Raw genomic sequence first — 230,686 nt, forward strand, 5'->3', positions numbered from 1 at the left:
CGCAGAGCCCGACGAACCGGGTAAGGCCAAGCCCACGCCGGACAAGCACCCGGACCCCAAGCAGGAGCCTGACGACACGGGCAGGGCGGATGCCTGACGCCAGTCCGGCAACCGATTACTCGCTCGCACTTCTCGAGGAATGCATTCGGCAGGGTGTCACCGACATCGTCGTTTGCCCCGGTTCACGCTCGCAGGCCCTCGCCCTCGCGGCCGCGGCGCTTGAGCGGTCGGGCGAGATCCGCCTCCACGTCCGGATCGATGAGCGGGTGGCCGGCTTCTTCGCCCTCGGCCTGTCGATCGAAACCGGCAACCCCGCCATCGTCATCGTCACGAGTGGCACCGCGGTAGCCAACCTGCATCCGGCCGTTCTTGAGGCACATTCCTCCGACGTACCCCTCATCCTCATCACCGCGGATCGACCGCTCGAACTCCGTGGCATCCGGTCGAACCAGACCACACACCAGGTCGGCATCTTCGGTGAGGCCGCCCGTTTCGCCCGTGACATAGCCGCGCCGACAGGTGCGAGCGGCGAGCGGGAGGCGGCGCGGGCGATCGCGAGACTCGCGGTCGACGCTGCGCTCGGCAGCGGGCGTTCGAGCGCGGGTCCCGTGCATCTCAACCTCCCACTGCGCGAGCCGTTGTCGCGTCCCATCCCGGATCGCGTGGCCATTTCGCCGGTCGAGAGCGCCGCGGATGCTGTGGCTCACGATTTACCGGACGTCTCGCGTATCACCAGGCCGGGCATTCTGCTTGACCGCTCGAAGCGAACAGTCGTGATCGCCGGCCACGGTGCCGGCCCACAGGCCGAAGCGCTCGCTCACGCCGGCGGCTGGCCGCTGATTGCTGAGGTTTCGAGTGGAGCCCGGTTCGGGCGCAATGTGATTGTCGCGTATCGCGAACTCCTCGCCGACGCGGAGCTCGGCGGCCGGGTCGAACGGGCCATCGTGTTCGGCCATCCGACGCTCAGCAGACAGGTGCCAGCGTTGCTCTCGACCGACGGCGTTGAGGTCATCGTCGTCGCGCCAACGGGCGATGAGGTCTACAACCCGGGTCGCCGCGCCGCGCACGTCGTCGGCGCCGCGAGCGTGGTCGACGGAAGCGTCGATCGCGCCTGGCTCGGCTCCTGGATCATGGCATCCCGCGCGCTCGTCGACGCGGCATCCACCGACGTCGCTCCTGACCTCGAGGCCGCTCACTCGCACGACCCCGCCACCAGGCTCGCGTACGTGAAGACAGAGTTCGGTGCGATCCGGGCACCTATCGACCGGCGCTCCCTCGCCCTTGCTGTCTGGGGCGCGACGTGGCCGCACGACAGGCTCGTGCTGGGGGCGTCCCGGCTCATCCGTGACGTCGATGCCGCGGTCCCTGGCAAGAAGATATCCGTGCACTCGAACCGTGGGCTCGCCGGCATTGACGGAACCGTGTCGACCTCGCTGGGCATCGCCAGCGCCAGTCAGCACGCGGGTTCCGGCGTTACCCGGGTGCTCCTCGGCGACCTGACGTTCCTGCACGACGCCGGCGCGCTGCTGACGGCTGCCGGCGAACGGATGCCACGAATCCAGGTGATTGTCGGTAACGACGGGGGCGGCACCATCTTCGACGGGCTCGAGGTCGCGCAGGCGGCCGACCGTGACGCGGTCGATCGGGTGCTGTACACGCCCCAGTCGGTGAACCTCGAAGCCCTCGCAACGGCGTACGGCTGGAAATACGTCAGGGCGACCACGCGCTCCGCGCTTGACCAGGCGCTGACCGCGCCGACGGCATCCGGCACGCTGATCGAGGTGCCGCTCGAGCGCTGACGGCCAGGCGCAACATTGACCGAGCATTGGGCCAGCACTTGAGCCGGACGGCCGTGAGGGACCACACTGTCGGGATGGCCAAGAAGAAGAAGTCAGCGGAGACGAAGTCAGCGGAAAAGAAGTCCGAGAAGAAATCGGCGAAGAAGTCCGCGGAAAAACTGGCGGAGAAGCTGGCCGCGAAGAAGTCAGCGGCGACGGTGGCGGCGAAGGCAGCGGAGAAGTCGGCGGCGAAGCTGGGCAAGGACAGCCCGGAATCTGCGTGGCGGTCAAGCCCTGCCCCGCTTCTGCGGGTCAGTGACAGCTTCGTGCTCGCTGACGTCGACCCGGGATCGACCCCCGGCTTCTCCGGCGGCAAGCGGGAGGGACGCCAGGCGCTCGCCACTGATGCGGTAGAGCTGAGCGCCATCCAGGAGCGGCTGTTCGCTTCCTCGAAGGGCGGCGCGCCGGATGCCGTTCTCCTCGTTCTGCAGGCAATGGACACGGCGGGCAAGGGCGGGATCGTTCGCCACGTCGTTGGTTCCGTCGACCCGCAGGGCGTGACACTTACCGCTTTCAAGGCGCCGACGCGGGCAGAGCGCAGGCACGATTTCCTCTGGCGAATCGAGAGGCGGGTTCCCGAGCCCGGCTTCATCGGAGTGTTCGACAGGTCGCACTACGAAGACGTCCTCATCGGCTCGGTTCGGAAGCTCGCGAGCGAGGAGGAGATCGAACGTCGTTACGACGCCATCCTCGACTTCGAATCGCGCCTCATCGACCGACACGTGCGCATCGTGAAGGTGATGCTCCAGATCAGCCCGGATGAGCAGAAGCGCCGCCTGGCTGAGCGGCTGGATCGCCCGGACAAGCACTGGAAGTTCAACCCGGCAGACATCGACGAGAGAGAAGTCTGGCCCGACTACCAGGCGGCGTATCAGCGCGTGCTCGAGCGGACGTCGACCGAGCACGCCCCGTGGTTCGTCGTGCCGGCCAACCACAAGTGGTACGCGCGCGCCGCCGTACAGCGACTGTTGCTCGACGCTCTCACGGACATCGACCCGCAGTGGCCCGCCGCCGACTTCGACGTGGACGAGCAGAAGGCGCGGCTCGCGGCGTCCACGCTGGAACCGGCATCCGCTCTGCCAACGCGCTCGAAGTCGAAGGTGACCCCGCTCTAGGCGAACGCGTCGAGGATGGGCCGGAACTTCATTGCGGTCTCGGCGAGTTCCTTCTCGGGGTCAGAGTCGGCGACGATGCCGCAGCCGGCATATGCCGTGACATCTCCGTTCGGCTCGACCTGGGCCGACCGCAGGGCGATCGCCCACTCGCCGTCTCCGTCGGCGCCGACCCAGCCGACCGGCCCGGCATACCGGCCGCGGTCGAACGGTTCGAGTTCGTCGATGAGTGCCGTCGCCGTCGCGGTCGGTGCTCCGGCCACGGCGGCGGTGGGGTGCATGGCGTCGATCAGGTCGAGGGAGGTGGCGTCGTCGGTCAGTGTGCCTTCGACGTCCGTGGCGAGGTGCCACAGGTTCGGCAGCTTGAGGGCGAAGGGCGTCTCACTGGTGATCACGTGGGCGGTGTGCGACCGGAGCGACTCGAGCACGCTCTGAACGGCGAACCGGTGTTCGTCCTGGTCCTTCGTGCTCGACACGAGCTCGGTGGCCGCGCGGGTGTCGCTCGCGGCGTCGATCCCGCGGGAGGCCGTGCCGGCGAGCACGCGCGCGGTGACCGATCCGTGCGACACGGTGACGAGGGTCTCCGGACTCGAGCCGATGAGCCCATCGACCGAGTATGTCCAGCAATTGGGATAGCCGAGCGCGAGGTCGGCGAGCACACGGCGGAGGTCGGCACCCGCGGGCAGGTGACCCCTGAGATCCCGCGACAGCACCACCTTGTCGACGTCGCCGGAAACGATATGTCCGACAGCCTCGGCGACGTGGGCCTTGAACCCGTCGGCGCTCTCCGCTCCCGGCGTCAGGCTGAGCCGGTACTCAGTGCCGAACGGGGTTGGGCGAGGGGCGGATGCCGTCGGCGCGGCGTCAGAGACTGCGTCCGGATCCGAGACGGTGATCTGCGTCAGCCAGCTCTGGCCGTCGCGGCGGCCGATGATCGTACGGGGCACGATGAGCGCGCTGGACTTCTCGGAAGAGGCGGAAAACGCGAACGTGCCGAACGCGACCAGGCCGCTGCCCGGCATCCGTACCTCGTCGATAACGTCAGCAGCGGCGGCGACCTCTCGCCAGAGCACCGCGGCGTCGCTCATGCGGGTTGGCCCCGCGAATTCGAGCCGGAGTGCCTCGCCGATGCCGACGATGCCGTTGCCCTGTCGTACCCACAGCAAGGGGGCATGGGGGTCGGCGAGGGGGAGGAGTGAGCGGACGTCGTCGACCTTATGGGTCCTGACGGTGAGGTGCCGCACACGCGGATGCGGAGCGATTGTGCCGGGTTGAATCACGTCTCAAGCCTACGCCTCGACGGTGCCCTCCCAGCCGGTTGTCGCCGTCTGCTCAGCGGGCTTTGAGGCGGCAGCGACCCGGTACCCGCCTGTCCGGATCATCCATCCCTCGCGACGTATGCTTGGGGGATGAACAAGGCAGATCTCTCCAAGCAGCCATCGCAGGTATCGGCCATGTTCGACCAGGTTTCCACGCACTATGACCGGACGAACGCGGTGATGAGCGTCGGCAACGACATGCTCTGGCGAGTGGCCACGACCCGTGCCGTCGACCCGCACCCCGGCGACCGCATTCTCGACCTGGCTGCCGGAACCGGCACCTCCAGTGCCTCGCTCGCGAAGTCGGGCGCAACAGTGGTTGCCGCCGACTTCTCACCCGGCATGATCGAGGTTGGCCGCAAGAAGTACGGTCGCGTGCGCAACATGCAGTTCGTCGAAGCGGATGCCACTGACCTCCCGTTCGGCGACAACGAGTTCGACGCAACGACGATCTCGTTCGGTCTCCGCAACGTCGTCGAGCCGAAGAAGGCAATTGCCGAGATGTTCCGGGTGACGAAGCCAGGTGGCCGCATCGTCATCTGTGAGTTCTCGACCCCGCCGAACCCGGTGATGAAGGGCCTGTACGACTTCTACCTCGAGCGGGTGACGCCGGTGATGGTGAAGTTCTCGAGCTCCAACCCCGACGCATACGACTACCTCAACGACTCAATCAAGGCTTGGCCGAAGCAGGCCGAACTCGCGTCGTGGATGCGGGGCGCCGGCTGGACCGAGGTTCAGTACCGCAACCTCACCGGCGGGATCGTCGCCCTCCACCGCGGTACGAAGCCCCGCGCTTAGTCGCCACTCGAACTGCCCGACGTGCCTCCGCGCCTCGGGTGTGCTTCGGGAGGTAAATACCCGGGTCGGAGAACGGACGTGCCGTGGACCCGGCGATTCTCCGCCCGGGGCGACAGTGCCGCGCGCGGCCCGGTCGGGTTCGCGGCCGTGGCGGTGGGCGACAGCCGAGCGTGCGGCCCGGCGTGTTGGCGTCAGGTTGCGACTCCTCGGGTGTGTTTCGGGAGGTAAATGCCCGGGTCGGGGCACGGATGTGCCATGGACCCGGCGATTCTCCGCCCGGGGCGACAGTGCCGCGCGCGGCCCGAGCACGCAGCCGAGGGTGCCGCGCGCGATCACCTCGTGCCCGTGACGACCGTCGCGCCGAACTCGCTCGAGCGCTCGATCCTGGCGTCCAAGCCGGCATCCGCGACGATCCGGGCGGTCCGGTCGGCCTGACGTTCGCTCGTCTCGATCAGGAGGTGCCCGCCCGCGCGCAACCAGGCGGGCGCCTCAGCACTGATCCGCCGGTGAAGGTCAAGCCCGTCGGGGCCGCCATCGAGGGTCGCGAGTGTCTCGTGCAGTCGTGCCTCCCGCGGCATCATCGTGATCTCCGCGGTCGGCACATAGGGTGCATTCGCGACCACAAGATCGACCCGCCCGCGCAGGTCGGCAGGCAGCGACGAGAAGAGATCGCCCTCCACGACGGTGCCGGCGACATTCGCGCGGGCACACGCAACAGCAGTCGGATCGATGTCGGTCGACCACAATTCGATCGCGGGGAACCGGGCCATCAACGCCGCTCCGATGGCGCCCGACCCGCAGCAGACATCGATGACGAGCGGATGCCCGCGCTGCGTGGTGAGGAACGCCGCGCGGTCGACGAGAAACTCGGTGCGCCGGCGAGGCACGAAGACCCCGGGTCGAACCCGAACGCGTAGTCCGCAGAACTCGGCCCAGCCGACGATGTACTCGAGCGGTTCGCCCGCGGACCGACGGCCGACCAGCAGGTCGAGCTCCGATGCATCCGCCGCGGCCTCGATCAGGAGCCGGGCCTCGTCCTCGGCGAACACCGAGCCGGTACTCCTGAGCCGTCCGGCTACCCCGAATACCAGGGTGGCATCCTGCGCCCCCCTCACGCCTGCCCACTCACGAAAGCGTCTCGCCGCGCGCGAGCTGCTCGACGAACGCCTCGATCCGCCGCGCACGGGTCTCCGGCCGTTTTGCCTCCTGGATCCGGTAGTAGACCATGAAACGGTTCTGGCTGTTGAGCGAGGCGAAGAACTCAGCGGCGGCCGGGTTCTTTTCGAGGGCGGCGAGGAAGTCGGGGTGCGGCTCCGCCGTCTTCGGTCCCTCGTATGCCCGATCCCATCTCCCGTCGGCGCGGGCACGTTCGACCTCCGCGATGCCACGGGGCGTCATCCGCCCCTCGGCGATCATGGCCTCGGCGAAGCGTACGTTGCGCATCGACCAGGGACTTCGGGATCGTCTCGGGGTGAAGCGCTGGACATAGGTTGCGTCGTCAACGCGGCGGGCCTGCCCATCGATCCAGCCGTAGGCGAGCGCGATATCGAGCGCCTCGGCGTAGGTGATCGTGGTTTGCCCCGATCCTTTCTTCGCCATCACGAGCCAGACGCCCGGTGACGTGTCCTGTTCGACCTCAATCCAGGCGCGAAACTCATCGGGTCCGTCGAAACGCCGCGTCTCCTGCTCCGCGGCCATTACTCGCCCAGCATCCCGCCCGTGCGGAACTCGAGGATCTGGAGATAGTGCGGGTTGTACATCACGCCGAGGATGTTGCCGAACGGATCGACGACGGATGCCGTCACAAAACCCGCTTCCCGCTTCGTGATCGCTTCATGCTCGGTCGCGCCGAGGGCGAGCAGGCGGTCAAGCGCCTGCTCAACATCGTCGACGTGCCAGAAGACGATGGCGCCACCCGGATCGGTCGCCGTCGGGTGCGGTGAGTATCGACGATCGATGATCCCGAGTTCGTGTTCGTAGTCACCGATCCGGTATTCGATGTACGCGGCAGGTCCGCTTTCGGGACGCACAAAGTAAGGCGCGATCCCCAGCAGTTCGGTGTACCACTTCCTGGCCGCATCGATGTCGTCGGCGAAAAAGCTGACAGTGGCCAGGCCACTCAAGAACATGATTGCTCCGTTTCCGGCGCACATACGAATAACGCCTGAACGGTCCTATAGTGACGCGAGCGCGTGGCATCCGTCCAGCCCTCAGCTCCCGGATCACGAACGCGATGACACCGGCTCAGGCGAAGCCACACTCGCCTGGCCACCCGTCACACCGGCATTGACATCCGAATCTGTCCAGCAGTACCTTTCGCTCATGACAACGCGGTCGACGGATGCTTCGCGCCCGTCAGCTTCCAGCGGCGGAGGGAAGGGCCTCGCAGCCGGGGCTCTCGGCCTCTGGGGGTCAGTGGTCATCGGGCTGGCGTCGACGGCGCCCGTCTACTCGCTCGTCGCGACCCTCGGGTTCGTGGTGCTTGCCGTCGGGGCACAGGCACCGATCGCCTTCATCGTCGCGTTCATCCCCATGCTGTTCATCGCGTTTGCCTACCGCGAACTCAACCGCGCGGTTCCCGACTGCGGCACGACCTTCACCTGGGGAACGAAGGCATTCGGCCCGTTCGTTGGCTGGATGGGCGGCTGGGGAGTTGCCGTCGCTGGGATGGTTGTCCTCGCCAACCTCGCGCAGGTCGGTGGGCAATACCTCTGGCTGCTCGTCGGTGACGGGTCGCTCGCGTCGAACGCCGCAGTGGTCACCGCGACCGGGGTCGTGTTCATCGCACTCATGACGTGGGTGAGCTATCGCGGTATCCAGGTGGGCGAACGGGTGCAGAACGTCCTCCTGGCCGTGCAGTACCTGGCACTCGCCCTGTTCGTCATCGTCGCGTTCGTTCGGGTTGCATCGGGAGACGCGCCCAACCCAACGCCCGTCTCACTCGACTGGTTCAACCCGTTCGCGTTCGCCGACTACTCGGGGTTCATCGAGGCGGTGCTGCTTGCCCTGTTCATCTACTGGGGCTGGGACACCTGCCTCGCCCTCAACGAGGAGACAAAGGACCCGAAGCGCATTCCCGGCCGGGCTGCCGTCGTCACGACGGCGATCCTCCTCGTGACCTACGTCTCGGTGACCGTCGCCGCGATGTCGTACGCCGGCCTGGGAACGGATGGAACGGGACTCGCCAACGAAGACAACGCCAACGACGTCTTCCTGGCGCTCAAGGACCTGATCCTGGGGCCATGGGCCTGGATCCTCGTCGTCGCGGTGCTGGTCTCGGCGGTGTCGTCGACGCAGACCACGATTCTGCCGACCGCGCGCGGCACCCTCGCGATGGCCGCGTACCGGGCGCTGCCCAGGCGGTTCGCGAATGTGCACCCGAAGCACCAGACACCGTCATTCTCGACCCTTGTCATGGGGATCGTCGCGATCGTCTACTACGTGGGCATGACCTTTATCTCGGAAAACATCCTCGCCGATTCGATCCTCTCGCTCGGCCTCGCCATCGCGTTCTACTACGGAATCACGGGCCTCGCGTGCGTCTGGTACTTCCGCCGGGAACTCTTCACCTCGCCGCGCAACTTCTTCTTCAAGGGCCTGTTTCCACTTCTCGGCGGGCTGATGCTCGGTTATGCGTTCATCCAGAGTTGTATCGACATGTACGACGTGGATTACGGCTACACGATCATCTTCGGCATCGGAGGCACCTTCGTCGTTGGAGTCGGTGCGCTCGCGCTCGGTGTCGTCCTCATGCTCCTGTGGTGGGTGTTCCCCCGGTCGAAGCCGTTCTTCCGTGGCGAGACTCTCAACCGCGACACCGAGGTGCTCGTCCCGGACAGCCCCGACGAGTACGGCCGTTCGGTCGACGGCGGCCTGACGTGACCGGCCGGACCGAACCAGCCCGGCAACGCCAGCCCGGCACGACCAACCCGAATCAGCACCGTCACACGAGAGGAGAGCCATGCGCATCCTGATCGTCGGCACCGGAGGGGTCGGGTCTGCCGCTGCTCGCATCCTCGCCCGACGCACCTTCTTCGAGCGCCTCGTCATCGCCGATTACGATCCGATCCGACCCGGGACACTGGTCGCCGACCTCGGGGACGCCCGATTTGCGGCGGCGCAGGTCGATGCATCGAGCGCCGACGCTGTTGCCGCGCTCATCCGTGAGCACGGCATTACCCACGTGCTCAACGCCGTCGACCCTCGGTTCGTGATGCCGATCTTCGACGGCTGTTTCGCCGCCGATGCGGTTTACCTCGACATGGCCATGAGTCTCTCCCGTCCGCATCCCGACAAGCCCTTCGAGCTTCCCGGCGTGAAGCTCGGTGATGAGCAATTCGCGCAGGCCGAAAAGTGGGCGGATGCCGGTCGGCTCGCGTTGGTCGGTATCGGCGTCGAGCCTGGTCTCTCCGATGTGTTCGCGCGGTACGCCGAAGACGAACTCTTCAGCGAGATCGACGAACTCGGGGTGCGCGACGGCGCGAACCTCATCGTTGACGGGTACGACTTCGCACCGTCGTTCTCGATCTGGACCACGATTGAGGAGTGTCTCAACCCGCCGGTGATCTTCGAGCGAGAGCGCGGCTGGTTCACAACGCCGCCATTCAGTGAACCCGAGATCTTCGACTTTCCCGGCGGAGTCGGTCCGGTCGAGTGCGTTAACGTCGAGCACGAGGAAGTGCTCCTCATGCCGCGCTGGACGAAAGCGAAGCGGGTGACCTTCAAGTACGGACTCGGTGACGAGTTCATCCAGGTGCTTCAGGTTCTCCATAAGACCGGTCTCGACAGAACGGAGCCGGTGACGGTTAAGGGCGCCCAAGTCTCACCGCGCGACGTTGTCGCTGCCTGCCTCCCCGACCCGGCGACCCTCGGTGATCGGATGCACGGCAAGACCTGTGCCGGGGTCTGGGTGCGCGGAACGGGCAAGGACGGCGCTCCTCGCTCGACCTACCTCTATCACGTGGCCGATAACGAGCAGACGATGGCGGAGTACGGCTCCCAGGCCGTCGTCTGGCAGACCGCGATCAACCCGGCCGTTGCGCTCGAACTCCTGGCGGCGGGGGTGTGGGGCGGGACCGGAGTTCTCGGCCCGGAGGCGTTCGATTCCCGCCCGTTCCTCGACCTTCTCGCCGCCGATTCGCCCGCCGGATACGGTTCCCCCTGGGGGATCGAGGAGAAATAAACCAGAACCCCCGGCACGGGTAGGCTAGTCCTCGTGAATCCGAGTGCTATCCGGCGTGCGACGAGCCTTTCCAGTCATCTGGGCCAGACCGAACGTATCTTCGCGTCAGCGAAAAGCAAGCAGTTGCTCGCGTCGGTCGACGACGGGCTCCAGCGCATCGAGAACGCCCTCGAGGTGGAACTGAGTTTCACCGACTCCGTCGCCGATTCAACGTCGCGATACCTGCTCGAGGCCGGTGGCAAGCGCGTTCGCCCCATGCTGCTTCTGCTCACCGCCCAGCTCGGAAACGGCAACACGGACGAGGTGATCCAGGCGGCTGAGGCTATCGAGATCACCCACCTCGCGTCGCTGTACCACGATGACGTCATGGACGACGCCGACCGCAGGCGGGGCGTCCCGAGTGCCCATGCCGTGTTCGGCAACTCGGTTGCCATCCTCACCGGTGACCTCCTCTTCGCGCGGGCAAGCCAGCTGATGGCGAAGCTGGGCGAGCGTGCGACGCAGCTTCAGGCCGATACCTTCGAGCGACTCGTCCTCGGACAGCTGCACGAGACCGTCGGGCCGCAGGGCGACGAAGACCCGGAAGAGCACTACATCCGGGTCCTCGCCGACAAAACCGGCTCGCTCATCGCACTCGCCGCTCAGGCCGGACTGATCTTCTCCGGAGCCCCCCGCGAATTCGAGCCAGCTGTTGTCGAGTACGGCGAAAAGATCGGCGTCGCCTTCCAGCTCATCGATGACGTCATCGATCTCTCGCCGCAGCCGGAGGAGACCGGCAAAGTCCCCGGCACCGACCTGCGCGCCGGCGTTGCAACACTTCCGCTCATCCGCCTTCGCGCGCTCGCCGCCACCGACGAGTCTGCGGCTGCGCTTGTATCCCGTATCGAGACGGATGCCGCTGGCACCGACGGCGACGCGGCATCCGCCGATTTCGACGCGGCGATCGCGGAACTCCGCGTTCACGACGTCACCACCCGCACCCTCGCCGAGGCCCACGAGTGGGCGCGTGAAGCCGTTGAGGCGCTCGCGCCGCTGCCGGACGGCCCGGTGAAACAGGCTCTCACCCGCTTTGCGGACACCATCGTCGACCGCAGCAAGTAAGGAACGTACCCCCGAATGACCAAGTTGAGACTCGCCATCGTCGGAGCCGGCCCCGCAGGGATTTACGCGGCAGACATCCTGCTCAAGGCAGAACGCAACTTCGACGTGTCGATCGACCTGTTCGACCGGCTTCCTGCACCATACGGCCTGGTCCGATACGGCGTCGCGCCCGATCACCCCCGCATCAAGGGAATCATCACCGCGCTCCGCGAGGTGCTCGACCGCGGTGATATTCGCGTCTTCGGTAACGTCAACTACGGCACCGACATCACGCTCGACGACCTCAAGAAGCACTACCACGCTGTGATCTTCGCCACTGGCGCCATCCAGGACGCCGACCTCGACATTCCCGGCATCCGCCTCGAAGGCTCCTACGGGGCAGCTGAGTTCGTCAGCTGGTTCGACGGACACCCGGACGTTCCCCGCACCTGGCCCCTCGAGGCTCAGTCGGTCGCCGTCATCGGCAACGGAAACGTCGCGCTCGACGTGTCACGAATTCTTGCCAAGCACCCCGAAGATCTGCTGTCGACGGAGATTCCCCAGAACGTCTACGAGGGCCTCAAAGCCTCGCCGGTCACCGATGTGCACGTGTTCGGCCGGCGCGGCCCCGCGCAGGTCAAGTTCACGCCGCTGGAACTGCGGGAGCTCGGTGAACTCCGTGACGTCGACCTGATCGTCTATGACGAGGACTTCGACTACGACGAGGCGTCGAAGGCGGCAATCGCGACCAACAAACAGGTCATGGTCATCGACAAGGTGCTGCAGAAATGGCGGCAGCGCGAGGTCGGCTCGGCCTCACGGCGTCTCCACCTGCACTTCTATGCCAAGCCGATCGAGATCGTCTCCGACGGTTCGGGTCACGTCGCTGCACTCCGGTACGAGCGCACGACACCGGATGCCGAGGGCGGCGTCGTCGGGACCGGCGAAATTCGCGAGATACCGGTCCAGGCCGTCTACCGGGCTGTCGGATACTTCGGGTCGCCGCTCGAGGGCATCCCGTTCGACAAGCGCCACGGAGTGATCCCCAACCGCGAGGGCATGGTGCTCCAGAAGGGCAGCAACGACGTGGTGCCGGGTGTCTACGCCACCGGCTGGATCAAGCGCGGACCGGTGGGTCTCATCGGGCACACCAAGTCCGACGCCATGGAAACGATCAAGCACGTCATCAACGGCGAGAGCAACTGGTGGACACCGGCGGATCCCACCGAGCAGGGCGTTATCGACATGCTCGACGAGCGTGGGGTCAAATACACGGATCTCGAGGGCTGGCACAACCTCGACCAGCACGAGATGAAGCTCGGTGAACCGCAGGGACGCGCGCGCATCAAGGTCGTGCCTCGCGAGGACATGGTCGCGATCTCGCGCGGCGAAGCGGTCAACGAGTAGCGAGCGGGCAGCGCCGGGGACTTCTGTCCATTCGCGGGCTGCGGCGCGGCCGATAGGGTGGGTGCATGTCGATCGAGCAGCCTCCCCAGAACCCGAACTCTCAGCCCGTCCCGCCGGTAAGCGCGCGACCCCAGCCAGGCTCAGCGCCGCAGGGTGGTTACGCGCCGCAGGGTGGTTACGCCCCGCAGGGTGGCTATGCCCCGCAGGGTGGTTATGCGCCGCAGGCGCCGCAGAAGCAGTCGCGCCCGGTTGACAAGGGCATCCTGCGCCAGGTGATCTTCGGCGGCGCTGTCGTGGTCGGGTTCGAGGCGGTCACCGGCATTCTCGGGCTGATCGGCAACGCGGTCTACGGACTCTTCGGTGACCGGTTCATCTACTTCGTCATCTCTCTCGTCGCCGCCGCCGTCTTCGCCGGACTCGTCGCGGTCAGCGCGCTGTACGTCGCACCTCTCGAAAAGGCGCGCACCACTGTCGAACTGCTCAAGAAGATCGCGATCGGTGGCGCGGTCGGCCTCGCCGGACTCGTCGTCATCAACCTCGTCTGGGCTGTCATCACCGGTGGTTCGTACCTCGGAGAGACCATCTTCAGCTCGGCAATCGTCGGGTCGCTGTCCACTGCCCTCATCTACACGGCACTCTTCGCGCTCGGAGTGCTCATCGCGCGCGCAGTTCCTGCTCGCCAGCAGGCCCCTGCTGCACCGGCAGGACAGTTCGGTGCTCCTCAGGGCTACGCCCCGCAGCAGCAGGCTCCTCAGGGGTACGCCGCCCAGCAGGGTCAGGCTCCTCAGGGCTATGCTCCCCAGCAGCAGGCACCCCAGTACCCCGCCGCTCCTCAGGGCCAGCAGCCGCCGCTCCCGCCACGGCCGTAATTTCGGTGGTTTCGAGCGCGCACACCGAGAGCGTCGGGCACAGCTGGAAGCCCGACATTCTCGGTGAGCCGTTCGAACAGCTGACGCTCGACCTGGACTCCGATTTTGAGGGGCCCATGGTCGCGACTCTGGTGCGCCACCGGGAGGTGCCGCTCCGTCGTATTGCGTCGATGCTCAACGACGAAGCCGCGGCTCGCGGCTGGGACGTGCTCTATGTGCACGGCTGGTCCGATTACTTCTTCCAGACCGAACTCGCCGAATTCTGGAGCGCCCAGGGGGCGAGGTTTTTTGCCATCGACCTGCGCAAGTACGGGCGGTCGCTCCGCGAGTACCAAACGCCCGGCTACATCACCAACCTCGCTGATTACGACGAGGACATCGAGGCGGCCCTGACGGTCATGGGCCACGGGATCGGCGAGCAGCCAACCCGCCGCCTGCTCCTGATGGGCCACTCGACGGGCGGCCTCACCGTGTCGTTGTGGGCTGACCGGCATCCGCAGCGGGCGCAGGCCCTCGTGCTCAACAGCCCGTGGCTCGAGTTTCAGGCGGGCGCGGTCGGGCGCAGGGCGCTTGCACCGCTCGCGACGATCGGTGCGCGGCTCGACCCGCGGGCGCCTCTGCCGAACGTTGACCTCGGGTTCTATACCCGCGCCGTATCGAGCGCGATGGATGGCGAGTGGGACTACAACACCGAGTGGCGGCCGGCGCGCGGGTTTCCGACCCACCCCGCGTGGCTGGCAGCGATCTTCGCCGGGCATCAGCGCGTCGCCGCAGGCCTGTCGATCGGTGCGCCGGTGCTCAGCATGATGTCGTCCAGGTCGACCCTGTCGGTGACCTGGACGGAACGGATGCTCGAGAGCGACAGTGTGCTTGTCATCGATGAGATCGCCGAACATTCGCTCCGGCTCGCCCCGACGGTCACCGTGGCGAAAATCGACCGTGCCATTCACGACGTGCTGCTCTCGGCAGAACCCGTGCGCGCCGTCGCGTATGGGCAGATGGTGCAGTGGGCGCGCGCGTACCTGCGCTGACAGCATCCGCCTCACTCCTGGCTGACCGCATCCGCCTCACCGGCGTGGACGTTACTCGAGCTGCAGCGCCAGCCACAGGTTGGTGCGGGCCTCGAAGCTCCGAAGCTCCCGCCCGGTGAGCTTCTCCACGAGGGCAACCCTGCTCTTCAGCGTGTGCCTGTGGATTCCGAGCTGTTTGGCCGCAGGGTCCCACGATCCGTTGTGTTCGAGCCATACGCGTGCACTCTCGACGAGGGTCGTGCCTGTGGCCGCATCATGCTCCCTGACCGGACGCAGCAGCGCCCTGGCGAGCTCCGCCGCCGACGTTTCGCGAAGGAGGCCGGCGAGGCTCCCGGAAACGAGGGCACCGAACTCCAGAACGGATGCCTCACCCGCTTTGTCGAGGGCGCGCACGGCCTGCTCCACACCTGTCGCGGTCGCCGCCAACGGGAGCGGATCGGAAATCCCCACGGCGAGGGAGTGCGCGAGGCTCAACTCGTCCGCGAGTGCGACGGCATCCTCTGCGGCCACGCAGACGTACACTCGCCCGTTCTCCGCCGCGAGGAACGGCTCACCACCTCGGCGGACGTCGAGCTCGGACACCAGCGCATCGCGGGAGCCCTGCGGCGGCGCCAGCGCGAGCACGCGAACGGGTTCAGCCGGGAGCACTCCACCCAGCTGCGAAACGATCCGCTGCGCGAACGCCACATTGCCCTCGAGCAGGGCCTGAAAGAGCCCGCCACGCAACCGTCCGTGCGCGCGGCCGAGCTCGCGGGCTTGCTCGATGGCCAGCCCGACCAGGGCAACGACGCTCGTCACGACACTCTGATCTGCCGCGTCCAGGGGCTCGGCACCCGCTGTAACGAGCACACCGCGAAGCTCCCCGCGGCGGCCGAGGGTCTGCAGCGAAACCTGGCCCGCGATGTCGCTGATCGTCGAACTGGACCGTTGCCCGCGTGCAATCAGCCGTCCGGCTTCTGCGTCCACGCGCGTCATCAGTTCGGGAACATCGAGGTGCGCCAGAACGGATGCCTCGTCGACAGTCACGGTTTTCTGCCCGCGGTAGTCGTAGAGGGCGACCCAGCGACCCAGCTGGCGGGAGAGTTCTGCGAGAACCGCGGCAACGGCATCCGGTTTCAATGCGGCGAAGGAAATGGCGCGCTGTGCATTGAGCGCCCAGGTGTCGCGGGCATGCGCGGCCTCGGCGATGAGGTCGGCAACCGAGCGGACGACCGCGATGAACGGTACCCGGTACGGCACCTCGAACAGGGGCATGTCGGCCCCGTCGCACGCCGCGATGAGACCGTCGGGCGTCGCGGCGCGGACCACCTCACTTCCGAACCCGATACCGAGGATGCCGTGGTCGGCGAGCCGTTCGACGTAGCCGGAGAAGGTGGCAGCTGTCGCCGCCTCGAACTGGGTGCCAGTGGTGAGCACGAGGTGCCCGGCGCCGAGGAAGGGCGTCGGGTCGGCGAGGTCGGAGCTGTGGATCCAGGAGACGGGTTCGGAGAGCCTCGACGAGTCGTTTCCGGCGAGGAGCCGGAGCCCAAGGCCCGCGTTGTGAAGCAGGCCGTGCACGGTGGGTTGCATGGCCTCAGCGTACGCGGAATTGCCAGACTGGCAACTGGTGCACAAGTCATGGCCACTTTGTCAGTTCCGGCGAGACCCGCTCGCTCGTACGCTTGCTACACCGACAGGAGCCCCATGCCACTCACAACACAGGTCACCGGAGGGCCGTCGCTCGCGCAGGAGCGGCGGATCGTCACAGCGATCCCCGGCCCGCGCTCGCAGGAACTCATGGCCCGCAAGCAGACCGCGATCGCCGGAGCGGTCGGAACCACCATGCCGGTCTTTGCCGCAGCCGCGGGAGGCGGGGTCGTCGTCGACGTCGACGGTAACTCGTTCATCGACCTCGGTTCGGGCATCGCGGTCACCGGCGTCGGCAACAGCGCGCCGCGCGTGGTCGAGGCCGTACAGGCGCAGGTGGCTCAATTCACCCACACCTGCTTCATGATCACGCCGTACGACTCCTACGTCGAGGTCGCCGAGAAGCTCAACGAGCTCACCCCCGGCGACCATGAGAAGCGCAGCGCCCTGTTCAACTCCGGCGCCGAAGCCGTCGAGAACGCCATCAAGGTGGCGCGCAGCTACACCGGCAAGCGGGCAGTCGTCGCATTCGACCACGCCTATCACGGGCGAACGAACCTCACCATGGCGCTCACCGCCAAGTCGATGCCGTACAAGAGCGGCTTCGGCCCGTTCGCCTCCGAGATCTATCGCGCCCCGATGTCGTATCCGTTCCGCGACGGCTTGAGCGGCCAGGAAGCCGTGAAGCGGGCGATCTCGATGATCGAGAAACAGGTCGGAGCGGCCAACCTCGCCGCGATCATCATCGAGCCCATCCAGGGTGAGGGCGGCTTCATCGTCCCCGCCCCCGGCTTCCTCCCCGCGCTCGCCGAGTGGGCCCGAGCCAACGACGTGGTGTTCATCGCCGATGAGGTGCAGACGGGCTTCTGCCGCACCGGTGACCTGTTCGCCTCGGAGCACGAGAGTCTCGTCCCCGACATCGTCGTCACCGCGAAGGGTATCGCCAGCGGCCTCCCGCTCTCCGGGGTCACCGGGCGTGCCGAGATCATGGACGCCACACACGCCGGTGGCCTCGGCGGCACCTACGGCGGCAACCCGCTCGCCTGTGTCGCCGCGCTTGCCACCATCGAGACGTATCTCGCCGACGACCTCGCCACCGTCGCCCGCTCGATCGGCGAGACCGTCACCTCGCGTTTCGCCGCAGTGCAGAAGACCGATCCTCGCATCGGCGACATCCGTGGTCGCGGCGCCATGATCGCCGTGGAGTTCGTTGACCCCGAGACGCATGAACCGGATGCCGCGCTCACGAGCGCCATCGCCAGGGCTGCAGCGGCGAACGGCGTCATCGTCCTCACCTGCGGAACGTACGGTAACGTCATCCGTTTCCTGCCCCCACTGTCCATCCCCGACGCGCTGCTCTCCGAAGGCATCGACGTCGTTCTTTCCGCACTGGAGAACGCATGATTTCCGAATCCGACCTGCTCGCCAAGATCCCGACCGGGCTGTTCATCGGCGGTGAGTGGCGGTCGACCCAGAAGACGATCGATGTGAAAGACCCGTCGACCGGAGCCGTTCTCGCGTCGATCGCCGACGCATCCGCCGAGGACGCGACGGCAGCGCTCGACGCCGCCGTCGCCGTGCAGGACGAGTGGGCGGCAACGGCCCCACGCACCCGGTCGAACATCCTCCGGAAGGCGTTCGACCTCATGCAGGAACGCCGCGACGAGTTTGCCCTGCTCATGACGCTCGAAATGGGCAAGCCGCTCGCCGAGTCCAACGGCGAGGTGACCTACGGTGGTGAATTCCTTCGCTGGTTCAGCGAGGAGGCCGTGCGCATCACCGGCCGCTACGGCGTCAACCCCGAGGGCACCGGCCGCACCATCGTCTCGCAGCACCCGGTCGGCCCGTGCTACCTCATCACCCCGTGGAACTTCCCGCTCGCGATGGCGACCCGCAAGATCGCCCCGGCGCTCGCCGCCGGCTGCACGGTCGTGATCAAGCCCGCGTCGCTCACACCGCTGACCACGCTCTACTTCGCAAAGCTGCTGGAGGAGGCGGGACTCCCCGCCGGCGTCGTCAACGTGCTCACCACGAGCTCGTCGAGCGCCGTCACCGAGCCGCTGCTGAACGACTCCCGTCTGCGCAAGCTCAGCTTCACCGGATCGACTCCCGTCGGCCAGAAACTGATCGAGCAGTCGGCAAAGAACGTGCTCCGCACCTCGATGGAACTCGGCGGCAACGCCCCGTTCATCGTGTTCGACGACGCCGACCTCGATGCCGCTGTCGACGGCGCCATCGCTGCGAAGTTCCGCAACGTCGGCCAGGCCTGCACGGCGGCCAACCGGTTCATCGTGCACGAGTCGGTCGCCGGGGAATTCGCGCGCCGCGTCACCGAACGGGTCACGGGCTTCGGCATCGGCCGCGGCACCGAGGATGGCGTCACAATCGGCCCACTCATCGACGACCGAGCGGTGACCAAGGCCGGCGAACTCGTCGACGACGCCGTTGTGAAGGGTGCCACGCTGCTCACCGGTGGTTCCGCTCTCGACGGGCAGGGCACATTCTTCGAGCCGACGGTTCTCACCGACGTGCAGGCGGGTTCGAACATCCTGCGCGAGGAGATCTTCGGCCCAGTACTCGCCATCGTTCCCTTCAGCGAAGAAACGGATGCCATCCGGCTGGCCAACGACACCGAGTATGGACTCGTCAGCTACGTCTTCACGAAAGACCTCGCTCGCGGACAACGGATGATCGACAAGCTGCAGACCGGCATGATGGGGCTCAATGTCGGCGTCATCTCCAACGCGTCTGCCCCGTTCGGCGGAGTGAAGCAGTCGGGAATCGGCCGAGAGGGCGGGTTCGAGGGAATCCACGAATACCTCTCGACCAAGTACACAATGACACCGATGTCGTAGGACGCCGGGCCACGGGAGAGGAAGAACAGTGACGTTGCTCCAGAACTACATCAACGGGACCTTTGTCGACGCTCAGGGAACGGAGACCCTCGAGGTGGTGAACCCGGCAACGGGGGAGGTCGTCGCGGTGTCGCCCATCTCGAACGTCGCCGATATCGACACCGCGTTCGCCGAGGCAAAGACGGCATTCGCGACCTGGAAGCGCACAACGCCGAGCCAGCGGCAGGCCATGCTCCTGAAAATTGCGGATGCCATGGAGGCGAACGCAGACGAGCTCGTCGAGGCCCAGCACCGGAACACCGGTCAGCCACGGGAGACGATCCGGGTTGAAGAGGTGCTCACGGGCGCCGACCACCTGCGGTTCTTCGCCGGCGCCGCGCGCGTGCTCGAGGGCAAGAGCGCGGGGGAGTACCTCGAGGGGCACACCTCGTTCGTGCGGCGCGAGCCGATCGGCGTCGTTGCGCAGGTGACCCCGTGGAACTACCCGATCATGATGGCCATCTGGAAGATCGCTCCGGCGCTCGCTGCGGGCAACACGGTCGTGCTCAAGCCGAGCGACACCACGCCAGAGTCCACCCTGGTTCTCGCCCGGCTGACGCAGGGCATCCTCCCCGACGGCGTGCTCAACGTCGTGCTCGGAAACGGGAGCACAGGACAGCTGATGACCGAGCACCCCGTGCCCGGGCTCGTGTCGATCACCGGTTCCGTGCGCGCCGGAATGGCGGTCGCGGCATCCGCCGCCAAGAGCCTGCACCGCGCGCATCTGGAACTCGGTGGGAAGGCTCCGGCCGTCGTATTCGCCGACGCGGACATCCCCGGTGCCGCCGAGGGGATCGCCGGCGCCGGCTACTTCAACGCCGGCCAGGACTGCACAGCGGTCACCCGCGTGCTCGTGCACGAGTCGGTCGCCGACGAATTTACCGCTGCGCTCGTCGCGGCAGCGGAAGCGACGACAACGGGAGACGCCGAAGACCCTGATGCGTACTACGGTCCGCTCAACAACGCATCGCACTTCGAGAAGGTGTCTGCGGTGATCGATGACCTGCCCTCACACGCGAAGGTGCTGACCGGGGGCCACCGCGTCGGTGACAAGGGCTTCTACTACGCGCCGACCGTCATCACCGGGGTCTCGCAGATCGACGCCTGTGTGCAGGAGGAAACCTTCGGCCCCGTGCTCACCGTGCAGACCTTCGCCTCAGAGGAGCAGGCCGTCGAGATGGCCAACGACGTGGACTTCGGGCTCGCGTCGAGCGTGTGGACGACGGACCACGGCACCGCGATGCGGATGGCGCGCGACCTCGACTTCGGCGCTGTGTGGATCAACACCCACATTCTGCTCGCTGCCGAGATGCCGCACGGCGGGTTCAAGATGTCGGGCTACGGCAAGGACCTGTCGTCGTACGGACTCGAGGACTACACGCGAATCAAGCACGTCATGAGCGCGATCGGCGAATGACGATGCCGGATTCGACGATGACAGATTCCAGGAGCACAGCATGACTGAACTGCAGCGAGACGTCGTCATAATCGGAGCGGGAGCGTCGGGACTGTCCGCCGCCCACAAGCTGCGCGAGGCGGGACTCAGCGTTGCCGTGCTCGAGGCCCGCGACCGGGTCGGCGGCCGGCTCTGGACGAACGACATCGAGGGGGCGACCCTCGAGATCGGCGGCCAGTGGGTCTCTCCCGACCAGGATGCGCTCATCGAGACGCTCGCGGAGCTCGGGCTGGAGACGTACTCCCGGTACCGCGACGGCGACAGCGTTTACATCAACGCCGAAGGAACGCTCACCCGGTTCACCGGCGAAATCTTCCCCGTCGAGGCATCGACCCAGCGCGAGATGGAACGGCTCATCGGTGTGCTCGACGAGCTCGTCGCCGAGATCGGCCCGCGCGAACCGTGGGCGCACCCGCGCGCCGAGGAACTCGATTCGGTGACCTGGATCGAGTGGCTCGAGGGCCAGACCGATGACATCGAGGCCCGAGACAACATCGCGCTCTTCATCGCGGACGCGATGCTCACCAAGCCGGCCCACAGCTTCAGTGCGTTGCAGGCGATCCTGATGGCGGCATCCGCCGGGAGCTTCTCGAATCTCGTCGACGCCGATTTCATCCTCGACAAGCGGGTGATTGGTGGCCTGCAGCAGGTGCCGCTGCTTCTGGCCGAGAAGCTCGGCGACGACGTGTTCCTGTCGCAGCCGGTACGCCGGCTTGAGTACGGCCCGGACGGGGTGCGTGCCGTCGCCGACGGGATGACCGTGTCTGCCCGCCACGCCATCGTCGCTGTGCCGCCAAACCTCTACACGCGGATCGACTTCCAGCCGCCGCTGCCCCGGCGCCAGCAGCAGATGCACCAGCACCTCTCGCTCGGGCTCGTGATCAAGGTGCACGCGGTTTACGCGTCACCGTTCTGGCGGGATGCCGGTCTGTCGGGGACCTCGTTCAGCCCGTACGAGATCGTGCACGAGGCCTACGACAACACCAACCACGACGACCCGCGTGGCACCCTGGTTGGATTCGTGTCCGACGAGAAGGCCGACCGGCTGTTCGCCCTCCCCGCCGAGGAACGCAAGCGGATCATCCTCACATCGTTGTCGCACTACTTCGGTGCCGAGGCGCTGTCGCCCGTCGTCTACTACGAGAGCGACTGGGGCAGCGAGGAGTGGACCCGCGGCGCGTATGCCGCGAGCTTCGACATGGGCGGCCTGCACCGGTACGGCGCCGACCTGCGCACGCCGGTCGGACCGATCCACTGGTCGTGCAGCGACCTGGCCGCCGAGGGGTACCAGCACGTCGACGGTGCCATCCGGCGCGGGTGGGAAACCGCCCAGGAAATTCTCCACGACCGAACGTAACCAACCCGCACCTCCCGCTGTACCCGATCGCAAAGGAGCGACTCGACATGCGATACATCGTGGGCTACACCGATACACCCTCCGGCGAGGATGCACTCAACCTCGCCGTGAGGCTCGCGCGCTCCATGAACCGGGGCCTCGACATCGTCATCGTGCTGCGAAGCGCGGCGCGTGCGGCGCTCGTGCCGGTCGATGCCGGCTACGAGAAGTTCCTGCACCGGGCCGCTGAGGACTGGCTGCACCACGCACTGGCCTTCGTGCCGAGGGACATGGATGTGCGGGGTCACATCGTGTACGCCGAGTCGTTCGCGCAGGGGCTGCTCGACGCGAGCCGGGACCTCGAGGCGCGGATGATCATCGTCGGTGCCGCACGCGGCGGACTGCTCGGCCGGTTCACGGTCGGCAGCGTCGCCAATGCGCTCCTGCACTCGGCTGTCGTGCCGGTCGCGCTGGCACCGGAGGGATCCGTCTCCGAGATCGGACTCGACGGGATCACCCGGGTCACCTGCGCGGTCGGCACACGTACCGGCGCGAAGGAACTGCTCGATGCGGGGATTCTCGCGGCGAGGGCCGCGAAGGTGCCGCTTCGCCTCGTGTCACTGGTCGCCCTCGATTCCGACGGCGTGGACACACCGCCGGCCGTTCGCGCCCGGGCCGAGGAGCACGCCGCGAAAACCGTCGCGTACGCGGCCGAGCACCTGCCCGACGATGTCGACGTGACCGCGCTGACGGCATCCGGAAACCGGATCGAAGATGCGGTGGCCGCGCTCGACTGGGATCCGGGTGAGGTCGTTTTCGTCGGATCGAGTCGGCTCGGGCAGCCGAGGCAACTGTTCCTCGGGACGACGGCGGCGAAGATGCTTCGCGAGCTACCGGTTCCGATGATCGTGGTTCCGCGCGACAGCGTTCTGACGGTTGAGGACTAAGGCCATGACGAGCCAGAAGACCGAACACGGTCTCTCCAAGAAGGGCCTCAGCGCCGGTTCGGTCGGCCTGATCGGTGCGGTTGTCATCGGCATCTCGTGCATCGCCCCTGCGTACACGATGACGGCGGCGCTCGGCCCGACGGTGTCCGAGGTCGGGCTGCAGGTGCCGGCCATCATCCTCGTCGGCTTCATCCCGATGCTGCTCGTCGCCTTCGGTTACCGCGAACTCAACCGGGCGATGCCGGACAGCGGTACCTCGTTCACCTGGGCAACCCGGGCGTTCGGGCCGTGGATCGGCTGGATGACGGGATGGGGCCTCATCGCGGCCACGATTCTCGTGCTGTCGAATCTCGCCGGCATCGCCGTTGACTTCTTCTACCTCATGCTCGCGCAGATTTTCGGCAATCCCGACCTGGCTGACCTCGCGCTCAACCCGGTGATCAACGTCGTCACCTGCCTCACGTTCATGTTCGTGGCCACGGCGATCTCCTACCGCGACATGCAGACAACCCAGAAGGTGCAGTACGTTCTCGTCGGCTTCCAGCTGATCGTGCTCGTGATCTTCGGTATCGCCGCGTTCATCCACGTCGCCAACGGGTCGGCGTTCGATGCCGTCCCGGTGAGCCTCGAGTGGTTCAACCCCTTTGCCGTCGAGTCGTTCAGTGCGTTCGCGGCGGGACTCTCGCTGTCGATCTTCATCTTCTGGGGCTGGGATGTCACGCTGACGATGAACGAGGAAACCCGCGGCTCGAGGTCAACACCCGGGCGGGCGGCGACCCTCACCGTGTTCATCATCGTCGTGCTGTACCTGCTCATCGCGACGGCGTCGATCAGCTTCGCCGGCATCGGAACGGGGGAGTTCGGACTCGGCAACGAGGAGATCCAGGGCAACGTATTCTTCGCGCTGGCTGGCCCCGTACTCGGGCCACTCGCCATCCTCGTCTCGATCGCGGTGCTCTCCAGTTCGGCGGCATCCCTGCAGTCGACGTTCGTGTCGCCGGCGCGGACCCTGTTGGCGATGGGCCATTACGGCGCGCTGCCCGAGCGGTTCTCCCGGGTGAGCCCGCGGTTCCTCACGCCGGGCTTCGCGACGATCGTGTCGAGCATCGTGGCGAGCGCGTTCTACGCGATCATGCGATTCGTCTCGGAAGACGTGCTGTGGGACACGATCACCGCTCTCGGCATGATGATCTGCTTCTACTACGGGCTCACGGCGTTCGCGGCGGTCTGGTACTTCCGCAGGCAGGTCTTCGCGTCGACGCGGAACTTCTTCTTCATGCTGCTGTTCCCGCTCATCGGCGGAGTCATCCTCGCGGCGCTGTTCTTCACGACAATCATCGAGAGCATGGACCCGGAGTACGGTTCGGGGTCGAACATCGGCGGGGTGGGTCTCGTCTTCATCCTCGGGATGGCGGTCATCGTCTCGGGCATCGTCATCATGATCATCCAGGCGATCCGCCGGCCGGCGTTCTTCCGGGGCGAGACGCTCGGCAGGGGAGTCTCTGACGGGAAGGAAGACGAGGAGCTCGACGAGCTGCCGGTGTAGCGCCACCGCGAACGGGCCGGTCCGTGGTTGAGTTATCCGCGTGAGTTCGAACTCCCCGCTCGCCCGACGCCTCGGGCTCGGCGACGCCGTGTTCCTCGGACTCGGCGCGATGATCGGCGCCGGCGTCTTCGCCGTCTTCGCACCGGCCGCCGCCGTCGCCGGGTGGGGTCTGCTCGTCGGCCTCGCGATCGCGGCGGTCATCGCGTACTGCAACGCGACGGCATCCGCTCAGCTCGCTGCCCGGTATCCGGCATCCGGAGGCACCTACCTCTACGGGCGGGAACGACTCGGCGACACCTGGGGGTTCGCCGCCGGCTGGAGTTTCGTGATCGGCAAGACGGCCAGCTGCGCCGCCATGGCGCTCATCTTCGCGGCCTACGCCGCCCCGGCCCGGTGGGACAAGCCCGTCGCGGCGCTCGCGGTTGCGTGCCTCGTTGTCGTCAACTACTTCGGCGTGACACGGACGGCCTTTCTGACGCGGATGCTCGTGGTCGCGTCGCTGATCGTCCTCGCGATCGTCGTGGCAGCGGGTCTGTCGGCCCCGGCTGCGTCGATCGAGGTCGTCTCCGCAGGCGCCATGCCGGGCGGATGGATGCCGGGCACCCCTGACCTCGGCCTGTATGGCGTCCTTCAATCTGCTGGCCTGATCTTCTTTGCGTTCGCCGGGTACGCCAGGATCGCGACGATGGGGGAGGAAGTGACGAACCCGGCGCGCACGATACCGAGGGCGATTCTCGTCGCGCTCGCCGTCACCGTCCTCATCTACGCTGCGGTTGCAGTGGTCGCGTTGCGCACCCTCGGGCCCGGCGCGCTCGGGGCGTCGGCGGCGCCGCTCGTCGACGTGGCGGCAGCGAGCGGGTGGGACTGGACCGCGCCCGTCGTCCGCGTCGGTGCTGCGCTGTCGTCGCTGGGTGCACTGCTCGCCCTCATCGCCGGCATCGGCCGCACGAGTCTCGCGATGGCACGCGAAGGTGACCTTCCGCGGTTTCTTGCGGCGGTGCATCCGCGTTACCGGGTTCCGCACCGGGCTGAACTCGCTCTCGGGCTCGTCGTCATCGCTCTCGTGCTTCTCGTCGATGTGCGGGGCGCGATCGCGTTCTCGTCGTTCGGCGTGCTGCTCTACTATTTCGTGGCCAACCTTGCCGCGTTCACGCAGGAACGTGCGGACCGGCGGTTTCCGCGCTGGCTGCAGGTTCTCGGAATGTGCGGATGCCTCGTGCTCGTTGCCACGCTGCCGCCGGTCGGCATCCTGATCGGGGTCGCCGTGCTCGCGGTCGGCATCGGCGGGCGGTTCCTGGCCCAGCGGTGGAAACCCACGCGGTCAGCGGGGGCCTGACCCTTCGCGTGCGCCCAACCCGACCCGCAACCCGACCCGCAACCCCGAGCGCTACACATCCATGCTCCCGCTACAAATACTTCTGCAGCGCGAGCATGGAACTGCAGCGCTCGCCGCGGCCTGCGTCAGGACCGGTAGAACGCGACGCTGGCGTCGAGTGCGGTTTCCCACTCGGATGCCTGCACACCGAGTTCGCGTTCGGTCTCCGTGGCATCCGAGAGGAACGGGGCGAGGAACTGGTAGCTCGACGCCGCCACCTCCCGCATGACGGGATTGACCGCTCCGATCGTCGAGAGGAGCCGGCGCGGGATTGCCGAGATCGAGCCCCGGACGCCGTACCGCTCGTTCACCTGGCGGCAGATTGCCGTTCGACTGAGGTCGGTCGCGGCGGGAACGTGCCAGATGCGCCCCCAGTCGCCGTTGAACCTGCTCGCGGCGACAACGGTGCTGGCCAGGTCAGGAAGGTATGCCCAGCTGTGCGGGAGCGCCGGGTTGCCGATGGCCCACGACCGTTTGCTGTGGAGGATCGGTTCGAAAAACCGGGTGCCGAGGTGGGCATCCGCTCCCGCTCGAGGGCCGAAGTAGTCACTCGCCCGCACCTCGACGGCACGCACATCACCGCGCTGGGTTGCCGCGCGGAGAGCAGCCCACACGTCACGGCGGACCTCACCCTTCGACTCGGCGGGCTGCTCGGGGGTGGTCTCTTTCATCGGCATGCTTGCGTGACCGTACGAGTACAGATTGCCGACCATCACGATGCTTGCACCGGTCAGTCGAGCGGAACGGATGACGGCGTCGACGATCGGTGGCCAGTCGCTGCGCCACCGATGGTAGGGAGGGTTGGTGCAGACCACGATCGTCGAGCACCCCTCCGCGGCGCGGGTCAGTGCGCCGGCGTCTGAGGCATCGAGTGGGACGGCGGCAGCACCCGGGAGCTGGGTCGCGGACCGCGTGCCAACGGTGACGGTTTCACCGCTGCCGAGGAAGGCGCTGGTGACCGTCGACCCGACCGCGCCAGCACCGAGGACGAGAACGCTCACGACGACTCCATCTGCAGGGACTACTGGCGCGAGTTTAGTCCGCTGCCCGTGACGGTGTCTCTGTTCCGTCAGAAATGGCTGAAGCAGCACGTGCTCCGCCACAAACGGTTGCGGTGTGTCGCGAAACCCAACCGTTTTCGTCCACGAGAGCCGGCCGGAAGAGTTCGCCTCGGCCGTTCTCGGCTGGCTCGTCGAGAGTGGTGTTCCTAGCGGAAGTTGATGAACTGCAGGTCGATGTCGAGGTCTTTGCCCTTGAGCAGCGCGATCACTGACTGCAGGTCGTCGCGGCTCTTGGACTGAACGCGCAGCTCGTCGCCCTGGATCTGGCTCTTGACGCCCTTGGGTCCCTCGTCGCGGATGATCTTGTTGATCTTCTTCGCGTTCTCCTGGGTGATGCCGTCTTTGAGTTCCGCTTCGATGCGGTATTCCTTGCCGCTCGCGTACGGGTCGCCGGAGTCGAGGCTCTTGAGCGAGATGCCGCGCTTGATGAGCTTCGTCTGGAAGACGTCGAGGATCGCCTTGACGCGCTCTTCGCTATTGGCCTTCATGAGGATCTTGTCGCCGGACTGGGCGATGGACGCCCCGGTGCCCTTGAAGTCGTAGCGCTGCTCGATCTCCTTGTGCGCCTGGTGGAGTGCGTTGTCCGCCTCCATTTTGTCGACCTTGCTAACCACGTCAAACGATGAATCTGCCATGGCCCCATGGTACGTGTTTCCGCGGTCAGGCGGGGTAAGCCTGCGTCGGGCAAGCTCCCGGGCAGGAATGCGAAGATAAGCGGATGCTGTCTGCCCGCCTTGCCCTTGCCACCGGTGCCGTGGCATCCGCTCTGCTGCTCAGCTCGTGTGCCACACCGGCCCCCGATTCGCGCACCGAGTCGTCGGAGGGGCAGGCCCCGACTTTCGCCGCCCCGGCCGAGCCGCCGGTCGCTGCGGCCGTGCCGAGCATGCCGGGCAATCCGGGACGCGTCGACGACGCGTGGGTCGCGGTCACGGCCGAGGCGACGCGGATCCCGGAGCGTGCGCTGCGTGCCTACGCCGGTGCTGCACTGGCGAAGGCCGAGCAGATGCCCGCGTGCGGGCTCGGGTGGAACACGATCGCCGGGGTGGGATTCGCGGAGAGTGACCACGGTCGCCACGGTGGATCTGCCGTCGGGGACGACGGAACGGTAGTTCCGCCCATCTACGGCGTCGCGCTCGATGGCGACGGTAACGTGGCGATTCCGGATTCGGATGCCGGTGCCATCGACGGCGATGCCGAACACGATCGCGCGATCGGGCCGATGCAGCTCATCCCGCAGGCGTGGAACAACTGGCACGTCGACGGCAACGGTGACGGCGTCGAGGACCCGCAGAACCTCGACGATGCGGCGATGGCCACCGCCAACTACCTCTGCCGGGTGTCGGGAGACCTCGTCACTGAAACCGGCTGGCAGACCGCGATCCGCGGCTACAACCCCAACGACGAGTACGTCGCGACGGTCGCGCGGGCGGGCACCCTGTACGCGGAGCGGGCAGGCGCTGCGAGCTAGGGCGCTCACTCGGGCACCCGCGTCGCGCTGAGATAAGGACATCGGCGCCAGGCAAGGACGAAAACGGCCGTTGCGTCCTTATCTGGTGCCTTTTTCCTTGTGCCGCGCCGACGGCATACAGTGACGCGGATGTCGTCGGCGGGGACGCGGGGAGGGCGCCTACTCGCCCGGCCGCGCGGTCGATGACCGCACGATGAGTTCGTAGTAGAGAGGCACTCCCGCGCTCGCCGGGGCGTCCTTGTCTGGTTCGAGGTACTCCATGAGCGCCTCGACGGCCTGCTCGCCCTGCCGCAGCGGAAACTGTGCCACCGTCGTCAGCCCGAAGAACGTCGACAGCTCGTGGTCGTCGATGCCGACGATGGAGACATCCTGCGGCACGTGCAACCCGAGATCGCGGGCGGCGAGGATGCTGCCAATCGCCATCTCGTCCGACGACGCCACGATCGCGGTCGGCCGGTTGTGCGGGCTGCCGAGCAGTTGCTTCGCCGCCTCGTAGCCGCCGGGCAGGGTGAAATCCGCGGGACGAAACAGGGCAGGATCAGGGGTGACGCTGGCATCCGTCAGTGCACCTTCATATCCGATGCGCCGCTTGGACGGCAGGTGGAAGTCGCGGTCGAACTCCTTGCCGCCACCGATGTGGGCGATGCGGGTGTGGCCGAGGCTGAGGAGGTGCTCGGTCGCGAGGCGCGAGACGGCGACGTCATCCATGGTGAGGCTGAAGACATCGGCGATGGCGCCGCCGACCCCGATGAGCGGTTTTCCCATCGCGTGCAGGCTCGAGACCTCTGCCTCGGTGAGTTCGAGGCCGATCGCGATGACCGCGTCAACGCGCTGCCGCAGCAGGAAGTGCTCGAACACGCTCTTGCGTTCGTCTCCGCCGCCGGTGAGGTTGTAGAGGGTGAGGTCGTAGCCGTGACGAAGGAGAGCGCTCTCAGCGCCCTCGACAACCGATGCGAAGAACCAGTGATTGAGCGATGGCACCACGACCCCGACGTTGCGGGTGCGACCCGACGCGAGGCTCGACGCGTTCGACGACACGACGTAGTCCAGATCATGGGCCGCCTGCTCGACCTTCTCCCGCGTGGCATCGGAGACGTACCCGCGGCCGCTCAGCGCCCGCGAAACGGTGGCCGTCGAGACCCCCGCGTGACGTGCAACGTCATCGATACCCGCCATGGGACTCCTTCGTGCCGGAAATGTACCAGTCGCCAGCATAGCGACGGCCAGTTGCGATGGTTGGAGGGCCCGGTCGCAGCGACGGATCTGGCGTGCCGTGGCGGAGGTGTGCGACCCTCGAAGGAGAACGGAGTCCCATGGAGAGAAACGATGCCCGCACAGTCGTCATCGGCGATGCGCTCATCGACGAGATGCGTGACGGTGAGACCAGCCGTGACCTCGTCGGGGGTGCGGCGCTCAACGTCGCCGTTGGCCTCGCCCGGTTGGGCGTGCCCACCACGCTCATCGCCATGGTGGGAGATGACGCCGATGGCGCGAGCATCCGTTCGTTCCTCGACCTGCACGGTGTCGACCTCATCGCTACGCCGGGGCCGCTCGGCAGCTCGCGCGCCACGAGCGACCGCACCGACGGTGAGCCGCGCTACAGCTTCAATGAGGCGGCGCAGAAGCGGCGGATCGTGTTTGGTGACGAGGAGCGGCTGGCGATAGCGGATGCTCCGCTCGTCGTGGTCAGTTGCTTCCCGTTCGATGACGATGAGCAGAGTGCTGCGCTTGAAGAGTCCGTGCTGAATCCAGGTCGCAGGCTCGTGATCGACCCCAACCCGCGTGCGGGCATGTTGCACGACACAGCCGCCTTCGTCCTCAACTTCGAACGGCTCGCGGCGGCAAGCCTGCTGACCAAGGTCGGCGACGAAGACGCCGCACTGCTGTACGGCATTGCGCTGGCTGACCTCGTCCACCGACTGCGTTTTGCCGGTACCGCTCACGTGCTGGCCACGGCTGGTCGCGCCGGCGCGGAAATAGTCTCTGCGTTCGGGCGCGTGGTCGCACCGATCGCCGACCTGCCCGGGCCGGTCATCGACACCATGGGTGCTGGCGATGCGACGCTCGCGGCGACGGTCCATGCGCTCGCGACCGGCGGCATCCCGCGGGGACTCGACGCCTGGAAGAGGGTTCTCGACGAGGCGATGCTCATCGCCGGTTGGACCTGCCGCACCGAGGGGGCGCTGCTGCAGTTACCTCCGGTTCCGGATACGACGGGCCGGATTCGACTGTAGGCGCGCGTCGCCAAGGCGCCGATTTCTCGAAGCGGGCAGGCACAGAGTATTCTTTTACAGCGCCTTCGGTTGTCTGTACAAGTCGGTCGGATGCGTTCTGGCGAGTTACCCAAGCGGCCAAAGGGATCTGACTGTAAATCAGACTGCTCAGCATTCGGGGGTTCGAATCCCTCACTCGCCACTTCGGGTTGTTCGTATATCTCGGTAGTTTTGTCCGTAGATCTCGAATGACACGAAAAAAGCCCCCGGTTTGCCGGGGGCTTTTTCGTTGTTCGAGGGTCGCGACCCTCTGTGGCTTCTCGATTTGTCCGATGGCTTCGTCTTCGTGGGCTGTCGGCCTGTTTCTGGGCAGGCTGGCGCCTTGTGAGTTCGATCTTCAACGGTGTTGCGAAGCGGGTGAGCGCTGTCAGTGTCTGGTGACAGTACTTGTGGTGAGTTTCGTCCGTTTGGGTGTTTTTGTTTTGTTGCGCTCGCGACCGGTGATCCGGGTGGGAGCCCCACTACGGCGGCTTCGGCGGCTTCTTGCGACGGGGGCCGTGATGCCCTCAGCGGCGTCTTGCTCGATTTCCTTGACGTTGAGCAGGAAGTCACGGACCTTCTGTAGGTTCGCGGCGGCCACAGTTATGACGACGAGGAACATCTTCGCCGTGTACCCGCGCATGCGACGCCGTCCAGGTAGCGCGAGTCCGAAGGTATTTTCGTTCTTGACATATCCGTTGAAGGATTCAACGTTGTTGCGTGAGTGGTGGTACTGCGCTTCCCATTCCTTGCTGCCGAACTCGTAATACTGGCCGTGGCTTTTGCTCTCCCCTGGCCCGAACGTGGTCGAGGACTTGTTCGTGCAGACTTTCAGTTCGCTTTTCGGGACGTTGATGATCGGAACGAGTGCCTTTGTCGAGTCTCCTGACGGGCACATTTTCTTGAGCGGGCATACGACGGTGGGGTTGGGGCCGGCGGCCGGGCACATCAAGCGGGCGGTCCCGTTTGTGGGACTTTCTTTCGCGCGGAAGAGGTACAAGCTCCGCGTCTTCAGGAGTGCCTTCCAGGTCTTCTCGCGAACCGCACGGCGGTCTGCGCGCTCACGATTGGTGAGCTCCAAGTTCCGGTCATCCCGTTTGCTGGCGTTGCGGTGGTTGATGGTCGCGTTGATGAGAGCGGTAGGCATGCTGGGGCAGTACCAGGACCCTTCGACGAGTATTGCGCCGTTGTCGGCGGTCACCTGCAGACCGAGCTGGTTGATGGGGTAGTCCATGACCAGTTTGGCGCCGGCTTCGCGAAGCGGGGTCTGTAGAACGTCCGGGTCGCCTGCGGGGAGGTAGGCGCGGTCGCCAGCGAAGTGGTCGATGAGGTGTCCGCGTTCGTGCATGCTGTCGATGATCGTGCGTGCAGCTAGGACGGGGGCGACGCCTGGTTTGTGCTGGGCGAAGCCGATCACCATGTTCGGGACGGCGTGGGGGTTGCTCGCGTCGTTACTGTTGGTGACGGCGAACTCGGCTTCGAGGGCGTACTCGCGGATTTTGGGATTTTTTGTGTCCGCAGTCCATTGAGAGCCGCGGATGTAGAAGCCTGCATCAGGCTCTGATGAGATGAAATCGTCGACACCCATTGCCTCAAGTCGCTTCTTCCCGATGCCGCGCGCGTGGAGCGAGTAACGGGTGGCGTCGACCGCGACGGATACACGTTCCGGTCGGAACTGCTTTGGAAGCATCTGGTAGGTCGCTTCAAGGAGCGCGTTGTTGAAGATATCTGCTCGGCGTGCCCTGCAGTCGATCGTGTCTGCGTTTCGCAGCCGCCATTGAATCTCTTCGAAGTATTCTCCCTTCGTCAACCGCTTGTGACGGTTCTTCAGCGGGTAGGCATCGATGAGACGCAGGATACGGTTGGTGGAATTCCTCAGGCGCTCATAGTGCGCATCCGGTGCCGCTTCAGCATCAATGGCGATGCCGAGGATGTTGGCGGTGTCAGGTACGAGGCGCGACGCCGTGAGTTGTCCGGCGCATTTGATATGCATTGCCTGGTGTTCCATTGCGATGACAAGCCAGATGATCAGTGTTGCGCGCATCGAAAAGTACGGTTTGCGGCCGCCTTTGTACTTCAGGTCCTGGCTTTCCCAGAGTTCAAGCAGTTCCGGCAGTTTGGATGCGTCGATGACCTTCGCGGCCTGCTGCATCGTGGCTTTGGGAACCGGGCCGCGCTTGGCCGGGTCGTGCATGGCGTCGTCGATGGTCAGCATTATGCGGCCACCTTCTTTGCCTGGCGCAGGAGGGCGAGTTGTTCCGTCACAGAGGGAACGCGGGCGTGTGCTGCGATGAGGCGGCGCAGGGAGTCTGGAGAGGTGAGACCGGCCGCTTCCATGATTACGGGAAGTGGAACACTGTTGTCGATGAGAGTGAGCAGCCACGTGTTACGCATGCGTTGCGCGGTCGGTTTGAGGGCACCGCGACTGTCTTTGATGCTGACCTTGAGGAGTTCACTACGGCGGTTGTCGACGTTCGGCGCGATGATGAAGCCGGTCGTTCCCGCCCTCACGTTCTCGAGTTCGTCGTTCCATTCAGCGAGGACGGGAACGGTGCGCATACGTGAGTGAGTGACGTGAACGCCAAGCATCCCGTCCTCGAGTGCGACGATATCGTTGGCACGCACGTGAACCATCTCCGCGGAGGTGAGTCCGCAACCTAGGCCGAGAGCAGCGATTGCGGTACAGCGGAGCATCCGAGCCGGAAGTCCCTGCCACATCGCCCAGTCCCGCAGCTGACACTGCTCGGCGTGCGAGTAAGGAGCACCGGGGTCAGAAACGGTGCTGATCGCACGTTTCTCCACCGCGGGGGCCATGCCCGCGAGAGCCCGCAGCACCTTGCGTTCGCGTTCGGCAACAACCGGCCGAACTTCGCTCGCACGGTGCGCGGTGTACGCGTCGATAACCAGGGTGCTGAGGGCAGTCTTGTCGAGGTCAGCGACGCCGGTGAAGGCAACCCAGTCGGCGAACATCGTCATATGCATCATGGCGAGGTATGACAGTTCAGGCGAGTGTGTCCGAGCGTAATCGCGAACCGAGCGTCGGACGTACTTCTGAATAGGTTCCCAGCGGTCTGCGGGGAGTTGAGGGACGAATGCATCTAACGCCGATGAGTTGGGGTTCATACGACGCATGTAGGTGGCGCTGATTAATAGTGGCCTTAGGCAATGCTGAACCCAAATTATGACGCTTTTGGTGCAATATCGATAGAATGCTGAGGTGACGACGCCGAAATATTTGCCGAACGAATTCGTCGGGCACTTCAACGTGGATTTACCTCGCTCTGTGCCATCCGCCAGCGAATGGCCGGATGACGCGGACCTTGCTCGCGCGCGAGCGGCGTATCTCCAGAATCGAGTTGCTATGGCTGTTCGGGCCACGCTGAAGAAGACCAACCGTCGACAGGAGTCCTTGGCAGAAGACCTCGGCTGGACGGGCGCTCGCCTGTCCCGGTTGTTGACAGGCAACCTGGTTCTATCGATGGAGGACGCCATGCGACTCTTGGATTCGTGCGGACTGTCCTGGTCGCGGATGCTAATGTCCACGGATGACCCACAGCAGCGGGCGCTTGCCGAGTTCGAAGTCATCCGAGCGTACGTGGCTAAGCAGAAGGCAATTGTGGAGGAACGAATCGCTGGTATCGAACAAGCGCTCTGAGTGAGGTCAGGCCGGCCTCATAGAGAACCTCACCGAGCGGATAGCCGAAGTTCATGCGCCCGACCAGCCAGGTTGAACGCATCCGTTGAGTGCTTGGTTTGAGCCCCATTCCCATTGATCGCTGCAGAAACGTGAGCACGATGTTCTTGTGAAACGCGACTCCAGGACGAAACAGGGCGAGCTCGGCGTTCTCCACGGTGCCAACGACTTCTGCGAGGTCCGCTAACCAAACCTCTTCCACGCGGATCGAGCGCGGTAGTTCGCCGTCTGGAACCGTCACGATTCCGGTTTCGATATTGACGTCCATAGCTCGCACCCGGCAGATGTCGCGCGTCGGCAAACCTGCTCCGAAGCCGAGGGCCACAAGTGCCTGCGCAGATCGCGCGTAGCTGTCCTCTCCTTGCAGATAGGCCCAGGATCTCAAGTCGTGGATTTCGGCGTCGCTGTAGGGTTCGGTGGGCTCGGACGGGCTGAGCGGGGGGAGCGGGGCGGGGATTTCGATTACGCCGATCGCCTCGCCGACGCGTAGCAGGATGGATCGGTGCCGACCCATGGTTGAGGGTGAGCGTGTGGGAATCATCGCGACGGAGATGCCAATGACATCGCGCCGGAAAATGGCATGAGTCTCGAGCGGGAAACCCGCGACGCTGTGGGCCCATGCCACGTGATGGGTAATCGTGTGGAGAAGTGTTTCTTTGGGGTATGCGACAGTTGGCGCCACAAAATCCACGGTCTCTGTGACGAAGGTGCGGATATGGTGCCACGTATCCCCGTCCAGCTCTGGTGTGTACATCCCGCTCAGACGATTTGTCACCGTGGCTCCTTACGTTGGGCCCGGTGAAGTCTGACTGCGCTCTGTCGTCCGGGCGGGGACACCGAACGTACGCAAGCTCTCGTGATGGAATCTCCCGTGCAGGAATCCACTTGGCGCGCGACCGGGCCGGCTGTGGGGTGTGCCGGTTAGCGTGGGGTATGGAGGATCAGCGGCAGGACGAACCGGTGTTCAGCGATTGCGCCCTGAAGGCATCACTGTGCGGGATATCGAGGGGAGTGGCCACGGCGCACGAGGTCCTCGGTGGACGTATCACCGCATTCGGCGACCACGCCGCATTTTCTCAAACGCGTATACGAGTGGAGGCAAGTCATGACGGAGAGCGACAAGGTGGACCGGCATGAGTACGTGCTGTGGTGGGGTGCAGAGCAAGCGCGGATAAACGAACAGCACCGCAAAGTCCGTGAGCAGTGGGCGCAGCATCCGGCACCAGTCCTGCCGCCCGACGACGACGACCATGACGATGAATGATCTAGTCGTAATTGGGCCGAGCACAAAGTTCGTGATCATTGGAGGGTTCGGCGAGGCGTCTCTGTTAGCCGGACGCATGAATTTGAGCCTTTCGGAGTGGATTCACCTCGAAGCGGAAGGCTTACCAAACCCTGTGGTCTTCTCCAGGCTGAGCGACGAAGAAACCGCGTCGTTGATTGTCCCGGACTCGGGTCGCCCCTTCCGCTGATGTGGCAATCGTTCCGTGCGCGGCTACTTACGACACCTCGGGTTCCTGCGGGCGAGATAAGGCAAGTGCCCGCCGCCGAAGTTGCCCCAGGCGAGCACGAATGACGGGCGCGGGGACACGTCACGACGCGCACGAGTATAACTTCGCCAACCAAGACCGAGCACGACGACCAGGAGGACGTGAATGACACAGGAAGGCAACCCCCGCGGACATGAACCCGCTGAAGTAACCGAATTGCTTGGGAGTGAAGGCGGGCGCTGGGAAGTGAAAACGTTGCGCAGCCGCCATGTTTTCGACCTTGACCTCCTGACAGTCACCCGTGTCCCGGGGCCGACGGCCCTTCCGTCCGTCAATGATGTGACTCGGCCAATTCGATCGATCAAGGTTTGCGAGGTCGGCCGCCGGGGTTATTGGATTATGGAACCCGACGACGATGCCCTGGATTACTTTTGGCAGATCACCGGTTTGATCCTCAGGATCACCCGATTGTCGGACCAAGCCGATCCGGGACGAACGAGCAGCGAATCATGGTGAAGCGCGCCGCGCGCCCGCCGTATGACCCCGAAAGAACCGTTCCGACGACTGACGCTTCAGATCCTCAACCGGGTGTGACGACGGAGCTTCGGGTCACCGGCGGCGGATGCTGGGGCAGTTCACACTCTGCGTAGCGTCTACCTGGTCGACCTCGACGCCCGCACTATCACTCCGGTCCGCGGCCCGACCGCTCGCCCACCCGTTCACGATGGCACGCGGCGCTAAGAGATCATCGAAGTATGCAAGTGGGACAACTCGGGTTTTGACAACTCAATCTCGACGAAACCGATGACGGCACGCCGTGGCAGATCACTACAGAAGGCACCGGCATCTTCGCTCGCGCCTGCTACTGAAGCACAACTAGACCGTGTCGACTCCCGGTCGGCCGCACGATGATCGATCGGGCATGCCTCGCAGGTTCTGCCCATCCTCTTGCGCTTCACAGGGGTCTTCGAGGCGCAGGTGCCTAGCCGGGGCGCCTAGGGTGGCCCATTCTTCCGATTGCCGTTGACAGGAAAAGGCGCTCTCGATAACGTAGGCGCAAGTCGTATACCGACTGCATACAATTCTTCGGAGCAAGGAGGCCCCGTGAAACTCGCACCAGCCCTGCGTCGCGCAGCAATCGTCGTCGCAGCAGTCACTGCAACTGTCGCACTCTCTAGTTGCACTCCCGCCAGCAGTACCGGTAACGCCAGCGATACCGGTAACAGCGGTAGCGCATCCGGTGACACCATCAAGATCGGCTATATCGGTCCACTCTCCGGCGGCTCAGCTTCGCTTGGTGTTCCCGCTCAGCATGGCTTCCAGCTCGCCATCGATCACATCAACGCCAGCGGCGAGATAGATCGCAAGCTCGAACTCGTTTCTGTCGATGATGAGGCGGATCCGACTAAGTCGGCCGCCGCCGCACAGCGCATGGTCGATGACGGCGAAGTGGTCGCTGTGCTCGGCGGCCCGAACTCCGGTCCGGTTCTCGCGAACAACCCGGTCATCACGGGTGCTGGCATCGTCCAGCTGGTCACCATCGCCCAGTCCGACAACCTGATCGATCAGGCTAGCCCTGGGTATGACCTCACGTTCCAGGTCACCGAGAACAACACTTACAATGTCAACGCCACGGTGCAGTTCTTCGCTGATGCTGACTACGCCAAGATCTGTGCCGTCTCCGACACGACCGAGTATGGGCAGAGCGGCATCGAGTCGATCCGTACCGTTTTTGCCGAGAACGGTCTCGACGTAGCCCAGCACGTCACTCATGAAGTCAATGCAACCGACCTCACCCCGCAGGTGCTGAGCCTGCGCGATGCGGGATGCGATTCCATCTACCTGTACAGCTACGGCCAGGATGCTGCCGTCTTCATGAAGACGGTAAACCAGATTGGCTGGGATGTACCGGTCATCGGTGGACGCGCACTCAATCAAGCGGCCTTTATCTCTATCGCGGGGACAGCAGGGAACGGGTTGATCTTCCCGAGCGTCATTGATCTGGACAAGCAGGAGGCGAAGGACTTTATTGAGGCGTACACCGCAGAGTACGGCGAAGACGACCCCGCTCACACATTTTCGGCGTTGGCATACGACAGTATTTTGCTCCTTGCCGAGGGCCTAAAGGCAAGTGATTACAAGGGCGGCCAGGCGCTGGCGGATGCGCTCTCTGAGGTCACGGTCGAGAACGGGGCCAGCGGACGAGAAGGCTCCACGCTTAGTTTCACGTTCGGTGACCACCGGGCACCGAGCGACGACTACCAGACGTTCTGGACGATCGAGGAGGGCGAGTTCACGATGTACAGCAACGAAATCCCTTCGAAGCGCTCTTGAAAGGCTGAGGGCGACGAACGATGTCTACATTCCTGCAGCTCGCTGTGAGTGGAATTGCTCTTGGCAGCATCTATGGACTGATAGCACTGGGCTTCCTAGTGATCTACCACGCAACTGGTCTGGTGAACTTTGCACAGGGCCAGCTGCTGATGGCAGGTGCTATGGCGACCTATCTACTTCTCATGCAGCTGGAGTTGCTCTACCCGATCGCGATTATCGGTGTCATCATCGTCGCCCTCATCCTCGCCCTTCTGTTCCGCTACGGCTTGCACCGGCCGATGGTGAAACGAGGCGCACCGACCACCAATATGGTCGTGGCCACCATCGCCTTCGGTTTGGTCTTGACCGCCGCGGCCGAGCTCTTTATTGGCAATACCAAGTATGGTGTCGACCCGATCTTTCCCGGACCGCCCATCGACGTCGGCGGAATCTCGATTCAGACGCAGTCGCTCGTCATCGTGATCGTCGCGTGGGCTCTTGTCGGGGGCATCTGGTTCTTTTTCACCAAGACGCTCACCGGTGTCTCACTGCGTGCGGTCGGCCTCAATCGCACAGCCGCCGCCGTGAGCGGTGTGCGAGTGTCGCGACTCATTACGATCGCCTTCATTATCAGCATCATCGTCACGGCCGTAGGAGGGATGCTGGTTGCGCCCATCATCGGGGCGGGCCCCAACATGGGACTCGCGATCGCCGTAAAGGGTTTCGCTGCGGCGGTCATCGGCGGCATGTCCAGCGTCTACCGCGGTATGGTCGCGGGGGTCGCTATTGGGTTGATTGAGATGCTGTCGTCCTATTACATCAGCAGCGCCTGGGCCCCGGTGATCGCCTACGCGTTCCTGTTCTTCGCGCTCGTGCTAATGCCCGCGAAGGTCAGAGAGAGTGGAGCACACGCATGACCACCACCGCGATCCGCACCCAGTCAGAAACTCCGCGCATGCGTCGTCACGGCGCTCGACGCCGCACTTTTTGGGTCGAGCTCGGCGTTAGCTTGCTTGTCCTGCTATTGCCCACGATCATTCCCAGCGCCTTCACGATGCGGCTGATCCAAGACGTCGCGATCTGGAGCATTTTGGCGCTCAGCCTCACTCTGGTGCTCGGTTATACGGGGCAGATCTCCCTTGGCCAGGCGGCGTTCTATGCCGTGGGCGCCTATACCTCCGTGATCCTACAGACGAAACTTGGCGTGCCGGCACCGCTCGCCTGGATCGGGGCGATCGCGCTAGGGATGGGACTGGCATACGCCATCAGCCTTCCTCTCTTGCGAATTCAAGGGCACTTCCTCGCGCTAGGTACCCTCGCAATCGGACTGATCGTCGAGACGCTGCTCGTTCAACTCGCGCCACTCACCGGCGGCCACGACGGCATCCGTCTTCCCGGTGCTCAGTACCTCGGGGAGTGGGTACAGCTGCGCTTCCCCTACATCGTGCTCGGTTTCCTCGTGCTCGCATACTGGCTTGTCCGCAATCTCACGCATCGAAGCGCCGGACGTGCATTTTTCGCCTTGCGGGATGATCCTGCCGGAGCAGCCGCCCTCGGCATCCCAGTCGCACGTTACAAGACGCTGGTCTTCATGATCGGGGGCGGCCTCGCCGCCCTGGCGGGTGTGCTCTACGCCCACCACACACAGGTCGTCACGCCCGACTCATTCGGGTTCAATACTTCAATCGAGGTTCTACTGATCGTCATCATCGGTGGCATGTCGAGCCGGATTGGAGCGATCATCGGCGCCGTGGTGATCGTGTTCTTCCCGGAGTGGCTTGTCTTCCTGGACAAAACTGAGAATCTCGTCTTCGGGCTCATCGTGCTGGCGATCCTGCTGTTCCTGCCCGGCGGCATCTTCGGGGGCATCCGCTCACTCATCGCCAGCATCACGCGGCGCCGCACCCATGACGCTGAGGAGGCGCAGGCATGAGTTTGGTCATCGAGAACGTCACTAAGGCGTTCGGCGGCAATACCGCCCTTTCGGACGTGAGCTTCGAGGTCGCCACCGGGAAGCTCACCGCCCTGATCGGGCCGAACGGCGCCGGCAAAACCACCATGTTCAACTGCATCGCGGGCCTGCACCGGCCAACGCAGGGCAAGATCACCTTCGACGGTCGAGACATCACCGGGCTGGCCCCGGCGAAGGTCCTGGACGCTGGCATCGCACGTACCTTCCAACTGGTGCGCTCGTTCCGCGAGCTGACGGTGCTAGAGACCATCATGGTCGCCGGGCACTGGCGAAGCGGCCAGTCCTTCTGGCCCTCGATCCTCGCCCTCCCGTCTGTGCGCCGCAGCGATGAGCGACTCGAGTACGAAGCTAGGTCGACGCTCGTGGCGCTCGGCCTCGCGCACCTTGCTGACCAGCGTGTGCACGAGCTCCCGTACGGTCAACAGCGACTCATCGAAATCGCGAAAGCTCTTATGACCGGCGCACGCACGCTGCTGCTCGATGAGCCGGCAGCTGGCCTCCATCCCCAGGAGGCACTGGCCCTCCGCGGTCTGCTCGCGGCGCTCCGCGAACGTGGAACGACAATTCTGCTGGTGGAGCACAACATGCCGTTCGTGCTCTCGATCGCCGACCACGTCGTCGTTCTCGAGTTCGGGCACAAGATCGCCGACGGCACACCGCAGGAGATCTCGAAGAATCAGCGGGTCATCGACTCGTATCTCGGAAAGGAGGAGGACATTGCTTGAAGCATCAGGCCTCCGCGCCGGCTACGGCAAGGGACCGGACGTCCTGATCGACGCGGATCTGTACGTCGACGCCGGGGAAATCGTTGCGATGATCGGCTTGAATGGTGCCGGTAAGTCCACCACCGCCCGCACCATCGCTGGTGTTCTGCCCGCACGCGGTGGCACCGTCCGTTTCGATGGGGAGGACATTACCAAGCTGTCCACGGATGAACGTGCCCGCCGCGGGCTGCTGCTCGTCCCAGAAGGGCGTGAGCTATGTACGACGATGAGTGTAGAGGAGAACCTCACGCTCGGCACCGTGCCGCTCCAGCGCGCCGAGCGGCGTCGCCGCGGTGCCGAGAACCTCGAGCTGGTTTTCGGGCTGTTCCCCATTCTCCAGGAGAAGGCACGCCAGAGCGCAGGCAGCCTCAGTGGCGGTCAGCAGCAGATGGTCGCGGTCGGCCGTGCCCTGATGGGTTCGCCACGGATGCTCATCCTCGACGAGCCCTCACTCGGTCTCGCCCCGCTCCTGGTGCGAGAGATATTCGAGGTCGTCTCACAGCTCAACGGTCAGGGACTCAGCGTGCTCGTCGCCGAGCAGAACGCCGCGCTTGCGATCTCGCATAGCAACCGGGCGTACCACATCGAACTCGGCGAGGTCGCGCAGACCGACGGCGCAAGCGAGAAACGCTCACTTCTGCGCGGCGGCGCGCTCGGCGGTGAAGAGATCGACGTGGCAGCGCTCGAGCTTCCCGAGTACAAGGCGATGGGGCGGCGTGCCATGTCCGCCACCACAGGGTAGCCGTATCCGCAGTACGACGTCCCGGAAGGTCCAATACCGGCCGGGGCTGATCCGCCGATCCCGCGAACAGTACGAACAGATTTGGAAGAAAGATGATCCACGCACAGATGGTGATTGACGGGGCTCAGGTCCCGGCAGCCGACGGCGCAACAACTGACGCCGTCAACCCCTTCAACGGCCAGACTTGGGGAACGATACCCGTCGCGTCTGGCTCTGACATCGACGCCGCGGTCGCTGCGGCACGTGCCGCCTTCCCGGCATGGCGTGCCACTCCGGGCGTCGAGCGTGCACGGCTCATGCACCGGCTTGCCGACATGATCGAGCAGAACGCCGACAGGCTCGCTGAATGGGAAACGACCGATAACGGCAAGGTGATCCGCGAAACCAGGCCACAGATGTCATTCGCCGCGCGCAACCTGCGCTTCTTCGCCGGATACGCCGACAAGCTCTATGGCAAGACCATACCGCTCGACAACCCGGCGATCTTCGACTACACGGTTCGTCGGCCGCGCGGAGTGTGCGTGCTCATAACTGCATGGAACAGTCCTGTCTCGCTGCTGTCGAACAAGTTGCCTCCAGCCTTGGCGACCGGCAACACCGTCATCATCAAGCCCAGCGAACACGCTTCGATCACCACCACCGAAATCGCGCGCCTTGCAATAGAGGCCGGTTTCCCGCCCGGCGTGATCAACGTTGTCACCGGCGACGGACTAGTTGGCGATGCACTCACCAAGCACCCCGGCATCGACATGATCAGCCTCACCGGCGGGGGCATTGTCGGCCGTCGGATCGCGACCAACGCGGCGGAGCGACTCATCCCGGTGAGCCTGGAACTGGGCGGCAAGTCGCCGAACATCGTCTTTGCGGATGCCGACATCGAACGCGCCGTGTCCGGCGCCGTTGCGGGTATTTTTGGTGCAGCTGGTCAAACCTGCGTCGCCGGCTCCCGGCTGCTTGTCGAGCGACCGGTGTACGAGCGGGTGCGGGATGCAGTCTCCGAGCGTGCCATGCGTGTCAAGCTTGGTAACCCTCTCGACGCGGCCACCGAGATGGGTCCGGTCGCCAACCGTCCCCAGTTCGATCGGATTCTGTCGATTATCCAACAGGCGAAGGCTGCGGGAGCGGCGATCACCGCAGGTGGTGGACGGGCAATCGGCGACGGTCTGGACGAGGGGTTCTATATTGAGCCGACCGTAATCGCCGACGTGGATCCAACCAGCGATCTGGCCCAAAACGAAGTGTTCGGCCCAGTGTTATCGGTAATCCCGTTCGATGATGAGCCGGATGCGATCCGCATCGCGAACGACTCCGAGTTCGGTCTCGCCGCCGGAGTCTGGACCAGCGACGTGTCACGGGCGTTCCGCATGACGGAGGCGCTCGAGGCCGGCGTTGTCTGGGTGAACACTTACCGGACGGCCGCCGCGCAGGCGCCGTTTGGCGGGACGAAGCAGAGCGGGTACGGACGCGAGCGTGGCGAAGAAGCTCTTGATGACTACACCTACGTCAAGAACGTGATGATCGACACCTCCTCCGAGGCGCGCGACCCGTTCGTTATCCGAACCTGAGCGCGTTCCGAAACCGATCTCAGCACCGATCTCATTCTGAAAGAGAAGACAATGACAGAAATTCGATACGACGTTATCGTCGCCGGTGGCGGCAACGCCGCACTTACCGCAGCGCTCGCCGCCCATGATGCTGGTGCCAGAGTTCTCGTGCTCGAGGCCGCAAGTCGTGAGTATCGCGGCGGAAACAGCCGCTTCACCGGCGCCATCTTTCGGGTCACGCACGGCGGTCTTGATTCGCTGAAGCCGATCCTTGACCCCTCCAATGAGCAGTGGTATCCCCGGGTGTCGGTCGACGCGTATACGCCGGATGACTATGCATCCGATTGGAACCGCACCTCAGAGGGCAAGCAAGACCCCGACCTCGTCAAGCTCACCATCGACCGCTCATTTGACACTGTGCAGTGGATGCACTCCAAAGGCGTTAAATGGGAGCTCACCGCGAACAAGCTGGTCGACCCGTCGAAGGTGGATGAGCGCACGAAGATCACGCTCGCCCCCGGCGGCGCGCTGCGTACCTTGCACGAGGGTGTCGGGCTGATCGATGATCTGTACGCGGCGGTCGAGGCGACCGATATCGACGTTTGGTACGACTCGCCGGCACATGACCTCATTGTCACCGGCAATACCGTGCATGGCATTCGGGTGCGCAAAGGGGACGAGTATGTTGACGTGCGCGGACAGGTGGTGCTTGGTTGCGGCGGGTTCGAATCGAATCCTGAGATGCGCTTGCGCTACCTTGGCCATGGGTGGGACCTGGTGAAGGTGCGTGGAACGCGATTCAACATGGGTCAGATGCACACGAAGTCGATCGCCGCGGGGGCACAGCCGGTCGGCCACTGGGGTGGGGCACATGCCGTACCGATCGACGCCGCAGCGCCCGCAGTCGGTGACCTGAAGATAACCGACAAGATGAGCCGCTATTCCTACCCGTACGCACTGCTTGTTAATCGCGATGGCAAGCGCTTCATAGACGAGGGTGAGGACAACGTCTTCCTCACCTATGCGAAGACAGGTTGGGCCGTGAGGGCAGAGCCTGGGGGTATCGCGTATCAGATTTTCGATCAGAAGACTGTGCACCTGCTTGAGCCGCGCTACTCCACTGCTACCCCGGTGGTGGCGGACACTCTGGATGAGCTTGCGGACAAGCTCGGTATCAACAAGCGCGTGCTGCTGCAGACCGTTTCCGATTTCAACAATGCCGTCGCACCGGACGCCGAGGACCGCGCCGACCCGTTCACGCTCGACGGTGTGAGCGCCGAGCCTGTCGGCCAGCCGGTGAAGTCCAACTGGGCTCGCGCGATCGAGCAGGGGCCGTTCGTCTGTTACCCCGTGATGTGCGGCATCACGTTCACCTATGGCGGCCTCAAGATCGACGCCGAGGCGCGGGTGATCAACCAGGAGGGGACACCGATGAATGGACTTTACGCGACCGGCGAAATCACCGGCGGTTTCTTCTACCACAACTACGGCGCCGGCGCAGGACTCGTGCGTGGCGCCGTCTTCGGGCGCATTGCCGGGACGAACGCGGCGGCTGGTGCAGGAGCACCTGAGGAGGCATGATGACTACCCGGACGAGCATCGAACGCCTCGGATTCATCGGTCTTGGCGTCATGGGAAGCGGCCAGTCATCGAACCTGACGCGTAAGGCCGGCCTTCCAGTCGCAGTGTTCGACATGTCCCCCGAGGCGGTCGAACGGCTCGTCGAGCTGGGGGCTGAGGCGGCTGTTTCCGTAGCGGATCTCGCCGCTCATAGCGACGTGATCTTCCTCTCGCTGCCCGGCGGATCACAAGTCGAAGCCGTCGTGCTGGGTGAGGACGGGGTACTCGCGCACGCCCGCCCGGGCACCGTTATCATCGACCTCTCGACGATCTCGGTGGAGACCGCGAAGCATGTTGGAGCCGCGGTGATGGAAAAGGGCTGCCACTTCATCGACGCCCCGGTCGCCCGTACTAGGCAAGCCGCGATCGACGGAACACTGAGCATCACGGTCGGCGGCGACGGCGATGTCTACGCGAAGATCGAGCCACTGCTACGCACTATGGCAGCTGATGTCATTTGGTGCGGCCCGAACGGCGCGGGTGCACTGATCAAGCTCGTCAACAACCTGGTCGTGTTCGAGACGGTTGTCGCCCTTGCGGAAGCCCTCACCCTGATCCGCCGCAGCGGTCTGGTCGATCCGGAACTCGCCTGGACAGCCCTCGGTCAAGGGTCGGCTGCGAGCTTCACACTCGAAAACCATGGTCGACATGCACTACTGCCGGACGAGCACGCGGAGGGGAAATTCTCCTCGGCATACATGCGCAAAGACATCGGCTACGCACTGGAACTTGCAGAACAGCTGGGCGTCACCCTCCCCTCGGCTACACTCGCCCACGAACTGCTCACTCGCACGGTCGACGGGGGCTACGAACGCAACTACCACACCGCTGTCGTGAAGGTCATCGAAGGAGAAATCTAATGCCGGAACCAACCACCCACGAAATCTACGGTGTGAAGTTCGGGCAGAACCTCAAAGGTGTGCGTGGCCACTACTTCCTCGGGCCAGACGGCGACCCCCCGGACCAGTCGATGCGCCTGGACTATTACGTATGGGTTATCCGGTCGCCCGGGCAGGACATCGTGCTCGATGCCGGATTCACGACCGAGACGAATGCCACCCGCCAGCGCGACCACTGGGAGAACCCCAGCCGGGCGCTCACGCGCATCGGAGTCGATGTGACGACCGTGCCCTACGTGATCCTCTCGCACCTGCACTACGACCACTGCGGAGATATTGAAGGGTTCACGTCAGCGAAATTCGTCCTCCAGGAGGAGGAGATGGCCTTCTGGACCGGGCGCTTCGCCCCGCGCGCAGAGTTCGTCCGCAACATCGAGGTCACCGACATCCAACGCATCGTACGCCTCAACTTTGAACGACGCGTGCAGATGGTCGATGGCCTTCACGAGGTCGTCGACGGTGTGTGGGTGCAGAAGGTCGGTGGGCACACCCCGGGCATGCAGGCCACCCTCGTGAACACCGAGAAAGGCATCGTGGTCTTAGCCTCGGATAGCTCGCACTTCTTCGAGAACATCGAAGACGACAAGCCCTTCGCCGTACACGCGAACGTGATCGACATGTACCGTGCATTCGACACCATGAACGCCGTAGCGTCATCGGGCATCGTGGTCGCAGGACACGACCCGCTCATCGCCGAGCGTTTTCCAGCTGTTCCCGGGCAAGAAGGTCACGTCGTCCGCGTCGCTTAAGGAATCCCATGACAAACCGTTCGATACCCGCCGTCTATATGCGGGGAGGCACCAGCAAGGGCGTGTTTCTGCACGCCTCCGATTTACCGCCCGCCGGCGCGAAGCGGGACGAAGTACTACTGAAGATCATGGGAAGTCCGGATGCGCTGCAGATCGATGGCATGGGGGGAACCTACTCAAGTACCAGCAAGATCATGATTATCGAGCCCGGCCCGGACGACGCGATCACCTACTGGTTCGCCCAGATCGGCATCGATCGACCGGTGGTCGACTGGTCGGGGAATTGCGGCAACCTCACCACCGCGGTCGCTCCGTTCGCGATTGATGAAGGACTCGTTTCGATCCAAGGCGAGGTTACCTGCGTACGGCTGATCAACGGCAACACCGGCGTGGAAGTGCACGCCGAAGTGCGCACCCCTGACTCTCGAGCGGCAACCACCGGCGATCTCGCAATCGCCGGGGTGCCGGGCACCGGGGCGCCGATCGTGACCCGCTATATGAATCCGGCTGGCGGCGTGCTCGGTGCGTTGCTGCCGACAGGTGCCGAGACCACCATTCTCGAGACGTCTGATGGCCAGTACATCGTGTCGATCGTGGATGCCACACACCCTAATGTATTCGTTCTTGCCGCCGATGTCGGGATCCGAGGGCAGGTGCGGTCTGTCGCGGACTTGAACGAAGACCAGATGTTCCTCGCGCGCGTGGAGCGGATCCGCGCCGCTGCCGCCGTGCGTGTGGGTTCCGCATCCGCTCTCGCGACGGCCAGTTCAAGTGCGCCTGCCGTGCCCCGTATCATGCTCGTTGGCCCTGGTGACGACGATGCCGACATCACAGTAACCGCCTTCTCGATGGGCAGGGTCCACCGAGGCCTGCCGATGACCGGTGCGTTATGCCTGACGGCCGCCGCGGCCGTGAAAGGAACGATCGTCGCCTCCATGATCACCGTTCCTTCTGATGAGGGTCGAGTGCGTATCCGGCATCCGCTCGGCGTGACGGAGGCGGTCGCCGAAGTAGTTCCGGGTCCGGACCCGATCCGCTCGCTGGGCGTTGCGCGTACGGCGCGACGGTTGATGGAGGGCCGTGTGTACCCGCGCGAATATGCCTAAGTCTTATGCCGCCACACCGCCGATCGGCGGACACGGCGGCTGGCTGTGGCGCCCGCTGCTTGGCGCCTCACTTAGCCAGGTCGTGCTCGGCATCGTGCGTCCTACAGTGAGCTACGCTGGGCTGGAGTTCGGCGCCGACGCCTTCATGATCGGCATCGTTGCGGCGTCTTATGCCGTCCTGCCGATGCTTGTGGCGCTGCCGATCGGTGCCGCGGCAGGGCGACTGCGCCACATCGGGCTGGTCCCGTTCCTGTCGGCGTTGCTGCTCGCTTCTGCGTGCGCCCTTGCTGCCGTCGCCCCGTCGCTTGGCGCGCTTATCGGCGCGAGCGCATTGCTCGGAGTCGCGAACCTCGGAGTGCTGGTGGGCGCGCAATCGTGGATCTCCCGCTCAGCGCCCGTAGAAGAATATGACGGTGGTTTCGGATGGATGACTGCTGGCATGTCACTCGGGCAGGCGGTGGGTCCGCTGATCGCGGGTGTACTCGTCGGCCCGGTCGCGCCGACCCTCAATGGGATCACCAATGCACTGTGGGCATCGGCCGGGATTGCGGTGCTGATCGCCCTGGTGTTCCTCTCGAGTGCTATGAGAACCTACGACGACGACTCACCGACCGGCCCCCGTATGAACGTCGCCGACATCGTGCGCACGCCCGGGGTCGCGCGTCACATGGTGGTGAGCGCAGCTGTGTTGACTTCGGTCGACATACTGACCGCCTATCTTCCAGTTATCGGCGCGTCCGTCGGGATCGGCCCGCTGCTCATCGGGGCTATGCTTGCGGTTCGCGGCGTCACATCGACCCTGTCGCGTGTGCTGATCGGGCCGCTGTCTCGGCGGTTCTCGCGCTCAGATCTGATGATCGCGAGCACGGGTGGAGCGGCCTTGTGTCTGGCGCTCGTGGCGCTGGCCCCGATTCCTTGGCTGATGTTCACGGCACTTGGGTTAGGCGGGTTTTTTCTCGGTCTCGGACAGCCGTTGACGATGACCGCTGTGGCAGTTGCGCTTCCCCCTCGGGCGCGCTCGAGCGGACTAGCGGTGCGACTGCTCGGAAATCGCGTGGCGCAGACGGTGGCCCCGGTACTTGCCGGGGCCGTCACCGCAGTGATCGGAGTCGGCGCTGTGCTGCTGTTACAGGTTGTTGGGCTCGCGGCCTCTGCGGCATGGGAAACGGTGACCAGGCGTCGCGATAGTCAGATTGGGTGACCGAGCAGACGACTCAGCGTCGAGGCTCGGGCTCGTGACGCGTGGGACGCCGCTGCTTCTCCCGCACGCTCGGCATCACCGGCGATCATTGCCTCGATAATGGCAGCGTGCTCGTCCAACACATCGCGCATGCGCTCCTGGCTGAGTGAACGAGTACCGAAGCGACGGATGGCAACCTCGACCGTGGCCAGCAAACGTGACAGATAGGCATTGTTCGCAGCGACCGACAGCAGATGATGGAACTCCACGTTGGCGCGAGAGAAAGCCTGGAGATCATTGGCCTCAGTCGCAGCGACCAGGCGTTCCTGCAGTTTTTGGAATTGGGCAAGATGCTCGGGTCGCCCTTGACGGGTGGCGTAGTCCGCGGCAAGCGACTCGAGGCTACCGCGCACCTGATACACGGCCGACATGTCTTCGAATGAGAGTCGGGTGACCTGCGCTCCAACCCCGGGACTACGCGCCACCAGTCCTTCCTCCTCGAGACGGTTCAATGCTTCGCGAACGGGAGTGCGGCTCACGCCGAGCGCCTCCGAGAGCGCCACCTCACGCAGCCAGACATCAGGGGCGAGCACACCATCGAGGATCGCTTCGCGGACCGCATACGTCGTCTCGCTCACCGCCCCTCCGCGGGAGGGGATGGTCGTGCGGTACGGGGAGAGGAGTTCACCGAGGCTCTCAACGGATGCGGGTGCGGACTCAGTCACGGAATACCGCCTGTTCTTTCGTGTTCTGCCGCAGGTGTTGCGCGGAACACATCACTGTTCGCCAGTAGGCTAACTGATCCTGCTGGAGCCGATCGTGCGGACTCGCTCTCACAATACTCATCGAGGCAATGGTCATGCGATGCTACCGGCACGCTTGCCGAACACCATTCCGGCTGCCAGACCGGAACCGCCCGGGTAGTTCCGGCTGAACAACCCACCGAGCATCTCACCACACACAAAGAGGCCGGGAATCGCCGAACCATCCACATGAAGCACCCGCCCCTCGGTATCACTCTTGAGCCCACCGAACGTGAAGGTGATGCCACATGTCACAGGGTATGCGTAAAAGGGGGGCTTCTCGATCGCGGAAGCCCAGTTACTCTTCGGCGGGATCACGGTCGAGCGGCGGCGGTCCTTAACGGTGGGGTCGAAGGCGGCGTCGGTCACGATGTTCGCATTGAAATCCGCGACGGTCCCTGCAAGAGCGAGGGGATCAACGCCAATGGATGTCGCGAGGCTAGTGAGCGTGTCGGCCTGGTATACGCCGATGCCCGGCATGTCGTATTCTTCGGTGCGCAGCATCGGTCGGAGGGTCGCGTCGAAGATCTGATATGCGACGGAGCCGGGCTGCTCAAGGATTACTTTGCCGTACTTGGCGTAGGTGTAATTCCGGAAGTCAGCGCCCTCGTCGAGGAATCGCTCGCCGTCGTTGTTTACGATGATGCCCAGCGGATAGCTCTGGCGGGTCAGACGGTTTGTGAGCTCGCGGTTGCTCGCGTTGTTCTCGGCTTTGGCGTCCCACTGCACACTGTGCGCTGTGGACCAATCCCCGCCGCGGTCAGCGCCGATGCCAATTGCTGCTTCTATCATCCGCCCTGTGTTGTAGGGAGTACCGCGCACCACAGCGTGCTCCCAACCCTCGCCCAGATGGCGTCGGCGTAGCTCTGGGCTCGCCTCGAAGCCGCCGGCCGCGAGTACGACCGATTCAGCAAGTAGCTCTTCCTGCGTCCCGTCCGGGTTGGCAACGGAGACGCCGATGACGGTGTTTCCATCGACGATAAGGTCCTGCACGTCGATCCCATACCGAACTTCGATACCGAGCTCAGCGGAAACGCGAGTGTGGTCTGCGATCATGCCTTCACCGCCGCCGACGTTGCCGACGTGTAGGCCTCCCCAGAACAGGAATGAGCCATCGGGTCGTTCGTACGCCTGACGCTCGTACATCAGGCGGAACTTCAGTCCTAATCTGTGCAGCCAGCGGACGGTATCGGCGCTCTCATGAACAAGGACAGTGGTGAGATCCGGGTCATTGCGCCCGTCAGTGACCTTCGCGAGATCCGCCGCATACTCCTCAGGCGAATACGGCGGCACCACCGTGCGGTCGTGACGCTCATCAGGTTCAAGAAAATCGATCAGATCGTCAAGTCCACCGTGAGCGATTCGCGTGGCGCCGGCCGTGTAGAAACTGTTGCCGCCGTGCATTCCGGGGAGACCACGTTCAAGAAGCAGCACGCTACGCCCCCGCTCCGCTGCTGCGTACGCCGCGCAGAAACCCGCATTGCCCCCTCCAACGACAATGACATCGGCATTTTTGACGGGAGCATCTGCTGTCATAAGTAATTCTGCGCTCTCTGCGTGTTGCGTCTCCTGAAGGTGTTCTTCGATCGTATTCAGCATCGCCACGATTGTCTACCGGCTGTATACAGTCTCAATGGTCGCTGTCCCGATTTCGATGAGCGCTGAGGCGAAGCTGTTCTGCTGGTGATGGGCATGTCGAATTCAGCACAGGCTTAGGCCGGTGGTGCAACGAGCGGCAGGTGTTTCATCCACGCTCTTCACGCCGAGGTTTGCGTGTGGCGCGACTGGGCTTTTCGCATGACCGTGGCGAGGTTCCGCCGGACTACGGGTCGGAGGATCGAAACCCCCATGCCGTTGTTCTCGGCCATGAAGAGCAACGAGTGCTGGCGAGTGCATCCGAGTTACGGGTGGTGCACGCCGTCGCGTCAACGACGTGCACCGTTTCGATCAGCCCTTACCGAGCGTCTTGCCCGCCTTGGACTTGGACGGCTTTGAGGACCCCTTCGACGCGAGGGTCTTCCCAGCCTTGGACAGAGAGGACTTCGACGGCTTAGCCATTGACATCCCTCCTTTCCGGATCGAGCCACGGAAGAGTGGCGTCTTTGACGGTAGAGCGTGCCTCTGACATTTGCTCCCATCTCACGGTTGCGCCTTCAAACGCCGAGTTCAGGCAACCGCGCATATCCCTTCTGACCGCACATGGTGTGCGTGTCGGGAAGGGAACATGCACGACAACAACGCACGCAGTGACTTCATCGCCGTCCTCCGAGAGCTGGATCACGCGACCTTGTCGCTATCCAAGGACCTCAAGAAATCCCTGGACTGCTGGCAACTCGAATGTCGGCTCCGCTACGGTCAGGAGCCGGAGTCTCAGATCCACTCCCGCCTCGCGGTTTGGGTTCGCACGTTTCTCGACGTGGAGGCATTCGTCGGGGCTCACGGCGACGTTCCCAGAGAGAACAACCGAAAAGTGCAGGATGCTGAGCAGGGGCGTTTGGCATTCTGGCTGCGGTATCAGCGTCGCCGGCTGATTTCCAACGACTTGTGCACGTATCAGCGGCTCTGCCTTGAATCGCTTGCCGGGTTCAGTTGGGCGCCGGTCGAGGAAACATGGGAAGCGCACTTCACGGACTACGCCATGTACCTTAACCGTGAGGGTCGTGTGCCGCGGTACCGTTCCACGGATGTGGATGAGCGGCGGTTGGCGGCGTGGGCGGCTAAGCAGCGGCACGCTTTCAAGCGCGGACGGCTTGACGAAACACGTGTGGAGAAGTTGAACGGTCTGCCGATTCGGGTGCTCCCGTCTCGGAGGCGACCGAAGTAACACGGGGTGCTGCGACGGAGGTTATTCCGATCCCGTCGCGGCACCAGCGATCACGGTCCTGTTGGTTCCTCTTTGAGGGCTGTGGAAGCCGGTCTACTACCAGCGCACGGACGACGATTGGGAACTCGATACACCGAACTGTCCTCGGTGTCTTGTGCGTATGGAAGCGGAGTTCCAAGGGGCCACCGCGGTGTGGCGATGTCCCGAGTGCGGTCTGGTGAAGCTTTAAATCCAAGTCCGTGGGTGCGCCTCACTCGGACCGGTCACCAGGTTACGGTGGCGGCGGCCATGAAGATCTCGAGTAGATCCTCGTCGTTCAAGTGCTCGAGCGGTGTGCGTTCGTCTTCGAACCAGGTTGTCGGTGTTCCAAGCCACAGTACGAGGTCGAGGTGGTCCCATCCGATGCTCGTCGCGAACTGGAGCAGGCGTTCAAAGATCGGTTTGACTCGACGTGATTGCAGGTCGAATTGGAAGCCGGGATGTTCGTATCTTTCATTTCGCTTCACCCCGATGAGGCGTCCGGAGTTTCGCAGCCTTGCTGTGAAAGCTGGTGTCGCTTTCGCAGGACCCAAGAGGGTGGCGACGTCGGTGCTGGAGAGGACACCGTATTCCGTCCGTATTCTTCGCCATGCGTTCTCGGTCACTTGAAGTGCGGCCGCGGTCTGAGGTGACACCGCGGTCGGGAGTTTCATCAGCGCTCGACGATGAACATCTTCCGCCTTCCGTTGGGCTGACTTTTTTGCGTCATCCGCTTCGGTGGGCAGAGTAAGGGTCTCGTCTGGGTTAGTGCTGGCCGTCATTGGTTCCTCCTTCCGGCACCGTATAGACCCCAGCATGAAGAACGAAGCGATACTCAACATTGTCGTCCCGCACGGGAAAGTGAATGGCGTCTGACTCCTATCATCGGGATCGAACCACCAACAGGATCGGAGCGGGAGGGCAGGCAACATGGCCGCGAAATCAAACGTGGAACTTGCAGGCCCGTGGGCTTCGGAAGAGACCGTTTGTGACTATCTGGATCTCACCCGTGACGAGGTCGAGGCGATGGTTAGCAGGAGAGAGCTCCTCGGCTGCGCCTTCGATGACGGCAACCTTTATTTCCCCACCCGCCAGTTCCACAACCACCAAGTACTCCCCGGCCTTCAAGATGTACTGCAGGTCCTGGCAACAGGTATCGATAGCGCAAAAGTCTGGTCCACCTGGATGGCCGCAGCCCCCTTCGGCACCCCGGCATGGGAGCAGTTGCGTACGGGGCACCTCGAGGATGTCCTTATCGAAGCGCGGCAGGATGCCGGGCTCTGGAACCTCTAAATCACACATGCGCTCATGACGCGACCAAGTGGCGCGCTCGTCGAACACCGTGACAGAGTCATCGAAATACTCCGCGAACACGGAGTCGAGTCCGCGATAGTCTTCGGATCCGTCGCGACCGGTATCGACACGGAACAATCGGACCTCGACATTGCTGTGCGATTCGTCGACCGGCCGACGGGGTTCGCTTACTTCGGTGCGCTCGTGGCACTGGAGGAACAACTTATGCGTGTCCTGGGAATTCGAGTGGATGTTGTCGAACGAAATCAACTATGGGGTGCGACAGCCACTAACTTCATCGTCGAATTGTTGTGAGGGGGAGTCCAACTTGCCTTCCCTGGCCGCCACGATTTCTTGGCTGAGGCCGTCCTGCTCGACGGAGAAACCAGCTAGGAGGGCCCAGGCGAATAACGGCGCCTAAACCCAGTACCAACCCCACCGCCGACGGAGCGGGCGACGAGCTGCTTTGAGTGGGTCTTTCAGCATGGCGCGGTCCGATTCGAGTTCCCGCTCGATGGGCAATGCACAGAATAGTCCGGCCAGGCGGATGAGCACAGCGGCTTCCGAGCGGACAAACTCGAACTTGAATCCATGCGCGGCCATGTTACGTAGGTTCATACCCGGATCTAGCAGGGTTGTTCGAAGTGCGCGGACCCAGTCGATGTCGAGATTCAAAGCCTGCAGTTTGTCGACGTAGAAGTCCATCGTGGGGAATCGGCCGGGGGATGCGCCACGCTCAAGGCGGTAGATCGGCTCATCCAAGAGTAGAAGGAGACGTCTCGCTCCGGACTCGATCAACGGAATTGCGATCCGCGCGCTATCAGAGAATGCCTCGTCCCAGTACAGGTGCAGTGATCGAGCGAATAGTTGGGCGTGGTCGGGTTCGCAGCCGAAGGCGGCTGAGAGCCATGAGGCAATTTCGGACTGAGCCGGTTTGCCAAACCTTCGCTCAATCTCTTTCAACTCAAGGTCTAGGAGGATCCCTTGGACGCCGATAGCGAATTGCTCAGTTCGAACAAGCTCTTCCTCGTCGAAGTTTCCGTCGCTCCGCTCTGGGAGTCCGTGTGGGCCGAAGGTGACCCGGGACACGAGTGCTCGAATGCTCCCTGCGGCGGCCCTTCGAGAGGATGCGATGTTGTTGTCGTGATTACCGGCGGGCGATTTCGTCGCAAGGAAAACTTGAAGGGCTTGCCTCCAGTCGACGGTGAACTTGTAGCGCCGAACGTGGCTTCGCAGAGCGCTTAGGGGCAGTGTGATCGTGGCTTCATGGGCTTCCCAGCCCATCGACGCTGCTGGAATCGACTGCATGAGCCGGACGGCTTGACCGTGCGCGTCCATGTCGCCGTAACGACGAGCAATTTCCGCGGCCGTAGTCGCCCAATGCATCTTGCGAAACCCTACGTCCTCCGATTCGGCGGTGGCGAGGTAGGCGGCAACCTGCTCCCTCGTGGCCGCTTTCCGTTCTTCGGCGGACTGCGCGATGTTTCGTCGGCAATCGGCGATCCAATCTGCCGAAGCGGGGTCGAGATAGCTCTGTGCCGTTTGATCCAGAAGGATGCGGATCTGACCACGTTCGTCGTCGGGCATTGGGTAAGTCGCGGGAAGTGTGGAAAGTGGTGTTAGCACTCGCGCGACGACTCCGTCGGGCGAGTTAAGCGTGAGTGCAGTTCCGGCGAAGCGGATCGCCTCCTGGCGGACCGCTCGCTCTTCCCTCATTCGACGCATGCGGGCGATCGTGTTCGCGCGCCCTATCGCGAGGGCGATGTGTAGTGAATCTAAAGATTCGTCACTGGCAAGCGTGAGGTAGGAGCGCACTGTTCGTGCCGCGTGTTCGCGTCCTGTCTCGGCGCGGGCCGTCAAAAGGGCATCGCAGAGCAGCGCGCTCAGGATGGCCACTCGGGATCCTGCCAATATGGATCGCCATAGGGCGTGCGACTCGTCGGTTGCGTTCCTGATTGCTCTCACTTGCAGCGCGTTGAATGATCCTTCCACCGGGGTGAGCGCAACGCTCCCGTCGATCGAGTCGTCGTCTAACTCGAACCCGAGCAAGGTCGTCACTTGTTGCCGAAGCGCTTCAGGCAGACCACCAAATTCTGCATCTTGGTGGCAGGCCAACGAGATTTCTAGTGGATCACCGGCACCGGCACCAAGCCGGTTCAGGATCCTGGCAACAGTTTCGCCATCGGCCGTAGCGTGCATGTACGCAGGCGTCGTCATCCTTGTGACCAGTTGTCTACCGTGCGGCTTCGCACGCCGGCATGGTGATCTAGTTCATCCATAGAACTCACCAATCTTCATCGCGTTCGCGAAGCCGGAGATCGCCGATTGTCGTCTGGAACCATTCGGTTGCCTCAATCAATTGCGCGCGGAGCTGTGTTGATGTGGTTCGTTCCGCGGCTGCTGTGCACACGTCGCGGGCATTGTTGAGTTCGGAAGACTCGTTTCCAATCCAGCCCCATCCTCGCAGGCTGACCCCTCGCCGGAGCTCCGGAACAATTTCATCGAGCAGATTCCGGTTCTCCGACAGCTCGACGCAGGCCTCGGCCAGATTTAGGTTGTTCGGTATCCACATTGGAAGTGATCCAAGCACACGCACTAGAGCGAGCAAGTCACCGGTCGACAGGTCGGGAACTCGACGGGTGAGGGATTCGGCGATACTCGTTGGAAGGTAACCGTTGAGCGCCGCTGACACGACTTCCTCGATGCTGGCGAGGTCTTCGTGGAGGTGGTCGAGCAACCATTCTGTGAACGCCGTCGACCGGTTCTCGAACACGGCAGCCAGGTCGTGGATGCCGTCCGTAACCGATTCGCCGTTGCGTGACAGTTCAAGGAGCTGATCAAGCCCGAGGTCCGGGTGCTCACGAGCAGCGTTAGTGAGCGTTTCCTGCGCGATGAAATCGTCGAAGCCGGCTCGTGAAGCGATCGAAAGCATAGCTTCCTGCGCCGTTCTGTCCAGTGGTGGGGATTCTGGCGATTCTCCGTAGCGCCAGGCCCCCATCAGTGATGCTCCTGCCGCTGGCGGTGAGATCTCATTTTCGAGAAGCACCGCAGCCGCTTCTATGGGGTTTGAGTGAAGATACCACCCGGCGCTACCCAAGAATCTTGCGGCAACTAGTTCGTCTTGGTCCGCTATACCGGCGCGCCAGATCGAACTGAACTCAGCTTGATGGGCTGTCCATGGCATGTCATCGACGAAAAATCCGATCGCGAGTCGCACGCCGCTACGTCCCGATTTGACGGCGTCCCCTGCCCATCCAAGCGCGTCTCCCGGTGTATGCATATTCCAGTGAGCTAGAAGGGCAGGCAGGTCGTGATCCAGGGGGCTCTCGTCCGCCTGCCCCGCGATGATGTTCACAAGTTCGGGAACTAGTCCTGGCCGGATCGCGGATAGGGACTGCCAGACTCCTCGGAAGGTGGGTTGCTTCCCGAGTTGACGCGCTTCGGCACTGAGTTGGGTGAGAAGATGCACGATCTGAGAGGCATCGCCATATTCAAGCAATCGACGTGTAAGCGCTCCGTCTACGGCTGGAATGCGGGTCCTCCTTGACTCGGCCTTTGCCGTGAACTTCACTTGTCTCGCATCTCGCTTCTGCTCTTCGCTCAACTCTTCGAGTTCGCGGCGGCCAGCGTCCCGGTCGGACTGCAGCTCATCGAGGCCAGGGACACGATTGATCAGTTCGCCGGCGATCTTCCACGGGGATCCGATGATCCGGTCGGCGAGTGCGTCCCGGATATCCTCGGATCGGTCGAGCTCGAACTGAAGCGACAGTGACGCATGTCTGAGAGGGAGGGACTCGGCGTGCTCAGCACTCCAATCCACCGTCTCTCGGACCATACGTCGGACGGTCGCGAAGTGAGTCCGCGCAGCAATATCGGCGAGGGATCGCACTGTCTCGAGGTCGTCCTCTTCCCAAGCCAGAACCGCGTCTGCGCTGACGTCGCGACCGAAGTGACCGCGCGGTGCCCGCAGCGCCTCCCTCAAGAGATCAACGGCAGCGCCTGCTCGTGCGACCTGGTCCGAGGCCCCTTCGTTCTTTAGCAGTTGTCGTATGTGGTCTCGTACCGGGCGCATTGCGGCCGCTGAGATCAAGTGCGAGCGGAAGGACAACTGATAGAGGGCTGACTGGATGGTCTCAAGTTCTTCCTTGGCCAGCAGCGGCTTCAATGCCGACAAGGCCGCGAGGGCTTCTTCGTCGGTGCCTGTCTCGCAATGCACCCTTACACGTGTCACGATGCGTAGGGGAGTCGCTGGGTCTGACAGAGTTGCGAGATTGCTCAACTCGTCGGTGAGCACGCGGCGCGCATGGCCCGGGTGAGCATTCGGAGCTCGCGTGTCGGCGCGGGCCAGAGCAAGTAACGCATCTACCGCGGTCTCTATTGTGGTCGGGTCGTTCACCGCGGCACGCCCGTACAACCGGGGTAGCTTTGCGCGAACATCCGATCGGTCGACTTTGCGCGAGTATGGCCACACCCGACGGTAGAGCCGGTCCTCCTCATCTTCAGGGTCTTCGGGCACCGGCGTGCCTGCGGCGTCTTCGAGGTCGAGCCTCTCTCGCAGCGCTTCAAGCACGGCTACTAGAGCCTTCGGTTGGGTTGCTGCGAGCGGGGCGATCTGGTCCAGCTCGCGGCAAAGCGCCCAAGGGTAAGGCGAGTTCAAACGTTCACGCACAACGTCCCACACTGGCGCCATTACGGATGGTCCATCTCGATGTCCGATGCGCCAGTCGAGCTCGCCAAGTGTCAGTGCGAGTCGCTCGTAGTGCGTAGGGCCGAATTCGTGCCACAGATCTGAGACGAAGCCGGTGTCGTATTGTTCGAATACGGCCACGCTTTCGACGATCTGATCGGATAGGAGGTCGGGAACTACCCGTAGGCGGTTGTCTTGGTCGAGAATCAGCCCCTGATCGATGAGCCGCCTAGTGAGTCGTGCCAGTTGGATGACGGGGAGATCGCAGAAGTGCGCGATCCGCGCCTGTACCCTTTTGTCTAGTGGGCTGTCCGGTTGAACGCATGCGTATGTCGCGATCACGCGTTGAACGACGTCGGTGTCGAAGCCGTCGATTTGTCCGGGAACCATCAACTCTCTGTAGCGCGCCAGCACTGTGCGCCGAAGGTCCTCGTTGACAAGTAGCGATCCGCTGATCTGGCCCGTTCGGATGAGGTTTGTGAGGATGACTGCCACGTGGGGACTGTGGCGAGCCTGCTCCGCAAGGTAGTTTCGTAGGCCGAAGCCCAACTCAAGGTTGGTGATAAGTCCCTTGACCAGCTCTCTGGCGGATTTTAGATTCAGTTCGCCTACGCTTATCACTTCATGCTCACGGGGGCCGAACGACGCGCGTGTGATGGCTTCCTGAACCATCCCAAGCCCGCTTGGTCGGCTTGCAAGAACGACCTGCAGATCCGGGTTGCTGCGCGCAAGTGCGAGCAGCGGTTCCAGCGCGGCTGGGTCAATGTGGGCGTCATCGATAGCGACGATGCCCTCATTTTGATGGATTTCATTCATCGCCGCAGCGTCGAACACGCGCATCGGCGCAAGGCAGCTGATAACGCGGTTCGGCTGGCGCATCGCCTCAAGGGTGAGTGCCTCGATTAGCAGACGCGTTTTCCCGCGACCGCCCGGCCCGCTCACGACGATAATTTGAGGCGACTCCGTGACCTCTCGGCTGAGCGCGCGCGTAAAGCGATCTAGCTCATCATCTCTGCCAGCGAGCTCGCCGAGATCATTGATGAGTGCGTCGGGGTTTTGGCGGCTCTTTCTGAACTGGTCGAAGAGGACCATTGCATCGCCAGGTGCTGAGACGAAGTGTCGTCGGACCTCCGGTCCCCAGAACCGGTCGATGATGCCGCGCTGCGTCTGTGAAGGTAGCAACCGCAACGTCTCCGTGAGAGTACGTCGATCGAGAAGGGTCCACCGGGGATGCAACAGCATTTCCTCGCGCGCTTGGACGGTGGCAATGCCGCCGAACACAAGGTACAGCTCGTCTGCTCTTTCGAACGTTGCAGCTTTGACGGCTGCCCGCACGTCGCCGCGCGTTAGCTTTTCGAGTTGCTTCACCTGCCAGGCGGCCGTTGTGCCGTCATTGAACTGGCCGAAAAAGTCAATCCCGTCTTGCTTGTCGCCCGAAACCCCCCAACGTTCAACATGCTGCACATGACGAACCGCGACCCCTAGAAGACGCTCCGAGAGGAGCAGCGCCTCGACGAAGTCCTCAAGTCCCTCGTCGGTGAGCCAGGGCGTAGGAAGAAGCTGCGGGTGTTTATGGGCGCCGAGCCACTCCGAGGGTGAGGGACGACTCACGGCCGTCGCATGGCTGTCACCATGTTGCTCAGTCACTGACGAACCCTCCTTTGCCCACCGGCTTCCTACGTGGTGTCCGGCCCGTGGTTCCATCGGCAGTCAGGGCTGGGAAAGAGTCTTGTTGATGGCACCGAAGAGCGCCTCAAAATTATTCAGTGTGGTTGCGGATAGTTTCGGCAACACCTTGTCGCGGTTTCGCAACAAGTAGTCCGCTGGTCGACCATGCGCGGTGAATTCGGAGCCCAAGAAGCGTCCCAGTCTGCTGACGATACGATCCTTGCCCGTTAGATCTCCGGCCTTGACTGACGCGCCGAAACCGCCGTTATAGACCGTCAGGTAGTCCCCGGTGGAAAAGAGGTCCTCAATGTCTGACGACTTGACGGTCGTAAAGTGATCGGTCAGAAGCAAACGCTTCTTGGCTAGTAACCCCCGATCTCCTAAAGCTTCTAACCGCTGAACACTTGACCTGGTGCTCCCATCGACGAGAACCGTCACATCCAATGCTCGGCCAACCAAAGCGATGAACGCCGGAATATTCGACGCGCTTCCTGCTGGGAGCAGCCGCCACCGTGGATCAAGGCCAACCCGGTTCAGAGAGAGAAGGTGGTCGCTTAGCACAGTGAGGTAGGTGAAATCGCTCGTGCCTTCGACCACAAGGTTGTCGCGTCCGACGAAAAGACTTTGGGCAATGTCGTAGCCAAGCGCGGCTTGGAGCGGGAACAAGGAGTCCTCGGCTACCGACAAGGCCTCCGCGCTCACAACCGAGCCCGTCTTTCCCCCTTTGTCTTCGACAATACGCACTCGCTCAAGGCGTGCGGCGTTGACGAGGAACGGGGAATGTGTCGTGTAGATAACCTGTGCGATCTTTGACAATTCGTTGTCGACGTAGTCGAGGAAGTCTGCCTGCGCTTTCCCATGAAGTGTCAGCGCAGGTTCGTCGAGAAGAACGACGACCCCGTGCTCGTAGTTCTCGAATTCGCTGAACGCCGCCAAGAAACTGAAGAACCATTTGAATCCGCTGGAGCGCTGGTCGAAGTTGTTGGTGAACCCGTGTCGGGAATCCCGCACTCGAACATCCAGGAACCTAACGACGGCGGTCTGGCCGTTGTAAGGAGAAGGTGTCGTTACCTTGTCGGCGTTGATCTGAATACTGAGGTCTTGATTTTGTCGCCAATACGTGAGGACGCGCGTTGTCAAGTCATTACTAACGGCCTCGAGTTCCGCCGTGCGTTCTTCGAAATCTTCATCCGTAAGCGCGTCCGCGTCGGTGTAGGCGAGCTTGAGCAATGCCCGGGCGGTCTGCATGCCAGATTCCCCGGGAACCTCATCACCGGCTAGCTCCGTAACATTGATGCGACCCGGCAAAGTTTGGTAATCCGCGAAGTAGAACATCTTTGGCATACGCGCCTGCAGCACCGCGATAACGGCGTTTTCCGTGTTATACCCGCCCGTCCGGCGTTTGATCTCAGCGATGAGCGCTGTGCGTTCTGCGTCCGTCCAGTCCTGATCGTCGTCAGGAGCCCCCTCTGCAAGAAGAGCTTTGGCGGCATTGCCGAGCAGGGCGTCGTCCCCACTTAGGGTGCTCCGTAGGCCGGGGGCGGTTCCGAGGTCATCGAAGACGTTCGTAAGCCCTCGGCTGGGGTCCACGGCCACCGAGTACGACGCCGGGCCCGAATAGTCGCGGCTCACCGTCAACGTGGTGCCCGTCAGCACTCCCACGCCGAAAACGGACTCTACAGCCGCCTGGTCTTCGTCGTCGAGCTCAAACTCGGCGACCACAGTTGGCTCCTTGTTGATTGTCCCAGCTCGCCGGTCGGCGACGAGGCGCCATCGCGGGTAGTGCGCGGCTTCATCAAAGTTCGCCTCGTGGACCGGGTTGATCCGGTAGAGCGCCTCGAGAAACGCTGTCTTTCCACTTTCATTCTTCCCGACTAGCGCCGTTACGCCAGGGTCTAACTCAACTCTGGTGCTGTCGGAGATGCTTCGAAAACTTCTAATATGCGCTGAGGCAAGCTTCATAACTACATCATGGCGTGCTGGCAGCTCGCGGCACATCATCTTTGCAACGTTGTCGTCGTGTCGAAAACCTGCGCTGCCTGAGTTGGCCAGCAACCCCAGTCGCTCGGAGCGAGCGAGCTCTGGCTGGGGAACCATTCCGGACCCCATGGCGGGATACCGGTAGGGAAACCCCGGTCAGGCTGTCAATGCGATTGAGGAAATGGGCCATGGCAGTGAGAGAAGCGAGCGGTCGACGGGATTGGCGGACAGCAGTTCGTTCGTGCCACGTACATAGGAGACGTGATCTACATCCGACCGCGCATAGAGGAATCATGAGCGCTTCCATAGACGAGCACGGCACAACCCGTGGTTACCGTCAGGGTTGCCGTGAGGCCTGTTGCCGCGCCGCGAACGCGGAAGCTGCGGCGATTCGTCGTGCGAAGCGCCTGGCCGAGGGCATGCCGGAAGAAGTGCACGGGACGCCTGCTGGGTACACGTATTGGAACTGTCGGTGTGAACGGTGTTACGCAGTCGCCGGTGTTAAGCCGCGTCGAACGCCGATTGCTCCGCGCTCAGCGCCAGAGGGGCCGACGCACACACGTCGGTTCCGGTATCGCATCGCTCCGGCTCCCGCGGAGGAGACGATCATGCGTCGTATCTTCGGTTGCTGCCGCTACGTGTACAACTCCTACATCAACTACGCGCGAACGCAACATGCGGATGGTCTGCAGCACCCCTCGCACTTCACCGCAAGCAAGATCATCGTCACGAACGGACGCCGCGACGCGGCCACGACATGGTTGACGGAGGCACCTACCTCTGTGCTTTCGTACGCAGTCATGAATGGCGCTACCGCCTATGACAACTTCTTCAGTTCTATTTCCGGGCGACGTAAAGGGCGTCGTATGGGAGCACCTCGGTTCAAGAAGAGGTCGGAACGACAGGCGGCGACGTTTGGCCGGACCAGTTTCGGTATTCGGGGACATTGGCAGAACACGAACCCGGGCGGTGGACGGCTTAGGTTGGCCAAGGTTGGCCTGGTCCACGTGAACTGGCACCGCCCGTTGCCCGGTCCACCATCAAGCGTGACGATCATTCGCGAAACCGACGGGACATGGTGGGCGTCCTTCGTCGTCCCGGTTCCTCTTCAACAGTCAACGATCCCCACACGCCGACCCCGAGACGCGGGCATTGACGTCGGTCTCGCCGACTTCGCATCCGTCGTTTACTCAGACGGCACACGCGAGAAAGTCGTGAACCCTCGATACTTCCGCACGGCCGAGCGCAAGCTCGCTCGTGCGCAAAAGAACCTTTCTCGGAAACAGAAAGGTTCACGCAACCGTGAGAAGGCACGGGCGACTCTTGCTCGAGCTCACTCACGTGTTGCGAACCAGCGATCCAACCATGCGAGACAACTCGCCTCCCGGCTCACCCGTGAAAACCAAACGGTAGCCGTGGAGACGTTGAACATCAGCGGCATGGCTAAAACGCGATTGGGCAAGAGCATCACCGACGCCGGATGGGCACAGTTCTTTCGTTACCTGGAAGAAGCGTCTGAACGTCGCGGACGTGAGCTACGCCGGGTACCCGCTGGGTTCCCGAGCAGCCGCACATGTTCCATCTGCGGAACCAACAGCGGCAAGAAACCGCTGAGCGTGCGCACCTGGGTGTGCCCGCACTGCAACACACACGTTGACCGCGATTACAACGCCGCCGTCAACATCCTCGTCGCCGCAGGGCCTGCGGAGACACAAAACGCCTGTGGAGGCAGCATCAGACGCGAGCTCGCTCGCGCAGCCACCAATGAAGCAGGAACCCACCCGAACCGTGACCACAATCGGGGACACGAGAGAAGGAAGCCGAGGCGCAGGAGTGCGCCGAAGGTGGAGGCAAGTACGCAGCGCCATCCCACTCATCTGGCGCATCTCAACGGCTTCAGGGGATTAACTCCTGAAGAAAAAGGGATGGTCCATTTTGGAGCCTCCCGGGAAGCCCGGAAACACGGGGCAAAATGAGATATACGTACAACCCACTTCCGCGTAAACAAAGGGACCCAGGCCGTTTTGGCCGGGTCTCTTTGTCGTTGATGTCCCTATTGTGTGGGCAGTGCGTGCAGTCGCTTCTCGAGGGGCGGGCATCGACGCTGCAGCGTCAGCTGCTTCACCATTCGCGTCGCGCAGCAGGTTTCCGCTCAACGCTCCGCGGGAAAGGAAGCGGCAGGAGAGCTCCGCCATCCGGCGGAAGCTCCCCGAGAGTCGCTCAGCATTCCGGAGTCGTTCTGACCCGTCAGGCGACGCCGATGACTGATTTGGTCACGTTGGGCACCTTTGACTGTGCGACTGCGCACACAATCGCACACAGCGGGGGATCAGCAACGCGTTAGCCCGCTCAGCTACTGGAGGAGCGGGTCTCCGGAGACCTGATTTGGAATCAGATCACCTCGTCATGCCGTGTCGCAGGACCGCGTAGCGTGCCCATATGCATGATGCATGGTGGACATCACGGGGCTGTCAAATGCCACCTAGCTCGATCAGTCCAAGCTGTCTGTTTCGCTGCTTGATTCGATCGTCGTTGGCGTAGCTTCGATTCATGCCGCGACCGTACCACCGGAGATGGGCGTTCGGTGGACTGGCAAAGCCAACACATACAGCAAGGCCCCTCATCATCTCTTCCGAGGTGGTGAGGGGCGTTTTGTGTCTTGCGGTTTAAGCTGAGGCCAATATTTTGCCGTGCACAGCCGAGGCGACTCCATCGGTGCCTTGTTTGAGGGAATAGGAGGCACCGACGCTCGGGCGCAGCAGACGCAAAAGTTCGACATCGTTGCTGTGGACATGGAACTCTTCAACCAGGCGGCTGAATGGGATGTCCGCGTCGATACGCAGAACCTCAATACCCACGACGACGCGCATCGCGTCCAAATCGACCAGGACCTCGTCGGTGACTTCCTTGGTCGAGACGATGGGTTCGTCCGACATTGTGATGTAGGCGGCGTTGGCCTCGATGTCTACCGAGACGCTGAAGCGTGACTTCGTCATTGCTCCTCATCCTTCCATGCGGTGCTCTTGATCGTGAGTGTACCTGACTGCGGCCAATGATCCCCTACCACCCAAATCTTCAACAAGCGTCCGGAGGAAGTTCTTCCCAGAATGCAGGTGGAGTCTTTTGGTGTAGGCCAAGTCGAGGCGATATTGTCGAGCGCCTCCTCGATGTCTGTCCGGGAGATACCCCGCTGACGCATACGAATCAGGAAGTGCCCGGTGATGCTGTATTCCACTAGCCCGGTGCGATTTCAACGTCGAACGCTAGGCGCCGCACTTCTTTGCCTTCGATGAACACTAACACTTGGTACAGACCCTCGGATAGGAGGGGCATCTGGGCCGTGAACGTAAACAGCAGCCCAACCTTGCCTGCGTATGGTCGGACGTCGCTGCCTGCTTCGATGGAGCCGTTGACTTCCATGTCATACTCACCGTTCGGCGGAATGATCCGGATCGAAAGCTGTATCGGACCTTCGTCCTCCCTGGCCCGGATTCGACCTGCGACCGTCGTCATCCACCCCGAGGGCACCTCGCTGACGACGGCGTGAGTGTAGCTCGCTCCAAGCGCAGAAATCTTCCCGCCCTCGATCTGGGCATAGTCGGCGAGGAACGCGTAGTCCAGTTCAGCCATGAGGTGAGCATATCGAAGCAGCCGGCCCAATGACGGCCCCAGTTCGGCCGGAGATGTTCGGCGCTACGCACATCCACTGGATGGCGATGGGGCGCTTCCACAACACCGTCCTGCACCCAGGACACATCACGTAAGGACGCTCCACTGTGCCGACGACTTCCGTTCGCACGAGGCAGCGGGGACAGATAGGCGTGTGGAAGGTGGAGCTTTGGGCGTCCATCGTGGAAGTAAGCGCCGGCGTTCGTGAACCTAGGTAGGCTCGTCAAATATCAGGTCGCGGACCTTGACGCGTGGGTGGGCGGAACTACGTGATCCGGCTGGTTGTGTGTGCACTTTGTGTGTGCAAACCGCGGATGACTCCCTGTTTCGGGCTGGGATGGTGGGCATCGGACTTTACCCAGAACCGCGGAATCCCGGGGGAGAAGGTGCCGAACATCACTGGACGGGATGAAGGGCACGCGACTGTAAATCAGACTGCTCAGCATTCGGGGGTTCGAATCCCTCACTCGCCACACTACGTTCTCTCGAGTTTTCGGATAAGTCGTCCGAAACCTCGAGTAACACAGATTGCCCCCGGTTTCCGGGGGCTTTTTTGTTGGGCCATCGCCGGCCCCATGCGCAAACTGCAGGACAGCAAGCCGATTCTTCACGCTCTCCTCTGGATTGGCGCCGTTGTGCTCATGGCCGGGGTTGGTTTCGTTGAGGAGGTGCCTGAACGCCGTGGTCACGGTCAGCCCAGGATGGGGCTTTCGTTGGGGTACCGGTAAAGCTGGCGACGTTGCCGGACCGCGAGTGCCGCCGCGAGACTGATGGGGCCGACCCGTCCGGCGAACATCAAGAGCGCCAGGATGTACTTTCCGCTCGGCGGCAACTCTTCGCTCAATCCAACGCTGAGGCCACAGGTCGCGAATGCAGAAATGACCTCGAAGAGGATGCGATCCAGTGGTTCCCTGGTCACCGCCATGATGAGACCGGTCGCAACCAGAATCAGGGTTGCGGCGAGGAACAGCACGCTGATGGCGACGCGGAGGGCCCCTTGCGGGATGGTTCGGCCAAACACGCGTACGTCGGTATCGCCTCGAGCTTCAGCGATGATGGCGAGGAACAGCACGGCAACAGTGGTGACCTTGATGCCGCCGGCGGTCGAAGCGGACCCACCACCGGCGAACATCAGGGCGTCGGTTGCGAGCAGGGTGATCGGTTCAGACGAACTGGGATCCACAAGGCTGAAGCCGCCGGACCGCATCATCGTTGAGGCGAACAGGGCGTTGAACAGCTTCTCGCCGAGAGGCATGTTCCCGATTGTGGAGCTGTTCGACCATTCCAACGCGGCCCAGAGAACGCCGCCAATGATCAGAAGCACTGTCGTCACCAGAAGGGTGAGTTTCGCGTGGATGCTCCACTTCCGAACCTCGAACTTCGCAGACATCAGCACCATGAATACCGGGAAGCCGAGGCTCCCAATGAACACCCCAACCATGATCGGCACGAGGATCCAGCCGTTTCCGACGAAACCGACGAGGCCGTCCGGGTGTGACACGAATCCAGCGTTGTTGAACGAAGACACGGCATAGAAGATGCCGTGCCACAGCCCCTGCAGCCATGACCGGTCAGCGATGATGAAGCTGGGAACGAGGAATGCAGCCAGCGCGAGTTCGATGGAGAGCGTGGTGAGAACCACGATTCGGAGCAGGCTCCCCACTTCGCCGAGCTTGCCGGTACTGATGCCCTGCTGCGCGAGAAGTTTGTTTCGCACGCCGAGCTGGCGGGTCACCGCGCGGGCGAGGAGAGATGCGATAGTGACGATGCCCAGGCCACCGATCTGGATCCCAAGAAGAATCACGACCTGGCCGAAGAATGACCAGTGCTCTGCCGTGTTCACGGTGACCAGCCCCGTCACTGTTACCGCCGAAACGGCGGTGAAGAATGAATCGTCGAGTGCCGTCGCTCGGCCGTCTCTCGCCGCGATCGGAAGGCTCAGCAAGAGCGTGAAGACAAGCGCAGCCAGCGCGAAGACGATCAGAGCTACCCGCGCGGGTGAACTCTTCGCGACCTGATGGAGGATTACCCGTGGACGGTGCCACATGCCGCGAGGGAACGAGCGAGAGCGAGCGCGAGCGAGATCTGTCACGCGAGCAAGGTCTGTCATTGGGTCGCCCTCCGTGGTCCACGGATCGCCGCTGTCAGAACGATCGGCTGTCGAAGGCCGACCAGACTGCTGCCAGGCAGCGCATCAGTCTATACACGAAGGCCCGGCGAGCCGAAGGGCCTCCGACAGCCCGCCCTATCCGTCGCATGCGAAGAGCGGATGCCACGTGGTCCACCTCACGCGAAGAAGTGGTGGACCGATGACCGGCGTGCGCCGAGTCCGGGCGATAGGATGCCCCCGTGGGAGCACAGCGTGATTGATCCAGCGAGGCTGTATCGCAACTGGCTCGTCCGACTCCGTGCGAAACGGGCTCTTCTGCAGATCAGCGATTCGCTGCTCGATGAGGTGAAACCGATCGATCTTTCCGAAGGAGATCTTGACGATCCGTGGTGGTCGGTCGCCGCGGATCTCGATTATCTGGAGTCGCAGATGGCCGGGACTCGTTTCTGGTCGCCGAACGCTCGAGGACACGGCTTCCGGGTGGACGCCCTCGCGCTGGTCCACGACCTTCTTCCACGGGTGCGCGCCCTGCCCCTGCCGCGGACCACAGCCATCCTCGAGCAGGTGGCGCGCATTCTGCCCGCGATCGACCTGGGTCGTTAACCAGAACAGGGTGCCTCGCCAACGGCGAGACACCCTGAACGACGGTCGCGGCCGGGAGCTCGGTCGGTGCGAAGGCCGCAGGTCCCCGCGACTACCGAGGTCGTCCGAACCAGGATTTCCTGTCCTACGTCTGGCCCAGACGATAGCCTGACGTCTGACCGGCACCATCGACGATGCGAGGACATGTGGACGAACAGCAGCAAGCTTTCATCGAGACCTTCCGTCGGTTCATGGATGACGTCCTTCTTGCTCCCCGTCCCGCGGTGGATGCCATCACTCCTCTTGGTGAGGTCGTGCAGGAGTTCCTGCAATCCGAGGTCGCGCTACTTCCGATGGTGACCGAAGAGCTGCCGATGCACCGGCTCGTTGATGCCGACATCGCACTCGATGAACTCACCGCGCCGGGTTCGGTGATCGGGATTACCGGCGGCCAGCAGCGCGAGTCCAACTCGTTTCAGGAGTTGCTGAGCAGCCCGTTCGTTCGTTTCGCGCCGGGGCCGGTCGACTACGTGTCCTCACCCATCGGGCCTACGGGCGAACGGCGAGTGGTTGCTTTCGGACTGCGTCTGCTGACCGTGCACGGGCGCCGGGTGGCCGTTTTGCAGCGGGGTGCCCGCCCCGAATACGGTCGGTCCAGCGCGCGGCTCGAGATCCTCGCGGCCGACGAGGCCGGCTCCACGGCGCTTCTGGTGGAGTTGCGTCGCTTGATGCTCGAGCGCAGTGTGCTTCGCGGGCAGGTGCTCTCGTTCAGCGGCAATGAGTACGGTCCGAGTGCGGCGGGCATCGACTTCCTGGAGCGGCCGACGGTGGCCCGCGACCAGGTGATCCTCCCGGACGGGGTTCTCGATGACCTCACCCGACAGGTGATCACCATTGGCACGCACCGGGATGTTCTGAGGGCTTCAGGCCGCCACCTCAAACGAGGCGTTTTGCTGTACGGCCCGCCCGGATCAGGCAAGACCCTGACGATACGGCACTTGCTGAGCGAGACCCCCGACATCACCGCGGTCGTCCTCGACGGTGCCAGCATCCAGTTCGTCACGCAGGCCGCTGAACTGGCGCGCGCCATGCAGCCCGCCATTGTCGTGCTTGAGGACGTCGACCTGGTGGCGACCGATCGGAGCTTCTCGATGGGACCCCAACCGTTGTTGTTCGCCATGCTTGATGCCCTCGACGGTCTTGATGGCGACGCGGACGTCGCATTCGTGCTCACTACCAACCGCGTTGAAGTCCTTGAGAACGCGCTCGTCGACCGTCCCGGCAGAATCGACCTTGCTGTCGAGATTCCACGACCGGATGCCGATGCACGAACCCGGCTGTTCACTCTTTACGCCGACCAAATGCCGCTTTCGACCGAGGCGATCGAGCGGGCAGCCGGTCGCGCTGAGGGCGCAACAGGTGCCTTTGCGAAAGAGGTCATGCGCCGCACCATGTTGCTGGCTGCCGAGGAGGATCGTCAGCCGACCGATGACGATCTGGCGGCTGCGATGGACCGCCTGCTCTCGGCCCGCGATGAGCTCACGCGCCGGTTACTCGGTGCTTCAGACGATTCGGAAGAATTCGACGATCGCGGTGATCAAGCGACGCCAGAGTCAGCGTGGGTTCCCCTGTCCTGACATCGGAACCGGGCGTGCTGACGGGGCGTGGGATGACCGTGAACGAGAACAGGGTGCCCCGCCAACGGCGAGGCACCCTGAACGAAGGTGGAGAAGACTTACGCGGCGACGAGCGCTGCGTCGCGAACGGTCTCCATGGCCTTGGCCCACACGACGAGCTGGTCGAGCATCGGCGCAACGGTCGCGGCCGAGAGCTCGGTCGGTGCGAAGGTGCTGAAGTTCTCGAAGTCGGTGAAGAGGCTGAACATGCCGGTCTTCTGAACGTGGGCGAGCTGGAGCTCCGAGAGGATTCCGCGGAGGTGCTCCACCGCACGAACGCCCGAAGCTGATCCGTATCCGACCATGCCGGCTGCCTTGTTGTTGAACTCGGCGTTCAGGTACGAGAGCGCGTTGGCGAGGGCCGGGGTAACCGAGTGGTTGTACTCGCCGGTGATGAAGATGTATCCATCGAACTCGGCGATCTTCTGGGACCATGCCTTGGTGTGGTCGTTCGCGTAGTTCTGGTACGCGGCGGGGTATCCCTCATCGAGGACCGGCAGGTTGTAAGCCGCAATGTCAACGAGCTCGAACTCAGCGTCCGTGCGCTGCTGCGCCTGCGCGAGAACCCATTCGGCAACGCCGAGGTTGATGCGTCCCGGGCGGGTGCTTCCGGTGACAATAGCGATCTTAGTCATTGGCGACCTTCCAAATAGTTGATGTGTCAATTAGTCTGACGGTAACAGTCTGGGTGTCATTGATTGTCATGTCAACTAAATGGAGGTGAATCTTTCGATGAGTGCAGAAGAGTCTCAGCCACGCTGGTTGGACGACAGGGAAAAGGCCGTCTGGCTGACCCTCCGCGAGTTCATTTGGGAGTTTCCCACCGCGATTGATCGCCAGCTCCAGCGGGATTCAGCGCTGTCCGTTGTGGAGTACTCGGTGCTTGCGGCTCTCTCCGAGTGCCCCGGCGCGCGAAAGCGGTCCGGCGACCTTGCCGCCGACCTGGGCTGGGACCGAAGTCGGCTTTCCCACCTGGTCAAGCGCATGGAGGTCAAGGGAACCGTCGCCCGTGCTCATTCGGATGCTGACGGTCGAGGCCAGGACATCGCACTCACCGATGCGGGATGGGACGAAATTCGCGCCGCGGCACCGGGTCATGTGACTTTCGTGCGCGAATCGGTTTTCGATCCGCTGACCCCCGAAGAGCAGGACCAGCTCGAATCGATGCTGACGCGCATCCGGGCGCAGATCACTACCGAAGGCCTGTGGGGGCGAAAGAAGGCGGGGGTCGACTGCCCACCCGACGCCACATCCGGGCCGGGGTCGACCGCGTCATCCGCAGCGTGCGATGCCGCGGGCACTGTCGAGCCTGAGGTCGACGCCCCTGAGACGTGCCCCACGACCTGATCTTCGTCCCGCGGTCTCGAACCGCCGGGTTCAGCACGTTGGCGGCGCCTTGGGCCTGGTCAGCGGAAGGGGTTCTCTCCACGTGCTTCCGCTCGACGCGAGGAGCTGGGATGGCAGCTTGCGTTCGTACAGCCCGTAGACGTTCTGTGTGGCCTCGGCGAGCGACCCCCAGTACCCGATCAGTTCACGCCGACCCGGGTCGGCGTGCCATGTCACCGCCCGGAAGTACAGTACCTGTCCAGGGCCGAGCTTCAGTTTCCGGATCACTGCGATCGGAGTCTGCGATGCACCGTGGGTCACCTCCCACTCGATGGCTTTCGTGAAGTTCGACAGATCCGGCATAAGTCGAATATACGTTCGAAACTCCTGACAATCAAACTCAGGACACCGATTCCGGGACATTGCCCGGCTGGCTTCTGGGTTAGCGTTGAGAGGGAACCGAGAGGACTCCCCGATGAGCGTTGAGCTGCAGAACCTTGCCACCGAAATCGCACTCCAGGCTGGTGAACTCATCCACCGTCGCCGTCGCGAGGGCGTCACCGTCGCCGCCTCCAAATCGTCGGCCGAAGATGTGGTTACCCTCGCCGACCGGGAGTCGGAGGACCTCATTCGTTCGCTGATCGCCGATGCGCGCCCCGGCGATGGTTTCTACGGTGAAGAGTCGACGGCAACGGGCAGCTCGACCGGAGTCACCTGGGTCGTCGACCCGATCGACGGCACCGTCAACTACCTCTACGACATCCCGAACTACGCGGTCAGCATCGCCGTCGTCGAGGGCGACCCTGACCCGCACTCGTGGATTGGGCTCGCCGGAACCGTGGTGAACCCGGCGGCGGGGGAGACGTTCAGCGCGTCGCGCGGCGGTGGCGCAACCCTCAACGGCGCAATGATTCGGGCGAACACGGATGTCACTCCGTCGCTTGCGATGGTCGGAACGGGTTTCAGCTATACCGCTGAGCGCCGCATCTGGCAGGCGGGAATCGTGCAGCAGCTGGTCGGCCAGGTCCGCGACATCCGCCGCATGGGCTCGGCGGCGCTCGACCTGTGCTCCGTCGCGTGCGGCCGACTGGACGCGTACTACGAGCGCGGACTCAACCCGTGGGACCACGCTGCCGGTGCGCTCATCGCCGAGGAAGCCGGCGCCCGCGTCGGCGGCCTGCACGGCGCAGCGGCGAGCCGCGACTTCACCCTCGCCGCCGATCCCGTTCTCTTCGACGCACTGCATGAGATGCTGATCGAAGCGGGCGCGGAGGCATCCGTTCTCGGCTGACCGGTCTGCTTAACGCGAGAAGCCGGGCACGGGGCCCGGCTTCTCGTGCGTGGATGGGTTACTGGCCCTGCTCCTTGTAGCGAGCCTCGGTGGCGTCCTTCTGCGGCGCCCACCATGCCTCGTTGTCGCGGTACCACTCGATGGTGTCGCGAAGGCCGGCCTCGAAGTCGGAGAACTGCGGAGCCCAGCCGAGCTCGGTGCGCAGCCGGGTCGAGTCGATCGCGTAGCGGAGGTCGTGGCCGGCACGGTCGACGACGTGGTCGTACGCGTCAGCGGGCTGGCCGAGCTGGGTGAGGATGAGTTCGACGACCTCTTTGTTGTTCTTCTCGCCGTCGGCGCCGATGAGGTACGTCTCACCGATCTCACCCTTGTCGAGGATGGTGAGCACCGCGGACGAGTGGTCGTTGGCGTGGATCCAGTCGCGCACGTTTTCGCCGGAGCCGTAGAGCTTGGGGCGTTCGCCGCGGAGCACGTTGGTGATCTGGCGGGGGATGAACTTCTCGACGTGCTGGTACGGCCCGTAGTTATTGGAGCAGTTGGAGATCGTCGCCTTCACGCCGAACGAGCGGACCCAGGCGCGAACGAGCAGGTCGCTGCCCGCCTTGGTCGACGAGTACGGGCTGGACGGGTTGTACGGGGTGCTCTCGGTGAACCGGTTCGGGTCATCGAGTTCGAGGTCGCCGTAGACCTCGTCCGTCGAGATGTGGTGAAAACGCTTGTCGTGCTTCCGCGCCGCCTCGAGCAGCGTGTATGTCCCGATGATGTTGGTGTCGAGGAACGGCCGCGGGTCATTCAGCGAGTTGTCGTTGTGGCTCTCTGCTGCGTAGTGCACGATCGCGTCGGTGTCTGCCACGAGCGAGTCGACAAGGGCTGCATCCTGGATGTCACCCTTCACGAAGGTGAAGCGATCCTCGGGCAGTCCCGCGAGCGAAGCAAGGTTGCCGGCGTAGGTGAGTTTGTCGAGCACCGTCACCGTGTGATCGGTGTTCGCGAGAACATAGTGGACGAAATTCGAGCCGATGAATCCGGCGCCGCCGGTTACGAGAAGTCTGGACACCCGGCCAGTTTACCCAGACGGATGCTGTGAGGCGCTTTTCGAAGACTCTCAGACTGCGATGGCACGATATTTATCAGCGCGCAAGCCCCGCCGCAAATTTCGGCAGACGGCATCCGCTCTCTTACCCTTGCAGACGCAAGCGACCCACGAGCCGACAGTGGCTATCGCATTCATCGAGAAAGACGCTCATGACCTCTATTACACCGGCGGGTCAGGCGGACACCGCCCCCGCGTCAAAACTCAAGCGGAGCATCACAGGTCCTCTTCTCTTCCTGTTCGTCCTTGGCGATGTGCTCGGCGCAGGGATTTACGCTCTCATGGGTGTGCTGTCGGCCGAGGTCGGCGGGGCGCTGTGGGCACCGCTCATTCTCGCTCTGCTGCTCGCTCTGCTCACCGCCGGCTCGTACGCAGAACTGGTCACCAAGTACCCGAAGGCCGGCGGCGCCGCGGTGTTCGCCGAGCGGGCGTTCAAGAAGCCGATCATCTCGTTCCTCGTCGGTTTCAGCATGCTGGCGGCTGGCGTGGTCAGCGCCGCAGGACTGTCACTCGCCTTCGCCGGGGAATACCTCGGCACCTTCCTCGACGTGCCGCCGATTCCCGCCGCGATTGTCTTCCTCGCGCTCGTCGGATGCCTCAACGCGCGCGGCATCCGTGAGTCGATGGGGAGCAACTTCGTCATGACGATCATCGAGCTGAGCGGTCTCGTCATCGTCGTCGTTGTGGTCGCCATCATGCTCGCGAACGGCGGTGGCGACGTGTCGCGCATCGGTGAGTTCCCCGCCGGCTCGGTGCCAGCGGTCGCGACCCTGAGCGCCGCGATCATCGCCTACTATTCGTTCGTCGGCTTCGAAACGAGCGCCAACGTCGCCGAGGAGATCAAGAACCCGAGCAAGGTCTACCCGCTCGCGCTGTTCGGGTCGCTCGCCACAGCCGGCGTCGTGTACATCCTCGTCGGGCTCGCCAGCTCGATCGCGCTGCCCGCGAGCGAACTCGCGGACTCGTCCGGCCCGCTGCTCGCGGTTGTCGCTGCAAGCGGTGTCGGAATCCCCGAGTGGATCTTCAGCCTCATCGCCCTCGTCGCCGTCGCCAATGGTGCGCTGCTCACGATGATCATGTCGAGCCGCCTCACCTACGGCATGGCGGAACACGGACTTCTGCCGAGCGTCCTCGGCAAGGTGCTGCCGAAGCGAAAGACACCGTGGGCCGCGATCGTGGCGACGACCCTGGTTGCGATGGCGCTCACCCTCGTCGGTGACGTGTCGACCCTCGCCGAGACCGTCGTCCTTCTGCTGCTCTTCGTGTTCATCTCCACGAACGTCGCGGTTCTCGTGCTCCGCCGCGACAAGGTCGAGCACAAGCACTTCAAGGTCTGGACCTTCGTGCCTGTCCTCGGTGTTCTCTCCTGCGTCCTCCTGCTCACCCAGCAGAGCGGTCAGGTGTGGCTGTTTGGGCTGCTGCTTCTCGCAGCCGGCGTCGTGCTGCACTTCGTCGCGGGCGCTGTGCGAAAGAAGCGCGCGAACCAGTAGCCGACGGAATCCTCCGCCGGGGCATCCGCTGGGCGTTGGATCCCTCGAAGGTGACACTTTTTGTGGGTGATGCTCGCGCTCACCCACAAAAAGTGTCACTTTCACGCCCGGATGCCGGATGCCGGATGCCGGGTGCCGGATGCCGGGATGCGGCGGGTCTAGCTGAGCGCCAGCCGCAACCCTTCGAGCAGCGGCGTCGTCGGTCGTCCGATCAGGCGAGACAGGTCGCCTGACGTGTCCGCGAGGTCGCCGTTTCGGATGTCTCCGTCGAGGCGGACGATGAAACCGATGGTTCCCTCATCGAGACCCGCAGCCCGGAGGGCGGCGGCGTGCTCCTCCGGCGTTACCGGGGTGAAGGTGATTGCTCGTCCCGCCAGTTCGCTGAAGGCCGCGGCGAGCTGGTTGCCGTCCCAGGCGACATCACCCGAGAGTTCGTAGACGGCACCGTCGTGCCCGTTCCCGAGGAGCACGACCGCTGCAGCCTCCGCGAAATCGGTTCGCGATGCGCTCGCCACGCGGCCTTCGCCTGTGCTCGCGAGGTAGGTGCCTGACGCCGTCGCCTGCGAGAAGGCGCCGACATAGTTCTCGGTGTACCAGTTGTTGCGGAGGAAGGTGAAGGGGATGCCGCTGGCACGGATCATCTCCTCGGTTGCCTCGTGCTCGGGGGCGAGCACGAGAGTGGAGGTGTCGGCGTGCGGCGCGCTCGTGTAGACGATGCGCGATATCCCGGCGCGAACCGCGGCATCGACGACGTTCCTGTGCTGTTCGACCCGTCGCCCGGCTTCGCTGCCGGAAACGAACATCAGAGTGTCGGCTCCGGCGAAAGCGGCATCGAGAGTCGCGGGCTTCGAGTAGTCGACGACGGCAGTTCTGACGCCGAGAGCTGACCCCAGCGCGTCGAGTTTCTCCTCGGAACGACCGGTGCCGGTGATCTCGCCTGGCTGCGCGCCGCGCTCACGCAGGTGTTCAATGATGAGCCGGCCGAGCTGGCCCGTTGCTCCTGTGACGACGATCGACATGTCTCCCTTTCACGGCACGGCTGGTTCGTGCTCTCTCTGGGGGAACCGTCGGTGAGGCGATCTGCTTCCCGATTGACGGCATCCGTTGTCGAATCGATCCGGTCTGGATTCCCGCCTAGATTCCCGCTGTACCGAGCAGGCTACCGACAGCGAACGTCGCGCCGAGGGCGAGTGCGCCGCCAACGACCACTCGGATCGTTGGACGAAGCGGTGGGCTGCCGCCCAGCTTCGCCCCCAGTGCGCCGGTGAGCGCTAGGGCGATCAGCACCGAGACGAACGTTACGGGGATACGCCATTCGACGGGCGGCAGGAGAATCGCGAGCATCGGCAGGATCGCCCCGACGGTGAAGGCGACGGCCGACGCGAACGCGGCGTGCCAGGGGTTGGCGATATCGGCCTCGCGGATTCCGAGTTCGACCGAGAGATGCGCGGCGAGAGCGTCATGCTCCGTGAGTTCGGTGGCGACCTGGCGCGCGGTGCTTTCCTGCAGGCCGCGCTGCTGGAGCATCCCCGTCAGTTCCTCGAGCTCCTCGTCCGGCATGTCACGCAACTCGGTGCGCTCCTTCGCGACGAGAGCGCGCTCGCTGTCACGCTGGCTCGACACCGAGACGTACTCGCCGAGAGCCATCGAGATGGCGCCTCCGATGAGCCCGGCGGCGCCCGCCGAGAGGATCGGCAGGTAGGCGGTCGTCGCACCGGCGACGCCGACGACAAGCGCCGCGGTGGAGACGATGCCGTCGTTGGCGCCGAGAACGCCGGCGCGCAGCCAATTGAGTCGACTCGCGAGGCCGTTGCTCGAGTGGGGCTCGTTCGCGTGCGAACCGGGCCCGGCGGGGTTGTCCAGCGCGCTCATGGAGGCAGTTGAGCACGGCCAGAGTCTCGGTGCGAGGGTCCAAAGGCAGGGATGCAGAAGGGGCGGATCGCGATCGCGATCCGCCCCTTCACGAGCAACTACGGTGTGCGGAGCCAGACCGTCGTGTCGCCCGGGAGCGTTTCGCCGTCGAACGCGCCGCTGGAGAGGATCAGCTCAGCTCCCGCGAGCGACGCCGGCAGCGCGACATCGGTTGTGCTGGTGTTCGCCACCACGGTGACCGCGCCGTTGGTGAACGCGATCACGTCGTCGCCGAGGCCATCGATCCACTCGAGGGTGCCGAGGCCGAGTGACTGCTCCCGACGGACGCGCAGCGCCTCGCGGTACAGCTCGAGCGTCGAACCCTCAACACCAGCCTGGGCGTCACGGGCGTACGGTGCCCAGTCGGCCGGCTGCGGCAGCCAGGCGTCGCCGGTGGAGTTGAAGCCATACGCCGGAGCGTCCGCTTCCCACGGAATCGGCACACGGCATCCGTCACGGCCGTACCGCTCGCCGTTCGTACGGAACCAGGTGGGGTCCTGGCGGGCGTCATCCGGCAGGTCGATGACCTCGGGAAGGCCGAGTTCCTCACCCTGGTAGATGTACGCGCCACCGGGCAGCGCGAGCATGAGCGCGGTTGCCGCTCGGGCACGCTGGAGGCCGATCTCACGAACGGGCTGGCCGGGGCTCTTCGGGCCGATGCCGTGACCCTGCGGATTCTCGGCGGTCAGCGCGAGCCGTGATGCGTGGCGAACCACGTCGTGGTTGGAGAGCACCCAGGTGCTCGGTGCGCCGACGGTGCTGAACGCCTCGAGCGATTCGTCGATGACAGCGCGCAGGGCGGATGCCTCCCACGGGGTCTCGAGGTACGGGAAGTTGAATGCCTGCTGCATTTCGTCGGGGCGCACCCACTTGGCCATCTTTGCCAGCGGCTCGACCCACGCCTCGGCGCACAGCACCCGGTCGCCCTCGTACTCCTCGAGGACCTGGTGCCAGTCGCGGTAGATGTCGTGGACACCTTCCTGGCCCCAGTACGGAGCGCCGCCGTCGATGTCGTCGAAGTCGTCGATACCCGGCTCGAGTCCGAGCGGGGTGGTGCCGCCCATGCTGCCGCCCTCGGCCGGCGGGGTGTAGTCGGGCAGGCCGTCGGCCTTGATCATGCCGTGGGCAACGTCGACGCGGAATCCATCGACGCCGCGGTCCAGCCAGAAGCGCAGGACATCGCGGAACATGGTGCGGACGTCTTCGTTGTTCCAGTCGAAGTCAGGCTGGCTCGAGTCGAAGAGGTGCAGGTACCACTGCCCGGCAGTGCCGTCGGGGTTCGTGGTTCGGGTCCACGCCGGTCCGCCGAACACGCTCTGCCAGTTGTTCGGGGGAAGCTCGCCGTTCTCGCCCTTGCCGTCACGGAACATGTAGTGCGCGCGTTCTGGCGAACCGGGGCCTGCGGCGAGTGCAGCCTGGAACCACTCGTGTGCGTCGGAGGAGTGGTTGGGGACCAGGTCGACAATGACGCGGATGCCGTTCTCGTGCGCCTTCGCGGTCATCGCGTCGAAGTCGTCGAGGGTTCCAAAGAGCGGGTCGACATCGCAGTAGTTCGCGACGTCGTAGCCGGCGTCCTTCTGCGGGCTCGTCATGAAGGGTGAGAGCCAGATGGCGTCGATGCCGAGGTCAGACAGCGAACCGAGTCGAGAGGTGATTCCAGGCAGGTCGCCGATGCCGTCGCCGTTCGCGTCGGCGAAGGAACGAGGGTAGATCTGGTAGATGACGGCGGAGCGCCACCACTCGGGGCTGGTGGGGGTATTCATGCGGCTACTCTATGGCATCCGTCTCACGCTCTGTAAGCGCTTACGGGACGGCTGAGGTGACAAATGGGTAACTGTCCCCGAAAGGGGCGCGCCGTTGCTTGTGTTTTACACATCGACCGGGTATATCTGGAAACGCTTACAGCACTTGTCGGCACCGAGAGAATGGCCTTTCGCGCTCATGGCGTCCCGAACCGGAACACTGGATCGGCTTCGTCGGCGGCCATGACGGGCAACGAGGCCTCGTTCACACACGTAATCATGAAAGGCACACCAATGAGGGTGAAAAACTCTTCGTTCCTGAAGGCGGGCGCGTTGGCGGCAGTTGCCGCACTGTCGCTCGCGGGCTGCTCTGCCGGCGGAAGCGACAAGGCAGAGGGCGATTCAGAATCGACACTGACCGTTTGGGTCGACGCGGACCGCGCGCCGGTGCTCAAGGAAGCGGCCGAAGACTTCACCGAGGAATCGGGCGTCAACGTGAAGCTGGTCCAGAAGGACTTCACCAAGATCCAGGACGAGTTCATCGCCCAGGTCCCGTCGGGCAAGGGTCCTGACATCACCATCGGCGCCCACGACTGGCTCGGCAACTTCGTCACCAACGGTGTCGTTCAGCCGATCGAGCTCGGCGACAAGGCCGCCGAGTTCGAAGACGTCGCGATCCAGGCGACGAGCTACGAGGGCAAGACCTACGGCCTGCCGTATGCGATCGAGAACCTCGCGCTCCTGCGCAACACGGCACTCGCACCCAACGCACCGACGTCATACGACGACATGGTCGCAACGGGCAAGGCAGCCGGAACCGAGTTCCCCTTCATCGTGCAGGTCGGACCTGAGAGCGACCCGTACCACCTGTACCCGTTCCAGACCTCGTTCGGTGCTCCTGTCTTCGGCACCAACCCCGACGGCAGCTACAACGCGGAGGACCTGCAGATCGGTACCGGCACCGCCTTCGCGACCTGGCTCGCGGAGCAGGGCGCGGCTGGCAACCTGAGCACCTCGCTCACGAGCGACATCGCGCAGGAGAAGTTCAACGCCGGTGCGAGCCCGTACTTCCTCACCGGTCCGTGGAACGTCGGCGGCGCTCAGGAAGCCGGCATCGACGTTGCCGTTGACCCGATCCCGTCCGCAGGCGGACAGCCCGCACAGCCCTTCGTCGGCGTGCAGGCCTTCTTCGTCTCTGCGAAGAGCAAGAACACCCTCGCGGCCAACGAGTTCCTCACGAACTTCATCGCCACCGAAGACGTTCAGACCGCTCTCTTCGAAAAGGGCCAGCGTCCGCCGGCCCTCACCGCCTCGTTCGAGGCTGCGGCAAGCGACCCCATCGTCGCCGCATTCGGTGCGGTGGGCGTCAACGGCGTTCCCCAGCCGACCATCCCGCAGATGGGTAAGGTCTGGCAGTTCTGGGGTGTCACCCAGGCAGCCATCATCAACGGCGAAGGTGACCCCACCGAGCTGTGGACCAAGATGACCGCAGACATCCAGGCTGCGATCGCAGAATAACGAAGTCAGGATGCCGGGAGGCGGGCGATAGCTCGCCACCCGGCATCCTTTCTCCGTCACGCACACATCAACTGAGGCGACCATGCAGACGAGTACCGAGAAATCCCCCGAGACCACACCGCAGGTCGCCGAGTCGAAGCGGCAGAAGCGCGCTGCCCGCATCGCTGAACACGCGTCTGGGTCGATAACGGCTCTCCTCATCAAGATCGGCATGCTCGCCGTCGTTGACGCCATTGCCGTCTATGGCCTCTTCGTGCTCTTCCTCCGCCAGGACTGGGTGATCTTCGCGATCGTCCTGCTGGTCACCGTGGCGATCAACGTCATCTACTTCAAGCGTGGACTGCTGCCGCTGAAGTACCTGGCCCCCGGCCTCGTCTTCCTCCTGATCTTCCAGATCTTCGTCATCGGCTACACCGCGTACATCTCCTTCACCAACTACGGCACCGGCCACAACAGCACCAAAGCGGATGCCGTCAGCTCGCTGATCCAGTCGGCCCAGTACCGCGTGCCGGACTCTCCGACCTACGGCCTCACCGTCGTTGAGCAGCTGGGCGCGTTCAGCTTCCTGGTGACTGACCCCGACGGTGACGTGCTGATCGGAAACACCGAGACCCCGCTGACCGAGGTGTCCGACGCCGAGATGTCCGGCGACAAGGCAGTGAGCCTGCCGGGCTACACCAGCCTCAACTTCACCGACATCGTCACCAACCAGGACGCGATCGCGGCCATGACCGTGCAGATCTCGGACGACCCCAACGACGGCGCTCTCCGAACTCCCGACGGATCGAGCGCGTACCTCTACCTCTCCACGCTTGCCTACGACGAGGCCGCTGACACCATGACGAACACCGAGACCGGTGTCGTCTACTCCGACACCGGCAACGGCGCGTTCACCTCTGAGGACGGCGAAGAACTGCTGCCAGGCTGGAGCGTCGTGATCGGGGCGGAGAACTACCTCACGGCCTTTACCGACCAGAGCATCCGCGGACCGCTCATCGCCGTCACGACGTGGACCTTCCTCTTTGCAATACTCAGCGTCGCGACGACGTTCATGCTCGGCCTGTTCCTCGCTGTCGTCTTCAACGACATGAGGATGCGGGGCAGGAAGTTCTACCGCGTGCTGATGATCCTGCCGTACGCGTTCCCCGGCTTCCTTGGGGCCCTCGTCTGGGCGGGGATGCTCAACAAGGATTTCGGGTTCGTCAACCTCGCGCTCCTCGGCGGGGCAGAGATCCCCTGGCTGACCAACGAGTGGCTGGCGAAGTTCAGCATCCTGTTCGTCAACCTCTGGCTCGGCTTCCCGTACATGTTCCTCGTCTGCACCGGGGCGCTGCAGTCAATCCCCGACGAACTGCAGGAAGCGGCGAAGATGGACGGCGCGAACCCGTGGCAGGTGTTCCGCCGCATCAAGTTCCCCCTGCTGCTCGTCTCGGTTGCCCCGTTGCTGATCTCATCGTTCGCGTTCAACTTCAACAACTTCAACCTGATCTATATGCTCACCAACGGCGGTCCGCGAGACGCGTCGGCGAGCATCAACGTCGGCGGGTCCGACATCCTCATCTCGATGGTTTACAAGGTCGCGTTCGTCGGGGCCAACCGTGACTACGGGCTCGCGAGCGCATTCTCGATCATCATCTTCGTGATCGTGGCGATCATCGCCATCGTGAGCTTCCGGCAGACAAAGGCACTGGAGGACTTGAACTAATGTCTCTCACCACTCCGACGGTCGCCGCTACCGGCACCCCTACCGAGCCGCGCTCGATCCCCACGAAACGGCCGTTCAAGTTCAGCCGCTGGTTCGCAGCAACCGGATGGCGGCACCTCGTCGGCATCGTGATGGTCGTCTTCTCGGTCTTCCCGCTGCTGTACGTCCTGAGCGCGTCGTTCAACCCGAACGGCACACTGTTGCAGTCGAACGGTCTTTTCTCCGCGTTCGGCCTCGACAACTACGTCGACCTGTTCAACACTCCGGAGCAGCCGTACGCCGCGTGGTTCGTGAACACCCTCGTCATCGGCCTGACCACGGCGGTCGGAACCGTCTTCCTCGGCGCGCTCGCCGCATACTGCTTCAGCCGGATGCGATTCGTCGGCCGCCGGTTCGGACTGATGTCGCTGCTGATCGTGCAGATCTTCCCGCAGCTGCTCGCGGTGGTCGCGATCTTCCTCCTGCTCACGACGCTCGGCGATATCTTCCCGATCCTCGGCCTGGACAACCAGATCGCCCTGATCCTCGTGTACCTCGGCGGAGCGCTCGGCGTGAACACGTACCTGATGTATGGGTTCTTCAACACGGTCCCGTCGTCGCTCGACGAAGCGGCCAAGCTTGACGGTGCCGGTCACGCACGGATCTTCTTCACCATCATCCTGCGCCTCGTCGCACCGATCCTCGCGGTGGTCGGGTTGCTGAGCTTCATCGCAACCACGAGCGACTTCGTCATCGCGAGCGTTGTGCTGGTGAGCCCCGAGCGGCAGACACTCGCCGTCGGCCTCTACCAGTTCGTGTCGCAGGAGTTCTCGAGCAACTGGGGCGTCTTCGCCGCCGGTGCCGTGCTCGCGGCGATCCCGGTGATGGCGCTGTTCCTGTACCTGCAGAAGTACATTGTCTCCGGCCTCACCGCCGGCGCCGTCAAGTAATGGAACCGCACCACGACGGGTCCCCGCTCTACGTCTCCAACCAGTCGCCGGCGCTCGGCGAGTGGGTGCAGGTCCGGCTGCGCGTGCCGCACGCCCTCGGCGAGCCGCGTGCGGTCCGGGTGCGTTCGAACCCGGATCGCGAGCCGCGCTTCTCTGAAGCCACCCTGCTGAGCACAGTGGCCGGCTGGGACTGGTGGCAGGCGGAGATCCTCATCGAGAACCCGGTGCACGGCTACCGGTGGGTTGTGCGGACAAGTGACGGGCGAGACCACTGGATCAACGCCCGCGGTGTCTTCGACACTGAGACGCTCGACAGCGAGGATTTCAAGCTCACGAGCTACCCCGCTCCTCCCCGGTGGGCATCAGGAACCGTGCTGTACCAGATCCTCCCCGACCGGTTTGCGCGGAGTGCGGCAGCCAGCCAGAGGGAAGTTCCGGACTGGGCGATCCCCGCCGAGTGGGACGACGAGGTTCTGCTTGAGCAGCCAGCTCGCTCGCAGCAGTTTTTCGGGGGCGACCTCGACGGCATCACCCTGCACCTTGACCACCTCGAGAAGCTCGGCGTCAGCGCCCTATACCTCACCCCGATCTTCGCCGGCCGATCCAATCACCGCTACGACGCGTCCAACTTCGACGCCGTCGATCCGCTGCTCGGTGGCGATGAGGCGCTCGTGCGGCTCGTCGAGGCCGCGCACGCTCGCGGGCTCCGCGTCCTCGGTGACCTCACCAGCAACCATTCCGGCGACGCCCACGACTGGTTCGTCGCTGCCCACCGGCATCCGGAAGCCATCGAGAGCGACTTCTATCACTGGCTCGATGACGAGCAGGAGACGTACGCGTCGTGGCTGGGGGTGCCGAGCCTGCCGAAGCTCAACTGGAACTCGCCCGAACTGCGCCGCCGGTTCATCGAGGGCGATGACTCGATCGTCGCGAAGTGGCTGAAGGCCCCGTTCGCGCTCGACGGCTGGCGCATCGACGTAGCCAACATGACCGGCCGTTTGGCGGACCAGGACCTCAACGCCGATGTGCGCCGCACGATCCGCCGCACGATGATCGACGTGAATCCAGACACCTTGCTCGTCGCTGAGTCGACCAATGACGCGTCGGTCGATTTCCAGGGCGATGGCTGGCACGGTGCGATGACCTACGCCAACTTCACCCGGCCGCTCTGGGGCTGGCTCAGCGAACCGGGCACCCCGGCGGGCGGCGGCCTTGGGATGAACATGTCGACCATGCCGACCTACACCGGGCAGCAGTTCTATCGCGCGCACCGGCAGTTCTCCGCCGGTTTCCCGTGGCAGACCAGGCTCGCCACCATGAACGCGCTCGACACCCACGACACCCCGCGGTTCGCGACGCACGCACTGCCCGGGGTGATTCCCGTCGCGCTCGGCATGTCGATGACGCTGCCGGGCATCCCGGTCGTCTTCGCCGGCGATGAGTTCGGGCTCACCGGTATCGACGGCGAACATTCGCGGACACCGATACCGTGGGAGCGCGCCGACGAAGCCGGCGAGCGGATCGACCTGTACGCGACGCTCATCGGCCTGCGCCGTGCGCACTCGTCGCTCAACGGCGGCGGTATGCGGTGGTTGCACGTCGGTGACGATGTGCTCGTCTACGCCCGCGAAGACGAGTTTGAGACGATCCTCGTGGTTGCGGCACGCGCGGACTTCGATCTGCACCTGCACGCGGATGCCGTCGGCGGCGTGCCATCAGCCACCCGCCTGTTCGGGTCGGCGGCGTTGTCTACCGATGAGAACGGCATCCGCCTGTCGGGCGACGGGCCGGCTTTCGCCGTGTGGCAGTTGGCGGGCGTCGCGCTGTAGCGCCCGGCTGCCTCGGGCGCGCCGCAGCCGGCCTGCCTCGCGCCCACCGCTACACATCCATGCCCACGCTGCAGAAGCTTCTGCAGCGCGAGCATGGATATGCAGCGCTCGGAGCGGACGTGCTCGCTGTGCAAACCCGGCGAGGGGACGTGCTCGCGGGGGAAGCGCTCGGAGCGGACATGCTCGCCGCGCAACTCGCGGACGGGCCTACTCGCCCGGTTTGACCTTCGGGGCTTTCGGCTCCTTGGGGGCTTTGGATGCCTTGGGCCCCTTCTCGTTGTTCCCGTTCCCGTTCCCGTTGCCGTTCCCGTTGCCGTTGCCGTTGCCGGGCCCGTTTGGTTCCGACTCGTCCGGCTCGGACTCATCGGGCTCGGACTCATCGGGTTCGTCTTCGTTTTCCTCGTCGGTGACCGGCGTCGTGGGACTCACGGGCGTGACGGTCGTTGTCGGCTGCGGCTCCGGTTCGACGGGCGCCGGGGCCTGTGCTGCCAGTGCGGCGTCGACATCGGCGAGCACTGCGGCGAGTGCGGCATCGATGCGCTTGTGCCGAGCGAATGAGACGGAGCCGTCGGCGGCTGCCTCCTCGAGTTCGGTGTCGAACGTCGTGAGCGTGTCACGCGCGAGCTGCAGTTCACCGTCGGCCACCGCCTGCGTGACCGTGAGCACTGTCGCCTGGAAGCGCGTCGCCGCGTCGGTGTCCAGGTCCGGCGCGCTCGACTGGCACCCCGTCAGCGCGGCGACGCCCAGAACGGACGCGAGCATGAGCGGCGCCACACGGGAGGGGGGACCGGCAATGAAACGGGCGCTCATGGTGTCACGCTCTTCTGCAGCTCGTCGAGGTGCTCGCCGATCTCGCCCGGCACCGCCGGGTAGTCGACGGGCGCAGGTTCTGTGGTGCCGCTCAGGGAGACCCCCAGGGCGACGGCGATCGCGATGACGACGGCTGCTGCCGCTGCCGCGAGGGTCGCCGTCAACCTGATGCGCCGGCGTGGCCGTGCGGGCACCGACGCCGCCGTCACGGCATCCGTTACCGACTCTCGCGACGTGCCGGGTGTGCCGGGTGTGAGGAGTGCGGTCCGCGCCGTGCTGGCCTCCGACGTGGCACCCAACAGCGCGGTGGGGGAGCCGGTGTCGACCACGGTCAACGCGGTAGGGGAGCCAGTGTCGACCACGGTCAGCGCGGTGGGGGAGCCGGTGTCGACCACGGTCAGCGCGGTAGGGGAGCCGGTGTCGACCACGGTCGCCGCGGTGGGGGAGCCGGTGTCGACCACAGCCATCGCGGCGGTCGCCTCGTCGGGGTCTGCGGCCGACCGGTAAGCGCCGAGCCGCCGGATGCCGCGAAGCGCCAGCGCGACCTCGTGCGCGGTCGGCCGGTTCGTGGGCAGCCGCGCAGTCATGGCGGTGAGCGTCTCGGCGAGCAGCGGGTCAAGGTCGCCCGGCAGCTCGGGGTCACGCGTCAGCGGAGCGAGCGCCGCGTGCTGCCCTGATCCAGAGAATGCGCGCCGGCCGGTCGCGCACTCGAGGAGGACCAGGCCGAGGGAGTACACGTCGCTCGCCGGTCCGACGTCTTCTCCGCGGGCCTGTTCGGGACTGAGATACCCCGCGGAGCCGACCGTGAAGTGCGTCGCCGTGATGCGGGTGCCATCCACCAGGCGGGCGATGCCGAAGTCACTGAGTTTCGGGTGCGGGCGCGTGTCGTTGCCCGCCGTGTGGGCGAGCAGGATGTTCGCGGGTTTCACGTCGCGGTGCACAACGCCCCTGTCGTGGATGTAATTCAGGGCGTCGGCGAGGTCGGCACCGATGTGCCGGGTATCGTCGGCGCTGAGCGCCCCGTGCGCGAGACCCTCGCGGAGGTCTGACCCGCGGATGAGTTCCATCACGAGGTAGGAGCGGGGGTGCAGCGGGTCGCTCTCGTCGGTTCCGGCGTCGAGCAGCGTCACGAGCCCGGGGTGGGTCAGGCTCGCGAGCAGTGACATCTCGCCCTGCTGTCGGCGGAAGTCGCCCGGCGACGCGGATGCCGGCGAGAAAAGTTTGACGGCGACGTCGCGCTGCAGCGGCTCGTCGCGGGCACGGTACACCGAGGCCATGCCGCCGGCGCCGATGAGCGCGAGCAGGCGGTATCGTCCCGACAGAGTCAGGTCGATGGGCGGTGCGTGTGAGATCTCGGTCATGGGTCCTTCCCTCCTGCCATGCTACGGTTCCAGCACAAGCGCCCGGTATGGTTCGAAGCACCCCGCGATGGATGCTAGTCTCTACTGGTGCCATTTCGTATGGCCACGCTCCGGTAGCTCAGTGGTAGAGCACTTCCTTGGTAAGGAAGAGGTCGTCGGTTCAAACCCGACTCGGGGCTCGTTACTTTCTCGGTAAGCCCGGGCGAAGTTTCGCGGCAGGGTAGCTCAGTTGGTGAGAGCGCACGACTCATAATCGTGAGGTCGCGGGTTCGAATCCCGCTCCTGCTACGGGGAAAGGCCCCTCAAGGCCTCTTCCCACTGAACCCCAAGGTCTCGCCACCTTGGGGTTTCTCCGTTTCCGGGGCCCTGTTTCCGTCATCCCGGCCGTCGCACCATGCATGCAAAGGCGACGGAGTGCAACCCCGGTAAACGTTCAGCCCGTGGCAACGTAAAATCGATGGGTACTCGGCGTCGCCGAGGTCGAGAGGGAGTCTTTTTTGGCCGGCAATGCAACGACCACACATCGCAACGTCTCGTTGCTGTCTGTTTCGTCCACACTCGCCTCTCGCGTCACAACGTCGGAGGAGATCGACGCCCGCCTGAAACCCGTGCTCAAGCGGCTGCGTTTGCCGCAGCGTCTGCTGCAGCGCGTCGCCGGCGTTCACGAGCGCCGCAACTGGGAAGAAGGCGTCACCTTCGATACCGCAGCGGTCGATGCAGGCAATCGCGCCATGGCATCCGCCGGTATCACTCCCGACAAGGTCGGCCTTCTCATCAACACCTCGGTGACCCGCAAGCACCTCGAACCGTCTGTCGCGGTCAAGATGCACCACGGGCTCGGCCTGCCGTCGTCGGCGATCAACTTCGACATCGCCAACGCGTGCCTCGGTTTCGTGAACGGCATGACCCTGGCGTCGCAGCTCATCGACGCCGGTCAGATCGAATACGCGGTGATCATCGACGGGGAGGATGCCGACGAGATCCAGCACAACACCATCGAGCGGCTTCACCGCCCGGACATCAGCCGCACAGACTTCATGAGCGAGTTCGCGAGCCTCACCCTCGGATCCGGCGCTGCAGCCGCTGTTCTCGGTCGCGCTGATGACAACCCGAACGGGCACCGCATCCTCGGCGGCGTCACTCGTGCGGCCACCCAGTTCAACGAACTCTGCGTCGGCAGCGTCGACGGCATGTTCACCGACGCGAAGGCGCTGCTCAAGGGCGGCATGCAGCTCGTCACTTCTGCATGGAAAGAAGCCCGCACCGACTGGAGCTGGGCCTCGATGGACCGCTACATCATGCACCAGGTGTCCGACGTGCACACCAACGCCATCATCAAGGCGATCGGCATCGATCGCACTCGGGTGCCGCTGACCTACCCGACCCTCGGCAACGTCGGCCCCGCGTCCATCCCCATCACGCTCGCCTCGCAGGCGGACAGCCTCAAGAGCGGCGACCGCGTGCTGCTCATGGGCGTTGGTTCCGGCCTCAACACGGCGATGATGGAACTCGCCTGGTGAGTCCCCGGCTGCCGCGTGCGGCTGAGCTGCGCTCGCCCGCGACCCTTCCCCCGCTCGGCCTCGACGGGCTCGATCCCGCCTTCTCCCGGATTGTGACGACGACGGATGCCGCGGCATCCGTTGGTCACGACTGGCACGTTCTCGACAACGCCGGCCGCCTCGCCGAACTCGGTGTGACGCCGGTCGGCACCATTCTCTGCGTTCACGGCAACCCGACCTGGTCGTACCTGTGGCGCCGTCTCGTGTCACAGGCGACGGATGCCGCTACCAACGGCGGCGAGGCGTGGCGCGTTCTCGCCGTCGACCAGCTGGACATGGGCTTCTCCGAGCGCACGGGTGAGCGTCGACCGCTCGCGCAGCGTGTTCGGGACCTCGGTGCGCTCACCGACGCGCTCGAGCTAGACGGACCGGTGTTCACCCTCGGACACGACTGGGGCGGTGTCGTGTCGCTCGGCTGGGCTGTCGATCACCCCGACCTGCTCGCCGGTGTGATGCTGCTCAACACGGCCGTGCACCAGCCGGAGGCCGATGCGATTCCCGCGCCGCTGCGACTCGCGCTGCAGCCCGCGCTGCTCGGCAACGCCACGGTGGCGACGCCCGCCTTCCTCGAGACGACGCTTGCTCTCGCGCACCCGCCGCTGCCGAAAGCAGTTAAGGACGGCTACCGCGCGCCATACAGCGACGCGACCAGGCGCGGCGGCATCGGCGGTTTCGTCGCCGACATCCCCGTCGACGCCGACCACGAGAGCTTCGCTGAGCTCACCCGGATCTCCTCGGGGGTCGCCCAGCTCACCGTTCCTGCGCTCATGCTGTGGGGTCCGCGCGACCCGATCTTCAGCGACAAGTACCTCGACGACCTCATCGACCGGCTGCCGCACGCCGATGTGCACCGGTTCGAAGGTGCCGGTCACCTCGTCGCGGAAGACGTGGACTACGCCGGTGCCGTCCTGACCTGGCTGGCCGACGGCATCCGCTCTGCCGGTGCCGATTCTGTCGCCGCAGCGGATGCCGCTGCCGACGACGAGCGCCAGCCGCTCTGGCACTACCTCGACGAATTGCGTGACAGCGACGACACGGTCGTGGTGGACATGGTGCCGCCGACGGGCGATGAGCCGCGCGTCGTCAGCTGGAAGCTGCTGTCGCGCCGGGTGCGCCAGATTGCCTCTGGACTCAGCGCGATCGGTGTGACCAAGGGCGACCGGGTGTCGCTGCTGATTCCGCCGAGCGCCGACCTCGTCGCAGTGCTGTACGCGTGCCTGCGGATTGGCGCGATCGTCGTCGTCGCTGACGCTGGCCTCGGTCTCAAGGGGCTGACCCGAGCCGTTCGCGGCGCGTGCCCCGACCACATCATCGGTGCGGCGACCGGTCTTGCTGCGGCGCGCGCGCTCGGCTGGCCCGGCCAGAAGATCTCGACGGCGACCTACCCGGCGCCGGTTCGCCGCGCGCTCGACGTGTCGTACTCGCTCTCCGACCTGATCTCGCTTGGTTCGGACGAGATCATGCCAGAGCCTCCTGCGCCGACCGACACCGCTGCCGTGCTGTTCACCTCAGGCTCGACCGGGCCTGCGAAGGGCGTCGTCTACACCCACGCCCAGCTGTCCGCGGTCCGTGACGCGCTCGCCGCTCAGTACGGCGTCGGGGTTGGAACAGGCCTCGTCGCCGGCTTCGCCCCGTTCGCGCTGCTCGGCCCGGCGCTCGGCGCCCGGTCGGTCACTCCAGACATGGACGTGACCTCGCCGAAAACTCTCACCGCGACCGCCGTCGCCGCAGCGGTCGCCGCCGTTGACGCCACAGTCGTATTCCTGTCACCGGCCGCGGTCGCGAATGTTGTCGCCACCGCAAGCGAACTGACGGACGCCGACCGCGACGCGCTCGCCGGGGTCGAACGGTTCCTCTCCGCCGGTGCCCCCGTTTCCGAACCCCTGCTCGCCGCGATCTCGGCGCTCATGCCGAACGCGACAGCGCATACGCCGTACGGCATGACCGAGGGGCTGCTGATGACCGACATCACGCTCGACGGCATCCGTGAGGCTGCAGCCGAAGCCGGTGCTGGTGGCGTGTGCGTCGGCAGGCCAACGGGCGTCACGCGCGTGCGCATCGCGCCGCTCGACGAGACCGGTCGCTCCACCGAAGACCTCACCGACGAGCCGAACGTCACCGGCGAGATCATCGTCTCTGCGCCGCACGTCGAAGACCACTACGACCGGCTCTGGCTGACCCACCGGGCCAGCCGTCGCGGGGGAGTGCCGGGCGAACGCTGGCACCGTACCGGCGACGTCGGCCACCTCGACACCGCTGGCCGGCTCTGGGTCGAGGGCCGGATGCCCCACGTCATCGCAACGGCGGACGGCGTGCTGACCCCCGTCGGACCCGAGCAGGCCATCGAGCGGCTGCACGAGGTCGCGCGCGCCGGTGTCGTCGGTGTCGGCCCTGACGGCAATCGCCAGGTCGTCGCCGTCGTTGAAACCGTGCCGCCGGCTCGGAGTGTGTCCCTCGCGACGCCTGCGCTTGCCGATGCCATCCGCGGCATGGTCGACGTTCCGATTGCGGCTGCCCTCGTGGTGCCGCGGCTGCCAACCGACATCCGTCACAATTCCAAGATCAACCGTTCGGCCCTGTCCGACTGGGCCGGCGGCATCCTCGCCGGCGGACGGATGACGAACCCGTGAGAGTCCTCGTCACCGGTGCGAGCGGGTTGCTCGGGCGTGCAGTTGCCGCCGAGATCCGCTCGGCCGGTCACGAGGTGACGACCTTTCAGCGGCGCCCATCCGGCGTCGATGGCGTTACCGATGTGCTCGGTTCGGTCACCGAAACGGATGCTGTCGCTCGCGCGGTTGCGGACCAGGACGCGATAGTCCACCTGGCCGCGAAGGTGTCGCTCGCCGGAGACCCGGCCGATTTCGACCGCATCAACGTCGGCGGGACACGCAACCTGCTGGCCGCGGCATCCGCGTCGGGTATCGGGAAGTTCGTGTTCGTGTCGTCGCCGTCCGTTGCTCACGCCGGGACGTCGATCGTCGGGGATGACGCGCTGCCCGCCGACCCGGCGCATGCTCGGGGCGACTATGCGCGGACCAAGGCGGAGGCCGAGTTGCTCGCTCTTGCCGCTGACTCGCCGGAGCTTCGGGTCGTTGCCGTTCGGCCGCACCTCGTCTGGGGTCCGGGTGACACGCAACTCGTCGCGCGGGTGGTGGAGCGTGCGCGGGCCGGGCGGTTGCCGTTGCTCGATGCCGGTGCCGCGCTCATCGACACGATCTATATCGACAACGCGGCGTCGGGTATCGCTGCCGCGCTGGAGCGGGTGGATGCCGTTCACGGCAATTCGTACGTGCTCACCAATGGGGAGCCGCGGCCGGTAGCTGAGCTGCTCGCCGGAATCTGTGGCGCGGCCGGAGTCGCGGCACCTCGCTGGAGTGTGCCCGCCGGCCTGGCCCGTGGTGCCGGGTCGCTTATCGAGCGGGCCTGGCGCGTGAAGCCCGGCGTTGACGAGCCGCCGATGACGCGGTTCCTGGCCGAACAGTTGTCGACGGCGCACTGGTTCGACCAGCGCCGCACGCGCGCCGACCTCGAGTGGACGCCAGCTGTGTCGCTCGACGAGGGTTTCCGTCGCCTGGCGGAGTCGTACCGCAACTCCTGACGCGACCCGCGCACGACCCGCCCGCGGAGCCTCAGCCCCCGACGACGTCCGCCCAGGCTGTGCGGTCGACGATGAGCTGCCGCCACTGGCGCAGCGCCTTCGCGGCGCCGACGCCGAGTGCGCCGACCACCCGGTCACCCCGGCGGAACACGGCAATCATTCGGCGCTCGACGAGCGAACCCTCGAGGATCCGCACCTCGTCATACCCCTTGATCCACCCGTGCACCTGCAGCTTGAGGTCGTACTGGTCGGTCCAGAAGTAGGGCACCGAGGCGAAGGCATCCGGGGCTCCGTCGAGCAATCGACCCGCGACGTGCACGGCCTGCTCGGTCGCGTTCGTGCGGTGTTCGACCCGCATCGACTGGTTGAACGCCGGGTTGTCCCAGCGCGCCACATCGCCGGCGGCATAAACGCCGGGCGCCGCAGACAGGTCAGGCGCGCACTCGACCCCGTCGCCGAGCCGCAGCCCGCTGCCGGCCAACCAGCCGATCGCCGGGGTCGCCCCGATCGCGACGAAAACGACATCCGCCCCCAGCCGGGAACCGTCGGCAAACTCGACGCCGGTCACCCGGCCGCCCGCTGACACCAGCGAGCGCACCGCGGACGCAGCTCCGGTCCGCAGCTCGACACCGTGAAGCCGATGCAGGGCGGCCACCTCGGCACCGATCGCAGGGCCAAGCCCGCGTTCGAGCGGCGTCGGCAGCGCGTTCACCAGGGTGACGTCGAGTCCGAGCCCGACGGCAGCCGCCGCGACCTCCGTGCCGAGAAAACCACCGCCGACGATCACGAGGTGCCGCCCGGCGACGAGTACTTCCTTCAGCCCGAGCGCATCGTCGAGGGTTCGAAGGGTATGAACTCCCGCGAGGTGCGTCGAATCCGGCAGCACCCGTGGTGTCACGCCGGTCGCGACGACGAGGCGATCGAACGCAAGGTCCGTGGCATCCGACAACGACACAACCGAATGCTGAACCTCGAGCGCCGTCGCCGTGACACCCGAACGGATGCTCACCCCCAGGCTCTCGAGGTCGGCGTCGGTTTTCAGCGCGATGCGTGCGGGCGCCCACTCGCCGGTGAGCAGCTGTTTGGCGAGGGGCGGCCTGTCGTACGGCGTGTGGCGTTCACTGTCGACGAGGGTCAGTTCGCGGTCGTACCCGTTTCGGCGGAGCGCTGCGGCAGTGGTCAGCCCGGCGGCCGACGCCCCGACGATGACGACATGAGAGGGAGGGGCGTCGCTCACGACTCTTCGACGAGCCTCAGTGCTGCCGACGGGCAGCTGAGGACGGCGTCACGGACGGCATCGTGCTCATCGGCGCCCGGGTTGGCGTTCAGCAGAATAACCTTGCCCACCTCGTCGTCCTGGTCGAAAACGTCGGGCGCGATGGCTGCGCACACTCCGGCGGCAACACACACTTCGATATCGGCAATGACCTTCATCGGTTCCTCAATCTCCTCGAGGCCCGCACCAAGCGCGCCTCCTCCAATTCTGGCACTAGCCGGGACCCCGGGCGTGCGCTGCAGCCCGAGCTCGCAGCGCTTTCACACGGCCTTCCTGCCAGGTCGATGGCGGTGTGGCGGCTGGTAGGTTCTTTCTCGGCCGTCTGGGCCGCGAAGGGGAGACGGATGCGACAGCCACGAACGCGAGGACACTGGGCCTGGCTTGTCCTCATCGGCCTCGCCGCAGGGTTCCTGTCCGGCCTCTTCGGCGTTGGTGGCGGCATCCTGATTGTTCCCGCTCTTCTGCTCCTGCTCGCGCTTGACCAGCGCATCGCCGCGGGCACTTCGCTCGCCGCGATCGTGCCGATGGCATCCGTTGGTGTGCTCAGCTACGCACTCAGCGGCTCCGTCGACTGGATCGCCGCGCTTCTCCTGATCGTCGGCAGTGTCGTCGGAGCACAGATCGGCATCCGGCTGCTCAACCGTATTCCGCGGCGGGTCGTGACCTGGCTCTTTATCGGGTTTCTTCTCGTCGTGATCGCAACACTGTTCCTCGTCACACCGTCGCGTGATGCGTTTGTTGAGATCACCGTGCTCAGCGGGGCGGGGCTCGTGGCACTCGGCCTTGGCACTGGCGTGCTTTCCGGTCTCCTCGGCATCGGTGGTGGCGTCGTGATTGTGCCGCTGCTCATCCTTCTCTTCGGCGCGAGTGACCTCGTCGCAAAGGGCACGTCGCTCGCCGTGATCATTCCAACGGCGCTCTTCGGCACCATCGGGAACTTCAGGCGGGGCAACGTCGATCTGCCGGCCGCCGCCGCGATCGGCGTTGCCGCCTGCACGACCACGGCCGCCGGGGTCGCTGTTGCCGCTGTTATCTCGCCCGCGCTCTCATCCGTGCTGTTCGCGATCTTCCTCGTTGCCATCGCCGTACAGATGACGGTGAAAGTGCTTCGCTCGCGCTAGTCGTTCGCGGTGCTCGCCCCAGCTGGCGCGAACCGCTAGTTGATGCAGGCGGTTTCGCCGAAACTCTGGGGAGAGTTGGTCGGGGTGGGGGTCGGCGTCGGGTCCACGGGCGCCTCGCTTGGCGGAGCTACTGGCGCGTTCGGGTCGGTCAACGTCGGGTTGTCGGCACCGACGGTGAGCGTGACGACCGTTGCGGATTCGGACTGAACGACCGACGCTCCCGGGTAGTAGCTCGAGAGCGCCTTGGCTTGCGCTTCCTGGCCCGCGGGATACGTGATCGTCGTCTTCGAAATTATCGTGCCAGAACCAGGCTCGGTGACGATGAACCCGACGGCCGCGAGGGCATCGGTGTTCCGTTGTGCGACCCCGGAGATGCCAGCACCATTGACCACTTTGACCGTTGTTTCCGATGGCGCGGCGGCGACCGCAGCACCGTACGGGGTCGGCACTCCGGTCACTCCGGCGATGAATTCGGGCATCGCGGCGTGGTCGATCTCCACGACGGACAGCTTCTGTCGGCCAACCTTGATCGTCGGCATGCCAAGGACGGGAATCGTGGCGGACTCGATATTGTCCGGTTTCAGGTTGCGAAGCTGGGCGGCCAGATCGATCAGGTTGAGGCCGGGATCCATTTCGATCGACGAGGACACCGCGTCGAGTACCTTCTGAAGTTTGGCCGGGTTGAGGAGGGTACCCGCCGACAGCATCTTGCGCGCCTCCACCGACAGGAAGTATTGCTGCCGAACTTGACGATCGAGGTCGCCGTTGGGCAAACCGTGGCGCTGCCGCACGAAGGCCAGGGCCTGTTGAGCGTTGAGTGTCGAAACGCCCGCGGGCAAATCGACGGTCGAGTAGGGGTCCTTGACCGCGTTGATCAGGCATACCTCGACCGGGCCGAGAGCCTCGACCACCTCGTAAAACCCGAGCAATGAGACTCTGACGAAGTGGTCGATGGTGAGGCCCGAGAGGTTCTGGATGGTCTGGATGAGTAATTGAGCGCCAGCCGCCTCGTTCCCACCCAGGCCGAAAGCGGCGTTGAGCTTGTTCTTGCCGTGGCCGGGGATATCGACCCATGAGTCCCGGGGGAACGAGAGCAGGGTGACCTTGGACCCGTCCGCCGGGATGTGCATCACGATCATCGTGTCGGTGTTTACGCCACCGTCGTCATGTTCGGTCCCGAGCTTGGCCAGGTCTTCATCTGACGCCCCGGCCGGCCGGTGATCGTCGCCAACGAGAAGGATGTTCTGGCTCTTTCCATCGACGTCGTCTGCGTCGTCACCCGTCGACTGCGGGATGGCATCGATGTGCGTGATTCCCGTGACGAAGCGCTGGTAGTTGTAGAGCACGTAACCGCCGGAGACAACGAGGGTGAGCACCAGGCTGAACCCGAGCCACCGAAGCGCGACGACGCCCGCTCGTGGCTTTCTCCGGTGTGCGACGGGCCCGGAGGCGGGCAGGTGCAGCTCGTCGGTCATCGGACGAGCCTCAGTCCCGCGCCGCGGTTGTCCGGAACGCACGGCGGAGGAGTCGGGGAGAGAGGAATCGTCACGAGCACACCCCAGAGTAGAGGCGCGTCCCTGAGAATTCGGGGAACGGGCGGGGGGTGTGGACGGAGAACTGTGAAAGTTCTCCGTTCACACGGAAGTCCCTATCGTGGTCGGGGACCCCTCTGTACCCTTTTGCCAGTCGTACGATGGGGGCGGCGCGCAACAGGGGGAGAAACCATGCCATCACTGGATGACCTGCTCGGCAGAATCCCGATAGCCGAGGTTGCCAACCGGCTCGGTGTCGACGAATCCACGGCATCCGCAGCCGTCGAAGAGGCTCTGCCCGCCCTGGTGAGCGCCCTCGAGACGAACGCTGAGGATCCGGCGGGCGCGGCATCCCTCGAGAAAGCGATCTCCGATCATTCGCCCGCTCTCGTCGACGGACCGGTCAACCTCGAGGAGGTCGACCCTGCGGACGGGGAAAAAATCGTCCGGCACATCTTCGGCGAGCACAGGGACCAGGTCGTCGCGACGCTCTCCGCGGGGACGGGGCAGTCTCGAGCGCCCGACGGTTCGGTCTTCAGCCAGCTGCTGCCGCTACTTGCACCGATCGTGTTGAGCTACGTCGCGAAGCAGTTCTCGGACCGCAAACAGACGACCCGGACCGTGCAGCCGATCGAGCCGATGCAGCCGCGCCAGCTGAAGCCGAAGGATGAACCGACCGGCCTCGGTGGGGTACTCGGTGGCCTGCTTGGCGGCAACAAGCCGTCCGAGGAAAGCGGCGCCGGGATCCACGAGGTGCTCGGCGGGCTCCTCGGAGGAGGCGGAAAGACGTCGGGTGGAATCGGGGACGTGCTCGGCTGCTTCCTTGGCAGCAGCCGGACCTAGCGAGATCGGGCGGAACGGTTCCACCTCCGACTCGGCGGCCTCTGTTTCTGCGCCCTGGCTCTTCGGATGTTGATTTTGCCGACCCGCCGGGCCGAATTCCGCCTCACGGCCGGTACCCCTTGCGGAACCCCGGCGGGGCCGCAGGTTATGGCCGTGAGCCGCCGGACGAAGCCGCGCCCGGGTAGGCTGGGCGGGTGCCAGTAAACCCCGAACTTCAGGGTCGCGTGTTCCCGCCGGCCCCGCCATATCTCGTCGGGCTCGAGAAGATTCGCGAATTCGCGAAAGCCGTGTTCGCCACGAACCCGATCCACTTCGACACGGATGCCGCGCGCGCAGCCGGTCACGCAGACGTCGTTGCCCCGCCGACCTTCCCCGTCGTTGTGCAGGAGCAGACACTCGCTCAACTGCTCAGCGAACCGGATGCCGGCATCGACTTCTCGCGGGTCGTCCACGGCGACCAGCGGTTCAGCTTCTCCCGGCCCGTTGTCGCCGGTGATGAGCTCACGGCGACCCTCGCGGTGACGAGCGTCAAAACCCTGGGCCCGCACGCCATGGTGACCGCTGAGTCCACCATGGTCGATGCCTCGGGTGCCCACGTCGTCACGGCGACATCCACCCTTGTTGTGCGAGGTGACGAATGAGTACCCCGACCCTTGACCAGCTCACCGTCGGTGACGTGATCGCCGAACGCGAGTTCCCGCTGACGCGCGATTCGCTCGTTCGGTACGCCGGAGCATCCGGAGATTTCAACCCGATTCACTACCGCGACGATGTTGCGGCATCCGTTGGACTGCCCGGTGTTCTCGCCCACGGCATGCTGACCATGGGATTCGCCGTTCAGCCGGTTGTCGACTGGGTTGGCGACCCCGCTCGCGTCGTTGATTACGCGGTGAAATTCACCCGGCCGGTCATCGTCGACGCGCAGGATGGCGCCCTCGTCACTGTGGTCGCGAAGATCGGTGCGATCGAGCCGGGTATTGCGCGCGTCGACCTCACGGTGAGCTTCGACGGCAAGACTGTCCTCGGCAAGGCCCAGGCGCGCGTTGCGCTCGGATAACCGCCGATGACGACACTCGCTGAACTGACGACCCTCCGGGTCGGTGGACCCGCCGCGCACACGGTCACCGCCACCACCCGCGACGAGCTTCTTCGCGCCGTCACCGCAGTCTGGGACGAGGGCGACGATCCGTTCGTGCTCGGCGGCGGCTCCAATGTGCTCGTCGGCGACGACGGCTACGACGGCACCCTCGTTCGCGTCGCGACGCGGGGCATCGAACAGGTCGGTGCCGCGAACGGGCGCGTGCTGCTCCGGGTGGAGGCCGGCGAGAGCTGGGACGACCTCGTCGCCTATGCCGTCGATCGCGGCCTCGCCGGAATCGAAGCGCTCAGCGGCATCCCCGGATCGTGCGGTGCCGGCCCGATCCAGAACATCGGCGCGTACGGGCAGGAACTGTCGGCGAGCCTCATCGCCGTCGAACTGCTCGCCCGTGAGCACGGCGACCTCGTCCGCGTGCCGGCATCCGAACTGGGCCTTGGCTATCGCACGTCAGTGCTCAAGCGGCACGGCGGGGAGGCGCCGGTCCGTGACGGTGTTGTTGTGTCGATCGACGTTGAACTGACGGATGCCGGCGGGCTGAGCGCTCCTGTCGCCTACCCGCAGCTGGCCTCATCGCTCGGCGTCGAGCTTGGCACGCGGCTCCCGATCGCCGACGTTCGGCGCACCGTGCTCGAGCTTCGCCGGTCGAAGGGCATGGTTCTTGACCCGGCAGACCCTGACACTTCGAGCGCCGGATCCTTCTTCACCAACCCCATCGTCTCCGAGTCGTTCGCCCGGTCGTTGCCGTCGGACGCCCCGCGCTGGCCGATCGCCGATGACGACGCAGACGACGCGGTCGTCATCCCCCTCGGTGAGTGGACGGGCGAGGTCCCGCGCCCGTCGCTCGAGCATGACGCACGGGTCAAGCTCTCCGCAGCCTGGCTGATCGAACGCTCGGGCATCCGTCGCGGGTTCCGGTTGCCGGGCTCGCGCGCCGCAATCTCGAGCAAGCACACACTCGCCCTGACCAACACGGGTGGGGCGACGGCCGATGAGATCGCCGCGCTCGCGCGCTACGTGCAGATGCGCGTCGGTGCGGAGTTCGGGGTCGTGCTGCAGCCCGAGCCGGTGTTTGTGAACGTCGAGTTCTAGGCGGGCGCTGCGCCGAACGCATCAGTTGCGGTCGAGCGCATCAGTTGCGCGGGATGTTCTCGACCGGAAGTGATGTTCTCGGCGGGTGTTCACCCGTCGGCGGTGCGCCTACCCGAACAGCTTCTGCAGCCGCTGGGCGCCCTCGAGCAGTGCGTCGTCACCGAGCGCGTAGCTGAAGCGCAGGTACCCCGACGGGCCGAACGCCTCGCCGGGAACGGCGGCGACCTCGGCCTGATCGAGCATGAGATCAGCGAGCTCGAGCGAGGTCGTCGGCGTGACTGGGCCGAACTCCCTGCCGAGCAGCCCCGTCACATCCGCGTAGACGTAGAACGCGCCCTGCGGGGTCGGCACGGCAAAGCCGTCGATCTTATTGAGCTCGGAGACGATGAGCTTGCGGCGTCGATCGAATGCCAGCCGCATGGTCTCGACGTCGTCCTGGGGGCCAGTGAGCGCGGCAATCGCGGCACGCTGGGCGATGTTGTTGACGTTGCCCGAGAGGTGCGACTGCAGGTTCGACAGCGCCTTGATGGCATCCGTGGGTCCCACGGTCCAGCCGACCCGCCAGCCGGTCATCGCGTAGGTCTTCGCGACACCGTTGACGAGCAGGGTTTGCTCGGCGAGAGCGGGAACCGCCTCGACGATCGACAGGGCCTTCACGCCGTCGTAGGTGAGGTTCTGGTAGATCTCATCGGTGATGACCCAGAGCCCGTGCTCGAGCGCCCACTCGCCGATGGCCTTCGTCTGCTCGGGCGAGTACACGGCACCGGTCGGGTTCGATGGCGACACGAACAGCAGCACCTTGGTGCGCTCGGTGCGCGCGGCCTCGAGCTGTTCGACGGTGACCTGGTAGCCCTGCGATGCGTCCGCGAACACCTCGACGGCGACACCGTCGGCGAGGGCGATGACCTCGGGGTACGTGGTCCAGAACGGCGTCGGCACGATGACCTCGTCGCCCGGGTTGAGCAGCACCTGGAACGCTTCGTAGACCGACTGCTTGCCGCCGTTGGTGACGAGCACCTGGCTCGCACTCGCGGCGAGACCGGAGTCGCGCAGGGTCTTCGCGGCGATGGCCTCGCGCAGGTCGGGCAGACCCGCTGCCGGCGTGTACCTGTGGTTCTTCTTGTCGCTCGCGGCGGCAATCGCGGCGTCGACGATGTGCTGCGGCGTCCCGAAGTCGGGCTCGCCAGCGGCGTAGCTGATCACGGGGCGGCCCTGGGCCTGCAGCGCTTTGGCCTTCGAGTCGACCTTCAGCGTGGCTGACTCGGCGATGGCGGAAATCTTGGTGGAGAGTCTCGGTGTTGTGCTCACCCTAGAAGGGTACCGTCTGGCGTGCGGCCGTGAAGGTTGCAGCGAAGCGGTCCATCAGCGCCGCGTTGCCGATGAGGATCCGCACGATTCCCCGCTCGATCGCCGCGTCCGCCGTCACCTCGCCCGTGATCACCGAACGGATGCCGTGACCGGCCGCGAAATCGAGGTCGGCATCGATCGCACCCGAGGCGCCCGGTGAAATGTCGAGCGTCGGACCGTCCACCCTGGCGGTGATGTGGATGCCACCCACCCGCACACCGTACGCCGTCGGTTCGTAGCTGCTGGCGGCATCCGTTCGGAACACGGATCGAAGATCGAGGGTCAGCGATTCCGTGGTGATGATGTCGTCGTCGGCCGGTTCGCCCGCCGCGCTGAGCCCCCACCGGCTCAGTGCGAGGACGACCTGCTCGAGTTCACGGCCGGCATCGGTGAGGTCGTACACGACCGAGTGGTGAAGTGGGGCGCGACGGATGACGCCGCCCTCCTGCAGCTCTTTCAACCGGGTGCTGAGGATGTTGGTGGGAATGCGCGGCAGCCCGGCCTTGAGATCGGTGTAGCGGCGTGGGCCGACGAGCAGGTCGCGAACGATGAGCAGCGCCCACCGTTCGCCGACCAGCTCGAGCGCACTCACCAGGCCGCTGTTCTGACCGTAATTGCGAGCTGTCATGACGCGGCGCGCTTCAGGCCTCGACGCCCTGTTCTGCCATATACGCTTCTGGCCCCTTCTCGACGGCAGCGGGTTCCATGTAGAGGAATCCGAGGATGTTGCCGTCCGGGTCCTCGAGGTCACGTGAGTACATGAACCCGTAGTCCTGGGCGGCGCGCGGTTCCGTTCCCCCCGCCGCGAGCCCCTTCTCCATCATGGCGTCCACTGCTTCACGGCTCTCCCGGCTGAATGCGGTTGAGGCCTGCGCCGAAGTGGTGGTGTCGATGATCTGCTTGTCGGTGAATGTGGAAAAGAATTCATGCGTGAGGAACATGAAGTAGATGTTCGTGTCGACAACGACGCACGCGGCGTTCTGGTCGGTGAACTGCGGATTGATTGTCCAGCCGAGGGCCGAATAGAACGCTTTGCAGCGCTCAAGGTCCGTTGTGGGGAGGTTGACGAAGATGTCGGTCATGATGTCTCCTTTGACGTTCCGGCGGTGACGGTCACCGTCAGGAGCCATGCTTGCAAAAAGCAAGTAACTCGTCAAGGCCCCCGTTTCCTGGAGGGCCTCCGCCTTCCAGTCGCGCAATTACGTCGAATGAAGGCTCCATAAGACGTAATCGCGCCACTGGAAGCGAACGGATGCCGTCAGGCGAGGTCGACGCCGGCGGCGCGGATCGCCTACGGCGCCTCGTCGACCACCGTTGTCGTCACGGCGGTGTAATACTCCACGGTTCCGGCAGGTATGGCATCCTGCGCAGCAGGAGTGAGTGAGCGTTCGCCGATGAACTGGCCGGTGTCCGGGTCGACGATGATCTCCGGGACCGTGGTGTCGGAGTCGATGCTGAATGCGATGCCGGTGCGCCCGTTCAGGGCAGCGTTGCCGTCGGTGATGCGGATGCCGGGCAGCAGCGCCAGGGCCCGGTACAGCGTGGAGCGCTGTTCCGCCGCCATCGTGCCGTCGCGGAGCAACTGTGCGGCGTACGAGAGAGCACCCGCGTCGGTGCCGTCGCCGTACGGCATCTCGTGAAGGAACGCCAGGGCATCCTCCGGGTCGCTCGGCACAACGGGCTCGTCGACCTCGCCGCCGAGTTCCCGGGCGTGGACGAAGTCTCCATCGGAATCCCGCGTGATACGGACGACCCCGTTCTCAACCGTGTTTGCCCAGTCACGCGCGGCTGCCGCGCGCGACGCCTCACCGTAGAACTCCGTGGCCGGCTGCGCGGTCACCCGCTGTACCCAACTGTCTCCGGGACTCGCAGGAACGAAGACCTCGGACACCGAGGTCGACCGGTACGCCGAGTACTCGCCGTCCGCGGCGATCTCGTAGGCCAGGAACGCCTCCTCGGTGGTGATCTTCAGGTACTGGCTCGCGCCAACCACAGGGTCCGACACGCTGATCGTCCGGTCCGCAGCGTTCCGCAGCGCCTCCGACGCCTGGGCGGCGTCCGGACTGGGGCCGAACACGACGGTGCCGACGACGAGCGCGGCCGCGAGCGGCACCGCGATGAGGCCAGCGATCAGAGGTCGTCTGGGTGGCTGAGGGGACACAGGGTGCTCGACGGTGTCGACGAGGATGCGTCGGAGGGCGCTGGATTGTTCGGTGCCGAGGGAGGTCATCGGGAATCACTCATTTCGATCGAAGCGGAGGCGGTGTTATGGGTGGCGGATGCGGCGGCCCGGTTTGTCGCCGGAGCCAGCAGTTCAGGGGTGACGTCCCGGCGAAGACGACTGGCCAGTGACTTCTTTGCCCGGTGCAGCCGGGACTTCACGGTTCCGACCGGAACACCGAGGGCCTCGGCAGCCTCGGCTTCGCTGAAGCCCTCGATGACGCACAGGGCGACAACGTCGCGGTGGTGAGTCCCGAGGTCACGGAGCGCCGTCATCGCGGCGCCGTCGTCGAGCATCAGCTCGGGTCCAGCCTGCGGGTCGGGGCGGGGAACGTGTTCGAGCAGGTTCCGGTAGCGCCGGGCCGCCCGCGAGATGTTCCTCGACGAGTGGGATGCGGTCACGAGAAGCCAGGGCAAAAGTGACCCGTTCACAAAACGCACGTCACCGCGCTTGCGCCACGCTTCAAGAAAAGTGACCCCGACGACATCCTGGGCGTCGTCAATCGCCGGTACCATCGCGAGGCTGTGGCGGTAGACGCGCTGGCTGTGCCTGTCGAAGATGCGGGCGAAGGCCTCGCCGTCTCCGGCCAGAACAGCGCGCCACTCGTCGGCGTCGCTCAGGGGAATACTCATACCTGTAGTGTCCGGCACGCCACGAAAGGTTCCATCGATTCCAAAGTTTTCTTCGGCGATCGCACAAACGGTCCCCGCACGAGCGTGCGGGGACCGTTGTCAGGGGCGAATGGATGCCGTCAGGCCAGGTCGACGAGGAACCTCGAGTACGCACCCACCGTGAGGAAGGTCGGGAACTCGTCCTTCAACGCGACGTCTCGGAATACCTCTGCGGCGTCGTCGAACCGGTCGCCGTCGAACCTGTCGACCGAACCGAGCAGCTCGGTGAGGATCTCCTCGACCCGGTCACGGGTGATCGGGGCGCCGTCATCGGTGCGCACGTCCTGGTGAATCCACTGCCAGATCTGTGAGCGGCTGATCTCGGCCGTCGCGGCGTCCTCCATCAGGTTGTCGATCGCCGCAGCGCCGACGCCGCGGAGCCACGATTCGAGATACCGGACGCCGATTGAGACGTTGTCGCGAAGCCCGGCATCCGTCACCGCACGACCGATGTGCACGTCGAGCAGCTGCGCCGCGGTCACCTCGACATCGTCGCGCTGCCGGTCGAGCTGGTTCGGGCGCTCGCCGAGGACGGCGTCGAACTCACCGCGGGCCGTCTCGATCAGGTCGGGGTGAGCGACCCAGGTGCCGTCGAAACCGTCGCCGGCCTCGCGTCGTTTGTCTGCCGAGACCTTCTCGATCGCGCGGGCGGTCACGTCGGGGTCGCGGCGGTTCGGGATGAAGGCGCTCATCCCGCCGATGGCGTGCGCGCCCCGCTTGTGGCAAGTCTTCACGAGCAGTTCGGTGTATGCCCGCATGAACGGCACGGTCATCGTCACCTCGCTGCGGTCGGGCAGAACGAATCGGGCACCGCGGCCGCGGTAGTTCTTGATGATCGAGAAGATGTAATCCCAGCGCCCCGCATTGAGACCGGCGCAGTGGTCGCGCAGCTCGTAGAGGATCTCGTCCATCTCGAACGCGGCGGGCAGGGTCTCGATGAGCACCGTCGCTCGGACGGTTCCGTGCGGGATGCCTGCGCGCTGCTCCGAGAACGTGAACACATCGTCCCAGAGGCGGGCTTCCTCACTCGACTCGAGCTTGGCAAGGTAAAAGTACGGCCCGCGGCCCGCGTCAATGAGCGCCTGCGCGTTGTGAAAGAAGTACAGGCCGAAGTCGACGAGGCTTCCGGATGCCGCCATCGAGTGACCGGCGGAGTCAACGAACCGAAGGTGCTTCTCGACGAGGTGCCAGCCGCGCGGTCGCATCACGATCGTCGGGGTCTCGCCCGTGGTGAGCGTGTATTCCTTACCCTCTGGGCTGGTGAAGTCGATCTGCCGACGGATCGCGTCGAACAGCGAGATCTGTCCGCCGATGACGTTCGCCCAGGTCGGGCTTGTGGCGTCCTCCTGATCGGCGAGCCACACGTTAGCACCCGAGTTGAGCGCGTTGATGGTCATCTTGCGGTCGGTGGGACCGGTGATCTCGACGCGACGGTTTTCGAGGCCCGGCCCCGCGCCGGCGACGCGCCACGTGGCATCCGCCCGGATCGATGCGGTGTCATCGCGAAACTTCGGGTCACGGCCGTTGCCGATCTCGAACCGGCGGCGCATGCGGTCGGCGAGCCGGTCGTGCCTCGGACCGGCGAAGCGCTGGTGAAGCTCGGCGAGGAACTGCAGTGCCTCGGGGGTGAGGATCTCGTCGAATCGTTCGTGCAGCCTGCCGACGACCTCGATGCGAGGGCCGGTGTCTGTGGGGGAGGTGGCTGGTGTCGTGGTCGTGCCGGGTTCGGTGAGCAGAGTGTTCATGATGACAATCCCTTCGGGGTCGCCCGGCCGCGAACGAGCTGTCGCGAACGGCCGGGCGGAAAAATGGTTAGTGGAACTGGTCTTCTTCGGTCGAGCCGACGAGCGCGAGGGTGGCGCTCGTGGGGTTCAGGGCCGTTGCGATCCGGTCGAAGTAGCCTGTGCCCACTTCGCGCTGGTGCTTCGTCGCGGTGTAGCCGTCTGCCTCCGAGGCGAATTCGGCCTCCTGCAGTTCGACATATGCGCTCATGGCGCGGTTCTTGTAGTCCTGAGCGAGCGTGAACATCGAGTGGTTCAGCGCGTGGAAGCCAGCCAGCGTGATGAACTGGAAGGCGTAGCCCATGGCGGCGAGTTCCTTCTGGAACGTCGCGATCTGCGCGTCGTCGAGGTGGGATTTCCAGTTAAACGACGGCGAGCAGTTGTAGGCGAGTTTCTTGCCGGGGAAGTCCTGGTGGATGCGCTCGGCGAACCGGCGGGCGAGCTCGAGGTCCGGCTCCGCCGACTCGACCCAGAGCAGGTCGGCGTACTCGGCGTAGGCGAGGCCACGGGAGATGACGGTGTCGATGCCGTTGTTGACCTCGTAGAAGCCTTCGGCGGTGCGGGTTCCGGTGAGGAAGGGGCGGTCGCGCTCGTCGACGTCGCTCGTCAGCAGCGTCGCCGCGAGGGCGTCGGTGCGGGCGATGATGACGCTCGGCACGCCGGCAACGTCGGCGGCGAGCCGGGCAGCGTTGAGGGTGCGGATGTGCTGGCTGGTCGGAATGAGGACCTTGCCGCCCATGTGCCCGCACTTCTTCTCGCTCGCGAGCTGGTCTTCCCAGTGCACGCCAGCCGCTCCGGCCGAGATCATGGATGCCATCAGTTCGTACGCGTTGAGCGGTCCGCCGAATCCGGCCTCGGCGTCGGCGACGATCGGGGCGAGCCAGTCCACCGTGGTGGTTCCGGTCTCGGCGAACTCAATCTGGTCAGCGCGGAGCAGGGCGTTGTTGATGCGGCGGACGACGCTCGGCACCGAGTTGGCCGGGTAGAGCGACTGGTCCGGGTAGGTCTGGCCCGAGAGGTTCGCGTCTGCGGCGACCTGCCAGCCGGAGAGGTAGATGGCCTTGAGGCCGGCACGAACCTGCTGCACCGCCTGGTTGCCGGTGAGAGCACCGAGTGCGGGGACCCACTCTTCGGAGTGGATGAGGTTCCACAGGTTCTCGGCACCGCGACGGGCGAGGGTTGCGTCCTCACGGACACTGCCCCGAAGCGCGACGACCTCGGCGGCCGTGTAGTCACGCCGGACACCTTCCCAGCGGGGGTTGGCGTCCCACTCGAGCTGCAGTTCGGCCGCGGTCTGGACCTGGTCGCCTGGGCGGGTGTTGTCGGTGCTCATCGTTGTGCTCCTTCGTCGTGGGCCGAACCGGCTTCGAAGAGCCATGGTTCGGAGGTCGTACAGAGAGTCTGCGTGCGCCGCCAGACGCCCGACCCGGAAAAGTCCGCAGAAAAAGCGCGATTCTTCTGGTTGTCGAAAGGACCGCCGAATGCGACGATGACACCATGACCAGCACCGCAGCTGACCCCCGAATTCTCGCTACTCCCGAGTCCGACGAGGGAACCGTCGACGCCCTCCTGCTGGGGCGTCGCATCCGTTCGCTGCGCGTTGCCCGCGGAATGACGCTCGAGCAGCTGGGGGCGGCGATCGACCGTGCACCGTCCCAGGTGTCGACGATCGAGAACGGCAAGCGGGAGCCACGGCTCTCGATGCTGCGCCAGATCGCGACGGCGCTCGGCACAACTACCGACGATCTTCTGCGCGATGAGGCCCCGAGCGAGCGGGCGGCCCTCGAGATCGCGCTCGAACGTGCCCAGCGCGGCCCGGTCTTCTCCGCGCTCGGCATCGACCCGATCCGGGTGTCGAAGGGGCACAGCGATGACACGCTGCGCACGATCCTGGCGCTCGCCACCGAGGTCGAGCGGCTGCACCGCGAACGCGCGGCGACCCCGGAGGAGGCCCGGCGAGCAAATGCCTCACTGCGGGCGACGATGCGGGCGAAAGACAACTACTTCCCCGAGCTCGAGGCGCAGGCGAAGCAGCTGCTCGCCGCCGTCGGGCACACCGGCGGCCCGGTGTCACAGCAGCTCGTCGGGGACATGGCCAACCACCTCGGGTTCACGCTGCACTACGTCGGTGACCTGCCGCACTCGACCCGGTCGGTGACCGATTCACGCAACGGCCGGATCTACCTGCCCACGTCGCAGTCGGCATCCCGCGACTCGCGCTCACCCGTTGTGCAGGCCTTCGCCAGCCACGTGCTCGGTCACCTGGAGCCGACGAGTTACGCCGACTTCCTCCGACAGCGGGTCGAGACCAACTACCTCACGGCGGCGATCCTGCTGCCGGAGTCGGATGCCGTCCGGTTCCTCACCGAGGCGAAGAACTTCCGCCGGATTTCAATGGAGGATCTCCGCGACGCGTTCGCCGTCTCCTACGAGACCGCGGCGCACCGCTTCACCAACCTCGCCACCGCACGCCTCGGCATCCCCGTGCACTTCACCAAGGTCCACGAATCGGGCACGATCGTGAAGGCGTATTCCAACGACGGTGTGAAGCACCCGACGGATGCCCTCGGCGCGGTCGAGGGGACGACCGTCTGTCGCAAGTGGACGGCGTTCACCGTCTTCGCTGCTGAAGACCGGTTCAGCCCCTGGTACCAGTACACCGACAACCCGAACGGCACGTACTGGTGCACGTCGCGGATCGAGAAGGCCAAGGAGGGCGATTACTCGGTGACCGTCGGGGTGCCGTTTGAGCACGTGAAGTGGTTCCGTGGTCGGGAGACGGCCAACCGGTCGCGCTCCAGCTGCCCGGACGAGAGCTGCTGCAAGAGCGCACCGAGCGAGCTCGCCGAGAAGTGGGAACACCAGTCCTGGCCTGCGGCACGGACGCCGACGAGTCTGCTCGCGGCGCTGCCGACGGGAACATTTCCGGGCGTCGACCAGGTGGAGGTCTACCGTTTCCTCGAGGCACACGCACCGGCGTAACCGCCCGGCCGCGCCCGTGCGTCAGGCGCGAGCGTCGCCGCGGAGGATCTTGACGGCCTCAGCCAGGGTCTCGTCCGCACCAACATTGCCGGCGAAGACGACGTAAGGGAGCCCACTCAGGGCCGGGTTGTCCTCCCCGACGTGCAGCCAGACCGAGACGATGCCGGGGAACAGCTGGCCAGCCACCATTGCCCGTCGGATCTTCAGACCGCCCGTGGCAACATCGCTCGACGTGATGCCGCCCTTGGCGATCACCCACGCTGGCGTCGCATCACTGACGGCGACTTCGGTGAGTGCGACGAGCATCGCGGAGACCGTCTGCGCGATCACGAGGCTGGAATGACCGGAGTCGCCGGTGATCTGTTCGCGACTCGAGGCGAGGACGACGTCTGTGCGGCCGAGCGCCGAGATCAGCGCTTCGGCGACCCGCGCGAGTTCGGGGCCGGTGCCTTCGGGGTCGAGCAGTCGCGGCACGTCGAGGACAACTGTCTCGATGTCGGTGACCTCGGACTGCAGGTGCGCGACCTGGCGGGTGGTGAGCTCGACGTGCGACCCGACAACGACGAGTCCGTGGCCAGGACGCTCGCCCCCGGCGAAGATCTCGTCGTGGGTGAGCGGATCGCGGGCGGCGATGCCGAGCCTCGCTCCCGGGAACGACGGCCCGCAGCGGGTCAGAACCCTGGCTCCCTGTTCTTCTGCCAGCAACAGCCCGAGCACGACGACGTCGAGGTCGGCTTCATCGAGCAGGTTGACCGCGACCGGCTGGGCGTCGGTGCAGCCCAGGAGAATGTCGCGCACCCGCTCGGGGCCGCCCTCACGGATGTCCTCGAGACCGATGCTGATCACATCCGTCGCCGCGATCGCACCACCCGTCTTTTCCTCGATGTACTCGGGAAGGGTCGATGCCGAAAAGCCGAACGTGGCATCCTTCGCGTAGTTCGAGCGTCCGACGGGAACGAACGTGTTCCCGGTGCCGACGTAGTGCACGTCTCCCACGGTTACCCGCCCCGCCGGGAAATAGGCAGGCGCGAGGAGGAGAGCGTTGAACGGCGTCCCAGTGGCTGCCGCCTGCTCGATGAGCACGTCTGTTTCGAGCGGGTAGTGGCCACGGAGGGTGGAATCGCCGCGCGCGATCAGCGCGATCTCAGCGCCTCGCCTCCTGGCTTCCCGCTCGACCGCTCTGGCGACCTCTGATACCCGTTCGCGGGCTTCGTCGTCGTTGAACCCGCGGGAGTTGGTGAGGATGAAGAACCCGTGGCCTGGCTGGTCGAACGCCCACTCGAGGTCATCGGCGTCCCAGCTGGTCAGCACCGGGGTGTCGTGAACGGTCTGGCTTCCGGTCGGGTCGTCGTCGAGCACGATCACCCAGCGGTTGCCTGACTCGTTGGCCTCGCGAATCCTCCGACGTGCGTCAGGGATGGTCAGCGGCGCGGGGAGTCCCGTCGAGAGTTCCTGCATCGTGCGGCCCGCCGGCGCGTTCGGTGTGTCGCTCATCTGCTGCTCCCCGTTGATACTGCCGGTCGACCCGGCGCTGTGGCTCCACTGCCGCTCCGGAACCGCCACGGTCCGTTCCGGGTGACAGCGCCAAATATATAAGATGTCGGACACATCCACCGCGGGTGTGACCCGCAACGGCGCTGACAGGAGATCCGCATGACGACGACACCCCAGGCATCCGCCCCTGACACCGTGGCCATTCTCGGTCTCGGGGCCATGGGGCTGCCGATGGCGACGCGACTCGCCAGCGGCCTGTCTGTGCGGGCCTTCGACTTCGATCCGGCACGGATGGCGCTCGCCGCGGAGCGGGGCGTGACCTGTTTCGACTCGGCACCTGACGCTGCGCGCGGCGCGGATATCGTGCTGATCGCGGTGAGAAACGGCGAGCAGCTCGACAGTGCCCTCTTCGGGCCCGATGGCGTCGCCGAGGTGCTTCGGCCCGGAAGCATCGTGATCCTCACCAGCACGATCGGGGCGGATGCCATTCCGGCGACCGTCGATCGGCTCGCCGAGCGTGGGGTCGAGCTTGTCGATGCGCCGCTGTCCGGTGGTCCGGTTCGGGCAGGGCAGGGCGATTTGCTCATTGTCGTCGGGGCGTCACCCCGGGCGCTCGAGCGCGCTCGTCCGGTCCTCGACCTGCTCGCGTCGACGCTCACGGTGGTGGGCGACAAGCCGGGCGACGGGCAGGCGATGAAGACCGTCAACCAGTTGTTGTGCGGTGTCCACATTGCGGCAGCGGCTGAGGCGCTTGCCCTGGCTGATGCACTGGGTCTCGATCCGGGCAACGCTCTGGCGGCCCTCGAGGCGGGCGCGGCCGGATCCTTCATGCTCTCGAATCGCGGACCGCGGATGCTGGAAGCGTACGACGAGGATGGCGCGGAGGTGTTGAGCAGGCTCGATATTTTCGTCAAGGACCTGGGCATCGTTGGCGCGGCAACGCGTGCCGCCGGGCTGCCGGCACCGGTCGCTGCGGCAGCCGAACAGCTGTTCCTGCTTGGCCAGGCGCAGGGTCTCGGTGCCGCCGATGATTCCGCGGTGATCCGGGTCATCGCACCCGATCGGACCGAATGACGGTCGGTTTTCGTCGGCAAGTCGCGTAGCTGAGACCCATCGACACGACTGGAAATATCCTATAGGATTAGTCGAACCACACACTCAACGTCGAGGAAGACACATGACCAGGCTCTGGAACGAACCCGAGAACTTTGCAGACGAAATGACCGATGGATTCGCTCGCGCCAACGCGCGATGGGTCCGCCGGGTGTCAGGAGGGGTCACCCGCTCGACCCGCTCGGAAGAACCGACGGTGTCCCTCGTGATCGGCGGCGGGTCAGGTCATTACCCGGCGTTCGGCGGCCTGGTCGGTCACGGTCTGGCACACGGGGCCGCCATGGGAAACCTGTTCGCATCGCCGTCCGCGCGGCAGGTCGAATCGGTCGCTCGCGCGAGCGAACAGGGCATGGGCGTCCTGCTGAGCTACGGCAACTATGCCGGCGACGTTCTCCACTTCACCGAAGCGCAGGACAAACTCCGTGCCGACGGCATCGACTGCAGGACCGTGACGGTGACGGACGACATCTTCAGCGCACCAGCGGGCGAGCAGGAGAAGCGCCGGGGGATCGCAGGGGACCTCACGGTGTTCAAGGCCGCCGGCGCCGCTGCCGCGGCCGGGTACGACATGGACGGCGTCGAGCGAGCCGCCATCCTCGCGAACGATCGCACACGCACGATGGGTGTCGCCTTCACCGGGTGCACGCTGCCTGGAGCCGCCGAACCGCTGTTCACCGTGCCGGAGGGACGGATGGCCATCGGTCTCGGCATCCACGGTGAGCCTGGCATCGACGAGGTCGACATCCCCAGCGCAGACGGCCTCGCGGAACTCTTCGTCGAGCGCCTCCTCGACCCCGCTGAGATTCCCGACGGTGTTACCGTGTCGGGTGCGCGGGTGGTTCCCATCCTCAACGGCCTCGGCTCGGTGAAGAACGAGGAGCTCTACGTCGTTTTCGACCGCATCGCCACGTTGCTGGAGGATGCCGGTGCCGTGATCGTCGATCCGCACGTCGGCGAGTTCTGCACCAGTTTCGACATGGCCGGTGTCTCGCTCACCCTGCTCTGGCTCGACGACGAGCTCGAGACCCTGTGGCGCGCCCCTGCCGACACCCCCGCGTTCCGCACGGGTTCTGTCGACAGCACTGCGCAGGTTGAACGGGACGAGATCGACGACTCGGTTGCCGAGGAGGTCATCCCCGACGCGAGCGACGAGTCCAGGCGTGCTGCTGCGGTGGTTGTCACTGCGCTCGAGGCGATCGTCTCGGTCATCGACGCGAACGCAGAAGAACTCGGCCGCATCGACGCGATCGCCGGGGACGGCGACCACGGTATCGGGATGAAGCGCGGCTCACACGCCGCGCTCGCCGCTGCCCGCTCCGCGCACTCGAACGGGGCCGGCGCCCAGAGTGTGCTCGCTTCGGCGGCGGATGAGTGGTCGAACCGGGCCGGTGGTACCTCCGGCGCGATTTGGGCGGTCATCCTCCGCACCGTCGGCGAGCGGCTCGGTAACACGGCACCGGTCACGGCGAACGCCGTTGCCGATGGACTCGTCGGCGCCAGTAATGCCGTCATGGATTTCGGTAAGGCGAAGGTTGGCGACAAGACCATGGTCGACGCGCTCGTGCCTTTCGCCGAGACGCTCAGCCAACGTATTGGTTCCGGCGATAGTCTTCCCGCCGCATGGTCGGCCGCGGCAACTGCCGCACAGGACGCAGCGGACGGCACCACCGACATGATGCCGGGGATGGGCCGCGCCCGATCGCACGGTGACAAGGCGCTCGGGGTCGCGGATCCCGGTGCGGTGTCACTCGCGATGATCGCGGCGGCGGTGCAGGGTGTCCTGCCCACGGCATCCGTTCTCTGATTTACCCACGAACAGGAGCACAACATGAGCGCACTTCGTATCGTCGTCGGCTCTGACGACGCAGGATTTGAGTACAAGGAACGACTGAAAGCCGACCTCGAGGGCAGCGACCTCGTGGCATCCGTCACCGACGTTGGCGTGAACGCCGATGGCCACACCAACTATCCGACGATCGCGATAGCGGCAGCCGAAATGGTAGCTCGAGGCGAGGCCGACCGCGCCCTCCTGGTGTGCGGAACCGGACTCGGCGTCGCCATTGCGGCGAACAAGGTCCCCGGAGTGCGCGCCGTCACGGCCCACGACCCATACTCCGTTGAGCGCGCCGTGCTCTCGAACAACGCGCAGGTGCTGTGCATGGGCCAGCGCGTCGTCGGACTCGAACTCGCTCGACGCCTCGTGCGCGAGTGGTTGACCTATACCTTCGACGAGTCGAGCGCCTCCAACGACAAGGTGCAGGAGATCCGCAGCTACGAAGGCGTCTGATGCCGCCGGCCGGCTCACCTCGATTCCTGATCGGGGTGAGCCACAAAATGTACTTCAGTCACGCTCGCACCGTGGCCTGGTGCCGCGACGTCGCCGCGATCGCCGGGGACAATCCGGCGATCGCCGACGGCACCGTCGAGCTCTTCGTCATCCCGACCTTCCTCTCGGTTCCTGCCGCCATCGATGCGCTCGGGGCTGTTGCGCTGGTCGGCGCGCAAGACCTCAGCACCGAGGACAGCGGCGCGTATACCGGAGAGGTGAGCGGGGCTGAGATCGCCGAACTGGGTTGCCGCGTGGTGGAGGTGGGGCACGCCGAGCGGCGGCGTCTGTTTGGCGAAACAGCCGAGGTTGTCGCGGCGAAAACCGATGCGGCGTTGCGCAACGGGCTCGATCCCGTGCTCTGTATCGGCGAAGCCGTGCGCTCGACCGCGGAGGACGCCATCGCTGACTGCACGGCCCAGATCGCGTCGGCCCTTGAACCCAGCCGAACCGCCGGCCACAACGGCCGGGTCATCGTTGCGTACGAGCCGCACTGGGCGATCGGTGCGCCGGAACCGGCGTCGGCCGAGTACATCCGCGCCGTCTGCTCCGCTCTGCGCGAGTACGTCAGTTCGCTCGCCGACTTCCCGGGGTCGGTAGTGATCTACGGCGGAAGCGCAGGCCCTGGCCTCCTCGGTCACATCGCCGACAGCGTCGATGGCCTGTTCCTCGGACGGTTCGCTCACGACCCCGATGCCGTGCGTGTCATCCTCGACGAAGCAGCGGACGCCGCGAAGGCACCCCACGGCGCTGGTACTCTCGAGAACGGAACGTCGAGGAGAGCCAATGCCTGAATCCACCTACCCGCTCGGACAGGCGGGGGTGATTGAGCGCAAAGGGCTCAGGGACCGTGTCTATGACCTCGTGCTTGACATGCTCGTCAGCCAGTCCGTCGCTCCAGGCACCCGACTCTCGATCGACGCGATCGCCCGTGACCTCAATGTGTCGCCCACTCCGGTGCGCGAGGCACTCGTCCAGCTGGAGCGCACGGGGCTCGTGACGAGGGAGCCGCTCAAGGGCTACCGGGTCGCTCCGCAGATCACCGACGGACAGCTCGAGTCGCTCTTCGATACCCGGATCGTGCTCGAGGGCGGTGCCGCGGCGCTCGCGGCACGTCATTCGGACGAACTGGTTCCTCTGCTCGAGGCAGCGCTCGAGGAGCACCGGAAGGTGACCGAGCGCGTGCGTGCGGCGGCCCAAGGTGGCGCCCTCTCGGTGGCTTTGCTGCGTGAGTATTTCGCGGTCGACTGGAACTTCCACCACCTCATTTTCGAGGGCACGAACAACCAGTTCCTCATCGACATGTCCGAGGTCATCTCGACGAGGGTGCACCGCATGCGCCAAACGGTGCTGAGCGGCGTCACCGACGCCGAGGATGCCGTCAACGAGCACACGCACATCATCGAGGCGTTCCGCACCGGCGACCCGGACGCTGTCGCCGGGGCCATGCGGGACCACATCGAGAAGGTGCGGTCGCGGTCGCGGTCGGACGCGCACACGCGCTGACTCTCCTTCGCCCTGAGGGGTGTTGTTTCGGGCGGCGGATCAGGGGGTCGGCGCCGCTACCGGCGGTGGACCCCCGGTATTTCCTCCCGGCGCCGCGCCACCGGCTCGAGCGGCGGCTCGCGGCCAGCCGGCGGCGGGGGCGAGCGATTCGCAGCAAGGGGTGTTGTTTCGGGCGGCGGATCAGGGGGTCGGCGCCGCTACCGGCGGTGGACCCCCGGTATTTCCTCCCGGCGCCGCGGCACCGGCTCGAGCGGCGACTCGAGCGACCACCCACCCAACGAAAACCGGGCCGGGTCCTTGAGGACCCGACCCGGTTCACCGTGACAGCTAGTGTCCCGGAGGAGCCTCTTCGAGGAGCGCATCAGCACGCGCCTTGAAGAACCGGGTGCAGTACATCATCGCGGCCGCGAGGAACGCGAACACACCGAGCGAGACGATGCCCCAGATTCCACTCTCGGTGGGTGCGGTCTCGTTGAAGCTCGTACGCATAATGGGTGCGACGAATCCACCGAGGTTACCCAGCGAGTTGATCAGGCCGATTCCGGCGGCCGCCGCCGTTCCGGTGAGGAACGCCGTCGGGTACGACCAGGTGATCGGACCAACCGAGAGGAAGCTGGCGACCGCAAGTGTGATGAACAGGATGCCAACGACCGGCAGGTTGTTCGCGCCAGCCCAGGCAGAGCCGAAGATCGAGAGACCGGTGAAGATGTAGAACAGCGTGCCCCAATTGCGACGGAACCTGATGGTCGACGCGTTCTTGCCCACGAGGTAGCAGGCGAACAGACCGACCAGCCACGGGATAGCCGAGACAAGACCAACCTGCCAACCGACATCCTGACCGATCAGTCCGGAGACCTGCTGCGGGAGGTAGAACGTGGTGCCGTAAACCGCGATCTGGAGGCAGAAGTAAATAAGGGTGAAGTACCAGACCTTCCAGTTCGACATCGCGCGCCAGATGCCGGAGGGGCCGTCTTCGGTGCGTACAGCGTCTTCCTTCGCCATGACCTCGGTTAAGGCATCCTTCTCCTCCTGGTTGAGGAACTTCGCCTTTTGCGGACTATTCACAAGGAAGAAGAGCGCGGCAATACCGGCGACAACCGCCAACATGCCCTCGACGAAGAACATCACCTGCCAGCCGTGCCACGGCGTCAGGGTGTCACCGAAGCTGATCAGGCCGCCGCTGAGCGGTGCCCCGAGCATCTGGGAGAACGGCTGTGCCAGGTAGAAGATAGCGAACATCTGCACGCGGACCTTGTTCGGGAACCACTCCGCGAGGAACATGATGACACCGGGGAACAGCCCGGCCTCGGTGACACCGAGGAGGAACCGCAGGATGATGAACATTGTGTCGTTCGTGGTGAAGGCGAACGCCGCGGCGACGATGCCCCACGTGATCGCGATCCGGGCAAGCCAGAACCGCGCTCCGAACTTCTTCAGCAGCAAGTTGCTCGGGATCTCGAAGATCGCGTAGCCGATGAAGAAGATTCCCGCACCGAGCGCGAACGCTCCCTGGGAAATCCCGCGGTCCATCGACAGGGCATCTTCGGCGAAGCCGATGTTCGTGCGGTCGAGGAACGCAACGAAGTAGAGGATGACGAGCATCGGCATGAGGTGCCGAGCCGCCTTTGAAATCGCCGACTTGAGCGCCGGGCTGTGGGCATTGGGATCAATGCCGGCAGTGGGGTTTAGCGCGGACAAACTGCTCTCCTTTGAGGTCTATTCGATGTAGCCCGCGCGCGGCACGCGGGGGCGGTGGAGTGCTCAGCCGAAGATGCTCGGTGCGAGCAACCAGATTCCCACTCCAACGAGAATGATCCCGAGGGCGAGGAAAAGGATGCGGCCTTTGGACCAGGGTCCTGTTGCTCCCGTCATGATCCCGGCCTCAGTGCATGTAGAGGCCGCCGTCAACGTTCAGGGTCTGACCCGTCACGTATCCGGCGTCCTCGCTGATGAGGTAGGAGATGGCGGCGGCAATGTCGCGCGGCGTGCCGATGCGCGGGAGAACGCCGTCGGATGCCATGGCTTCCTTGCGTTCGTCCGTGAGTGTTCCGCCCATGATGTCGGTGTCGATGGGGCCGGGGGAGATGACGTTGACCGTGATCCCGTCCTTGCCGAGCTCGCGAGCGACACTGCGAGAGAACCCGATGACGCCGGCCTTCGCCGCGGAGTACGCCGTCTTGCTGAAGGTGCCTCCGCCGCGCTGGGCCGAGACCGACGAGAGGTTGACGACCCGGCCGACGCCGTTCTTCACCATGGACTCGACGGCGCGCCGTGTGGCGAAGTGGACGCCGTTCAGGTTGATGCCCAGGACCCGGTTCCACTCCTCGTTCGTCACCTCGAGATACGGCACCGGTGAGGATACGCCGGCGAGGTTCACGAGCGCGACGACCTGGGGCAGCGCAGCCTCGAGCGAGTCGAAAGCGGCACGGACCTGCGCGTCGTCGGCAACATTCGCACCGGCGCCAGCGGCGACGACACCATGCTGTTCCGCAATCTCCGCTGCAACGGATGCCGCGGCATCCGCGTCGAGGTCAATGATGCCGATATTCCAGCCCTGCTCGGCCAGATAGTGGGCTGATGCGCGGCCGATGCCACGCGGTGACGCGGCACCGGTGAGGATGACCGCGCGCGATTCGGGAAACTGTGTTGCCATGTCCGGTCCGATCGTGTCAGTTCGAGGGGTGAATGGGGGCAGGGCCGAGCTCATCCATCAGCTTCTTGATGGCGACGTATGCCTTGTTGCGGTAGGCGATCAGCTCCGCAGTGCGTTCCGCGGGTACGTCGAGGTAGCCTGCGCCGGTCTTGGTGCCGAACTTGCCCGCATCGACGAGCTCCTTGAGCGAGTCCGGAGTCGCGAAGCGCTCGGGCCAGCGGGTCTGCAGGGAGGCGTAGCAGAACGAGTAGACGTCGAGGCCGGCCATGTCGGCGATCGCGAACGGTCCGAAGACCGGAAGGCGGAAGCCGAACGTGGTCCGCACGATCGTGTCGATGTCTTCGGGGGTTGCAACGCCCTCTTCGACGAGCTGGGTCGCCTCGTGGAACAGTGCGTACTGCAGGCGGTTGAGCACGAAGCCCGTCGCGTCCTTGACCCGCGCCGTCTCCTTGCCGGTCGCCTTCACGATTTCTTCGACGACCTCGATCGCGGCAGGGTCGGTTCCCTCGTGGGGGATGAGTTCAACGCCAGGGATGAACGGGGCCGGGTTCGAGAAGTGAACGCCGAGGAACCGGGCCGGGTTGGTCACGGCCTCAGCGAGCGACCCGATCAGGATCGTTGAGGTGTTCGAGCCGATGATCGCGTCAGGACGCGCTGCATCACTGATGCGCTTGAGCGTCGCGTGCTTGATCTCGATCTTCTCCGGCACCGCTTCCTCGATGAAGTCGGCGTCAGCGACGGCCTCCTCGATCGACGCGGCTGGCGAGACGTTGGCGCGGATGCGTTCCACGGCGTCGGCGGGGAACAGCCCGTCAGCGACGAACTGCGCGGCCTCCTCGATGAGGCGATCGTAGTTCTTGACGGCGATCTCCTCGGAGATATCCGCGATGCGGACCTGGGCACCAGACAGGGCGAGAACCTGAGCGATTCCCCCACCCATGTATCCGGAGCCGACGACGGCGATGATGCGATTGGTCATGATTCTCTCCTAGGCCTTCGGAAGAAGTGAGCGGATGTACTTCTGGTTGGTGGCACACATGCCGAGGCTGTCTCCGCCGTAGTGCTCGGCGAGGATGATCCCGTTGTAGCCGAGCGCCATGGCATCCCGGAATACCTGGCGGTAATTGATGAGACCCGCTTCCATGGTCGACGGAACCGAGGTGAACCAGCTTCCGTCCGCCGCTTCGTCACGCGTGTAGTTCTTGACGTGCCAATAGTTGGCATAGGGGAGCGTCTTCGCGAAGAGCTCGCGCCAGTCCTCGACGGGCCGGTGCAGGCGGATGAGGTTTGCAACGTCGGGGTTGATGCCGACGTTGTCGAGGCCCACATCTTCGACGAACCGAACGGCGCTGTCCGCGGTGCCGACGTAGGTGTCCTCGTACATCTCAAGGGAGAGCGGAAGACCAACGGATGCCGCGTGCTCGCCGAGCTCACGGATGCGCTTGACGGCGGTGTCCCAGACGTCGCGGTCGTCAGGGTCCTTCGGACCCTCCGCTGTCCAGAACCAGAGCGCCTTCTTCTGCGCGTCGCTGAACGGCTGGTGCAGGCCGGTCGAGAAGACCTCCATGCCCCATTCGGCTGCCGCGTCGATGGTGCGGTGCGCGTACGCGAGGTTCTTCTCTTCAGAGCCCGGCATGATGACGCTCTGGCGCTGGAGGTGCACCGAGGGGATGCCGACTCCGTGCGATTTCGCGATGGACAGGAACTCGTCGCGCCTTGATGGTTCAAGGTCTGCGGGGCGCACGTGGCTGTCAGCCAGTTCGGCCAGGGTGAATCCGACGTCGGTCACCTGTGCGAACATGTCGTCCCACACCTCGGCCGGGGCGTCGTGCATGGCGAGGCCTTGCTTATCGACCGGCGGGAAAGCGTGGAGACAGGTGGCGATGGGCCAGGTCTCAGCCGTGTACTTGGGTTTCTCAGTCGACATTGTGCTCCATTGCATTCAGGGTCGCCATCACGGCTTCCAATATCCTATAGGAACCATACGCGCCGAGGTCGTGATTGTAAACACCCGTCAGGTTGCCGTGCTCTGCGTGCTCGTGTTTGCGGAGAGCATTTCGCCCTGTACACTTGGGGAGGTAGTTGAAATCTGCCAAGCTTTTTTGCGCCTATTTTCATCTTTTTTCGGCAACCGCCGTAAGAAGGGGATTGCGGGTCAGAATCGTGAATCAGGTTTTTGCTTCCCGACCGGGTATCCGGTCATAGGGCGGTGGCTCAATTGGTAGAGCAGCGGTCTCCAAAACCGCAGGTTGCAGGTTCAAGTCCTGTCCGCCCTGCGCGTCGGTGTTAACACCCCGGCACATGAAAGGTGTAACCAGGTGGCCCGAAAAGTTATCGACGAACCGAGCGAGGAAATCGTCGCAGCAGCGAAGAAGGACCGTGCCGCAAAGCGTGGACCCTTCGCCGGGATCATCCTGTTTCTGAAGCAGGTTGTCGCTGAGCTCAAGAAGGTCGTCACACCGACCCGCAAGGAGCTGCTCAGCTACACCGGTGTTGTGCTCGTGTTCGTCGTGATCATGATGGCGCTTGTCTGGGGCCTGGATCAGGTGTTCAGCTGGGTCGTGATCTTCACGTTCGGTACTCCGGCGGCCTAGCCGCTGACATCCGTTCATCCGAACCTCATACAGCGCAACGTGGCCGTGCACCGGCCAAACGAGAGCCAAAGGAAAGAGATTTAAGTGTCGGAGAGAAATCTAGACGACGTCGACTGGTCGACTGCCGCTGAGCAGTCCAGTGAGGACGACGAAGCCCAGGAGGGCAACGTGCTCGCGGCCGAAGAGAAGGCTGTCAACCCCGCCGAGCACGAAGCGCTGCACATCGAAGACACCGCGGATGTCATCGTTGACGTCGAGGAGGAGGTCGAGGCTCTCGCCGAAGCCGTAGATCCCGAAGCCGATGCGATCGTCGATGACGCTCTCGAGATCGACGAGGCTGCAGAGGCTGAAGCCGCTGCTCTCGCTCTCGCAGATTCCATCGAGGTCGAGCGCGAAGAAGAAGCAGAATTCGAGCCAGAGGTCGCGCCGTACAACGGCGAGGAGCCGGATGCCGGCGTTGCCGATGTCGTCGAGGCTGCCGCCGCTGGCGACGAGGCCGACGCAGAAGACGCCGACCCCTACGACGCATTCCGCAAGGAACTGCGGAGCCTGCCGGGCAAATGGTTCGTCATTCACTCCTACGCCGGGTTCGAGCGCAAGGTCAAGGCGAACATCGAGCAGCGCAAGGGATCGCTCGACGTCGCCGACTACATCTACCAGGTCGAAGTTCCGATGGAAGATGTCGTCGAGATCAAGAACGGCCAGCGCAAGATGGTCACCCGTGTGCGCATCCCCGGATACGTGCTCGTTCGCATGGACCTCAACGAAGACTCCTGGTCTGTGGTTCGCCACACGCCCGGCGTCACCGGATTCGTGGGCAACGCCCACAACCCGACGCCGCTGCGCTTCGAAGAGGCCTTCAACATGTTGAAGAGCCTCGTCGAGGTCAAGGAAGCCGCACAGTCGAAGGCCACCGGAGCGAAGGGCGGCCAGACGGCTCGCTCGATTCCCGCCGAGGTCGACTTCGAAATCGGCGAGACCATCACGATCAAGGAAGGCTCGTTCGCTGGCCTTCCCGGTTCGATCAGCGAGATCAAGCCGGAGAGCGGCAAGCTCATCGTGCTCGTATCGCTGTTCGAGCGCGAGACCCCGGTCGAGCTCAGCTTCGACCAGGTCACCAAGCTTTAGAAGTTTTCTCAACCACCGCGGCCCAACCGGGCCAGCGGGAGAGCGCCCGTCACACGGACGGTGCTCGAAACCCAATAAGAAGGAAGAAACATGGCTCCGAAGAAGAAGGTCACTGGTCTGATTAAGCTTCAGATCAAGGCTGGCGCCGCCAACCCCGCCCCGCCAATCGGCCCGGCACTGGGTCAGCACGGCGTGAACATCATGGAATTCTGCAAGGCATACAACGCCCAGACAGAGTCCCAGCGTGGAAACGTCATCCCGGTCGAGATCACCGTGTACGAGGACCGCTCGTTCACATTCATCCTGAAGACCCCGCCCGCTGCAGAGCTCATCAAGAAGGCTGCCGGCGTTGCAAAGGGTTCAGGAACCCCGCACACCGTCAAGGTTGCGAAGCTCACCAAGGAGCAGGTCCGCTCGATCGCTGAGCAGAAGATGGCCGACCTCAACGCAAACGACATTGACGCTGCGTCGAAGATCATCGCCGGAACCGCTCGCTCCATGGGAATCACCGTCGAAGCGTAGTAACACCTCGGGACACCCAGCCGTCATCACAGGCGGCGGATCCCACCCGAGTCGGCCAGACACCGTCTGATGCCGACTCACGACACAACATTCGTGGCAGCGCCGGCCAGGCGCAAATGACCACATTCTCGAATTGGAGAAATTCACATGGCACAGAAGTCAAAGGCCTACCGGGCCGCCGCCGAGAAAATCGGCACTGACAAGGTCTACACCGCAGCCGAGGCAGTTAACCTTGCCAAGGAAACCGGTTCAGCCAAGTTCGATTCAACGGTTGAGGTTGCCCTCAAGCTCGGTGTCGACCCCCGCAAGGCAGACCAGATGGTCCGCGGTACCGTGATTCTTCCTCACGGCACCGGTAAGACCGCCCGCGTCATCGTGTTCGCAACGGGCCCTGCAGCAGAAGCAGCAATCGCTGCCGGTGCTGACGAGGTCGGTGGCGACGAGCTCATCGAAAAGGTGGCCGCTGGTTACACCAACTTCGACTCCGCGGTTTCGACCCCGGAACTCATGGGCAAGGTCGGTCGTCTCGGAAAGGTCCTCGGACCCCGCGGCCTCATGCCGAACCCGAAGACCGGAACCGTCACCCCCGATGTGGCCAAGGCCGTCAACGACATCAAGGGCGGAAAGATCGAATTCCGCGTTGACAAGCACTCCAACGTCCACTTCGTCGTCGGCAAGGCATCGTTCTCGCCCGAGCAGCTGTTCGAGAACATCTCGACCGCTCTCGAAGAGGTCAACCGCCTCAAGCCGTCCTCCTCGAAGGGCCGTTACATCCTCAAGGGAACCGTCTCGACCACCTTCGGTCCTGGCATCCCGATGGACATCAACTCCATCTAGTTCCTCGGAACACACAAAAAGGACCTCGCTTCGGCGGGGTCCTTTTTGCGTGCCAGACGGCATCCGGTGCTCCATAAAATAGCGGGATGACCCTGACTGTTCGACGTGCCGGACCGACGGATGCCGCTGGGCTGGGGGAGCTCGCTGCCGTCACGTTTCCGCTCGCCTGCCCTCCCGGCAGCGCGCCGGAGGCGATTGCCGAGTACATCGCCGGCAATCTGACGGAGCGGAGCTTCGATCGGTACCTCGACGACGGCAACCGTGGCATCCTGCTGGCCGAGGACGACAGTGGCCCGGTGGGATACATGATGCTCATCGGCGGCGAACCGACGGACGCCGACGTCGCCGCTGCGGTGACGATCAGGCCGACCATCGAACTCAGCAAGGCGTACGCATTGCCGGGGGTTCACGGCAGGGGTGTGGCGGCGGCGCTGATGACGGCGACGCTCGACGCAGCGCGCGAGCGGGGTGCAGCGGGCATCTGGCTCGGGGTCAACCAGCTCAACGCCAGGGCGATCCGGTTCTACGAGAAGAGCGGGTTCGCCATCGTTGGCGAGAAGAAGTTCTCGCTTGGCCCCGAGGTGCACAGCGACTTCGTCATGGAGCGGGCACTGGCAGGGCCGTCGTGAGGTGGTGTCGGGCGAGCAGGTTGATCCCCAGTGCTGACAGCAGGAAGACGGCACCGAGAACCAGCCAGCCCATCGTGCCGTGAGTGAGCACGGTCGCGCTGATGACGAGCGGTGCGGCCATGGCGCCGAGCGAATAGCCCATGGCGAAGACCCCCTGGTAGGCACCGGCGCGCGACTGGTCCGCGAGTTCGAAGCTCAGCCCCCAGTTGCTGGCGCTCGAGAGGATCTCGGCGAAGGAGTGCACGACCATGGCGAGCACGAGGAGGGCGATGGCGACGCCGATGGCGACGTCAGCGGACCCGGCGTAGAGACCGCAGGCGACAACCATGAGGATGCCGGCGAGCACCGAGATCTTTCCGGCGTGCGCGACATCGTGGGTGCCACGGGAGAGCCGCACCTGGAATGCGATCACGAGGACCGTGTTGAGGATGAGCAGGAGCGAGTACACAGCACTTGGTGCCCGGGTGTCGTGGACGATCCACAGCGGCAGGCCAACCTCGGCAACACCGAACTGCATGCCAAACACGCCGGAGAGCACAGTGAGCGCGAGGTAGGTCGGATTTCGGAACGGTGAGCGCCCCCGCACCGGGCGGGGCACGTCGCTCGTCGGGTCGTGCTGCGGGGCGTCGACGGATTTTGGCAGGCGAGCGAGCACGAACGCGCTCGCTCCCGTCAGGACCGCGGCGATCACCATCACGCTTCGGTAGGCCGTCGGGGTGGCGAGCAGCAGTGCGATTCCGCCGGCGGCGCTGCCGAGCGAGATGCCGATGTTCGTGACGGTGCGGAGCACGGCGCGGGCGCCCACCCTGCCCTGCCCGGTGAAGGCGCGGGCGATGATCGCGCCGCGAGTGGAGTGCGCGGCACTCGCGGTTGCCGTGACGACACACGCGACGGCGAGTGCCACGGGGAACGAGGTCGCCAGTGGATAGCACGCGAGCGCAACGGCTTCGATGAGCACCAGCCAGACGGCGAGGCGCCTGGCGCTGAACCGGTCGGCGAGGTGGCCGCCGAGATAAGACGTTCCCACTCCGATGGCGCTCGAGATCGTGAGAAGCAGGGCGACCTCGATCGCGGGCAGCTCCACGATGAGGGTGAAGTACAGGACGGTGAGCGTGAGAAACACGCCACGGCCCAGAGTCGAAACGAGGGTGGCGAGCACAAGCCGACTCAGAACGGGATCCCGCGTGATCGAAGCGAACCATCTGCCATCACGACGACGGATGCCGTCTGCCGGGATCGGTGTGGTGTCGGGGAGGGAGGGGGCGTTGCTCGGTGGTGGTGCGCTCACGTTCCTTTCTCCCACGCGCGGAACGGCATCCGTTAGTGATGTAGCGTATGGCTACATGTTGCGGTACGAACTCAGCGAGTCCGATCTCGGTGGCGTGCGGTTCGGAATCTCGCCGCTGTGTGAGCTCGGTCTCTCGCTGCGGTCGATCCGGGATCCCGGGCGCTACCCGCTGCAGCTGCCGTGGGTCATTCGAACAGAAGACGCGAGGCGCTCCCTCGACACCGAGGTGCTCGCGGCGCTGGTCAACGACCGGTTGTGGACACCTGACTTCCTCAACCCGCGGCCGGACTCGCCCCTCACACGAATCGAGAACGAACTCGCCCGGCTCGAGGCGCTCCCGGCCGCCGATTTTTTGCGCGGGGTGCTCTCGGTGCACCCTGAGTTGCCTCCGGTGTTTGCCGGGCCGCCTGACCGGGCCATCCGGCGGATGGTGAGCGCCCTCCGGGACTACTGGGACGCGTGCTTCCGCCCGCACTGGCCCCGGATGCGGGCGATCCTGGAGTCCGACATCGTGCACAGGGGCCGTGTCGTGGCGCTGGACGGGCTCGCCGTCATGCTCAACGGTGTCTCATCGGCGGTGACCTATGAGAACGGAGTGGTGTCGATCGCCCTTGCCGCACCGGAGAGCCGGACCGAGTACACGGGTGGCCTCGGTCTCACCCTCGTCCCGACGATGTTCACCCGGCGGGCGTCGGCGCCGGTCGAGGCCGGGCAGGCCCCGCTTGTCATGTACCCCGCGCGCGGTCAGGGCGCGATGTGGGAGCCAGAGACTCTGGCACCGGAGGGCGCTCTCGTCAGCCTCATCGGCTCCCGGCGCACGGCGCTGCTCAGGGCGCTGGGCTCGCCGGCGTCATCGACCGAGCTCGGGATCAGGTTTGGCATCTCCACCTCGGCGGTCAACCAGCACCTGCGTGTACTCGCGGACACCGGGCTCGTGACGTCGACGAGGCACGGACACAGCGTTCTCTACTTCCGGAGCGAACTCGGGCAGGCGCTCTCGGAACGAGCGAGCTGACGCCCGGACGCGGCGCTTGTGTGGCGCAGCCGTCAGTGTGCGGGAATCGTGAGCACGATCTTGCCGCGGGTATGCCCGGACTCGAGTGCCTCGTGCGCCTCGGCGGCGTTGCCGAGATCGAATACCTGGTCGACGAACACGCGAACATCCCCCGACTCGAGCAGGCGGGAGATGGTCGAAAGGCTGTCGCCGTCCGGCGCGACCTTGAACGTCGTCGCGCGCATTCCCGCGGCAGCGGCCTCGGCGAGAAAGGTCGGCCAGCTGCCCGTCGGCGCATTGACGATGAGACCGCCATCGCGCAGCACACCGAGAGAGCGCGAGCCCGTGTTGTCGCTGACATTTCCGATCAGGTCGATGACGACGTCGACCTTGCTGACGGCATCCTCGAATCGGGTCGTCCCGTGGTCGATGACCTCATCGGCGCCAAGCTCTCTCAGCCATTCCTGGTTGCGGCTCGATCCTGTCGCTATGACGTGCGCACCGAAATACTTGGCGAACTGCAGGGCGAAGTGCCCGACGCCGCCGCTCGCTGCGTGAATGAGGATGCGCTGGCCCTGGTGAGCCTTGGCGACCTCGACGACCATCCCCCAGGCGGTCAGCGCGGCCAGCGGCACACCGGCGGCTTCCACGTGCGAGAGCGCCGCTGGTTTCTTCGCGACGGACAGGCTCGACACGGCGACGAATTGCGCGTAGCTGCCCGACGTGCGCGGAACCATGGTCATGCCGTACACCTCGGTGCCAGGAGCGAACGGGTGCGCCTCATACGGTGACTTCACGACGACACCGCTGAAATCGAAGCCGAGCACGGCGGGAAAGCTCGGGATGCCCGCAGAGACGCCGCGTCCGGCCCGCGTCTTCGCGTCGATGGGGTTGATGCCGGCGGCCACGACCTGCACGATGAACTCGGAGTTGTACGCGGACGGGACCGGGACAGTGGCCTCGTGCAGTGCACTCGCGTCGCCGGTGGCATCGATGACCGCCGCGCGCATGGTTTCGGGAATCGCGGGCGGGGCTGATGCTCCCGCCGGGGACGCATCAGATGATCCAGTCATGCCCCGAGTCTGCCACGCAATCCCCACACCCTCACGCATCTCTGTCCCCTGTCGTTGTTGCTCTGTTTACAGCTAACGCCCACAATGAGTCAGTGGTGTTACGGCCGAGTTCCCACCCAGCAAACAATCGTCCCGCGAGCGCTACGGATCCATGCCTGCGCTACATAAACATCTGCAGCGCGGGCATGGAAGTGCAGCGGTCGCGAACAGGGAGGGCCGCGACGGACCGGGGATCAGGGGATGTCGTACGGGTCGTCGTGCACGAGGTACCGCGACACCCGCGTGGTTCGGCGGTGCAACTCGTCGATGAGGTTGTTGGCGAGTCCGACCAGCTGGTTGATCTGCTTCTCGTCGCGGTCGATCCAGCGGCACATCGGTTCCTCGCCGACCGGCACGAAGTTCGCGTGCTGTTCCCAGACCACGAGGGTTCGCTCTGCCCCGAGCACGTACTGCTGCCACCAGATCTGACGCAGGTAGTTGCGGGGAACGCTCGACCACGGCTTGGTCGTTGTCTTGATCTCGGCGAGCACAAGCGCACCCGACGTTGATACGGCGAGGCCGTCAGGGGTCGCGAGGTGGCGCTTCTCGATCTCCGCGTGGAAGAGCGCCGATGACGGCGAAATGCCGTGGGTCGCGGCCACCCAGCGAGCAATCTCAGGTTCGCGCGCCCGACCGTGGTCGGTGTAGGCGTTCCCGGAGAAGCCGGGACCGCCGCCGAGCTTCTCGGTGGCGACGGCGTCGATCGACTTCGCGCTCGAGAGCCGGGCCACATCCGTCGCGGTGATGCCGCGAGAGCGAGCCCTGAGCCAGGCCACCCGGTCCGATGAATCGGCAACGAGGCGGTCAAGATGGCTGGAAGTCACACTCTATTGTGCCTCGGCCGGGCGGATGCTCCCGCCACCGGCACCCTGTCGGCGCGCCTTATCGGGGCGGTCGGTTTCTGGACCGCGCGGGTCCGGCCGGCTGACTCAGCCCGAACACCCGGTCCGGAGCGTCAGAGCGCCTTGGCTGCGGCCCGGAGCACCTGGTTGAGCGTGGGAACCCCCGTCGCGCGGAAGACTTCCTTGCCCGTGTCGTCGAGGACGAGAACCGTCGGGGTGAGGCGGATGCCGTCATCCGCCGCCTTCGCATTCTCGATGGCGACGTCACGCTCGACCACCCTGGCTTTGGGCACGACGCGTTCGGCTTCGGCGAGCACCTCTCGGGCGCGGGCGCACGGGGTGCAGAACGACGAGGTGTAAAGGACGAGTTGCATGCTTACACTCAACCACGCCCGAGCGCCACCCATACCCCCGATGCCCCAACTGCAACAGAATGGGCCCATGAGAATTGCTGTTACCGGTGGATCCGGAAAACTGGGACGCACCGTCGTCCGCGAACTGCGCGCCGCGGGGCACGTCGTCATCAACCTCGACATGACGGGGGAGCGTGGGCCCGGATTCGTGCGCGTCGACCTCACCGACTACGGTCAGACCCTCGACGCACTGCTCGGTGTCGACGACAGGCACTCGGGATTCGATGCTGTCGTTCACCTCGCCGCGATCCCGGCCGCCGGGTTGGCGAGCAACGTGGCGACGTTCTCCAACAACATCCTCGCGAGTTACAACGTGATGAGTGGTGCTATTCGCGCCGGCATCCGCAACATCGTCTACGCGTCGAGCGAGACGGTTCTCGGCCTGCCGTTTGAAACGCCCCCGCCGTACATTCCCATCGATGAGGAGTACGCGGCACGGCCGGAGAGCACTTACTCGCTGGTCAAGCACCTCGAAGAGCAGATGGCGATCGAGCTCGTGCGGTGGAACCCCGACCTCAAGATCATTGCGCTCCGGTTCTCGAACGTGATGAATCCCGAGGATTACGCGGAGTTCCCTGACTTTGACTCTGACGCGTCGCTGCGGAAGTGGAACCTGTGGGGCTACATCGACGGACGGGACGGTGCCCAGGCGGTTGAGCGCGCCCTCGAGCTCGACACCACAGGCTTCGATCGGTTCATCATCGCGGCGGCGGATACCGTCATGTCACGCCCGAACGACGAACTCGTCGCCGAGGTCTTCCCCGACGTCCCCGTGACGCGCGAGCTGGGGAAGAACGACACGCTGCTGTCGATCGACAAGGCACGACGGGTGCTCGGGTACGACCCGCAGCACTCCTGGCGCGACTGAATGGTCGCTACGAGGCGCCGCCGTCGCTAACCGATCGCCGATCGGCACTTCGCCCGGCATGGTCACTACGGTCTGCACCGAGTGCGTCGGCGACGTGTTGAAGCCAGCGGGCGATGGTTGCCTGTTCGGATTCGTCGAATCCGGCCGTAAGAATGGAGTTGAGTTCGAGTGTGCTGGCGCGGGCCAGCGCACACGCCCGTGCACCGGACTCCGTGAGGGTGATGCGGGTAACGCGGTGGTCTGACTCGTCCAGGGCGCGAACTATCAGGCCGGATGCTTCCATTCGGGAGAGAAGCCCACTCGTCCCGGCAGCAGAGGTGCGCAGCGCTCCGCTGAGCTGGCTCATCGTCGTACCCGGATTTGCGGCGATGAACATCAGGGCCCCAGCGGTCGCGGCCGTGACACCGTGGGTACGTCCTCGATCGTCTATCCAGTTGCGCACCGATCGCTCGGCGAGCGTCAGCAGAAATATCAGCCGTTGACGTGGAGCAGCGCTTCGGTTCATACGTGAGTGCGTGCTCGTTCGTTCAGCCAGTCGGTGACGTCCGGCCAGAGCGTGTCGCGGAGCCCTCGGCGGAAGAAGCCCATGTGCCCGATTCTCGTCGCGCTGACGGATGCCGGTTCGATGGTTCGTCGCTTCACCTGGGCGTTGGTGAGATGGTTGGCAATCAGATCGATTTGTTCGGGCGTCGCCCACGGATCATCCGTGAATCCAATTCCCAGGACGGCAGTTCGAACGGAGGCGGCACGGTTCGCTGCGTCCATGGTGGGGTCATCAAAGAAGTACCCGGGCGTACGCGACCACCGGCTCCACTCCAGCATCGCAGCGCCGGGCATGTCTTCGCCCAGCCCCAGACGGCGCCCGGGCACGTAGCCGATGGTTCGAGCAAATGCCGGCCCGAGGACGCGCAGCACGGCCGCGACGCGCAATCGCTCCGCGGTTTGCGGAATCGCTGCGGTAACACCAGCGTGGGAAGCTACGGTCACGAATCCCGCCAGGCCGGCCGAACCGTAGTTGAGTGAGAGCGCGTGACCGCCAATGCTGTGCCCGACAGCCAATTGGGGCAGATCCGGGAACCGTTCCTCGGTCCACTCGGCCACCGCGGGAACGTCGACCGACATCCAGTCGCGCATTCGGAGGGTTCGGTTGCTCCGCGGATCTCCAGACGCCCCTGTGCCGCGGTAGTCGTATGTGATGGCGGCAAATCCTTCCGCCGCCAGATACTCCGCAAAGCCGGTGTACAAACGCTCGGGAACCGCTGTCGCTGGATGTACGGAGACAGCGCCCGTCAGGGTGCCCGACATCGGCGTACGGAGGTGACCACGAATCGTGCCTGACGAGGTCGGTATGACTACTTCTTCGACGACGGTCTCCGCGTTTTTGTTTCGCATGCGAAGTACTATACCGAGACGTCACCTCATGCTGCGCTCTGGCACCGACCCTGTCAGCCAGAGTGCCGCAGCACAGGCTCCAAGTGCGATCGCGGCGAGCGGGAAGTCCAGTCCGTACGCCGTGATCGCCAGAATGGGCAGTACGAAAAGTGCAACAGCGACCGGAGTGGCCCACGGCGCCGCGATACGCGGGGCACCCATCGGTGGCACCTTCTCGAACCTGATCAGCCAGAGCGACAGCACCCACACGGCCCCGAGAACCAGGACGAAGAATGGGAGCCGCGTCCACCACCATGCGGCGCTCCCCGGCTCAGGCAACGGGAGTGGCAGGAGCAGCTGGATGCCGATGAGCACCATGATCATCGGCAGGTGCCAGAGGTAGACGGTCATCAGCCGCGATCCGACGAGGAACACGGCACCCTGCGCCGCTCGCGTGCGCATCATCGCGGTCAGTGGTGTGTGCAGCAGGGTCAAAGCTGCCGCCTGAATGACGGCGAACACTGCCATGGGCGCGGTCGGCGGCCACTGGTTGCCGAGCATGCTCACCGAATAGCCGCCGAGGGCAACCAGCTGCCACACGGCGATGTAGCCGGCGCCAACCAGCAGGAGGAGCTGCCACCACCGGCGCTTCGCGAACCAGCCGTCGTAGAGGAAAAAGCCGACCTGGCTGGCGAAGAGCCAGACGAAAGCGACGTTGGGGATGCCGAAGAGCTCCTGCCCGAGTTCATATCCGGTCGGCGGAAGCCGGTCGATGCCGAGAAGGCCGCCAGCCACAACGAAGCGGATGCCGTCAATCGCCAGCGCCGCAGCGAACAACGCCAGGAGCACCCACCCGCCGTACCGGTCGTGCCACCGCATCATCACCGGCGCGAGCGCCTGGACGATCATGTACGCGGCGAGGAACCACAGCGGCGAACCGACCCCGATCGCTATGGCGTCGACCAGTTCAGGGTCGATGCCCAGGGCTCCGGCAGCGCCGAGAACGACGGTGAAGAAGACGAAAACGACGAGCGCCGGGCGAGCGAGGCGCGCCAGGCGAACGCGCACGAATTGATCGGCGGTCGTGCCTTTCGCAACGGCGGATCGCCAGCCTGCTCTCGCCGCGTAGCCGCCGACCACGAAGAACAGCGGCATGATGTTCGCCATCCACGTCGCGGCGTTGAACCACGGCTGGAACTCCACGGTCCTTTCGATCAGGAGCGATCCGTTTGCGTCGCGCCCGACCCCCGTGAACAGGATGTGGACGAAAACGACGAGCACAACGCAGAACACGCGGGCAAGGTCAAGTGTGAGGTCGCGACCCGCTGGAACTGTGCGGCTGGCCACGTCGACGGAGCGGGTCATGCCCCGAGAATAGTGGGCGGCTCAGCCACGGGTGTAGCGACACGAACAGGGGCCACGGGATCCCCCAAGATTGCTCATAGGTGGCTCATAGCAACGGGCGGATACTGGAAATATGAGCGCTTTCGAGTCTTCTTCGCTGCCAGCGGCATCCGTACCCCTGAAGCGAGCAGATGGCAGTGCCATCCGCGTGCTCGTCGTCGATGACGAGAGCAGCCTGACCGACCTGCTGAAGATGGCGCTTCGCTATGAGGGCTGGGAGACCCGCACGGCAGCCACCGGGCGGAAAGCACTCGACGTTGCGCGCGAGTTCCGGCCAGACGCCATCGTGCTCGACATCATGCTTCCCGACATCGACGGGCTGAGCGTGCTGCACCGCCTGCGCGAACAGGGCGACGACGTCCCGGTGCTGTTCCTCACGGCGAAGGACGCGCTCGACGACCGGATTGCCGGCCTCACCGCCGGCGGAGACGACTACGTGACGAAACCGTTCAGCCTCGAGGAACTCGTTGCCCGCCTGCGCGCGCTGATCCGGCGTTCAACGCTCACCGGTGCGACCGGTGGCCCCGTCATCACCGTCGGCGACCTCACTCTGGACGAAGACAGCCATGAAGTCTCGCGCGGCGGCACCCCGATCGAACTGACCGCGACCGAATTCGAACTCCTCCGCTTCCTCATGCGCAACCCGCGGCGCGTCCTCTCCAAGGCACAGATCCTCGATCGGGTGTGGAGCTACGACTTCGAGGGCAGGGCGAGCGTCGTTGAGATCTACATTTCCTACCTGCGCAAGAAGATCGACGCCGGACGTCCGCCGATGATCCACACGGTTCGCGGGGCCGGATACATGCTCAAGGCGGCCGAGACGACGCCATGAAACGGATGTCGCGGTGGACGTTGCGGGGACGACTCGTCGTCGCTGTCGTCGCGTTGCTGGCGCTCGCCGCGGTGATCATCGGTTTCGCGAGCGTGGTGAGCGTGCGGACGGTGCTGCTCGACCGCGTCGACGCGCAGTTGACGGCCGCGACCTCGCGGTCGTACGGCGCCGAGGAAGCGCGCCGCGGTAACGATGGCCCGATGTCCCCGAGGGGGCAACCGCCGGTGCCCGAGTTCATCGGGGTGCCCGGGCAGTCCGCGGGCACGCTCGGCGCGATCATCTCCGGGGGAGCGGTGCGCTACGCCGGCTACCTCGACGACGCAGGCGACCTGCAGCCGCTGACGGCGGGACAGGTGGAGACGCTGCTGACCGTGAGCATGGGCGGTCAGCCGGAGTCGATTGACCTCGGCGGTGAGCTCGGTTCCTACCGGGTGGTGGCGGTCGAGGCGGGGGACGGCGTGATGATCGTCGGACTTCCGCTCGCAGACCTCGAGTTCACTCTCGGGCAGCTCATTGCCGTGATCGGTGCGATCACGCTCGGCGTTCTCGTCGTCGCCGGTGCGGCCTCGTACGTCATCGTGCGGCTCGCGCTTCGCCCGCTCGACCGGGTGGCGAATACGGCGACCGCCGTGTCAGAACTGCCGCTTGACCGCGGCGAGGTCGCGCTCGCCGTCCGAGTGCCACTTGAGGACGCCGACCCCGACACCGAAGTCGGGCGGGTTGGTGCGTCGATCAACCGGATGCTCGGTCACGTCGCCGCCGCGCTCTCCGCTCGCCAGGCATCCGAGAACAAGGTCAGAACCTTCGTGTCGGATGCCAGCCACGAACTGCGCACCCCGCTCGCGTCGATCCGCGGATATGCCGAGCTGACCCGACGGTCAGGCGAGGAACTCCCGGAGGACGCCGCATATGCCCTGGGCCGGATCGAGTCGGAGGCTGTGCGGATGACCGCGATCGTCGAAGACCTGTTGCTGCTCGCGCGGCTCGACGAGGGGCGGGAACTGGCAAAGGAACCCGTCGAGCTCAGCGCGCTCGTATCCTCGGTCGTCAACGACGCCAGAGCGGCCGCGTCAGGCCACGACTGGCAACTCGAACTGCCCGGCCGGGATGTGGTCGTTCTTGGTGATGCGCAGCGCCTGTTCCAGGTCGTCGCAAACCTCCTCGGGAACGCGCGAGTGCACACCCCGGATGGAACCCGAGTGGTCACTGCCCTCTCCGTCGACGGGGACACCGCCGAGATCACCGTCACAGACAACGGCCCCGGCATCGACCCGGCCCTGCTCGGGTCGGTGTTCGAGCGGTTTGTGCGCGGGGACTCGTCCAGACAGCGCGCGTCAGGCGGAACCGGGCTCGGGCTCGCCATTGCCCGCGGCGTCATCGAGGCACACGGCGGTACCGTCGCCGTCGAGTCGGCGCCGGGTCGCACCCGATTCAGCATCCGCCTGCCCCTCGCCGATCAGGGCACCGCGCCCGTCACTGATGGAAAGGACGCGGCTGGCGCAATCCCCTGACGAGGAGGATCGCGTCGCGCTACAGTTGCGGCGAACCGGAGGAGAATCCATTGACCGAAGCCGCACCAGCCACGTCCCCGAGCGCCGTTCTGTTTGACATCGACGGCACCCTCGTCGATTCCAACTACCTGCACGTCGAGGCCTGGGCGCACGCCTTCGCCGACGTCGGTGCCGAAGTCTCGTCGTGGCGCATCCACCGCGCGATCGGCCTGGACTCCGCGAAGCTGCTCGAAGCGCTGCTGGGTGACAAAGTCGACGAACTCGGTGATCGTGCCAAAGACCTGCACTCGCAGTACTACAAGGAACTCGCCGATCGCTTGCGTCCGCTCGACGGGGCGCGGGACCTCCTCCGTGAACTTCACGGCCGTGGCCTCAGGATCGTGCTTGCGACCTCAGCGCCCGAGGACGAGCTGGAGATCCTGACCGGCAAGCTCGACGTCGATGACGCCATCGAAGCCACCACCAACGCCGACGATGTCGAGACCGCCAAGCCCGACCCGTCGATCGTCGAGATCGCACTCAAGAAAGCCGGAGTGGACGCAGGTGAGGCGGTGTTCGTCGGTGATTCCGTCTGGGACTGCATTGCGGCATCGCGCGCCGGCGTCCGTACGGTCGGCCTGCTGTCCGGCGGTTTTAGTTCGGCTGAACTGCTCTCGGCCGGCGCCATTGCCGTCTACGACGACCCCGCCGCCCTGCTGCGTGAGTTGTCGCTCAGCCCGCTCGCCTGACGACAGCACGCGATTTGGCGAAGTGAAGCGGATGCCATAAGCTGGGACAAAACCAAAGACCGCAGGTTTTCGGCGTGCTCGCGCAAGTGTGCATCCGATCGAAGGTTCTCAGCTGAGACAACCCGCGCAGGTGAACGAAACATTCTTAGAGATTCTCTCAAAATGCTCCGTGCGCTTGCGCCGGAGCTCTTTTTTTTGCCGAAAACCGACTGCCCCTTTTGGCTCGCATCGCCTCCGCGGTGCGAGGAAGACTAATCAAGGAGTGGCTATGGCGAACAAGGAAGCCTCGGTTGCCGAACTCACGGAGAAATTCCAGAGCTCGACCGCCGTTCTGCTGACCGAGTACCGCGGCCTCACTGTTGCCCAGCTCAAGACGCTGCGCAAGAACATCAGTGCGGACGCAACCTACGCCGTGGTGAAGAACACGCTGACCAAGATTGCCGCGAACAACGCGGGCATTTCGTCGTTTGACGAAGAGCTCGTTGGTCCGTCGGCCATCGCTTTCGTTCACGGAGACCCTGTCACCGTTGCGAAGAGCATGCGCGACTTCTCCAAGGCAAACCCTCTCCTGGTGATCAAGGGCGGTTACTTTGACGGTAACCCTCTGACCGCCGAAGAGGTAGGCAAGCTCGCCGACCTCGAGTCCCGCGAAGTTCTGCTCGGCAAGCTTGCCGGCGCCTTCAAGGCCTCGCTGTTCGGAGCCGCATATCTGTTCAACGCACCGCTGTCGAAGGCCGTTCGCACGGTCGACGCGCTGCGTGAGAAGCAGGAGTCCGCTTCCTAGGTTCAGACCTGGGACAGCGGTGAGTAGACCAAAGAAATCTAAGGGAGAAAATCATGGCAAAGCTGTCAACTGAAGAGCTGCTTGAGCAGTTCAAGGGACTCACGCTCATCGAGCTCAGCGAGTTCGTCAAGGCATTCGAGGAGACCTTCGAGGTCACCGCGGCTGCACCCGTCGCTGTTGCTGGACCGGCTGCTGCCGGTGCTGCTGCAGAAGAGGTTGAAGAGAAGGACTCCTTCGACGTCATCCTCGAGGCTGTCGGCGACAAGAAGATCCAGGTCATCAAGGCTGTCCGCGAGCTCACCTCGCTCGGCCTCGGCGAGGCCAAGGCCGTCGTCGATGGTGCACCGGGACCCGTTCTCGAAGGTGCAAACAAGGAGACCGCCGAGAAGGCAAAGGCTGCTCTCGAAGAAGCCGGCGCAACCGTCAACCTCAAGTAATTTGCGCCCCTCGGGGCTCTTACTTGTGGCGTGACCCGCGCGGATAGTTCTGCGCGGTCGAAATGCTCCACCGTCCCTGACACGTGTGCTTCGGCATCCGTCAGGGTCGAACCGAATGACGTCGCTCCTCACGGAGCGGCGTCATTCGTTTGTTAAGCCGACTGTGGTCCTGCAGGCGCCCGCTCGACGACAGGGGGCAGCCCGGTCCGCGCCGGGGCAAACGGTGCAGTGCTGGTTCGGACGATCAGGCGGGCGGGAACGTCGATAACGGCGGCTTGTACCGCGTTTCCGGCGATCGCGTCGAGAAGCGCTGTGACCGCGTCGCCGCCCTGCTGGCACGGGCGTTGCTCGATCGTGGTCAGCGAGAACATTTCGGCGTACTCGTGGCCGTCGATGCCGATGACCGAGAGATCGTCCGGCACGCGGAGCCCGAGTCGCCTCGCAGCGATCATTGTCCCAATGGCGATCTCGTCGCAGGCGGCAAACACTGCCGTTGGCCGCCGCTGGGCACTGCTCAAAATGTTCGCGCCTGCGTCGTAACCGCCGGGCAGGCTCATGATCGTCGTTTCGATCCTTGACTCGGACTTCAGACCAACGGCGGCCATCGCCTCGCGGTAGCCGGCGGACCGTTGCGCGGCCACGGAGCATTCTGACTCATCGGCATCCTCGCCCCCGATATGGACAATGCGGCGGTGCCCGAGGCTGATCAGGTGCTCGGTGGCTCTTCTGGCTGCGCCCCTGTCATCCATCGCAAGCGTCGGGATGCCGTCGGTCGGGAATCCGATCCCGACGAGTGGGACCGCGAGTCTGGTGAGTGCCTGGTGTTCTGCCTCGGTCGGTTCAACGCCGATAAGGATGATGCCGTCGAAGCGCTTGCGAGCGAGAAAGAAGTCGAAGACCCGCTGACGGTCCGGGGAACCGGCGTGCAGGTTGTACAGGGTCATGTCATACCCGCGGTCAAGGAGCGCCTGTTCGATCCCGTCGAGCACCTCGCCGAAGAACCACCGGTTGATGAACGGCATGACGACGCCAATGTTTTTGGTCTGCCCGGTCACGAGGCTCGCGGCGTTCGAGGACGCGACGTAACCGATCTCCTCGGCGGCAGCGATCACGCGCAGCCTGGTTGCCTCCGCGACATAACCGTTGCCGGAGAGCGCACGCGACGCCGTGGCCTTCGACACCCCGGCCCTGGCGGCAACATCAGCGATGGCACTCGACACTGGGCCTCCGATCGCCGGTGAAAGAGGGACCCACCCTCGCTGGGGGATGCGGTCGGTCACAGGCTAGCCCATAGACGGGCCTTATGGAACCGGTTACACAAAGCGGGGTGTCCCGGCCATCCCCGCGTCACAGCGAGTGTCGCCTCAGCGCGACAGTGACAGCCGTGAGAGCGCGAACACGTGCCGATAAGCGTCGGACAAGCCCGGCTTGTGCATCTCGCCGGTGTGCCGTAGTTTGTGCATGGAACCGGTTCCCTATGTGGCGCCGGACCCGCACCTGCAGTGCTGAGGCGACGAACTCGCCTCACGATCACACTCAACGAGGAGACACAGATGAGCTTGAAGAAAACCCATCGCCGGGTGCTCGCGCCGCTTGCAGCGGCGAGCATTCTCGGCCTGGCACTGACCGGTTGCACCGGCGACGTCGCCGCAGGCGACAAGGAGAACACGGACTGCTCCGACTACGAGACGTACGGAACCTTCGACGGCAGCGAGGTCAGCATCAGCGGAACGATCGTTGACGCCGAGGCCGACCGTCTCCTCGAGTCATGGAGTGACTTCGAGACCTGCACGGGGATCGACATCTCGTACCAGGGCACCAAGGAATTCGAAGCGCAGATCGCGGTGCTTGCCGAGGCTGGCAACGCACCCGACATCGGAATCGTGCCGCAGCCAGGCTTGCTGCAGCGACTCGCTACCGGCGGCTGGCTCCAGCCGGCACCTGAGGCCGTTGAAGCCAACGTCGACGAGTTCTGGGGCGAAGACTGGAAGACCTACGGCAGCTACGACGGCACGTTCTACGCAGCGCCGTTGATGGCCAGCGTCAAGGGCTTCGTCTGGTACTCACCGACCGAGTTCGAGGAGAAGGGCTACGAAGTCCCCGAGACCCTCGATGAGCTCACGGCTCTGAGCGAGCAGATCGTCGCAGACGGCCAGAAGCCGTGGTGCGTTGGATTCGGCTCGGGCGACGCCACCGGCTGGCCGGGAACCGACTGGGTTGAAGACTACGTGCTCCGCCATGCTGGCGCTGACGTGTACGACCAGTGGATCAACCACGAGATCCCGTTCAACGACCCGCAGATCGTTGCAGCATTCGATGCTGTCGGTGAGATCATCAAGAACCCCGACATGGTCAACGGTGGCCTCGGTGACGTGTCAAGCGTCATCTCCACCGAGATGGCTGACGGTGGTCTTCCGATCCTCGACGGCGAGTGCTCACTGCACCACCAGGCATCGTTCTACGAGGGCTTCTGGCCCGAGGGAACCGAGGTCAGCCCCGACGGAGACGTCTTCGCTTTCCTCCTTCCTTCGGTTGAGGCCGGCGGCGAAACCGCTGTCACCGGTGGCGGCGAGTTCCCCGTTGCCTTCAACGAGGGCGAAGAAGTTGACGCCGTCCGTACCTACCTCTCGAGCGACACCTGGGCAAACATCCGGGTTTCACTCGGCGGTGTGATCAGCGCGAACAAGGGACTTGACCCGGAGAACGCGTCAAGCGACGTGCTCAAGGAGAGCATCGAGATCCTCCAGGGCGAAGACACGGTCTTCCGCTTCGACGGATCCGACCTGATGCCGGCTGCCGTTGGCGCCGACTCGTTCTTCAAGGGCATCGTTGCCTGGGTTTCCGGGGACAGCACCCAGGAGACCGTGGACACGATCGAAGCCAGCTGGCCGCAGGACTAGCTGATACCGCCTCTCAAGGGCGAGGTCGCCTCACGGTGGCCTCGCCCTTGATTTCCCTCGTTCCGAAAGGCGTTGTTTCATGACGACCGCTGACCTCATCGGCAAAATCATCCAGGTTGTGGGTGGCCTCGCGATTTTCGCCGCCATCGTTGGCCTGCTGTTCTTCTTCCTCGACAAGGCTCCGAAGCGTGGCAAAGACTGGGTTCAGCTCGTCGTCTTCCTCGCCCCGGCGTTTATCCTCGTCCTGCTCGGCCTGATCTATCCGGCCATCCGCACGAGCCTCCTTGCGTTCACCAACAACCAGGGCGACTTCAACGGCATCGACAACTTCGTGTGGATGTTCACTCAGCCAGCGATCCTGAGCACGCTCCTCAACACGGTGATCTGGGTGCTCCTGGTCCCGACGGTGTCCACCATCGTCGGCCTCGCCTACGCCGTGTTCATCGATAAGTCGCGGGGTGAGAAGTTCTTCAAGGCCCTCGTGTTCATGCCCATGGCGATCTCCATGGTCGGCGCCGGAATCATCTGGAAGTTCGTTTACGACTACCGCCAGTCGGGCGACGAACAGATCGGCCTGCTTAACCAGATCGTGATCTGGTTCGGAGGCGAGCCGGTTCAGTGGCTGCAGACCTCGCCGATCAATACGTTCCTTCTTCTCATCGTCATGATCTGGATCCAGACCGGGTTCGCCATGGTCGTGCTGTCCGCCGCGATCAAGGCGGTTCCGGTGGAGCAACTCGAGGCCGCCGAGATTGATGGCACGAACGCATGGCAGAGGTTCATCAACGTGACCCTGCCCGGCATCCGTGGCTCGCTCGTTGTGGTCATCACGACAATCTCGATTGCGACGCTCAAGGTGTTCGACATCGTTCGAACCATGACGGCGGGAAACTTCAACACCAGCGTCATCGCCAATGAGATGTACACCCAGGCGTTCCGGGCCGCAGAGCCGGGGCGAGGCTCAGCCCTCGCGCTCGTTCTGTTCGTCCTGGTCCTCCCGATCGTCATCTACAACATCAGGCTCATGAAGCAGCAGAGGGAAATCCGATGAGCAGCACACCGATCATTCCCACGACGGGCAACGCTGAAGCCCTCGAACAAATCGAGCGCGGTGAAGCGATCGAGCTCGGCACCAAATCGAAACGCGTCAAGCGTCGGCTCACCTCGCGCGGTGCAACGTTTGCCGCCCTGATCATCGCCGTCATCTGGACGATCCCGACCTTTGGGCTCTTCGTCTCGTCGTTCCGGCCTGCGGAGCTCATCCAGTCGACGGGCTGGTGGACGATCTTCCAGAACCCGGGCTTCACCCTCGAGAACTACCAGGAAGTGCTCCTGTCGTCATCGGCGTCGTCGCCGCAGCTTGGTTCCTATTTTGTGAACTCGCTGGCGATCGCGATCCCTGGCACGATCTTCCCGCTGATCCTCGGCGCGATGGCGGCCTATGCCTTTGCGTGGATGAAGTTCAAGGGCTCGAACTGGCTGTTCATCCTGATCTTCGCGCTGCAGATCGTCCCGCTTCAGATGGCGCTCCTGCCGCTGCTGCAGATGTTCACCACCTTCCTGCGGCCGCTGCAGGAAGGCCTGCACGAGGTCATTCCGATGATTCCCGAGCAGAACTACCTGCCCGTCTGGATCGCGCACACGATGTTCGGTCTGCCGCTCATCATCTTCCTGCTGCACAACTTCATCTCGGAGATCCCGGGCGAGGTCATCGAGGCAGCGCGCGTCGATGGTGCGAGCCCCGGCCAGATCTTCTTCCGGATCGTCCTGCCGCTCGCGCTGCCGGCGATCGCATCGGTGGCGATCTTCCAGTTCCTCTGGGTGTGGAACGACCTTCTCGTCGCGCTGATCTTCTCCGGCGGCACACCGGATGTCGCGCCGCTGACACAGCGGCTGGCCGAGCTGACCGGTACGCGAGGGCAGGACTGGCAGCGACTGACCGCCGCGGCGTTCGTGTCGCTCATCATTCCGCTGATCGTCTTCTTCAGCCTCCAGCGGTACTTCGTTCGCGGGCTTCTGGCCGGCGCGACGAAGGGGTAACACCCAGCCCACAGCCATCCGTTCGATTGATCACCCTAAGCCCGGCATCCGCACGTCGTATGCCGGGCTTAGGGTGAATTTATGAGTATGCATGGCCGCGGTGGCGGAAGTGGAGCTGGCGGCGGACGGATGCGCGGTGGCGGTGACGAAGAGGCGCAGCGTGCGGTAAACGCGAGCGCCCCGCGAGTGCCCCACCTCTTCAAGCGGGTGATGGCTCTGTTCGCGCCGCACCGGGCGAAGATCACGCTCACGGTGATTCTGGTTTTGATCGGGGCGGCGCTCAGCGTCATCCCGCCGCTGCTGGTCGAGCAGGCCTTCGATGTCGGCTTGTTCCCGCCGGAGGGCGGCCCCGACCTGCCAGCGCTCACCCGCGTCGTCGCGATCATGATCGGGATCTTTGTGGTCGCGACCGGGCTCGGTGTGTGGCAGACCTGGCTGACGGCGACCGTCGGCAACACGGTGATGGGCGAACTGCGGGTCTCCCTGTTCCGCAAGCTTCAGGCGATGGAGCTGAGCTTCTTCACGCGCACCAAGACCGGCGTGATCCAGTCACGGCTGCAAAACGACGTCGGTGGGGTGGCCGGAGCGCTGAGCAACACGATCTCGAGCGTGCTCGGCAACACGGTCACCGTGATCGCCGCGTTCGTCGCCATGGTGCTGATCAACTGGCAGTTGACGATCGTCGCGCTCATCCTCATGCCGATCCTCGTGATCGCGCAGCGTCGCGTCGGGCAGGTGCGTGCGCGTATCGCGACTAAGACGCAGGAGTCGCTCTCCGACATGACGGCCATCACGCAGGAGACCCTGAGCGTGTCCGGCGTGCTGCTCTCGAAGAGCTTCAACCAGCAGCCGGCCGAAATTCAGCGGTACAGCGGAGCGAATGAGGAGCAGGTCGACCTGCAGGTGAAGCAGACCATGAGCGGCCAGTGGTTCTTCGCGATGGTCAACATCTTCCTGTCGTCGATCCCGGCCATCGTCTACCTGGTCGCCGGGCTGCTGGTCTCCGGCGGCGCTGCGGATATCACCGCGGGGGCGATCGTCGCGTTCACGACCGTGCAGTCGCGATTGCTCTTTCCACTCATGGCCCTGATGCGGGTCGGACTTGACCTGCAGACATCCGGAGCTCTCTTTGCCCGGATCTTCGAGTACCTCGATCTCACGCCGTCGATCGCCGACCGGCCGGATGCCGTGCCGGTATCGCGCGCGAACCCGCGGCTGGGCAGCGTCGAGTTTGAGGGCGTGACCTTCCGGTACCCCGACGCAGCCGACGACTCGCGGCCCACTCTCGACAACGTGTCGTTCTCGATCGAGCCCGGCCAGTTCGCGGCTTTCGTTGGTCCGAGTGGGGCGGGCAAGACCACAGTGTCGTACCTCGTTCCGCGTTTCTACGACGCGACAGGAGGGCGAGTGCTGTTTGCCGGCACCGACGTGCGTGACCTGCAGGCCGAGTCGCTCGTCTCGAACATCGGGATCGTCAGCCAGGAGACCTATCTCTTCCACGCGACGATCGCCGAGAATCTCCGATACGCGAAACCGGATGCCACGGACGCAGAACTCGAAGCGGCGGCACGTGCTGCGAACATCCACGAGACGATCGCGTCGTTCGAAGACGGCTATGCCACGGTCGTCGGGGAGCGTGGGTACCGCCTCTCCGGTGGTGAGAAGCAGCGGATCGCGATCGCCAGGGTGATGCTGAAGGACCCCGCCGTGCTGGTGCTCGATGAGGCGACAAGCGCCCTGGACACGATTTCGGAGCGGGTCGTCCAGCGCGCCTTGGAGGCGGCATCCGCTGGCCGGACCACGATCGCGATCGCGCACCGGCTGTCCACGATCGTGAAGGCCGACGTGATCTTCGTGATCGAGGCGGGGCGGGTCGCCGAGAAGGGGACGCACGCGGAACTGCTCGCGCGGGGCGGCACGTACGCACGGATGTTCGAGGAGCAGCTCGGAGGGCGCGCGCTCGTGGAGTGAGCGACTCTGTTGTGCCCTGCCGCGCGAGCATTTGCGGCGGATGGGCCGGCGTTGCGGGTTCGACGCTTCGTTCCTCCGTCGCAGATGTGGGATGTGCGGGTCGTTGCGGGCATTTGCGGCGGATGGGCCGGCGTTGCGGGTGCGGACGTCCGTTCGTCCGTCGCATATGTGGAGATGTGCGGGTCGTTGCGTGCATTTGCGGCGGATGGGCCGGCGTTGCGGGTTCGACGCTTCGTTCGTCCGTCGCAGATGTGGGGAACTTTGGGTCGTTTCGGGCATTCGCGGCGGATGGGCCGGCGTTGCGGGTGCGGACATCCGTTCGTCCGTCGCATATGTGGAGATGTGCGGGTCGTTGCGGGCATTCGCGTCGGATGGGCTGGCGTTGCGGGTTCGAAGCTCCGTTCGCCCGTCGCAGAAGTCGGGAAGTTTGGGTTGTTGCGTGCATTTGCGTCGGATGGGCTGGCGTTGGGGTTCGACGCTTCGTTCGTCCGTCGCAGATGTCGGGAAGTTTGGGTCGTTTCGGGCAGCAGTGTCGGATGAGCCTGCGCCATCGCTTCACGCGGTGGCGCCCCGCTGCGCACGGGCCAGGGACACCCGCCGCACGACCTCGGACGGGGTAGAGAAGACGTGGCTCCCGGTCAACCGTACGATGCGCCACCCCGCCTCGACGAGTCGGTTGAGGCGATCGATGTCACGGTGGAACTGCTCGGCCGTTTGCCAGTGGTGCGCACCCTCGTATTCGATGGCGATCTTGAGTTCCGGGTAGGCAAGGTCGATGCATCCCAGGAAATTGCCCGCGTCGTCGTATGCGTCGTAATTGAGTGCGGGTTCCGGAAGCCCTGCGTCGACGAGGATGAGCCGCACCCAGGTCTCGAGCCGCGACCAGGAGCGGGTGCGGATGCGACCGAACGCGTCGCGGAGAGCGCCGATCCCGGGGCGTCGACCGGCATCGATTGCGGCGCGAAGCTGGTCCAGCATTGCGAGCGGTGCCTGCCCAAAACCGTTCCCGCCTGCGGAGGTGCGTTGGCACACGATTGCGTCACCCGCCGCGACCAGATCGTAGGGATGAAGGAGTCGACCGAGGCTCGCCCACGTCGAGGCCGGCGTTGTGAGGCGGAGGCCGTCGCGGACGGTGAGGTGGACGAGTCGTGGGTCCAGCTCATGCCCGCGTACTCCTTTACCGCGAGGGGCCCGGCGTGGTCGATGGACGGACACATCGACGAGCTGATCACCGCCGCTGACGGGAAGTGGCACGCCCCAGAGAATCGCGGCCGTACGGTGACTAAAGAATTCGACCGAAGGCATCCGTGTCGCGTACGCGCGAGCCAGACGCTCGATGTCAGTTCGCGCCCGCTCTGCCGGGTCGGTGTCGATCAGGTCGGTTGTGGTGGTCTCCACTCGCGCCAGTACTCCATGGAACGGTCGCTCGAGATCGTGGGCCTCGAGCCGTGATCTACCGACGCCCAGCATGCGGGCGTGGGCATACGTGAACGCGGGAGGCAGCTCAGCGGGAAGCGGTCGTGGGGTACGCATGCGCTCATGGTTCCAGCTGATGAACGAGTGAGTTCGTCATGTGCGGGAACTGTGGAGAGGGGAAGTGCTTGTGGAAAAGTGGGAGGCAGCTCTCGGCCTAGCGGTGGGCCTTGCTGATGTTGAGAACTTCTCCAATTTGAAACAGGGGGTATTCGATGATCGTCGTGCGGGTCGGGTTGAGGTAAAAGAGGTCGTCCACCGTGATGCCTAATCGCGCCGCGACCTCTGCCGCGACATCATCGGGCGCGACGGTATATGTCACGGGAATGCCGTCGACGAGTGTCACCTCGCCGTTCGCGCCGCCGGTTTTGCCGGAGTCCGCCACAACCAGGCCGGGGCGCATGTCGGGCAGGGTCCACGTGAGGACCGCACTCGACAGCACCGAGACATAGCATCCGTCTGCGAACGCAACCGGGTCGAACAGTTTGATGAGAACAGTGCGGAGGAAGGTCGGATCGCCGTGTGTGAAGTCTTCCAGGAGAGGGAAAACCGGTTCCGCGTACTGGGCTGGGTCACCGTAGTCCATCGTCATGATCGAGCTGGTGCACTTGGTGCCCGGTTCCACAGTCCGTGGTGACACGCCGAGAGAGATTTCGCCGGGATGTTCGGACGTGAAGTTCAGCAGGTGGAGTGCGAACGCCCCTTTGCGCCCGACTCGGACGTCGACGTCACCAGAAATGAGCGGGTCACCGACGAGATGCCCTGTTGCGACCACCGCTCCGAGTTCGAGCTCCGGCGGGGCAGTCGATGCCGTCGGTGTGGGGACAACGGATGTCTTCGGCGAGGCCAGCGCCACCGGTGACGATTGCGGGTCGCTCGCAAAACTGCACGCGCAAAGGAGGAGGGCGGACGAAACGATCACCGCGCACGCGGCGGCGACGCCCTGACGTTTTGTTCCCACGGAGTCCTCTCGGGCCGACGGCTATCGCCCGTCGCTGTGAGCAGAGACTAGTGCAGCGCTCCGGCACTTCGCGAGCACGCGATCGGGGGTGGTGGCGACGGCGGGTGCGGGGTTCGTCTGTCGTGAGTGTCGGGTTTTGCGGAGGGAGGCGGGCGTTTGTGACGGATGAGTGGCGCCGCGGCGTGGGGTGCGGGGTTCGTCTGTCGTGAGTGTCGGGTTTTGCGGAGGGAGGCGGGCGTTTGTGACGGATGAGTGGCGCCGCGGGGTCGGGTGCGGGGTTCGTCTGTCGTGAGTGTCGGGTTTTGCGGAGGGAGGCGGGCGTTTGCGTCGGACGACCGGCACCGCAAGGTGGGGTGCGGGGTTCGTCTGTCGTGAGTGACGGGTTTCGCAGAGGGAGGCGGGCGTTTGTGACGGACGAGGGCGGCGCTGCGGCGACGAGAACGCGAACGGATGCCGTGGCGCGGGGGCACAGGGGCACGACGGTGGGGCGGTGGGGCGGTGCGGCGGTCGCAAATGCACGTGGGGCAGCGTTATGGCGTGCGTTTGTGACAGCCGAACGGATGCCGGGCGGTGCGGTGCGGGCGCGCCGGGGCGCAGGCAGCTACGGCGCCGGCCGCTCCTCGAGCATGGACGTCATGAGGTCGATCTCCGCGTCCTGGCTCTTCACCACTCCGGTGGCGAAGGTCCGCACCGTCGAGTTCGTGCTCCGGTCGAGCACAGCTTCGGCCATCTCGATGGCGCCCTTGTGGTGCTCGATCATGAGCTCGAGAAACAGGCGCTCGGCCGCGACACCGCTGAGACCCTTGAGCTCGGCAATCTGCTCGGGCGTGGCCAGCCCCGGCATCGGTTCACCTGGCTTGTGCGCGCTGTCGCCGGAACCGTGGTTGTGCCCGTCCCCGTCCAGCGTCGGCGTCGTCATCCACGTCATCGGGGGCTCCGACGAGAACCCGGACAGCCCCCACACGTTGAGCCAGCCCTTCATCATGCCCGACTGCGCAGACTGCGTCGTCGCGATGTCGTAGGCGAGCAACCGAACCTCGGCATCATCCGTGAGGTCACGGATGATCATCGCCAGTTCAACGCCCTGGTTGTGGTGCGTCTGCATATCGCGCGCGAAACCGGCTTCGGCGCTCTCCGTCGTCGGGGTCGGGTCGCCGAGCGTTGACAGCCGTCCCACTGAGAACGCGACGATGCCCACGATGACAACCGCGACGAGACCGACGACCAGCAGCGCGAGGGGTGACCGGCGCCGCGGAGTCGGATCTGATTTCGAGACGGATGCCGCGGCATCCGTCTCGAGGTCAGTCAGTTCAGCTGCCGCCAAAATTACGCCTTGCCCGGTCCGTCGATAGCGCCGGTGCACGCTGCGCCGACCTCGGGGACGTTCTCGCTCTGCCAGTACTCCTCGAAGAACTCGCCGATGCGCTCGTCAGAGGCTTCGTCGACCTGGAGCTGCGCGTTCCAGGCGGAGAGAACGATGGGCGTCGGGAGGCCCTCGAACGGAGAGAGGATCGCATAGGTGGACGGGACCTTTTCCTTGAGCGCGTCGAGTTCCTCGTCGGAGATCGACGGGTCATAGGTGACCCAGACAGCCCCGTGCTCGAGCGAGTGCACGGCGTTCTCGTTCTGCTGAGGCTCGGTGTACACGCCACAGTTCAGCCAGGCCGGGTTGTGGTCGCCGCCGGCCGGGGGAGTCTGCGGGTACTCCACGGTGGTCTCCACGTGGTTGTTCGTGTTCTTGAAGGTCTCGACGCCCTCGATTTCGGCACCTGAGCCGCCGGCTTCATAGGTGGCGTTCTTCGGCATCGTCAGCACGATGCTCGTAACGAGCAGGGCAATGACGGCAATGCCGCCGATGATGGCGGCTCCGATTCCGATGCGCTTGTTGCGGCGCTTTCTGGCCTGTTCCCGCTTGAACGCCTCCACCTTCGCGGCACGCTGCTCTGCGCGCTGCTCTTTGATGGTCAACTGCTTCGCCGGGTTACCGCTCTTGTTCGCGGTGCCTGTGGGGGAATCGTCTCGGGGGGTCAACGTGGGCCTCTCGTCGGTGATCGTCGGGGTCAGCGGTCGACCACGAGTGTGCGCCGGGCTGCCTTTCATAGTGTATGGCCCGCATCCTCACAGCTTTATGTGAAGAGGATGCCGCCGCGAGCGTCACGCGCGCCCTGTAACACTCCCGGAGCAGCGGCTAGGCTCGATAAGACGGCCATAACCCGTCACGAGACCGACCCGACCCGGACCCCGGCCACGCACGCACTCCCCGAATGGACAGACCCGTGAAGTACGCAGAGACCATCGTCGATCTGGTCGGGAACACCCCGCTGATCAAGCTCAACAGCGTCACCGACGGCATCGCCGCCACCGTGCTCGCGAAGGTCGAGTACTTCAATCCGGGTGGCTCGATCAAGGACCGCATCGCGACGCGCATCATCGATGCCGCCGAGGCATCCGGAGACCTGTTGCCCGGCGGGACGATCGTCGAACCGACGAGCGGCAACACCGGTGTTGGCCTCGCGCTCGTCGCCCAGCAGCGCGGCTACAAGTGCATCTTCGTCGTGCCGGACAAGGTCGGCGAGGAGAAGCGCAACGTCCTGACCGCGTATGGCGCCCAGGTCGTCGTCACGCCGACGAGCGTCGCGCCCGATTCGCCCGAGTCCTATTACAGCGTCTCCGACCGACTCGCCGCCGAAATCCCCGGCGCATTCAAGCCCAACCAGTACTTCAACCAGAACGGCCCGCTCAGCCACTACGAGACCACCGGCCCCGAGATCTGGAACGACACAGACGGCACCGTGACCCACGTCGTCATGGGCGTTGGCACCGGCGGCACCATCACGGGCACTGGGCGATTCCTCCGCGAGGTCTCCAACGGCGGCGTTCGCATCATCGGCGCAGACCCTGAGGGCTCCGTCTACTCCGGCGGCACCGGCCGGCCCTACCTCGTCGAGGGCGTCGGCGAAGACATGTGGCCGGGGGCATATGACCCGGGCGTGGTCAACGAGGTCATCGCGGTATCGGATGCCGAATCCTTCGCCATGACCCGTCGCCTCGCGCTCGAAGAGGGCCTGCTGGTCGGCGGCTCGAGCGGCATGGCCGTCGTTGCCGCGCTCAAGGCAGCCCGCTCCCTCCCCGCGGATGCCGTCGTCGTGGTGATCCTGCCCGACGGCGGACGCGGCTACCTCGCGAAGGTCTTCAACGACACGTGGATGCGCAGGCACGGTTTCATCGGTTCAGCGACCGACGAGCGAACGGTCGGCGACCTGGTCCTGGCGAAGGGTGACACCGCAGAGTCCCTGCCGCACGTCCGCCCCGACGACACGGTCCAGAGCGCGGCGGCCCTGCTGTCGAAGACCGGTGTTTCCGCACTGCCCGTGCTCTCCGCCGAACCGCCCGTCGTTCTCGGTGAGGTTATCGGTTCGGTGTCGGAGAGCTCGCTCCTCGAGAGCATCCTCTCCGGTTCGGCAACGGTGACGGATGCCGTCTCCACACTCACGCGGGCACCGCTTCCGCTGATCGGTTCGGGAGAATCGCTCGAATCCGCGCGTACAGCACTCGAGGCATCCGATGCCCTCCTGGTCATGCACGACGGCAAGCCGAACGCCGTCATTACCCGTCAGGACCTCCTGACCTTTTTGAGCGAGTAGAGGACCGAGAATGAGCGACAAGACCACGAAGAAGCGCGGGTTTGCGACGCGGGCCATCCACGCCGGCCAGGAATTCGACCCGACGACCGGTGCCGTCATCCCGCCGATTTACCAGTCATCGACGTTCGTCCAGACGCACATCGGCGGGCTGCGAAACGGCTACGAGTACGGCCGCGCGGGAAACCCGACCCGGAACGCACTTGAGGAGCAACTCGCAGCGCTCGAGGGCGGAAAGCACGCCATCTCATTCGCGTCAGGTCTCGCCGCCGAAGACGCGCTGCTTCGCGGCATCCTCAAGCCCGGCGACCACATCGTGCTCGGCAACGACGCATACGGCGGAACCTACCGGTTGATCAACAAGATCTTCGGCGCGTGGGGGGTCACCCACACCGTCGTCGACATGTCGAACCTCCGCACGGTGCAGTCAGCGATCACCGCTGACACGAAGATCCTCTGGGTTGAGACTCCGTCGAACCCGCTCATGAAAATCACCGACATCGCGGAACTCGCAGAAATCGGCCACGCCGCCGGTCTCACCGTTGTCGTCGACAACACATTCGCGTCACCGGCCCTGCAACAGCCGCTGGTCCTCGGTGCTGACGTCGTCGTGCACTCGACCACGAAGTACCTCGGTGGTCACTCTGACGTGATCGGTGGCGCGCTCGTCCTCAACGACGACGACATGCACGAGAAGGTGCGCTTCATGCAGTTCGCCGCCGGTGCCGTGTCATCGCCGATGGATGCTTTCCTCACCTCGCGGGGAATCAAGACCCTCGACGTGCGCGTGCAGCGACACAGCGAGAGTGCGCAGGCGATTGCCGAGTACTTCGCCGAGCACTCCGCCGTCGAGACCGTGTACTACCCCGGACTCGAATCTCACCCGGGTCACGCGCTTGCGGCGACCCAGATGTCGGGGTTCGGTGGGATGCTGTCCGTCGCCTTCGCGGGCGGCGAGCGGGTGGCGAGACGATTCGCCGAGAGCACCAGGGTGTTCCAGCTCGCCGAATCGCTTGGCGGTGTCGAGTCGCTGGTCAACTACCCCGCTGAGATGACCCACGCCTCGGTCGCCGGAACCGAACTCGCGGTTCCCGCCAATGTGATCCGGCTCTCGGTCGGACTCGAAACCATTGACGATCTGCTCGCCGATGTGGACCGGGCGATCGGGAAGGCGCTCAAGAAGCGTTGACCGCCGGGCTAGGCTCTTCGCGTGACTTCTGACGCCGGGCCCCGAACCGGATCGCACGACCCCCGGCGTCCGGCTGCACCCGGGATTTTCTCGGCCGGGTATCTCTGGGCGACGATCGGATCGTGTGCGCTCGTCTTTCTGAGCGCATTCGAGTCGCTCGCGGTGACGACGATCATGCCGCTCGTGAGCGCTGACCTCGACGGTGCTGCGCTCTACGCGCTCGCGTTCGCCGGTCCGCTCGCCACCGGCGTCATCGGCATGGTTGTCGCCGGAAATTGGTCAGACCGCATTGGTCCCATCGCGCCGCTGCTGACCTCTGTTGCGCTGTTCATCGTCGGACTGATCATCGCCGGGCTCGCGCCCGACATGACAGTGTTCCTTCTCGGGCGCCTCGTGCAGGGACTCGGCTCTGGCGCCATGAGCGTCGCGCTCTACGTCGTGGTGGCGCGGATTTACCCGGCTGCGCTCCACGCCAGGATCTTCGCCGGGTTTGCTGCGGCGTGGGTCGTGCCTTCGCTCGTCGGTCCGTTCGCCGCCGGTGTCGTCGCGGAACTCACGAGCTGGCACTGGGTGTTCCTTGGGGTCGTTGTCCTCGTCCTCATCGCCATGCTCATGGTGGTTCCCGCCCTGCGGATGCTGCAGGGCGGCGAGCAAACCGATCTCGCCAGGCGACCGGCCTGGGCGATCGGCAAGATCGGGTGGGCTGTGCTCGCCGCGGCCGCTGTGCTCGGTCTCAATCTTTCGGCCAGGCTCGACGGTGTCCTCATTGGTGTCGTCGCGGTTGCCGCTGTCGTGCTCGCGCTCGTGGCCGTTCGCCCCCTCCTGCCGACCGGTACGCTCCGCGCGGAGCGCGGGCTGCCGAGTGTGATCCTGCTGCGCGGACTTATCTCGGCGGCCTTCTTCGGCACTGAGGTGTACATCCCCTACCTGCTGACCGATCGGTACGACTATTCGGCCGCTCTCTCAGGACTGGCGCTCACCGGAGCGGCACTCACCTGGGCTGGTGCCTCGTGGATTCAGGGCAGGCTCGACTCCACGCTGAGTTCCGTGAACGCCATGCGCATCGGGACGGTCCTCGTCTTGCTGGCGATCCTCTCAGCCGTGGCGACCGCCGCGTTCGAGTTGTCACCGCTCGTCATTATCGGCGGCTGGCTGCTCGGTGGAGGAGGCATGGGACTCATGTATCCGAGGCTCAGCGTCATGACGCTGTCATACTCGAGCGATCGCGACCAGGGTTTCAACAGCTCGGCGCTGTCGATCTCGGACTCTCTCGGTGGTGCCCTCGCGCTGGCCTCGACCGGAATCGTGTTCGCGGCCCTGGTCGGGCTGGGCGGCGCCTGGCCGTTCGCCGGCTGTTTTCTTCTCGCGGCCGCGATCTCGGTGGTCACCCTCGGGCTCGGGTCCCGCGTCGGCACCGGTGTTCGACCTGTTGCCGCCAACGACGGCCCACGCGCATCCTGACCGCGCCCGGTTTCCAGCGCGGCGCTGGCGATGTGACAGAGTGCATCCGCTCCTTGTCACATTGCTGTCACATCGTCATCAGCGTGCGCGTCGCACCAAGGCTGCGTCGGTGCCTCGGCCCCACAGCCCGCGGCCCTCGCTGGCGTGCCATTCGTCGGCAGGGGTGTGCATAATTGACGTACCAGCGCGGATGTGACCGTGCACATTAGTCAGGGGCATCCCGGTGACACCCAGCGTTGACAAAGGCCGAGCGCCGAACATCCGCGACGTTGCGCGCCTTGCCGGAGTGAGCCACCAGACCGTCTCCCGCGTTCTGAACGACCACCCCAGCATCAGGGAAGCCACGAAGCAGCGCGTGCTCGACGTGATGAACGAGCTGCAGTATCGCCCCAACCGGGCAGCGCGTGCCCTCGTGACCAGCCGGTCCCGCACGCTCGGCGTCCTGGCCTCGCAGCGCTCGCAGTACGGGCCGTCGAGCATCATCCAGAGCATCGAAACTGCCGCGCAGGATGCCGGCTACCTGGTGTCGACCGCGAACATCACGGCGACAGACGAGGAGTCGATTGTCACGGCGCTCGATCATCTCAACGCGCAGGCGATCGAGGGCCTCGTGATCATCGCGCCGCAGGTGCGGGTGTTGCGTGCGATCTCGAGCCTGGACCTCAGGGTTCCGTTCGTCACCATGAATACGAGCGAGGGCGACGACCATGCCATCGCCGTCGACCAGGTGGCCGGCGCCCGCCTCGCCACCAGGCACCTCATCGAACAGGGGCACAGGCACATCTACCACCTGGCCGGCCCGCAGGACTGGATCGAGGCGGAGGCGCGGATGCGTGGTTTCCTCGAGGAGATGAACGCGCAGGATGTCGCGACGACAGCGCCCATCCTCGGCGACTGGTCGGCGGACTTCGGCTATTACGCCGGCCGCGAGCTCATGCGCGTCCGCGACTTCACCGCGATTTTCTCCTCGAACGACCAGATGGCGCTCGGCCTCATGCACGCGATCCGCGACGTCGGCCATGATGTCCCGAGGGACGTGTCGATTGTGGGATTCGACGACATTCCCGAGGCCGCACATTTCTGGCCGCCCCTGACGACGGTCAGGCAGGACTTCCTGGAGCTTGGCCGCCGCTGCGTCGCGCAACTGCTGGGGACAATGGGTGATTCGCCGGATGCTTACGCGGCGCGGATCCAGCCCGAACTCGTGGTGCGTGCGTCGACCGGGAGACCGGCGTTCTGAGCCTTCCCGGCTCGCGCGATCGGTGTGGTTACCAAACTGAGACCTTCGAGCTTGACAACTTCGCTGGTGTTCTGCGTAACATGTGACAACAATGTGAACGGTCACATTGCCTGCCGGGATCGGAAATCGAAACCGGCTGACGAAGAAGTCCCTCACGAGTTTTTCGCGGTTACCCGTACGCGGTTCGCTTCGGCAGCCGCAGCGAACAGGGCGTTCATGGACGCAGCCCTGCCCGAGCGGAACACCACCCCCTGTCTGGAATCTCAGGCGACAATGACGTCCATGGCACGATTACAGAGAGGTAACACAGTGAAGAAAGTACTCATCGCGACACTCGCGGCCGGCGCAATGGTCGTGTCACTCGCGGCATGTTCGTCGGGCGGTTCGGGCGGCGGAGAAGGCGGAGAAGGCGGAGGCGCGCTTGTCGGCGTCGCAATGCCCACCAAGTCGAGCGAGCGCTGGATCCAGGACGGCGACGCCGTCAAGGAGCAGCTCGAAGCCGAGGGCTACAAAGTCGACCTGCAGTACGCAGAAGACGACATCCCCACCCAGGTCAACCAGATCGAGAACATGATCACCAAGGGCGCCGAGGCGCTGATCATCGCGTCGATCGATGGCACCACGCTCACGCAGGTCCTCCAGGACGCCGCTGACGCGGACATTCCGGTCATCGCATACGACCGCCTCATCCGCGACACCGAGAACGTCAGCTACTACGCCTCGTTCGACAACTACAAGGTCGGCGTCCAGCAGGCCAACTCGGTACTCAACGGACTCGGACTCGTCGACCTCGAGGGCGCGCCCGTCGAGGGTGCACCCGCCGGCCCGTTCAACGTCGAGCTGTTCGCAGGCTCGCCCGACGACAACAACGCCACCTTCTTCTGGGAAGGCGCGCAGGACACCCTCGCGCCGTTCATCGAAGCTGGCACCCTCGTTGTGAAGAGCGGGCAGACCGACTTCGAGCAGGCGGCGACGCTTCGCTGGGACGGCGAAACCGCGCAGAAGCGCATGGAGAACATCCTGACGTCCAGCTACTCGGACGGCACGCAGGTCAACGGCATCCTCTCGCCGTACGACGGAATCTCCCGTGGCATCATCTCGGCACTCACCGACGCCGGCTACACGACCGGCGAGGAATGGCCGACCATCTCGGGCCAGGACGCTGAGCTCGACTCGGTCAAGGCGATCAACTCGGGTGAGCAGTTCGCGACCATCTTCAAGGACACCCGCAAGCTGGCGACAGCCGCGGTCGAAATGACGGTGGCCGTGCTCAACGAGGACGAGCCCGAGGTGAACAACACCGAGGACTACGACAACGGCACGTTCGTTGTGCCGTCGTACCTCCTCGACTCGCAGATCGTTGTCAAGGACAACGTCAACGAGGTGCTCGTCGAGTCCGGTTACTGGACAGAAGAACAGATCGGCTAACACCCCTTCCTAATCGAGGCCGGTGGGAGAGAAAGGTTCTCTCCCACCGGCACTCGAATGCAATGAAGCAGGTTCGGTATGGAGAAGGTGCGAAAGTGACCACAAACATCCTCGAGATGCGCAACATCACCAAGACATTTCCCGGTGTCAAAGCGCTATCGGACGTAACCCTCGACGTGGAGCGCGGCACAGTCCACGCCATCTGCGGTGAGAACGGTGCGGGCAAATCAACGTTGATGAAGGTGCTGTCCGGGGTTTACCCGCACGGCACGTACACCGGTGACATCGTCTTCGAGGGCGACGTCGTCGAGTTCAAGGACATCCGGGACTCCGAGGCCAAGGGCATCGTGATCATCCACCAGGAACTGGCGCTCAGCCCGTACCTGTCGATCGCCGAGAACATCTTCCTCAACAACGAGCAGACCGGCCCGTTCGGTCTCATCGACTGGAACAAGACGAACCAGGAGGCGGCGGCCCTCCTCGCCCGTGTCGGGCTGAAGGAAAACCCCACAACGAAGATCCTCGATATCGGCGTCGGCAAGCAGCAACTCGTCGAAATCGCCAAGGCGCTCTCGAAGCGCGTGAAGCTCCTCATCCTCGACGAGCCGACCGCCGCGCTGAACGACGAGGATTCCGACCACCTGCTCGACCTGATCCTGAACCTCAAGCAGCAGGGGATCACGTCGATCATCATTAGTCACAAGCTCAACGAGATCAAAAAGGTCGCAGACACCGTCACAGTGATCCGCGATGGCAAGGCGATCGAGACGATCCAGAAAACGGATGTCACCGAAGAGCGCATCATCAAGGACATGGTCGGTCGCGACCTCGAGCACCGGTACCCGGACCACACGCCCAACATCGGCGATGAGATCCTGAGGGTCGAGGACTGGGTGGCGCACCACCCGCAGGACCCGACGCGGGTCGTTGTCGACAACGTCAGTATCAACGTGCGCGCTGGCGAGATCGTCGGCATCGCGGGGCTGATGGGTGCCGGGCGGACCGAGTTCGCGATGAGCCTGTTCGGCCACAGCTACGGAAGCAAGATTTCCGGCAAGGTCTTCATGCGTGGCGAGGAGATCAAGACCCGCACGGTTTCGGAAGCCATCGGCAACGGCCTCGCGTACGCGACCGAGGACCGCAAGCATTACGGCCTGAACCTGCTCGAGGACATCAAGCGCAACATCGCCCTGGCATCCCTCGACAAGCTCTCGAGCAACGGCCTCGTCAACGACAACGAGGAATACAAGATCGCCAACGGCTACCGGTCGAGCATGAACATCAAGGCTCCATCGGTGCTCGCAAAGACGAGCAAGCTGTCCGGCGGTAACCAGCAGAAGGTCGTGCTGTCGAAGTGGATCTACTCCGACCCCGACGTCCTGATCCTCGATGAGCCAACACGTGGCATCGACGTCGGCGCCAAGTACGAGATCTACGCGATCATCAACGCGCTTGCGGCCCAGGGCAAAGGCGTCATCGTCATCTCGAGCGAACTGCCAGAACTGCTCGGGATCTGCGACCGCATCTACGCCCTCAGCGAGGGCCGTATCACCGGCCAGCTTCCCATCGAGGACGCCAACCCGGAATCCCTTCTCAAGCTCATGACCATGGAAAAGCCGCGCTAGGGCGCCCGGCACCACCAAGGAGAACCCTGACATGTCAAACACACAGACACCGGTGACCGAGGAAACCGCCGCAGGCGGCGCGATCCACCCGGTCGACAACAAGTTCACCAGCTGGCTCAGCCACCTGCTCTCCGATCTCGGCAAGAACGGAATCTTCATCGCGCTGCTCGCGGTGGTGCTGTTCTTCACGGTCGTGACCGACGGCATCCTGCTTCGTCCGCAGAACATCTCGAACCTCATCGTCCAGAACGGGTACATCCTCGTGCTCGCGATCGGAATGGTGATGATCATCATCGCCGGTCACATCGACCTCTCGGTCGGATCGGTGGCCGCCTTCGTCGGTGCCTGTTCCGGCGTCTTCGCGGTGACGTGGGGCCTGCCCTGGTGGCTCGCCATCATCATGTCGCTCGGAATCGGCGCGCTCGTCGGTGTGTGGCAGGGATTTTGGATCGCCTACGTCGGCATACCGGCGTTCATCGTGACGCTCGCCGGCATGCTCATCTTCCGCGGGCTCGCGCTCGTCGTGCTGGGCAACGCCAACATCGGGTCATTCCCCACCGAGTACCGCGCTCTCGGTAACGGCTTCCTGAGCGACCTGTTCGGTGACTTCGATCTTGACCCGCTGACACTGGTCGTCGCTGCCGCGGCCGTTGTCGCCCTCATCGTCGGCCAGTTCCGCACCCGGGCAGGCCGCCAGAAGTACGGCCAGGATGTCGAGCCCATCGTCTGGTTCATCGCCAAGCTCGTGCTCATCACCGCGGCCATCGGGTTCTTCGCCTACGCACTCGCGTCGTACAAGGGCATCCCCGTGACGCTCATCGTGCTCGCTGTGCTTGTGCTGATCTACGGCATCATCATGAACCGGAGTGTCTTCGGCCGCCACGTTTACGCGATCGGTGGAAACCGCCACGCCGCCGAGCTCTCGGGAATCAAGACCCGGAAGACCGACTTCCTGCTTTTCGTCAACATGGGTGTGCTCGCCGCACTCGCCGGACTCATCTTCACCGCGCGACTCAACCTCGCAGGCCCGAAGGCGGGAGACGGCTTCGAGCTCGAGGCCATTTCGGCGGCGTTCATCGGTGGAGCTGCAGTCCAGGGCGGTGTCGGCACCATCGGCGGAGCGATCATCGGTGGTCTCATCATCGGTGTCCTCAACAACGGAATGTCGATCCTCGGCCTCGGAATCGAGTGGCAGCAGGCCGTCAAGGGTCTCGTGCTGCTCCTGGCCGTCGCCTTCGACGTCTACAACAAGCGTCGCTCCGGCGGCAAGTAGCACCTCGCAGGGGTCGTCACAGTGTGACGACCCCTGCCGCATTTCAGGAGAACCAGATGCACCTGGTCGGTTTGTTGCCGGACGGAGCACGGCTCGTCGCCGTGCTCGGTGGTGTGCCCGAGGCTCACGGGATCCCGCTGATCGGCGCTGAATCGCTCACCATCCCGTTCTCCACCGTCGGCGACAATGTCCTGCTCGGATCGGAGTCGGCGAGCGGTTTCTTTACTCGGCGGCGGGTACTCGAGCGCCGCGCGCGCGAACTCCTCGAGGTTGTCGGCCTTGACGTCGCGCCCGCCACGTCGATACTCGATCTCGACGCCGTCGACCAGCGGGTCGTTGAACTCGCCAGGGCACTGGCGAGGCGTACCGGCGTCATTCTGGTCGACGATCGGTGGACGCTGTTCGATGCCGATGAGGCCGTTCGCTGGTATGCCGCCGTCGCCAGGGCCTCTGCGGCGACACCGATCCTGGTCGCCGTTCAGTCGCTGGCTGACCTGCGGCTCGTTCCCGCGCCCATCGATGCCGTTCTGGTGATGAGGGAAGGGGCGGTCGCCGGTGTCGCGAGGCCCCAGGAGAGCACCACGCTGCTCGACCTTCTGGCCGGGGACGTCGATGAGCCGGCACCGGTGGAGCGGGTCTTCGGGCCGGTTGTACTCGAGCTCGAGTCGGTCAGCGTCACCCATCCGATCCAGCGCCGGCGCGCGGTCGTCGAAGGCGCGAATCTCACCGTCCGCGCCGGTGAAATTGTTGGCCTCGCCGGGGCGGAGTCGCTGGTGCTCGGGGTGTTCGGTGCGTCGTCGGGCGGGTCGGTGACCGGCACGATCCGGCTCGACGGTCAGCCGGTCGACCTGACGACCGTGGCGAAAGCCATAGCGGCGCGGGTGCTGTTCATTTCGGAACACCCGCCGGCCTATGACATCGGCCTCATCGGCGGGATGCCGACGAGCGTGTCAGGGGAATCGCTCGCCCGACTGGCCCGGACCGGGTTGATCGACCCGCGGCGCACCTATGTCCCGCGACGGGCACCGTCGATGCTGCTCGAGGCGCTTCCCGGCGCCAGGTCCCGGCCGTCGACGAGCGACATGAACGAGGTCCTGGCGGGGTGGGCGGCGGCGCCACCGCGGGTGGCACTGATCACCGAGCCGTTCTCCGGACTCGGCCCGACCGAGCGCGACGAGCGGCGTTCGCTCATCGAAGCGATCGCCGCGGCTGGCACCGCGGTGCTCGTCGAGGCGGCAGACCCCACTCAGCTTCTCGGGCTGAGCAACCGCATCCTCGCGCAGCACGGCACCCACCTCACGACGGAACTTTCCGGCAGGGACGTGACGCTTCGCGGCCTCGCGGCCCTCAGCATCCGTACCGATATACAACGTTAGAATCGAGAAGAACGTGGCAGTGCAGCAAGAGCCCGAAACCGGGCGGAATCCAGACGAAGGAGTCGAGACGGTGACCGATCGAGCAGAGAACCAGGCCGCCGAGCGCTACGTGATCGGGGTCGACTACGGCACCCTGTCCGGCCGCGCGGTCGTCGTGCGCGTTTCCGATGGCGCCGAACTGGGCAGTGCGGTGCTCGACTATCCGCACGCCGTGATGGACACGACGCTCGCCGCGACCGGCAGGCGACTGCCGCCGGACTGGGCGCTGCAGGTGCCGCAGGACTATGTCGACGTGCTCAAATCAGCGGTTCCTGAGGCGGTGAAGATCGCCGGGATCGACCCGGCGGACGTCATCGGCATCGGCACTGACTTCACCGCGTGCACGATGGTTCCTACACTCGCAGACGGCACACCGCTCAACGAGCTGCCGGAGTTCGCGGACCGCCCGCACGCCTATGTGAAGCTGTGGAAGCACCACGCCGCACAGGCGCAGGCCGACCGCATCACCGAGCTCGCGGCATCCCGCGGGGAAAGCTGGCTGCCCCGTTACGGCGGCCTCATCTCGAGCGAGTGGGAGTTCGCAAAGGGCCTGCAGCTGCTCGAGGAAGACCCCGAACTGTATGACCGCATGGACCACTGGGTCGAGGCAGCCGACTGGATCATCTGGCAGCTGACCGGTGAGTACGTGCGCAACGCATGCACGGCTGGCTATAAAGGCATCTACCAGGACGGCGAATACCCGAGCCGCGACTACCTCGCCGCTCTCAACCCTGATTTCGCCGACTTCGTCGAGTCGAAGCTCGAGCACCGGATCGGTCAGCTGGGGGATGCCGCTGGCCGGCTTTCCGCGGAAGCAGCCGCCTGGACGGGGTTGCCTGAGGGCATCGCCGTCGCCGTCGGCAATGTCGACGCACACGTCGCAGCCCCCGCAGCGCGCGGAGTGCTCCCCGGCCAGATGGTCGCCATTATGGGGACGTCGACCTGCCACGTGATGAACAGCGACAAGCTCGTCGAGGTGCCTGGCATGTGCGGCGTCGTCGACGGCGGTATCGTCGCCGGTCTCTACGGGTACGAAGCCGGGCAGTCCGGCGTTGGCGACATCTTCGCCTGGTACGTCAAGAACCAGGTTCCCAGCGCCTACTACGAAGCGGCGGAGGAAGCCGACGTCAGCATCCACCAGTACCTGACGAGCCTCATCGAGGACCAGCCGGTCGGCGCCCACGGTCTCGTCGCGCTCGACTGGCAGTCGGGCAACCGGTCGGTGCTCGTCGACCACGAACTCTCCGGGGTCGTGCTCGGCACCACGCTGACCACCCGCACCGAGGAAATCTACCGGGCACTGTTCGAGGCCACGGCCTTCGGTACCCGGGTGATCGTCGAGACCTTCAACGCGTCCGGCGTGCCCGTGACGGAGTTCATCGTCGCGGGCGGCCTGCAGAAGAACCCGTTCCTCATGCAGACATACTCCAACGTCCTGCGGATGCCGATCTCCACCATCGCGAGCGACCAGGGTCCTGCGCTCGGCTCCGCCATTCACGCCGCTGTCGCAGCCGGCGCGTACCCGGATGTGCAGGCGGCCGGCCAGGTCATGGGCAAGGTCAATAAGAACGTGTTCACCCCGGACGAGAAGGCGGCCCAGGCCTACGACAGGCTGTTCGCCGAATACCGCGAACTGCATGACTACTTTGGTCGAGGCGGCAACGACGTGATGCACCGGTTGCGTCAGCTGAAGAGAGAGGCTCTCGCGTGAGCGGATATTCCCCCGAGGTTGAGGTCGCCATCGCGCGGGTCCGTGCCGATGTCGCGAAACTCCACGGAGAACTCGTGCGGTATGGCCTCGTCGTCTGGACGGGCGGAAACGTCTCGGGCCGCGTCCCAGGCGCCGATCTCTTCGTGATCAAGCCGTCCGGTGTCAGCTATGACGACCTCGCGCCCGAGAACATGATCCTCTGCGACCTCGACGGGAACGTGCTTCCGGGCACTCCGGGTTCCGATCGGTCGCCCTCGAGCGACACAGCGGCACACGCATACGTGTACCGGAATATGCCGGAGGTCGGGGGCGTCGTGCACACCCACTCCACCTACGCGGTGGCCTGGGCCGCGCGCAACGAACCGATCCCGTGTGTCATCACCGCGATGGCCGACGAGTTCGGCGCCGAGATCCCGGTCGGGCCGTTTGCCATCATCGGCGACGACTCGATCGGCCGTGGCATCGTCGAGACGCTGACCGGCCACCGCAGCCGCGCCGTCCTGATGGCCAACCACGGTCCATTCACCATCGGCAAGGACGCGAAGGATGCCGTCAAGGCCGCCGTCATGGTTGAAGACGTCGCCCGCACCGTGCACATCTCCCGCCAGCTCGGTGAGCCGGTTCCGATCCCGCAGCCCGCCATCGATTCCCTGTTCGACCGCTACCAGAACGTCTACGGCCAGGCGCCGCAGGGCGCTCTCGCCGACTCCCAAGGAGACACACATGCCTAAGCTGACCACCTCGCTCGACGCCTACGAGGTCTGGTTCCTCACCGGAAGCCAGAACCTGTACGGCGAAGAAACGCTTCAGCAGGTCGCTGAGCAGTCGCAGGAGATCGCGCGAACGCTTGGCGCGGCATCCGATGTTCCCGTCAAGGTCGTCTGGAAGCCGGTGCTCAAGGACTCCGCGTCGATCCGGCGGGCGATGCTGGACGCCAACTCCGACGATCGCGTCATCGGCCTCATCGCGTGGATGCACACGTTCTCGCCGGCCAAGATGTGGATCGCGGGTCTCGACGCCCTGCAGAAGCCGCTGCTGCACCTGCACACGCAGGCCAATGTTGCGCTGCCGTGGGACAGCATCGACATGGACTTCATGAACCTCAACCAGGCAGCCCACGGCGACCGGGAGTTCGGCTACATCCAGACCCGACTCGGCGTCTCACGCAAGACCGTCGTCGGACACGTCTCGAACCCGGCCGTCACCGCACAGGTCGGCACCTGGATGCGCGCGGCAGCGGGCTGGGCAGCGACCCACGAGCTCAAGCTCGCCCGCTTCGGTGACAACATGCGTTACGTCGCCGTCACCGAGGGCGACAAGACCGAGGCTGAGCTCAAGTTCGGCGTCCAGGTCAACACCTGGGGCGTCAACGAGCTGGCGGATGCCGTTGCCGCGGCGTCGGAGAGCGACATCGACGCGCTCGTTGCTGAATATGAAGAGCTCTACGACGTCGTTCCCGAACTGCGGAAGGGTGGCGACCGTCATTCCTCGCTCCGTGACGGTGCCGCGATCGAGATCGGACTCCGGTCGTTCCTCGAGGAGGGCGGCTTCGGCGCGTTCACCACGTCGTTCGAAGACCTCGGTGCGCTCAAGCAGCTGCCGGGCCTCGCCGTGCAGCGGCTCATGGCCGAGGGCTACGGCTTCGGCGCAGAGGGCGACTGGAAGACCGCCGTTCTCGTGCGCGCGGCATCCGTTATGGGAGCTGGCCTGCCCGGCGGTGCCTCGCTGATGGAGGACTACACGTACCACCTGGTGCCGGGGGAGGAGCAGATCCTCGGCGCCCACATGCTCGAGGTCAGCCCTGGTCTCACGACGGCGAAGCCGACGCTCGAGATCCACGAGCTCGGAATCGGCGACAGGGAAGACCCGGTCAGGCTTGTCTTCACCGCTGATCCTGGTCCGGCCGTCGTCGTCGCGATGAGCGACATGCGCGACAGGTTCAGGCTCGTGGCCAACGTCGTCGACGTGATCGAGCCGGCTGAAGCGCTGCCGAAGCTGCCGGTCGGTCGTGCCGTGTGGAAGCCGCAGCCGTCGTTTGCTGTGTCGGCGACCGCGTGGCTCACCGCTGGTGCGGCCCACCACACGGTGATGTCGACCGCTGTCGGCGTCGACGTATTCCGTGACTTCGCGGAGATCGCCGGCACCGAGCTGCTCGTCATCGACAACGACACAACACTCGACGGGTTCTCGCGCGAGGTGCGCTGGAACAACGCGTACTACAGGCTCGCGCAGGGGTTCTAGGGCGCCCACCCCGCCGAGACCATCACCTCCGGTCGAGAACATCCCGCGCAACTGATGTTCTCGACCGGAAGTGGTGTTCTCGGTGCCCGGGTCAACTCGCGACCCACGAAGCGGATGCTGCCAGCCGGCGGCATCCGCTTCGCGCGTTAACGCGCGGTGCCGGTGCACGTCGTGCTCGCCGGTGCTCGACACCCGGGCTGCGGCGTTGCTTCGGGAGGAAATTCGCAGGGTCGACGGGGTCTACGGGCATGGCCCCCGCGATTTACCGCCCGACGCCGCGGTGCCGGTCGTGCCCGACGTCTCCGCAGCGGATGCCGCCAGCCGAACGGCATCCGCTCATTGAGATGCCCACTGTGATCGCTCACAATTTGGTAACGGACTTTGATTGAAGCGTTGTGCTCGCGTAATTGTGAGCGCTAACATCACAGCCATGACCAGAACGGACTGGTCAACCGGCAGCTGACACAGCATCGGACCACGTCGCGCCGGCCGAACAAGGAGGTTTGGTTGTGAAGAAGATACTTGCGCCGATTGCAGCTGCTGGAGCCCTGCTCCTCGCGCTCACCGGGTGTGCACAGTCGGGCGGAGGCTCGGCAGACGGGCCCAAGGACCCGAGCGAGATCATCGTCGGATTTGCCCAGGTCGGCGCCGAGAGCGGATGGCGTACCGCGAATACCAAAGACATCCAGGCGGCGTTCAAGGACGCCGGCATCGAGCTCAAGTTCTCCGACGCCCAGCAAAAGCAGGAGAACCAGATTCAGGCGATCCGCTCCTACATCCAGCAGGGCGTCGATGTCATAGCGTTCTCGCCGGTCATCGAATCGGGGTGGGATGCCGTGCTCAAGGAAGCAAAGGACGCCGAGATTCCCGTTGTCCTCACCGACCGCGCCGTCGATAGCGAGGACGACTCGCTCTACGTGAGCTTCCTCGGCTCCGACTTCATCGAGGAAGGCAAGAAGGCCGGGGAATGGCTCGTCGAGGAGTACTCCTCGTCGACAGAGCCGGTGAACATCATCCAGCTCGAGGGAACGACGGGAGCAGCCCCCGCCCTGGACCGGGCCGAGGGCTTCGCCGATGTCATCGCCGCTGACGACAAGTTCCAGGTGGTCGCGTCCCAGACCGGCGACTTCACTCGCGCCGGCGGCAAGCAGGTCACCGAGGCGCTGCTCAAGTCGAATCCCGACGTTGACGTGATCTACGCACACAACGACGACATGGGTCTCGGCGCGATCGAAGCGATCGAAGCGGCCGGACTCGTGCCGGGCACCGACATCAAGATCATCACGGTGGATGCCGTGAAGGACGGCATGCAGGCCCTCGCCGACGGCAAGATCAACTTCATCGTCGAGTGCTCGCCGCTCCTGGGCAGCCAGCTCGTGGAGATTGTGGAAAAGGTCGTCGCGGGAGAAGACGTTGAGAAGCGGATCATCACCGAGGAAACGACCTTCACCCAGGAGCAGGCGATCGAAGCGCTGCCCGACAGGAAGTACTAGGCACACCCACCTCGGGCGTTCCGGGTCCGATGAATCCGGACCCGGAACGCCCGACACATCTTTCCTCAGCGCAGAGAGCAGGGTCATGACCGAACAGCAACCAGCCGTCAGCATGGAGAACATCTCCATCGAATTCCCCGGGGTGAAGGCCCTCGACGGCGTCAGTTTCCGGATGTTTCCCGGCGAGGTGCACTCGCTCCTCGGCGAGAACGGGGCGGGAAAGTCAACTCTGATCAAGGCGCTGACCGGCGTCTATCGCATCGACAGCGGCGTGATTACGCTCGCCGGCACGGAGGTGTCCTTCTCCACCACCGCGGAGGCCCAGGCCGCGGGAATCTCAACCGTCTATCAGGAGGTCAACCTCCTGACCAACCTCACCGTCGCCGAGAACATCATGCTCGGCCGGGAACCACGGCAATTCGGGTTCATCGACTGGCGAGCGACCAGGGCGCGCGCCGCCGAGCTTCTGGCGAAACTCCACCTCAGCATCGATCCCAACTCACGGCTCGGCTCCCACTCACTCGCCGTGCAGCAACTCGTCGCCATCGCGCGCGCGACCGACATCAACGCGCGGGTCCTCATCCTCGACGAGCCGACCTCGAGCCTCGACGCCGACGAAGTGCAGGAACTCTTCCGAATCATCCGCGATCTTAAAGACGACGGCGTCGCCATCCTCTTCGTCTCGCACTTCCTCGACCAGGTGTATGAAATCTCCGACCGGTTGACCGTTCTGCGCAACGGCAAACTCGTCGGCGAGTACCTGACCGAGGAGATCCTGCGCATCGAGCTCGTGCAGAAGATGATCGGCAAGGAACTCACCGTGCTCGAGGATCTCGAACGCAAGACCAGGCAGCAGAGCATCGACGACGTCGAACTCACCCCGTACGTGCGCGCCGTCGGACTCGGCCGCAAGGGCTCGGTCCTGCCGACCGACCTCGACGTCTATGAGGGCGAGGTCGTTGGCCTCGCCGGTTTGCTCGGTTCCGGCCGCACCGAGCTGGCGCGGATTCTCTCCGGAGTTGATCGGCCGGATGCCGGTGCGCTCGAGATCGAGGGCAAGCTGCGTCGCATCCGTACCCCGCGCCAGTCCATTCACGAACGGATCATCTACTCGAGTGAGAACCGTCGCGAAGAGGGAATCGTCGACGAACTCACGGTTCGCGACAACATAGCCCTCGCGTTGCAGGCCGACCGCGGCTGGTTCCGGCCGATCCCGAAGAAAAGGCAGGACGAACTCGCCGAGAGCTACATCTCGGCGCTCAACATCCGACCGGCGAACCCGGATGCGCTCCTCAAAAATCTCTCGGGCGGCAACCAGCAGAAGGTGCTCCTCGCCCGCTGGCTGGCGATAGCGCCCAGGCTTCTCATCCTCGATGAGCCGACCCGCGGTATCGACGTCGGCGCCAAGGCCGAGATCCAGAAGCTGGTGTCCAACCTCGCCGAGAACGGCATGAGCGTGATCTACATCTCGGCAGAGCTCGACGAGGTGCTTCGGCTGAGTCATCGCATCGCCGTCATGCGCGACCGCAGGCTCGTGGCCGACATCGAGAACGACGGCCTCACCACAGACACCCTGCTCGCCATCATTGCCGACGGGCTCGCAACGGAGGTCGTCGCATGAACCTCAACACGCTCATGGCGAACCGGCTGTTCTGGCCCGTGGTCATGCTCATCGTGCTCCTCGGCATCAACCTCATCGCGTTCCCCGGGTTCTTCTCGGTGCAGGTCCGCGACGGTCACCTCTTCGGCAGCCTCATCGACATCCTGCGCAACGGCTCGCCGACGCTGATGATCGCCGTCGGCATGACCCTCGTCATCGCCACCCGCGGTATCGACCTCTCCGTCGGCGCCGTCTGCGCGATCTCGGGCGCCGTGGCCTGCTCGATCATCCTGGGCTCGTCCGATCCCGGCAACCCGGGCACCGTCGCGGTCGCGGTGGTCGTCTCCCTCCTCATCTCCCTCGTCCTCGGGCTGTGGAACGGATTCCTGGTCGCGGTTGTCGGCATCCAGCCGATCATCGCAACACTGATTCTCATGACGGCCGGGCGCGGGGTCGCCATGCTCATCACGGAGGGGCAGATCCTCACGGTCAACAGCCCTCCGTTCAAGGCGATCGGCTCAGGGTTCTTCCTCGGCCTGCCGATCGCGGTGCTCATCGCGGCTGTCATCTTCGTGTTCGCGCTCGTGATCACCCGCCGAACGGCGCTCGGTCTCATGATCGAGGCCGTCGGCATCAACCCGGAGGCATCCCGCCTCGCCGGCGTTCGCGCCAGGGGCCTGCTCATCACCGTCTATGTCTTCACCGCGGTGTGCGCCGCGATCGCCGGCCTCGTCCTTACGAGCAATCAAACGGCGGCGGATGCCAACAACACAGGGCTCTTCATCGAACTGGATGCCATCCTCGCGGTGGTCATCGGTGGCACGTCGCTCGCGGGTGGGCGGTATTCGCTCTTCGGCACGCTGATCGGTGCGCTCGTCATCCAGACCCTCGTCACCACCGTGTACACGGTGGGCATCCCGCCGATTGTGACCATGGTGTTCAAGGCCGCCGTAGTCACCGTGGTCTGCCTGCTCCAGTCGCCGCGGACGACCCAGCTGATTGAGTCGGCGCGCCGCCGAAACGCGCGCCGCCGCGGAAGGGCGGTGACGGCATGACCGCAACAGTCGTAACCGATGGCTCTCCGATCAGCTCGGCAGTCGGCCGTGTTCGTGGCTGGCTGACCAACCCGAAGTACGGGCCGGTCATCGTCACCGCCGTGCTGCTCGTCGGCATGTTCATCGCCGGTGCGTCCCGGTATCGCGGGTTCACGAACCCGCAGGTGATCGCCAACCTCTTCATCGACAACGCGTACCTCATCGTGCTCGCCGTCGGGATGACGTTCGTGATCCTCACCGGTGGCATCGACCTCTCGGTCGGGGCGGTCCTCGCCATGTCGACCATGATCGCGGCGAGCCTGCTCCAGGCCGGCTGGCCGCCCGGGGTGATCATCCCGCTGATCCTCGTGGCCACCTCCCTGCTCGGCCTCGCCGTCGGCCTGATGATCCACTACTTCCAGATCCAGCCGTTCATCGCGACCCTCGCTGCGATGTTCCTCGCGAGGGGCCTCTGCTACGTGATCAGCAAGACGACGATCTCGATCACCGATCCCGTGTTCATCGCCCTGGCGCAGACCCGGATTCCCCTCGCGCCACGGCTCAGCATCACCCCGAGCGTGATCCTCGCGATCGGGCTCGTCATCGTTGCCGTGGTGGTACTGCACTATTCGCGGCTGGGACGAACCGTCTACGCAATCGGCGGCAGCGAGGCATCCGGTGTTCTGATGGGTCTTCCGGTCGCACGGACCAAGGTGCTCGTCTACGTCATCAGCGGGTTCTGCTCCGGTCTCGCCGGTGTGCTCTACAGCTTCTACACACTGTCGGGGTACGCGCTGACAGCCATCGGAACTGAACTCGACGCCATCGCCGCTGTGGTGATCGGCGGCACCCTGCTCGCGGGCGGGTACGGGTTCGTTCTCGGCTCGGTGCTCGGCGTGCTGGTGCTCGGCACCATCCAGACCCTGATCACCTTCGACGGCAACCTCACGTCCTGGTGGACCAGCATCTTCATCGGGGCACTCCTGCTCGTGTTCATCTTCCTTCAGAAGGTGCTGACCGCGAGACGGACATGACCCGGGATCCGTTGCACACGGGCGAACGGATGCCGCCGGGGGACACAGTGAGACCGGTGTGGCTTATGTTCACAGTGCGGTCAGAGTGACGAGATAATCGAATGGACGGGCGAGAGTCGCCGGGCGGGAGCGGACCCACGTGGTGACGAACGAGGATGAGAAGGCGCGCGTCGCCAATATCTTCGACGTCGCTCGCCTCGCCGGGGTATCGCACCAGACCGTGTCCCGGGTGCTCAATGACCTGCCCAATGTGCGGCCCGCGACCCGGGAGCGCGTCGAGAAGGCGATCAAGCAGTTGCGGTACACGCCGTCGCAGGCGGCGCGCGCGCTGGTGACCCGGCGGTCGCGCACGATCGGCCTGATCACGACGGGCGGGCCGGACTTCGGGCCGTCGTCGACGGCGCTGCACTTCAACGACGCGGCTCGGGATGCCAGGTACGCGGTGAGCATGGCGAGCATGCTCGACTCAGACCCGGATTCGCTGCGCGCAGCCGTCGAACTGCTGCTGCGACAGAATGTCGAGGCGATCGTGCTCATTGCGGCGCACGCCGGCGCGCTCGAGGCCATCCTGAGCATCGAGCTGGGGGTTCCGTTCATCGCCGTCGACGCGGGCGGAAGGCCGGGCGTTCACTCTGTCGCGCTCGACCAGTACGCGGGCGCGCGTGCGGCCGTCGATCATCTGGTCGGCCTCGGGCACCGCGAGATTCGGCACATTTCCGGACCACTCGATTCAACCGATGCCACCGAGCGCCTCCGCGGCTGGCGCGACTCCCTCGCCGCCGCCGGCCTGCCGGCGCGCGAGCACCTCGTCGGCGACTGGACCCCGGCGAGTGGGTACCGGCACGGCCTCGCGCTCGCTGCCGACCGCGACATGACAGCGGTGTTCGTCGGCAACGACCAAATGTCGCTCGGGCTGATCCACGCCCTCAGTTCGGCCGGCCTCAGTGTGCCCGCCGACGTGAGCGTCATCGGCTTCGACGACATTCCTGAGGCTGAGCACTTTGCTCCTCCGCTGACCACGATCCGGCAGGACTTCGACGGGCTCGGCCGTGACATCATGACCGAACTCCTGGCCGTGCTCCGCGATGAGGACGCTGCCGACCTTCCGCGCATTCTGCCGTCCCTCGTCGTGCGCGAGTCGGCTGGCCCGCCGCCGCCTGTGCGCGTGGTCGCCTCGCCCGGTGCTGCCGCGACGCACCAGCGGCTCGGCTAGCCGCTTCGGTGGGCTGGGTGCGTGTGCCTGTCGTTTCGGGAGGAAAACTGGCGGGTCCACGCGCAATGCGGGCCCGACCCCCACGATTTGCCGCCTGAAGTGTAGCTGAGCGTCGCGGGGAGGCCGACCCTGCCGTTGGTGGAGCGTGACCGGCGGACGCCGCCGACTGGCGACAGCCGTTCTCGCGTTGAGTCCGCCGCGAGTGCTGAACCTGGTGAGCGGTTGTTTCGGGAGGAAAACCGGCGGGTCCACGCGCAGTGCGGGCCCGACCCCCACGATTTGCCGCCTGAAGTGCACCCGAGCCGTTGCGGGGTGGCCGGCCCGGGCGTTGACGGGGTGTGTCGGGCGGATGCAGCTGAGCCGACGGCATCCGTTTCTTGCGTTGAACGTGCCGCGAGTGCTGAACCTGGTGAGCCGTCATTTCGGGAGGAAAATCGGCGGGTCTGCGCGCAGTGCGGGCCCGACCCCCACGATTTGCCGCCCGAAGTGTAGCTGAGCGTCGCGGGGAGGCCGACCCTGCCGTTGGTGGAGCGTGACCGGCGGACGCCGCCGACTGGCGACAGCCGTTCTCGCGTTGAGTCCGCCGCGAGTGCTGAACGGGGTGTGTCGTCGTTTCGGGAGGAGAACCTGCGGTCGGCGGGCCTAGAGCGGCATGTGCCCCACGATCTACCTCCCGAAACTCAACCGCGGCCCTGCTAAGGCAGGCGTGACGCGGGAGCTGGCCCGACGATCCGTCACGAGCGGCCCCGCCGCCACGCCCACGCCGTCCGCCGCCGCTCTGGCAGAGTGGACCCATGACACCCCACACCGTTGTGATCGCGCCCGATTCGTTTAAGGGCACGGCAACGGCAATCGAGGTGACCGACGCGCTCGCCGAGGGGTGGGCATCCGTTCGCCCCGATGATGTCCTGGTGCGGATGCCGCTCGCCGACGGTGGCGAGGGAACTCTCGACGCGTTCGAGGTCGCCGTCCCCGGAGCCGTGCGCGTGCCCGTCACGGTGCAGGGCCCAGACGGCCGCAGCGTCGACGCGAGCTGGATCCGGCTGCCCGACAATTCGGCGGTGGTCGAGCTCGCCGAGACGAGCGGCATCACCCTGCTCGATCCGCTGCTGCCATTCGACGCGCACACGTTTGGCTTCGGCCAGGCCATCGCCGCCGCGCTCGACGCTGGCGTCGAGCGGGTCTACCTCGCGATCGGCGGCAGCTCGTCGACCGACGGCGGCGTCGGCGCGCTCACCGCCCTCGGTGGCCGTTTCCTCGACGGCGACGGCACCCCGATCGCGAACGGCGGGCGTGGGCTCGCACGCCTCGACGCGGTCGACCTCACCGGGCTTCGCACCCTGCCGACCGGCGGGGCGATCATTCTCAGCGACGTGACCCACCCACTTCTCGGTGCGGGCGGCGCCGCGGCGGTCTTCGGCCCGCAGAAGGGCGCGACCGCCGCCGATGTCGCCGTGCTCGATGCCGGGCTCGCCCGGCTGGCGGCGCTCCTGCCCGCTGACGCGTCCACGCCGGGCGCGGGTGCCGCGGGCGGCACCGGGTTCGGGCTGCTGGCCTGGGGCGCAACGCTTGCTGCCGGCGCCGACGCGGTCGGTGAGGTCGTGCACGCGGCGGACGCCGTGGCATCCGCCTCGATTGTTGTGACCGGTGAGGGACGTTTTGACGGACAGTCGGATGCCGGAAAGGTCCCGTCGTACGTCCGCTCTCTTGCCGGGGTCGGATCGGCGCGGGCGATGCTCGTCGCCGGCGCGGTCACCGCCGACCCGATTGGTTTCGACGCTGTCGTTTCGCTCACCGAGCTCGCCGGGAGTGCGGAGTCAGCGATGGCGGACACGCGGCTCTGGCTCCGTGAGGCGGGCGCGCGGCTCGCCGCCGTCGCGGGCTGAACCCGGTTTCCCGGGGCCGAACAGACCGAGAACATCAGTTGCGGTCGAGAACATCCCGCGGAACTGATGCGCTCGACCGGAAGTGATGCTCTCGGCGAGCGGGCGAGCGGGCGAGCGGGCGTGCGACTCGGCGGGCAGCGACAGAGTTCAAGCAAGCCAGGACGCGAGGGTCGCGGCCTCACCGGCCAGGAGCGCCGGATCGTCGTTCGGCAGGAACTCGATGAGCGCATCGGTGACGCCGGGCAGTGTGCCCGCAAAGGCGAGGGCGCGCGTCCACAGCGCTTCCCGGCTGTCCAAAGGCATCCGTTCGCGTTCGGGCGACCACGAGAAGACGTGAACCGTCGACACCCACTGGGCCAGTTGCGACAGCTCGGCGAGAGCCGCCTCGTCATCAGCGCCGACCGGTGGCTGCCAGTAGCACGACACGTTTGTCGCTGTGATGCCGGAGAGCAGGTCGAGCGTAGATTCGGCGGTGTCCGTCAGAGTGCCGTCGTGGAACTCCAGAGCGACTTCGATGCCGTACTCGGATGCGTGCAGCGCTGCGGAGTCGAGCTGGGCGGTGACCAGCGCGCGGTCTTCGGCGGAGGCATCCGCGGACGCCTTCTCGCCGGCCCAGACACGAATGCGCGGGGCCCCGAGCGCCGCGGCCGAGGAGAGCACTGAGGGAAAGTCGCCAACCTCATCGCAGCGATAGTAGGAGCCGAGGGATGCCACGTCGAGGCCGGCAGCGCGGGTGCGCTCGCCGACCTCCCGTGCGATCTCGACGTCGCCCGGCGGCACGTGCACGTCGCCGCCCCACTCGATCGACTCGAGCCCGGCAGCGGCCGCAAGGGCGATGACCTCGTCGACACTCGACTCGCGCAGTGTGATCGAGCACAGGCCGGGCCGGATGGACGGGGTCGAGCGGATCTGCATCTGGGTGCCTTTCGTCGTCGGTTGGGTCGAGCGTACCCGCTCGGGGTCTGCCGCAGAGGTCGACGGGAGCGGGATACCGGTCAGCGCAGGTGGCTGAGCGTCGACCGGATCCGGTCGAACACGTCGGCGGTCACGTCGACACCCGCTGAGCGCAGGCCGAGTACCGCGGCGCCGACGACGCCGTCAGGGACAGTCCTGATCTCCGGACGAAACCCCGACCTGCGGATGATGTCGGCTACGCCGTCGCTCACCAGCGGCTGAGAGGTCAGGATGCTTCCGCCGAGTACAAGCGGCCCAGGGAGGTCCGGAACCGAAATCGCGTCGAATAACCGAGCGAGCGCGACGATCGCGTCGTCCAGTATCGCGCGCGCTGTGGCATCCGACCCCGCCGCGAAGGCAAGCGGGGCGAACCGCGACAGTTCGACGGGACGCAGGCCGTACAGCGCCTCGGCCAGCGCGCGGAGCGATGAGGGCCGACCGTCCGGTCCGCGCTCGCCCGACTCCTCGATACCGGCAGCCTCGAGGACCAGTGGCGCGAGCGCCGTCGGTTCGGCGCGCCCGTCGAGGCTCGCGACGGCGGCACCGACGACCCGGTGGCCGATCCAATAGCCGGAGCCCGCATCGCCGAGCAACCAGCCCAGTCCATCGGCGGTCGCCTCGGTGATGCCGTCGCGCACACGGATTCCCGCTGACCCGGTGCCGGCAACCATCGCATAGCCGTCCGGTTCCCAGGTTCCGGAGAAGTAGATGGCGAGGAGATCGGATGCCACGCCAGCGGTGGCAGGGAACCCGCGGGCGGCGAGCGGTGTGGTCACCCAGTCGATCGGCCCGGAAACGCTCATACCCGCCATCGCGATGAGGACGTGACTGATATCGCTCGACGGCCGTCCGGCAGCGTCACTCGCCGCCTCCGCGGCCGCGGTGATCGACGCGGCGGCGCGCTCGGGTCCGGACGACACGGGGTTGCCACCTCCGGCGAATCCATAGCCGTGGCAATGACCCGTTTCATTCAGCAGGACGGCACGCGTGGACGTGCCACCGGCGTCTATTGCGAGAACGTTAATCATTCGTTACGACTTCGTGATGATTGCAACATTGCTCTTCCTCGCTGGTAAGAATAGTTTTCAACAAAGCTCCAATCCACTGAAACGGATTTTCATGTCGACGATGACATCTGGCAGAGAGGCATTGCGTATGTCGACTCGCATTCAGGCCAACCTGCCACAAATGTCGAGCGTTATGGTGAAAATCGCCGAGCTTCTTCTCGAGCAGCCCACTCTGCCGCTCGAGCTGTCGATCACCGAGCTCGCCGAGCGGGCGGGGACGTCAGCGGCGACGGTGACCAGGTTCTGCCGACAAATCGGTTTCAGCGGCTACGTGCAGTTCCGGGTCGGCGTCGCGAGCGACAGCGGCAGGGGCGACGCCGCCGAGTCCTGGCGCGCCGATATCGGCCGGGCCTTTGCTCCAGAGGACACCCCGGGCGAGGTGCTGAGTACCCTCCTCAACGCGCACGTCCGATCGCTCGAAACCACGGCGCGGCAGATGGACCTCACCGCCGTCACCGCGATCGCCGGTGCGATCGCGACGACGCCGCACCTCGACATCTACGGCATCGGCGGGAGCGCCGGCATGGCGCTCGAAATGCAGGGACGCCTGTATCGCATCGGCATCAACGCCCACTGCTGGTCCGAGGTTCACGCCGGACTCACGAGCGCGGCGATTCTCGGCGAGGGGGCTGTGGCGATCGGAATCTCGAACACCGGTCGCACCGAGGAAACCATCCAGATGTTGTCCCAGGCGAAGTCGTCCGGCGCATTCACGATCTCTCTGAGCAACAACTCCAGGTCGCCGCTCGCCACCGTTGCCGACGTGAATGTCGTTACCGCAGCGCCCGAACAGTTCCTGCAGCCAGACGATCTCTCCGCGAAACACTCGCAACTCTTTGTGCTCGACCTGCTCTATCTGCTCGTCGCCCAGCACAATTCGGCCGAAACCGCGGCAAAGCTCGCGGCCAGCGCCATGGCGGTCTCCGAACACCGCCGTCCCGCCGGGCGCGACGCCCGAACCACGACAACGAAAGGCGGGGGCCGATGACGGACCTTGTTCACCAGCTGCTCATCCAGGCGACAACCCGGCTGGAGCGGCTTGCGGAACTCGCGGGATCCGGCGGACTCGATGCTGCCGTCGACCTCTGCGTCGATGCGCTCGACGCCGGCGGGGTGCTCCAGGCGTTCGGCACCGGCCACTCGCAGGCATTCGCCATGGAAATCGCCGGCCGTGCCGGCGGCCTCATCCCGACCAATCGCATCTCACTCCAGGACCTCGTGCTGTACGGAGGGAGGGATGTCGGAGACCTCGGTGGATCGACCCTCGAGCGTGACTCCGCTGTGGTCGACGAGCTCATCGAGGTGTCGGTCATCAACCCGCAGGACGTGTTCCTGATCGCGTCGAACTCGGGAGTCAACGGATCCATCGTCGGCTTTGCGCTCGCCGTGAAGGAACGCGGTCACAAGCTCATCGCGGTGACGAGCCTCGAGCACACGAACGCAGTCGAGCCCAAGCATCCGAGCGGCAAGCGGCTCAGCGACGTCGCGGACGTCGTCATCGACAACCTGGCACCCTTCGGTGACACCACCCTTGAGCTTCCCGGCGGTGTCGGCGTTGGTGCCATCTCTTCGATCACATCGGCATTCATCGCGCAGATGCTGACCGTCGAGGTTTCCCGCCGGTTTACCGAGAGGGACGAAGTTCCGCCCCTGTACATCTCGGCGAATATCCCGGCAGGGGATGCTCACAACAGCGCACTCGAAGACAAGTACCGCGGAAAAATCCGCAGACTCGCATAACCCCAACCCCCACCCGCTGATCAGGGGCCCCAACCCGGTTCGGCAATCCCAGCAAAATTGGAAGGCACATCACAATGATGAATATAGATAACGTGGTCATCGACCGACGCAATGTGCTCAGGGGCGCTATTGCCGCTGCAGTACTGATCCCGCTCGGCGGATCGCTGATGTCCTGCGCAACGGGAGGACCCGGTGGCACGGGCGGCGCGGCAGGAACCGTCTCGGCCAATAACCCGTTCGGCATGGCAGACAACTCCACCATCGACTCGGTCATCTTCGACGGCGGCTACGGCGTTGACTACGTCGAGTACGCGGCCAAGATCCTCGAGAAGAACCACGAGGGCTCGACAGCCAAGGTCGCGTCGAGCACGCAGATCGCCCAGGAACTCCAGCCTCGCTTCGTCGCGGGCAACCCGCCTGACCTCGTCGACAATTCAGGTTCAGGCCTGATCGGAATGAACACGATCCTCGACCAGCTCGAGGACCTCACCGATGTCATCGACGCCGAGAACCTCGAGGGCGACAAGATCCGCGACACGCTCTACGGGGGAGTGCTCACTCCCGGCACGTACGACGGCAAGCTCGCCGCCCTCAACTACGTCCTCACCGTCTACGGCACGTGGTATTCGTCGAGCCTGTTCGAGGAGAACGGCTGGGCTGTTCCAACCACCTGGGCGGAGATGATGGACCTCGGTGCCAAGGCAAAGGAGCAGGGCAAGTACCTCTTCGTCTGGGGCAAGGAAGCGGCAACCTACTACCAGACGATGGCCATCGAGTCGGCGATCAAGGAAGGTGGAGACGAGGTCCGTCTCGCCCTCGAGAACCTCGAGGAAGGCTGCTGGTCACTTCCGGCGGTACAGAGCGTCTTCACGGCGATGCACGACATCGTCGCCGCCGGCTACATGAAGCCCGGTGGAGCCGGTACCCAGTTCACCGCCGCTCAGGCACAGTGGAGCAACGACATGGATGCGATCCTGTACCCGTCAGGGTCCTGGATCGAGAACGAAATGAAGGACAACACCGCGGAGGGCTTCGCCATGAAGGGCTTCCCTGCACCGGTGGTCTCGGCGAGTTCCGCAATGCCGGTCGAGGCGCTGCACTCAACGGCGGGCGAGCCGTTCATCGTTCCGTCGCAGGGCAAGAACGTGGCCGGCGGCAAGGAACTCCTTCGGACAATGCTGTCGAAGGATGCCGCGACGAACTTTGCGAAGACGAAGCTCGCTCCGACCATCGTCAAGGGACTCGTGCCCGCCGACGGTTTCGGATCGACCGCGCTCGTGTCGCAGACCGAGATGCTGGATGCCGCTGGCGACAACATCTTCACCTGGGGCTTTGTCGACCTGTACGGCACCAATGCCGACCAGCTCGTCGTCTGGAACTCCTTCCTCGACGGCAAGTCCGATGTCGCCACCCTCACCTCGAGTCTTCAGGAAATCACCGACAGGGTGAGGAACGACGACTCGATCGACAAAATCGAGATCAAGTGATCGATACGGCACTCGCCAACACGACGCCGGGCAGCCAAAAGGCTGCCCGGCCGCGGAAGAGGAAGGCCACCTTCGACTACGTGTCGTTCATGGTGGTCTTCCTCGGGTTGCCCCTCGCAATCTTCGTGATCTTCGTGATCTGGCCATTTGTCCAGGCGGTGTATTACTCCCTCACCGACTGGTCGGGGTTCAGTCCCGAGATGAACATCGTCGGGATCAACAACTACCTCCGGCTGCTGAGCGACGACATCTTCCTCACGGCGCTCGGCAACAACGTTCTGCTCGCCATCGTCGTTCCGCTCGTCACCATCGTGCTCGCGCTCGCGCTCGCCACCATGGTCACCGTCGGTGGACCAAGCCACGGTCCCATCCGCGGCCTGCGGAACTCGAGCTTCTACCGGGTCGTCTCCTTCTTCCCGTACGTGATCCCCGCCATCGTCACCGGCATCCTCTGGGGTCAGATCTACAACCCGGCTGGCCTGCTCAACGGGCTCCTCGGACTCGTCGGTCTCGACATGTTCGAGTCGTTCGCGTGGCTCGGCGATGAGCGAACCGCGATGGGCGCAACGATCTTCGTGATCGTGTGGGGCTTCGTCGGTTTCTACATGGTGCTCTTCGTCGCGGCGATCAAGGGCGTGCCGGCGGAAACGTATGAGGCGGCCAGGATCGATGGGGCGGGGCGCATGCGCACGGCCTTCTCGATCACGATCCCGCTCATTCGTGACAACATCCAGACCGCGTACATCTATCTCGGAATCATGGCGCTCGACGCCTTCGTCTACATGCAGGCGCTCAACCCCGGCGGCGGTCCCAACAACTCGACGCTCGTGATGAGCCAGCAGCTGTTTCGGACGGCGTTCGTCAAGGGCGAGTTCGGGCAGGCGAGTGCCATGGGTGTTGTGCTCGCGATCGTGACCCTGATTTTTGCGGCACTGGTCTTCACGGTCAACCGCATCACCGGCGGCAAGGAAGAGAGGGGCCGCGCATGACAACCGAAGCCATCACCACACGGGGCGTATCGCGCCCCGACCGTTCACCGGGATTCTCGCGCAAACCGGTGAATACACCGGGAGACAAAGCCGTCGGGGTTCTCTCCCACACCGCGCTCGTCGTCTGGTCGCTCATCGTCATTCTGCCGCTGCTGTGGACGCTCATGACGAGCTTCAAGACGACGAAGGAGATCTTCGCCTCGCCGTTCTCGCTCCCCGCCGACTGGAACTTCAACAACTACGTCTCCGCCTGGACGCGAGAGGGCATCGGTAATTACTTCCTCAACACGGTGATCGTCGTCGGGTTCGCGCTCGTCATCGTCATGGTCCTCGGCGCGATGTGCGCGTACGTGCTCGCCCGGTACAGGTTCTTCGGAAGCAGGGCCATCTACTACCTGATGCTCGCGGGACTCACCTTCCCGGTGTTCCTGGCGATCGTTCCGTTGTTCTTCGTACTCCGCAACATCGGGCTGCTCAACACGCTTCCCGGCCTCATCCTCACCTACGTGGCATTCGCGCTGCCGTTCACGGTGTTCTTCCTGTACTCCTTCTTCAAGGGGCTGCCGGATGAGATCGCAGAAGCCGCGGCAATCGACGGTGCGGGGGAGTGGCGTACCTTCTTCCAGGTGATGCTGCCGATGGCGAAACCAGGGATGGCATCCGTCGCGATCTTCAACTTCCTCGGCCTGTGGAACCAGTTCCTGCTGCCCGTGGCGTTGAATACCGACAAGAACAACTACGTTCTCTCGCAGGGTATGGCGTCGTTCGCGTCGTCAGCGGGTTACGCCGTCGACTTCGGCGCGCTGTTCGCCGCCGTTGTCATCACCATCGTGCCCGTGCTCATCGCCTACGTGATCTTCCAGCGCCAGCTGCAGGGATCCGTCAGCCAGGGGACCATGAAGTAGACACATCACCCGAACGGATGCCCACGGTCACGTCACCGTGACGGCATCCGTTCGGTGGTCGCAAACGCACGGAGGGATCGCACCCTCCGTGCTTTTGCGTCAGATGAAGAGCGCCTGCCCGACGTGGCCGCCGTTCCAGTTGCGCGATTACAGGGAATAGCGCCCTCTTTCGACGTAATCGCGCAACTGGAAGGGAAGCGTGCGCGCGGAAGCGTGCCCGCCGACCGCGCTCAGTGCGCGCGGTACTGCTCGCGGATCACCGGGCGGAAGTCGACCGGCGGCTCGGCCGTGATCGACAGCGGCCAGTCCGGACGCTCGCCGGTCAGCGCCCATGCGGCCTGTGCCGCAGCGCCCGCCGCGACGTACTCACCCGGCCGGGGGATGACGACGGGAACGTCGAAGACCTGCGCGGCGATCTGCTGAACGGCCGGGTTCTGAGCGGCCCCACCGACGATGAGGATGCGCTCCGCGACGACGCCCTGCGCCCGCACAGCGTCGAGCCCGTCGGCGAGTCCGCACAGCAGGCCCTCGATCGCCGCACGCGCCAGGTTGGGGCGCGTGGTCGACCCGAGGGTCATGCCGAACAGGGTCGCGGTGGCGTCGGGACGGTTGGGCGTGCGCTCGCCCTCGAAGTACGGCTGAAGCACGAGACCGTTCGCACCGGGCTCAGCCGACAGGGCGAGTTCGCCCAGCTCATCGTGGCTCACGCCGAGCAGGCCCGCGATCGCGTCGAGGATGCGCGCGGCATTGAGAGTCGCGATCAGCGGCAGGAACAGTCCGGAGGCGTCCGCGAATCCGGCGACGGTGCCCGTGGCATCCGTTGCCGGCGTTTCGGTGACGGCGAAGACGGTACCGCTCGTGCCGATCGAGACGACGACGTCGCCGGATGCCGCGCCAAGCCCGAGTGCGGCGCCTGCGTTGTCACCGGCGCCTGGTCCGACGAGGGTGCCGTTTGTCATCAGCCCGGCTTGTTCGCCAGGCCCGAGAACCCGCGGCAGGATCGCGGAGTGGCCGAGTGCGCGTTCGAAGAAGTCGAGTTCGTATTCGCCGGTGACCGCCGACCAGTATGCGGTTCCTGAGGCGTCGGATCGATCGGTCGTCAGCTCCTCGAGCACCGGGCCGAGCTCGGACTCGTCGACAGGACCGAACCCGCGGAGACGCCAGGTCAGCCAGTCATGGGGGAGTGCGACGGCGGCGACGCGGGCCGCATTCTCCGGTTCGGCGTCTCGCAGCCAACGCAGCTTGGTCGCCGTGAACGACGCGACGGGGACGACGCCGATTCGCGATGCATACACGTCGGCGCCCACCTCGGCGATGAGGTCCCGCGCGGCGGCGGCGCTGCGGGTGTCGTTCCAGAGCAGTGCGTCGCGGATGACCCGGCCGTCCTCATCGAGGACCACCATGCCGTGCTGCTGCCCGCCGACCGAAATCGCCGCGACATCGTCGAGTCCACCTGCCTCGACGATCGCCGTGTTTAGCGCGTCCCACCACGCCGATGGCGCCACCTCTGTCCCTGACGGATGCGGTGCGCGGCCGGAGCGCACGATCTCGCCGGTATCGGCATCCGTGATCACAATCTTGCAGCTCTGGGTCGAGGAGTCGACGCCGGCGACGAGGGTCATGGGGGTGCCTTTCGGTGGGAGCTATGCCGTGTAAAGAGCGCGGACCCCGACGCCTGGTGCTCGCCAATGCGTCGGAGTCCGCCACTCGGTCGTGAGGGGGATCGGATGCCGCGGCCCGGTACGAAACGTACAGTGCCGCGGCATCCGCGCCCCGCGGTTTTTTATCGTGCGTTCAGCAGGTGCTCGAGTGCGAGCTGCTGCAGGCGAACGAAGCCGAAGCCCTTGCCGTTGAAGTACTCGTCGGCGTTGAAGTCCTCGAATGCACTGCGGTCTGCGAGCAGGTCGTCGTAGCTCTCGCCCGGGTTCAGCGTGGTGTCGCTGAGCTCGGTCACGCGAGAAGCAGCGAGTGCTTCCTGGACCTCGGGGTCGGCGCGGAACGCCGCGGCCCGCTCCTTGAGCAGGAGGTAGGTGCGCATGTTGGCCGCTGCTGAGTCCCAGACGCCGGTCTCATCCTCGGTGCGGCTCGGCTTGTAGTCGAAGTGGCGGGGGCCGTCGTAGGCCGGTCCGCCGTTCGGGCCACCGTTTTCGAGGAGGTCGACGAGCGAGAAGGCGTTCTGCAGGTCGCCGTGACCGAAGACGAGGTCCTGGTCGTACTTGATGCCCCGCTGGCCGTTGAGGTCGATGTGGTACAGCTTGCCGGCATCCAGCGCCTGCGCGATCCCGGCGGTGAAGTTGAGGCCGGCCATCTGCTCGTGCCCAACCTCGGGGTTCACGCCGACGAGTTCGGGGCGCTCGAGGGTGTTGATGAACGCGATGGCGTGACCGAGGGTCGGCAGCAGGATGTCGCCGCGCGGCTCGTTCGGCTTCGGCTCGATGGCGAAACGGATGTCGTAACCCTTGTCGGTGACGTAGTCGCCGAGCAGGTTGACGGCCTCGCGGTACCGCTCGAGAGCGCCGCGGATGTCCTTCGCTGCGTCGTACTCAGCGCCCTCGCGGCCGCCCCACATGACGAAGGTCTTTGCACCGAGCTCAGCAGCGAGGTCGATGTTGCGCAGCACCTTGCGGAGGGCGAACCTGCGCACGTTGCGGTCGTTCGAGGTGAAGCCGCCGTCCTTGAAGACGGGGGCTGAGAAGAGGTTGGTGGTGACCATCGGCACGATGAGGCCGGTGTCTGCGAGGGCCTTCTTGAGGCGGTCGATCTGCGTCTGGCGCTCAGCGTCGGTCGAACCGAATGCGAACAGGTCGTCGTCGTGGAACGTCAGGCCGTATGCGCCGAGTTCGGAGAGCTTCTCAACGGCGTGCACGACGTCGAGCGGCGCGCGGGTCGGTCCGCCAAAGGGGTCGGCGCCGTTGTAGCCGACGGTCCAGAGGCCGAAGGAGAATTTGTCGTCGCGGGTGGGGGTGAGGCTCATGTGGTGCTCCCATTCAGCATCGTTGATGATTTGTTGGATGTAGAAACATATTACACAACGGATGCCGTTTGGCCAGCCGGTCGACGGCATCCGGGTGAAAAGTTTCAGCCCAAAACATATTCCACATTCGGCACATGGTCGACCCCCTGCGTGCGGATCCGAACGCTCGCCGGGGCCGCCATGGCCGGTCGAGAATTTCTCAGAAAACGCTGGACGGGCTGCCGGGACTGGGTTATGTTCTCTCCGTCAACAAAGGTCGTGGGCCGTCGCAGCATCATGCAGCGGCGCAGGCACGACGAGGTAACTGCCGCCCGTTTTGCCCGGCGCGCTGGCAGAACCGGAAGCATTCAGAGAGGAAAGCAACCACATGTCCATGACCCGTAAAATTCTCGCGGTCGCGGCAACAGGCGCGGTAGTCCTGTCGCTCGCAGCATGTTCAAACGACACCGGCGGCGGCGGGGGCGGAGGCGCTGCCGACGGTGGCGGCGACTGCAACGTGGGTATCTCGATGCCCACCCGCAGCCTCGAACGCTGGATCAATGATGGTGAGCAGTTGCAGGAGGCGCTCGAAGAAGCCGACTGCACCGTCGACCTGCAATACGCAGACAACAAAACAGACCAGCAGATCAGCCAGATCCAGAATCAGATCGCCAGTGGCGCCAAGATCCTCGTGATCGCCGCCATCGACGGCGAGGTGCTCGCGCCGGTGCTCGAAGAGGCCAAGGGGCAGGATGCCACGATCATCGCGTACGACCGGCTGATCAACGGCACCGAGAACGTCGACTACTACGCGACCTTCGACAACTACCAGGTCGGCCAGCTCCAGGGCCAGTTCATCGAAGAGCAGCTCGACCTCGCCAGTGGCGCAGGTCCCTTCAACCTCGAACCGTTCGCCGGCAGCCCTGACGACAACAACGCGAAGTTCTTCTTCTCCGGCGCGTGGGACGTGCTGCTGCCATACGTGGAGAGCGGACAGCTCGTTGTTCCGTCGGGCAACGCTCCGGCCTCGAACGAGGAGTGGGCGTCGATCGGTATCCAGGGCTGGCTGTCTGACCGGGCGCAGTCCGAGATGGACAACCGCCTGTCGTCGTTCTACTCCGGTGACGAGAAGGTCGACGTTGTCCTGTCCCCGAACGACAGCCTCGCGATCGGCATCATCGCCTCGCTGCGGTCGGCGGGATACGTGCCAGGTGAGGACTACCCGCTCATCACCGGTCAGGACGCCGATAAAGCCAACGTCAAGGCCATCCTCGACGGAGAACAGTCGATGACCGTGTGGAAGGACACTCGCACGCTCGGTGACCGCGTCTTCACCATGGTCGAACAGATCATCGCGGGCGACGAGGTCGAGGTCAACGATGAGGAGACCTACGACAACGGCGAGAAGGTCGTTCCCTCGTTCCTGCTTGAGCCAGAGGTCGTCGTCGAGGAGGACGTGCAGTCCAAGCTCGTCGACTCCGGCTTCGTGAAGGCGGAGGACGTCGGGCTCTGACCCGCACCGCGAGCGCGACCGGCTCCGCCATCCCGGTGGGGCCGGTCGCACCGGCGTGAAGACCAGGCCCCGACGGGGCATCCGCACTGTGCAGTGAATCCGGATGCCGGGGGCGCGGCAGTGAGAAAGGAACGGAGGGCGGCTATGGCGGGCACGACCATTCTCAAGATGAACGACATCGTCAAGGACTTCAACGGGGTCAAAGCGCTCGACGGGGTGTCCATCGACGTCCGCCGCGGCGAGGTCCACGGTATCTGTGGCGAGAACGGGGCGGGAAAGTCGACGCTCATGAAGGTGCTGTCCGGCGTCTATCCGGCCGGCAGTTTCGACGGCGACATCGAGTTCGAGGGCAGGAAAGTCGCCTACCGATCGATCAATGACAGCGAACACGACGGCATCGTCATCATTCACCAGGAACTGGCGCTCAGCCCATACCTGTCGATCGCGGAGAACATCTTCCTCGGCAACGAGAACCAGAAGCGGGGCGTGATCGACTGGAACAAGACCAACCGGGAAGCCGCGCTGCTGCTCGCCCGCGTCGGACTGAGTGATAATCCGGCAACGAAGATCCTCGAGCTCGGAGTCGGGAAGCAGCAACTCGTCGAGATCGCCAAGGCGCTGTCCAAGCGGGTTAAGCTGCTCATCCTGGATGAGCCAACCGCCGCTCTCAACGACGAAGACAGCGCCCACCTGCTCGGCCTGATCGAGCAGCTCCGCGGCCAGGGCATCACGTGCATCATCATCTCCCACAAGCTCAAGGAGATTAAGCGCGTCGCCGACACGGTGACGGTCCTGCGCGACGGCAAGACGATCGAGACCATTGACATGGCGGGGCCGGATGCCACCGAGGCACGAATCATCCGCTCGATGGTGGGTCGAGATCTCAGCAGCCTGTTCCCGCCGCGCGAGCCGCGGATCGGGGAGGAGGTGCTGAGGGTCGAGAACTGGACGGTGCACCACCCGGTGGACACCAGCAGGAAGGTCGTCGACGGTGCCTCGTTCACCGTCCGCGCCGGCGAGATCGTCGGTTTCGCCGGCCTGATGGGTGCTGGCCGCACCGAACTCGCGATGAGCCTGTTCGGCCGGTCATACGGCACCAACATCTCCGGGACCGTCTTCAAGAACGGGAAAGAGATCCAGCTGCGCACGGTCGACGAAGCGATCTCCCAGGGCTTCGCCTATGCGACCGAGGACCGCAAGCGGTACGGCCTCAACCTGATCGGTGACATCGCGGTGAACGTGTCCGCTGCCGCCCTGGGCAAGCTCGCCAGGTTCGGCGTGATCGACCGCAACCGCGAATACAAGGTCGCGGACTCGTACCGGCAGAAGATGAACATCAAGGCGCCGAGTGTGTCGTCGATCACCGGCAAGTTGTCGGGAGGAAACCAGCAGAAGGTCGTGCTGTCGAAGTGGATCTTCACCGGCCCGGACGTCCTCATCCTCGACGAACCGACGCGCGGAATCGACGTCGGCGCCAAATACGAGATCTACGGCATCATCAACGAGCTCGCCGCCCAGGGTAAGGCCGTCGTCGTGATCTCGTCGGAGCTGCCGGAGCTACTCGGCCTCGCCGACCGGATCTACGCCATCTCCGAAGGCAAGCTTACGGGAGAGGTGGCCCGCGAGGACGCGTCCCAGGAGCAACTCATGCACTACATGACCGCGGGAAAGGACTGAGTCCCGATGAGCACGACAACAACGACCACACCAACCGAGCCGGCCGCACCGCCCAGGCGTCGCGTCCCCAAGCTCTCGATCAACCTGCGCCAGTACGGCATTCTGGCCGCCCTCGCGATCATCGTCATCCTGTTCCAGATCCTGACCGACGGGCGACTTCTGCTGCCGGGAAACGTCAACAACCTGATCCAGCAGAACGCCTACGTTCTCATCCTGGCGATCGGCATGGTCATCGTGATCATCGCTGGACACATCGACCTCTCCGTCGGTTCGGTGGTCGCCATGGTCGGCGCCGTCGCCGCAATCAGTATGAATACGTGGGGACTGCCGTGGTGGCTGTCCGTCATCCTCGCGATCGGAGTGGGTGCCGCCGTCGGGGCGTGGCAGGGGTTCTGGGTGGCCTTCGTCGGAATCCCGGCGTTCATCGTCACCCTTGCCGGGATGCTCATCTTCCGCGGACTCACCCTCGTCCTCCTCACCGGTGGCACGATCTCGGGCCTTCCACGGGAGTACCTCGCGATCGGTGGTGGATGGCTGCCGGGATTCCTCGGCGAGATCGGCGGACGCGACGTGCTCACGCTGGCCCTCGGCATCCTGACCGCTGCTGCCCTGATCATCCAGCAACTTCGCAGTCGTGCCGTGCTCAAAAAACTCGACCTGCCGCGTGAGCCGATCGCGTCGATGTGGATCAAGACCGGAATCGCCGCCGTCGCCATTCTCTGGTTCGCCTGGCTGCTGTCCGGTTACAGCGGAACGCCGATCATCCTCATTATTCTGGCCGTGCTGATTCTGCTCTACACCTTCGTGCTCAACCGCACAGTGTTCGGCCGCCACGTGTACGCGATGGGTGGCAACCTGTTCGCCGCGGTCATGAGTGGGGTGAAGACCAAGTGGGTCAACTTCTTCATCTTCGTCAACATGGGTGTGCTTGCCGGACTCGCGGGCGTCGTGTCAACGGCGCGCGCGGGCGGCGCAGTGGCATCCGCCGGTGGAAACTACGAACTCGACGCGATCGCAGCGGTGTTCATCGGTGGCGCTGCGGTTCAGGGCGGCGTTGGTACTGTTGTCGGGGCTGTCATCGGCGGCCTTGTCATGGGTGTGCTCAACATGGGGTTGTCGATCCTCTCCGTTGACGCCGCATGGCAGCAGACCATCAAGGGGCTTGTGCTCCTGCTCGCCGTCGCGTTCGACATCTTCAACAAGCGACGCTCCGGCGGCAACTGACGCTGCGCGGCGCCGCGCAGCGAGAATACCGAGGGGTGGTGACGAGTGGTGAGCATCGCGCCATCCACCCTCGGTATCCGCGGCGGCACGAGCAACGACCAGCTCCGGCGCTACAACCTCTCGATGGTCATGACGATGCTTCACCACGCCGGCGGCTGCTCCCGCGCCGAGCTGACGAGGCGCACCGGGCTCAATCGGTCGACGATCGCTGCCCTCGTCGCAGAACTCAGCGACCTCGGCATGGTTTTCGAGGGTGAACCGGAGAGCGCCATCGGCCGGGTCGGCCGGCCGAGCCTGCAGGTGTTCCCCAACCCCGGAATTGCGGCCATCGCGGTCACTCCCGAGATCGACGCGGTCACCGTCGGGCTCGTCGGGCTTGGCGGCGAAGTGATCCGTCGCATCCGCTTCGATACGACGCGGATTGCGAGCGTGCACGAGACGGTCAACGCCGTTCGCGCCATCGTCGACGGAATGCGCGGCGAGATCGACAGAAACTACCGCATCGCCGGAGTCGGGGTCGCCGTGCCCGGCCTCGTGAACGTGACCGACGGCCGGGTCCTCGTCGCGCCGCACCTGGGCTGGCGCGACGCTGCAGTCGCCACGGCGCTGCAGAAGGCACTGGGCTATCCGGTTCACGCCGGCAACGATGCAAGCCTCGGCGCGATCGCCGAGAGTCTCTTCGGCGTCGCCCAGAACATCGACGATCTCGTGTACCTCAACGGAAGCGCGTCGGGCATCGGCGGCGGACTCATCATCGGCGGGGCACCGCTCCGCGGCACGAGCGGTTACGCCGGTGAGCTCGGGCACACACTCGTCAACAGCGTCGGGTCGCGTTGCCACTGCGGCCGTATCGGATGCCTCGAGACCGAGGTCAGCATGTCCCGCCTTCTTGCGGTGCTCGGCTTGCCGCGCGCCGACGTGGACGAGCTCGACATTGCCCTCGGGGTCTCCCGCGACCCCGCTGTCCTCGTCGAGGTGCAGCGGCAGCTCGACCTCCTGTCGGAGGCGATCTCGAACTTCGTGAACATGTTCGATCCCGAGATGGTGATCCTCGGCGGCTTTCTCGGTTCGCTGCTCTCCGTCGGTCGGGAACGACTCGTGGATGCCGTCAGCATCCGTTCGATGTCGAGCGTCGGGCACACCGTGCAGATCGAGCGCGCCAGCCTCGGCTCACGGCTGCTCCTGGTCGGTGCCGCAGAACTCGCGTTCGCTGGCCTGCTCGACGATCCCGCCGGGTTCGTGCGCGGCAGCGCTGGCGCTCACCGCGGCTGACACTCGCCCGGCGGGGGTGCTGCGGCGAAAACATCAGTTCCGGTCCAGCGCATCAGGTGCGCGGGATGGTTTGGACCGGAAGTGATGCTCTCGCGTCGACGGCCCGGCTCGGCAGCGCCGGCTCGGGCGTGAGCCAGCCTGTGCGCCGTCCGGGTTGCCCGTGCCGCAGCATCCGGCACCGCTTGCGGGTGCTGCGACGAAAACATCAGTTCCGGTCCAGCGCATCAGGTGCGCGGGATGGTTTCGACCGGAAGTGATGCTCTCGCGTCGACAGCCCGGCTCAGCAGCGCCGACTCAGGCGTTGCCGACGATTCCGCGGAAGAACTCGAGCGCGCGCTGCTCATCGATGATGCCGCCGCCCTCGTGCCCGTTGTACTGCCACAGCGACATCGACCGCTCGCCGCCGTACACGTTGTACGCGCCGTGGACCGTCGACGGCGGGCAGGTGGCGTCCATCAGGGCCGCCGAGAACAGGGCGGGTGCCGTCGCTCGCTTCGCGAAGTTGACGCCGTCGAAGTAGCGGAGCACCTCTGCGACAGCCTCGACCTTCGACCGGTGCACCGCCAGATAGTCGCGGATCTCCTTGTACGGGTAGGCATCGGTCATCACCGTCGCGCGGGGAAAGTCGCAGAGGAACGGCACGCACGGGGCAACGGCCGCGAGTCCCTGCACGAGACCGGCGACCGCGAGTGCGATGCCACCGCCCTGGCTGCCGCCAAAGACGGAGACGCGCGACGGGTCGACCTCGGTCAGCTCGCGCACCGTCTCGACGGCGCGGACGGCATCCGTGAACAGCCGCCGGTAGTAATACGTTTCGCGGCTGTCGATTCCGCGCGTCATCACACCGGGGATCTGCGGGCCGGTGCCGTCGGGGTCGGGTGTGTCGCCGAGCGACCAGCCGCTGCCCTGTCCGCGGGTGTCCATCTGGAAGTGGACAAAGCCCGATGAGGCGAAGAGCAGGTTCTCGAGGTAGTGGCCGCGGCCGCCGCCGTAGCCGACGAACTGCACGATCGCGGGCAGCGGACCCGTCGCACCCTTCGGCATCCGCAGCCATGCCCTGACCGGCTGGCCGTTCCACCCGGAGAAGGTCACGTCGAAGACATCGATCGTGGTCAAGCCGGATTCCACCGGTTCAATGCGAACAGCGGATGCCGCGGCACGCGAGGTCGTCAGCGTTGCGTCCCAGAACTCATCGAAGTCGTCAGGGTCGACCTGGCTGCTGCGGTAATCGGGGAGTTCGGACGCGGGCATGTCGACGTACATCGTTGGACCTCTCGAGTGGGGCTGGAAGCGGATCAAGACTAGCGAGTCGCCCGAACAGCAGGGGAGGAACAGGGGCGTTCGAAGCCGATTTGTGGGCAAACGCCACATATCTCTTGCGTGAGTTGAATCGCTGATTTAGGCTAAGCGTCGAAGTAGTCGAAACGTTTCGCCTTCTTGTGTATGTCCCTCAGACAACGGAGTCCGCTATGGCCACCATCCACGACGTCGCTCGTGTCGCCGGTGTGTCGATTTCGACCGTCTCCTATGCGCTGAGTGGCAAGCGATCGATTGCGGATTCCACCCGTCGACGTATCGACGATGCGGTCCGTCAGCTGGACTACCTGCCTCACGCCGGTGCTCGGATGCTCAAGGGCTCGCGCACCAACATCCTGGCGGTGAGCGCCCCCCTCCACGCGGGGACCTACGCGCCGGCGCACATGACGTTCGTGCTCTCGGTGGCGACGGCCGCGCGGGAGCACGACTACGACGTGCTTCTGCTCACCCAGGACGAGGCCGTGAGCGGCATCACCCGCGTCGCCCAGAGCTCTCTCGTTGACGGCATCATCCTCCTGGACGTGTCGAACGAAGACCCGCGCACCGACCTGGTGCGTTCGCTGGGACTGCCAGCGACGGTTATTGGCGTGCCAGCTGACACTCATGGCCTCACCTGCGTTGACCTGGACTTCGAGCGTGCGGCTGAAATGAGCGTCGAGCGTCTCGTCGAACTGGGCCATACCGACATCGGTCTGCTCGGCCAGGCGCCTCTCGTCTACAAGCGCGGGTCGAACTTTCCTCCGCGGTTCCGAAGCTCGTTCGCTCGGGCGGGCGAACGGCTCGGCGCGCACGTCACGTTTGCCCCCACCGAGGAAGATTCCGCGAGTGTCGCCGCTGCCTTCGACCGGATCAGCGCCGCTCTTCCACGGATGACCGCCCTCGTCATGCACTGCAACGAACCTGTGCAGTCGATGGTGCTTGAGATTCTGCGGCAGCGGGGCATCCGTGTTCCCGCGGACCTGTCGATTATTTCAGCGTGCTCGACCTTCGACACGGACCACCTCAACCCGCCCCTCGACGTCATCCCACTGCCTGCCGACAAATCGTGCACCCGCGCGATCGCCCTCACCATGGCGCAGCTCGCTGGCGATGTGGATCCCCACGTGGAGCTCATCGAGCCGACCTATGTCGAACTCGGCTCAACGTCACCCCGAAGATCCCCTTAGGCCCACACGAAAGGACCGTTCGAGCAACGTCTATCGAAACGTTTCGACAGTTTCTACCCTGCACCAGAATCCCGCGGGCCGAGCCCGCTCTACAAGGAGGTAGTACCCCGTGAAAATCGACAAGAAATATCTGAGTGGCATCGCAGCCCTCGGGATGAGTGCGCTGCTGCTCAGCGGTTGTTCCGCAGGCGCCACAGAAGAGGATTCAAACACCCTGAAGCTCTGGCACTTCGAGAGCGACACCAGCGCGATGGGCATCGCGTGGGAAGAAGCGATCAAAGTCTTTGAAGAGGAGACCGGCGCCACCGTCGAGTTCGAAGCGAAGAGCTTCGAGCAGATTCGTTCGACCGCTAGCCAGGTGCTCAATTCCGACGAGGCACCCGACGTGCTCGAGTACAACAAGGGAAACGCCACGGCCGGTCTACTGTCAAGCCAGGGGCTGCTCTCTCCGCTCGATGACGCGGTTGAGGAGTTCGGCTGGGACGACATGCTCGCCCCTTCGCTCCAGACCACAGCACGCTACGACGAAGACGGCATCATGGGCTCCGGCTCGTGGTACGGGGTTCCGAACTATGGCGAATTCGTCGAGGTGTATTACAACAAGGACATGTTCGCAGCGAACGGCCTCGAGGTGCCCACAACGGTCGCCGAACTCGAAACCGTCATGCAGTCCTTTGTCGACAAGGGCGTCACACCCCTCGCCGAGGCCGCTGCGGAGTACCCACTCGGTCAGCTCTGGTACCAGCTTGCTCTGACCAAGGCCGATCGGTCGTGGATCGACGACTACCAGCTCTACACGGGTGAGGTCGACTGGCAGGGCGAAGAAATTTCGTACGCAACCGAGACGATCGCTGACTGGACCGAATCCGGATATATCTCGAAGGATTCGACCGGGCTCAAGGCCGAGGACGCCGGTACGGCATTCATCAACGGCACCCACCCGATCTTCGTCTCCGGCAGCTGGTGGCACAGCAGATTCACCGCGGAGGCCGATGGCTTTGAGTGGGGAACATTCCTCTTCCCCGAGGCTGACTTCTCCCCGGGCTCCGCAGGCAACATGTGGTCTGTTCCGGAGAACGCAAAGAACAAGGAGCTCGCGTACGAGTTCATCGACATCACCATGCGCCCGGAAATCCAGGCGCTCATCGGTAACAACGGTGGTATCCCTGTCGCCGCCGACACGGCTGACATCACCGACCCGAAGAGCCAGGAGCTCATCGGCCACTTCAACACGCTGACCGAGCAAGACGGCATCGCCTACTACCCTGACTGGCCCACCGCGACGTTCTACGACGAACTCAACGCCGGCCTGCAGGAACTGGTCAACGGATCGAAGTCGCCGAAGGACGTTCAGACCGAACTCGGTGAGAACTACCAGTCCGGTGTGGACGACATCATCGGCTAACAGCAACACCCTCCGGCAGGGGCCGGTGACCCCGGCCCCTGCCACAACCAGCACGAAAGGACACAGCATGGCGACAGCATCGATCGATGCCCCCGCACGTGCCAGGACGAAACGCACGTCGCCAAGCCTGATCCCGGGGAGTAGATCGACCGCATTCTGGCCGTACCTCATCCCAGGGCTCGTGCTTCTCACCGTGATCATCCTCGTTCCGCTGGTCTGGAACGTTTACCTCACCTTCACCGACTACCGCGGCATCCGCCCACCGGAGTGGACGGGCCTCGACAACTGGATCAAGCTCGCCGGCGATGGAACCTTCTGGACCTCGTTCGGCAACTCCATTGCGATGATTCTCGCCATGGTGATCGTGCCGACGCTGCTCGGTCTTGTGCTCGCCGCCATGCTCTTTGACCTCATCGGCAAGAAGTTCGGTGGAAAGCTCGCCAGCTTCCTCCGTGCCACCTACTACCTCCCGCAGATCCTCCCCGGCGTGATCGCAGCGATCGTGATCGGGTGGATCCTTCGCCCACAGAACGGGGCGCTGAACCAGGTGCTCGAGGGCATCGGGCTCGGAAACCTCGCCTCCAACTGGCTCGGCGACCCGAGTACAGCGCTTCCCAGCATCATGGTCATCATGATCTGGGTGCAGCTCGGCTACCCCATCGTCATCTTCATGGCCGCGTTGCAGCGCGTCGACCCTGAACTCTATGAAGCGGCAGAACTGGATGGCGCGAACTGGTTCCAGCGGTTCAAGGCCATCACCGTCAGCATCATCCGGCCCGAGATCTTCGTTGTCACCCTGACCTGCACCATCGCGGCCCTCAAAGTCTTCGGCCCGATCTACGCGCTCACCGGTGGTGGCCCCGGCACATCGACGATCGTTCCGGCGTACTACGCATACAGCGAGTTCTTCCAGTCCCAGCAGGTCGGATACGGCGCAACCATCGCCACGGCCCTCACCATTGTCATCGCCGCCGTCTCGATTGTTTTCATCATCGCGCAGACCCGGCTCGAGCGTAAAGACGAGGAACGCTGATGTCGACAACACTGATCCCGCAGGAGACCCTGCTGCCGAAGAAACCCGTGAAACCACGCGGTGGGATGACTCGCAAGACGCCGTCCGACTGGCTCATCCTCGCCGTTGCAATCGCCCTCGGGCTCCTCATCGCCGTCCCGTTCTTCCTGATCCTGATCAACTCGTTTAAATCGCCCGCCGACTACACCGCAACCGGCCCGTTGTCGTTGCCTACCGAGCTGTACGTCGACGGCATAGTCAACTTCTGGGAGCGCGTGAACTTCCCCGAGAAGCTCTGGAACAGCTTCTTCATCTCGTCTGTTGTCGCCATTCTCGCGGTCGGGATCTCGATGCTGAACGCGTACGCGCTCGGTATCGGCCGGGTCAAGGGCCGCACCTGGATCGTGCTCGTTGTGCTCCTCGCCAACATGTTGCCGCAGGAAGTGCTGCTCTACCCGCTCTACTTCATGTTCAAGTCGGTCGGTCTCTACGACAACCAGTGGGCGGTCATCATCATTTTCGTGGTGATCCAGAGTGCGTTTGGAACGTACCTCCTGGCATCCGTTTACGGCACTTTTCCGAAGGAGATCCTCGAGGCGGCAGCGATCGACGGTGCGAGCAGGTGGACGATTCTGTGGAGAGTTGTCTTTCCTATTTCACGCCCGACACTGAGCGTGCTCCTCATCTTCTTCTTCATCTGGACCTGGAACGAGTTCCTCATCCCGCTCACCTTCCTCGTGTCGAACGCAGCGCAGACGGTTCCCGTCTCCATCGCCGTCCTGCAGGGGGACCGCTTGATGGACGTCACCACGACGAGCGCCTCGGCGCTCCTCGGCCTGCTGCCGACACTCATCTTCTTCCTCATCTTCCAACGCACCCTCACCAGAGGCATCACCGCAGGAGCAGTCAAGTAGTTATGAAATTCACCGACGGATTCTGGCACACCCGACCCGGCGTCTCCGCCCTCTACGCCGCAGAGGCGTACGACATCGACGCCGATGGCGATGCCATCCGCATCACAGCCCCGACGAAGGTGATCGAGCGTCGCGGTGATGTTCTCAACCGCGCGGTTTTGAGCGTGACCCTGTCCTCGCCCCTCGACGGCATCGTCCGCGTTCGCATCGAAAAGAACACGGGGGCCGCAACAGGGCCCGGTTTCGAGCTCGTCGGAGCGACCGATCCTGAGGTGGTTATCGAGACGACGGATGCCGGTGGCTCACTGACTGCCGGGCCGCTCACCGCCCGCATCGCACAGGGTGCACCGTGGAACCTGAGCTTCGAGGCGAACGGACGCACGCTCACTTCGAGCGGCCACAAGTCGATTGGACACCTCACCCTCGCGACCGACGCGCCGGTCACCACGGAACCCGCCGGAGTCTCCGGCGTCACGACCACCGGACTCGCACCGGCATCCGAATACCTCCACGGTCGACTGTCGCTCGGCGTCGGCGAACTTGTTTACGGACTCGGCGAGCGCTTCGGCCCGCTGGTCAAGAACGGCCAGACCATCGACATCTGGAATGCCGACGGCGGAACCTCGAGCGAGCAGTCCTACAAGAACGTCCCGTTCTACCTCACCAACCGCGGCTATGGCGTGCTCGTCAACCACCCCGAGCACGTCTCGTTCGAGGTCGGAACCGAGAGTGTCGAAGAGGTGCAGTTCTCGGTTGCGGGCGACGCCCTCGAGTACTTCGTCATCTACGGACCCACCCAGAAAGAGGTACTCGAGCGGTATACCCGCCTCACCGGCCGCCCCGCACGGGTGCCCGCCTGGTCGTACGGGCTCTGGCTGAGCACCTCGTTCACCACGCAGTACGACGAGGCAACGGTGTCGAGCTTCATCGACGGAATGGCCGAGCGCGACCTGCCGCTCAGCGTCTTCCACTTCGACTGCTTCTGGATGCGCGAGTTCAACTGGACCGACTTCGAGTGGGACCCCCGGGTCTTCCCCGACCCGGAGGGCATGCTCGGGCGTCTCCACGACAAGAACCTCCACGTCTCGGCCTGGATCAACCCATACATCGGCCAGCGCGCGGCGATCTTTGCCGAAGCCCGCGACGCCGGTTATCTGGTCAAGAAGCCCAACGGCGACGTCTGGCAGTGGGACATGTGGCAGGCCGGAATGGGCCTCGTTGACTTCACCAACCCGGATGCCACGGCCTGGTTCCAAACCAAGTTGCGTCGCCTGTTCGAACAGGGCGTCGACGCAATCAAAACCGACTTCGGCGAGCGCATTCCAACGGATGTGGTGTGGCACGACGGCAGCTCACCCGACGTCATGCACAACTGGTACACCCAGCTTTACAACAAAGCGGTGTTCGAGGTACTCGAGGAGTACCGCGGACAGGGCGACGCCGTGTTGTTCGCGCGGTCGGCAACCGTTGGCGGCCAGCAGCAACCCGTGCACTGGGGCGGAGATAACTCGTCGAGTTTCGAGTCGATGGCTGAGACGCTGCGCGGCGGTCTGTCGCTGGCGTTCAGCGGGTTCGGCTACTGGAGCCACGACATCGGCGGGTTCGAAGGAATGCCTGACGCCGCTGTCTTCAAGCGCTGGGTCGCGTTCGGCCTGATGTCGAGCCACTCCCGCCTGCACGGCTCCACGAGCTACCGGGTGCCGTGGCTGTTCGACGACGGCACCGAGGCCGAGGGGCAGAGCGCCGTCGATGTGACCCGCAGGTTCACGAAACTCAAGCTCGAACTCATGCCGTACCTGTATTCGGTCGGTCTTGAGGCGCACCGCACCGGCACACCGTTCATGCGGCCGATGCAGCTCGAGTTCGACGGCGATCCCGCCGTTGACTACCTCGACCGGCAGTACCTGCTCGGACCAGACCTGCTCGTCGCGCCGGTGTTCAGCGAGGCCGGTGACGTCCAGTACTACCTGCCGGCCGGAACCTGGACGAACTACCTCACCGGCGAAACCGTCGAAGGGCCGGAATGGCGTCGGGAGACCCACGCGTTCGACAGCATTCCGCTCTGGGTGCGCGGCGGTGCCGTGCTCGTCACCGGATCCCGCTCCGACCGGCCGGACTACGACTACACGAACGACGCACTCGTCACCGTGTATCCGGGCTTCACCGGAACGACGACTGTCGACGTCCAGAACCCGCTGGATGGAACATCCGTCACTCTCACCGTCACCGCGAGCGGCGACGCCCTCACGGTGACAAGCGATGCGGATGCTCCCTTCCGCGCTCGCCGGGCAGGCGGCGAGGTGGTGACCGCGAACGAACGACAGGCCGATCTGTGAGCGCCCGCGACGCCGGATGGCGCGAAGCGTGGTCATTTTCCCGACTATGGGGACCAGGCGTCCGGCGATTCCACGACGTTGGTATCGTTCGATGAAGGAATGACACCTCGGACGCTCGCTCCCGACAGCGCGCTCTCGTACGCAGAACGTGGCAGGAGCCACAGAATCCTGAGCTGACAGTGAATAATCGCGGCACCAACCTCGATACCGTCCGTCGGTACAACCTGTCGCGAATCCTTGGACTCGTTCATCGGGAGGGCGCGCTCTCGCGGTCGACGCTCACCCGCGAGACGGGGCTCAACCGGTCGACCGTTGCCGCACTCGTCACGGAGCTCACCGCACTGCGGCTGGTCGTCGAGGCTGAGCCGGACGTCAATCGTGGCGTCGGGCGCCCGTCGCCCGTCGTTCGCCCGCACCCCGATTGTGTTGCTTTCGCCGTCAACCCCGAGCAGGATGCCATCAGCATCGGTGTCGTGCGGATGAACGGTGCCGTCGTTGAGCGGATCCGCCACGAAATCGACGCGCCGCTCGGTGTTGACGAGACGGTGCGCGTGACCGCCGGCCTCATCGCCGAACTGCGGTCGCGCCTGCCAGCGGACGCCGTCGTCGCAGGGGTCGGTGTTGCCGTCCCCGGCCTCGTCAGGTCCGGAGACGGCGTCGTTCGGCTTGCCCCTCACCTCGGCTGGGTCGACGAGCCGGTCGCGTCGTTGCTGTCGGATGCCACGGGGTACGTCTCGCGAGCAGCCAACGATGCGAGCCTCGGCGCGCTGGCGGAGCACACCTTCGGTGCTGGCCGCGGAGTGGACGACCTGATCTACCTCAACGGTGGCGCCTCGGGCATCGGTGGCGGTGTCATCGTGAACGGCGCGCCACTTCGCGGTGTCGGCGGATACGCGGGGGAGTTCGGGCACAACCTCGTCACGGCGCCGGATGGTCCGGGCCAGCCGTCAACGGGTGGCGCACTCGAGGACGAGGTCAACCGCGCCCGTCTGCTCGAACTCCTCGAGTTGCGGTCGGCGGACCCAGCTCAATTCGAGGAAGCGCTCTTCTCATCGACGTCGCCCGAGCTGCGCACCGAAGCCGTGCGCCAGCTCGGCATCCTGAGCATCGCGCTCCGCAACGCGATCAATGTGCTCAACCCGGAGCTCGTCGTGCTCGGTGGTTTCCTGGCGTCGCTGCACGCGTTCGACCCCGACCTGCTCGAAGCACTCGTCGCTGAACAGACCCTGGCCGCCTCCTACGAATCGGTCAGGATCGTGCGCGCGCAACTGGGCCCGGACCTGCTGCTGATTGGCGCAGCGCAGCTTGCCTTCGAGCCCCTCATCGAGGACCCCGCCCGGCTCGCAGCCCGGACCGCCTGACCGCAAGGGCCCGCTCACGCTGGGGCTTCTTGTGTCGGTTCGTGACGATAAATTCCGGACCCGCCGCCGTCAAGGGTTTCCCCCGATCGAATCGATTCGATATTATTGCCGACGCTGGGAATAACCCGCCGTCCCGCCGCGGTTACGGTCAGGGTCCCGGCACTCTCGCCCGTGGGATGCTCGGCCCGCTGAAGATCTAGGACCCCTCTCAAGTGACCTCTACCGTTGTGCATCCCGGTGACGCGCTGACCCGCCGTCAGCGACTCGTCTACATCGTCGTTCTCGGTGCGCTCACCGCGCTCGGGCCGTTCACCATCGACCTGTATCTCCCCGCGTTCCCCGTGCTCGAATCGGAACTCGACGTTCCGGCATCCCTCATTCAGCTGACCCTCACCGGAACCACCATCGGCTTCGCCCTCGGGCAGCTGTTCATGGGGCCGTGGAGCGACAAGGTTGGCCGACGGCTTCCGCTCATTCTCGCGACGAGCGTGCACATCGCTGCGAGCGTCGGAGCGGCGTTCGCCCCCGACATCCTCTGGCTCAGCATCTTCCGGGTACTGCAGGGGGCCGGCGCCGCTGCCGGCGGTGTCGTCGCCATGGCCATGGTGCGCGACCTGTTCGGTGGAAAACCGCTGGTACGGATGCTGTCGCGCCTGGCCCTCGTGAACGGCCTCGCTCCTGTCCTGGCACCGGTGATCGGTTCACAGCTGCTGCTCTTCCTCGACTGGCGTGGTCTTTTCGTCTTCCTGGCGCTGTACGGCGTCGTCGTGATCCTCGCGGTGACGGTGTTCATCGTGGAGACGCTGCCCCCGGAGAAGAGGCACGGTTCGGGCCACTCGACGGTGCGCGACCGGTATCGATCGGTCTTCACCGACAGGGTGTTCGTCGGCGTCGCTGTGATCGGCGGAATGAGCTTCTCCGGCCTGTTCGCGTACCTGTCGAGTTCGTCGTTTCTGTTCCAGGAGTTGTACGGGCTCGACCCACAGCAGTACGGCTTCCTCTTCGGGATCAACTCGATCGGCATCGTCATCGGCGTGCAGGTCTCGTCGAGGCTCATGCGCTCGATCGGTCCGCAGTGGATTCTCGCGGTAACGACAGCTGTTCAAGCGCTGACTGCCCTCGCCATCATCGTGCTGGCACAGACCGGTGGGGGGTTCCTCGGCGTCCTGATTCCGCTGTTCTTCTTCATCATGGCCGCCGGCTTCGGGTTCCCCGCTGTGCAGGTTCTCGCGCTCGTCAACCACGGGCACGAAGCTGGCACTGCAGCCTCGCTCCTCGGTGCTCTCAACTTCGGCCTTGCCGGACTGATCTCACCGATCGTCGGTGTGCTCGGTATCGACTCAGCGGTCCCGATGGGCTCAGTCATGCTCGCGACGGCCCTCGTGTCCGTCGCTTCGGTGTGGCTCATTGTGCGCCCACGGACGGTCCCTGCGCTCGTCGGCTAGCGCGTCGGCCACCGGCTTGGCGAGACACGCCGGGAGCCACCCGTTCGGGGGCTGTCGAGTTGTACCATCGGAACATCCGCACGCCGTTGTGCGGGACGGGCGAGCACCGACACTGCGATCCGAGGGGTTCCGATGGGCAACGACGCCGGCCAGAGCAAGCGCAACAGGACAAGCCGCACGGGCAACGGTCCAGGACTATCGGGCGAATCGCCGGATTCCGCCGTTCTCCAGCAGGACCCGGCGCTCCCACCCGTCGCCGTTCCCGACGACGAACGCGAAGCCGACGAGCGCAGGTGGACGCCGCCGAAGATCATCCTCTGGGTAGCCATTGCGCTGCTCGGTGGACTGGCGTGGGTGATGCTCGCCATCGTGCGGGGTGAAACCGTCAACGCGATCTGGTTCGTCTTCGCCGCCGTGTGCACCTACCTCATCGCCTACCGGTTCTACTCCAAGTTCATCGAGCGCGTGATCACGAGGCCGGACGACCGGCGAGCAACTCCCGCCGAATACAAAGCCAACGGCAAGGACTACGTCCCGACCGACCGCCGTGTGCTCTTCGGCCACCACTTCGCTGCGATCGCCGGAGCCGGCCCGCTCGTCGGTCCCGTCCTCGCCGCGCAGATGGGTTACCTGCCCGGCACGCTGTGGATCATCGTCGGCGTCATCCTCGCCGGGGCTGTGCAGGACTACCTCGTCCTCTTCTTCTCCACCCGCCGCGGCGGGCGATCGCTCGGCCAGATGGCTCGCGATCAGCTCGGCAGGGTCGGCGGGACCGCGGCGATCATCGCCACACTCGTCATCATGGTCATCATCGTGGCCATCCTGGCGCTCGTCGTCGTCAACGCTCTCGCCGAGAGCCCGTGGGGTGTCTTCAGCGTTTCGATGACCATCCCGATCGCGCTCTTCATGGGCGTGTACCTGCGGTTCCTTCGGCCGGGCAGGATCACCGAGGTCTCGATCATCGGCTTTGTGCTCCTGCTCGCCGCCATCATCGGCGGCGGCATGGTCGCGGACACCGCGTGGGGCGCAGCGGTCTTCACCCTCGACCGCACCACGATCGCCTGGGGCATCATCATCTACGGCTTTATCGCCGCTATCCTCCCGGTCTGGCTGTTGCTCGCGCCGCGCGATTACCTGTCGACGTTCATGAAGATCGGAACGATCCTCATGCTCGCCCTGGCCATCGTGATCGTCCGCCCCGAGATCACCGTCCCTGCGTTCAGCGAGTTCGCGAGCAACCCGGCCGGTGGTCCCGTCGTGCCAGGGTCGCTGTTCCCGTTCCTGTTCGTCACCATCGCGTGTGGCGCGCTCTCCGGATTCCACGCGCTGATCGCATCCGGAACCACACCGAAGCTCCTCGAGAAAGAGCGCCAAAGCCGGTTCATCGGTTACGGCGGGATGCTCATGGAGAGCTTCGTCGCCATCATGGCGCTCGTGGCGGCGATCTCGATCGACCGTGGGCTCTACTTCGCCATGAACATTTCGGCGGCGAACACCCTCGGTACCGTCGAGGGGGCTGTCGCCTACGTCAACTCGCTCGGACTGACCGGAGTGAACCTCACGCCGGAGCTGCTCGAGGAGACCGCGAGGAACGTGGGTGAGGAGAGCATTGTCTCCCGCACCGGTGGAGCACCGACCCTCGCCGTCGGGCTCGCGCACATCATGCAGCAGCTCATCGGCGGCGTCGGACTGATGAGCTTCTGGTACCACTTCGCGATCATGTTCGAGGCGCTGTTCATCCTGACAGCCGTCGACGCCGGCACCCGGGTCGCCCGGTTCATGCTGCAGGACTCGATCGGCAACATCTTCCCGAAGTTCAAGGACGCGAGCTGGACGCTCGGAGCGTGGTTCTGCACGGCCATCATGGTTGCGGCGTGGGGAGCGATCCTGATCATGGGGGTCACCGACCCGCTTGGCGGGATCAATACCCTGTTCCCGCTGTTTGGCATCGCGAACCAGTTGCTCGCCGCGATCGCCCTCGCCGTCTGCCTCGCCATCGTTGCCGACCGCGGCTACTTCAAATACCTCTGGGTCGTGGCGCTTCCCCTCGCCTTCGCCACGGTGGTCACCGTGACGGCGTCGCTGTTCAAGATCTTCTCACCGGTCCCCGCCGTCGGTTACTGGGCACAGAACGCGGCGTTCAGGGAGGCGCTCGCCGCGGGGGAGGAGACCTTCGGAACGGCGACGAGTCGAGAGGCGATGGAGGCGGTCGTGCGCAACACGGTCGTCCAGGGCACCCTGTCCATTCTGTTCGTCGTCCTGACGGTCATCGTCATCGCGATCGCTGTGTTCCGGACGGTGCGCGCGTTCCAGAACGGCGGAGGAGTCAACACCGAGGACCCCGCCATTCCCTCGAGGATCTTCGGGCCGTCCGGCTTGATCACGACGAAACCGGAGAAGCGCATCCAGAAGCTCTGGGACGAGCTGCCGGCCGCCGAGCGCCGAGAGAAGGCGAAGCACTGATGGCCGGCTCGCTGGTGGCCAGGGCGCCCGCGGTGCGTGCGATGGTGCACAACGGCCTGGCCTCGATCGTCCGCTACGTCCGCGCGGTCATGGGCGATAACGCATACGAGGTGTACGTCGCACACCACCGGAGCGCCCACCCCGGCGTCCCACCGATGCCGGAGAAGCTGTTCTGGCGGGAGCGCGACGACGTCAGGGACCGTGAGCCGCAGGGGCGCTGTTGCTGAGCACGTGCGCTCACCGGGGCCATTGTGGCCTGCGGAGATGCCGCCGGGCACGGTACACGCACCGGGACGACGTGCGACGTTGTAGGTTCTTTAGCAGATGACGGTTCACGGGCAGCGTTCCGGGGGAGGGCGGGCTTCGATGGCCACAACACTGCACGACGTCGCCACCCTCGCCGGTGTCTCGATCAAGACCGTGTCGAACGTGGTCAACGACTATGAACACGTCAGGCCCGCCACACGCGAGCGGGTCCTCAAGGCCATCGCCGAGCTCGGGTACAAGCCGAACCTCTCCGCACGTAGTCTGCGGTCGGGGCGGACGGGCGTCATCGGTCTTGCCCTGCCTGAACTCAGCCTGAGCTACTTCGCGGAGCTCGCGGATGCCGTCATCAAGGCTGCGGAACGTCGCCACCTGGTCGTGCTCATCGAACAGACCGCCGGCGGTGACCGCACCAGGGAGATCGAAATGCTCTCGAGCCCCCGGCTGCAGCTGACGGACGGCCTCATCTTCAGCCCGCTTGGCATGGGCCCGGACGACCTCGCCTTGCTCGATGTGCCGTACCCGCTCGTGCTGCTCGGCGAGCGGATTTTCGACGGCCCCGCCGATCACGTCACCATGCGCAACGTCGAGGCGGCGAAGGCCGCGACCAGGCACCTGATCGACGCCGGCCGGTCGAGGATCGCCGTTCTCGGAGCGCACGAGGGGGAACTGGTCGGGTCAGCCTCGCTGAGATTGCGGGGATATCGGGAGGCGCTCGCCGACGCCGGCATCCCGTTCGACGAGGGACTCATCGGCTACGCGGGGCTCTGGCACCGGCGCAATGGAGCGGAGGCGATGCGCGCGATGCTCGCGTCCGGCGTTCGCTTCGACGCGGTCTTCGGGCTCAATGACACGCTCGCCCTCGGTGCGATGAGGGTGCTCCAGGAGGCGGGGCTCCGGGTTCCCGCCGACGTCGCCGTGATCGGATTCGACGACCTCGACGAGGCGAAATACTCGCTGCCGACGCTGTCGACCATCGACCCTGGTCGCAATGAGATCGCCGACACCGCCGTGCGTGTGCTGGCCGAGCGCATCGATAACCGGCTGGAGCCGCACACGCCCCGGCGGTACCTGACCGACTTCCGGGTGATCCCACGGGAGTCAACCGCCGTGTGAGCGTTCCGCGGCGCACCAGCCGGAATCAAGCGAGTACCGCAGGCACACTTGACCATCCGCTCACGCGCCGCCACTATGGGTACTGCATTTACAACGTTGTATAGAAGGGCAGTCATCCAGTGACCACCGCACGAATTGCCATCGACCGAACAGCGGTCGTCGCGCCACTCAACCGCCGTATCTTCGGCTCGTTCGTTGAGCACCTGGGCCGGTGCGTGTACGACGGCATCTATGAACCAGGGCACCCGACAGCCAACGACGACGGCTTCCGCCTCGACGTGGTCGAGCTGGTCAAGGAGCTCGGCTCAAGCACCATCCGTTATCCCGGCGGCAACTTTGTCTCCGGCTACCGGTGGGAAGACGGCGTCGGTCCGAAGGACAGCCGCCCGGTGCGCCGCGACCTCGCCTGGCACGCTCTCGAGTCCAACCAGGTCGGCACGGACGAGTTCGCCCGCTGGTGCAGGCTCACCGGCTCGGAACTGATGATGGCCGTGAACCTCGGCACCCGCGGGATCGACGCTGCCCTCGACCTGCTCGAGTACGCCAACCACCCGTCGGGCACGGCGCTCAGCGACCAGCGCGTGGCCAACGGATCCCCCGAGCCCCACAACATCCGTATGTGGTGCCTGGGCAACGAGATGGATGGCCCCTGGCAGACCGGCTACATGACCGCGGATGATTACGGCAAGCTCGCCGCACGGACCGCGCAGGCCATGAAGGCTGCGGACAAGGACCTCGAACTCGTGGTTTGCGGTTCGAGCGGCTCGAGCATGCCGACCTTCGGCGACTGGGAGCGCACGGTTCTCGAGCACAGCTACGAGCACGTTGACTACATCTCCTGCCACGCCTATTACCAGGAGCGCAGGGGTGACCTCGGTTCATTCCTCGCGTCGTCGCTCGAGATGCAGTACTTCATTGAAACCGTCGTCGCCACCGCCGACCACGTCGGCAACAAGCTGCGCAGCAAGAAGAAGATCAAGCTCTCCTTCGACGAGTGGAACGTCTGGTACCTCGACGAGCACCAGGCGTCGGATGAGGTCAACGATGAGTGGCGTTATGCGCCGCGGCAACTGGAAGACGTGTACTCAGTTGCGGATGCCGTTGTGCTGGGAAACCTGCTGATCACGCTCCTGAAGAACCACGACCGCGTGGCATCCGCATCTCTCGCGCAGCTGGTCAATGTGATCGCCCCGATCATGACCGAGCCGGGTGGGGGAGCCTGGCGCCAGACGACGTTCTTCCCGTTCTCCGTCACGTCCCGGCTCGCGAAGGGCGATGTCCTGCGCCCGCGGATCGACGTTGGAACGTACGACACCGAGGTGTATGGCGCGGCGCCACTGGTCGACGCGGTTGCCACCGCCGATGGCGAGTCGGGCACGAGTGCGCTGTTCCTCGTCAACCGGAGCCAGACCGAGGCGATCGAGGTGAGCGTCGACCTCGCGTCACTGAACGCCGCCACCATCACCGAGGCGGTCACGCTCCACGATGACGACGTCTACGCGAAGAACACGATCGATGACCGCGAGCGGGTCGGGCTGCGCGAACTCGATGGTGCGGTGCTCGCTGACGGCGTTCTCACGGTGACGCTGCCGCCCGTGTCCTGGTCGGCGGTGGCTCTCGCCTGATCGGTAGGCGCACACGTGGGCTCCAGACCCTGCCGGGTCTGGAGCCCACGTTGTGTATACCGGCAGGTGCTCGACCTGCGGTGACTTACCTGGTCGTTGTGTCGCGACCGTCGGTGTCGAGCTCGATCTCTTCCTTGCGAACGTTCTCGCTGACGTTCTGCTGTTCGGTGACGCGCTCCTTGTCGAGCTTTACGCGCTCCACCGGCACCGTCTCTTTCTCGACGACCACGCGCTCCTCGGTGAGCACGACCTCGTGCTCTTCCTCGCTGATGTCCGGACCGGAGAGAGCATCGGCCGCGTTGGCGTCCGTGATCGGCTCCCGCTCGAGCCTGACCTCTTCGTGTGTGACCGGAACAGTGACATTCTGCTCCTCCGTAACGACGTACTTGCGAAGTCGCGCCCGCCCCGTCTGCACCTGCTCGGTCCCGACGTGGAGCTGCTCCTCTGACCTCGTCATCGCGGAGTCGGTGTTGGGTCCCGAGGTGTCGTGCCCGACCGTTGCATCCGTGTTCCGAGTCTCGGTGTCGTTCGACTGTGTCGCCGGGGTGTAGTCCCGGCTGTAATAGGTGTACAGCTGCTGCTCCTCCTCGGGGCTGAACGCTCCCTCTGGTTCGATGCGCGGAGCATCCTTCACGAAGTCCTTGTCGTACGACACGTGAACCTGTTCACCAGCGAACGTTGCGTCCTCCAGTGGAACGAAGGACTCAGAGGTGCCGAACAACCCGGTGCTGACGCTCGCCCATTCCAGGTGACCATCCTGCGGATCGACGTAGATTTGTCCGACTTTTCCGATCTTGTCCCCGTTGGGGTCGAGGACTGTTGCGCCAATCAGGCTGCCGGTTGCGTTCGAATCAATCATTTTCGTTCTCATTTCCTCGTTGTCCCTACCCGGTGCCGGGCAGGGTTCTTCGCCTGGGCGAAGGCACGACGAACGTTCCCCTGCACGCGGGTGGATTGCGTGCGGAAAGACAGCGACTCACGGATCGCCTCGGGTTGAACGGGTCGTGGTCAGCAAGTATGCGACTGAGAATTGCTCATGTCGCGGGCTTGACACGTGCGAGTCGGGGATCGACTATGTCGCTCGGCTATGTCGCTCGAGTCCGGGTCGACCAGTCGGTGTGGCTGTGGCCTACGCGCCGGGAGCAGCCGTTGTCGCTCGCCGGACCAGTGCGGTCGGGAGCCTGATGTGCATTTCGGCGGGGTGCTGACCCTCCATGAGCGCGAGCAGGAGGCCAACGGCATCCTCGCCGAGTTGCTGCATGGACTGGCGGATCGTCGTCAGTGGCGGTGAGAGCCTCGCCGCCTCGGGGATGTCGTCGAAGCCGACAACCGAGAGGTCGCCTGGCACCGTGAGACCGAGGCTTGCGGCCGTCTCAACAACCGCGATGGCGGACAGGTCGTTCGCCGCGAAGATCGCCGTCGGCCGCTCCGGACCGCCGAGGAGCGATGCGGTGCTTTCCTTCGCCGTGTCCTGCTGGTAGAACCCGACCCGGACGAGGTCCTGCCGGAACGGGATGCCGGCCTCCTTGAGGCCCTGGCGGTAACCGGCCTCGCGGAGTCGTGATGACCGGAGGTCGGGCCTGCCGGCGACGAACCCGACGCGCCGATGCCCCAGCTGGATCAGGTGCCGTGTCGCGAGCAGCGCGCCGCCGAAGTTGTCGGACTCGACGGTGGGAAGGTCAGCGGGACCGGCGTGCGGGTCGATCGCCACGATGGGAATGTCGGAGGATGCGCCGAGGACCGTTGGGGTGACCATGATGGCGCCGTCGATGAGCGTTCCGCTCAGCCTGGAGAGTGAACGGCGCTCCCAGCCTGCGCTGTCGCGCTGTCGCGACCCGCTGTATGCGAGCAGATCGAGTTCGGAGTCCTTGAGCGCGATGCTGACGCCCTTGAGGATCTCAGCGCTGAACGGCTCGAAGTCGGCCACGAGCACTCCGATAACGCCGGTGCGCCGTGACCGCATGCTGCTCGCGACGAGACTTGACGCGTACCCCAGCTTCTCCACGGCATCCATGACCCGTCGCGACGTGTCCACCGCGATCCCGTACCGGCCGTTGACGGCTTTCGACACGGTTGCGACCGAGACGCCTGCCTCCCTGGCTACGTCGTGGATTGTCGCTCGTCGAGTCATAGGGCAGACACTAGCACCCGTGGAAAAGGTTTTCGAAAACGTTTGACACTGAGCTCGGGACTTGCAAAACTTCGAGGGTTCGTTCGCTTCAGCATGGGTACGACCGTCGTGATTTCCGTTGGGATTCCGTCGGCATCCCGACCACATGCCAGGCGGTCGGGCTCTCGTCGCATCCACAGCAAAGGACCGCGGCAGTGAGAAACTCCGGCAACCCCAGCCGGTGAAGCACCGACGGCGTCCATGGCGGACGTCGCTCAAAGAAGAGAACAGGTGAGAAATGAAGACACGTAAAGTCCTCGCCGGGTCCGCAGTCATGATGGCTGCCGCGCTCGCATTGAGTGCATGCGGAAACGCAGATGCCGGGTCAAGCGACGGATCCGTCGAGATGACTCTGTGGCAGAACTCGACAACGGGCCCGGGAAAAGAATTCTGGGACAAGACCGTTGCCGACTTCGAGAAGGAGAACGACGGCGTAAAGATCAAGATCCAGTCGATCCAGAACGAAGACCTCGACGGAAAGCTCCAGACGGCGCTCAACTCGGGCGACGCTCCGGATATCTTCCTGCAGCGCGGAGGCGGCAAGATGGCCGCCATGGTGGCTGCCGGACAGCTCATGGACCTGACCGACAAGCTGTCTGACACGGCAAAGGAAGAGATCCCCGAGGGATCATTCAAGGCCAACACGCTCGAAGACAAGATCTACGCAATGCCCGTCGCCGTACTCCCCGGCGGTCTGTTCTACAGCCAGGACCTCTTCACTGCAGCGGGCATCACCGAGACGCCTACGACCATCGAAGACCTCGAGGTCGCTGCAACCAAGCTCAAGGAAAGCGGCGTTCAGCCGATCGCCCTTGGCGCCAAGGACGCATGGCCTGCAGCGCACTGGTACTACCACTTCGCACTCCGCGCCTGCTCGCCCGAGACCCTGGCCAAGGCTGCAGACGAGAAGGACTTCACGGCATCCTGCTGGGAAGACGCAGCTCAGGAGCTGGCTGACTTCGCCGGAACCGAACCGTTCAACGACGGCTTCCTCACCACCTCCGCCCAGCAGGGCGCTGGCAGCTCAGCTGGACTCCTCGCCAACCACCAGGCCGGCATGGAGCTCATGGGCGCATGGAACCCCGGAGTGATCGCTTCGCTCACCCCCGACGAGAAGCCGCTTGCCGACCTCGCCTGGTTCCCGTTCCCCGAGGTTTCGGGTGGAGAGGGCGAGCCCGGCTCGGTCCTCGGTGGTGTTGACGGTTACTCGTGTGGTGCTGACGCGCCGGCCGAGTGTGTTGACTTCCTCAACTACCTCGCTACGGCTGACGTGCAGAAGGAGTACTACGCAGCATTCAACGCTCCTCCGGTCAACACTGTTGCCCAGGAAGCCGTTACTGAGCCGTACCTGAAGCAGATCCTCGAAACGTACAACGCAGCACCGTACGTCTCGCAGTGGCTCGACACCGTCTACGGACTCAACATCGGTAACGCGCTGAACGTGGCCGTTGTCGACCTGCTCGCCGGCAAGACCGACGCCAAGGGCCTCGTCTCTGCCGTCAACGACGCAGCCAAGAAGGGCTAGGTTCGCCGCATTATGACCACTCGCACCCAATCACCCTCAGAACTTCGGGTGACCGCGGGTGACGGTCGAACCGGGGGCGACGTCACGTCGCTCCCGGTTCGCCGGCGGAAGATGAGCTGGGCGACCCGCATTGAGATCGCCCTTCTCGTCGGACCGGCCCTGATCGTCTTCCTCGCTTTTGTTATCTTCCCCGTCGTCATGGCCGCGTACTACGGCTTCTTCCGCTGGCAGGGCTACGGACCCGCAACAGACTTCGTCGGGTTTCAGAACTACATCACGATCCTTCAGGACCCGACGTTCATCGACGCGGTCCGCCACAACGGCATCATCGTCGTCCTCTCGCTCGTCCTTCAGGGACCAGCCGCGATCTTCCTGGCTTTGCTGCTCAACCGGAAGATGCGCGGCCAGTCGATCATTCGCGTCCTGATCTTCGTTCCATACGTGATCTCCGAGGTTGTCGTCGGAACCGGCTGGAGCCTCATGCTCCAGACAAACGGAGCCGTCAACGGAATGCTCGAGAAGCTTGGCCTCGGATTCCTCCAGCAGGACTGGCTCTCGAATCCCGACATCGCCATGTGGACCCTGATGCTCATCATCACCTGGAAGTACATCGGCTTCGCCGTTATCCTCTTCCTCGCCGGTCTCCAGGGAATCCCCGACGAACTCACCGAGGCTGCGCAGATCGACGGAGCGTCCTTCTGGCAGATCCAGCGCCAGATCACCCTTCCGCTGCTCGGCCCGACACTTCGTATCTGGGCCTTCCTCTCGATCATCGGTTCGCTCCAGCTGTTCGACCTCGTCTACATCATCTGGGGCCAGTACATCGCGTCGACAGCGGGAACCTCGACCATGGCGACGTACATGGTCGCGAACGGCCGGACCTCCGGCAACTTCGGTTACGGAAACGCCGTCGCCGTCGTCCTGTTCCTGATCTCACTCGCCGTTGCCCTCATTTACCAGCGTTTCGTGCTGCGGCGCGACACTGACGGTGCCCTCACCGAAAAGAGCAGCAAATGACCACGACAACAGCTGTCGCTCCCCGTCCTCTCCTCTCGAAGCTGAAGCCGAAGCTGCCGTGGGGAAACCCCGGTATTTACGTCCTCGCCGCCGTTGTCATCGTCCTCCTGCTGGCGCCGGTTGCGTACATCATCCTCGGTGGTTTCCGCACCAACGCGCAGATCTCGACGGATCCGTCCGGCTTCCCCGCGCCGTGGAACATCGGCAACTACATCGACGTGCTCGTCGGGTCGGTCTTCTGGCGCCAGGTGCTGAACTCCACGATCGCCGCTGGTGCCACCACCATCGGTGTCGTGGCTCTCGGCCTCATGGCGAGCTACGTCATCGCCCGGTACAAGTTCAACGCGCGGGGCATCCTGTACTCGCTGTTCGCTGCGGGACTGATGTTCCCGATGACGGTCGCGATCACCCCGCTGTACCTCGTGATCAAGAACCTCGGCCTGATGAACAACCTCGGTGGCATCATCCTGCCCCAGATCGCGTTCGCCCTGCCGACAACGATCATCATCCTCGTGCCGTTCCTCCGGGCCATCCCCGATGAGATCGAAGAAGCGGCATTCATTGACGGATGCTCGCGGATCGGTTTCTTCTGGCGCATGGTTGTGCCGCTCGCCGTACCCGGCGTGATCACAACGGGCATCCTCGCCTTCATCGGCAGCTGGAACGGTTACATCCTGCCGCTGTTCATCCTCAACAACGAAGCGTCGTTCACCCTGCCGCTCGGAGTGCAGTCGTTCGCCTCGCAGTATTCGGTGGACACGGCGAAGGTTCTCGCGTTCACGTCGCTGTCGATGATCCCCGCGCTCATCTTCTTCAGCCTCTTCGAGCGTCGCATCGTCGGTGGGTTGACCGGCGCCGTCAAGGGATGATCGACTGTTCGATTCCCACGCCGCACGACCCGCTCGCACCAGGAAACACAGAAGAGAGACAGTAATGGAGTATTCGGGCGTGCCTGAAACATCGAAGCGCGTGCGCGAGCTGCACGCCCGGATGACACTGGAAGAGAAGCTTGCCCAGCTGGTCGGCTATTGGGTCGACCAGGGCGACGACATCGTTGCACCGATGCAGGGCGAGATGGCGAGTACCGGCAAGTACTCGGATGCGACGACGCACGGCCTCGGGCACCTGACCCGTGTGTACGGAACCCGTCCGGTCGAACCGACCGAGCGCGCGGGGTGGCTGTGGGCGGAGCAGAGGCGCTTGCGCGAGGAGACCAGACTCGGGATCCCCGCCCTCGTCCACGAGGAGTGCCTCACCGGCCTCGCCGCATGGCAGGCGGCAACCTTCCCAACGCCGCTGGCGTGGGGCGCCGCATTCGACCCGGACCTGGTCGAGGAGATGGGCGCGCTCATCGGACAGTCGATGCGTGAGCTCGGCATCCACCAGGGGCTCGCCCCCGTCCTCGACGTCATTCGCGACGCCCGGTGGGGGCGCGTGGACGAGTGCATCGCCGAAGACCCGTACGTTGTCGGTACCATCGCGACGGCGTACGTTCGCGGCCTGCAGTCCGAGGGCGTGCACGCCACGCTCAAGCACTTCGTCGGCTATTCCGCATCGCAGAGCGGGCGCAATCACGCACCGGTGCATGCCGGACGGCGCGAGATCGCAGACGTCCTGCTCCCTCCCTTCGAGATGGCCGTGCTCGACGGCGGCGTGCGTTCGGTCATGAACTCATACGCCGAAATCGACGGTATCCCCGTTGCTGCCGACGAGTCCTACCTCACCGACGTGCTTCGCGGGCAGTGGGGCTTCGACGGAGTCGTCGTCTCCGACTACTTCTCGGTTGCATTCCTCCAGGTGATGCACGCCGTCGCCGAAGACCTCGGCCACGCGGCGGAGATCGCCCTGAAGGCCGGTATCGACGTCGAACTTCCGACGGGGGATGCCTTCCTCGAGCCGCTTGCCGAGCGCATCAGGAGCGGCGTCACCGATGTCGCAATCGTGGACCGCGCTGTGTTGCGGCTGCTGTCGCAGAAGGAAGAGCTCGGGCTCCTCGATGAGACCTTCGATTCGCCTCCAGAGGCCGTCGACCTGGACTCACCGGCTCACCGCGACGTTGCTCGGAGGCTTGCCGAGGAATCGCTAGTTCTCCTCACCAACGACGGAACGCTTCCCCTGGGCCGCGGAGCCGACGCACCGAAGCGCATTGCCCTCATCGGGCCGAACGCAGCGTCCTCCGAAGCGCTCATGGGTTGCTACTCCTTCGCAAACCACGTCCTCGCACACCATCCCGAGGTTCCCCTCGGGTTTGAGATCCCCACCCTCGCCGAGGCACTCGGTGTCGAGTTGGGCGGGAGCGACATCGTCCTGGCGCGCGGTTGTGACGTCGAAGGCAGAGACACATCGGCGATCGACGAGGCCGTTGAGGCCGCACGCAGAGCCGAGGTCGCTGTGGTCGTCGCCGGGGACCGCGCCGGTCTGTTCGGTCGAGGAACCGTCGGTGAAGGCAACGACGTGGAGAGCCTCGAGCTCCCCGGCGTGCAGCGCGAGCTGATCGAACGCGTGGTCGCGACAGGGACCCCCGTGGTTCTCGTGCTGCTCACCGGTCGCCCGTACGCGATCGACTGGGCGGTGAGTGGAACGACGGCCCCACGTGCCGTGGTTCAGGCGTTCTTCCCCGGAGAAGAGGGCGCTGGCGCGATTGCCGGTGTGCTCAGCGGGCGCGTCGTGCCCTCCGGGCGGCTGCCCGTTTCTCTTCCCCGTTCCGCCGGCGCGCAGCCGTACTCCTACCTCCACCCGATTCTGGGTGGCCCGTCGGAGATCACGAGCGCATCGAGCGCACCGGTGCTGCCGTTCGGCCACGGGTTGTCGTACACCTCGTTCGAACACAGCCAGCTCACCGTTGGCGCGCCAACCGTCGCCGCTGGCGGTACTTTCACCGCTCGGGTCGTCGTGCGGAACACGGGCGACGTCGAGGGGGCGGATGTCGTACAGCTCTATGCGCGGGATGTGCACGGGAGCGTCACCCGCCCGGTCGCACAGCTGCTCGGCTACTCCCGGGTCGTCCTCAAGCCGGGAGAAGCAGTCAGTGTCGAGTTCCAGGTGCCGACGGCACGGCTCGCGTTCTCGGACGCGAAGATGCAGCGGATCGTCGAACCGGGTGCCGTGGAACTCTGGGTCGGGCCGTCCTGCGACACGCGCGAAACCGAGGCTCGACTGGAAATCACGGGGGACAAGGCGCTCGTGACAACGGCATCCCCGCGCTACGTCCAGGTTGAGGTCGCAGCCCTCGCCCTCGCGGCTACCGTGGGCTGAATCTGCCTTCTTTCCCACCCACGCCCGGCGAAGCACAGCGTGGGTGGGAAAGTCAACGGTTGCGTGCGCCGCGCGCAAAAGGGCTGTGCAGGGCATGATTAACCAATGTCAGAGATACACGCAGACCCCGCGGCGAAACGCGTCACCAGCCGTTGGCCATACATCTCGGGCGGAATCGCCCTGGCCCTCGGTGTCGTCCTCGCGTTCCTCATCGCGCAGCGCGGCAACACACTGCCCTTCGAGCTTGACTCCGAGTGGAGCGAGGAAGTGTTCGAGGAGCGCCTGCCGTTCCTCGACTGGCTGTCGTATGGCATGAACTGGATCGGCGGCGGGATCTTCGGAACCTACATCCTTCCGATACTCATCGTGATCGTGTTGCTGCTCATCAAGCGTCCGTGGTCATCGCTGTTCTTCGCCGTCGCGTCGCTCGTGAGCGTTGGCGTCGCCCAACTGCTCAAGAGCCTCGTTGGTCGCGCACGACCCGAGGAGATGCTCGTGACGAGCGACTTCGGTTCATTCCCCTCGGGGCACGTGGCCAACGCTGCGACCATGGCCGTCGCGCTCGGGATCATCTTCCCGCGGGTCTGGGTCTGGGCCGCCGGCGCCATCTGGGTGGCGCTCATGATGTTCTCCAGAACCTATCTCGGCGTGCACTGGCTCACGGACACCGTCGGCGGCGCGCTGCTCGGCGCCGGCGTTGTGCTGATCCTCTGGGCGCCGTTCGCGTCGCGAATCTCCGGTGAACCGAGAGGCAAGAAATCGGCGGCGGTGCCTGACAGCAAGGAACCGGTTCTGTGACCGAGGCCGCGGACCACGCGACTTCGGCGGCGGATGCCGCTGGCGTTCTCGTTCGGTCGGCGTCGGGGCTCGATGACTATGCGGCAATCGCCAGCCTCTTCGACGAGACCTGGGGGCGCGGCACCGGTCCCGAACCCTCATTCATTCAGGCCGTTGCCCACGCGGGCAACACGGTCCTGATCGCCTCTCGCGACGACGAAGTGGTCGGGGCGCTTCTCGGTGTGCTGGGCTGGGACGATGGACTCCACGTGCACTCGCACTCCACAGCGGTGCGGCCATCGGCACGAGGGGGAGTGGGCTTTGCCCTCAAGCTGGCGCAGCGGGCGCTCGCACTCGAGCACGGGGTCACCGAAGTGCGCTGGACGTTCGACCCGCTGATCCGCCGCAACGCGCACCTCAACCTGGAGAAGCTCGGGGCGACGGTGCGGGCGTACCTCCCCGACTTCTACGGCGTGCTCGATGACGCAATCTCCGGAACGGACTCGACCGACCGCTTCGAGGTGAGCTGGCAGCTCGACTCCCTCCAGGTCGCCCAGGCCATTGACCGGGCGCTCACCGGTGCGCCTGGGCCGCAACCCGACCTCGGCACTGCTGCAACGGGCATCCGCCTGGAACTGCATCCCGATTATGAGGCGCTTCGACAGAGCGACCCGGATGCCGCGGCAGAGCTGCGGGCCGCGTCGCGCGCGGTCTTCGAGCCGGCGTTCGCCGAGGGGCTCACCGTGACGTTCGAGGACGGCGGCTACATTTTCACGCCGCCGACCGAGGTTCAGCGCACCCCGGAGCCCTGAGCCTCGAAACCGGTGGCCGTGATGTGCCCTGACGCAACCCCTGTGGCGTTGACGGCTACGTGGGTAATGTCGGGGCTGAATCGAAGGAGATCACCTATGGAATTTCGCACTCTCGGCCGATCCGGCGCTGTCGTCTCGGCGCAGGCTCTCGGCACTATGACGTTCGGCGCAGAAGCAGACGAGGAAACCTCTGGAGAGATCCTCACGGCGTTCACCGAGCGCGGGGGCACGTTCGTGGACACGGCCGACGTCTACTCGGCTGGCGTCTCAGAAGAGATCATCGGGCGATGGCTCAGCACGCACCCCACCGAGGCGGCACAGATTGTGCTGGCGACCAAGGGACGTTTCCCCATGGGCGACGGGCCCAACGATGTCGGCCTCTCTCGCCGTCACCTGCGGGCGGCGCTCGACGCGTCACTCACACGACTCCAGGTGGACCACATCGATCTCTACCAAATGCACGCCTGGGACGCCCTGACGCCGATCGACGAGACGCTGCGCTTTCTCGACGATGCCGTCACTGCCGGCAAGATTTCCTACTACGGCTTCTCGAACTACCTGGGCTGGCAGCTGACCAAAGCGGTGCACACGGCATCCGCATCGGGATTCACGGCGCCGGTCACGCTTCAGCCGCAATACAACCTGCTCGTGCGCGATATCGAACACGAAGTTGTGCCCGCTGCGCTCGATGCGGGGATCGGACTGCTGCCGTGGTCGCCGCTCGCCGGTGGCTGGCTGAGCGGCAAGTACGAGCGGGACGTCCCGCCAACCGGATCGACGAGGCTCGGCGAGAACCCGGAGCGCGGAATGGAGGCCTGGGAGGCGCGGAACGCGAGCGAGCGCACCTGGCGGGTCCTCGATGCGGTGGCCGCGATCGCCGAGGCCCACTCCGTGAGTGCGTCACAGGTGTCCCTCGCGTGGCTCGGGGCGCAGCCCGCCGTTACGTCGGTCATCCTCGGTGCGCGCACCGTCAAGCAGCTGAACGACAACATGGCAGCGGTCGACCTCGAGCTCAGCGCTGAGGAGCTTGACCGGTTGACGGATGCCAGCGCGCCAGTGATGGACGATTACCCGTATGGCACAGCCGGCGTGAAGCAGCGGAACCGGCCGGTCGCCGGTGGCCGATAGCGCGTCGCGCGGGCGGCGCGAGCGGTAGTCTCGGCGGATGAAGGTCAGATCGATCACCCTCCACCGCGTCGGGATGCCGCTCGTGCGCCCGTTTGAAACCAGCTTCGGCCGCGAGAGTGCACGTGACGTGTTGCTCGTTCACCTCGAAACCGACACCGGCGATGGCTGGGGCGAGTGCGTGGCCGGCTCGGCTCCCGGCTACAGCTCCGAGTACGTGGACGGGTGCGCGCACGTGATCGAACATCACCTCGCTCCGCGTCTGTTTGCCGCGGATGATGTGGTGGCCAGCGACCTCGGGCGGCTGCTGTCCGGGGTCGTGGGCCACCGCATGGCCAAGGCGGCGCTCGAGGCGGCCGTCCTCGATGCCGAATTGCGGGCATCCGGGGTCAGCTTCGCGAGTTATCTGGGCGCGGTTCGGTCGGAGGTCGACTGCGGGGTCTCGGTCGGCATCAGCACCTCGATCGACGCGCTGCTCGACGAAGTGCAGGGCTACGTCGATGCCGGGTACCTGCGGATCAAACTCAAAATCAAGCCGGGCTGGGATCTCGAGCCTGTGCGTCGTGTTCGTGACCTGATCGGTGCGGATGCCGCGCTGCAGGTGGACGCCAACACGGCATACGTACGGGACGACATCCCGCGCCTGAAGGAACTCGATGTCTCGAACCTGCTCCTCATCGAGCAGCCATTCGACGAGGAGGACATCGCCTCGCACGTCGCCCTGGCCGAGGCCATTGAGACGCCGGTCTGCCTCGACGAATCAGTGGTGTCCGTCGGCGTTGCCATCGACGCGATCGAGCGCGGGGCAACGTCGGTGGTCAACATCAAACCGGGGCGGGTCGGTGGCTACCTCCCGGCCGTTGCCATCCACGATGCGTGCGTCGAACGCGACATCCCGGTTTGGTGTGGTGGGATGCTCGAGACCGGCATCGGCCGCGCGATGAACGTCGCGCTCGCGGCCCTGCCCGGGTTCACGCTCCCGGGCGACACCAGTGCGTCTGACCGTTATTACCGCGAAGACCTCACCGAGCCCTTCGTGCTCTCGAACGGGCGGCTCGCGGTGCCGGCCGGGCCGGGGTCGGGAGTGAGCGTGCGTACCGACCTCGTTCGCGAACTGGAACTCGTGCCCCCACGGGTGATCACCCGGTAGCGTCACCGCCGCCGGGTAGCATCGCGCAACGAAAGCTTGCCTTTTGTGCAAACTTGCACCGTCTGCAAGAATATTCGGATGAGTACCGAGAATCCTGACCTGCGTGAGAACAAGCGCAACGTAATGCTTGTGTTCATCGGCCTCATGGTCACGATGCTCCTGGCGTCCCTCGACCAGACCATCTTCAGCACCGCGCTGCCGACCATCGTCGGTGAGCTCAACGGTGTCGATCACATGCTCTGGGTCACAACGGCCTACATCCTCGCCACGACGATCGTGATGCCCGTCTACGGGAAGCTCGGAGACCTCGTCGGCCGCAAGGGGCTCTTCATCGCGGCGATCGGCCTCTTCATCGCCGGCTCCGTCATCGGCGGCCTCGCCGGCGACATGGGCTGGCTCATCGCCGGTCGCGCCGTGCAGGGCCTCGGTGGCGGTGGACTCATGATCCTGTCGCAGGCAATCATCGCCGACGTCGTTCCCGCTCGTGAGCGCGGCAAGTACATGGGGGTCATGGGCGGAGTCTTCGCCCTCTCCTCGATCGCCGGGCCGCTGCTCGGTGGCTGGTTCACGGAGGGCATCGGCTGGCGCTGGGCATTCTGGATGAACCTCCCGCTCGGCGGCCTCGCCATCCTCGCCGCCGTTTTGTTCCTCCGGCTGCCGAAGAACGAGAACGGCAAGCCGCGGCTCGACGTCGCCGGGATGATCCTCCTCGCGGTCGCGTCGACCTGCCTCGTGCTCGTCACCACCTGGGGCGGAAACACCTACGAGTGGGACTCGCTCATCATCATCTCGCTCATCGTCGGTGGAGTTCTCACCGCCGTCGGGTTCGTGGTCGTCGAGCGCAGGGCCGTCGAGCCCATCATGCCGCTGCACCTGTTCGCCGAGCGCAACTTCAACCTCACGACGATCGCCGGCCTCATCATCGGTATCGCGATGTTCGGTGCGCTCGCCTACATCCCGACCTACCTGCAGATGGTCAGCGGCGTCAACGCGACGCAGGCCGGCTACCTGATGATCCCGATGCTTGCCGCGCTCCTCGTTGCGTCGATCGGATCGGGCTTCCTGATCACGAAGTACGGTCGTTACAAGTGGATGCCGATCCTCGGTACCCTCATCGTCGCGGTCTCGCTCGTTCTGCTCTCCACCATGACTCCTGACATGGAGATCTGGGTGCTCTGCAGTTACCTGGCCATCATGGGCTTCGGTCTCGGGCTCAGCATGCAGGTGCTCGTGCTCGTCGTGCAGAACACGTTCCCCGCGTCAGAGGTCGGCACCGCGACGGCCTCGAATAACTACTTCCGCGAGATCGGAGCCTCGCTCGGCTCCGCGATCGTTGGCAGCCTGTTCGTCGCCCGCCTCACCGACCTTTTGGCCGAGCGGATGCCGGGGGCTGCCGGTTCTCCGGAGACCGACACCAATTCGTTCACCCCGACGATGGTCAAGGAGCTTCCCGGCCCGGTCAAGGACATCGTGGTCGGTGCATACAACGACTCACTCACGCCGGTGTTCCTCTACATGACGCCGCTGATCCTGGTCGCGGCGGTGCTGCTCTGCTTCGTCAAGGAAGTGCCGCTCGCAACGACCGTCGGTCAGGACGGCATGGTGCCGGCACCGGAGCAGTCCACCGATGCCGCAGCCGAATCGACGACCGGAACCGGATCGGGGACCGGGAACAATGCCGGAACCGGAGCCGGTGTCGCCGGTGCCGGTTCGGTCCGCGCGGCAGGCGTCGGCGGGACGGACGCGACCGGCCGCTGAATGCGGCCTGAGGGACTCGGTGTGGCGGGTAGGGCTGCCGCACCGGCAGAATGGAGCAGTCGGCGCTGCCGTACGTGCGCTGGGGCATCCGTTGCCTGAGCGGCGTGCGGATCCCTGCCACGACGAGCGAACGAAAGGGCTCTGTGTCTCTCGAAATCGGAACCAACTGGTCAGCCAACCACGCCTACCGGGCCAGGCGCATTGAAGCGCCGTCGAGCGTCGAAGACGTGCAGCGGCTGGTCGCGGACGCGACGGCGGTGCGTGCTCTCGGCACGCGGCACTCGTTTAACCCGATCGCGGACTCGGCAGACCTTCTGTTGTCGACGTCGAACCTCGTCTTCCCGCCGCACATTCAGGAGCATGAACGGCTCGTGACGGTCGGCGCCGGAATGCGGTACGGGGAGCTCGCCGGCGAACTGCAGCGACAGGGGTGGGCCCTGGCCAACCTCGCATCCCTTCCGCACATCTCCGTTGGCGGCGCGATCGCTACGGGAACCCACGGATCAGGTAACGGCGTGCGGTCGCTCGCTGGATCCGTCGCTGCGGTGGAAATCGTCACGGCGAGCGGTGACGTCGTTCAACTGCGCCGCGGCGACGCTGATTTCGACGGTGCCGTGGTGAGCCTCGGCGCACTCGGCGTCATGACCAGGGTTGCACTCGACATCGAGCCGACCTACGACATCGAGCAGACCGTGTTCGAACGACTGCCGTTCGATGCCGCCACCTCGAACTTCGACGCCATCACGGGCGCCGCGTACAGCGTCTCCCTGTTCACGACCTGGCGCGACCCGGACGTCATCGACCAGGTCTGGCTGAAGCGCCGCCCGGATGCCGACGCCGCTCCTCCTACCGACCTGTTCGGTGCGGTGCCCGCGCCGGCCGACCGGCATCCGCTGCCCGGAATCTCCGCCGTCAACTGCACGGCGCAGATGGGCGTGCCCGGTGCGTGGCTTGACCGCCTGCCGCACTTCCGGCTGGACTTCACGCCGTCGAACGGTGAAGAACTGCAGTCCGAGTTCCTCGTGCCGCGTCGTCACGCTGTTGCGGCGCTCGCCGCTGTGCGCGGGCTGTCCGATAAGATCGCGCCGCTCCTCCAGGTGTGCGAGGTGCGGACGATCGCCGCAGACACACTGTGGCTGAGTTCCGCGTTCGAGACGGATGCCGTTGGCCTTCACTTCACCTGGTTCAAGAAGCAGGACGAGGTGGAGGCACTTCTGCCCGCGCTTGAGGCCGCGCTCGCGCCGTTCGACGCGCGACCGCACTGGGGCAAGGTCTTCACTGCCGGCCGTGAGTCGCTCGAGCGCCTCTACCCGCGGATCGACGACTTCAGGGCGCTCGCCGCGCGGCTCGACCCCGATCGTGTGTTCGTCAACGAGTTCCTCGAGCAGAAGCTGCTTCCCGCGGGTTAAGTCCTCGTCACCCGAGCGTTTCGGGAGGAAAATCGTGGTGCCGAAGCCTGATGTGTGGCCGGCCCCCGCGTTTTTCCTCCCGAAGCAGAGGTGCCGGCCGGCGCGTCCCAACCGGGCACAGGCGCTGGCTGTGGCACACCCGTGCGTTTCGGGAGGAAAATCGTGGAGCCGAAGTCTGATGCGTGGCCGGCCCCCACGTTTTTCCTCCCGAAGCAGAGCTAGGCTCACTGCATGAGCGACGCCACCGACCAGCCAGCCCAGCCAGCCCAGCCAGCCCAGCCAGCCCAGCCAGCCCAGCCAGCCCAGCCAGCCCAGCCAGCCCAGCCAGCCCAGCCAGCCCCGCCAGCCCAGCCCGCCGAGCCGCTGGGCGCAGAACGAGCGGCCACAACACTCGCCGAGACGCAAGCCAACGCCCGGGCGGAGGCGGACGCTGCGCTGCACCGGATCGAGGACGCCGCCACCGAAGCGAAGCGCGCGGCCGAGGCGCAGGCCGCCGAGGCGCTCGCCCGCGCCTCGGCGGACGGCGACCGCGCGGCGGTCGCTGCACGGTCCGCTGCTTCGGCTGCCACAGCCGCCAAGGAACAGGCAACGGATGCCGCCTCGAACGCAGCACAGGCGGCATCCGCCGACGCACAGGCCGCAGCCGACGAGACCACGGCGGTCGCGCGGGACGCTGCCGAGGAATCGGCGGCGGCAGCGGCGCTCCCGCGCCCGCACCACGGCAGCTGACGGGTCAGCGGGCGAGCGACGCTTCCGCGATGGCACCGATCCTGAGGGTGCGTCGTTCGGCATCAGCGTCACCGTCGTCAGCGGCCCAGGTCGCGCTCAACGCCGTCCACGCCACTGTCCACTCAAGGAGGCTCCTCTCCGGGATGCCAGCGAGCTCCGAAATGAGGCTCACCCGTCGATCGAACCGAGACTCCGCAATGTCCTGGGCCGGGTTGCACAGAATGTTCGTGTAGTCGAAGACCCGGTTGCCCACGAGGTACTTGGGGTCGATCGCGAGCCAGCCCGAATTACCGAAGTCGAGCACGTTGTCGTGGTGAAGATCGCCGTGAAGCACCACGAGCTCGGACAGGTCACTCCCGCCGGAGATGAGGCGCCTGGCGAGTTCTGCCGAGCGCCCGTAGAACCCCCCGGTTTCGGCCTTCAGGAACAGCGAACGGAACCACGATTCGAGCGGAATCAATCCGTCCGGCCGGTCATCGAACTTCCGGCGGGACACGGAGTGGAGCCGCTCAGCGACCGAGCACAGCACGCGCGTCGCACCGTCGTCGTCACCACCGATCGCGACGTCGACGAGTGACGAACCACCCCACGCGAGCACCGCTGCCGTGTCGTCGTGCTCGAACACGCGGGCCGCTCCCGTGCCGTCCCACCAGGCGAGGAGCCGGCATCCGTTCGCTTCCTCCTCGATCCGGGCGACCTTGAGCATGGCGCGCTCTCCGCGCCTGAGCACGGGCCGGAGGTGTGACGATGGTGTGCTGAACGCGGGTCCCAGCGGTTCCAGCGCCCAGCGGGTGAGCACCTCATCGACGGATGCCGCGCGCCAGCTGGTCATCCCGCCACCCTAGCGAGGTGGTCACACCGGTGCAGCGTGACCGCTGTCGGGCCTGAGCATGGTGTGCGTAGAATCGGCACGGTGATGACGATCCGGCTGTACCGCCCCGCCGACAGGGCCGATATCTACGATGTCTGCGTGCGCACCGGCAGGACCGGCCTCGACGCCACGGGCCTGTACTCCAGCGATGACCTGCTGCCCGACATCTACGCACTGCCCTACGTCGACCGCGAACCAGAACTGGCCTTCGTCGTCGACAACGGAGAGCGCGTGGTCGGTTACGTCATCGCGACCGCCGACACCCGCGATTTCGCGCTGTGGTTCGCGGAGACCTGGTGGCCGACCGTGGCACCGAAGTACGCCGGCGCTGCTCCTGCTGAGGCACAGGTGATCGAGGGCGCCGGGAATCCTGGGCGCATGCTCATCGACGAGGTGGATGAGTACCCGGCGCACCTGCACATCGACCTCCTCCCCGAAGCGCAAGGGCAGGGACTCGGCCGACAGCTGGTCGACACGCTTCGGTCCGCCCTCGCCGAACGCGGCATTCCCGGCCTGCATCTCACGATGGGCGCGGACAACGTGAACGCCGGGGCCTTCTACGAGCGGCTGGGTTTCACCAGGCTCGCCTCGAGTACCCCGTCAGCGACGACGTACGGCATGCCGATTTCTGTTCCGGCGGATGCCAGTGGTCAGGGAAACCTGATCGGTCGACGCTCGAACCAGTAGAGCATCTCCGGGCGCGTGGTCTGGAGTTCATCGAGCGTGACCGGGTGATCGATGTGCTCAACGGGCACGGCACTCAACTGAGCGGCGATGCGGTTGATGCTGTTGCGGGTCCAGTACTCCCCGCGCATGCGGAGAACGGGCTTTCCGGACGGGTTCAGGACGAACATCTGCAGTCGCGACTGTGACGCCATGGTGCGGTGCATCTCGAGCATGATCACGCGTTCGATATCTGAGATGTTCGTGCGGGTCACCCCGCCGAAGAAGCGGACCTCGAACAGTGAGGTGGGAGTTGCCGTGATGCTCACCCGGGTATATCGGTACCCGGCAATGAGAACGGCGACGAGCACGGCGAACTGGGCGGCACCGACCCAGCCCCAGGTTCCCGCTGGAATCGTCAGCCAGTACAGCACGATCATGATCGGGACACTGAGCGCCAACAGGGCGATAATGCCCTGCGCCAGAAGACTTCGGCGAACTCTGACCGTCACCCCGGTCATATCTGTTGTCGCCGTCATTGTCTCCGCGTCCCCCGGGAGTAAGTCTCTCCTGTCGGGTGCTGCAACACTATCCACTCTTTGGGGGACACCCGGGGGGCTTTGCGAAGAGGCGCCGCGTTCTGCTAGCGAGCCTTCGCAGGTGCCCGATTCGCGAATCGACACCGTGGGGAAATGCAGAAATCGCCCGTCCTGGCGGGCGGGCGATTCTGTGTGTCTGGCGGAGAATGGGGGATTCGAACCCCCGAGGGCGTTAACCCAACACGCTTTCCAAGCGTGCGCCATAGGCCACTAGGCGAATTCTCCTTAGCCGGTGTCATCGCCGCAGCGAATCAACCTCAGCTATCCTATCGTGCCTTGGGGCGGCATCCGACCGCGTGTGGTTCAGGCGGCAAACAACACAGCCCAATGTCTGTAGAATGGGTGACGGCTCCTCGCGTGGCGCCATCCAGGCCAACTCCCCCAGGACGGAAACGTAGCAAGGGTAACCGGGCTCTGGCGGGTGCGCGAGGGGTCTTTTCTCTTTAACGGGCCCTTCGCCCGATTGGTCCTTCGCCCGATTGGTCCTTCGCCCGATTGGCCGCCGCCCCTTGCCAGCCACTCGCCGGGCCGCGAGATTCGCAGGACATCGTGCGAAGAGCAGGATGCCGAGGGCTGATCCCGTCCTGATAAACGTGCGATCTCCTGTTAAATCGCACCGCGAGGGCGGTCCGACCGCCGGTGCTGAACAACATCCGAAATTCGTATTTGTAGGTCTTGACAACAAAAGGCCCCCCGAATAGGCTTCGAGCACTTGAGCGGTTTCGACAACGTTTTCGAAAAATTCGAACTCGTGCTCGCTCACCTCACTTTCGCGCAAAGGAGCGTCATGAAAGTAAGACCCGTGTCCCGCAAAATCCTGGTGGGCGCCATCGCCGCCGGACTGCTCGTTCCTCTTCTCACGTCGCCTGCCGCGGCAGCGGAGCCTGAGACGCTCATCTCCGCCGACTTCGAGGACAGCACGCTCGGTGGCTGGGAGTCGAGCGGCTCCCCGGTTCTCACCTACGAGCCAGCCGACGGAGGCGGTACTGCCCTGCGCGTCGGCGATCGGGCGTCCGACTTCGCCGGCATCCAGACACCGGCTGGCCTGTTCGCCGACCTCGAGGCCGGGGACACCGTGACGTTCTCCATGAAGGCGCGCCTCGCTGAGCCAACCCCCGCCCCGGTCAACATCCGATTCGTGATGAAACCGGGTTACAACTGGATCGGGAACACCCCGCTCACCGCCGACGCCTGGTCGACGGTCGAGGGAACCTTCGAAATTCCGCAGGGCGCAGATGCCACGGCGCTGCAGGCGTACATCGGTACGGACGACCTCCCCGACAAGTCGAGCTACAGCTACCTCGTCGACGACATCTCTGTCTCCGCGGTGCGTGTGGACGCGCCGACCGACCCCACGCCGCCCGGCAACTCAGACCTCTCGTCGCTCAACACGGGCTTCGAGGATGGTCTTGGCGGGTGGGTTCCCCGAGCCGACGCCAGCGGCCCCGCCTCGGTGACCGTCTCGACCAGTGACGCCCACAGTGGAGCGCAGGCCGCACTGGTGTCCGGCCGCACCTCGCAGGGCCAGGGCATCGGGCACGATGTCACGGGCATCCTGCTCCCGGGCCAGACCTATGAACTCTCTGCCTGGGTGAAGTTCGCCGCGGGCGAGACACCCGGAGACGTCTGGCTGAGCCTCGCCAGGACAACGGGCGAATCCACGTCGTACGCCACGCTCGGTCAGTTCACCGGCATGTCGAACAGCACCTGGGTGCAGGTGAACCAGACCTTCCAGATGGGTGAAGCCGACTCGGCGCTGCTCTATTTCGAGACCGCGTACAACGGCGGCAACACCTCCTCCTTCCTGATCGACGACATCAGCGTCGCTGTTCCCGCGACCGGCGGCGAGGTCGAGGACCTCACCCCGATCAAGGACACCGTGAGCTTCCCCGTCGGCGCAGCGATCGACAGTCGCGAGACCACGGGCACCGCGGCTGACCTGCTCACGAGGCACTTCGACCAGGTCACCTCCGAGAACTACATGAAGCCAGAGGCCTGGTACAACGCCGACGGCGAGTTCACCCCACACGCCGAGGCCGACACCCTGATGCAGTTCGCCCAGGATGAGGACCTCGCGGTCTACGGTCACACTCTGGTCTGGCACTCACAGACTCCGGCGTGGTTCTTCCAGAACGAAGCGGGCGTCGCACTCACCACCAGCGCTGCCGACCAGCAGATCCTCCGGGACCGCATGCGCACGCACATCTTCAACGTCGCCGAACACCTCAGTGACACCTACGGCGAATTCGGCAGCGATTCCAACCCGCTCAATGCATTCGACGTCGTCAACGAGGTCGTCTCGGACGGCAACGAAAATGCAGACGGTCTCCGCCGCAGCGAGTGGTTCCGCATCCTCGGTGAGGACTTCATCGACCTGGCATTCCAGTACGCGGATGAAGCCTTCAACGATGAGTTCGCAGCCGCTGGCGCCAACCGGCCGGTGACGCTCTTCATCAACGACTACAACACCGAGCAGGACGGCAAACAGCAGCGGCTGCACGCACTCGTTGAACGGATGCTGGAGCGCGGAGTACCGGTCGACGGTGTCGGCCACCAGTTCCACGTGAGCCTCTCGACCCCGGTCGAGGCGCTCGAAACCGCCCTGTCGGCATTCACCGACCTCGGGCTCACCCAGGCGGTCACCGAACTCGATGTGACAACGGGCACCCCGGTGACCCAGGCGAAACTGGTCGACCAGGGGTACTACTACCGTGACGCGTTCCGGATCTTCCGCGCACACGCCGCTGACCTGTTCTCGGTCACGGTTTGGGGGTTGACCGACGGACGCAGCTGGCGCAACAGCTCGGGTGCGCCGCTCGTGTTCAACGACGCGTTTGCGGCCAAGCCCGCGTACTACGGCATCGTCGACGGCGAGTTGCCCGCACGGTTGCGCACAGCGAACGTGTTCCAGGGCGACGTTCCACTCGACGCTGAGGCGACGACCGCGCTCGCGTGGCAGCAACTTCCGCTGCACACCATCGAGCAGAGCGCCGGGTTCCAGTTGCGCTGGCAACCGGATCACCTGACCGTGTTCGTCCAGGTCGACGATGCGACAGCGGATGCCGCTGACGAGATCCAGTTCACGTGGGGCGAGGAGACCGCGACGTTCGGCCGCGACGGGACAGGTGACGTCGAGGGTGTCGTCATTGAGACCGATGGTGGCTACAGTATCGTGGCGCACCTTCCGCTGACAGCCGCGGAGCAGGGGGACACCGTTGCCTTCGATGTCCGGGTTCAGAACAACGGCACAGTGACCGGGTGGAACACCGCGGGAACGGTCGGGACCCTGACGCTGCTCGAGCCGCTGTCGTACCAGGAAGTCGTCGAGACCGACGCTGCTCCCACGATCGACGGCATCGTCGACGACTCGTGGAGTTCCGCCGGAACCGTCGAGACCCTCAAGCAGGTAGAGGGCACCGCGGGAGCATCCGCAGTCTTCAGCACGCTGTGGCGCGACAACATGCTGTATCTCCTCGCCGAGGTCACAGACCCGACCGTCGACGTGTCCGGATCCGACCCCTGGATCCAGGACTCGGTCGAGATCTACGTGGATCCAGGCAACCTGAAGAACGGTTCATACCGTTACGACGACACACAGATCCGCATCAGCGCAGAGAACGTTGTGTCGTTCGGAACCGGTGACGAGGCGTTCCAGCGGAACCGGGTCACATCCGCCACCGCACGGACCGAGACCGGCTACCGCGTTGAAGTCGCGGTCAGCCTGCTCGAATCCGGCGGGGCCGGGTCCTTCCAGGGACTCGACCTGCAGGTCAACGACGCCTCGAACGGCGCTCGCACCGGCATCCGCAACTGGGCAGACCCGTCAGGCGCCGGCTACCAGTCGACAGCGCGCTGGGGAGTGGCTCAGCTCGTGTCAGCGGTCGAGGGCTCACAGCCGATGATCTCGGTTTCGCCCGAGTCTGTCGTCGCCGGCAACACGGTCGACGTCGAACTCAGCGGGTTCGATCCGGGAGTCGAGGTTGCGCTCCAACTGCGGGAGCCAGCCGCACCTGAAACGGCAGGATTCTCGATTCTCGCTCTCGAGGTCCCGGCAGTCCTCGCGACGGTGACGACGGATCCCGCTGGAGAGGCATCCGCCCGGGTTACCATCCCGGTGGACACCGCTGCCGGCGCTTATGAGATCGCCGCGCTGCAGGACGGGGTGGCGCGTGCGTCCGCTCCTCTCACCGTGACCGTTGCGGCCGTTGGGCCGCAGCAGCCGGGTGCCGGACCGCAGCAACCCGGTGCTGGATCTCAGCCCGGTGCGGGCGGGCAGGGTGCAGGCGCCGACCGTGCAGGCGCTGACCGTCTCTCCCAGTCGGGAGCCGACATCGCCCCTCTGGCACTGATCGGGCTGCTGCTGCTGCTCGGAGGAGCGGCACTGGTCCGGTCGCGCCGCGCAGCCAGGTAATTCGGTCGTACGAGCCGGCGGGAGCGACTGCTCCCGCCGGCTCGTACGTTTGGCCTCGGCGTTTGGCCCCCGCGTTTGGCCCGAGGGACAGCCCCTATCGGACAGGCGTGCCCTTTCCTAGGATGACCCCATGACCTCGTCAACGGCAGACACGACAGCGGCACCCACGACAGCGGCAGGCACGACTACGGCAGAACCGACCTCGGTCAGCGAAGAGACGCTCACCCGGATCGATGCATGGTGGCGGGCGGCCAACTACCTCTCCATCGGGCAGATCTACCTCCTCGACAATCCGCTTCTTCGCGAGCCGCTGACCAAGGATCACATCAAGCCGCGGCTTCTCGGGCACTGGGGAACGACCCCTGGACTCAACTTCGTGTACGCGCACCTCAACCGCGTGATCGCCGAGCGGGACCAGTCCACCCTGTACATCACGGGCCCTGGCCACGGTGGTCCAGGAATGGTGGCGAACGCCTGGCTCGACGGCACCTACTCCGAGATCTACTCCCGTATCTCGCAGACCGAAAAAGGAATGAAGCGGCTGTTCCGCCAGTTTTCGTTCCCCGGCGGCATCCCGAGCCACGTCGCGCCGGAGACGCCCGGATCGATCCACGAGGGCGGTGAACTCGGCTATGCGCTCAGCCACGCCTACGGTGCCGCGTTCGATAACCCCGACCTGCTCGTTGCCGCTGTTGTCGGTGACGGTGAAGCCGAAACCGGACCGCTCGCAACCAGCTGGCACTCGAACAAGTTCGTGGACCCGCTCGAGGACGGCGTCGTCCTCCCGATCCTGCACCTCAACGGGTACAAAATCGCCAACCCGACGGTGCTCGCGCGTATCCCCGAGGATGAACTGCTCGCCCTCATGCGCGGCTACGGTCACAACCCGTACATCGTCTCCGGCGGGTTCGACGGTGAAGACCCGATGCTCGTGCACGCCAGGATGGCGAAAACGCTCGACACGGTCCTCGATGAGATCGCCGAGCTTAAGCGCACCGCCCAGCAGCAGCGCGACGCGGGGGAGGACGTGACCCGCCCGCGCTGGCCTATGATCATTTTGCGCACGCCCAAGGGCTGGACCTGCCCCGCCGAGATCGACGGCCTCCTGGTGGAGGACACCTGGCGCGCGCACCAGGTCCCGCTCGCCAACGCGCGCGACACGAAAGAGCACACGAAGATCCTCGAGGAGTGGCTGCGGCGATACCGCCCCGACGAACTCTTTGACGAGACCGGTCGTCCTGTCGCTGAGGTCACCTCGCTCGCCCCGGCCGGCGACCTGAGGATGAGCGCGACCCCGCACGCCAACGGTGGTGTGCTGCGCCGGGAACTCGAGCTTCCCGACTTCCGCGACTACGCCGTCGACGTCCCTGTCCCCGGCGGAACCACCGCGGAGGCGACGCGGGTGCTCGGGGTCTGGCTCGCCGACGTGATTCGCGACAATCCCGACAACTTCCGTATCTTCGGCCCGGACGAAACGGCATCCAACCGGCTCGCGCCCGCTGTCTACGAGCACACCGACAAGCAGTGGGATGCCGAGATCCTCCCGGTCGACAAGAATCTCGCGCGGGCCGGGCGGGTGATGGAGATGCTCAGCGAGCATCAGTGCCAGGGCTGGCTCGAGGGGTACCTCCTCACCGGCAGGCACGGCCTGTTCAACTGTTACGAAGCGTTCATCCACATCATCGACTCGATGTTCAACCAGCACGCCAAGTGGCTGAAGACGACGTCGGAGATTCCGTGGCGCCGGTCCATCTCGAGCCTCAATTACCTGCTCTCCAGCCACGTCTGGCGGCAGGACCACAACGGGTTCAGTCACCAGGACCCGGGCTTCATCGACCACGTCGTCAATAAGAAGGCCGACGTGGTGAGGGTGTACCTGCCACCGGATGCCAACACCCTGCTGTCGACGTATGATCACGTCCTGAAATCGGTGGACTACGTCAACGTCGTTGTCGCCGGCAAGCAGCCGCAGGCAAACTGGCTCACCATGGACCAGGCCATCGCGCACTGCGCTCGCGGCATCGGGATCTGGGACTGGGCGGGATCCGAGCAGCCAGGCACCGAACCTGACGTCGTCCTGGCGTGCGCCGGCGACGTTCCGACGCTCGAAACGCTCGCGGCGGCATCCCTTCTTCGTGAACACCTGCCGGAACTGCGCGTGCGCGTGATCAACGTCGTCGACCTGATGCGGCTGCAGAACGAGTCCGAGCACCCGCACGGGCTGAGCGACCGGGAGTTCGACTCGTTCTTCACCGTCGACAGGCCCATCGTCTTCGCGTATCACGGCTACCCGTGGCTGATCCACCGTCTCGCGTATAAGAGGAACGGCCACGAGAACATCCACGTGCGCGGGTACAAGGAAGAGGGTACGACGACGACCCCGTTCGACATGGTCATGCTCAACGACCTCGATCGGTATCGGCTCGTCATGGACGTGATCGACCGGGTTCCCGGGATCGGTACACGCTCGGCCGGGCTGCGGCAGCTGATGGAGGATGCGCGGCTCGCCGCGCGCCAGTACACGAGGGACCACGGCGAGGACATTCCCGAGGTTGCGAAGTGGCAGTGGGCAGGCGAGGGTGCCGGTGTATCGCAGGAGGACGCGCAGGAACGGGTTGACGAGACCGGGGGCGACAACAGCTGAGCGGTGGGACCTTCGCGACTACGGCCCGGCCCGCTGGGTCGTAGTCTTGGACCGTGGCCACAAGCATCTACATCACGTCCGCTGAGGGACAGACCGGCAAGTCGACTATCGCGCTCGGCACGCTCGACACCCTCTCTCACTCGGTGGAGCGCGTTGGCGTCTTCCGCCCGATCGCCCGTTCAACGGGCGAGCGCGACTACGTGGTGCAGCTGCTGCTCGGCCACAGCAGCGTCCAGCTCGACTACGACGAGTGCATCGGCGTTACCTACGACGACGTCCACTCCGACGCGGACGCTGCCCTCGCGACCATCGTGCAGCGGTACAAGGCAGTCGAAGCGCAGTGCGACGCCGTCGTGATCCTCGGGTCCGACTTCACCGACGTCGGCAGCCCGACCGAGCTCAGCTACAACGCCCGAATCGCCGCAAACCTCGGCGCTCCGGTCCTCCTCGTGCTCGGCGGCCGCAGCAGCCAGGGTTCCGGCGAGCGCCTCGGCCAGGCGGACCCCCGCACACCCGCGCAAATGAACGACCTCGCTGAACTCGCGCTCTCCGAACTCCGGCACGCCCACGCGACGCTCCTGGCGATCATCGCCAACCGCGCCGACGAGGACAAACTCGCCGAGATTACGGCCGCGATCGAGCGCACCGAGCCGGGCGTTCCGGTGTGGGCGATCCCCGAAAATCCCTACCTCATTGCCCCGAGCATGGAGTCGATCATGACGGCGACGGGCGGGACGCTCATCAAGGGCGACCCCGCGCTGCTGTCCCGCGAGGCGCTCGGTGTCGTCGTCGCCGGGATGAGCATGGTCAACGTGCTTCCCCGGCTCATCGAGGGCGCCGTCCTCGTCGTCGCCGGTGATCGCACCGAGGTCCTCCTCGCCGCGATGATGGCCCAGAGTTCGGGTACCTTCCCCTCGATCGCCGGCGTGGTGCTCAACGGCGGCTTCGAACTGCCCGAGCCGGTCGAGCGGCTGCTCGACGGCCTGCCGCAGACACTCCCGGTCATCCGCACCGGCCTCGGCACCTACGACACCATCGTCGCGATCACCCGCACCCGCGGCAGGCTCGCCGCCGATTCTCAGCGCAAGTACGATGCCGCGCTCGCTCTCTTCGAACAGCACGTCGATGCATCCGCTCTTCTGCAGCTCCTCGAGGTCAGCCGTACCGAGGTGGTCACCCCGCTGATGTTCGAGTACGGCCTGCTCGATCGGGCGCGCGCCCACCAGAAGCACATCGTGCTGCCCGAGGGTGGCGACGACCGCATCCTCCGCGCCGCGCACACCCTCCTCGCCCGGGAGGTTGCCCAGCTCACCATTCTCGGTGAGGCAGCCGAGGTGCGTGCCCGCGCCGTCGAACTCGGGCTCGATATCTCCCGCGCCGAGGTGCTCTCGCCGCATGACCCGGAACTCGGACAGAGGTTCGCCGAGGAGTACGCGCGGTTGCGAGCGCACAAGGGCGTCACCCTCGACCAGGCCCGCGACCAGGTCACCGACGTCTCGTACTTCGGCACGATGATGGTGCACCTGGGCCTCGCCGACGGCATGGTGTCCGGTGCGATGCACACGACAGCGCACACCATTCGCCCAGGGTTCGAGATCATCAAGACGAAGCCAGACGTCAACGTGGTGTCGTCGGTGTTCCTGATGGCGCTCCAGGATCGGGTGCTCGTCTACGGTGACTGTGCCGTGATTCCTGACCCGGATGCCTCGCAGCTCGCCGACATCGCCATCTCGTCCACTGAGACGGCTCTGCAGTTCGGTATCGATCCCCGCGTCGCCATGCTGTCGTATTCGACGGGCGAGTCCGGGAAGGGTGCCGATGTTGAGAAGGTGCGCGAGGCAACCGCTCTGGTCAGGTCTCGCCGGCCCGATCTCCTCGTCGAAGGTCCCATTCAGTACGATGCAGCAGCGGATGCCGCGGTCGGCGCGTCGAAGATGCCCGGTTCCGAGGTGGCTGGCCGGGCAACGGTCTTCATCTTCCCCGACCTCAATACGGGCAACAACACGTATAAGGCGGTGCAGCGCTCGGCGGGCGCCGTGGCGATTGGGCCAGTGCTTCAGGGGCTCAACAAGCCGATCAACGACCTCTCGCGCGGTGCGCTCGTGCAGGACATCGTCAATACAGTGGCGATCACGGCAATCCAGGCCCAGGGCGACACGGCAGCATGAGCACTGTCCTCGTCGTCAATTCGGGTTCATCGTCGTTCAAGTACCAGCTGATCGACATGGACACCGAGCAGATGCTCGCAAGCGGCCTGGTGGAGCGGATCGGCGAAGCGTCAGGACGCTCGGTGCACACGATCCCGTGGGATGCCGTTCCGTCGGTCGAGCGCTCGAACGCCCCGCAGACGACCGAGCGCATCCTTCCCATCGCCGATCACACGGCGGGGTTCCGGGTCATGCTCGAAGCCTTCGAAACGCACGGGCCGTCGCTCAGCCGCCACCCGCTCGGGGCAGTCGGACACCGCGTCGTGCACGGCGGCAAGCGCTTCTTCGAGGCCACTGTCGTGAACAACCTGGTGAAGATCAACATCGAGGAGCTGGCCGAACTGGCGCCGCTCCACAACCCGGCCAACCTACAGGGGATTGAGGCCGCGCAGCGTGCCTTTCCCGACGTGCCGCACGTCGCGGTCTTCGACACCGCGTTCCACCAGACCCTTCCTCCCGCCGCGTACAGCTATGCCATCGACGCCACACTCGCAGCGAGGCACCGGGTGCGGAAGTACGGTTTTCACGGCACGAGCCACAAGTTCGTCTCGGAGGAAGCAGCGAAGTTTCTGTACCGCCCGCTCGGCGAGCTGAACCAGATCGTCCTCCACCTCGGCAACGGTGCATCGGCATCCGCCATCGCGGGTGGGCGGTCGGTGGAAACCTCGATGGGACTCACTCCGCTCGAGGGACTCGTGATGGGCACCAGGTCCGGCGATCTCGACCCCGCCGTGCTCATTCACCTGCACAGGCGCACCGGTATGAGCTTCGACGAACTCGACACCCTCCTCAACCGCAAGAGCGGCATCTTCGGCATGGCTGGCGTCGGTGACATGCGTGACCTTCAGGAGCGCGCCGACGCCGGCGACGAGGTTGCCAGCGCCGCCTTCGATGTCTACACCCACCGGATCAAGGGGTATATCGGCAATTACATGGCCCAGCTCGGGCGGGTGGACGTTATCTCGTTCACCGCGGGAGTTGGTGAGAACTCGCCGGAGGTGCGCGCGGCGGCGCTCTCGGGGCTCGAGGCTTTCGGCATC

At 65.0% G+C, this 230,686-nt stretch carries 195 protein-coding genes, 5 tRNA genes and 1 other RNA gene (2 of these 201 running past the window's edge); 135 read left to right on the forward strand and 66 right to left on the reverse strand.

Going from position 1 to position 230,686, the window contains the following annotated elements:
- The 3 genes from AC1X6S_RS07540 to AC1X6S_RS07550 form a co-directional block, all read left to right on the forward strand.
- On the forward strand, positions 1-97 hold the final stretch of the coding sequence (locus AC1X6S_RS07540) for a PLDc N-terminal domain-containing protein (RefSeq protein ID WP_483405144.1). It extends 314 nt beyond the left edge of the window; 97 of the gene's 411 nt are visible here — the last part of the coding sequence; its start codon lies beyond the left edge, outside the window; it ends in the stop codon at positions 95-97.
- Positions 90-1,799: a 2-succinyl-5-enolpyruvyl-6-hydroxy-3-cyclohexene-1-carboxylic-acid synthase gene (gene menD / locus AC1X6S_RS07545; RefSeq protein ID WP_483405145.1), complete on the forward strand. Its 1,710-nt coding sequence runs from the start codon at positions 90-92 to the stop codon at positions 1,797-1,799. Before AC1X6S_RS07540 ends, menD begins: the two co-directional genes overlap by 8 nt.
- A gap of 74 nt (positions 1,800-1,873) precedes the next feature.
- Positions 1,874-2,953: a PPK2 family polyphosphate kinase gene (locus AC1X6S_RS07550; RefSeq protein ID WP_483405146.1), complete on the forward strand. Its 1,080-nt coding sequence runs from the start codon at positions 1,874-1,876 to the stop codon at positions 2,951-2,953.
- Here AC1X6S_RS07550 and AC1X6S_RS07555 read toward each other — a convergent pair.
- Positions 2,950-4,230 carry an isochorismate synthase gene (locus AC1X6S_RS07555; RefSeq protein ID WP_483405147.1) on the reverse strand — a complete coding sequence of 427 codons (1,281 nt, stop codon included), beginning with the start codon at positions 4,228-4,230 and terminating at the stop codon, positions 2,950-2,952. The genes AC1X6S_RS07550 and AC1X6S_RS07555 overlap by 4 nt on opposite strands.
- Before the next feature lie 129 nt (positions 4,231-4,359).
- Between AC1X6S_RS07555 and AC1X6S_RS07560 the strand changes: the two genes are divergently transcribed.
- Positions 4,360-5,067 carry a demethylmenaquinone methyltransferase gene (locus AC1X6S_RS07560; protein ID WP_483405148.1) on the forward strand — a complete coding sequence of 236 codons (708 nt, stop codon included), beginning with the start codon at positions 4,360-4,362 and terminating at the stop codon, positions 5,065-5,067.
- A 332-nt stretch (positions 5,068-5,399) separates the two neighbouring features.
- Here the strand turns inward: AC1X6S_RS07560 and AC1X6S_RS07565 are convergent, their stop codons facing one another.
- From AC1X6S_RS07565 to AC1X6S_RS07575, 3 genes are read right to left on the reverse strand one after another with little or no spacing between them, the layout of a single operon-like run.
- Positions 5,400-6,182 (reverse strand): putative protein N(5)-glutamine methyltransferase, encoded by a 783-nt coding sequence (locus AC1X6S_RS07565; RefSeq protein ID WP_483405149.1) that lies wholly within the window; start codon positions 6,180-6,182, stop codon positions 5,400-5,402.
- A 10-nt stretch (positions 6,183-6,192) separates the two neighbouring features.
- Positions 6,193-6,765, reverse strand: coding sequence for a YdeI/OmpD-associated family protein (locus tag AC1X6S_RS07570; protein WP_483405150.1), 573 nt, complete (start codon positions 6,763-6,765; stop codon positions 6,193-6,195).
- Positions 6,765-7,196 (reverse strand): VOC family protein, encoded by a 432-nt coding sequence (locus AC1X6S_RS07575; RefSeq protein WP_483405151.1) that lies wholly within the window; start codon positions 7,194-7,196, stop codon positions 6,765-6,767. Before AC1X6S_RS07575 ends, AC1X6S_RS07570 begins: the two co-directional genes overlap by 1 nt.
- Before the next feature lie 193 nt (positions 7,197-7,389).
- Here AC1X6S_RS07575 and AC1X6S_RS07580 point away from each other — a divergent pair, with 193 nt between their 5' ends.
- From AC1X6S_RS07580 to AC1X6S_RS07605, 6 genes are all read left to right on the forward strand, one after another.
- Positions 7,390-8,949, forward strand: coding sequence for an APC family permease (locus AC1X6S_RS07580; protein ID WP_483405152.1), 1,560 nt, complete (start codon positions 7,390-7,392; stop codon positions 8,947-8,949).
- Positions 8,950-9,028: 79 nt separating this feature from the next.
- Positions 9,029-10,249 carry a saccharopine dehydrogenase family protein gene (locus AC1X6S_RS07585; protein ID WP_483405153.1) on the forward strand — a complete coding sequence of 407 codons (1,221 nt, stop codon included), beginning with the start codon at positions 9,029-9,031 and terminating at the stop codon, positions 10,247-10,249.
- A 33-nt stretch (positions 10,250-10,282) separates the two neighbouring features.
- Positions 10,283-11,350, forward strand: coding sequence for a polyprenyl synthetase family protein (locus tag AC1X6S_RS07590; protein ID WP_483405154.1), 1,068 nt, complete (start codon positions 10,283-10,285; stop codon positions 11,348-11,350).
- A 15-nt stretch (positions 11,351-11,365) separates the two neighbouring features.
- Positions 11,366-12,736 carry an FAD-dependent oxidoreductase gene (locus AC1X6S_RS07595; protein WP_483405155.1) on the forward strand — a complete coding sequence of 457 codons (1,371 nt, stop codon included), beginning with the start codon at positions 11,366-11,368 and terminating at the stop codon, positions 12,734-12,736.
- Between the two features lie 65 nt (positions 12,737-12,801).
- Entirely contained in the window at positions 12,802-13,605 is an 804-nt protein-coding gene (locus AC1X6S_RS07600; protein WP_483405156.1) for a hypothetical protein, read from the forward strand.
- A gap of 5 nt (positions 13,606-13,610) precedes the next feature.
- Positions 13,611-14,636 carry an alpha/beta hydrolase gene (locus AC1X6S_RS07605; protein ID WP_483405157.1) on the forward strand — a complete coding sequence of 342 codons (1,026 nt, stop codon included), beginning with the start codon at positions 13,611-13,613 and terminating at the stop codon, positions 14,634-14,636.
- A gap of 51 nt (positions 14,637-14,687) precedes the next feature.
- On the opposite strand, the gene AC1X6S_RS07610 is transcribed toward AC1X6S_RS07605, so the two are convergent.
- Positions 14,688-16,205, reverse strand: coding sequence for a PucR family transcriptional regulator (locus tag AC1X6S_RS07610; RefSeq protein WP_483405158.1), 1,518 nt, complete (start codon positions 16,203-16,205; stop codon positions 14,688-14,690).
- Between the two features lie 114 nt (positions 16,206-16,319).
- Between AC1X6S_RS07610 and gabT the strand changes: the two genes are divergently transcribed.
- The 7 genes from gabT (at position 16,320) to AC1X6S_RS07645 (ending at position 25,777) form a co-directional block, all read left to right on the forward strand.
- The gene (gabT, locus tag AC1X6S_RS07615) at positions 16,320-17,666 is read left to right on the forward strand and encodes a 4-aminobutyrate--2-oxoglutarate transaminase (RefSeq protein ID WP_483405159.1); all 1,347 of its coding nucleotides are present in this window, start codon (positions 16,320-16,322) and stop codon (positions 17,664-17,666) included.
- A complete protein-coding gene (locus AC1X6S_RS07620; protein ID WP_483405160.1) occupies positions 17,663-19,117 on the forward strand; it encodes an NAD-dependent succinate-semialdehyde dehydrogenase in 1,455 nt (484 codons plus the stop codon). Before gabT ends, AC1X6S_RS07620 begins: the two co-directional genes overlap by 4 nt.
- A gap of 28 nt (positions 19,118-19,145) precedes the next feature.
- Positions 19,146-20,573 carry a gamma-aminobutyraldehyde dehydrogenase gene (locus tag AC1X6S_RS07625; RefSeq protein WP_483405161.1) on the forward strand — a complete coding sequence of 476 codons (1,428 nt, stop codon included), beginning with the start codon at positions 19,146-19,148 and terminating at the stop codon, positions 20,571-20,573.
- Between the two features lie 40 nt (positions 20,574-20,613).
- A complete protein-coding gene (locus tag AC1X6S_RS07630; RefSeq protein ID WP_483405162.1) occupies positions 20,614-21,969 on the forward strand; it encodes a flavin monoamine oxidase family protein in 1,356 nt (451 codons plus the stop codon).
- 47 nt (positions 21,970-22,016) lie between these two features.
- Positions 22,017-22,895 carry a universal stress protein gene (locus AC1X6S_RS07635; protein ID WP_483405163.1) on the forward strand — a complete coding sequence of 293 codons (879 nt, stop codon included), beginning with the start codon at positions 22,017-22,019 and terminating at the stop codon, positions 22,893-22,895.
- A 4-nt stretch (positions 22,896-22,899) separates the two neighbouring features.
- Positions 22,900-24,441 carry an APC family permease gene (locus AC1X6S_RS07640; RefSeq protein WP_483405164.1) on the forward strand — a complete coding sequence of 514 codons (1,542 nt, stop codon included), beginning with the start codon at positions 22,900-22,902 and terminating at the stop codon, positions 24,439-24,441.
- Positions 24,442-24,550: 109 nt separating this feature from the next.
- Positions 24,551-25,777, forward strand: a complete 1,227-nt coding sequence (locus AC1X6S_RS07645; RefSeq protein WP_483405883.1) for an APC family permease — start codon at positions 24,551-24,553, stop codon at positions 25,775-25,777.
- A 125-nt stretch (positions 25,778-25,902) separates the two neighbouring features.
- Here the strand turns inward: AC1X6S_RS07645 and AC1X6S_RS07650 are convergent, their stop codons facing one another.
- Both AC1X6S_RS07650 and AC1X6S_RS07655 read right to left on the reverse strand, forming a co-directional pair.
- Positions 25,903-26,817 carry an NAD-dependent epimerase/dehydratase family protein gene (locus AC1X6S_RS07650; RefSeq protein ID WP_483405165.1) on the reverse strand — a complete coding sequence of 305 codons (915 nt, stop codon included), beginning with the start codon at positions 26,815-26,817 and terminating at the stop codon, positions 25,903-25,905.
- 206 nt (positions 26,818-27,023) lie between these two features.
- Positions 27,024-27,512 (reverse strand): YajQ family cyclic di-GMP-binding protein, encoded by a 489-nt coding sequence (locus tag AC1X6S_RS07655; RefSeq protein WP_108390083.1) that lies wholly within the window; start codon positions 27,510-27,512, stop codon positions 27,024-27,026.
- Between the two features lie 83 nt (positions 27,513-27,595).
- On the opposite strand from AC1X6S_RS07655, the gene AC1X6S_RS07660 reads away from it, so the two are divergent.
- Positions 27,596-28,345, forward strand: a complete 750-nt coding sequence (locus AC1X6S_RS07660; RefSeq protein WP_483405166.1) for a lytic murein transglycosylase — start codon at positions 27,596-27,598, stop codon at positions 28,343-28,345.
- Between the two features lie 159 nt (positions 28,346-28,504).
- On the opposite strand, the gene AC1X6S_RS07665 is transcribed toward AC1X6S_RS07660, so the two are convergent.
- Complete coding sequence (locus tag AC1X6S_RS07665) at positions 28,505-29,521, reverse strand: LacI family DNA-binding transcriptional regulator (protein WP_483405167.1); 1,017 nt, start codon at positions 29,519-29,521, stop codon at positions 28,505-28,507.
- 137 nt (positions 29,522-29,658) lie between these two features.
- On the opposite strand from AC1X6S_RS07665, the gene AC1X6S_RS07670 reads away from it, so the two are divergent.
- Positions 29,659-30,579: a carbohydrate kinase family protein gene (locus AC1X6S_RS07670; RefSeq protein WP_483405168.1), complete on the forward strand. Its 921-nt coding sequence runs from the start codon at positions 29,659-29,661 to the stop codon at positions 30,577-30,579.
- Between the two features lie 99 nt (positions 30,580-30,678).
- Positions 30,679-30,760, forward strand: a tRNA-Tyr gene (locus AC1X6S_RS07675).
- Positions 30,761-30,985: 225 nt separating this feature from the next.
- On the opposite strand, the gene AC1X6S_RS07680 is transcribed toward AC1X6S_RS07675, so the two are convergent.
- Both AC1X6S_RS07680 and AC1X6S_RS07685 read right to left on the reverse strand, forming a co-directional pair.
- A complete protein-coding gene (locus AC1X6S_RS07680) occupies positions 30,986-32,812 on the reverse strand; it encodes a hypothetical protein (protein WP_483405169.1) in 1,827 nt (608 codons plus the stop codon).
- Positions 32,812-33,573, reverse strand: a complete 762-nt coding sequence (locus tag AC1X6S_RS07685; protein ID WP_483405170.1) for a hypothetical protein — start codon at positions 33,571-33,573, stop codon at positions 32,812-32,814. Before AC1X6S_RS07685 ends, AC1X6S_RS07680 begins: the two co-directional genes overlap by 1 nt.
- Positions 33,574-33,814: 241 nt before the next feature.
- Between AC1X6S_RS07685 and AC1X6S_RS07690 the strand changes: the two genes are divergently transcribed.
- Positions 33,815-34,252 (forward strand): helix-turn-helix domain-containing protein, encoded by a 438-nt coding sequence (locus AC1X6S_RS07690; protein WP_483405171.1) that lies wholly within the window; start codon positions 33,815-33,817, stop codon positions 34,250-34,252.
- Here AC1X6S_RS07690 and AC1X6S_RS07695 read toward each other — a convergent pair.
- Complete coding sequence (locus tag AC1X6S_RS07695; protein ID WP_483405172.1) at positions 34,197-35,066, reverse strand: hypothetical protein; 870 nt, start codon at positions 35,064-35,066, stop codon at positions 34,197-34,199. The two genes, AC1X6S_RS07690 and AC1X6S_RS07695, sit on opposite strands and share 56 nt — an antisense overlap.
- Before the next feature lie 330 nt (positions 35,067-35,396).
- Here AC1X6S_RS07695 and AC1X6S_RS07700 point away from each other — a divergent pair, with 330 nt between their 5' ends.
- The 13 genes from AC1X6S_RS07700 (at position 35,397) to AC1X6S_RS07760 (ending at position 48,691) form a co-directional block, all read left to right on the forward strand.
- Positions 35,397-35,555 (forward strand): hypothetical protein, encoded by a 159-nt coding sequence (locus tag AC1X6S_RS07700; protein ID WP_483405173.1) that lies wholly within the window; start codon positions 35,397-35,399, stop codon positions 35,553-35,555.
- Between the two features lie 391 nt (positions 35,556-35,946).
- Entirely contained in the window at positions 35,947-36,297 is a 351-nt protein-coding gene (locus AC1X6S_RS07705; RefSeq protein ID WP_483405174.1) for a hypothetical protein, read from the forward strand.
- 588 nt (positions 36,298-36,885) lie between these two features.
- Entirely contained in the window at positions 36,886-38,115 is a 1,230-nt protein-coding gene (locus tag AC1X6S_RS07710; protein WP_483405175.1) for an ABC transporter substrate-binding protein, read from the forward strand.
- Positions 38,116-38,135: 20 nt separating this feature from the next.
- Positions 38,136-39,011 carry a branched-chain amino acid ABC transporter permease gene (locus AC1X6S_RS07715; protein WP_483405176.1) on the forward strand — a complete coding sequence of 292 codons (876 nt, stop codon included), beginning with the start codon at positions 38,136-38,138 and terminating at the stop codon, positions 39,009-39,011.
- The gene (locus AC1X6S_RS07720; protein WP_483405177.1) at positions 39,008-40,027 is read left to right on the forward strand and encodes a branched-chain amino acid ABC transporter permease; all 1,020 of its coding nucleotides are present in this window, start codon (positions 39,008-39,010) and stop codon (positions 40,025-40,027) included. Before AC1X6S_RS07715 ends, AC1X6S_RS07720 begins: the two co-directional genes overlap by 4 nt.
- On the forward strand, positions 40,024-40,791 hold the full coding sequence (locus AC1X6S_RS07725) for an ABC transporter ATP-binding protein (protein WP_483405178.1): 768 nt from the start codon (positions 40,024-40,026) through the stop codon (positions 40,789-40,791). The genes AC1X6S_RS07720 and AC1X6S_RS07725 overlap by 4 nt, the downstream gene beginning before the upstream one ends.
- Positions 40,784-41,572: an ABC transporter ATP-binding protein gene (locus AC1X6S_RS07730; RefSeq protein WP_483405179.1), complete on the forward strand. Its 789-nt coding sequence runs from the start codon at positions 40,784-40,786 to the stop codon at positions 41,570-41,572. Before AC1X6S_RS07725 ends, AC1X6S_RS07730 begins: the two co-directional genes overlap by 8 nt.
- A gap of 92 nt (positions 41,573-41,664) precedes the next feature.
- Entirely contained in the window at positions 41,665-43,137 is a 1,473-nt protein-coding gene (locus tag AC1X6S_RS07735; RefSeq protein ID WP_483405180.1) for an aldehyde dehydrogenase, read from the forward strand.
- Positions 43,138-43,188: 51 nt separating this feature from the next.
- Positions 43,189-44,697 (forward strand): FAD-dependent tricarballylate dehydrogenase TcuA, encoded by a 1,509-nt coding sequence (gene tcuA / locus AC1X6S_RS07740; protein WP_483405181.1) that lies wholly within the window; start codon positions 43,189-43,191, stop codon positions 44,695-44,697.
- Positions 44,694-45,596, forward strand: coding sequence for an NAD(P)-dependent oxidoreductase (locus tag AC1X6S_RS07745; protein ID WP_483405182.1), 903 nt, complete (start codon positions 44,694-44,696; stop codon positions 45,594-45,596). The genes tcuA (AC1X6S_RS07740) and AC1X6S_RS07745 overlap by 4 nt, the downstream gene beginning before the upstream one ends.
- Positions 45,596-46,384 (forward strand): N-acyl homoserine lactonase family protein, encoded by a 789-nt coding sequence (locus AC1X6S_RS07750; RefSeq protein ID WP_483405183.1) that lies wholly within the window; start codon positions 45,596-45,598, stop codon positions 46,382-46,384. The genes AC1X6S_RS07745 and AC1X6S_RS07750 overlap by 1 nt, the downstream gene beginning before the upstream one ends.
- Before the next feature lie 8 nt (positions 46,385-46,392).
- Positions 46,393-47,490, forward strand: coding sequence for a PrpF domain-containing protein (locus AC1X6S_RS07755; protein ID WP_483405184.1), 1,098 nt, complete (start codon positions 46,393-46,395; stop codon positions 47,488-47,490).
- Positions 47,483-48,691, forward strand: a complete 1,209-nt coding sequence (locus AC1X6S_RS07760; RefSeq protein WP_483405185.1) for an MFS transporter — start codon at positions 47,483-47,485, stop codon at positions 48,689-48,691. The genes AC1X6S_RS07755 and AC1X6S_RS07760 overlap by 8 nt, the downstream gene beginning before the upstream one ends.
- Here the strand turns inward: AC1X6S_RS07760 and AC1X6S_RS07765 are convergent.
- Complete coding sequence (locus tag AC1X6S_RS07765; RefSeq protein ID WP_483405186.1) at positions 48,679-49,395, reverse strand: GntR family transcriptional regulator; 717 nt, start codon at positions 49,393-49,395, stop codon at positions 48,679-48,681. The two genes, AC1X6S_RS07760 and AC1X6S_RS07765, sit on opposite strands and share 13 nt — an antisense overlap.
- 132 nt (positions 49,396-49,527) lie before the next feature.
- A complete protein-coding gene (gene tcuA / locus AC1X6S_RS07770) occupies positions 49,528-51,072 on the reverse strand; it encodes an FAD-dependent tricarballylate dehydrogenase TcuA (protein ID WP_483405187.1) in 1,545 nt (514 codons plus the stop codon).
- Between the two features lie 625 nt (positions 51,073-51,697).
- Here tcuA (AC1X6S_RS07770) and AC1X6S_RS07775 point away from each other — a divergent pair.
- The gene (locus AC1X6S_RS07775) at positions 51,698-52,297 is read left to right on the forward strand and encodes a helicase associated domain-containing protein (RefSeq protein WP_483405188.1); all 600 of its coding nucleotides are present in this window, start codon (positions 51,698-51,700) and stop codon (positions 52,295-52,297) included.
- 263 nt (positions 52,298-52,560) lie between these two features.
- On the opposite strand, the gene AC1X6S_RS07780 is transcribed toward AC1X6S_RS07775, so the two are convergent.
- Complete coding sequence (locus AC1X6S_RS07780) at positions 52,561-53,097, reverse strand: hypothetical protein (RefSeq protein ID WP_483405189.1); 537 nt, start codon at positions 53,095-53,097, stop codon at positions 52,561-52,563.
- A gap of 148 nt (positions 53,098-53,245) precedes the next feature.
- Here AC1X6S_RS07780 and AC1X6S_RS07785 point away from each other — a divergent pair, with 148 nt between their 5' ends.
- Positions 53,246-53,608 (forward strand): hypothetical protein, encoded by a 363-nt coding sequence (locus tag AC1X6S_RS07785; RefSeq protein WP_483405190.1) that lies wholly within the window; start codon positions 53,246-53,248, stop codon positions 53,606-53,608.
- A 15-nt stretch (positions 53,609-53,623) separates the two neighbouring features.
- Entirely contained in the window at positions 53,624-53,923 is a 300-nt protein-coding gene (locus tag AC1X6S_RS07790; RefSeq protein WP_483405191.1) for a nucleotidyltransferase family protein, read from the forward strand.
- A gap of 102 nt (positions 53,924-54,025) precedes the next feature.
- On the opposite strand, the gene AC1X6S_RS07795 is transcribed toward AC1X6S_RS07790, so the two are convergent.
- The 3 genes from AC1X6S_RS07795 to AC1X6S_RS07805 all read right to left on the reverse strand — a co-directional run bounded on the left by AC1X6S_RS07795 (position 54,026) and on the right by AC1X6S_RS07805 (position 62,060).
- Positions 54,026-55,825 (reverse strand): hypothetical protein, encoded by a 1,800-nt coding sequence (locus AC1X6S_RS07795; protein WP_483405192.1) that lies wholly within the window; start codon positions 55,823-55,825, stop codon positions 54,026-54,028.
- A gap of 67 nt (positions 55,826-55,892) precedes the next feature.
- Positions 55,893-59,942 carry an ATP-binding protein gene (locus AC1X6S_RS07800; protein WP_483405193.1) on the reverse strand — a complete coding sequence of 1,350 codons (4,050 nt, stop codon included), beginning with the start codon at positions 59,940-59,942 and terminating at the stop codon, positions 55,893-55,895.
- A 63-nt stretch (positions 59,943-60,005) separates the two neighbouring features.
- A complete protein-coding gene (locus AC1X6S_RS07805; RefSeq protein WP_483405194.1) occupies positions 60,006-62,060 on the reverse strand; it encodes an AAA family ATPase in 2,055 nt (684 codons plus the stop codon).
- A 302-nt stretch (positions 62,061-62,362) separates the two neighbouring features.
- Here AC1X6S_RS07805 and AC1X6S_RS07810 point away from each other — a divergent pair, with 302 nt between their 5' ends.
- Positions 62,363-63,919: an RNA-guided endonuclease InsQ/TnpB family protein gene (locus AC1X6S_RS07810; protein ID WP_483405884.1), complete on the forward strand. Its 1,557-nt coding sequence runs from the start codon at positions 62,363-62,365 to the stop codon at positions 63,917-63,919.
- Positions 63,920-64,609: 690 nt separating this feature from the next.
- Here AC1X6S_RS07810 and AC1X6S_RS07815 read toward each other — a convergent pair.
- The 4 genes from AC1X6S_RS07815 to AC1X6S_RS07830 all read right to left on the reverse strand — a co-directional run bounded on the left by AC1X6S_RS07815 (position 64,610) and on the right by AC1X6S_RS07830 (position 67,659).
- Entirely contained in the window at positions 64,610-64,939 is a 330-nt protein-coding gene (locus tag AC1X6S_RS07815; RefSeq protein ID WP_483405195.1) for a DUF2283 domain-containing protein, read from the reverse strand.
- On the reverse strand, positions 64,936-65,178 hold the full coding sequence (locus AC1X6S_RS07820; RefSeq protein ID WP_483405196.1) for a DUF4258 domain-containing protein: 243 nt from the start codon (positions 65,176-65,178) through the stop codon (positions 64,936-64,938). Before AC1X6S_RS07820 ends, AC1X6S_RS07815 begins: the two co-directional genes overlap by 4 nt.
- Positions 65,178-65,573 (reverse strand): DUF6941 family protein, encoded by a 396-nt coding sequence (locus tag AC1X6S_RS07825; RefSeq protein WP_483405197.1) that lies wholly within the window; start codon positions 65,571-65,573, stop codon positions 65,178-65,180. Before AC1X6S_RS07825 ends, AC1X6S_RS07820 begins: the two co-directional genes overlap by 1 nt.
- Before the next feature lie 730 nt (positions 65,574-66,303).
- Positions 66,304-67,659: a TrkH family potassium uptake protein gene (locus tag AC1X6S_RS07830; protein WP_483405198.1), complete on the reverse strand. Its 1,356-nt coding sequence runs from the start codon at positions 67,657-67,659 to the stop codon at positions 66,304-66,306.
- Positions 67,660-67,974: 315 nt separating this feature from the next.
- Between AC1X6S_RS07830 and AC1X6S_RS07835 the strand changes: the two genes are divergently transcribed.
- Both AC1X6S_RS07835 and AC1X6S_RS07840 read left to right on the forward strand, forming a co-directional pair.
- A complete protein-coding gene (locus AC1X6S_RS07835) occupies positions 67,975-68,325 on the forward strand; it encodes a hypothetical protein (RefSeq protein WP_483405199.1) in 351 nt (116 codons plus the stop codon).
- A 230-nt stretch (positions 68,326-68,555) separates the two neighbouring features.
- A complete protein-coding gene (locus AC1X6S_RS07840) occupies positions 68,556-69,941 on the forward strand; it encodes an AAA family ATPase (protein ID WP_483405200.1) in 1,386 nt (461 codons plus the stop codon).
- 98 nt (positions 69,942-70,039) lie between these two features.
- Here the strand turns inward: AC1X6S_RS07840 and AC1X6S_RS07845 are convergent, their stop codons facing one another.
- Positions 70,040-70,615, reverse strand: a complete 576-nt coding sequence (locus tag AC1X6S_RS07845; protein WP_483405201.1) for an NADPH-dependent FMN reductase — start codon at positions 70,613-70,615, stop codon at positions 70,040-70,042.
- Between the two features lie 97 nt (positions 70,616-70,712).
- Between AC1X6S_RS07845 and AC1X6S_RS07850 the strand changes: the two genes are divergently transcribed.
- Positions 70,713-71,327 (forward strand): MarR family winged helix-turn-helix transcriptional regulator, encoded by a 615-nt coding sequence (locus AC1X6S_RS07850; protein ID WP_483405202.1) that lies wholly within the window; start codon positions 70,713-70,715, stop codon positions 71,325-71,327.
- 30 nt (positions 71,328-71,357) lie between these two features.
- On the opposite strand, the gene AC1X6S_RS07855 is transcribed toward AC1X6S_RS07850, so the two are convergent.
- Positions 71,358-71,669 carry a hypothetical protein gene (locus AC1X6S_RS07855; RefSeq protein WP_483405203.1) on the reverse strand — a complete coding sequence of 104 codons (312 nt, stop codon included), beginning with the start codon at positions 71,667-71,669 and terminating at the stop codon, positions 71,358-71,360.
- 112 nt (positions 71,670-71,781) lie between these two features.
- Between AC1X6S_RS07855 and AC1X6S_RS07860 the strand changes: the two genes are divergently transcribed.
- On the forward strand, positions 71,782-72,597 hold the full coding sequence (locus AC1X6S_RS07860) for an inositol monophosphatase family protein (protein WP_483405204.1): 816 nt from the start codon (positions 71,782-71,784) through the stop codon (positions 72,595-72,597).
- 58 nt (positions 72,598-72,655) lie between these two features.
- Here AC1X6S_RS07860 and rfbB read toward each other — a convergent pair whose 3' ends face one another.
- Entirely contained in the window at positions 72,656-73,654 is a 999-nt protein-coding gene (gene rfbB, locus AC1X6S_RS07865) for a dTDP-glucose 4,6-dehydratase (RefSeq protein ID WP_483405205.1), read from the reverse strand.
- Between the two features lie 188 nt (positions 73,655-73,842).
- Here rfbB and AC1X6S_RS07870 point away from each other — a divergent pair, with 188 nt between their 5' ends.
- Positions 73,843-75,180 (forward strand): APC family permease, encoded by a 1,338-nt coding sequence (locus AC1X6S_RS07870; protein WP_483405206.1) that lies wholly within the window; start codon positions 73,843-73,845, stop codon positions 75,178-75,180.
- Positions 75,181-75,338: 158 nt separating this feature from the next.
- Here the strand turns inward: AC1X6S_RS07870 and AC1X6S_RS07875 are convergent, their stop codons facing one another.
- The 3 genes from AC1X6S_RS07875 to AC1X6S_RS07885 form a co-directional block, all read right to left on the reverse strand.
- The gene (locus tag AC1X6S_RS07875; RefSeq protein WP_483405207.1) at positions 75,339-76,199 is read right to left on the reverse strand and encodes an SDR family oxidoreductase; all 861 of its coding nucleotides are present in this window, start codon (positions 76,197-76,199) and stop codon (positions 75,339-75,341) included.
- A gap of 115 nt (positions 76,200-76,314) precedes the next feature.
- Positions 76,315-77,052: a VIT1/CCC1 transporter family protein gene (locus AC1X6S_RS07880; protein WP_483405208.1), complete on the reverse strand. Its 738-nt coding sequence runs from the start codon at positions 77,050-77,052 to the stop codon at positions 76,315-76,317.
- 98 nt (positions 77,053-77,150) lie between these two features.
- Positions 77,151-78,854 carry a glycoside hydrolase family 13 protein gene (locus AC1X6S_RS07885; protein ID WP_483405209.1) on the reverse strand — a complete coding sequence of 568 codons (1,704 nt, stop codon included), beginning with the start codon at positions 78,852-78,854 and terminating at the stop codon, positions 77,151-77,153.
- 273 nt (positions 78,855-79,127) lie between these two features.
- Here AC1X6S_RS07885 and AC1X6S_RS07890 point away from each other — a divergent pair, with 273 nt between their 5' ends.
- The 5 genes from AC1X6S_RS07890 (at position 79,128) to AC1X6S_RS07910 (ending at position 85,038) form a co-directional block, all read left to right on the forward strand.
- On the forward strand, positions 79,128-80,351 hold the full coding sequence (locus tag AC1X6S_RS07890) for a sugar ABC transporter substrate-binding protein (RefSeq protein ID WP_483405885.1): 1,224 nt from the start codon (positions 79,128-79,130) through the stop codon (positions 80,349-80,351).
- Positions 80,352-80,433: 82 nt separating this feature from the next.
- Complete coding sequence (locus AC1X6S_RS07895; protein WP_483405210.1) at positions 80,434-82,056, forward strand: ABC transporter permease subunit; 1,623 nt, start codon at positions 80,434-80,436, stop codon at positions 82,054-82,056.
- Positions 82,056-82,985 (forward strand): sugar ABC transporter permease, encoded by a 930-nt coding sequence (locus AC1X6S_RS07900; protein ID WP_483405211.1) that lies wholly within the window; start codon positions 82,056-82,058, stop codon positions 82,983-82,985. The genes AC1X6S_RS07895 and AC1X6S_RS07900 overlap by 1 nt, the downstream gene beginning before the upstream one ends.
- A complete protein-coding gene (locus tag AC1X6S_RS07905; RefSeq protein ID WP_483405212.1) occupies positions 82,985-84,814 on the forward strand; it encodes a glycoside hydrolase family 13 protein in 1,830 nt (609 codons plus the stop codon). Before AC1X6S_RS07900 ends, AC1X6S_RS07905 begins: the two co-directional genes overlap by 1 nt.
- Positions 84,815-84,873: 59 nt before the next feature.
- Complete coding sequence (locus AC1X6S_RS07910; RefSeq protein ID WP_483405213.1) at positions 84,874-85,038, forward strand: hypothetical protein; 165 nt, start codon at positions 84,874-84,876, stop codon at positions 85,036-85,038.
- On the opposite strand, the gene AC1X6S_RS07915 is transcribed toward AC1X6S_RS07910, so the two are convergent.
- On the reverse strand, positions 85,022-85,624 hold the full coding sequence (locus tag AC1X6S_RS07915) for a hypothetical protein (protein WP_483405214.1): 603 nt from the start codon (positions 85,622-85,624) through the stop codon (positions 85,022-85,024). The two genes, AC1X6S_RS07910 and AC1X6S_RS07915, sit on opposite strands and share 17 nt — an antisense overlap.
- Complete coding sequence (locus AC1X6S_RS07920) at positions 85,621-86,985, reverse strand: serine/threonine-protein kinase (protein ID WP_483405215.1); 1,365 nt, start codon at positions 86,983-86,985, stop codon at positions 85,621-85,623. Before AC1X6S_RS07920 ends, AC1X6S_RS07915 begins: the two co-directional genes overlap by 4 nt.
- Before the next feature lie 107 nt (positions 86,986-87,092).
- Here AC1X6S_RS07920 and AC1X6S_RS07925 point away from each other — a divergent pair.
- The 5 genes from AC1X6S_RS07925 to AC1X6S_RS07945 all read left to right on the forward strand — a co-directional run bounded on the left by AC1X6S_RS07925 (position 87,093) and on the right by AC1X6S_RS07945 (position 92,142).
- Positions 87,093-87,164: transfer RNA gene (locus AC1X6S_RS07925), tRNA-Thr, on the forward strand.
- 35 nt (positions 87,165-87,199) lie between these two features.
- Positions 87,200-87,273: transfer RNA gene (locus AC1X6S_RS07930), tRNA-Met, on the forward strand.
- Between the two features lie 209 nt (positions 87,274-87,482).
- Positions 87,483-88,505, forward strand: a complete 1,023-nt coding sequence (locus AC1X6S_RS07935) for a 3-oxoacyl-ACP synthase III (protein ID WP_483405216.1) — start codon at positions 87,483-87,485, stop codon at positions 88,503-88,505.
- Positions 88,502-91,174 carry an alpha/beta fold hydrolase gene (locus tag AC1X6S_RS07940; protein WP_483405217.1) on the forward strand — a complete coding sequence of 891 codons (2,673 nt, stop codon included), beginning with the start codon at positions 88,502-88,504 and terminating at the stop codon, positions 91,172-91,174. The genes AC1X6S_RS07935 and AC1X6S_RS07940 overlap by 4 nt, the downstream gene beginning before the upstream one ends.
- Positions 91,171-92,142: an NAD-dependent epimerase/dehydratase family protein gene (locus AC1X6S_RS07945; RefSeq protein ID WP_483405218.1), complete on the forward strand. Its 972-nt coding sequence runs from the start codon at positions 91,171-91,173 to the stop codon at positions 92,140-92,142. The genes AC1X6S_RS07940 and AC1X6S_RS07945 overlap by 4 nt, the downstream gene beginning before the upstream one ends.
- A gap of 31 nt (positions 92,143-92,173) precedes the next feature.
- Here AC1X6S_RS07945 and AC1X6S_RS07950 read toward each other — a convergent pair whose 3' ends face one another.
- Both AC1X6S_RS07950 and AC1X6S_RS07955 read right to left on the reverse strand, forming a co-directional pair.
- Positions 92,174-93,379, reverse strand: coding sequence for an NAD(P)/FAD-dependent oxidoreductase (locus AC1X6S_RS07950; protein ID WP_483405219.1), 1,206 nt, complete (start codon positions 93,377-93,379; stop codon positions 92,174-92,176).
- Complete coding sequence (locus AC1X6S_RS07955) at positions 93,376-93,576, reverse strand: ferredoxin (protein ID WP_483405220.1); 201 nt, start codon at positions 93,574-93,576, stop codon at positions 93,376-93,378. Before AC1X6S_RS07955 ends, AC1X6S_RS07950 begins: the two co-directional genes overlap by 4 nt.
- Before the next feature lie 126 nt (positions 93,577-93,702).
- Here AC1X6S_RS07955 and AC1X6S_RS07960 point away from each other — a divergent pair, with 126 nt between their 5' ends.
- Positions 93,703-94,539, forward strand: a complete 837-nt coding sequence (locus tag AC1X6S_RS07960) for a sulfite exporter TauE/SafE family protein (RefSeq protein WP_483405221.1) — start codon at positions 93,703-93,705, stop codon at positions 94,537-94,539.
- Positions 94,540-94,574: 35 nt separating this feature from the next.
- Here the strand turns inward: AC1X6S_RS07960 and AC1X6S_RS07965 are convergent, their stop codons facing one another.
- Positions 94,575-96,014, reverse strand: a complete 1,440-nt coding sequence (locus AC1X6S_RS07965; RefSeq protein WP_483405222.1) for an LCP family protein — start codon at positions 96,012-96,014, stop codon at positions 94,575-94,577.
- A 249-nt stretch (positions 96,015-96,263) separates the two neighbouring features.
- On the opposite strand from AC1X6S_RS07965, the gene AC1X6S_RS07970 reads away from it, so the two are divergent.
- The 4 genes from AC1X6S_RS07970 (at position 96,264) to AC1X6S_RS07985 (ending at position 99,102) form a co-directional block, all read left to right on the forward strand.
- Complete coding sequence (locus AC1X6S_RS07970; protein WP_483405223.1) at positions 96,264-96,914, forward strand: DUF937 domain-containing protein; 651 nt, start codon at positions 96,264-96,266, stop codon at positions 96,912-96,914.
- A 194-nt stretch (positions 96,915-97,108) separates the two neighbouring features.
- Positions 97,109-97,555, forward strand: a complete 447-nt coding sequence (locus AC1X6S_RS07975) for an FAS1-like dehydratase domain-containing protein (protein WP_483405224.1) — start codon at positions 97,109-97,111, stop codon at positions 97,553-97,555.
- Positions 97,552-97,971: a MaoC family dehydratase gene (locus AC1X6S_RS07980; RefSeq protein WP_483405225.1), complete on the forward strand. Its 420-nt coding sequence runs from the start codon at positions 97,552-97,554 to the stop codon at positions 97,969-97,971. Before AC1X6S_RS07975 ends, AC1X6S_RS07980 begins: the two co-directional genes overlap by 4 nt.
- A 6-nt stretch (positions 97,972-97,977) precedes the next feature.
- On the forward strand, positions 97,978-99,102 hold the full coding sequence (locus AC1X6S_RS07985) for a UDP-N-acetylmuramate dehydrogenase (RefSeq protein ID WP_483405226.1): 1,125 nt from the start codon (positions 97,978-97,980) through the stop codon (positions 99,100-99,102).
- 108 nt (positions 99,103-99,210) lie between these two features.
- Here the strand turns inward: AC1X6S_RS07985 and AC1X6S_RS07990 are convergent, their stop codons facing one another.
- The 7 genes from AC1X6S_RS07990 to aceA all read right to left on the reverse strand — a co-directional run bounded on the left by AC1X6S_RS07990 (position 99,211) and on the right by aceA (position 106,455).
- Positions 99,211-100,410, reverse strand: a complete 1,200-nt coding sequence (locus tag AC1X6S_RS07990) for a pyridoxal phosphate-dependent aminotransferase (RefSeq protein WP_483405227.1) — start codon at positions 100,408-100,410, stop codon at positions 99,211-99,213.
- A gap of 1 nt (position 100,411) precedes the next feature.
- A complete protein-coding gene (locus tag AC1X6S_RS07995; RefSeq protein ID WP_483405228.1) occupies positions 100,412-101,077 on the reverse strand; it encodes a winged helix-turn-helix transcriptional regulator in 666 nt (221 codons plus the stop codon).
- 13 nt (positions 101,078-101,090) lie between these two features.
- Positions 101,091-101,531, reverse strand: a complete 441-nt coding sequence (locus AC1X6S_RS08000; protein WP_483405229.1) for a VOC family protein — start codon at positions 101,529-101,531, stop codon at positions 101,091-101,093.
- A 209-nt stretch (positions 101,532-101,740) separates the two neighbouring features.
- On the reverse strand, positions 101,741-102,679 hold the full coding sequence (locus AC1X6S_RS08005) for a hypothetical protein (protein WP_483405230.1): 939 nt from the start codon (positions 102,677-102,679) through the stop codon (positions 101,741-101,743).
- A complete protein-coding gene (locus tag AC1X6S_RS08010; RefSeq protein ID WP_483405231.1) occupies positions 102,676-103,302 on the reverse strand; it encodes an RNA polymerase sigma factor in 627 nt (208 codons plus the stop codon). The genes AC1X6S_RS08005 and AC1X6S_RS08010 overlap by 4 nt, the downstream gene beginning before the upstream one ends.
- 119 nt (positions 103,303-103,421) lie before the next feature.
- The gene (gene aceB / locus AC1X6S_RS08015) at positions 103,422-105,086 is read right to left on the reverse strand and encodes a malate synthase A (RefSeq protein ID WP_483405232.1); all 1,665 of its coding nucleotides are present in this window, start codon (positions 105,084-105,086) and stop codon (positions 103,422-103,424) included.
- Between the two features lie 67 nt (positions 105,087-105,153).
- Entirely contained in the window at positions 105,154-106,455 is a 1,302-nt protein-coding gene (gene aceA / locus AC1X6S_RS08020; protein WP_483405233.1) for an isocitrate lyase, read from the reverse strand.
- Between the two features lie 164 nt (positions 106,456-106,619).
- On the opposite strand from aceA, the gene AC1X6S_RS08025 reads away from it, so the two are divergent.
- Entirely contained in the window at positions 106,620-108,104 is a 1,485-nt protein-coding gene (locus AC1X6S_RS08025; RefSeq protein WP_483405234.1) for a helix-turn-helix domain-containing protein, read from the forward strand.
- Positions 108,105-108,125: 21 nt separating this feature from the next.
- Here the strand turns inward: AC1X6S_RS08025 and AC1X6S_RS08030 are convergent, their stop codons facing one another.
- The gene (locus tag AC1X6S_RS08030; RefSeq protein ID WP_483405235.1) at positions 108,126-109,598 is read right to left on the reverse strand and encodes a four-carbon acid sugar kinase family protein; all 1,473 of its coding nucleotides are present in this window, start codon (positions 109,596-109,598) and stop codon (positions 108,126-108,128) included.
- A 159-nt stretch (positions 109,599-109,757) separates the two neighbouring features.
- Between AC1X6S_RS08030 and AC1X6S_RS08035 the strand changes: the two genes are divergently transcribed.
- From AC1X6S_RS08035 to AC1X6S_RS08055, 5 genes are all read left to right on the forward strand, one after another.
- Complete coding sequence (locus AC1X6S_RS08035; RefSeq protein WP_483405236.1) at positions 109,758-110,672, forward strand: NAD(P)-dependent oxidoreductase; 915 nt, start codon at positions 109,758-109,760, stop codon at positions 110,670-110,672.
- 103 nt (positions 110,673-110,775) lie between these two features.
- Positions 110,776-112,515 (forward strand): dihydroxyacetone kinase family protein, encoded by a 1,740-nt coding sequence (locus AC1X6S_RS08040; protein WP_483405237.1) that lies wholly within the window; start codon positions 110,776-110,778, stop codon positions 112,513-112,515.
- 24 nt (positions 112,516-112,539) lie between these two features.
- The gene (locus tag AC1X6S_RS08045; protein ID WP_483405238.1) at positions 112,540-112,998 is read left to right on the forward strand and encodes a ribose-5-phosphate isomerase; all 459 of its coding nucleotides are present in this window, start codon (positions 112,540-112,542) and stop codon (positions 112,996-112,998) included.
- Positions 112,998-113,831 carry a triose-phosphate isomerase family protein gene (locus AC1X6S_RS08050; RefSeq protein ID WP_483405239.1) on the forward strand — a complete coding sequence of 278 codons (834 nt, stop codon included), beginning with the start codon at positions 112,998-113,000 and terminating at the stop codon, positions 113,829-113,831. Before AC1X6S_RS08045 ends, AC1X6S_RS08050 begins: the two co-directional genes overlap by 1 nt.
- Positions 113,824-114,543 carry a GntR family transcriptional regulator gene (locus AC1X6S_RS08055; RefSeq protein WP_483405240.1) on the forward strand — a complete coding sequence of 240 codons (720 nt, stop codon included), beginning with the start codon at positions 113,824-113,826 and terminating at the stop codon, positions 114,541-114,543. The genes AC1X6S_RS08050 and AC1X6S_RS08055 overlap by 8 nt, the downstream gene beginning before the upstream one ends.
- A 327-nt stretch (positions 114,544-114,870) precedes the next feature.
- On the opposite strand, the gene AC1X6S_RS08060 is transcribed toward AC1X6S_RS08055, so the two are convergent.
- From AC1X6S_RS08060 to AC1X6S_RS08075, 4 genes are all read right to left on the reverse strand, one after another.
- Complete coding sequence (locus AC1X6S_RS08060; RefSeq protein WP_483405241.1) at positions 114,871-116,241, reverse strand: MFS transporter; 1,371 nt, start codon at positions 116,239-116,241, stop codon at positions 114,871-114,873.
- Positions 116,242-116,425: 184 nt separating this feature from the next.
- Complete coding sequence (locus tag AC1X6S_RS08065) at positions 116,426-117,196, reverse strand: SDR family NAD(P)-dependent oxidoreductase (RefSeq protein ID WP_483405242.1); 771 nt, start codon at positions 117,194-117,196, stop codon at positions 116,426-116,428.
- A 16-nt stretch (positions 117,197-117,212) separates the two neighbouring features.
- The gene (locus AC1X6S_RS08070) at positions 117,213-118,175 is read right to left on the reverse strand and encodes a 3-hydroxyacyl-CoA dehydrogenase family protein (protein WP_483405243.1); all 963 of its coding nucleotides are present in this window, start codon (positions 118,173-118,175) and stop codon (positions 117,213-117,215) included.
- A gap of 9 nt (positions 118,176-118,184) precedes the next feature.
- Positions 118,185-119,123 (reverse strand): sugar phosphate isomerase/epimerase family protein, encoded by a 939-nt coding sequence (locus AC1X6S_RS08075; RefSeq protein WP_483405244.1) that lies wholly within the window; start codon positions 119,121-119,123, stop codon positions 118,185-118,187.
- 276 nt (positions 119,124-119,399) lie between these two features.
- On the opposite strand from AC1X6S_RS08075, the gene AC1X6S_RS08080 reads away from it, so the two are divergent.
- From AC1X6S_RS08080 to AC1X6S_RS08105, 6 genes are all read left to right on the forward strand, one after another.
- Positions 119,400-119,472: transfer RNA gene (locus tag AC1X6S_RS08080), tRNA-Trp, on the forward strand.
- Between the two features lie 42 nt (positions 119,473-119,514).
- On the forward strand, positions 119,515-119,790 hold the full coding sequence (secE, locus tag AC1X6S_RS08085) for a preprotein translocase subunit SecE (protein WP_108390138.1): 276 nt from the start codon (positions 119,515-119,517) through the stop codon (positions 119,788-119,790).
- Positions 119,791-119,874: 84 nt separating this feature from the next.
- Positions 119,875-120,918, forward strand: coding sequence for a transcription termination/antitermination protein NusG (nusG, locus tag AC1X6S_RS08090; protein WP_483405245.1), 1,044 nt, complete (start codon positions 119,875-119,877; stop codon positions 120,916-120,918).
- A 90-nt stretch (positions 120,919-121,008) separates the two neighbouring features.
- Complete coding sequence (rplK, locus tag AC1X6S_RS08095; RefSeq protein WP_108390140.1) at positions 121,009-121,440, forward strand: 50S ribosomal protein L11; 432 nt, start codon at positions 121,009-121,011, stop codon at positions 121,438-121,440.
- Positions 121,441-121,587: 147 nt separating this feature from the next.
- On the forward strand, positions 121,588-122,277 hold the full coding sequence (rplA, locus tag AC1X6S_RS08100; protein WP_108390141.1) for a 50S ribosomal protein L1: 690 nt from the start codon (positions 121,588-121,590) through the stop codon (positions 122,275-122,277).
- An 86-nt stretch (positions 122,278-122,363) separates the two neighbouring features.
- On the forward strand, positions 122,364-122,906 hold the full coding sequence (locus AC1X6S_RS08105) for a GNAT family N-acetyltransferase (protein WP_483405246.1): 543 nt from the start codon (positions 122,364-122,366) through the stop codon (positions 122,904-122,906).
- Here the strand turns inward: AC1X6S_RS08105 and AC1X6S_RS08110 are convergent.
- Positions 122,875-124,194, reverse strand: coding sequence for an MFS transporter (locus tag AC1X6S_RS08110; RefSeq protein ID WP_483405247.1), 1,320 nt, complete (start codon positions 124,192-124,194; stop codon positions 122,875-122,877). The genes AC1X6S_RS08105 and AC1X6S_RS08110 overlap by 32 nt on opposite strands.
- Before the next feature lie 55 nt (positions 124,195-124,249).
- On the opposite strand from AC1X6S_RS08110, the gene AC1X6S_RS08115 reads away from it, so the two are divergent.
- On the forward strand, positions 124,250-125,209 hold the full coding sequence (locus tag AC1X6S_RS08115) for an ArsR/SmtB family transcription factor (RefSeq protein ID WP_483405248.1): 960 nt from the start codon (positions 124,250-124,252) through the stop codon (positions 125,207-125,209).
- Positions 125,210-125,241: 32 nt separating this feature from the next.
- On the opposite strand, the gene AC1X6S_RS08120 is transcribed toward AC1X6S_RS08115, so the two are convergent.
- From AC1X6S_RS08120 to AC1X6S_RS08130, 3 genes are all read right to left on the reverse strand, one after another.
- Positions 125,242-126,261 (reverse strand): NADP-dependent oxidoreductase, encoded by a 1,020-nt coding sequence (locus AC1X6S_RS08120; RefSeq protein ID WP_483405249.1) that lies wholly within the window; start codon positions 126,259-126,261, stop codon positions 125,242-125,244.
- Between the two features lie 233 nt (positions 126,262-126,494).
- Entirely contained in the window at positions 126,495-127,124 is a 630-nt protein-coding gene (locus tag AC1X6S_RS08125) for a YqaJ viral recombinase family protein (RefSeq protein ID WP_108390146.1), read from the reverse strand.
- Positions 127,125-127,255: 131 nt separating this feature from the next.
- Entirely contained in the window at positions 127,256-127,516 is a 261-nt protein-coding gene (locus tag AC1X6S_RS08130; RefSeq protein WP_483405250.1) for a thioredoxin family protein, read from the reverse strand.
- Positions 127,517-127,583: 67 nt separating this feature from the next.
- Between AC1X6S_RS08130 and AC1X6S_RS08135 the strand changes: the two genes are divergently transcribed.
- Entirely contained in the window at positions 127,584-128,423 is an 840-nt protein-coding gene (locus AC1X6S_RS08135; RefSeq protein WP_483405251.1) for an NAD-dependent epimerase/dehydratase family protein, read from the forward strand.
- Positions 128,424-128,430: 7 nt separating this feature from the next.
- On the opposite strand, the gene AC1X6S_RS08140 is transcribed toward AC1X6S_RS08135, so the two are convergent.
- The 3 genes from AC1X6S_RS08140 to AC1X6S_RS08150 are packed head-to-tail and all read right to left on the reverse strand — an operon-like array spanning position 128,431 to position 131,159.
- A complete protein-coding gene (locus AC1X6S_RS08140) occupies positions 128,431-128,928 on the reverse strand; it encodes a MarR family winged helix-turn-helix transcriptional regulator (RefSeq protein WP_483405252.1) in 498 nt (165 codons plus the stop codon).
- Positions 128,925-129,815, reverse strand: a complete 891-nt coding sequence (locus tag AC1X6S_RS08145; RefSeq protein ID WP_483405253.1) for an alpha/beta hydrolase family protein — start codon at positions 129,813-129,815, stop codon at positions 128,925-128,927. Before AC1X6S_RS08145 ends, AC1X6S_RS08140 begins: the two co-directional genes overlap by 4 nt.
- A gap of 21 nt (positions 129,816-129,836) precedes the next feature.
- Positions 129,837-131,159, reverse strand: coding sequence for an acyltransferase family protein (locus tag AC1X6S_RS08150; protein ID WP_483405254.1), 1,323 nt, complete (start codon positions 131,157-131,159; stop codon positions 129,837-129,839).
- Positions 131,160-131,271: 112 nt separating this feature from the next.
- Between AC1X6S_RS08150 and AC1X6S_RS08155 the strand changes: the two genes are divergently transcribed.
- From AC1X6S_RS08155 to rplL, 5 genes are all read left to right on the forward strand, one after another.
- Positions 131,272-132,030 (forward strand): response regulator transcription factor, encoded by a 759-nt coding sequence (locus tag AC1X6S_RS08155; RefSeq protein WP_483405255.1) that lies wholly within the window; start codon positions 131,272-131,274, stop codon positions 132,028-132,030.
- On the forward strand, positions 132,027-133,541 hold the full coding sequence (locus AC1X6S_RS08160; RefSeq protein ID WP_483405256.1) for a sensor histidine kinase: 1,515 nt from the start codon (positions 132,027-132,029) through the stop codon (positions 133,539-133,541). The genes AC1X6S_RS08155 and AC1X6S_RS08160 overlap by 4 nt, the downstream gene beginning before the upstream one ends.
- 50 nt (positions 133,542-133,591) lie before the next feature.
- Positions 133,592-134,269: an HAD family hydrolase gene (locus AC1X6S_RS08165; RefSeq protein WP_483405257.1), complete on the forward strand. Its 678-nt coding sequence runs from the start codon at positions 133,592-133,594 to the stop codon at positions 134,267-134,269.
- A 268-nt stretch (positions 134,270-134,537) separates the two neighbouring features.
- A complete protein-coding gene (gene rplJ, locus AC1X6S_RS08170) occupies positions 134,538-135,053 on the forward strand; it encodes a 50S ribosomal protein L10 (protein WP_108390152.1) in 516 nt (171 codons plus the stop codon).
- A 53-nt stretch (positions 135,054-135,106) separates the two neighbouring features.
- Positions 135,107-135,490 carry a 50S ribosomal protein L7/L12 gene (gene rplL / locus AC1X6S_RS08175; protein ID WP_483405258.1) on the forward strand — a complete coding sequence of 128 codons (384 nt, stop codon included), beginning with the start codon at positions 135,107-135,109 and terminating at the stop codon, positions 135,488-135,490.
- A 152-nt stretch (positions 135,491-135,642) separates the two neighbouring features.
- On the opposite strand, the gene AC1X6S_RS08180 is transcribed toward rplL, so the two are convergent.
- Positions 135,643-136,710 (reverse strand): LacI family DNA-binding transcriptional regulator, encoded by a 1,068-nt coding sequence (locus tag AC1X6S_RS08180; RefSeq protein ID WP_483405259.1) that lies wholly within the window; start codon positions 136,708-136,710, stop codon positions 135,643-135,645.
- Positions 136,711-137,043: 333 nt separating this feature from the next.
- Here AC1X6S_RS08180 and AC1X6S_RS08185 point away from each other — a divergent pair, with 333 nt between their 5' ends.
- The 4 genes from AC1X6S_RS08185 (at position 137,044) to AC1X6S_RS08200 (ending at position 142,401) form a co-directional block, all read left to right on the forward strand.
- Positions 137,044-138,390: an ABC transporter substrate-binding protein gene (locus AC1X6S_RS08185; RefSeq protein WP_483405260.1), complete on the forward strand. Its 1,347-nt coding sequence runs from the start codon at positions 137,044-137,046 to the stop codon at positions 138,388-138,390.
- A gap of 79 nt (positions 138,391-138,469) precedes the next feature.
- Positions 138,470-139,441, forward strand: coding sequence for a carbohydrate ABC transporter permease (locus AC1X6S_RS08190; protein WP_483405261.1), 972 nt, complete (start codon positions 138,470-138,472; stop codon positions 139,439-139,441).
- Positions 139,438-140,430, forward strand: a complete 993-nt coding sequence (locus AC1X6S_RS08195; protein ID WP_483405262.1) for a carbohydrate ABC transporter permease — start codon at positions 139,438-139,440, stop codon at positions 140,428-140,430. The genes AC1X6S_RS08190 and AC1X6S_RS08195 overlap by 4 nt, the downstream gene beginning before the upstream one ends.
- Positions 140,431-140,511: 81 nt before the next feature.
- Complete coding sequence (locus AC1X6S_RS08200) at positions 140,512-142,401, forward strand: ABC transporter ATP-binding protein (protein ID WP_483405263.1); 1,890 nt, start codon at positions 140,512-140,514, stop codon at positions 142,399-142,401.
- 555 nt (positions 142,402-142,956) lie between these two features.
- On the opposite strand, the gene AC1X6S_RS08205 is transcribed toward AC1X6S_RS08200, so the two are convergent.
- The 4 genes from AC1X6S_RS08205 to AC1X6S_RS08220 all read right to left on the reverse strand — a co-directional run bounded on the left by AC1X6S_RS08205 (position 142,957) and on the right by AC1X6S_RS08220 (position 146,866).
- Positions 142,957-143,934 (reverse strand): endonuclease domain-containing protein, encoded by a 978-nt coding sequence (locus AC1X6S_RS08205; RefSeq protein WP_483405264.1) that lies wholly within the window; start codon positions 143,932-143,934, stop codon positions 142,957-142,959.
- Between the two features lie 97 nt (positions 143,935-144,031).
- Positions 144,032-144,835 (reverse strand): LysM peptidoglycan-binding domain-containing protein, encoded by an 804-nt coding sequence (locus AC1X6S_RS08210; RefSeq protein ID WP_483405265.1) that lies wholly within the window; start codon positions 144,833-144,835, stop codon positions 144,032-144,034.
- A gap of 601 nt (positions 144,836-145,436) precedes the next feature.
- Positions 145,437-146,159 carry a DUF305 domain-containing protein gene (locus AC1X6S_RS08215; protein WP_483405266.1) on the reverse strand — a complete coding sequence of 241 codons (723 nt, stop codon included), beginning with the start codon at positions 146,157-146,159 and terminating at the stop codon, positions 145,437-145,439.
- A gap of 2 nt (positions 146,160-146,161) precedes the next feature.
- Positions 146,162-146,866: a DUF3105 domain-containing protein gene (locus tag AC1X6S_RS08220; RefSeq protein WP_483405267.1), complete on the reverse strand. Its 705-nt coding sequence runs from the start codon at positions 146,864-146,866 to the stop codon at positions 146,162-146,164.
- A 245-nt stretch (positions 146,867-147,111) separates the two neighbouring features.
- On the opposite strand from AC1X6S_RS08220, the gene AC1X6S_RS08225 reads away from it, so the two are divergent.
- The 17 genes from AC1X6S_RS08225 to AC1X6S_RS08305 all read left to right on the forward strand — a co-directional run bounded on the left by AC1X6S_RS08225 (position 147,112) and on the right by AC1X6S_RS08305 (position 170,319).
- Positions 147,112-148,479 carry a cystathionine beta-synthase gene (locus AC1X6S_RS08225; protein ID WP_483405268.1) on the forward strand — a complete coding sequence of 456 codons (1,368 nt, stop codon included), beginning with the start codon at positions 147,112-147,114 and terminating at the stop codon, positions 148,477-148,479.
- Positions 148,480-148,489: 10 nt separating this feature from the next.
- Positions 148,490-149,665 (forward strand): cystathionine gamma-synthase, encoded by a 1,176-nt coding sequence (locus AC1X6S_RS08230; protein ID WP_483405269.1) that lies wholly within the window; start codon positions 148,490-148,492, stop codon positions 149,663-149,665.
- A 21-nt stretch (positions 149,666-149,686) separates the two neighbouring features.
- Complete coding sequence (locus AC1X6S_RS08235) at positions 149,687-151,126, forward strand: MFS transporter (RefSeq protein WP_483405270.1); 1,440 nt, start codon at positions 149,687-149,689, stop codon at positions 151,124-151,126.
- 223 nt (positions 151,127-151,349) lie between these two features.
- Positions 151,350-152,366 carry a LacI family DNA-binding transcriptional regulator gene (locus AC1X6S_RS08240; protein WP_483405271.1) on the forward strand — a complete coding sequence of 339 codons (1,017 nt, stop codon included), beginning with the start codon at positions 151,350-151,352 and terminating at the stop codon, positions 152,364-152,366.
- Between the two features lie 282 nt (positions 152,367-152,648).
- Positions 152,649-153,794, forward strand: coding sequence for a multiple monosaccharide ABC transporter substrate-binding protein (gene chvE, locus AC1X6S_RS08245; RefSeq protein WP_483405272.1), 1,146 nt, complete (start codon positions 152,649-152,651; stop codon positions 153,792-153,794).
- 95 nt (positions 153,795-153,889) lie between these two features.
- Entirely contained in the window at positions 153,890-155,419 is a 1,530-nt protein-coding gene (mmsA, locus tag AC1X6S_RS08250) for a multiple monosaccharide ABC transporter ATP-binding protein (protein ID WP_483405273.1), read from the forward strand.
- 31 nt (positions 155,420-155,450) lie between these two features.
- Positions 155,451-156,692: a multiple monosaccharide ABC transporter permease gene (mmsB, locus tag AC1X6S_RS08255; protein WP_483405274.1), complete on the forward strand. Its 1,242-nt coding sequence runs from the start codon at positions 155,451-155,453 to the stop codon at positions 156,690-156,692.
- 56 nt (positions 156,693-156,748) lie between these two features.
- Entirely contained in the window at positions 156,749-158,068 is a 1,320-nt protein-coding gene (locus AC1X6S_RS08260; RefSeq protein ID WP_483405275.1) for a hypothetical protein, read from the forward strand.
- Between the two features lie 70 nt (positions 158,069-158,138).
- The gene (gene araB, locus AC1X6S_RS08265; RefSeq protein ID WP_483405276.1) at positions 158,139-159,818 is read left to right on the forward strand and encodes a ribulokinase; all 1,680 of its coding nucleotides are present in this window, start codon (positions 158,139-158,141) and stop codon (positions 159,816-159,818) included.
- The gene (locus AC1X6S_RS08270; protein WP_483405277.1) at positions 159,815-160,549 is read left to right on the forward strand and encodes an L-ribulose-5-phosphate 4-epimerase; all 735 of its coding nucleotides are present in this window, start codon (positions 159,815-159,817) and stop codon (positions 160,547-160,549) included. The genes araB and AC1X6S_RS08270 overlap by 4 nt, the downstream gene beginning before the upstream one ends.
- Positions 160,542-162,059 carry an L-arabinose isomerase gene (gene araA / locus AC1X6S_RS08275; protein ID WP_483405278.1) on the forward strand — a complete coding sequence of 506 codons (1,518 nt, stop codon included), beginning with the start codon at positions 160,542-160,544 and terminating at the stop codon, positions 162,057-162,059. The genes AC1X6S_RS08270 and araA overlap by 8 nt, the downstream gene beginning before the upstream one ends.
- A 509-nt stretch (positions 162,060-162,568) precedes the next feature.
- Entirely contained in the window at positions 162,569-163,552 is a 984-nt protein-coding gene (locus tag AC1X6S_RS08280) for an ABC transporter substrate-binding protein (RefSeq protein WP_483405279.1), read from the forward strand.
- A gap of 85 nt (positions 163,553-163,637) precedes the next feature.
- A complete protein-coding gene (locus AC1X6S_RS08285) occupies positions 163,638-165,173 on the forward strand; it encodes a sugar ABC transporter ATP-binding protein (RefSeq protein WP_483405280.1) in 1,536 nt (511 codons plus the stop codon).
- Positions 165,170-166,207 (forward strand): ABC transporter permease, encoded by a 1,038-nt coding sequence (locus tag AC1X6S_RS08290; protein WP_483405281.1) that lies wholly within the window; start codon positions 165,170-165,172, stop codon positions 166,205-166,207. Before AC1X6S_RS08285 ends, AC1X6S_RS08290 begins: the two co-directional genes overlap by 4 nt.
- Positions 166,204-167,220, forward strand: a complete 1,017-nt coding sequence (yjfF, locus tag AC1X6S_RS08295) for a galactofuranose ABC transporter, permease protein YjfF (protein ID WP_483405282.1) — start codon at positions 166,204-166,206, stop codon at positions 167,218-167,220. Before AC1X6S_RS08290 ends, yjfF begins: the two co-directional genes overlap by 4 nt.
- A 139-nt stretch (positions 167,221-167,359) precedes the next feature.
- Positions 167,360-168,433, forward strand: coding sequence for a LacI family DNA-binding transcriptional regulator (locus tag AC1X6S_RS08300; protein WP_483405283.1), 1,074 nt, complete (start codon positions 167,360-167,362; stop codon positions 168,431-168,433).
- Between the two features lie 794 nt (positions 168,434-169,227).
- Complete coding sequence (locus AC1X6S_RS08305; protein WP_483405284.1) at positions 169,228-170,319, forward strand: glycerate kinase; 1,092 nt, start codon at positions 169,228-169,230, stop codon at positions 170,317-170,319.
- Between the two features lie 147 nt (positions 170,320-170,466).
- On the opposite strand, the gene AC1X6S_RS08310 is transcribed toward AC1X6S_RS08305, so the two are convergent.
- A complete protein-coding gene (locus AC1X6S_RS08310) occupies positions 170,467-171,234 on the reverse strand; it encodes a sugar phosphate isomerase/epimerase family protein (protein WP_483405285.1) in 768 nt (255 codons plus the stop codon).
- Between the two features lie 80 nt (positions 171,235-171,314).
- Positions 171,315-172,301 carry an N-acetylglucosamine kinase gene (locus AC1X6S_RS08315; RefSeq protein WP_483405286.1) on the reverse strand — a complete coding sequence of 329 codons (987 nt, stop codon included), beginning with the start codon at positions 172,299-172,301 and terminating at the stop codon, positions 171,315-171,317.
- 127 nt (positions 172,302-172,428) lie between these two features.
- Between AC1X6S_RS08315 and AC1X6S_RS08320 the strand changes: the two genes are divergently transcribed.
- The 5 genes from AC1X6S_RS08320 (at position 172,429) to AC1X6S_RS08340 (ending at position 177,461) form a co-directional block, all read left to right on the forward strand.
- Positions 172,429-173,328 carry a MurR/RpiR family transcriptional regulator gene (locus AC1X6S_RS08320; RefSeq protein WP_483405287.1) on the forward strand — a complete coding sequence of 300 codons (900 nt, stop codon included), beginning with the start codon at positions 172,429-172,431 and terminating at the stop codon, positions 173,326-173,328.
- Positions 173,325-174,080, forward strand: a complete 756-nt coding sequence (locus tag AC1X6S_RS08325; protein ID WP_483405288.1) for a sugar isomerase domain-containing protein — start codon at positions 173,325-173,327, stop codon at positions 174,078-174,080. Before AC1X6S_RS08320 ends, AC1X6S_RS08325 begins: the two co-directional genes overlap by 4 nt.
- A 77-nt stretch (positions 174,081-174,157) precedes the next feature.
- Positions 174,158-175,567, forward strand: coding sequence for an N-acetylglucosamine/diacetylchitobiose ABC transporter substrate-binding protein (ngcE, locus tag AC1X6S_RS08330; protein ID WP_483405886.1), 1,410 nt, complete (start codon positions 174,158-174,160; stop codon positions 175,565-175,567).
- An 89-nt stretch (positions 175,568-175,656) separates the two neighbouring features.
- Positions 175,657-176,556: a carbohydrate ABC transporter permease gene (locus AC1X6S_RS08335; protein ID WP_483405887.1), complete on the forward strand. Its 900-nt coding sequence runs from the start codon at positions 175,657-175,659 to the stop codon at positions 176,554-176,556.
- The gene (locus tag AC1X6S_RS08340; RefSeq protein ID WP_483405289.1) at positions 176,553-177,461 is read left to right on the forward strand and encodes a carbohydrate ABC transporter permease; all 909 of its coding nucleotides are present in this window, start codon (positions 176,553-176,555) and stop codon (positions 177,459-177,461) included. Before AC1X6S_RS08335 ends, AC1X6S_RS08340 begins: the two co-directional genes overlap by 4 nt.
- 230 nt (positions 177,462-177,691) lie before the next feature.
- Here the strand turns inward: AC1X6S_RS08340 and xylB are convergent, their stop codons facing one another.
- The gene (gene xylB / locus AC1X6S_RS08345) at positions 177,692-179,083 is read right to left on the reverse strand and encodes a xylulokinase (protein WP_483405290.1); all 1,392 of its coding nucleotides are present in this window, start codon (positions 179,081-179,083) and stop codon (positions 177,692-177,694) included.
- A 161-nt stretch (positions 179,084-179,244) separates the two neighbouring features.
- Positions 179,245-180,435 carry a xylose isomerase gene (gene xylA / locus AC1X6S_RS08350; protein ID WP_483405291.1) on the reverse strand — a complete coding sequence of 397 codons (1,191 nt, stop codon included), beginning with the start codon at positions 180,433-180,435 and terminating at the stop codon, positions 179,245-179,247.
- Positions 180,436-180,802: 367 nt separating this feature from the next.
- Between xylA and chvE (AC1X6S_RS08355) the strand changes: the two genes are divergently transcribed.
- The 4 genes from chvE (AC1X6S_RS08355) (at position 180,803) to AC1X6S_RS08370 (ending at position 186,100) form a co-directional block, all read left to right on the forward strand.
- On the forward strand, positions 180,803-181,927 hold the full coding sequence (gene chvE, locus AC1X6S_RS08355; protein ID WP_483405292.1) for a multiple monosaccharide ABC transporter substrate-binding protein: 1,125 nt from the start codon (positions 180,803-180,805) through the stop codon (positions 181,925-181,927).
- A gap of 144 nt (positions 181,928-182,071) precedes the next feature.
- Positions 182,072-183,604, forward strand: coding sequence for a multiple monosaccharide ABC transporter ATP-binding protein (mmsA, locus tag AC1X6S_RS08360; protein ID WP_483405293.1), 1,533 nt, complete (start codon positions 182,072-182,074; stop codon positions 183,602-183,604).
- Positions 183,605-183,610: 6 nt separating this feature from the next.
- Positions 183,611-184,828 (forward strand): multiple monosaccharide ABC transporter permease, encoded by a 1,218-nt coding sequence (gene mmsB, locus AC1X6S_RS08365; RefSeq protein WP_483405294.1) that lies wholly within the window; start codon positions 183,611-183,613, stop codon positions 184,826-184,828.
- 48 nt (positions 184,829-184,876) lie between these two features.
- Positions 184,877-186,100 carry an ROK family protein gene (locus AC1X6S_RS08370; RefSeq protein WP_483405295.1) on the forward strand — a complete coding sequence of 408 codons (1,224 nt, stop codon included), beginning with the start codon at positions 184,877-184,879 and terminating at the stop codon, positions 186,098-186,100.
- 294 nt (positions 186,101-186,394) lie between these two features.
- Here AC1X6S_RS08370 and AC1X6S_RS08375 read toward each other — a convergent pair whose 3' ends face one another.
- On the reverse strand, positions 186,395-187,351 hold the full coding sequence (locus tag AC1X6S_RS08375) for an acetylxylan esterase (protein WP_483405296.1): 957 nt from the start codon (positions 187,349-187,351) through the stop codon (positions 186,395-186,397).
- A gap of 218 nt (positions 187,352-187,569) precedes the next feature.
- Here AC1X6S_RS08375 and AC1X6S_RS08380 point away from each other — a divergent pair, with 218 nt between their 5' ends.
- The 11 genes from AC1X6S_RS08380 to arfA all read left to right on the forward strand — a co-directional run bounded on the left by AC1X6S_RS08380 (position 187,570) and on the right by arfA (position 202,524).
- Positions 187,570-188,583 (forward strand): LacI family DNA-binding transcriptional regulator, encoded by a 1,014-nt coding sequence (locus AC1X6S_RS08380; RefSeq protein ID WP_483405297.1) that lies wholly within the window; start codon positions 187,570-187,572, stop codon positions 188,581-188,583.
- A 154-nt stretch (positions 188,584-188,737) separates the two neighbouring features.
- On the forward strand, positions 188,738-189,988 hold the full coding sequence (locus AC1X6S_RS08385; RefSeq protein WP_483405888.1) for an ABC transporter substrate-binding protein: 1,251 nt from the start codon (positions 188,738-188,740) through the stop codon (positions 189,986-189,988).
- A gap of 67 nt (positions 189,989-190,055) precedes the next feature.
- Positions 190,056-191,021 carry a carbohydrate ABC transporter permease gene (locus AC1X6S_RS08390; protein WP_483405298.1) on the forward strand — a complete coding sequence of 322 codons (966 nt, stop codon included), beginning with the start codon at positions 190,056-190,058 and terminating at the stop codon, positions 191,019-191,021.
- Entirely contained in the window at positions 191,021-191,914 is an 894-nt protein-coding gene (locus tag AC1X6S_RS08395; protein ID WP_483405299.1) for a carbohydrate ABC transporter permease, read from the forward strand. The genes AC1X6S_RS08390 and AC1X6S_RS08395 overlap by 1 nt, the downstream gene beginning before the upstream one ends.
- 2 nt (positions 191,915-191,916) lie before the next feature.
- Positions 191,917-194,250 carry an alpha-xylosidase gene (gene yicI, locus AC1X6S_RS08400; protein WP_483405300.1) on the forward strand — a complete coding sequence of 778 codons (2,334 nt, stop codon included), beginning with the start codon at positions 191,917-191,919 and terminating at the stop codon, positions 194,248-194,250.
- Positions 194,251-194,429: 179 nt separating this feature from the next.
- Entirely contained in the window at positions 194,430-195,611 is a 1,182-nt protein-coding gene (locus AC1X6S_RS08405) for an ROK family transcriptional regulator (RefSeq protein WP_483405301.1), read from the forward strand.
- Positions 195,612-195,823: 212 nt separating this feature from the next.
- Entirely contained in the window at positions 195,824-197,056 is a 1,233-nt protein-coding gene (locus tag AC1X6S_RS08410) for a multidrug effflux MFS transporter (RefSeq protein WP_483405302.1), read from the forward strand.
- A gap of 132 nt (positions 197,057-197,188) precedes the next feature.
- The gene (locus AC1X6S_RS08415; RefSeq protein ID WP_483405303.1) at positions 197,189-199,519 is read left to right on the forward strand and encodes a carbon starvation CstA family protein; all 2,331 of its coding nucleotides are present in this window, start codon (positions 197,189-197,191) and stop codon (positions 199,517-199,519) included.
- A complete protein-coding gene (locus AC1X6S_RS08420) occupies positions 199,519-199,746 on the forward strand; it encodes a YbdD/YjiX family protein (RefSeq protein ID WP_483405304.1) in 228 nt (75 codons plus the stop codon). Before AC1X6S_RS08415 ends, AC1X6S_RS08420 begins: the two co-directional genes overlap by 1 nt.
- Before the next feature lie 139 nt (positions 199,747-199,885).
- On the forward strand, positions 199,886-200,899 hold the full coding sequence (locus tag AC1X6S_RS08425) for a LacI family DNA-binding transcriptional regulator (protein WP_483405305.1): 1,014 nt from the start codon (positions 199,886-199,888) through the stop codon (positions 200,897-200,899).
- A 119-nt stretch (positions 200,900-201,018) separates the two neighbouring features.
- A complete protein-coding gene (arfA, locus tag AC1X6S_RS08430) occupies positions 201,019-202,524 on the forward strand; it encodes an arabinosylfuranosidase ArfA (protein WP_483405306.1) in 1,506 nt (501 codons plus the stop codon).
- An 85-nt stretch (positions 202,525-202,609) separates the two neighbouring features.
- Here arfA and AC1X6S_RS08435 read toward each other — a convergent pair whose 3' ends face one another.
- Complete coding sequence (locus AC1X6S_RS08435) at positions 202,610-203,383, reverse strand: DUF2382 domain-containing protein (RefSeq protein WP_483405307.1); 774 nt, start codon at positions 203,381-203,383, stop codon at positions 202,610-202,612.
- A 270-nt stretch (positions 203,384-203,653) separates the two neighbouring features.
- A complete protein-coding gene (locus AC1X6S_RS08440; protein WP_483405308.1) occupies positions 203,654-204,655 on the reverse strand; it encodes a LacI family DNA-binding transcriptional regulator in 1,002 nt (333 codons plus the stop codon).
- A 277-nt stretch (positions 204,656-204,932) separates the two neighbouring features.
- On the opposite strand from AC1X6S_RS08440, the gene AC1X6S_RS08445 reads away from it, so the two are divergent.
- From AC1X6S_RS08445 to AC1X6S_RS08495, 11 genes are all read left to right on the forward strand, one after another.
- Positions 204,933-206,219, forward strand: a complete 1,287-nt coding sequence (locus AC1X6S_RS08445) for an ABC transporter substrate-binding protein (protein WP_483405309.1) — start codon at positions 204,933-204,935, stop codon at positions 206,217-206,219.
- Between the two features lie 12 nt (positions 206,220-206,231).
- Entirely contained in the window at positions 206,232-207,236 is a 1,005-nt protein-coding gene (locus AC1X6S_RS08450) for a carbohydrate ABC transporter permease (RefSeq protein WP_108390187.1), read from the forward strand.
- Entirely contained in the window at positions 207,233-208,105 is an 873-nt protein-coding gene (locus tag AC1X6S_RS08455) for a carbohydrate ABC transporter permease (protein WP_108390188.1), read from the forward strand. The genes AC1X6S_RS08450 and AC1X6S_RS08455 overlap by 4 nt, the downstream gene beginning before the upstream one ends.
- 64 nt (positions 208,106-208,169) lie before the next feature.
- Positions 208,170-210,491, forward strand: coding sequence for a beta-xylosidase/alpha-l-arabinosidase (locus AC1X6S_RS08460; protein ID WP_483405310.1), 2,322 nt, complete (start codon positions 208,170-208,172; stop codon positions 210,489-210,491).
- 105 nt (positions 210,492-210,596) lie between these two features.
- Positions 210,597-211,289 carry a phosphatase PAP2 family protein gene (locus AC1X6S_RS08465; protein WP_483405311.1) on the forward strand — a complete coding sequence of 231 codons (693 nt, stop codon included), beginning with the start codon at positions 210,597-210,599 and terminating at the stop codon, positions 211,287-211,289.
- Positions 211,286-212,080 (forward strand): GNAT family N-acetyltransferase, encoded by a 795-nt coding sequence (locus AC1X6S_RS08470; RefSeq protein ID WP_483405312.1) that lies wholly within the window; start codon positions 211,286-211,288, stop codon positions 212,078-212,080. Before AC1X6S_RS08465 ends, AC1X6S_RS08470 begins: the two co-directional genes overlap by 4 nt.
- 96 nt (positions 212,081-212,176) lie before the next feature.
- A complete protein-coding gene (locus AC1X6S_RS08475) occupies positions 212,177-213,208 on the forward strand; it encodes an aldo/keto reductase (RefSeq protein ID WP_483405313.1) in 1,032 nt (343 codons plus the stop codon).
- 37 nt (positions 213,209-213,245) lie between these two features.
- Positions 213,246-214,355, forward strand: coding sequence for an o-succinylbenzoate synthase (gene menC, locus AC1X6S_RS08480; RefSeq protein WP_483405314.1), 1,110 nt, complete (start codon positions 213,246-213,248; stop codon positions 214,353-214,355).
- 78 nt (positions 214,356-214,433) lie between these two features.
- Positions 214,434-216,113 carry an MDR family MFS transporter gene (locus AC1X6S_RS08485; protein ID WP_483405315.1) on the forward strand — a complete coding sequence of 560 codons (1,680 nt, stop codon included), beginning with the start codon at positions 214,434-214,436 and terminating at the stop codon, positions 216,111-216,113.
- Positions 216,114-216,256: 143 nt separating this feature from the next.
- A complete protein-coding gene (locus AC1X6S_RS08490) occupies positions 216,257-217,522 on the forward strand; it encodes a D-arabinono-1,4-lactone oxidase (protein ID WP_483405316.1) in 1,266 nt (421 codons plus the stop codon).
- 231 nt (positions 217,523-217,753) lie between these two features.
- The gene (locus AC1X6S_RS08495) at positions 217,754-218,251 is read left to right on the forward strand and encodes a hypothetical protein (protein ID WP_483405317.1); all 498 of its coding nucleotides are present in this window, start codon (positions 217,754-217,756) and stop codon (positions 218,249-218,251) included.
- Between the two features lie 4 nt (positions 218,252-218,255).
- Here the strand turns inward: AC1X6S_RS08495 and AC1X6S_RS08500 are convergent, their stop codons facing one another.
- On the reverse strand, positions 218,256-219,083 hold the full coding sequence (locus AC1X6S_RS08500; protein ID WP_483405318.1) for an aminoglycoside phosphotransferase family protein: 828 nt from the start codon (positions 219,081-219,083) through the stop codon (positions 218,256-218,258).
- An 84-nt stretch (positions 219,084-219,167) separates the two neighbouring features.
- Here AC1X6S_RS08500 and AC1X6S_RS08505 point away from each other — a divergent pair, with 84 nt between their 5' ends.
- Complete coding sequence (locus AC1X6S_RS08505) at positions 219,168-219,809, forward strand: GNAT family N-acetyltransferase (RefSeq protein ID WP_483405889.1); 642 nt, start codon at positions 219,168-219,170, stop codon at positions 219,807-219,809.
- Here the strand turns inward: AC1X6S_RS08505 and AC1X6S_RS08510 are convergent.
- A complete protein-coding gene (locus AC1X6S_RS08510; protein ID WP_483405319.1) occupies positions 219,773-220,324 on the reverse strand; it encodes a hypothetical protein in 552 nt (183 codons plus the stop codon). The two genes, AC1X6S_RS08505 and AC1X6S_RS08510, sit on opposite strands and share 37 nt — an antisense overlap.
- Before the next feature lie 197 nt (positions 220,325-220,521).
- Positions 220,522-220,609: transfer RNA gene (locus AC1X6S_RS08515), tRNA-Ser, on the reverse strand.
- A 119-nt stretch (positions 220,610-220,728) separates the two neighbouring features.
- Between AC1X6S_RS08515 and ffs the strand changes: the two genes are divergently transcribed.
- The 5 genes from ffs to AC1X6S_RS08540 all read left to right on the forward strand — a co-directional run.
- Positions 220,729-220,825, forward strand: an RNA gene (gene ffs, locus AC1X6S_RS08520) — signal recognition particle sRNA small type.
- Positions 220,826-221,171: 346 nt separating this feature from the next.
- Entirely contained in the window at positions 221,172-224,795 is a 3,624-nt protein-coding gene (locus tag AC1X6S_RS08525) for an endo-1,4-beta-xylanase (RefSeq protein WP_483405320.1), read from the forward strand.
- Between the two features lie 130 nt (positions 224,796-224,925).
- Positions 224,926-227,439, forward strand: coding sequence for a phosphoketolase family protein (locus AC1X6S_RS08530; protein ID WP_483405321.1), 2,514 nt, complete (start codon positions 224,926-224,928; stop codon positions 227,437-227,439).
- Positions 227,440-227,492: 53 nt separating this feature from the next.
- A complete protein-coding gene (gene pta / locus AC1X6S_RS08535) occupies positions 227,493-229,607 on the forward strand; it encodes a phosphate acetyltransferase (RefSeq protein WP_483405322.1) in 2,115 nt (704 codons plus the stop codon).
- Positions 229,604-230,686, forward strand: partial view of an acetate/propionate family kinase gene (locus tag AC1X6S_RS08540; RefSeq protein ID WP_483405323.1) — the 5' portion only. It continues 138 nt past the right edge of the window; only the first 1,083 of its 1,221 coding nucleotides appear in the window; its start codon is at positions 229,604-229,606; its stop codon lies beyond the right edge, outside the window. The genes pta and AC1X6S_RS08540 overlap by 4 nt, the downstream gene beginning before the upstream one ends.

Source organism: Mycetocola sp. Y442, assembly GCF_056898615.1.

Excerpts from the sequence above, each read along its gene's own strand:
- AC1X6S_RS07845 (WP_483405201.1), bottom strand. The coding sequence starts at position 70,615 with ATGACTAAGATCGCTATTGTCACCGGAAGCACCCGCCCGGGACGCATC.
- chvE (WP_483405272.1), top strand. The coding sequence starts at position 152,649 with ATGGCACGATTACAGAGAGGTAACACAGTGAAGAAAGTACTCATCGCG.
- AC1X6S_RS07595 (WP_483405155.1), top strand. The coding sequence starts at position 11,366 with ATGACCAAGTTGAGACTCGCCATCGTCGGAGCCGGCCCCGCAGGGATT.
- AC1X6S_RS07700 (WP_483405173.1), top strand. The coding sequence starts at position 35,397 with ATGACGGAGAGCGACAAGGTGGACCGGCATGAGTACGTGCTGTGGTGG.
- AC1X6S_RS08450 (WP_108390187.1), top strand. The coding sequence starts at position 206,232 with ATGACCACTCGCACCCAATCACCCTCAGAACTTCGGGTGACCGCGGGT.
- AC1X6S_RS07795 (WP_483405192.1), bottom strand. The coding sequence starts at position 55,825 with ATGACGACGCCTGCGTACATGCACGCTACGGCCGATGGCGAAACTGTT.
- AC1X6S_RS08050 (WP_483405239.1), top strand. The coding sequence starts at position 112,998 with ATGCCGCCGGCCGGCTCACCTCGATTCCTGATCGGGGTGAGCCACAAA.
- AC1X6S_RS08390 (WP_483405298.1), top strand. The coding sequence starts at position 190,056 with ATGGCGACAGCATCGATCGATGCCCCCGCACGTGCCAGGACGAAACGC.
- AC1X6S_RS07900 (WP_483405211.1), top strand. The coding sequence starts at position 82,056 with ATGTCTCTCACCACTCCGACGGTCGCCGCTACCGGCACCCCTACCGAG.
- AC1X6S_RS08115 (WP_483405248.1), top strand. The coding sequence starts at position 124,250 with ATGTTGCGGTACGAACTCAGCGAGTCCGATCTCGGTGGCGTGCGGTTC.
- AC1X6S_RS07885 (WP_483405209.1), bottom strand. The coding sequence starts at position 78,854 with ATGAATACCCCCACCAGCCCCGAGTGGTGGCGCTCCGCCGTCATCTAC.
- AC1X6S_RS07575 (WP_483405151.1), bottom strand. The coding sequence starts at position 7,196 with ATGTTCTTGAGTGGCCTGGCCACTGTCAGCTTTTTCGCCGACGACATC.
- AC1X6S_RS08065 (WP_483405242.1), bottom strand. The coding sequence starts at position 117,196 with ATGGCAACACAGTTTCCCGAATCGCGCGCGGTCATCCTCACCGGTGCC.
- AC1X6S_RS08510 (WP_483405319.1), bottom strand. The coding sequence starts at position 220,324 with ATGACGGCGACAACAGATATGACCGGGGTGACGGTCAGAGTTCGCCGA.
- AC1X6S_RS08465 (WP_483405311.1), top strand. The coding sequence starts at position 210,597 with ATGTCAGAGATACACGCAGACCCCGCGGCGAAACGCGTCACCAGCCGT.
- yjfF (WP_483405282.1), top strand. The coding sequence starts at position 166,204 with ATGACCGCAACAGTCGTAACCGATGGCTCTCCGATCAGCTCGGCAGTC.
- AC1X6S_RS07635 (WP_483405163.1), top strand. The coding sequence starts at position 22,017 with ATGCGATACATCGTGGGCTACACCGATACACCCTCCGGCGAGGATGCA.
- AC1X6S_RS07815 (WP_483405195.1), bottom strand. The coding sequence starts at position 64,939 with ATGACGAAGTCACGCTTCAGCGTCTCGGTAGACATCGAGGCCAACGCC.
- AC1X6S_RS07610 (WP_483405158.1), bottom strand. The coding sequence starts at position 16,205 with ATGCAACCCACCGTGCACGGCCTGCTTCACAACGCGGGCCTTGGGCTC.
- AC1X6S_RS08445 (WP_483405309.1), top strand. The coding sequence starts at position 204,933 with ATGAAGACACGTAAAGTCCTCGCCGGGTCCGCAGTCATGATGGCTGCC.
- AC1X6S_RS07720 (WP_483405177.1), top strand. The coding sequence starts at position 39,008 with ATGACCACCACCGCGATCCGCACCCAGTCAGAAACTCCGCGCATGCGT.
- AC1X6S_RS08285 (WP_483405280.1), top strand. The coding sequence starts at position 163,638 with ATGACCGAACAGCAACCAGCCGTCAGCATGGAGAACATCTCCATCGAA.
- AC1X6S_RS07805 (WP_483405194.1), bottom strand. The coding sequence starts at position 62,060 with ATGGTTCCCCAGCCAGAGCTCGCTCGCTCCGAGCGACTGGGGTTGCTG.
- AC1X6S_RS08200 (WP_483405263.1), top strand. The coding sequence starts at position 140,512 with ATGAGTATGCATGGCCGCGGTGGCGGAAGTGGAGCTGGCGGCGGACGG.
- AC1X6S_RS08495 (WP_483405317.1), top strand. The coding sequence starts at position 217,754 with ATGAGCGACGCCACCGACCAGCCAGCCCAGCCAGCCCAGCCAGCCCAG.
- AC1X6S_RS08375 (WP_483405296.1), bottom strand. The coding sequence starts at position 187,351 with ATGCCCGCGTCCGAACTCCCCGATTACCGCAGCAGCCAGGTCGACCCT.
- rplJ (WP_108390152.1), top strand. The coding sequence starts at position 134,538 with ATGGCGAACAAGGAAGCCTCGGTTGCCGAACTCACGGAGAAATTCCAG.
- AC1X6S_RS07600 (WP_483405156.1), top strand. The coding sequence starts at position 12,802 with ATGTCGATCGAGCAGCCTCCCCAGAACCCGAACTCTCAGCCCGTCCCG.
- ngcE (WP_483405886.1), top strand. The coding sequence starts at position 174,158 with ATGAATATAGATAACGTGGTCATCGACCGACGCAATGTGCTCAGGGGC.
- AC1X6S_RS08460 (WP_483405310.1), top strand. The coding sequence starts at position 208,170 with ATGGAGTATTCGGGCGTGCCTGAAACATCGAAGCGCGTGCGCGAGCTG.
- AC1X6S_RS07905 (WP_483405212.1), top strand. The coding sequence starts at position 82,985 with ATGGAACCGCACCACGACGGGTCCCCGCTCTACGTCTCCAACCAGTCG.
- AC1X6S_RS07970 (WP_483405223.1), top strand. The coding sequence starts at position 96,264 with ATGCCATCACTGGATGACCTGCTCGGCAGAATCCCGATAGCCGAGGTT.
- AC1X6S_RS07645 (WP_483405883.1), top strand. The coding sequence starts at position 24,551 with ATGATCGGCGCCGGCGTCTTCGCCGTCTTCGCACCGGCCGCCGCCGTC.
- AC1X6S_RS08185 (WP_483405260.1), top strand. The coding sequence starts at position 137,044 with ATGAGCTTGAAGAAAACCCATCGCCGGGTGCTCGCGCCGCTTGCAGCG.
- AC1X6S_RS07790 (WP_483405191.1), top strand. The coding sequence starts at position 53,624 with ATGACGCGACCAAGTGGCGCGCTCGTCGAACACCGTGACAGAGTCATC.
- AC1X6S_RS08335 (WP_483405887.1), top strand. The coding sequence starts at position 175,657 with ATGGTGGTCTTCCTCGGGTTGCCCCTCGCAATCTTCGTGATCTTCGTG.
- AC1X6S_RS07745 (WP_483405182.1), top strand. The coding sequence starts at position 44,694 with ATGATGACTACCCGGACGAGCATCGAACGCCTCGGATTCATCGGTCTT.
- AC1X6S_RS07640 (WP_483405164.1), top strand. The coding sequence starts at position 22,900 with ATGACGAGCCAGAAGACCGAACACGGTCTCTCCAAGAAGGGCCTCAGC.
- AC1X6S_RS08305 (WP_483405284.1), top strand. The coding sequence starts at position 169,228 with ATGACACCCCACACCGTTGTGATCGCGCCCGATTCGTTTAAGGGCACG.
- AC1X6S_RS08530 (WP_483405321.1), top strand. The coding sequence starts at position 224,926 with ATGACCTCGTCAACGGCAGACACGACAGCGGCACCCACGACAGCGGCA.
- AC1X6S_RS08310 (WP_483405285.1), bottom strand. The coding sequence starts at position 171,234 with ATGCAGATCCGCTCGACCCCGTCCATCCGGCCCGGCCTGTGCTCGATC.
- AC1X6S_RS07705 (WP_483405174.1), top strand. The coding sequence starts at position 35,947 with ATGACACAGGAAGGCAACCCCCGCGGACATGAACCCGCTGAAGTAACC.
- AC1X6S_RS08190 (WP_483405261.1), top strand. The coding sequence starts at position 138,470 with ATGACGACCGCTGACCTCATCGGCAAAATCATCCAGGTTGTGGGTGGC.
- AC1X6S_RS08440 (WP_483405308.1), bottom strand. The coding sequence starts at position 204,655 with ATGACTCGACGAGCGACAATCCACGACGTAGCCAGGGAGGCAGGCGTC.
- AC1X6S_RS08380 (WP_483405297.1), top strand. The coding sequence starts at position 187,570 with ATGGCCACCATCCACGACGTCGCTCGTGTCGCCGGTGTGTCGATTTCG.
- AC1X6S_RS08425 (WP_483405305.1), top strand. The coding sequence starts at position 199,886 with ATGGCCACAACACTGCACGACGTCGCCACCCTCGCCGGTGTCTCGATC.
- AC1X6S_RS07580 (WP_483405152.1), top strand. The coding sequence starts at position 7,390 with ATGACAACGCGGTCGACGGATGCTTCGCGCCCGTCAGCTTCCAGCGGC.
- AC1X6S_RS07585 (WP_483405153.1), top strand. The coding sequence starts at position 9,029 with ATGCGCATCCTGATCGTCGGCACCGGAGGGGTCGGGTCTGCCGCTGCT.
- AC1X6S_RS07785 (WP_483405190.1), top strand. The coding sequence starts at position 53,246 with ATGGCCGCGAAATCAAACGTGGAACTTGCAGGCCCGTGGGCTTCGGAA.
- AC1X6S_RS08340 (WP_483405289.1), top strand. The coding sequence starts at position 176,553 with ATGACAACCGAAGCCATCACCACACGGGGCGTATCGCGCCCCGACCGT.
- AC1X6S_RS08420 (WP_483405304.1), top strand. The coding sequence starts at position 199,519 with ATGGCCGGCTCGCTGGTGGCCAGGGCGCCCGCGGTGCGTGCGATGGTG.
- rplA (WP_108390141.1), top strand. The coding sequence starts at position 121,588 with ATGGCACAGAAGTCAAAGGCCTACCGGGCCGCCGCCGAGAAAATCGGC.
- AC1X6S_RS07775 (WP_483405188.1), top strand. The coding sequence starts at position 51,698 with ATGCACGACAACAACGCACGCAGTGACTTCATCGCCGTCCTCCGAGAG.
- AC1X6S_RS07755 (WP_483405184.1), top strand. The coding sequence starts at position 46,393 with ATGACAAACCGTTCGATACCCGCCGTCTATATGCGGGGAGGCACCAGC.
- AC1X6S_RS07875 (WP_483405207.1), bottom strand. The coding sequence starts at position 76,199 with ATGTCGATCGTCGTCACAGGAGCAACGGGCCAGCTCGGCCGGCTCATC.
- AC1X6S_RS07660 (WP_483405166.1), top strand. The coding sequence starts at position 27,596 with ATGCTGTCTGCCCGCCTTGCCCTTGCCACCGGTGCCGTGGCATCCGCT.
- AC1X6S_RS07915 (WP_483405214.1), bottom strand. The coding sequence starts at position 85,624 with ATGAGCGCCCGTTTCATTGCCGGTCCCCCCTCCCGTGTGGCGCCGCTC.
- aceA (WP_483405233.1), bottom strand. The coding sequence starts at position 106,455 with ATGAGCACCGACAACACCCGCCCAGGCGACCAGGTCCAGACCGCGGCC.
- AC1X6S_RS08415 (WP_483405303.1), top strand. The coding sequence starts at position 197,189 with ATGGGCAACGACGCCGGCCAGAGCAAGCGCAACAGGACAAGCCGCACG.
- AC1X6S_RS07620 (WP_483405160.1), top strand. The coding sequence starts at position 17,663 with ATGATTTCCGAATCCGACCTGCTCGCCAAGATCCCGACCGGGCTGTTC.
- AC1X6S_RS08000 (WP_483405229.1), bottom strand. The coding sequence starts at position 101,531 with ATGACCGACATCTTCGTCAACCTCCCCACAACGGACCTTGAGCGCTGC.
- AC1X6S_RS08455 (WP_108390188.1), top strand. The coding sequence starts at position 207,233 with ATGACCACGACAACAGCTGTCGCTCCCCGTCCTCTCCTCTCGAAGCTG.
- AC1X6S_RS08195 (WP_483405262.1), top strand. The coding sequence starts at position 139,438 with ATGAGCAGCACACCGATCATTCCCACGACGGGCAACGCTGAAGCCCTC.
- gabT (WP_483405159.1), top strand. The coding sequence starts at position 16,320 with ATGCCACTCACAACACAGGTCACCGGAGGGCCGTCGCTCGCGCAGGAG.
- AC1X6S_RS07980 (WP_483405225.1), top strand. The coding sequence starts at position 97,552 with ATGAGTACCCCGACCCTTGACCAGCTCACCGTCGGTGACGTGATCGCC.
- AC1X6S_RS08315 (WP_483405286.1), bottom strand. The coding sequence starts at position 172,301 with ATGATTAACGTTCTCGCAATAGACGCCGGTGGCACGTCCACGCGTGCC.
- mmsA (WP_483405293.1), top strand. The coding sequence starts at position 182,072 with ATGGCGGGCACGACCATTCTCAAGATGAACGACATCGTCAAGGACTTC.
- AC1X6S_RS08385 (WP_483405888.1), top strand. The coding sequence starts at position 188,738 with ATGAGTGCGCTGCTGCTCAGCGGTTGTTCCGCAGGCGCCACAGAAGAG.
- AC1X6S_RS07725 (WP_483405178.1), top strand. The coding sequence starts at position 40,024 with ATGAGTTTGGTCATCGAGAACGTCACTAAGGCGTTCGGCGGCAATACC.
- rplL (WP_483405258.1), top strand. The coding sequence starts at position 135,107 with ATGGCAAAGCTGTCAACTGAAGAGCTGCTTGAGCAGTTCAAGGGACTC.
- AC1X6S_RS07735 (WP_483405180.1), top strand. The coding sequence starts at position 41,665 with ATGATCCACGCACAGATGGTGATTGACGGGGCTCAGGTCCCGGCAGCC.
- tcuA (WP_483405187.1), bottom strand. The coding sequence starts at position 51,072 with ATGCTGAATACGATCGAAGAACACCTTCAGGAGACGCAACACGCAGAG.
- AC1X6S_RS08045 (WP_483405238.1), top strand. The coding sequence starts at position 112,540 with ATGAGCGCACTTCGTATCGTCGTCGGCTCTGACGACGCAGGATTTGAG.
- AC1X6S_RS08105 (WP_483405246.1), top strand. The coding sequence starts at position 122,364 with ATGACCCTGACTGTTCGACGTGCCGGACCGACGGATGCCGCTGGGCTG.
- AC1X6S_RS08320 (WP_483405287.1), top strand. The coding sequence starts at position 172,429 with ATGTCGACTCGCATTCAGGCCAACCTGCCACAAATGTCGAGCGTTATG.
- AC1X6S_RS07965 (WP_483405222.1), bottom strand. The coding sequence starts at position 96,014 with ATGACCGACGAGCTGCACCTGCCCGCCTCCGGGCCCGTCGCACACCGG.
- AC1X6S_RS07960 (WP_483405221.1), top strand. The coding sequence starts at position 93,703 with ATGGCGGTGTGGCGGCTGGTAGGTTCTTTCTCGGCCGTCTGGGCCGCG.
- AC1X6S_RS08055 (WP_483405240.1), top strand. The coding sequence starts at position 113,824 with ATGCCTGAATCCACCTACCCGCTCGGACAGGCGGGGGTGATTGAGCGC.
- AC1X6S_RS07760 (WP_483405185.1), top strand. The coding sequence starts at position 47,483 with ATGCCTAAGTCTTATGCCGCCACACCGCCGATCGGCGGACACGGCGGC.
- AC1X6S_RS08035 (WP_483405236.1), top strand. The coding sequence starts at position 109,758 with ATGACGACGACACCCCAGGCATCCGCCCCTGACACCGTGGCCATTCTC.
- AC1X6S_RS07715 (WP_483405176.1), top strand. The coding sequence starts at position 38,136 with ATGTCTACATTCCTGCAGCTCGCTGTGAGTGGAATTGCTCTTGGCAGC.
- AC1X6S_RS08145 (WP_483405253.1), bottom strand. The coding sequence starts at position 129,815 with ATGCGAAACAAAAACGCGGAGACCGTCGTCGAAGAAGTAGTCATACCG.
- AC1X6S_RS08325 (WP_483405288.1), top strand. The coding sequence starts at position 173,325 with ATGACGGACCTTGTTCACCAGCTGCTCATCCAGGCGACAACCCGGCTG.
- AC1X6S_RS08485 (WP_483405315.1), top strand. The coding sequence starts at position 214,434 with ATGAGTACCGAGAATCCTGACCTGCGTGAGAACAAGCGCAACGTAATG.
- AC1X6S_RS07955 (WP_483405220.1), bottom strand. The coding sequence starts at position 93,576 with ATGAAGGTCATTGCCGATATCGAAGTGTGTGTTGCCGCCGGAGTGTGC.
- AC1X6S_RS08230 (WP_483405269.1), top strand. The coding sequence starts at position 148,490 with ATGAGCGACAAGACCACGAAGAAGCGCGGGTTTGCGACGCGGGCCATC.
- AC1X6S_RS08505 (WP_483405889.1), top strand. The coding sequence starts at position 219,168 with ATGACGATCCGGCTGTACCGCCCCGCCGACAGGGCCGATATCTACGAT.
- menC (WP_483405314.1), top strand. The coding sequence starts at position 213,246 with ATGAAGGTCAGATCGATCACCCTCCACCGCGTCGGGATGCCGCTCGTG.
- AC1X6S_RS08130 (WP_483405250.1), bottom strand. The coding sequence starts at position 127,516 with ATGCAACTCGTCCTTTACACCTCGTCGTTCTGCACCCCGTGCGCCCGC.
- AC1X6S_RS07870 (WP_483405206.1), top strand. The coding sequence starts at position 73,843 with ATGACCTCTATTACACCGGCGGGTCAGGCGGACACCGCCCCCGCGTCA.
- AC1X6S_RS08290 (WP_483405281.1), top strand. The coding sequence starts at position 165,170 with ATGAACCTCAACACGCTCATGGCGAACCGGCTGTTCTGGCCCGTGGTC.
- AC1X6S_RS08160 (WP_483405256.1), top strand. The coding sequence starts at position 132,027 with ATGAAACGGATGTCGCGGTGGACGTTGCGGGGACGACTCGTCGTCGCT.
- AC1X6S_RS08120 (WP_483405249.1), bottom strand. The coding sequence starts at position 126,261 with ATGACTGGATCATCTGATGCGTCCCCGGCGGGAGCATCAGCCCCGCCC.
- yicI (WP_483405300.1), top strand. The coding sequence starts at position 191,917 with ATGAAATTCACCGACGGATTCTGGCACACCCGACCCGGCGTCTCCGCC.
- AC1X6S_RS08030 (WP_483405235.1), bottom strand. The coding sequence starts at position 109,598 with ATGAGCGACACACCGAACGCGCCGGCGGGCCGCACGATGCAGGAACTC.
- AC1X6S_RS08140 (WP_483405252.1), bottom strand. The coding sequence starts at position 128,928 with ATGAACCGAAGCGCTGCTCCACGTCAACGGCTGATATTTCTGCTGACG.
- AC1X6S_RS08025 (WP_483405234.1), top strand. The coding sequence starts at position 106,620 with ATGACCAGCACCGCAGCTGACCCCCGAATTCTCGCTACTCCCGAGTCC.
- AC1X6S_RS08070 (WP_483405243.1), bottom strand. The coding sequence starts at position 118,175 with ATGACCAATCGCATCATCGCCGTCGTCGGCTCCGGATACATGGGTGGG.
- rplK (WP_108390140.1), top strand. The coding sequence starts at position 121,009 with ATGGCTCCGAAGAAGAAGGTCACTGGTCTGATTAAGCTTCAGATCAAG.
- AC1X6S_RS07985 (WP_483405226.1), top strand. The coding sequence starts at position 97,978 with ATGACGACACTCGCTGAACTGACGACCCTCCGGGTCGGTGGACCCGCC.
- AC1X6S_RS07810 (WP_483405884.1), top strand. The coding sequence starts at position 62,363 with ATGCCGGAAGAAGTGCACGGGACGCCTGCTGGGTACACGTATTGGAAC.
- AC1X6S_RS07995 (WP_483405228.1), bottom strand. The coding sequence starts at position 101,077 with ATGACAGCTCGCAATTACGGTCAGAACAGCGGCCTGGTGAGTGCGCTC.
- xylB (WP_483405290.1), bottom strand. The coding sequence starts at position 179,083 with ATGACCCTCGTCGCCGGCGTCGACTCCTCGACCCAGAGCTGCAAGATT.
- AC1X6S_RS07850 (WP_483405202.1), top strand. The coding sequence starts at position 70,713 with ATGAGTGCAGAAGAGTCTCAGCCACGCTGGTTGGACGACAGGGAAAAG.
- AC1X6S_RS08435 (WP_483405307.1), bottom strand. The coding sequence starts at position 203,383 with ATGATTGATTCGAACGCAACCGGCAGCCTGATTGGCGCAACAGTCCTC.
- AC1X6S_RS08395 (WP_483405299.1), top strand. The coding sequence starts at position 191,021 with ATGTCGACAACACTGATCCCGCAGGAGACCCTGCTGCCGAAGAAACCC.
- AC1X6S_RS07680 (WP_483405169.1), bottom strand. The coding sequence starts at position 32,812 with ATGCTGACCATCGACGACGCCATGCACGACCCGGCCAAGCGCGGCCCG.
- AC1X6S_RS08525 (WP_483405320.1), top strand. The coding sequence starts at position 221,172 with ATGAAAGTAAGACCCGTGTCCCGCAAAATCCTGGTGGGCGCCATCGCC.
- mmsB (WP_483405274.1), top strand. The coding sequence starts at position 155,451 with ATGTCAAACACACAGACACCGGTGACCGAGGAAACCGCCGCAGGCGGC.
- AC1X6S_RS08005 (WP_483405230.1), bottom strand. The coding sequence starts at position 102,679 with ATGACCTCCCTCGGCACCGAACAATCCAGCGCCCTCCGACGCATCCTC.
- xylA (WP_483405291.1), bottom strand. The coding sequence starts at position 180,435 with ATGAGCCTCACCCCCACCCGCGACGACAAATTCTCCTTCGGCCTCTGG.
- AC1X6S_RS07880 (WP_483405208.1), bottom strand. The coding sequence starts at position 77,052 with ATGAGCGCGCTGGACAACCCCGCCGGGCCCGGTTCGCACGCGAACGAG.
- tcuA (WP_483405181.1), top strand. The coding sequence starts at position 43,189 with ATGACAGAAATTCGATACGACGTTATCGTCGCCGGTGGCGGCAACGCC.
- AC1X6S_RS07860 (WP_483405204.1), top strand. The coding sequence starts at position 71,782 with ATGAGCGTTGAGCTGCAGAACCTTGCCACCGAAATCGCACTCCAGGCT.
- mmsB (WP_483405294.1), top strand. The coding sequence starts at position 183,611 with ATGAGCACGACAACAACGACCACACCAACCGAGCCGGCCGCACCGCCC.
- AC1X6S_RS07920 (WP_483405215.1), bottom strand. The coding sequence starts at position 86,985 with ATGACCGAGATCTCACACGCACCGCCCATCGACCTGACTCTGTCGGGA.
- AC1X6S_RS07665 (WP_483405167.1), bottom strand. The coding sequence starts at position 29,521 with ATGGCGGGTATCGATGACGTTGCACGTCACGCGGGGGTCTCGACGGCC.
- AC1X6S_RS08155 (WP_483405255.1), top strand. The coding sequence starts at position 131,272 with ATGAGCGCTTTCGAGTCTTCTTCGCTGCCAGCGGCATCCGTACCCCTG.
- AC1X6S_RS08475 (WP_483405313.1), top strand. The coding sequence starts at position 212,177 with ATGGAATTTCGCACTCTCGGCCGATCCGGCGCTGTCGTCTCGGCGCAG.
- AC1X6S_RS07910 (WP_483405213.1), top strand. The coding sequence starts at position 84,874 with ATGCCCACGCTGCAGAAGCTTCTGCAGCGCGAGCATGGATATGCAGCG.
- araA (WP_483405278.1), top strand. The coding sequence starts at position 160,542 with ATGCCTAAGCTGACCACCTCGCTCGACGCCTACGAGGTCTGGTTCCTC.
- AC1X6S_RS07570 (WP_483405150.1), bottom strand. The coding sequence starts at position 6,765 with ATGGCCGCGGAGCAGGAGACGCGGCGTTTCGACGGACCCGATGAGTTT.
- AC1X6S_RS07550 (WP_483405146.1), top strand. The coding sequence starts at position 1,874 with ATGGCCAAGAAGAAGAAGTCAGCGGAGACGAAGTCAGCGGAAAAGAAG.
- AC1X6S_RS08135 (WP_483405251.1), top strand. The coding sequence starts at position 127,584 with ATGAGAATTGCTGTTACCGGTGGATCCGGAAAACTGGGACGCACCGTC.
- AC1X6S_RS08205 (WP_483405264.1), bottom strand. The coding sequence starts at position 143,934 with ATGCGTACCCCACGACCGCTTCCCGCTGAGCTGCCTCCCGCGTTCACG.
- AC1X6S_RS08075 (WP_483405244.1), bottom strand. The coding sequence starts at position 119,123 with ATGTCGACTGAGAAACCCAAGTACACGGCTGAGACCTGGCCCATCGCC.
- AC1X6S_RS08500 (WP_483405318.1), bottom strand. The coding sequence starts at position 219,083 with ATGACCAGCTGGCGCGCGGCATCCGTCGATGAGGTGCTCACCCGCTGG.
- AC1X6S_RS07825 (WP_483405197.1), bottom strand. The coding sequence starts at position 65,573 with ATGGCTGAACTGGACTACGCGTTCCTCGCCGACTATGCCCAGATCGAG.
- AC1X6S_RS08150 (WP_483405254.1), bottom strand. The coding sequence starts at position 131,159 with ATGACCCGCTCCGTCGACGTGGCCAGCCGCACAGTTCCAGCGGGTCGC.
- chvE (WP_483405292.1), top strand. The coding sequence starts at position 180,803 with ATGTCCATGACCCGTAAAATTCTCGCGGTCGCGGCAACAGGCGCGGTA.
- menD (WP_483405145.1), top strand. The coding sequence starts at position 90 with ATGCCTGACGCCAGTCCGGCAACCGATTACTCGCTCGCACTTCTCGAG.
- AC1X6S_RS07780 (WP_483405189.1), bottom strand. The coding sequence starts at position 53,097 with ATGACGGCCAGCACTAACCCAGACGAGACCCTTACTCTGCCCACCGAA.
- AC1X6S_RS08040 (WP_483405237.1), top strand. The coding sequence starts at position 110,776 with ATGACCAGGCTCTGGAACGAACCCGAGAACTTTGCAGACGAAATGACC.
- AC1X6S_RS07890 (WP_483405885.1), top strand. The coding sequence starts at position 79,128 with ATGAGGGTGAAAAACTCTTCGTTCCTGAAGGCGGGCGCGTTGGCGGCA.
- AC1X6S_RS07655 (WP_108390083.1), bottom strand. The coding sequence starts at position 27,512 with ATGGCAGATTCATCGTTTGACGTGGTTAGCAAGGTCGACAAAATGGAG.
- AC1X6S_RS07685 (WP_483405170.1), bottom strand. The coding sequence starts at position 33,573 with ATGACGATGTTCGCCGACTGGGTTGCCTTCACCGGCGTCGCTGACCTC.
- AC1X6S_RS08260 (WP_483405275.1), top strand. The coding sequence starts at position 156,749 with ATGCACCTGGTCGGTTTGTTGCCGGACGGAGCACGGCTCGTCGCCGTG.
- AC1X6S_RS07830 (WP_483405198.1), bottom strand. The coding sequence starts at position 67,659 with ATGTGGCACCGTCCACGGGTAATCCTCCATCAGGTCGCGAAGAGTTCA.
- AC1X6S_RS07630 (WP_483405162.1), top strand. The coding sequence starts at position 20,614 with ATGACTGAACTGCAGCGAGACGTCGTCATAATCGGAGCGGGAGCGTCG.
- AC1X6S_RS07840 (WP_483405200.1), top strand. The coding sequence starts at position 68,556 with ATGGATGACGTCCTTCTTGCTCCCCGTCCCGCGGTGGATGCCATCACT.
- AC1X6S_RS08010 (WP_483405231.1), bottom strand. The coding sequence starts at position 103,302 with ATGAGTATTCCCCTGAGCGACGCCGACGAGTGGCGCGCTGTTCTGGCC.
- aceB (WP_483405232.1), bottom strand. The coding sequence starts at position 105,086 with ATGAACACTCTGCTCACCGAACCCGGCACGACCACGACACCAGCCACC.
- AC1X6S_RS07560 (WP_483405148.1), top strand. The coding sequence starts at position 4,360 with ATGAACAAGGCAGATCTCTCCAAGCAGCCATCGCAGGTATCGGCCATG.
- AC1X6S_RS07750 (WP_483405183.1), top strand. The coding sequence starts at position 45,596 with ATGCCGGAACCAACCACCCACGAAATCTACGGTGTGAAGTTCGGGCAG.
- AC1X6S_RS07670 (WP_483405168.1), top strand. The coding sequence starts at position 29,659 with ATGGAGAGAAACGATGCCCGCACAGTCGTCATCGGCGATGCGCTCATC.
- AC1X6S_RS07895 (WP_483405210.1), top strand. The coding sequence starts at position 80,434 with ATGCAGACGAGTACCGAGAAATCCCCCGAGACCACACCGCAGGTCGCC.
- AC1X6S_RS07855 (WP_483405203.1), bottom strand. The coding sequence starts at position 71,669 with ATGCCGGATCTGTCGAACTTCACGAAAGCCATCGAGTGGGAGGTGACC.